The sequence below is a fragment of the Yonghaparkia sp. Soil809 genome, from assembly GCF_001429705.1.
Classification (GTDB): Bacteria; Actinomycetota; Actinomycetes; order Actinomycetales; family Microbacteriaceae; genus Microcella.
In genome coordinates this window covers 955,879-1,178,857 of record NZ_LMSV01000001.1, presented here as the reverse complement: position 1 = coordinate 1,178,857, position 222,979 = coordinate 955,879, and the positions used below count along the sequence as shown (strand labels likewise).

Annotated in this window: 214 protein-coding genes, 7 tRNA genes and 2 pseudogenes (1 of these 223 cut by a window edge); 113 read left to right on the top strand and 110 right to left on the bottom strand. The window is 71.7% G+C overall.

The annotated features are described in order from the left end of the window. Positions 1 to 984 carry the 5' portion of a tRNA lysidine(34) synthetase TilS gene (tilS, locus tag ASG83_RS05720; RefSeq protein ID WP_055857985.1) on the bottom strand. 54 nt of this gene lie to the left of the window's left edge, so the window shows 984 of its 1,038 coding nt (coding positions 1-984); the start codon lies at positions 982 to 984; its stop codon lies off the left edge, out of view. 68 nt (positions 985 to 1,052) lie between these two features. Here tilS and ppa point away from each other — a divergent pair, with 68 nt between their 5' ends. Then, the gene (ppa, locus tag ASG83_RS05715; RefSeq protein ID WP_055857983.1) at positions 1,053 to 1,544 is read left to right on the top strand and encodes an inorganic diphosphatase; all 492 of its coding nucleotides are present in this window, start codon (positions 1,053 to 1,055) and stop codon (positions 1,542 to 1,544) included. 18 nt (positions 1,545 to 1,562) lie between these two features. On the opposite strand, the gene ASG83_RS05710 is transcribed toward ppa, so the two are convergent. From ASG83_RS05710 to ASG83_RS13350, 4 genes are read right to left on the bottom strand one after another with little or no spacing between them, the layout of a single operon-like run. Continuing rightward, positions 1,563 to 2,705 carry a glycerate kinase gene (locus ASG83_RS05710; RefSeq protein ID WP_055859372.1) on the bottom strand — a complete coding sequence of 381 codons (1,143 nt, stop codon included), beginning with the start codon at positions 2,703 to 2,705 and terminating at the stop codon, positions 1,563 to 1,565. Next, complete coding sequence (locus tag ASG83_RS05705) at positions 2,702 to 3,679, bottom strand: hypothetical protein (RefSeq protein ID WP_055857981.1); 978 nt, start codon at positions 3,677 to 3,679, stop codon at positions 2,702 to 2,704. Before ASG83_RS05705 ends, ASG83_RS05710 begins: the two co-directional genes overlap by 4 nt. Before the next feature lie 40 nt (positions 3,680 to 3,719). Beyond that, the gene (locus tag ASG83_RS05700) at positions 3,720 to 5,144 is read right to left on the bottom strand and encodes an NlpC/P60 family protein (protein WP_055857979.1); all 1,425 of its coding nucleotides are present in this window, start codon (positions 5,142 to 5,144) and stop codon (positions 3,720 to 3,722) included. A 9-nt stretch (positions 5,145 to 5,153) separates the two neighbouring features. Next, positions 5,154 to 6,503, bottom strand: a complete 1,350-nt coding sequence (locus tag ASG83_RS13350) for a M23 family metallopeptidase (RefSeq protein WP_156376695.1) — start codon at positions 6,501 to 6,503, stop codon at positions 5,154 to 5,156. 288 nt (positions 6,504 to 6,791) lie between these two features. Here ASG83_RS13350 and ASG83_RS05690 point away from each other — a divergent pair. From ASG83_RS05690 to ASG83_RS05660, 7 genes are all read left to right on the top strand, one after another. Next, positions 6,792 to 6,867 (top strand) — tRNA-Glu (locus tag ASG83_RS05690). A gap of 28 nt (positions 6,868 to 6,895) precedes the next feature. Further along, a tRNA-Asp gene (locus ASG83_RS05685) sits at positions 6,896 to 6,972 on the top strand. A gap of 89 nt (positions 6,973 to 7,061) precedes the next feature. Next, positions 7,062 to 7,137: transfer RNA gene (locus ASG83_RS05680), tRNA-Phe, on the top strand. 320 nt (positions 7,138 to 7,457) lie between these two features. Then, positions 7,458 to 7,895 (top strand): iron chaperone, encoded by a 438-nt coding sequence (locus ASG83_RS05675; protein ID WP_055857977.1) that lies wholly within the window; start codon positions 7,458 to 7,460, stop codon positions 7,893 to 7,895. A gap of 161 nt (positions 7,896 to 8,056) precedes the next feature. After that, the gene (locus ASG83_RS12435; protein ID WP_082514787.1) at positions 8,057 to 8,443 is read left to right on the top strand and encodes a DUF2510 domain-containing protein; all 387 of its coding nucleotides are present in this window, start codon (positions 8,057 to 8,059) and stop codon (positions 8,441 to 8,443) included. 53 nt (positions 8,444 to 8,496) lie between these two features. Continuing rightward, positions 8,497 to 9,309, top strand: a complete 813-nt coding sequence (locus tag ASG83_RS05665; RefSeq protein WP_200959263.1) for a DUF554 domain-containing protein — start codon at positions 8,497 to 8,499, stop codon at positions 9,307 to 9,309. A gap of 89 nt (positions 9,310 to 9,398) precedes the next feature. Then, on the top strand, positions 9,399 to 9,665 hold the full coding sequence (locus ASG83_RS05660; protein ID WP_055857975.1) for a glutaredoxin domain-containing protein: 267 nt from the start codon (positions 9,399 to 9,401) through the stop codon (positions 9,663 to 9,665). Positions 9,666 to 9,671: 6 nt separating this feature from the next. On the opposite strand, the gene ASG83_RS05655 is transcribed toward ASG83_RS05660, so the two are convergent. Beyond that, positions 9,672 to 10,400 (bottom strand): dienelactone hydrolase family protein, encoded by a 729-nt coding sequence (locus ASG83_RS05655; RefSeq protein ID WP_055857973.1) that lies wholly within the window; start codon positions 10,398 to 10,400, stop codon positions 9,672 to 9,674. Positions 10,401 to 10,495: 95 nt separating this feature from the next. Between ASG83_RS05655 and ASG83_RS12790 the strand changes: the two genes are divergently transcribed. Next, on the top strand, positions 10,496 to 10,642 hold the full coding sequence (locus tag ASG83_RS12790; RefSeq protein WP_162242482.1) for a hypothetical protein: 147 nt from the start codon (positions 10,496 to 10,498) through the stop codon (positions 10,640 to 10,642). On the opposite strand, the gene ASG83_RS05650 is transcribed toward ASG83_RS12790, so the two are convergent. Further along, positions 10,643 to 12,793: an acyl-CoA dehydrogenase gene (locus ASG83_RS05650; RefSeq protein WP_055857971.1), complete on the bottom strand. Its 2,151-nt coding sequence runs from the start codon at positions 12,791 to 12,793 to the stop codon at positions 10,643 to 10,645. Between the two features lie 260 nt (positions 12,794 to 13,053). On the opposite strand from ASG83_RS05650, the gene ASG83_RS05645 reads away from it, so the two are divergent. Together ASG83_RS05645 and ASG83_RS05640 are read left to right on the top strand one after the other, a co-directional pair. Then, positions 13,054 to 13,434, top strand: a complete 381-nt coding sequence (locus tag ASG83_RS05645) for a co-chaperone YbbN (RefSeq protein WP_055857969.1) — start codon at positions 13,054 to 13,056, stop codon at positions 13,432 to 13,434. A 94-nt stretch (positions 13,435 to 13,528) separates the two neighbouring features. Then, positions 13,529 to 15,178 carry a DHA2 family efflux MFS transporter permease subunit gene (locus ASG83_RS05640; RefSeq protein WP_156710960.1) on the top strand — a complete coding sequence of 550 codons (1,650 nt, stop codon included), beginning with the start codon at positions 13,529 to 13,531 and terminating at the stop codon, positions 15,176 to 15,178. On the opposite strand, the gene ASG83_RS05635 is transcribed toward ASG83_RS05640, so the two are convergent. From ASG83_RS05635 to ASG83_RS05610, 6 genes are all read right to left on the bottom strand, one after another. Further along, positions 15,175 to 15,885 (bottom strand): 1-acyl-sn-glycerol-3-phosphate acyltransferase, encoded by a 711-nt coding sequence (locus tag ASG83_RS05635; protein WP_055857966.1) that lies wholly within the window; start codon positions 15,883 to 15,885, stop codon positions 15,175 to 15,177. The genes ASG83_RS05640 and ASG83_RS05635 overlap by 4 nt on opposite strands. Positions 15,886 to 15,944: 59 nt before the next feature. After that, the gene (gene recQ / locus ASG83_RS05630) at positions 15,945 to 18,155 is read right to left on the bottom strand and encodes a DNA helicase RecQ (protein ID WP_082599100.1); all 2,211 of its coding nucleotides are present in this window, start codon (positions 18,153 to 18,155) and stop codon (positions 15,945 to 15,947) included. After that, positions 18,040 to 18,606: a serine O-acetyltransferase EpsC gene (gene epsC, locus ASG83_RS05625; protein WP_055857964.1), complete on the bottom strand. Its 567-nt coding sequence runs from the start codon at positions 18,604 to 18,606 to the stop codon at positions 18,040 to 18,042. The genes recQ and epsC overlap by 116 nt, the downstream gene beginning before the upstream one ends. Continuing rightward, positions 18,607 to 19,542 carry a cysteine synthase A gene (gene cysK, locus ASG83_RS05620; protein ID WP_055857962.1) on the bottom strand — a complete coding sequence of 312 codons (936 nt, stop codon included), beginning with the start codon at positions 19,540 to 19,542 and terminating at the stop codon, positions 18,607 to 18,609. It abuts the gene before it with no gap. A 165-nt stretch (positions 19,543 to 19,707) separates the two neighbouring features. After that, positions 19,708 to 20,586: a neutral zinc metallopeptidase gene (locus ASG83_RS05615; RefSeq protein WP_055857960.1), complete on the bottom strand. Its 879-nt coding sequence runs from the start codon at positions 20,584 to 20,586 to the stop codon at positions 19,708 to 19,710. A gap of 106 nt (positions 20,587 to 20,692) precedes the next feature. Next, positions 20,693 to 24,679 (bottom strand): ExeM/NucH family extracellular endonuclease, encoded by a 3,987-nt coding sequence (locus tag ASG83_RS05610; RefSeq protein WP_055857958.1) that lies wholly within the window; start codon positions 24,677 to 24,679, stop codon positions 20,693 to 20,695. Between the two features lie 295 nt (positions 24,680 to 24,974). On the opposite strand from ASG83_RS05610, the gene ASG83_RS05605 reads away from it, so the two are divergent. Beyond that, on the top strand, positions 24,975 to 25,937 hold the full coding sequence (locus tag ASG83_RS05605) for an EamA family transporter (protein ID WP_055857956.1): 963 nt from the start codon (positions 24,975 to 24,977) through the stop codon (positions 25,935 to 25,937). An 86-nt stretch (positions 25,938 to 26,023) separates the two neighbouring features. Here the strand turns inward: ASG83_RS05605 and ASG83_RS12890 are convergent. Continuing rightward, positions 26,024 to 27,353, bottom strand: a pseudogene (locus tag ASG83_RS12890) (DEAD/DEAH box helicase); the annotation flags it as partial. 880 nt (positions 27,354 to 28,233) lie between these two features. On the opposite strand from ASG83_RS12890, the gene ASG83_RS05590 reads away from it, so the two are divergent. The 3 genes from ASG83_RS05590 (at position 28,234) to ASG83_RS05580 (ending at position 30,234) form a co-directional block, all read left to right on the top strand. Next, positions 28,234 to 29,274 (top strand): alpha/beta hydrolase, encoded by a 1,041-nt coding sequence (locus ASG83_RS05590; RefSeq protein WP_235460036.1) that lies wholly within the window; start codon positions 28,234 to 28,236, stop codon positions 29,272 to 29,274. After that, on the top strand, positions 29,271 to 29,741 hold the full coding sequence (locus ASG83_RS05585) for a GNAT family N-acetyltransferase (protein ID WP_055857948.1): 471 nt from the start codon (positions 29,271 to 29,273) through the stop codon (positions 29,739 to 29,741). Before ASG83_RS05590 ends, ASG83_RS05585 begins: the two co-directional genes overlap by 4 nt. Before the next feature lie 145 nt (positions 29,742 to 29,886). After that, positions 29,887 to 30,234, top strand: a complete 348-nt coding sequence (locus tag ASG83_RS05580; protein WP_055857946.1) for a hypothetical protein — start codon at positions 29,887 to 29,889, stop codon at positions 30,232 to 30,234. Here ASG83_RS05580 and ASG83_RS05575 read toward each other — a convergent pair. After that, positions 30,224 to 33,340 (bottom strand): efflux RND transporter permease subunit, encoded by a 3,117-nt coding sequence (locus ASG83_RS05575; protein WP_055857945.1) that lies wholly within the window; start codon positions 33,338 to 33,340, stop codon positions 30,224 to 30,226. The genes ASG83_RS05580 and ASG83_RS05575 overlap by 11 nt on opposite strands. 219 nt (positions 33,341 to 33,559) lie before the next feature. Between ASG83_RS05575 and ASG83_RS05570 the strand changes: the two genes are divergently transcribed. Next, positions 33,560 to 34,243, top strand: a complete 684-nt coding sequence (locus ASG83_RS05570; protein ID WP_055857942.1) for a YitT family protein — start codon at positions 33,560 to 33,562, stop codon at positions 34,241 to 34,243. Here ASG83_RS05570 and ASG83_RS05565 read toward each other — a convergent pair. Beyond that, entirely contained in the window at positions 34,240 to 34,983 is a 744-nt protein-coding gene (locus ASG83_RS05565; protein ID WP_055857939.1) for a MerR family transcriptional regulator, read from the bottom strand. The two genes, ASG83_RS05570 and ASG83_RS05565, sit on opposite strands and share 4 nt — an antisense overlap. 141 nt (positions 34,984 to 35,124) lie before the next feature. Between ASG83_RS05565 and ASG83_RS05560 the strand changes: the two genes are divergently transcribed. The 4 genes from ASG83_RS05560 to ASG83_RS05545 all read left to right on the top strand — a co-directional run bounded on the left by ASG83_RS05560 (position 35,125) and on the right by ASG83_RS05545 (position 37,537). Further along, positions 35,125 to 35,940: a DUF4097 family beta strand repeat-containing protein gene (locus ASG83_RS05560; protein ID WP_055857938.1), complete on the top strand. Its 816-nt coding sequence runs from the start codon at positions 35,125 to 35,127 to the stop codon at positions 35,938 to 35,940. Then, the gene (locus ASG83_RS05555) at positions 35,937 to 36,560 is read left to right on the top strand and encodes a helix-turn-helix transcriptional regulator (protein WP_055857936.1); all 624 of its coding nucleotides are present in this window, start codon (positions 35,937 to 35,939) and stop codon (positions 36,558 to 36,560) included. The genes ASG83_RS05560 and ASG83_RS05555 overlap by 4 nt, the downstream gene beginning before the upstream one ends. A 66-nt stretch (positions 36,561 to 36,626) precedes the next feature. After that, the gene (locus tag ASG83_RS05550; RefSeq protein WP_235451363.1) at positions 36,627 to 37,121 is read left to right on the top strand and encodes a CrcB family protein; all 495 of its coding nucleotides are present in this window, start codon (positions 36,627 to 36,629) and stop codon (positions 37,119 to 37,121) included. A gap of 8 nt (positions 37,122 to 37,129) precedes the next feature. After that, positions 37,130 to 37,537 (top strand): CrcB family protein, encoded by a 408-nt coding sequence (locus ASG83_RS05545; protein ID WP_082599148.1) that lies wholly within the window; start codon positions 37,130 to 37,132, stop codon positions 37,535 to 37,537. A gap of 6 nt (positions 37,538 to 37,543) precedes the next feature. On the opposite strand, the gene ASG83_RS05540 is transcribed toward ASG83_RS05545, so the two are convergent. Genes ASG83_RS05540 through ASG83_RS05525 form a run of 4 tightly spaced genes read right to left on the bottom strand, consistent with a single transcriptional unit; the run spans position 37,544 to position 41,897 of the window. Further along, a complete protein-coding gene (locus ASG83_RS05540) occupies positions 37,544 to 38,464 on the bottom strand; it encodes a carbohydrate ABC transporter permease (protein ID WP_055857934.1) in 921 nt (306 codons plus the stop codon). Then, positions 38,461 to 39,576 (bottom strand): carbohydrate ABC transporter permease, encoded by a 1,116-nt coding sequence (locus tag ASG83_RS05535; protein WP_055857932.1) that lies wholly within the window; start codon positions 39,574 to 39,576, stop codon positions 38,461 to 38,463. The genes ASG83_RS05540 and ASG83_RS05535 overlap by 4 nt, the downstream gene beginning before the upstream one ends. A gap of 5 nt (positions 39,577 to 39,581) precedes the next feature. After that, on the bottom strand, positions 39,582 to 40,817 hold the full coding sequence (locus tag ASG83_RS05530) for an extracellular solute-binding protein (RefSeq protein ID WP_082599099.1): 1,236 nt from the start codon (positions 40,815 to 40,817) through the stop codon (positions 39,582 to 39,584). 33 nt (positions 40,818 to 40,850) lie between these two features. Then, positions 40,851 to 41,897: a LacI family DNA-binding transcriptional regulator gene (locus ASG83_RS05525; protein ID WP_235451364.1), complete on the bottom strand. Its 1,047-nt coding sequence runs from the start codon at positions 41,895 to 41,897 to the stop codon at positions 40,851 to 40,853. A 175-nt stretch (positions 41,898 to 42,072) separates the two neighbouring features. On the opposite strand from ASG83_RS05525, the gene ASG83_RS05520 reads away from it, so the two are divergent. After that, entirely contained in the window at positions 42,073 to 44,085 is a 2,013-nt protein-coding gene (locus ASG83_RS05520) for a glycogen debranching N-terminal domain-containing protein (protein WP_055857926.1), read from the top strand. Between the two features lie 261 nt (positions 44,086 to 44,346). After that, positions 44,347 to 47,523 carry a carbohydrate binding domain-containing protein gene (locus ASG83_RS12425; protein WP_082599098.1) on the top strand — a complete coding sequence of 1,059 codons (3,177 nt, stop codon included), beginning with the start codon at positions 44,347 to 44,349 and terminating at the stop codon, positions 47,521 to 47,523. Positions 47,524 to 47,782: 259 nt separating this feature from the next. On the opposite strand, the gene ASG83_RS05510 is transcribed toward ASG83_RS12425, so the two are convergent. The 3 genes from ASG83_RS05510 to ASG83_RS05500 form a co-directional block, all read right to left on the bottom strand. Further along, complete coding sequence (locus ASG83_RS05510; protein WP_055857924.1) at positions 47,783 to 48,076, bottom strand: hypothetical protein; 294 nt, start codon at positions 48,074 to 48,076, stop codon at positions 47,783 to 47,785. Between the two features lie 62 nt (positions 48,077 to 48,138). Then, entirely contained in the window at positions 48,139 to 48,453 is a 315-nt protein-coding gene (locus ASG83_RS05505) for a hypothetical protein (protein ID WP_055857923.1), read from the bottom strand. Positions 48,454 to 48,556: 103 nt separating this feature from the next. Continuing rightward, positions 48,557 to 49,657 carry an NAD(P)-binding domain-containing protein gene (locus ASG83_RS05500; RefSeq protein ID WP_055857921.1) on the bottom strand — a complete coding sequence of 367 codons (1,101 nt, stop codon included), beginning with the start codon at positions 49,655 to 49,657 and terminating at the stop codon, positions 48,557 to 48,559. A 171-nt stretch (positions 49,658 to 49,828) separates the two neighbouring features. Here ASG83_RS05500 and ASG83_RS05495 point away from each other — a divergent pair, with 171 nt between their 5' ends. Together ASG83_RS05495 and ASG83_RS05490 are read left to right on the top strand one after the other, a co-directional pair. After that, positions 49,829 to 50,035 carry a DUF3073 domain-containing protein gene (locus ASG83_RS05495; protein ID WP_055857919.1) on the top strand — a complete coding sequence of 69 codons (207 nt, stop codon included), beginning with the start codon at positions 49,829 to 49,831 and terminating at the stop codon, positions 50,033 to 50,035. Positions 50,036 to 50,177: 142 nt separating this feature from the next. Then, positions 50,178 to 51,398 carry an amidohydrolase gene (locus ASG83_RS05490; RefSeq protein ID WP_055857917.1) on the top strand — a complete coding sequence of 407 codons (1,221 nt, stop codon included), beginning with the start codon at positions 50,178 to 50,180 and terminating at the stop codon, positions 51,396 to 51,398. A gap of 22 nt (positions 51,399 to 51,420) precedes the next feature. On the opposite strand, the gene purM is transcribed toward ASG83_RS05490, so the two are convergent. Continuing rightward, a complete protein-coding gene (gene purM, locus ASG83_RS05485; RefSeq protein WP_055857915.1) occupies positions 51,421 to 52,524 on the bottom strand; it encodes a phosphoribosylformylglycinamidine cyclo-ligase in 1,104 nt (367 codons plus the stop codon). Positions 52,525 to 52,628: 104 nt separating this feature from the next. Between purM and purF the strand changes: the two genes are divergently transcribed. Beyond that, positions 52,629 to 54,086, top strand: a complete 1,458-nt coding sequence (purF, locus tag ASG83_RS05480; protein WP_055857913.1) for an amidophosphoribosyltransferase — start codon at positions 52,629 to 52,631, stop codon at positions 54,084 to 54,086. 45 nt (positions 54,087 to 54,131) lie between these two features. On the opposite strand, the gene ASG83_RS05475 is transcribed toward purF, so the two are convergent. Together ASG83_RS05475 and ASG83_RS05470 are read right to left on the bottom strand one after the other, a co-directional pair. Next, on the bottom strand, positions 54,132 to 54,479 hold the full coding sequence (locus ASG83_RS05475; RefSeq protein ID WP_055857912.1) for a hypothetical protein: 348 nt from the start codon (positions 54,477 to 54,479) through the stop codon (positions 54,132 to 54,134). Positions 54,480 to 54,514: 35 nt separating this feature from the next. Then, positions 54,515 to 54,931, bottom strand: coding sequence for a sterol carrier family protein (locus ASG83_RS05470; RefSeq protein ID WP_055857911.1), 417 nt, complete (start codon positions 54,929 to 54,931; stop codon positions 54,515 to 54,517). A gap of 383 nt (positions 54,932 to 55,314) precedes the next feature. On the opposite strand from ASG83_RS05470, the gene purD reads away from it, so the two are divergent. Genes purD through ASG83_RS05445 form a run of 5 tightly spaced genes read left to right on the top strand, consistent with a single transcriptional unit; the run spans position 55,315 to position 60,118 of the window. Continuing rightward, on the top strand, positions 55,315 to 56,568 hold the full coding sequence (gene purD / locus ASG83_RS05465; protein ID WP_055857909.1) for a phosphoribosylamine--glycine ligase: 1,254 nt from the start codon (positions 55,315 to 55,317) through the stop codon (positions 56,566 to 56,568). A 5-nt stretch (positions 56,569 to 56,573) separates the two neighbouring features. Then, positions 56,574 to 57,473: a phosphoribosylaminoimidazolesuccinocarboxamide synthase gene (locus ASG83_RS05460; RefSeq protein ID WP_055857907.1), complete on the top strand. Its 900-nt coding sequence runs from the start codon at positions 56,574 to 56,576 to the stop codon at positions 57,471 to 57,473. A 59-nt stretch (positions 57,474 to 57,532) separates the two neighbouring features. Beyond that, positions 57,533 to 58,453: a VOC family protein gene (locus tag ASG83_RS05455; RefSeq protein ID WP_055857905.1), complete on the top strand. Its 921-nt coding sequence runs from the start codon at positions 57,533 to 57,535 to the stop codon at positions 58,451 to 58,453. Positions 58,454 to 58,475: 22 nt separating this feature from the next. Then, positions 58,476 to 59,234: an SGNH/GDSL hydrolase family protein gene (locus ASG83_RS05450; RefSeq protein ID WP_055857903.1), complete on the top strand. Its 759-nt coding sequence runs from the start codon at positions 58,476 to 58,478 to the stop codon at positions 59,232 to 59,234. Beyond that, the gene (locus tag ASG83_RS05445) at positions 59,231 to 60,118 is read left to right on the top strand and encodes an alpha/beta fold hydrolase (protein WP_055857901.1); all 888 of its coding nucleotides are present in this window, start codon (positions 59,231 to 59,233) and stop codon (positions 60,116 to 60,118) included. The genes ASG83_RS05450 and ASG83_RS05445 overlap by 4 nt, the downstream gene beginning before the upstream one ends. Here the strand turns inward: ASG83_RS05445 and ASG83_RS05440 are convergent. Continuing rightward, the gene (locus ASG83_RS05440) at positions 60,108 to 61,172 is read right to left on the bottom strand and encodes a mechanosensitive ion channel family protein (RefSeq protein ID WP_055857900.1); all 1,065 of its coding nucleotides are present in this window, start codon (positions 61,170 to 61,172) and stop codon (positions 60,108 to 60,110) included. The two genes, ASG83_RS05445 and ASG83_RS05440, sit on opposite strands and share 11 nt — an antisense overlap. Before the next feature lie 168 nt (positions 61,173 to 61,340). On the opposite strand from ASG83_RS05440, the gene purS reads away from it, so the two are divergent. The 6 genes from purS to ASG83_RS05410 all read left to right on the top strand — a co-directional run bounded on the left by purS (position 61,341) and on the right by ASG83_RS05410 (position 70,163). Continuing rightward, entirely contained in the window at positions 61,341 to 61,613 is a 273-nt protein-coding gene (gene purS / locus ASG83_RS05435) for a phosphoribosylformylglycinamidine synthase subunit PurS (RefSeq protein ID WP_055857898.1), read from the top strand. Then, entirely contained in the window at positions 61,613 to 62,311 is a 699-nt protein-coding gene (purQ, locus tag ASG83_RS05430; RefSeq protein ID WP_055857896.1) for a phosphoribosylformylglycinamidine synthase subunit PurQ, read from the top strand. The genes purS and purQ overlap by 1 nt, the downstream gene beginning before the upstream one ends. After that, the gene (locus ASG83_RS05425; RefSeq protein WP_055857895.1) at positions 62,308 to 62,775 is read left to right on the top strand and encodes a DUF3817 domain-containing protein; all 468 of its coding nucleotides are present in this window, start codon (positions 62,308 to 62,310) and stop codon (positions 62,773 to 62,775) included. Before purQ ends, ASG83_RS05425 begins: the two co-directional genes overlap by 4 nt. Before the next feature lie 168 nt (positions 62,776 to 62,943). Further along, entirely contained in the window at positions 62,944 to 65,169 is a 2,226-nt protein-coding gene (locus tag ASG83_RS05420) for a hypothetical protein (RefSeq protein WP_055857894.1), read from the top strand. A gap of 110 nt (positions 65,170 to 65,279) precedes the next feature. Continuing rightward, positions 65,280 to 67,589, top strand: coding sequence for a phosphoribosylformylglycinamidine synthase subunit PurL (gene purL, locus ASG83_RS05415; protein WP_055857892.1), 2,310 nt, complete (start codon positions 65,280 to 65,282; stop codon positions 67,587 to 67,589). A gap of 48 nt (positions 67,590 to 67,637) precedes the next feature. Further along, a complete protein-coding gene (locus ASG83_RS05410) occupies positions 67,638 to 70,163 on the top strand; it encodes an HAD-IC family P-type ATPase (RefSeq protein WP_055857889.1) in 2,526 nt (841 codons plus the stop codon). Positions 70,164 to 70,441: 278 nt separating this feature from the next. On the opposite strand, the gene ASG83_RS05405 is transcribed toward ASG83_RS05410, so the two are convergent. Beyond that, the gene (locus ASG83_RS05405) at positions 70,442 to 72,052 is read right to left on the bottom strand and encodes a cation acetate symporter (protein ID WP_055857887.1); all 1,611 of its coding nucleotides are present in this window, start codon (positions 72,050 to 72,052) and stop codon (positions 70,442 to 70,444) included. Beyond that, the gene (locus ASG83_RS05400; RefSeq protein ID WP_055857885.1) at positions 72,052 to 72,411 is read right to left on the bottom strand and encodes a DUF485 domain-containing protein; all 360 of its coding nucleotides are present in this window, start codon (positions 72,409 to 72,411) and stop codon (positions 72,052 to 72,054) included. Before ASG83_RS05400 ends, ASG83_RS05405 begins: the two co-directional genes overlap by 1 nt. Before the next feature lie 203 nt (positions 72,412 to 72,614). Here ASG83_RS05400 and ASG83_RS05395 point away from each other — a divergent pair, with 203 nt between their 5' ends. From ASG83_RS05395 to ASG83_RS05380, 4 genes are read left to right on the top strand one after another with little or no spacing between them, the layout of a single operon-like run. Further along, positions 72,615 to 73,838, top strand: coding sequence for a histidine kinase (locus ASG83_RS05395; RefSeq protein ID WP_055857883.1), 1,224 nt, complete (start codon positions 72,615 to 72,617; stop codon positions 73,836 to 73,838). Positions 73,839 to 73,871: 33 nt separating this feature from the next. Next, a complete protein-coding gene (locus ASG83_RS05390) occupies positions 73,872 to 74,657 on the top strand; it encodes a LytTR family DNA-binding domain-containing protein (protein WP_055859361.1) in 786 nt (261 codons plus the stop codon). After that, entirely contained in the window at positions 74,654 to 75,070 is a 417-nt protein-coding gene (locus ASG83_RS05385; protein WP_055857881.1) for a hypothetical protein, read from the top strand. Before ASG83_RS05390 ends, ASG83_RS05385 begins: the two co-directional genes overlap by 4 nt. After that, the gene (locus ASG83_RS05380; RefSeq protein ID WP_055857879.1) at positions 75,067 to 76,542 is read left to right on the top strand and encodes a cation acetate symporter; all 1,476 of its coding nucleotides are present in this window, start codon (positions 75,067 to 75,069) and stop codon (positions 76,540 to 76,542) included. The genes ASG83_RS05385 and ASG83_RS05380 overlap by 4 nt, the downstream gene beginning before the upstream one ends. A gap of 34 nt (positions 76,543 to 76,576) precedes the next feature. Here the strand turns inward: ASG83_RS05380 and ASG83_RS05375 are convergent, their stop codons facing one another. The 4 genes from ASG83_RS05375 to ASG83_RS05360 all read right to left on the bottom strand — a co-directional run bounded on the left by ASG83_RS05375 (position 76,577) and on the right by ASG83_RS05360 (position 79,080). Beyond that, positions 76,577 to 77,512, bottom strand: a complete 936-nt coding sequence (locus ASG83_RS05375; protein ID WP_055857877.1) for a DMT family transporter — start codon at positions 77,510 to 77,512, stop codon at positions 76,577 to 76,579. 70 nt (positions 77,513 to 77,582) lie between these two features. Continuing rightward, entirely contained in the window at positions 77,583 to 77,909 is a 327-nt protein-coding gene (locus ASG83_RS05370) for a chorismate mutase (protein ID WP_055857875.1), read from the bottom strand. Positions 77,910 to 77,974: 65 nt separating this feature from the next. Further along, on the bottom strand, positions 77,975 to 78,283 hold the full coding sequence (locus tag ASG83_RS05365) for a hypothetical protein (RefSeq protein WP_156376697.1): 309 nt from the start codon (positions 78,281 to 78,283) through the stop codon (positions 77,975 to 77,977). Further along, complete coding sequence (locus ASG83_RS05360) at positions 78,280 to 79,080, bottom strand: hypothetical protein (RefSeq protein WP_055857872.1); 801 nt, start codon at positions 79,078 to 79,080, stop codon at positions 78,280 to 78,282. Before ASG83_RS05360 ends, ASG83_RS05365 begins: the two co-directional genes overlap by 4 nt. Positions 79,081 to 79,203: 123 nt before the next feature. Here ASG83_RS05360 and ASG83_RS05355 point away from each other — a divergent pair, with 123 nt between their 5' ends. Further along, positions 79,204 to 79,647: a four-helix bundle copper-binding protein gene (locus ASG83_RS05355; protein WP_082514795.1), complete on the top strand. Its 444-nt coding sequence runs from the start codon at positions 79,204 to 79,206 to the stop codon at positions 79,645 to 79,647. An 88-nt stretch (positions 79,648 to 79,735) separates the two neighbouring features. Here ASG83_RS05355 and ASG83_RS05350 read toward each other — a convergent pair whose 3' ends face one another. Further along, complete coding sequence (locus ASG83_RS05350; protein ID WP_055857870.1) at positions 79,736 to 80,656, bottom strand: hypothetical protein; 921 nt, start codon at positions 80,654 to 80,656, stop codon at positions 79,736 to 79,738. A 125-nt stretch (positions 80,657 to 80,781) separates the two neighbouring features. On the opposite strand from ASG83_RS05350, the gene ASG83_RS05345 reads away from it, so the two are divergent. Then, positions 80,782 to 81,579, top strand: coding sequence for a glycosyltransferase family 2 protein (locus tag ASG83_RS05345; RefSeq protein WP_055857868.1), 798 nt, complete (start codon positions 80,782 to 80,784; stop codon positions 81,577 to 81,579). 12 nt (positions 81,580 to 81,591) lie between these two features. Here ASG83_RS05345 and ASG83_RS05340 read toward each other — a convergent pair whose 3' ends face one another. Both ASG83_RS05340 and ASG83_RS05335 read right to left on the bottom strand, forming a co-directional pair. Next, entirely contained in the window at positions 81,592 to 82,878 is a 1,287-nt protein-coding gene (locus tag ASG83_RS05340; protein ID WP_055857866.1) for an adenylosuccinate synthase, read from the bottom strand. Between the two features lie 59 nt (positions 82,879 to 82,937). Further along, positions 82,938 to 83,564 carry a TetR/AcrR family transcriptional regulator gene (locus ASG83_RS05335; RefSeq protein ID WP_055857864.1) on the bottom strand — a complete coding sequence of 209 codons (627 nt, stop codon included), beginning with the start codon at positions 83,562 to 83,564 and terminating at the stop codon, positions 82,938 to 82,940. Positions 83,565 to 83,667: 103 nt separating this feature from the next. On the opposite strand from ASG83_RS05335, the gene ASG83_RS05330 reads away from it, so the two are divergent. Beyond that, entirely contained in the window at positions 83,668 to 85,032 is a 1,365-nt protein-coding gene (locus ASG83_RS05330) for an MFS transporter (RefSeq protein ID WP_162253785.1), read from the top strand. 336 nt (positions 85,033 to 85,368) lie between these two features. Next, positions 85,369 to 85,830 (top strand): DUF3253 domain-containing protein, encoded by a 462-nt coding sequence (locus ASG83_RS05325; RefSeq protein ID WP_055859355.1) that lies wholly within the window; start codon positions 85,369 to 85,371, stop codon positions 85,828 to 85,830. A gap of 461 nt (positions 85,831 to 86,291) precedes the next feature. On the opposite strand, the gene ASG83_RS13155 is transcribed toward ASG83_RS05325, so the two are convergent. Continuing rightward, positions 86,292 to 86,917 (bottom strand): RNA methyltransferase (locus ASG83_RS13155; protein WP_156711026.1); only part of this gene is annotated, 626 nt, incomplete at its 3' end. A gap of 51 nt (positions 86,918 to 86,968) precedes the next feature. Here ASG83_RS13155 and ASG83_RS05315 point away from each other — a divergent pair. Together ASG83_RS05315 and ASG83_RS05310 are read left to right on the top strand one after the other, a co-directional pair. Next, positions 86,969 to 87,859 (top strand): site-specific DNA-methyltransferase, encoded by an 891-nt coding sequence (locus ASG83_RS05315; RefSeq protein ID WP_055857860.1) that lies wholly within the window; start codon positions 86,969 to 86,971, stop codon positions 87,857 to 87,859. Between the two features lie 59 nt (positions 87,860 to 87,918). Beyond that, positions 87,919 to 88,716 carry an HAD-IIA family hydrolase gene (locus ASG83_RS05310; protein WP_055857858.1) on the top strand — a complete coding sequence of 266 codons (798 nt, stop codon included), beginning with the start codon at positions 87,919 to 87,921 and terminating at the stop codon, positions 88,714 to 88,716. Positions 88,717 to 88,752: 36 nt separating this feature from the next. Here ASG83_RS05310 and ASG83_RS05305 read toward each other — a convergent pair whose 3' ends face one another. Beyond that, the gene (locus ASG83_RS05305) at positions 88,753 to 89,529 is read right to left on the bottom strand and encodes a septum formation family protein (protein ID WP_055857856.1); all 777 of its coding nucleotides are present in this window, start codon (positions 89,527 to 89,529) and stop codon (positions 88,753 to 88,755) included. 12 nt (positions 89,530 to 89,541) lie between these two features. After that, positions 89,542 to 90,090, bottom strand: coding sequence for an orotate phosphoribosyltransferase (pyrE, locus tag ASG83_RS05300; RefSeq protein ID WP_055857854.1), 549 nt, complete (start codon positions 90,088 to 90,090; stop codon positions 89,542 to 89,544). 84 nt (positions 90,091 to 90,174) lie between these two features. Between pyrE and ASG83_RS05295 the strand changes: the two genes are divergently transcribed. Both ASG83_RS05295 and ASG83_RS05290 read left to right on the top strand, forming a co-directional pair. Further along, positions 90,175 to 91,011 (top strand): exodeoxyribonuclease III, encoded by an 837-nt coding sequence (locus ASG83_RS05295; RefSeq protein ID WP_055857853.1) that lies wholly within the window; start codon positions 90,175 to 90,177, stop codon positions 91,009 to 91,011. Positions 91,012 to 91,057: 46 nt separating this feature from the next. Then, positions 91,058 to 91,693, top strand: a complete 636-nt coding sequence (locus tag ASG83_RS05290) for a DedA family protein (RefSeq protein WP_055857850.1) — start codon at positions 91,058 to 91,060, stop codon at positions 91,691 to 91,693. Between the two features lie 13 nt (positions 91,694 to 91,706). Here ASG83_RS05290 and ASG83_RS05285 read toward each other — a convergent pair whose 3' ends face one another. Next, positions 91,707 to 92,633 (bottom strand): AEC family transporter, encoded by a 927-nt coding sequence (locus tag ASG83_RS05285; protein ID WP_055857848.1) that lies wholly within the window; start codon positions 92,631 to 92,633, stop codon positions 91,707 to 91,709. A 222-nt stretch (positions 92,634 to 92,855) separates the two neighbouring features. Between ASG83_RS05285 and ASG83_RS05280 the strand changes: the two are divergent. From ASG83_RS05280 to ASG83_RS05250, 8 genes and pseudogenes are all read left to right on the top strand, one after another. Further along, positions 92,856 to 94,092, top strand: a pseudogene (locus ASG83_RS05280) (DUF6421 family protein); the annotation flags it as partial. 1 nt (position 94,093) lies between these two features. Further along, positions 94,094 to 94,292, top strand: a 199-nt coding sequence (locus tag ASG83_RS13150; RefSeq protein WP_235460034.1) for a DUF6421 family protein, incomplete at its 5' end; no start/stop codon positions are given. Positions 94,293 to 94,329: 37 nt separating this feature from the next. Beyond that, on the top strand, positions 94,330 to 95,001 hold the full coding sequence (locus tag ASG83_RS05275) for an SDR family NAD(P)-dependent oxidoreductase (protein ID WP_055857844.1): 672 nt from the start codon (positions 94,330 to 94,332) through the stop codon (positions 94,999 to 95,001). Positions 95,002 to 95,071: 70 nt separating this feature from the next. Next, complete coding sequence (locus ASG83_RS05270; protein ID WP_055859352.1) at positions 95,072 to 96,388, top strand: sensor histidine kinase; 1,317 nt, start codon at positions 95,072 to 95,074, stop codon at positions 96,386 to 96,388. Further along, entirely contained in the window at positions 96,385 to 97,101 is a 717-nt protein-coding gene (locus ASG83_RS05265; RefSeq protein ID WP_055857842.1) for a response regulator transcription factor, read from the top strand. The genes ASG83_RS05270 and ASG83_RS05265 overlap by 4 nt, the downstream gene beginning before the upstream one ends. A gap of 111 nt (positions 97,102 to 97,212) precedes the next feature. Next, entirely contained in the window at positions 97,213 to 98,094 is an 882-nt protein-coding gene (locus tag ASG83_RS05260) for an ABC transporter ATP-binding protein (RefSeq protein WP_055857840.1), read from the top strand. Further along, positions 98,094 to 99,236, top strand: coding sequence for an ABC transporter permease (locus ASG83_RS05255; protein ID WP_055859349.1), 1,143 nt, complete (start codon positions 98,094 to 98,096; stop codon positions 99,234 to 99,236). Before ASG83_RS05260 ends, ASG83_RS05255 begins: the two co-directional genes overlap by 1 nt. A 45-nt stretch (positions 99,237 to 99,281) precedes the next feature. Further along, a complete protein-coding gene (locus ASG83_RS05250) occupies positions 99,282 to 100,355 on the top strand; it encodes a low specificity L-threonine aldolase (protein WP_055857838.1) in 1,074 nt (357 codons plus the stop codon). A gap of 7 nt (positions 100,356 to 100,362) precedes the next feature. Here ASG83_RS05250 and ASG83_RS05245 read toward each other — a convergent pair whose 3' ends face one another. Next, positions 100,363 to 101,535: an AAA family ATPase gene (locus ASG83_RS05245; protein WP_055857835.1), complete on the bottom strand. Its 1,173-nt coding sequence runs from the start codon at positions 101,533 to 101,535 to the stop codon at positions 100,363 to 100,365. A gap of 148 nt (positions 101,536 to 101,683) precedes the next feature. Between ASG83_RS05245 and ASG83_RS05240 the strand changes: the two genes are divergently transcribed. The 4 genes from ASG83_RS05240 (at position 101,684) to ASG83_RS05225 (ending at position 105,658) form a co-directional block, all read left to right on the top strand. Beyond that, a complete protein-coding gene (locus ASG83_RS05240; protein ID WP_055857833.1) occupies positions 101,684 to 103,387 on the top strand; it encodes a long-chain-fatty-acid--CoA ligase in 1,704 nt (567 codons plus the stop codon). A 34-nt stretch (positions 103,388 to 103,421) separates the two neighbouring features. Continuing rightward, positions 103,422 to 103,829: a PGPGW domain-containing protein gene (locus ASG83_RS05235; protein ID WP_082599094.1), complete on the top strand. Its 408-nt coding sequence runs from the start codon at positions 103,422 to 103,424 to the stop codon at positions 103,827 to 103,829. Positions 103,830 to 103,839: 10 nt separating this feature from the next. After that, complete coding sequence (locus ASG83_RS05230; RefSeq protein WP_055857831.1) at positions 103,840 to 104,832, top strand: LLM class F420-dependent oxidoreductase; 993 nt, start codon at positions 103,840 to 103,842, stop codon at positions 104,830 to 104,832. A gap of 139 nt (positions 104,833 to 104,971) precedes the next feature. Beyond that, positions 104,972 to 105,658 carry a LysE family transporter gene (locus tag ASG83_RS05225; protein ID WP_055857829.1) on the top strand — a complete coding sequence of 229 codons (687 nt, stop codon included), beginning with the start codon at positions 104,972 to 104,974 and terminating at the stop codon, positions 105,656 to 105,658. 12 nt (positions 105,659 to 105,670) lie between these two features. On the opposite strand, the gene ASG83_RS05220 is transcribed toward ASG83_RS05225, so the two are convergent. Both ASG83_RS05220 and ASG83_RS05215 read right to left on the bottom strand, forming a co-directional pair. Then, positions 105,671 to 106,723, bottom strand: coding sequence for a zinc-dependent alcohol dehydrogenase family protein (locus tag ASG83_RS05220; RefSeq protein WP_055857827.1), 1,053 nt, complete (start codon positions 106,721 to 106,723; stop codon positions 105,671 to 105,673). Between the two features lie 236 nt (positions 106,724 to 106,959). Continuing rightward, the gene (locus ASG83_RS05215; RefSeq protein ID WP_082514799.1) at positions 106,960 to 109,125 is read right to left on the bottom strand and encodes an AAA family ATPase; all 2,166 of its coding nucleotides are present in this window, start codon (positions 109,123 to 109,125) and stop codon (positions 106,960 to 106,962) included. A 186-nt stretch (positions 109,126 to 109,311) separates the two neighbouring features. On the opposite strand from ASG83_RS05215, the gene ASG83_RS05210 reads away from it, so the two are divergent. Further along, on the top strand, positions 109,312 to 109,986 hold the full coding sequence (locus tag ASG83_RS05210) for an NADPH-dependent F420 reductase (RefSeq protein ID WP_055857825.1): 675 nt from the start codon (positions 109,312 to 109,314) through the stop codon (positions 109,984 to 109,986). Positions 109,987 to 110,016: 30 nt separating this feature from the next. Here ASG83_RS05210 and ASG83_RS05205 read toward each other — a convergent pair whose 3' ends face one another. Further along, positions 110,017 to 111,162: a class I SAM-dependent methyltransferase gene (locus ASG83_RS05205; protein WP_055857823.1), complete on the bottom strand. Its 1,146-nt coding sequence runs from the start codon at positions 111,160 to 111,162 to the stop codon at positions 110,017 to 110,019. Positions 111,163 to 111,229: 67 nt separating this feature from the next. Then, positions 111,230 to 111,598 carry a response regulator transcription factor gene (locus ASG83_RS05200; RefSeq protein ID WP_055857821.1) on the bottom strand — a complete coding sequence of 123 codons (369 nt, stop codon included), beginning with the start codon at positions 111,596 to 111,598 and terminating at the stop codon, positions 111,230 to 111,232. Positions 111,599 to 111,650: 52 nt separating this feature from the next. On the opposite strand from ASG83_RS05200, the gene ASG83_RS05195 reads away from it, so the two are divergent. Further along, positions 111,651 to 113,708, top strand: a complete 2,058-nt coding sequence (locus ASG83_RS05195) for an ATP-binding protein (RefSeq protein ID WP_055857819.1) — start codon at positions 111,651 to 111,653, stop codon at positions 113,706 to 113,708. Here ASG83_RS05195 and ASG83_RS05190 read toward each other — a convergent pair. Further along, positions 113,647 to 114,015, bottom strand: a complete 369-nt coding sequence (locus tag ASG83_RS05190; RefSeq protein WP_055857816.1) for a response regulator transcription factor — start codon at positions 114,013 to 114,015, stop codon at positions 113,647 to 113,649. The genes ASG83_RS05195 and ASG83_RS05190 overlap by 62 nt on opposite strands. A gap of 111 nt (positions 114,016 to 114,126) precedes the next feature. Here ASG83_RS05190 and ASG83_RS13395 point away from each other — a divergent pair. Then, a partial coding sequence (locus tag ASG83_RS13395; protein WP_369813377.1) for an ATP-binding protein occupies positions 114,127 to 116,006 on the top strand: 1,880 nt, incomplete at its 5' end. Here the strand turns inward: ASG83_RS13395 and ASG83_RS05180 are convergent. From ASG83_RS05180 to dnaK, 4 genes are read right to left on the bottom strand one after another with little or no spacing between them, the layout of a single operon-like run. Then, a complete protein-coding gene (locus ASG83_RS05180) occupies positions 116,003 to 116,419 on the bottom strand; it encodes a heat shock protein transcriptional repressor HspR (RefSeq protein ID WP_055857813.1) in 417 nt (138 codons plus the stop codon). The two genes, ASG83_RS13395 and ASG83_RS05180, sit on opposite strands and share 4 nt — an antisense overlap. 44 nt (positions 116,420 to 116,463) lie before the next feature. Continuing rightward, complete coding sequence (locus ASG83_RS05175; RefSeq protein WP_055857811.1) at positions 116,464 to 117,435, bottom strand: DnaJ C-terminal domain-containing protein; 972 nt, start codon at positions 117,433 to 117,435, stop codon at positions 116,464 to 116,466. Between the two features lie 6 nt (positions 117,436 to 117,441). Next, on the bottom strand, positions 117,442 to 118,155 hold the full coding sequence (locus ASG83_RS12415; protein WP_082599093.1) for a nucleotide exchange factor GrpE: 714 nt from the start codon (positions 118,153 to 118,155) through the stop codon (positions 117,442 to 117,444). A gap of 2 nt (positions 118,156 to 118,157) precedes the next feature. Next, positions 118,158 to 120,011 (bottom strand): molecular chaperone DnaK, encoded by a 1,854-nt coding sequence (gene dnaK / locus ASG83_RS05165; RefSeq protein ID WP_055857809.1) that lies wholly within the window; start codon positions 120,009 to 120,011, stop codon positions 118,158 to 118,160. Positions 120,012 to 120,242: 231 nt separating this feature from the next. Here dnaK and ASG83_RS05160 point away from each other — a divergent pair, with 231 nt between their 5' ends. Next, positions 120,243 to 121,622, top strand: a complete 1,380-nt coding sequence (locus ASG83_RS05160; protein ID WP_055857807.1) for an MFS transporter — start codon at positions 120,243 to 120,245, stop codon at positions 121,620 to 121,622. 18 nt (positions 121,623 to 121,640) lie between these two features. Here the strand turns inward: ASG83_RS05160 and ASG83_RS05155 are convergent, their stop codons facing one another. Beyond that, entirely contained in the window at positions 121,641 to 122,924 is a 1,284-nt protein-coding gene (locus tag ASG83_RS05155; RefSeq protein WP_055857805.1) for an ATP-binding protein, read from the bottom strand. An 87-nt stretch (positions 122,925 to 123,011) separates the two neighbouring features. Between ASG83_RS05155 and ASG83_RS05150 the strand changes: the two genes are divergently transcribed. After that, a complete protein-coding gene (locus ASG83_RS05150) occupies positions 123,012 to 123,848 on the top strand; it encodes an isocitrate lyase/phosphoenolpyruvate mutase family protein (RefSeq protein ID WP_055857803.1) in 837 nt (278 codons plus the stop codon). 16 nt (positions 123,849 to 123,864) lie between these two features. On the opposite strand, the gene treZ is transcribed toward ASG83_RS05150, so the two are convergent. Genes treZ through glgX form a run of 3 tightly spaced genes read right to left on the bottom strand, consistent with a single transcriptional unit; the run spans position 123,865 to position 130,303 of the window. After that, complete coding sequence (gene treZ, locus ASG83_RS05145) at positions 123,865 to 125,676, bottom strand: malto-oligosyltrehalose trehalohydrolase (RefSeq protein WP_055857801.1); 1,812 nt, start codon at positions 125,674 to 125,676, stop codon at positions 123,865 to 123,867. Beyond that, entirely contained in the window at positions 125,673 to 128,099 is a 2,427-nt protein-coding gene (treY, locus tag ASG83_RS05140) for a malto-oligosyltrehalose synthase (protein WP_055857798.1), read from the bottom strand. The genes treZ and treY overlap by 4 nt, the downstream gene beginning before the upstream one ends. Next, complete coding sequence (glgX, locus tag ASG83_RS05135; RefSeq protein ID WP_055857796.1) at positions 128,096 to 130,303, bottom strand: glycogen debranching protein GlgX; 2,208 nt, start codon at positions 130,301 to 130,303, stop codon at positions 128,096 to 128,098. Before glgX ends, treY begins: the two co-directional genes overlap by 4 nt. 71 nt (positions 130,304 to 130,374) lie before the next feature. On the opposite strand from glgX, the gene ASG83_RS05130 reads away from it, so the two are divergent. After that, positions 130,375 to 130,698 (top strand): hypothetical protein, encoded by a 324-nt coding sequence (locus ASG83_RS05130; RefSeq protein ID WP_055857794.1) that lies wholly within the window; start codon positions 130,375 to 130,377, stop codon positions 130,696 to 130,698. Here ASG83_RS05130 and ASG83_RS05125 read toward each other — a convergent pair. The 6 genes from ASG83_RS05125 to ASG83_RS05100 are packed head-to-tail and all read right to left on the bottom strand — an operon-like array spanning position 130,661 to position 135,728. Further along, a complete protein-coding gene (locus ASG83_RS05125) occupies positions 130,661 to 131,524 on the bottom strand; it encodes a prenyltransferase (RefSeq protein WP_055857792.1) in 864 nt (287 codons plus the stop codon). The two genes, ASG83_RS05130 and ASG83_RS05125, sit on opposite strands and share 38 nt — an antisense overlap. Beyond that, positions 131,521 to 131,838: a lycopene cyclase domain-containing protein gene (locus tag ASG83_RS05120; protein WP_055857790.1), complete on the bottom strand. Its 318-nt coding sequence runs from the start codon at positions 131,836 to 131,838 to the stop codon at positions 131,521 to 131,523. The genes ASG83_RS05125 and ASG83_RS05120 overlap by 4 nt, the downstream gene beginning before the upstream one ends. After that, positions 131,835 to 132,197 (bottom strand): lycopene cyclase domain-containing protein, encoded by a 363-nt coding sequence (locus ASG83_RS05115; protein ID WP_369813313.1) that lies wholly within the window; start codon positions 132,195 to 132,197, stop codon positions 131,835 to 131,837. The genes ASG83_RS05120 and ASG83_RS05115 overlap by 4 nt, the downstream gene beginning before the upstream one ends. Further along, positions 132,194 to 133,768, bottom strand: a complete 1,575-nt coding sequence (crtI, locus tag ASG83_RS12880; protein WP_055857788.1) for a phytoene desaturase family protein — start codon at positions 133,766 to 133,768, stop codon at positions 132,194 to 132,196. The genes ASG83_RS05115 and crtI overlap by 4 nt, the downstream gene beginning before the upstream one ends. After that, the gene (locus tag ASG83_RS12875; RefSeq protein ID WP_055857786.1) at positions 133,765 to 134,661 is read right to left on the bottom strand and encodes a squalene/phytoene synthase family protein; all 897 of its coding nucleotides are present in this window, start codon (positions 134,659 to 134,661) and stop codon (positions 133,765 to 133,767) included. Before ASG83_RS12875 ends, crtI begins: the two co-directional genes overlap by 4 nt. After that, a complete protein-coding gene (locus ASG83_RS05100) occupies positions 134,658 to 135,728 on the bottom strand; it encodes a polyprenyl synthetase family protein (RefSeq protein ID WP_235451365.1) in 1,071 nt (356 codons plus the stop codon). The genes ASG83_RS12875 and ASG83_RS05100 overlap by 4 nt, the downstream gene beginning before the upstream one ends. 21 nt (positions 135,729 to 135,749) lie before the next feature. Between ASG83_RS05100 and idi the strand changes: the two genes are divergently transcribed. Further along, positions 135,750 to 136,286 carry an isopentenyl-diphosphate Delta-isomerase gene (gene idi / locus ASG83_RS05095; protein WP_055857784.1) on the top strand — a complete coding sequence of 179 codons (537 nt, stop codon included), beginning with the start codon at positions 135,750 to 135,752 and terminating at the stop codon, positions 136,284 to 136,286. A gap of 16 nt (positions 136,287 to 136,302) precedes the next feature. On the opposite strand, the gene ASG83_RS05090 is transcribed toward idi, so the two are convergent. Continuing rightward, positions 136,303 to 138,357 carry an ATP-binding protein gene (locus tag ASG83_RS05090; protein ID WP_055857782.1) on the bottom strand — a complete coding sequence of 685 codons (2,055 nt, stop codon included), beginning with the start codon at positions 138,355 to 138,357 and terminating at the stop codon, positions 136,303 to 136,305. Positions 138,358 to 138,443: 86 nt separating this feature from the next. Between ASG83_RS05090 and ASG83_RS05085 the strand changes: the two genes are divergently transcribed. After that, a complete protein-coding gene (locus ASG83_RS05085) occupies positions 138,444 to 138,815 on the top strand; it encodes a response regulator transcription factor (RefSeq protein ID WP_156710957.1) in 372 nt (123 codons plus the stop codon). A gap of 49 nt (positions 138,816 to 138,864) precedes the next feature. Here the strand turns inward: ASG83_RS05085 and dcd are convergent, their stop codons facing one another. After that, positions 138,865 to 139,461 (bottom strand): dCTP deaminase, encoded by a 597-nt coding sequence (gene dcd, locus ASG83_RS05080; protein WP_055857779.1) that lies wholly within the window; start codon positions 139,459 to 139,461, stop codon positions 138,865 to 138,867. 64 nt (positions 139,462 to 139,525) lie between these two features. Between dcd and ASG83_RS05075 the strand changes: the two genes are divergently transcribed. After that, positions 139,526 to 139,596, top strand: a tRNA-Gly gene (locus ASG83_RS05075). 76 nt (positions 139,597 to 139,672) lie between these two features. Then, positions 139,673 to 140,062, top strand: a complete 390-nt coding sequence (locus ASG83_RS05070) for a pyridoxamine 5'-phosphate oxidase family protein (RefSeq protein ID WP_055857777.1) — start codon at positions 139,673 to 139,675, stop codon at positions 140,060 to 140,062. A 39-nt stretch (positions 140,063 to 140,101) separates the two neighbouring features. Here ASG83_RS05070 and ASG83_RS05065 read toward each other — a convergent pair whose 3' ends face one another. Continuing rightward, on the bottom strand, positions 140,102 to 140,464 hold the full coding sequence (locus ASG83_RS05065) for a VOC family protein (protein WP_055857775.1): 363 nt from the start codon (positions 140,462 to 140,464) through the stop codon (positions 140,102 to 140,104). A gap of 69 nt (positions 140,465 to 140,533) precedes the next feature. Here ASG83_RS05065 and ASG83_RS05060 point away from each other — a divergent pair, with 69 nt between their 5' ends. After that, entirely contained in the window at positions 140,534 to 140,977 is a 444-nt protein-coding gene (locus tag ASG83_RS05060; protein ID WP_055857774.1) for a DUF4383 domain-containing protein, read from the top strand. A 51-nt stretch (positions 140,978 to 141,028) separates the two neighbouring features. Beyond that, on the top strand, positions 141,029 to 141,685 hold the full coding sequence (locus tag ASG83_RS05055; protein ID WP_055857771.1) for a hypothetical protein: 657 nt from the start codon (positions 141,029 to 141,031) through the stop codon (positions 141,683 to 141,685). A 40-nt stretch (positions 141,686 to 141,725) separates the two neighbouring features. Here ASG83_RS05055 and ASG83_RS05050 read toward each other — a convergent pair whose 3' ends face one another. Continuing rightward, entirely contained in the window at positions 141,726 to 143,051 is a 1,326-nt protein-coding gene (locus ASG83_RS05050; protein ID WP_055857769.1) for an ATP-dependent RecD-like DNA helicase, read from the bottom strand. A 57-nt stretch (positions 143,052 to 143,108) separates the two neighbouring features. On the opposite strand from ASG83_RS05050, the gene ASG83_RS05045 reads away from it, so the two are divergent. Next, on the top strand, positions 143,109 to 144,083 hold the full coding sequence (locus ASG83_RS05045; RefSeq protein WP_055857767.1) for a hypothetical protein: 975 nt from the start codon (positions 143,109 to 143,111) through the stop codon (positions 144,081 to 144,083). Here ASG83_RS05045 and ASG83_RS05040 read toward each other — a convergent pair. From ASG83_RS05040 to ASG83_RS05000, 9 genes are all read right to left on the bottom strand, one after another. Next, complete coding sequence (locus tag ASG83_RS05040) at positions 144,080 to 146,059, bottom strand: cytochrome c oxidase assembly protein (RefSeq protein ID WP_055859331.1); 1,980 nt, start codon at positions 146,057 to 146,059, stop codon at positions 144,080 to 144,082. The genes ASG83_RS05045 and ASG83_RS05040 overlap by 4 nt on opposite strands. A 205-nt stretch (positions 146,060 to 146,264) precedes the next feature. Further along, a complete protein-coding gene (locus ASG83_RS05035; RefSeq protein ID WP_055857765.1) occupies positions 146,265 to 146,537 on the bottom strand; it encodes an HU family DNA-binding protein in 273 nt (90 codons plus the stop codon). A gap of 238 nt (positions 146,538 to 146,775) precedes the next feature. Further along, positions 146,776 to 147,081: a 30S ribosomal protein S14 gene (rpsN, locus tag ASG83_RS05030; RefSeq protein WP_055857764.1), complete on the bottom strand. Its 306-nt coding sequence runs from the start codon at positions 147,079 to 147,081 to the stop codon at positions 146,776 to 146,778. A 3-nt stretch (positions 147,082 to 147,084) separates the two neighbouring features. Then, positions 147,085 to 147,252 (bottom strand): 50S ribosomal protein L33, encoded by a 168-nt coding sequence (rpmG, locus tag ASG83_RS05025; RefSeq protein WP_055857761.1) that lies wholly within the window; start codon positions 147,250 to 147,252, stop codon positions 147,085 to 147,087. Beyond that, complete coding sequence (gene rpmB, locus ASG83_RS05020; RefSeq protein WP_055857759.1) at positions 147,252 to 147,488, bottom strand: 50S ribosomal protein L28; 237 nt, start codon at positions 147,486 to 147,488, stop codon at positions 147,252 to 147,254. The genes rpmG and rpmB overlap by 1 nt, the downstream gene beginning before the upstream one ends. 152 nt (positions 147,489 to 147,640) lie before the next feature. Continuing rightward, positions 147,641 to 148,045 carry a Fur family transcriptional regulator gene (locus tag ASG83_RS05015; RefSeq protein WP_055857757.1) on the bottom strand — a complete coding sequence of 135 codons (405 nt, stop codon included), beginning with the start codon at positions 148,043 to 148,045 and terminating at the stop codon, positions 147,641 to 147,643. Beyond that, positions 148,042 to 148,911 carry a metal ABC transporter permease gene (locus ASG83_RS05010; protein ID WP_055857756.1) on the bottom strand — a complete coding sequence of 290 codons (870 nt, stop codon included), beginning with the start codon at positions 148,909 to 148,911 and terminating at the stop codon, positions 148,042 to 148,044. The genes ASG83_RS05015 and ASG83_RS05010 overlap by 4 nt, the downstream gene beginning before the upstream one ends. Next, positions 148,908 to 149,726: a metal ABC transporter ATP-binding protein gene (locus ASG83_RS05005; RefSeq protein WP_055857754.1), complete on the bottom strand. Its 819-nt coding sequence runs from the start codon at positions 149,724 to 149,726 to the stop codon at positions 148,908 to 148,910. The genes ASG83_RS05010 and ASG83_RS05005 overlap by 4 nt, the downstream gene beginning before the upstream one ends. Next, positions 149,723 to 150,730 (bottom strand): metal ABC transporter solute-binding protein, Zn/Mn family, encoded by a 1,008-nt coding sequence (locus ASG83_RS05000; protein ID WP_055857753.1) that lies wholly within the window; start codon positions 150,728 to 150,730, stop codon positions 149,723 to 149,725. The genes ASG83_RS05005 and ASG83_RS05000 overlap by 4 nt, the downstream gene beginning before the upstream one ends. Positions 150,731 to 151,093: 363 nt before the next feature. Between ASG83_RS05000 and ASG83_RS04995 the strand changes: the two genes are divergently transcribed. Then, positions 151,094 to 151,636, top strand: a complete 543-nt coding sequence (locus ASG83_RS04995; protein ID WP_082599091.1) for a nitroreductase/quinone reductase family protein — start codon at positions 151,094 to 151,096, stop codon at positions 151,634 to 151,636. On the opposite strand, the gene ASG83_RS04990 is transcribed toward ASG83_RS04995, so the two are convergent. The 4 genes from ASG83_RS04990 to ASG83_RS04975 all read right to left on the bottom strand — a co-directional run bounded on the left by ASG83_RS04990 (position 151,633) and on the right by ASG83_RS04975 (position 156,346). Further along, positions 151,633 to 153,063: a dihydrolipoamide acetyltransferase family protein gene (locus tag ASG83_RS04990; RefSeq protein WP_055857751.1), complete on the bottom strand. Its 1,431-nt coding sequence runs from the start codon at positions 153,061 to 153,063 to the stop codon at positions 151,633 to 151,635. The genes ASG83_RS04995 and ASG83_RS04990 overlap by 4 nt on opposite strands. A 16-nt stretch (positions 153,064 to 153,079) precedes the next feature. Continuing rightward, on the bottom strand, positions 153,080 to 154,045 hold the full coding sequence (locus tag ASG83_RS04985; protein ID WP_055859328.1) for an alpha-ketoacid dehydrogenase subunit beta: 966 nt from the start codon (positions 154,043 to 154,045) through the stop codon (positions 153,080 to 153,082). A gap of 122 nt (positions 154,046 to 154,167) precedes the next feature. Beyond that, entirely contained in the window at positions 154,168 to 155,283 is a 1,116-nt protein-coding gene (locus ASG83_RS04980) for a thiamine pyrophosphate-dependent dehydrogenase E1 component subunit alpha (protein WP_055857750.1), read from the bottom strand. 34 nt (positions 155,284 to 155,317) lie between these two features. Beyond that, positions 155,318 to 156,346 carry a histidinol-phosphate transaminase gene (locus tag ASG83_RS04975; RefSeq protein WP_055859325.1) on the bottom strand — a complete coding sequence of 343 codons (1,029 nt, stop codon included), beginning with the start codon at positions 156,344 to 156,346 and terminating at the stop codon, positions 155,318 to 155,320. A 133-nt stretch (positions 156,347 to 156,479) separates the two neighbouring features. Between ASG83_RS04975 and ASG83_RS04970 the strand changes: the two genes are divergently transcribed. Then, positions 156,480 to 156,878, top strand: a complete 399-nt coding sequence (locus tag ASG83_RS04970) for a phage holin family protein (protein ID WP_055857748.1) — start codon at positions 156,480 to 156,482, stop codon at positions 156,876 to 156,878. Here the strand turns inward: ASG83_RS04970 and ASG83_RS04965 are convergent. Continuing rightward, entirely contained in the window at positions 156,835 to 158,268 is a 1,434-nt protein-coding gene (locus ASG83_RS04965) for a hypothetical protein (RefSeq protein ID WP_055857746.1), read from the bottom strand. The genes ASG83_RS04970 and ASG83_RS04965 overlap by 44 nt on opposite strands. After that, positions 158,261 to 158,587, bottom strand: a complete 327-nt coding sequence (locus ASG83_RS04960; RefSeq protein WP_055857744.1) for a hypothetical protein — start codon at positions 158,585 to 158,587, stop codon at positions 158,261 to 158,263. Before ASG83_RS04960 ends, ASG83_RS04965 begins: the two co-directional genes overlap by 8 nt. A gap of 137 nt (positions 158,588 to 158,724) precedes the next feature. Here ASG83_RS04960 and ASG83_RS04955 point away from each other — a divergent pair, with 137 nt between their 5' ends. Both ASG83_RS04955 and purB read left to right on the top strand, forming a co-directional pair. Then, on the top strand, positions 158,725 to 159,252 hold the full coding sequence (locus ASG83_RS04955) for a low molecular weight protein-tyrosine-phosphatase (protein WP_055857742.1): 528 nt from the start codon (positions 158,725 to 158,727) through the stop codon (positions 159,250 to 159,252). Next, the gene (gene purB, locus ASG83_RS04950) at positions 159,249 to 160,631 is read left to right on the top strand and encodes an adenylosuccinate lyase (RefSeq protein WP_055857740.1); all 1,383 of its coding nucleotides are present in this window, start codon (positions 159,249 to 159,251) and stop codon (positions 160,629 to 160,631) included. Before ASG83_RS04955 ends, purB begins: the two co-directional genes overlap by 4 nt. A gap of 70 nt (positions 160,632 to 160,701) precedes the next feature. Here the strand turns inward: purB and ASG83_RS04945 are convergent, their stop codons facing one another. The 8 genes from ASG83_RS04945 to ASG83_RS04910 form a co-directional block, all read right to left on the bottom strand. Continuing rightward, positions 160,702 to 160,941, bottom strand: coding sequence for a hypothetical protein (locus ASG83_RS04945; protein WP_055857737.1), 240 nt, complete (start codon positions 160,939 to 160,941; stop codon positions 160,702 to 160,704). Further along, the gene (locus ASG83_RS04940) at positions 160,938 to 161,501 is read right to left on the bottom strand and encodes a hypothetical protein (protein WP_055857735.1); all 564 of its coding nucleotides are present in this window, start codon (positions 161,499 to 161,501) and stop codon (positions 160,938 to 160,940) included. The genes ASG83_RS04945 and ASG83_RS04940 overlap by 4 nt, the downstream gene beginning before the upstream one ends. Positions 161,502 to 161,599: 98 nt before the next feature. Beyond that, positions 161,600 to 163,006 carry a replicative DNA helicase gene (dnaB, locus tag ASG83_RS04935; protein WP_055857733.1) on the bottom strand — a complete coding sequence of 469 codons (1,407 nt, stop codon included), beginning with the start codon at positions 163,004 to 163,006 and terminating at the stop codon, positions 161,600 to 161,602. Positions 163,007 to 163,478: 472 nt separating this feature from the next. After that, the gene (gene rplI, locus ASG83_RS04930) at positions 163,479 to 163,931 is read right to left on the bottom strand and encodes a 50S ribosomal protein L9 (RefSeq protein WP_055857731.1); all 453 of its coding nucleotides are present in this window, start codon (positions 163,929 to 163,931) and stop codon (positions 163,479 to 163,481) included. Positions 163,932 to 163,941: 10 nt separating this feature from the next. Further along, complete coding sequence (gene rpsR / locus ASG83_RS04925; RefSeq protein WP_055857729.1) at positions 163,942 to 164,202, bottom strand: 30S ribosomal protein S18; 261 nt, start codon at positions 164,200 to 164,202, stop codon at positions 163,942 to 163,944. 44 nt (positions 164,203 to 164,246) lie between these two features. Next, positions 164,247 to 164,762 carry a single-stranded DNA-binding protein gene (locus ASG83_RS04920; protein ID WP_055857727.1) on the bottom strand — a complete coding sequence of 172 codons (516 nt, stop codon included), beginning with the start codon at positions 164,760 to 164,762 and terminating at the stop codon, positions 164,247 to 164,249. A gap of 2 nt (positions 164,763 to 164,764) precedes the next feature. Then, a complete protein-coding gene (gene rpsF / locus ASG83_RS04915) occupies positions 164,765 to 165,154 on the bottom strand; it encodes a 30S ribosomal protein S6 (protein WP_055857725.1) in 390 nt (129 codons plus the stop codon). Positions 165,155 to 165,288: 134 nt separating this feature from the next. Then, entirely contained in the window at positions 165,289 to 166,731 is a 1,443-nt protein-coding gene (locus ASG83_RS04910; RefSeq protein WP_055857723.1) for a CCA tRNA nucleotidyltransferase, read from the bottom strand. A gap of 26 nt (positions 166,732 to 166,757) precedes the next feature. Between ASG83_RS04910 and ASG83_RS04905 the strand changes: the two genes are divergently transcribed. The 6 genes from ASG83_RS04905 to ASG83_RS04880 all read left to right on the top strand — a co-directional run bounded on the left by ASG83_RS04905 (position 166,758) and on the right by ASG83_RS04880 (position 174,481). Continuing rightward, on the top strand, positions 166,758 to 168,923 hold the full coding sequence (locus tag ASG83_RS04905) for a DUF6049 family protein (protein ID WP_055857721.1): 2,166 nt from the start codon (positions 166,758 to 166,760) through the stop codon (positions 168,921 to 168,923). After that, positions 168,920 to 170,599: a murein biosynthesis integral membrane protein MurJ gene (gene murJ, locus ASG83_RS04900; protein ID WP_235451367.1), complete on the top strand. Its 1,680-nt coding sequence runs from the start codon at positions 168,920 to 168,922 to the stop codon at positions 170,597 to 170,599. Before ASG83_RS04905 ends, murJ begins: the two co-directional genes overlap by 4 nt. A gap of 128 nt (positions 170,600 to 170,727) precedes the next feature. Next, positions 170,728 to 171,684 carry a thioredoxin-disulfide reductase gene (trxB, locus tag ASG83_RS04895; protein ID WP_055859319.1) on the top strand — a complete coding sequence of 319 codons (957 nt, stop codon included), beginning with the start codon at positions 170,728 to 170,730 and terminating at the stop codon, positions 171,682 to 171,684. Between the two features lie 32 nt (positions 171,685 to 171,716). Further along, positions 171,717 to 172,040, top strand: coding sequence for a thioredoxin (gene trxA / locus ASG83_RS04890; RefSeq protein ID WP_055857720.1), 324 nt, complete (start codon positions 171,717 to 171,719; stop codon positions 172,038 to 172,040). Between the two features lie 136 nt (positions 172,041 to 172,176). Then, positions 172,177 to 173,484, top strand: a complete 1,308-nt coding sequence (locus ASG83_RS04885) for a PLP-dependent aminotransferase family protein (protein ID WP_055857717.1) — start codon at positions 172,177 to 172,179, stop codon at positions 173,482 to 173,484. A gap of 10 nt (positions 173,485 to 173,494) precedes the next feature. Beyond that, a complete protein-coding gene (locus ASG83_RS04880; protein WP_055857716.1) occupies positions 173,495 to 174,481 on the top strand; it encodes a D-alanine--D-alanine ligase in 987 nt (328 codons plus the stop codon). A gap of 40 nt (positions 174,482 to 174,521) precedes the next feature. Here the strand turns inward: ASG83_RS04880 and ASG83_RS04875 are convergent, their stop codons facing one another. From ASG83_RS04875 to rpmH, 8 genes are all read right to left on the bottom strand, one after another. Further along, complete coding sequence (locus tag ASG83_RS04875) at positions 174,522 to 175,472, bottom strand: ParB/RepB/Spo0J family partition protein (protein ID WP_055857714.1); 951 nt, start codon at positions 175,470 to 175,472, stop codon at positions 174,522 to 174,524. Continuing rightward, the gene (locus ASG83_RS04870; protein ID WP_055857712.1) at positions 175,472 to 176,365 is read right to left on the bottom strand and encodes a ParA family protein; all 894 of its coding nucleotides are present in this window, start codon (positions 176,363 to 176,365) and stop codon (positions 175,472 to 175,474) included. The genes ASG83_RS04875 and ASG83_RS04870 overlap by 1 nt, the downstream gene beginning before the upstream one ends. Before the next feature lie 79 nt (positions 176,366 to 176,444). Then, a complete protein-coding gene (gene rsmG / locus ASG83_RS04865) occupies positions 176,445 to 177,047 on the bottom strand; it encodes a 16S rRNA (guanine(527)-N(7))-methyltransferase RsmG (RefSeq protein WP_055859316.1) in 603 nt (200 codons plus the stop codon). Between the two features lie 179 nt (positions 177,048 to 177,226). Next, positions 177,227 to 177,730 carry a R3H domain-containing nucleic acid-binding protein gene (locus ASG83_RS04860; RefSeq protein ID WP_055859314.1) on the bottom strand — a complete coding sequence of 168 codons (504 nt, stop codon included), beginning with the start codon at positions 177,728 to 177,730 and terminating at the stop codon, positions 177,227 to 177,229. 2 nt (positions 177,731 to 177,732) lie between these two features. Continuing rightward, positions 177,733 to 178,689 (bottom strand): membrane protein insertase YidC, encoded by a 957-nt coding sequence (yidC, locus tag ASG83_RS04855; RefSeq protein ID WP_055857710.1) that lies wholly within the window; start codon positions 178,687 to 178,689, stop codon positions 177,733 to 177,735. Between the two features lie 8 nt (positions 178,690 to 178,697). Continuing rightward, on the bottom strand, positions 178,698 to 179,009 hold the full coding sequence (yidD, locus tag ASG83_RS04850) for a membrane protein insertion efficiency factor YidD (RefSeq protein WP_055859310.1): 312 nt from the start codon (positions 179,007 to 179,009) through the stop codon (positions 178,698 to 178,700). 2 nt (positions 179,010 to 179,011) lie between these two features. After that, positions 179,012 to 179,356 (bottom strand): ribonuclease P protein component, encoded by a 345-nt coding sequence (rnpA, locus tag ASG83_RS12405; RefSeq protein WP_055896524.1) that lies wholly within the window; start codon positions 179,354 to 179,356, stop codon positions 179,012 to 179,014. Positions 179,357 to 179,364: 8 nt separating this feature from the next. Beyond that, the gene (rpmH, locus tag ASG83_RS04845; protein ID WP_022881903.1) at positions 179,365 to 179,502 is read right to left on the bottom strand and encodes a 50S ribosomal protein L34; all 138 of its coding nucleotides are present in this window, start codon (positions 179,500 to 179,502) and stop codon (positions 179,365 to 179,367) included. Between the two features lie 204 nt (positions 179,503 to 179,706). On the opposite strand from rpmH, the gene dnaA reads away from it, so the two are divergent. From dnaA to ASG83_RS04795, 10 genes are all read left to right on the top strand, one after another. Next, positions 179,707 to 181,116, top strand: a complete 1,410-nt coding sequence (gene dnaA, locus ASG83_RS04840; RefSeq protein WP_055857708.1) for a chromosomal replication initiator protein DnaA — start codon at positions 179,707 to 179,709, stop codon at positions 181,114 to 181,116. 493 nt (positions 181,117 to 181,609) lie between these two features. After that, positions 181,610 to 182,752 carry a DNA polymerase III subunit beta gene (dnaN, locus tag ASG83_RS04835; protein ID WP_055857706.1) on the top strand — a complete coding sequence of 381 codons (1,143 nt, stop codon included), beginning with the start codon at positions 181,610 to 181,612 and terminating at the stop codon, positions 182,750 to 182,752. A gap of 10 nt (positions 182,753 to 182,762) precedes the next feature. Further along, positions 182,763 to 183,923: a DNA replication/repair protein RecF gene (gene recF, locus ASG83_RS04830; protein WP_055857704.1), complete on the top strand. Its 1,161-nt coding sequence runs from the start codon at positions 182,763 to 182,765 to the stop codon at positions 183,921 to 183,923. Beyond that, positions 183,923 to 184,423 (top strand): DUF721 domain-containing protein, encoded by a 501-nt coding sequence (locus tag ASG83_RS04825; protein WP_055857702.1) that lies wholly within the window; start codon positions 183,923 to 183,925, stop codon positions 184,421 to 184,423. The genes recF and ASG83_RS04825 overlap by 1 nt, the downstream gene beginning before the upstream one ends. Before the next feature lie 158 nt (positions 184,424 to 184,581). After that, positions 184,582 to 186,579 carry a DNA topoisomerase (ATP-hydrolyzing) subunit B gene (gene gyrB / locus ASG83_RS04820; RefSeq protein ID WP_055857700.1) on the top strand — a complete coding sequence of 666 codons (1,998 nt, stop codon included), beginning with the start codon at positions 184,582 to 184,584 and terminating at the stop codon, positions 186,577 to 186,579. 63 nt (positions 186,580 to 186,642) lie between these two features. Continuing rightward, positions 186,643 to 189,213 (top strand): DNA gyrase subunit A, encoded by a 2,571-nt coding sequence (gene gyrA, locus ASG83_RS04815; protein WP_055857698.1) that lies wholly within the window; start codon positions 186,643 to 186,645, stop codon positions 189,211 to 189,213. Between the two features lie 12 nt (positions 189,214 to 189,225). Then, a complete protein-coding gene (locus ASG83_RS04810) occupies positions 189,226 to 189,633 on the top strand; it encodes a DUF3566 domain-containing protein (RefSeq protein ID WP_055857696.1) in 408 nt (135 codons plus the stop codon). A gap of 65 nt (positions 189,634 to 189,698) precedes the next feature. After that, positions 189,699 to 189,772: transfer RNA gene (locus tag ASG83_RS04805), tRNA-Ile, on the top strand. 73 nt (positions 189,773 to 189,845) lie between these two features. Further along, positions 189,846 to 189,918: transfer RNA gene (locus tag ASG83_RS04800), tRNA-Ala, on the top strand. 249 nt (positions 189,919 to 190,167) lie between these two features. Further along, positions 190,168 to 191,409 carry an endonuclease/exonuclease/phosphatase family protein gene (locus ASG83_RS04795; protein WP_055857694.1) on the top strand — a complete coding sequence of 414 codons (1,242 nt, stop codon included), beginning with the start codon at positions 190,168 to 190,170 and terminating at the stop codon, positions 191,407 to 191,409. A 3-nt stretch (positions 191,410 to 191,412) separates the two neighbouring features. On the opposite strand, the gene ASG83_RS04790 is transcribed toward ASG83_RS04795, so the two are convergent. Together ASG83_RS04790 and ASG83_RS04785 are read right to left on the bottom strand one after the other, a co-directional pair. Next, complete coding sequence (locus ASG83_RS04790) at positions 191,413 to 192,804, bottom strand: ATP-binding protein (RefSeq protein ID WP_055857692.1); 1,392 nt, start codon at positions 192,802 to 192,804, stop codon at positions 191,413 to 191,415. After that, positions 192,801 to 193,484 (bottom strand): response regulator transcription factor, encoded by a 684-nt coding sequence (locus ASG83_RS04785; RefSeq protein ID WP_055857685.1) that lies wholly within the window; start codon positions 193,482 to 193,484, stop codon positions 192,801 to 192,803. The genes ASG83_RS04790 and ASG83_RS04785 overlap by 4 nt, the downstream gene beginning before the upstream one ends. Before the next feature lie 124 nt (positions 193,485 to 193,608). On the opposite strand from ASG83_RS04785, the gene ASG83_RS04780 reads away from it, so the two are divergent. The 4 genes from ASG83_RS04780 to ASG83_RS12630 are packed head-to-tail and all read left to right on the top strand — an operon-like array spanning position 193,609 to position 196,712. Beyond that, positions 193,609 to 193,932 (top strand): hypothetical protein, encoded by a 324-nt coding sequence (locus ASG83_RS04780; protein ID WP_055857684.1) that lies wholly within the window; start codon positions 193,609 to 193,611, stop codon positions 193,930 to 193,932. Beyond that, complete coding sequence (locus ASG83_RS04775; protein WP_055857682.1) at positions 193,910 to 194,275, top strand: hypothetical protein; 366 nt, start codon at positions 193,910 to 193,912, stop codon at positions 194,273 to 194,275. Before ASG83_RS04780 ends, ASG83_RS04775 begins: the two co-directional genes overlap by 23 nt. Beyond that, entirely contained in the window at positions 194,272 to 195,219 is a 948-nt protein-coding gene (locus ASG83_RS04770; RefSeq protein WP_055857680.1) for an FAD:protein FMN transferase, read from the top strand. The genes ASG83_RS04775 and ASG83_RS04770 overlap by 4 nt, the downstream gene beginning before the upstream one ends. Further along, on the top strand, positions 195,216 to 196,712 hold the full coding sequence (locus ASG83_RS12630) for a 2Fe-2S iron-sulfur cluster-binding protein (protein ID WP_162253784.1): 1,497 nt from the start codon (positions 195,216 to 195,218) through the stop codon (positions 196,710 to 196,712). Before ASG83_RS04770 ends, ASG83_RS12630 begins: the two co-directional genes overlap by 4 nt. A gap of 64 nt (positions 196,713 to 196,776) precedes the next feature. Here the strand turns inward: ASG83_RS12630 and ASG83_RS04760 are convergent, their stop codons facing one another. Continuing rightward, on the bottom strand, positions 196,777 to 197,370 hold the full coding sequence (locus tag ASG83_RS04760; protein ID WP_055857677.1) for a hypothetical protein: 594 nt from the start codon (positions 197,368 to 197,370) through the stop codon (positions 196,777 to 196,779). A 127-nt stretch (positions 197,371 to 197,497) separates the two neighbouring features. On the opposite strand from ASG83_RS04760, the gene ASG83_RS04755 reads away from it, so the two are divergent. Both ASG83_RS04755 and ASG83_RS04750 read left to right on the top strand, forming a co-directional pair. Then, positions 197,498 to 198,037 (top strand): peptidylprolyl isomerase, encoded by a 540-nt coding sequence (locus tag ASG83_RS04755; protein ID WP_055857675.1) that lies wholly within the window; start codon positions 197,498 to 197,500, stop codon positions 198,035 to 198,037. After that, a complete protein-coding gene (locus tag ASG83_RS04750) occupies positions 198,037 to 198,885 on the top strand; it encodes a rhomboid family intramembrane serine protease (protein ID WP_055857673.1) in 849 nt (282 codons plus the stop codon). The genes ASG83_RS04755 and ASG83_RS04750 overlap by 1 nt, the downstream gene beginning before the upstream one ends. Before the next feature lie 114 nt (positions 198,886 to 198,999). Here the strand turns inward: ASG83_RS04750 and ASG83_RS04745 are convergent, their stop codons facing one another. Further along, positions 199,000 to 199,239 carry a cell division protein CrgA gene (locus ASG83_RS04745; protein ID WP_055857671.1) on the bottom strand — a complete coding sequence of 80 codons (240 nt, stop codon included), beginning with the start codon at positions 199,237 to 199,239 and terminating at the stop codon, positions 199,000 to 199,002. Positions 199,240 to 199,275: 36 nt separating this feature from the next. Between ASG83_RS04745 and ASG83_RS04740 the strand changes: the two genes are divergently transcribed. From ASG83_RS04740 to ASG83_RS04735, 3 genes are read left to right on the top strand one after another with little or no spacing between them, the layout of a single operon-like run. Beyond that, a complete protein-coding gene (locus ASG83_RS04740) occupies positions 199,276 to 200,061 on the top strand; it encodes a class E sortase (RefSeq protein ID WP_055857669.1) in 786 nt (261 codons plus the stop codon). Next, positions 200,061 to 200,219 carry a hypothetical protein gene (locus tag ASG83_RS12870; protein WP_200932259.1) on the top strand — a complete coding sequence of 53 codons (159 nt, stop codon included), beginning with the start codon at positions 200,061 to 200,063 and terminating at the stop codon, positions 200,217 to 200,219. The genes ASG83_RS04740 and ASG83_RS12870 overlap by 1 nt, the downstream gene beginning before the upstream one ends. 4 nt (positions 200,220 to 200,223) lie before the next feature. Further along, entirely contained in the window at positions 200,224 to 200,871 is a 648-nt protein-coding gene (locus ASG83_RS04735) for an aminodeoxychorismate/anthranilate synthase component II (protein ID WP_055857667.1), read from the top strand. A gap of 48 nt (positions 200,872 to 200,919) precedes the next feature. Here ASG83_RS04735 and pknB read toward each other — a convergent pair whose 3' ends face one another. From pknB to ASG83_RS04700, 7 genes are all read right to left on the bottom strand, one after another. Next, positions 200,920 to 202,704 carry a Stk1 family PASTA domain-containing Ser/Thr kinase gene (gene pknB, locus ASG83_RS04730; protein ID WP_055857664.1) on the bottom strand — a complete coding sequence of 595 codons (1,785 nt, stop codon included), beginning with the start codon at positions 202,702 to 202,704 and terminating at the stop codon, positions 200,920 to 200,922. Positions 202,705 to 202,786: 82 nt separating this feature from the next. Continuing rightward, complete coding sequence (locus ASG83_RS04725; RefSeq protein ID WP_055857663.1) at positions 202,787 to 204,505, bottom strand: serine/threonine-protein kinase; 1,719 nt, start codon at positions 204,503 to 204,505, stop codon at positions 202,787 to 202,789. Next, the gene (locus ASG83_RS04720; RefSeq protein WP_055857661.1) at positions 204,502 to 205,956 is read right to left on the bottom strand and encodes a penicillin-binding protein 2; all 1,455 of its coding nucleotides are present in this window, start codon (positions 205,954 to 205,956) and stop codon (positions 204,502 to 204,504) included. Before ASG83_RS04720 ends, ASG83_RS04725 begins: the two co-directional genes overlap by 4 nt. Next, positions 205,953 to 207,338: an FtsW/RodA/SpoVE family cell cycle protein gene (locus ASG83_RS04715; protein ID WP_055857658.1), complete on the bottom strand. Its 1,386-nt coding sequence runs from the start codon at positions 207,336 to 207,338 to the stop codon at positions 205,953 to 205,955. Before ASG83_RS04715 ends, ASG83_RS04720 begins: the two co-directional genes overlap by 4 nt. Then, complete coding sequence (locus ASG83_RS04710; protein ID WP_055857656.1) at positions 207,325 to 208,560, bottom strand: Stp1/IreP family PP2C-type Ser/Thr phosphatase; 1,236 nt, start codon at positions 208,558 to 208,560, stop codon at positions 207,325 to 207,327. The genes ASG83_RS04715 and ASG83_RS04710 overlap by 14 nt, the downstream gene beginning before the upstream one ends. A gap of 4 nt (positions 208,561 to 208,564) precedes the next feature. Next, positions 208,565 to 209,128, bottom strand: a complete 564-nt coding sequence (locus ASG83_RS04705; RefSeq protein ID WP_055857654.1) for an FHA domain-containing protein — start codon at positions 209,126 to 209,128, stop codon at positions 208,565 to 208,567. Then, positions 209,125 to 209,829 carry a DUF3662 and FHA domain-containing protein gene (locus ASG83_RS04700; protein ID WP_055857652.1) on the bottom strand — a complete coding sequence of 235 codons (705 nt, stop codon included), beginning with the start codon at positions 209,827 to 209,829 and terminating at the stop codon, positions 209,125 to 209,127. Before ASG83_RS04700 ends, ASG83_RS04705 begins: the two co-directional genes overlap by 4 nt. A 131-nt stretch (positions 209,830 to 209,960) precedes the next feature. Between ASG83_RS04700 and ASG83_RS04695 the strand changes: the two genes are divergently transcribed. The 7 genes from ASG83_RS04695 to ASG83_RS04670 all read left to right on the top strand — a co-directional run bounded on the left by ASG83_RS04695 (position 209,961) and on the right by ASG83_RS04670 (position 215,184). After that, positions 209,961 to 210,044: transfer RNA gene (locus tag ASG83_RS04695), tRNA-Leu, on the top strand. A gap of 244 nt (positions 210,045 to 210,288) precedes the next feature. Then, entirely contained in the window at positions 210,289 to 211,317 is a 1,029-nt protein-coding gene (locus ASG83_RS04690; RefSeq protein ID WP_055857650.1) for a polymorphic toxin-type HINT domain-containing protein, read from the top strand. An 83-nt stretch (positions 211,318 to 211,400) separates the two neighbouring features. Beyond that, the gene (locus tag ASG83_RS12400) at positions 211,401 to 211,808 is read left to right on the top strand and encodes a barstar family protein (protein ID WP_235460097.1); all 408 of its coding nucleotides are present in this window, start codon (positions 211,401 to 211,403) and stop codon (positions 211,806 to 211,808) included. Between the two features lie 520 nt (positions 211,809 to 212,328). Further along, complete coding sequence (locus ASG83_RS04685; RefSeq protein ID WP_162242486.1) at positions 212,329 to 212,937, top strand: DUF416 family protein; 609 nt, start codon at positions 212,329 to 212,331, stop codon at positions 212,935 to 212,937. Between the two features lie 352 nt (positions 212,938 to 213,289). Beyond that, positions 213,290 to 213,829: a YaeQ family protein gene (locus ASG83_RS04680; protein WP_055857647.1), complete on the top strand. Its 540-nt coding sequence runs from the start codon at positions 213,290 to 213,292 to the stop codon at positions 213,827 to 213,829. A gap of 24 nt (positions 213,830 to 213,853) precedes the next feature. After that, positions 213,854 to 214,288 carry a GNAT family N-acetyltransferase gene (locus ASG83_RS04675; protein WP_055857645.1) on the top strand — a complete coding sequence of 145 codons (435 nt, stop codon included), beginning with the start codon at positions 213,854 to 213,856 and terminating at the stop codon, positions 214,286 to 214,288. 44 nt (positions 214,289 to 214,332) lie between these two features. Beyond that, positions 214,333 to 215,184 carry a DMT family transporter gene (locus tag ASG83_RS04670; protein WP_055859306.1) on the top strand — a complete coding sequence of 284 codons (852 nt, stop codon included), beginning with the start codon at positions 214,333 to 214,335 and terminating at the stop codon, positions 215,182 to 215,184. Here ASG83_RS04670 and ASG83_RS04665 read toward each other — a convergent pair. Both ASG83_RS04665 and ASG83_RS04660 read right to left on the bottom strand, forming a co-directional pair. Further along, positions 215,160 to 216,110: a Brp/Blh family beta-carotene 15,15'-dioxygenase gene (locus tag ASG83_RS04665; protein WP_055857643.1), complete on the bottom strand. Its 951-nt coding sequence runs from the start codon at positions 216,108 to 216,110 to the stop codon at positions 215,160 to 215,162. The two genes, ASG83_RS04670 and ASG83_RS04665, sit on opposite strands and share 25 nt — an antisense overlap. Then, positions 216,110 to 217,432, bottom strand: a complete 1,323-nt coding sequence (locus ASG83_RS04660) for a lycopene cyclase family protein (RefSeq protein WP_055857641.1) — start codon at positions 217,430 to 217,432, stop codon at positions 216,110 to 216,112. Before ASG83_RS04660 ends, ASG83_RS04665 begins: the two co-directional genes overlap by 1 nt. A gap of 184 nt (positions 217,433 to 217,616) precedes the next feature. Here ASG83_RS04660 and ASG83_RS04655 point away from each other — a divergent pair, with 184 nt between their 5' ends. The 4 genes from ASG83_RS04655 to ASG83_RS13140 form a co-directional block, all read left to right on the top strand. Beyond that, positions 217,617 to 217,970: a heavy-metal-associated domain-containing protein gene (locus ASG83_RS04655; protein WP_235460031.1), complete on the top strand. Its 354-nt coding sequence runs from the start codon at positions 217,617 to 217,619 to the stop codon at positions 217,968 to 217,970. A gap of 130 nt (positions 217,971 to 218,100) precedes the next feature. Beyond that, positions 218,101 to 218,736: a DUF305 domain-containing protein gene (locus tag ASG83_RS04650; RefSeq protein WP_055857640.1), complete on the top strand. Its 636-nt coding sequence runs from the start codon at positions 218,101 to 218,103 to the stop codon at positions 218,734 to 218,736. A gap of 11 nt (positions 218,737 to 218,747) precedes the next feature. After that, positions 218,748 to 221,048, top strand: coding sequence for a cation-translocating P-type ATPase (locus ASG83_RS04645; RefSeq protein WP_055857638.1), 2,301 nt, complete (start codon positions 218,748 to 218,750; stop codon positions 221,046 to 221,048). 258 nt (positions 221,049 to 221,306) lie between these two features. Next, positions 221,307 to 221,492: hypothetical protein (locus ASG83_RS13140; RefSeq protein ID WP_235460029.1), on the top strand; the 186-nt coding region annotated here is incomplete at its 5' end. A 204-nt stretch (positions 221,493 to 221,696) separates the two neighbouring features. Here ASG83_RS13140 and ASG83_RS12620 read toward each other — a convergent pair. Both ASG83_RS12620 and ASG83_RS13135 read right to left on the bottom strand, forming a co-directional pair. Continuing rightward, positions 221,697 to 222,233, bottom strand: coding sequence for a hypothetical protein (locus ASG83_RS12620; protein WP_156710948.1), 537 nt, complete (start codon positions 222,231 to 222,233; stop codon positions 221,697 to 221,699). 55 nt (positions 222,234 to 222,288) lie between these two features. Beyond that, a partial coding sequence (locus tag ASG83_RS13135; RefSeq protein WP_235460027.1) for a hypothetical protein occupies positions 222,289 to 222,687 on the bottom strand: 399 nt, incomplete at its 3' end. Between the last annotated feature and the right edge of the window lie 292 nt (positions 222,688 to 222,979).

Sequence of the window (222,979 nt, the reverse complement as noted above, 5' to 3'; positions counted from 1 at the left end):
GCCCGCGGTGCGTTCCACCCTAATGCCGGGCAGGTGCACCGCTTTCTGCCCGTGCCAGTCGGTGACGAGGCGCGCGACCTCGAGCGTCTGCGCCCGGCTGAGGGCGGCCCCGAACTCGACGCGCGCGACGAGCCGGATCAGCCGGTTCCGCAGCGCGGCCGGGTTCGCGGCGAGCCAGTCGACGGGGAGCGAGCAGCCCGCCTCCTCGAGCTCGACGAGCTCCTCGGCGACCTCGTCGACCATCCGGTCGAGCGCCTCGGAGTCCTCCCGCGCGATCTCCGCGGTGCGGGCGAGCGCCTCCGTCGCGCCCGCATCGAGCTCCGATTCGAGCAGGGGCAGGATGCTGCGCCGCACCCGCACGCGCGCGAACCGGTCGTCGCCGTTGTGGGGGTCGTGCCACGGCGCGAGGCCCGCGTCGACGCACGCCTGCGCGAGCACGGCCCGGCGCAGCCCGAGCAGCGGCCGCCGGTAGAGGCCCGCCTGCGCGGCCATGCCCGCGACGCTCGCCGTGCCGCTGCCGCGCGCGAGTCCGAGCAGCACGGTCTCGGCCTGATCGTCCATCGTGTGCCCGAGCAGCACGGCCGCAGCGCCGAGCTCGGCCGCCGCGGCGTCCAGCGCGCCGTACCGGGCCGCGCGCGCCGCCGCCTCGGGGCCGCCCGCGGCCCCCACGTCGACGCGTCGCACGAGCACCGGATCGAGCCCCAGATCGCGAGCGGACTCCGCCGCCCGCTCGGCCACCTCCGCCGAGCCCGGCTGCAGACCGTGGTCGACGATCACCGCGCCGGCGCGCAGCCCGGCCCGCGGCGCCTCGAACGCGACGGCCGCGGCGAGCGCGAGCGAGTCGGGGCCTCCACTGAGGGCGACGAGCAGCAGGTCGCCCGCCGTCAGGTCTGCGAGGTGCTCGCGCACGGCGCGGCGCGCGTCAGCGATCGCGGGCGTCAGGCGCGGGCGCCGGGGGCCGTCTGCGGGCCGCTCAGGGGGCATCCACTAAGGTTAGAGCCGCCTTCGGCCGAGCCGGGGCCGTCAATCTTCCCCTCCCGTCTGGAGCGTTCATGAGTGCCTACGCCGCCGTCATCGAGATCCCCAAGGGCAGCCGCAACAAGTACGAGGTCGACCACGAGACCGGGCGCGTCTTCCTCGACCGCGTGCTGTACACGACCTTCGTCTACCCCACCGACTACGGCTACTTCGAGAACACGCTCGGCCTCGACGGCGACCCGGTCGACGTGCTCGTGCTGCTCGACTACCCGCTCTTCCCGGGCGTCGGCGTCTCGGTGCGCCCCGTCGGCGTGTTCAACATGACCGACGACGGCGGCAGCGACGCGAAGGTCATCGCCGTGCCGGCGAAGGACCCGCGCTGGGCGCACATCCAGGACGTGACCGACATCCCCGAGTTCACGCGCAAGGAGATCGAGCACTTCTTCGAGCACTACAAGGATCTCGAGCCCGGCAAGTGGGTCACGACCGAGGGCTGGGGCGACGCCGCCGAGGCCGAGGCGATCGTGCAGGCGGGCCTCGCGGCCTACGTGCCCGGCGCGCACTAGCCCGCGTCGCCCTCGCACTCAGCGCAGTCGCTCGCCCATCTCCCTCGCGGCGGCGCGGATGCGCGCGCCCGCCTGCGCCATGAGCTCCGCGAGCGGGTCGCCTCCCTCGTCGAGGGCGACCGCATCGGCGATGCCGGCGCTGTCGCGCTCCTCCGCCGTGATCCGCACCGACCCGGCCACGACGACGAGCGGCACTCGCGCGGCCCGCGCCCGCTCGGCGAGGTGCCCGACGACCTTGCCTCGCAGCGATGACGCGTCGAGCGCGCCCTCGCCCGTCACGATGACGTCGGCCCGAGCGAGCGCCTCCTCGAGCCCGAGAGCGTCGGCGACGAGCCGCGCGCCGGGCACCAGATCGGCGCCGAGCACCGCGTGCAGGGATGCCGGAATGCCTCCCGCGGCGCCGCCGCCGGGCAGGCGGGCGGCCTGCACTCCCGTCGCACCGTCGAGCGCCGCGGCGAGCCGCGCGAGCCCTCGGTCGAGGATTCGGAGCTGCTCGGAGTCGGCTCCCTTCTGCGGCCCGAAGACCGCGGCCGCCCCCGCCGGCCCCGTGAGCGGGGTGTCGACGTCGCACGCCACGCGCCACGGCACGGCCCTCGCGACCGGGTGAAGCGCGTCGAGCTCGACGCGCGCGAGGTCGACGAGGGCGCCGCCGCCAGGAGGCAGCTCGGCACCGCGAGCGTCGAGGAACCGCGCCCCGAGCGCGCGCAGCAGCCCCGCCCCGCCGTCGGTCGTCGCCGAGCCGCCGACGGTGAGCAGCACGCGCGCCGCCCTCGCGTCGAGCGCCGCGCGCAGCAGGAGCCCGACCCCGGCGCTGTCCGCCTCGAGCGGGCGCAGCGCCACGTCGGTCACGAGCGGGAGGCCGTTGGACTCGGCGGCCTCCACCACGGCGGTGCCGTCGGGCAGCAGGGCCCAGCGCGCGACCCTCGGGCGACCGAGCGCGTCGGTCGTCGGCGTGCGGTGCTCGGTCGCCCCGTCGAGGGCGAGCAGGGCATCCAGCGTGCCCTCGCCCCCGTCTGCCAGCGGGAGCCGCTCGATGCGCGCCCCCGCCCCGAGAGCGTCGGCGAGCCCGGCGGCGATCGCGTCGGCCGCATCGCGCGCCGAGAGGCTGCCCTTGAACGCGTCGGGCGCGACGAGAACGCGCAGGGGCTCGCGTCCGGTCACGCGGGCACGGCGGCGTCCCACCAGGCGAGCGCGCGCGTGCTGAAGAACGTCAGCCAAGGGGAGCGCTCGCCGACGGGCACGTCGATCTCGAACCAGACCCGCCCGGGGTAGCGGCGCTCCTGCAGCCACGAGCCGTCGGGCTGCCGGGCCGCACGCACCGAGTCGACGGCTTCGGCGAGCCGCGGGTCGGGCGCCGTGCCGTCGTGCAGCGACGCGGCGCGGAAGTAGTCGATCGCGCGCAGAGCCGTGTGCCGCCAGCGGAAGGGGTAGGCGATGCGCGTCACCCAGTCGCCGAGCGGCTCGCCCGTCGTCTCGCGGAAGAGGATGCGCCGCCGCAGCAGGTACCCCTCCGCGCGGTGGCGCGCGTCGCGCAGGCGGGTGTCGCCCGTGCGCGCCTCCCAGTCGAGGATGCTCGTGAGCGCGTTGATCGTCGAGTGCACCGAGGCGCGCGTCGAGCCCTCGACCCACTCGCAGTTCCAGCCGCCCTCCGCCATCTCGTGCTCGGCGAACCAGTCGGCGAGCTGACCCATGTCGACGCCGAGCCAGGCGCCGTTGGCGAGGGTCCAGCCGTTGATGCACGCGTCGACCTCGCCGCCCCAGTACGGCAGATCGTCGTACTCCCAGCGGGCGCTGGCCGCGAGCTTCTCGGCGGTGCCGGCGAGAACGGCGGGGTCGAGTCCCCAGTCGCGCAGGGTCGAGAGGCTCCACGTCGTCGCCGTCCACGGCTGGCCGGCGCCGTCCGCGGCCTCGGGGCCGTCGAAGTCGAAGTCGGCGGGGAAGTACGCGCCGCCGGCCCACTGGCCGTCCTCGCCCTGGTGCGCGAGCAGCGCAGCGCCCATGCCCTCGGTCGCGATGCGCGCCCGCGTCGCCTCCCAGACGGCGGGCGGCTCGCCGACCAGGTCGCGCTCGACCTGCCACCGGAGGCTCGGGTCGGAGTCGAGCATCCAGGTCAGCAGAGCGGCGTCGGTCGGCATGCCCGGAGCCTAGCGACGACCCCCGACGCGCGGAACGCCCCTACCCGGTGGGGCGCGCGACGTACGGCACGAGGTCGTAGGTGTAGACCGGCCACTCGCGCACGGTCTTGCCCGGCGACGGCGCCTCGATCATGCGGTTGCCCCCGATGTAGAGCGCGACGTGGTACTTCGAGCCCGTCGTCGACCCGCCCGACGCGTAGAAGATGAGGTCGCCCGGCTGACGCAGGGCGTACGGGACGAGCCGGCCCCGCTCCTCCGCGTAGCGGTACTGCATCGTCGCGCCGTGGCCGCCGATCGAGACTCCCGCCGCGGCGTACGACTGCATCGTGAGGCCCGAGCAGTCCCAGGAGTCGGGGCCGCGGCCGGCGAACGCGTAGGGCTCGCCGAGCTGCTGGCGCGCGAAGGCGATGGCCGTCGAGACGGCCGCCGCGTTCGGCGTCGCGTAGACGGGAGCGGGCCCCGCGGGCGCTGCGGGCGGCGGCGCGGGCGCCGTCGTCTCCGCCGGCGCGGGCGCGGGTGGCCGCGTCGCCGTCGGTGACGGGGCGGGCGCGGGCGACGAGGCGGTCGGGCTGGGCACCGGGGCGGGGATGCTCGGCGCGGGCGCGCTGGGCGTCGACGTTCCCGGCTGCGGGGTCGGAGCCGGCGCACCGGACGGTGCCGGCGCCGACGGCACGGGCGGCGCGGGCGCGGGCTCGGTCGGAGCTGCCGGGCTGTCGGCCGGCGGCTCGGCCGCGATCGCCTCGAGGTAGGCGCGCTCGATGTCGGCGGAGCGGCCGGTGAGCACGGAGAGCTGCTGCGCGAGCTCGTCCATGGCGGCGGACTGCTCGGCCACGCGCTGCTCGGCCACGGCGACGAGCTCGACCGCGCGATCGAAGGCCGACTGCGCGTCGACGGAGCGGTCCTCGAGCACGGCGCGGGCGGCATCCGCCTGCTCGGCGAGCGAGCTCGCGACGTTCCGGTCGTGCGTCGCGAGTGCCATGAGCGAGGCGGAGTGCTCGCCGAGCTTCGTCATCGTGCCCAGGCGGTAGAGCAGGCTGTCGGCGTCGCCGCCCACGAGCAGGCTCGTCGTGATGTCGCCGTGCCCGGCCCTCAGGAGCTGGGTGGCGAGGATCCCGGCGCGCTGCGCGGACTCGTCGGCCCGCTCACCCGCTGCGGCCTCGCGGCGCTCGAGCGACTCGACCGTGGCCGCGGCGTCGTCGAGGGCGACGATCGCGAGGGCGTAGTCCTCCGCGCTCTGCTGGGCGGCGCGGGCGGCGACCGCGTAGTCGGCCTCGAGGCGTCGCACCACGTCGGCGATGCGCTCGATCGCGGCCTCGGTCGCGGCGACGTCGCCGCGCGCATCCTGCACCTCGTCCCACGTGGGGGCGTCGGTCGGCGCGGCCTGCGAGGAGGTGACCCCGAGCCCAAGCGTCAGAACCGCCGCGAGTGCGGCGGCTCCGATGGCCAGGCGCTCGGGGCGCCGCATCAGCGCCGCCTAGCCAAGACTGACCCCTCGCGCCGCCATGAAGGGGACGGGGTCGATCGCGGTGCCGCCGGTGCGGACCTCGAAGTGGAGGTGGCAGCCGTTGGACGCGCCGGTGCTGCCGACCGCGGCGATGGTCTGCCCGGCCGAGACCTGCTGGCCGTTGCTGACGCGGATGCCCCCGTTGAGGATGTGCGCGTATCCGGTCGTGAGGCCGTTGCCGTGGCTGATCATCACGAAGTTGCCGTAGGTGCCGTTCGGGCCGGCGTACACGACGGTGCCGCTCGCGGCGGCCGCGATCGGCTGGCCGCAGCTGGCCGCGATGTCCGTTCCGGTGTGGAGGCGGTAGGTGCCGTAGATGGGGTGGATGCGGTAGCCGTAGGGCGAGGACACCCAGCCGTACGCGGGTCGGGTCCAGCCGCTCGCGGCGACACCGCCCCCGCCTCCCCCGCCGCCGTTGCCGGCGTTGGCCGCGGCCTCGGCGGCGCGACGGCGCTCCTCCGCGAGACGGGCCTCCTCGGCCGCCTTGCGACGGGCCTCCTCCTCGCGCTTCTTGCGCTCGCCCTCCTGGTATTGGGCCTCCGTGATGACGAGGTCCTCCTCGAGGACCTTTATCTGGAGCTCGAGCCGCGACTTGTTCGCCTCCTGCTCGGCGAGGGCGGCGGCCGCGGCGGCGGCGGCCTCCTGGGCCTGCTGGAAGGCGGCCTCGGCGGCGATCCTCAGTTCCTCGCGCTTCTGCTTGGCGACGACGGCCTGATCGGCGAACGACTGGGCGGCCTGCTGGTCGCGCATCGCCGCGGCGTAGATGCCCTCGGCCTGCTCGGAGATCTTGCTCGCGTAGCCCAGGCGTGAGAGCAGGCTCTCGGCCTGGTCGGGGTTGGTGAAGAGCGACGCGGAGAGGTCGGCGCCGCCGGCGCGCGAGAGCTCGGCGACGAACTGGCCGGCGCGCAGTCGCGACTCCTCAGCCTTCGCGGCCGCCTCGTCGGACTTGCGCTGGAGCTCGTCGGCTTGGAAGGAGGCCTCGTCGAAGGCCAGCTGGGCCTCCTCGTAGAGGGCGCCGAGGCGCTCGGACTCGGCCTGCGCGGCGGCCGCGGCCTCGGCCAGCTGCACGAGCAGCGCGCGGAGCTCGTCGGCCTTCTGCTTGGCGGTGGCGACGTTCTTCCGCGCCTCGAGGACGTCGTCGAAGGAGGGGTAGCTCGCGGCGAAGGCGGGCCGCTCGGCGCTCGCCACGCCCGTGGTCACGAGGAGGAGTGCCGCGGCGATGCCGGCGATGAGCGTCGTCCAGCGGGCGCGGCGAGGCGCGGTCGCGCTCGTCGTCGTGCTCCGGCCCATTCCGCTCCCCCAGCGTGCGTGCTCGCGCATGTGCGTGATTCCCCATCTGGTGCAACGCGTTATGTCGCAACAATCACACGCGCACCATCGTTAACACTAACAACGGATGCACTCGAACGCGAGGCACCCGAACAGGGGAGTGTGCGAATCGCGCACTCCCGTCGTTCCGGGCACCGTAACCCGGGTTCGCCCGCACGCCCGGGAGGCGGTGCGGACGGTCGGCGAACCGGCCCGCGCCGCGCATCCCGGCCGGTTTGGTGTTTCGCGCGGACGGCGGGTATGCTCGTGCCTCGGTTGCTGTACGGCTCGCGCCGCTTCGGCCCCATCGTTTAGTGGCCTAGGACACCGCCCTTTCACGGCGGCAGCACGGGTTCGAATCCCGTTGGGGTCACCAGACCGCAGCAGTACAATTCAATACGCATGGCCCTGTAGCGCAGTTGGTTAGCGTGCCGCCCTGTCACGGCGGAGGTCGCGGGTTCAAGTCCCGTCAGGGTCGCCACGGCGACGAGCCCTCTCCTCGGAGGGGGCTTGTTCCGTCAGGGGCGAAAGCTCCGGTGCCGGAAGGCGCAGTGGGCGGCAACGCCCCACGGCTCTGTAGCTCAGTTGGTAGAGCGCACGACTGAAAATCGTGAGGTCACGGGATCGACGCCCGTCGGAGCCACCACGGCATCACCGCCAGGAACCCCCGCCGCGTGCGGGGGTTTCGTCGTTCTCGAGTCCTGCGCTTCGCGAGCGCCGCTCGGCGCAACGGGCGCAGCGGGCGCAACCTGCGCAAGGTGCGCACGGTGCGCAACTCAGGAACCTGTCGTCGCACTCCGCGAACCTGCGCGCGGCGCCAGCCGTCGAGGGGCAGTTCCTCCTGCGCTGCGCATGGGCCAGGCCGCTCGGTTCCCTCGGGGATCGGCCGCGCGCACCCACCGCCGCGCGCGTACTCTGGGGCCGCGCGCTCACGCGGGCGGGCATCCAGACGTCGAGGAGGACCCCATGGCGAACGACGGATTCAGCGCCGACGAGCGCGCCGCGATGAAGGAGCGCGCGGCGGAGCTGCGCGCCGAGGCGAAGCGCGAGAAGGGTGCGGCGAGGGCGGCCGCCGAGCTGCAGGACGTCCTCGACGCGATCGCGAAGCTCGACGAGGGCGACCGCGCGATCGCGGCGCGCGTGCACGAGCTCGTCACCGCAGCGGCCCCGCAACTGGCGCCGCGCACCTGGTACGGCATGCCGGCGTACGCGCTCGAGGGCAAGGTCGTGTGCTTCTTCAAGGCGGCGGGCAAGTTCGACGCCCGCTACGGCGAGCTCGGCTTCAACGACCCCGCCCGGCTCGACGACGGCAGCATGTGGCCGACGGTGTTCGCGATCACGGCGATCGGGCCCGCGGAGGAGAAGCGCATCACCGAGCTCGTGGAGCGCGCCGTCGGCCGCTGAACCGCCGCTGGACGGAATCGAGCACGGCTTCGCCCGTCCTCCTCGGCATCGCGCGTCGATCGCGGCGCGGCGCGGCGCGGCGCGTGTCCTCTTCCATGAGCGATCATCGGTACTGTCGGGCGCACCCGGCACGACGACGGCCCGACTCGGAGGATGAGGCGATGACCCAGGCAGCGGCAGGCTGGTACGACGACGGGGCCGGACGTCAGCGGTGGTGGGATGGCCAGCAGTGGACGGATCAGTACCAGGACCCGCAGCCCGCGAACGGCCCGGGCGCCCTCATCGAGCAGATCAGGGCCGACGCCGTCTCCGGAGCCCAGCCGCGCCCCGCGCCGACCGGGATGAGCTACGTGGTTCTCCAGGTCGTGCTCAAGGAGAAGCTCTTCGGCTCCGGGTCGGGCAATCTCACCGAGCTCGAGGGCGCCATCAACCGCCAGGCCGCGCTCGGCTATCGTCTGCATACGATCACCACCGCGTCGTCCGGGAGCAAGGGGATGGGCGGCGGCGACCGCATCCAGGCGACCCTGGTGTTCGAGAAGCTCGTCTAGCGACCGCCCCGGCCGCGTCACGCGGCACATTCGCGGCCGAATAGCCTGATGACGTGATCGTCGGCCTCGGCACCCTGCTCAACGTCACGACCATCGTCGTCGGCGCGGCCCTCGGCGTCCTCATCGGCCACCGCCTGCAGGAACGCACGACGCGCGTCGTCACCGACGCCCTCGGCCTCATCACGATCGTGCTCGGCGGCCTCAACCTCGTCTCGCTGACCGACGCCGCGTTCGTCGACGCGGTCGGCGCGGGCGGCACCTTCCTCGTGGTCATCGGCGCCCTGCTCATCGGCAGCATCATCGGATCCCTCGCGGGCATCGAGAGCCGCCTCGAGGGCTTCGGCGGGTGGCTGCAGTCGCGCTTCACGCGGAAGGGCGCGAGCGGAGCATCCGTCGCCGGACCGATCGACCCCGCGATCGTGGATGCTCCGCTCGTGCTCTCGCCCCGCGAGCGCTTCATCACCGGGTTCGTGGACGCGTCGCTCGTGTTCGCGATCGGCCCCCTCGCGATCCTCGGCGCCTTCCAGGACGGCACGGGTCAGGGCATCGACCAGCTCGCCCTCAAGGCGACCCTCGACGGGTTCGCGTCGATCGCGTTCGCGGCCTCGCTCGGCTGGGGCGTCGCGGCCTCGGCCCTGCCCGTCGGGATCTGGCAGGGGCTCCTGACGGCGCTCGCGTTCCTGCTCGGCTCGGTCATGTCGGGCGCGGCGATCGCGGCGCTCACCGCGACGGGCGGCGTGCTGCTGCTCGACGTGGGGATCCGCCTGCTCAACCTGCGCCACATCGCCGTCGGCGACATGCTGCCCGCGCTCGTCGTCGCTCCCCTGCTCGCGGTCGGGATCCAGTCCCTCGGCATCGCCAGCTGAGCGGGGCGGGGCGGGGCTGAGCGGAGCGGGCGTGATCGCGCGCGGCCGCGTCGGGAAGACTTCCGGGCCGCCCGTGGTTGGCTGAAGGCATGACCGACACCACCTCCCTCACCCCCGTCGACGGCGGCATCACCATGTACGGCGCCGACTGGTGCCGCGACTGCCGCCGCACCGAGGCCCTGCTCAACGACCTCGGCGTCGAGTGGACCAAGATCGACGTCGAGCAGTCAGCCGAGGCCGCCGCGCAGGCGCAGGCGATCAGCGGGCGCATGAACATCCCCGTCGTCGTCTTCCCCGACGGCTCGCACCTCGTCGAGCCGAGCGACGACGCGGTGCGCGAGAAGCTGAGCGTCTAGCTCCCGTCAGGCCAGCTGCCGCTGGAAGAAGCGGTGGATGCGCTGCCACGCGTCCTCCGCCTCCACCGGTCGCGGCCCCAGCCCCATCGTCGGGCCCATGAGCACGCGCATCAGCCGCGGCCCCGCCGGCCGCGCGTTGAGGAAGGCGTGACCCGCGCCGGGGTACTCGACCACGTCGTGGTCGATGCCGCGCGCGGCGAGAGCCGTCTCCAGTCGCTCGGCCGCGCCGGGCAGCGTGCGGTCGCGCCCGCCGAAGGAGCCGACGATCGGGCACGCGCCGTCGAGCACGTCGTCGAGGTCGGGCGGGAGCATCCCGTAGTTGACGGAGGCGGCGTCGTACGCGCCGGAGCCGGCGAGAAGCAGCGCGAAGCCGCCACCCATGCAGAAGCCGATGACGCCGACCGTGCCGCGCGCGTCGGGCCGGGCGAGCAGCAGCGCGCGGGCCGCGGCGATGTCGTCGAAGGCCGGTCCGGTTCCCGCGCGCAGCGCGCGGAAGGTCGCGACGAGGCAGCGGCGGCGGCCTCCTCGGCTGAACAGGTCGGGCATGAGCACGAGGTACCCGAGCCCGACGAGGCGCTCGAGGTGGTCGCGCATCGCGTCGTCGACGCCGAACACCTCGTGCACGACCACGAGAGCGGGGAAGGGGCCGGGGCGGTCGGGGACCCCGAGCAGGCCGCGCAGCTCACCCCCGCGCGGATCGCCGGGCTGCGGGATGACGACGTCGGTGAGGGTCATGCTCGGATGCTAGCCCGGGCGCCCGGGCGCCCCGGCCGAAAGGGGCGTACGCTCAGCCCGACAGGGTCGCCTCGGCTCTCGAATGGAGAGACATCATGGGTGAGAAGTCAGTGCGCAAGAGCTCGGGCAAGACCGCGGCCTCGAAGACGCTCAAGGAGAAGCGCGTCGCCAAGGCCGACAAGAAGGCCGCGAGCGACCGCCAGCAGAACCACGACGCGGTCTCCCGCGCCGCGAAGAACTAGCTAGCGACGCACGCCCTTCGCCGCGACGAGATCCTTCTCGTCGATCGGCGCGAGCCCGCGCGCCCGCTGATCGGCGAGGTAGGTGCGCGCCTCCTCCTGGCGCTCGCGCTCGACGCCGGTCGCGATCTCGGCCCGGATGTGCTCGTCGCGGAGACCGAACGCCTCGGTGAGCGAGAGGGCGTGCGGGCGCAGGCGCGGCAGCAGGCGGCCGTCGATGTACTCGGTGATGGCCTGCGCGCGCTGCCCCGAGAGGCGGCCGTGGATCAGGTACCAGGCGAGGTTCTTCTCGATCAGGGTGAAGCCGAACAGGTCGCGGAGCCAGGTGAGGACCTGCTTCGTGCCGGGGTCGACGACCTCGTCGAGTGCGTCGGTGAAGGCCTCCCACTGGAGGAGCTCGCCGTGCGCGCGGGCCGCCTCGATGAGCTCGTTCTGGTGGCGGTTGAAGAGCGCCGCGGCCTCGGCCTTCGGCAGCTTGGATGCCGAGCGCAGCCGGCCGGCCAACTCGGCGACCATCGTCTCGACGCGATCGGTCAGCAGCTGGCGCTGCGCCGCGCTGCCGCGGACGTAGCCGACCGAGCGCGCGGTCGAGCCGAAGTCGACGACCGACTGGGCGAGGCGACGCAGGCCCGAGCGGTGCACCGCGGCCTCACCGACCTGCTCGACCATGTACGCGGCGAGCGCGCCGGCGTCGGCCTTGGCGAACTTGCGGGAGTAGTCGGTCAGCAGGCGCTTGGCGACGAGCTGGAGGAGGACGTTGTTGTCGCCCTCGAAGGTGGCGTACACGTCGAGGTCGGCGCGGAGCTGCACGAGCCGGTTCTCGGCGAGGAACCCCTGCCCGCCGCAGGCCTCGCGCGCCTCCTGGATGATGTCGAGCGCGCTCCAGGTGCTGAGCGGCTTGAGCGCGGCGGCGAGGGTCTCGAGATCCTGCCGCGACTCGTCGGTGTCGTCGGCGCCCGAGAAGACGGCGTCGAACTTGGCGAGGAAGACCTCGTGCGCGAACGACATCGCATAGGTCTGGGCGAGACGCGGCAGCAGGCGGCGCTGGTGGCGCTGGTAGTCGAGCAGGACGACCTCGTCGTCGGTGTCGGCCGTGAACTGGCGACGCTCGCTGCCGTAGCGCAGCGCGATCGTGAGGGCGAGCTTGCTCGCGACGACAGACGCGCCGTCGAGCGAGACGCGACCCTGCACGAGAGTGCCGAGCATCGTGAAGAAGCGGCGGCCGGGGCTCGCGATCGGCGAGGTGTAGACGCCCTGGGCGTCGACGTCGCCGTAGCGGTTGAGCAGGTTCGTGCGGGGCACTCGGACGTTCGTGAAGTGCAGGCGACCGTTGTCGATGCCGTTGAGCCCGCCCTTGAGCCCGTCGTCCTCGCCGCCGATGCCGGGGAGGAAGTCGCCCTTCTCGTCGCGGATCGGCACGTAGATGGCGTGCACGCCGTGGTTCACGCCGCGCGTGATGAGCTGGGCGAAGACCACGGCGGCCCTGGCGTGGATGGCGGCGTTGCCGAGGTAGTCCTTCCAGGCGGCGCGGAAGGGCGTGTGGATGACCCACTCGTCGGTCGCGGGGTCGAAGGTCGCGGTCGTGCCGACGGCCGAGACGTCGGAGCCGTGCCCGGTCTCCGTCATCGCGAAGGCTCCGGGGACGGCCAGGCTGAGGGCGTCGGGGAGGAGGGCGACGTGGTGCGCCTCCGTGCCGAGATGCTGGATCGCCGCGGCGAAGAGGCCCCACTGCACGCCGGACTTGATCTGCATGCTCGGGTCTCCGAGCACGAGCTCCTCGAAGCTCGCGATGTTGCCGCCGTGGTCCTCCTGGCCGCCGACCGACTTCGGGAAGGCCCGGTGCACGGAGCCCGCTTCGACGAGCAGGTGCAGCTGGCCGAGCACGCGCTCGCGATGGGCGTCCTTGCCCAGCTCGGGGTCGCGGTGGAACTCGGGGCGGGCCATGAGCTCGCGGGCGTGGAGGCGGGCCTCGGCCCACGAGCCGAGCAGCTGGCGGCCGAGGCTCTCGACGTCGACGGCGATGGCGTCGGTCTCGGGGGCGGCGGGCGAGGCGGGGAGGTCGGCGGCGGCAGCGGCAGCAGGGCCTGCCGCCTCGGCGGGCGCGGGGGTGGGAGCGGCGGTGCTGGCGGTCGTGGAGTCGGCGAGCGGAGTCATCTCTGTCCCATCGTGTGGAGCCGGAAGAAGGGCGAGGCTCGACCGCGGGCGGCGGTGAGCGTTCCCGACTGCGACAGTAGGAGCGCGAGCGCGGCACCGGGCGATCGTGGTGCGCGACGCACGAAGGGTCGACGGATGCTCGCGGCACGCGTTGTAGGAATCCGCGGGTTCCTGAGCGCCGCCATGGTGGACTCCCCACGGCCGTTCGCCGTGCGCTGATACCCCTGGGGGTATCCGCGGATCTGTGGCACGATGGACGCATGGCAACCGTAGACCTGACCTCGGCCGACTTCGAGCAGACCGTGACGGCCCCCGGGATCACCCTCGTCGACTTCTGGGCGGAGTGGTGCGGCCCGTGCCGCCAGTTCGCCCCCGTCTACGACAGGGCGAGCGAGCAGCACCCCGACGTGACCTTCGGCAAGGTCGACACCGAGGCCGAGCAGGCTCTCGCCTCCGCGGCGAACATCCGCTCCATCCCGACCCTCATGGCCTTCCGCGACGGCATCCTCGTCTTCGCCCAGCCGGGCGCCCTGCCGGGCCCCGCGCTCGAGCAGGTCATCACCGCCGTGAAGGGGCTCGACATGGACGATGTGCGCGCGAAGGTGGCCGCCGCGCAGGCCGAGGCCAGGCGCGGTCAGTAGCCCTGCGCATCCCGACATCGCCGGACGAGCGGCGCCCGGAACTGCGGGCGCCGGTCACGGCGGAATCGCGGCCTCCCGGGAGTAGCGTGTGCCGGTGACCTCACCGCGCACCCGCTGGATCGGCCTCTTCGTCATCAGCCTGGCCGTCTCGCTCATCATCGTCGACTCGACGATCGTCAACGTCGCCGTGCCGTCGATCGTCGACGAGCTCGGCATCACCTCGACCGAGGTGCAGTGGGTGCAGGAGAGCTACACGCTCGTCTTCGCCGCCCTGCTGCTCGTCTTCGGCACGCTCGGCGACCGATTCGGCCGGCGCAGGATGCTCGTCATCGGCGTGGTCATCTTCGCGCTCGCCTCCGTCTGGGCGGCGTTCGCCGACTCCGGCTCGACGCTCATCATGGCGCGTGTCGTGCAGGGAGTCGGCGGGGCGATGATCCTTCCATCGACGCTGTCGACCCTCAACGCGACCTTCCAGGGCCGCGAACGGGGCATCGCGTTCGCCGTGTGGGGCTCCACGATCGGCGGAATGGCCGCCGTCGGGCCGCTGCTGGGCGGCTGGCTCACGACCGACTACTCGTGGCGGTGGGCGTTCGGCATCAACGTTCCGCTCGGCCTTCTCATCCTCGTGGGGCTCATGCTGTTCGTGCCGGCGACGCGCGCCGAGCATCCGCCCGCCATCGACGTCGTCGGCGCCCTGCTCTCGATCGTCGCGAGCGGAGCGCTCGTGTTCGGACTCATCGAGGGCCGCACCTACGGCTGGTGGTTCACGGAGGAGGGGCTCGTGCTCGGCGACTGGGAGTGGCCGCTGGACGTCAGCCCCATCCCGTTCGCGTTCGCCCTCGCCGTCATCGCCGGCGCCGCCTTCGTCGCCTGGGGCCTCCGCCGCGAGCGGGAGGGCAGGTCGACCATGCTCGCGTTCGGCCTGCTCCGGATCCCCTCCTTCCGAAACGGCAACATCGCCGCGCTCATCGTCTCGATGGGCGAGTTCGGCATCATCCTGTCGCTGCCGCTGTGGCTGCAGAACGTGCTCGGGTACGACGCGCTGCAGACCGGCACCGTCCTGCTCGCGCTCGCCGGCGGGTCCTTCCTCGCGAGCGGCGCGGGCGGATCGCTGAGCGGGAAGGTCGCGGCGGTCTCGATCGTGCGCGTCGGCATCGCGCTCGAGATCGCCGGACTCATCGTCATAGGGCTCGTCATCGCGGTCGATACGCCCTGGTGGGCGATCGCGGTCGGCCTGCTGGTCTACGGCATGGGCGTCGGTCTCGCGACCGCGCAGCTCACGGGCGTCGTGCTGCAGGATGTCCCGGTCGCCGCGAGCGGGCAGGCTTCGGGCACGCAGTCCACGGCCCGGCAGCTCGGCTCCGCGCTCGGCATCGCCGTGCTCGGGACCGTGCTCTTCACGTCCCTCGGCGGCGCCCTCGACACGCGGCTCGAGGCCGACGGTCTGCCGACCGCCGCGCGCGACGAGATCGTCCAGGTCGTCGTCGACAGCGCCGGGGCGGCGATCCCCGCTCTCGACGCGCAGTCGGCGCAGGTGGCGATGGAAGCACGGCAGGCCTTCAGCGACGCGACACGGTACTCGGCGTTCGCCGCGGCGGGCTTCCTCGCGATCGGGCTCCTCGCGACGCTGCGACTCACGGGGTCGGGCGGCGGCGCGAGCGCCGGCCGCCGGGAGGAGCCGGGTGCTGCGGAGCAGGGTGCTTCGGAGCCGCGCGTCGGGGAGCCCCGCCCGGCCGAGGGCTAGAGCTCGGCCCGCGAGCGGAACGCCCGCCGCACCTTCTCGACGACCCCGTGCGCGGGCGGCTCGTTGTAGACGCCCGCGTACTCCTGGCCCGACATGCGCTGGATCTCGGCCATGATCGCGTCGGTCGCCTGTCGGCGGGCGCGCCCGGAGCTCGCGGGGCCGAATCCGCTCACATCGATCGGGTCGCCGAACTCGACCCGGATGCGCGCGAGCCGGATGCGCCTCGAGCCCACCGGCTGGAGATCCTGCGTCCCCCGCAGCGCGACGGGGACGACCGGGACGCCGGCGGTCAGGGCGAGCCAGGCGACGCCGGTCTTGCCGCGGTAGAGGCGGCCGTCGCGCGAGCGCGTGCCCTCCGGGTAGATCGAGAACGGCTGGCCGGCCTGAAGCCGGGCGAGCCCGGCATCGAGGGCGTCCTGCGCGGCCTTGCCCGCTCCGCGCTCGACCGGGATCGCCCCGACTCCGGTGAAGAAGGCCCGCGAGAGGGCGCCCTTCAGCCCACGACCGGTGAAGTAGTCGGACTTCGCGAGGAAGCTCACCGGTCGCTGGGCGAGCAGGCTGATGACGACGCTGTCGATGAAGGACAGGTGGTTGCTCGCGACGACGACTCCGCCACTGCTCGGCATCCGCCGACGACCGATGACGACGGGCCGGAAGACGAGACGCGCGATCGGCGTGAGCACGAGTCGGGCGAGCAGGGTCAGCACCGGGTCATCCTGGCAGGCGGCACATTCCGCCGTGGGCATGCGAGTCGCGGGCGGTCGGGTCAGTAGTCATCAGGCGGCGGCGGGAAGAACTCGTCGTCGGGCGGCATCTCGTCGAACGGGATCTCGGAGTAGTCGGCGCGAGCGGTGCGGGTCGGAGCGGCGCGCGACCGGAGGGGAGCATCCGTCATCGGCTCAGCGGGGGCGCCGGACGCGGAGGACTCCGCGGGATCGAGAGCGGCGGGATCCTCGCCGCGGACGATGGCGAGCACGGCCTCGCCGAACTGGTCGAGCTTCTTCGCGCCGACGCCGCTGATCTGCCCGAGCTCGTCGAGCGTCGAAGGGGTCGTGAGGGCGATGCCGCGCAGCGTCGCGTCGCCGAACACGATGTACGCCGGGGCGTTGAGGGCGCGGGCGGTCGCACCCCGCCAGGCGCGCAGGCGCTCGAAGAGCGGCGCCGCGCCTGCCGGGAGGTCGGAGGGGGCGCTGCGCTTCGACGAGCGCGTCGGACGTGCGACCTCGCGGCGCAGACGGACGACGCGACCGCCGGTGAGCACCTCGGCGCTCGCCTCCGTGATCACGAGCGTGCCGTACCCGTCGCCGTGCACGGCGAGCAGTCCCTGGGCGAGCAGCTGCCGCACGACGCCGCGCCACTCCTGCTCGCTCAGCTCGGTGCCGATGCCGAACGTCGCGAGGTCGCCGTGCCCGAGCTGCTCGACGCGCGGCGTGCGCTTGCCGAGAAGGATGTCGATGAGCTGGCCGGCGCCGTAGCGCTGCCGGCGCTCGCGGTCGAGCCGCACGATCGTGGAGAGCAGCTTCTGGGCCGGCACGGTGCCGTCGAAGCTCTCGGGCGGCGCGAGGCACGTGTCGCAGTTGCCGCAGGGTGCGGACTGCTGGCCGAAGTACGCCAGCAGCTGCACGCGCCGGCACTCGACCGTCTCGCACAGCGCGAGCATCGCGTCGAGCAGCTGGCCCATCCGCCGCTTGTAGGCGGGGTTGCCCTCCGAGCGGTCGATCATCTGGCGCTGCTGAACGACGTCCTGCAGGCCATAGGCGAGCCACGCGGTCGAGGGCAGCCCGTCGCGGCCGGCGCGGCCGGTCTCCTGGTAGTACCCCTCGACGCTCTTGGGCAGGTCGAGGTGGGCGACGAAGCGAACGTCGGGCTTGTCGATGCCCATGCCGAACGCGATCGTCGCGACCATGACGATGCCGTCCTCCCGGAGGAAGCGCGACTGGTGGTCGGAGCGCGTCCGGGCGTCGAGGCCCGCGTGGTAGGGCAGTGCGGGGATGCCGTGGTCGACGAGCGCCGCCGCGGTCTTCTCGACGGATGCCCGCGACAGGCAGTACACGATGCCCGCGTCGCCCGGGTGCTCCGTCCTGATGAGCTGCAGCAGCTGCTGCACCGGCTGGTTCTTCGGCTCGATGCGGTACTGGATGTTCGGGCGGTCGAAGCTCGAGACGAACGTGCGCGCCTGCTCGAGCTGCAGGCGCTGCTGGATCTCCGTCGCCGTCGCCGCCGTCGCCGTCGCCGTGAGCGCGATGCGGGGCACGCTCGGCCAGCGCTCGTGCAGCATCGACAGCGCGAGGTAGTCGGGGCGGAAGTCGTGCCCCCACTGCGAGACGCAGTGGGCCTCGTCGATCGCGAAGAGCGAGACGTTCAGGCGGTCGAGGAGGTCGCCCGTCGAGGGCACGGTCACGCGCTCGGGCGCCATGTACAGCAGGTCGACCTCGCCCGCGGCGAGGGCCCGCTCGACCTCGCGCCGCTCGTCGGGCCCCTGGGTGGAGTTGAGGAACGCGGCGCGCACGCCGACCGCCTCGAGGGCATCCACCTGGTCCTTCATGAGGGCGATGAGCGGCGAGATCACGACGCCGACGCCCCCGCGCACGAGCGCGGGGATCTGGTAGCAGAGCGACTTGCCGCCACCGGTGGGCATGAGCACGAGCGCGTCGCCGCCGGAGACGACGTGGTCGATGATCTGCTGCTGGTCGCCGCGGAAGGCCGGGTAGCCGAAGACCGATTCCAGGATCGCCTGCGGGGTGCTCGCGCCCGGGCTGCGGCTGTCAGGTCGGGTCGCGGTCGTCGTCACCGGTCCAGGGTAGTCGTCGCCTCCGACGACGCCGGCCGCCGCCGCCGCCGAGCGATCGGGGGAGAGCGGTCTAGATGTGGATGGCCGGGTCGACCCAGAAGCCGTCGGCCCCCGTGCCGCGCGCGGTGCGATCGAGAGGGCGGGAGGTCGCGGGGATGCCGGTCGCGACCGAGTCGGGCGGGACATCCCTCGTCACAAGCGCGAGCGCGCCGATCTGCGAGCCCGATCCGATCGTGATGGGGCCGAGCACGGTGGCGTTCGCGCCGATGAGCACGCCGTCGCCGACCGTGGGGTGCCGCTTGCCCCTCTCGAGGGTGCGCCCGCCGAGCGTGACGCCGTGGTACAGCATCACGTCGTCGCCGATCTCGGCCGTCTCGCCGATCACGACGCCCATGCCGTGGTCGATGAAGAAGCGCCGGCCGATCGTGGCGCCGGGGTGGATCTCGATGCCCGTCCACCAGCGCGCGCCCTGCGCGACCATGCGACCGAGGAGCTTGGCGTCGTGCGTCCAGAGCCAGTGCGCGATGCGGTGCCACCAGATCGCGTGCAGCCCCGCCGACGTGAGGAAGACCTCGATGCCCGATCGCGCGGCGGGGTCGCGCAGGCGGGCCGTGGCGATGTCCTCGCGAACGCCCATCTAGGCGCGGAGGTCTTCGTACAGGACGCTCGAAAGGTAGCGCTCGCCGTAGCTGGCCACGATCACGACGATCGTCTTGCCGGCGTTCTCGGGACGCTTCGCGAGCTCGACGGCGGCGTGCAGGGTCGCGCCGGACGAGATGCCCGCGAGGATGCCCTCCTCCGTCGCCGCGCGACGGGCCATCGAGATCGCCTGGCCGATATTGACGTCCATGATCTCGTCGTAGACCTCGCGGTCGAGCACGCCGGGGACGAAGTTGGCGCCGATGCCGGCGATCTTGTGCGGGCCGGGCGCGCCGCCGGTGAGGATGGGGCTCTCCTCCGGCTCGACGCCGACGACCTGGATGCCGGGCTTCTGCTCCTTCAGGTACTGGCCCGTGCCGGTCAGCGTGCCGCCCGTGCCGATGCCCGAGACGAAGATGTCGACCGCGCCGTCGGTGTCGCTCCAGACTTCGGGGCCGGTGGTCGCGCGGTGGATGGCGGCGTTCGCCTCGTTCTCGAACTGGCGGGCGAGGATGGCGCCCGGGCGCTCGGCGACGATCTGCTCGGCGCGGGAGACGGCGCCCTTCATGCCCTCGGACCCGGGGGTCAGGACGAGCGCGGCGCCGTAGGCCTTGAGGAGCATCTTGCGCTCCTCGCTCATCGTCTCGGGCATCGTGAGCACGACGTCGTAGCCGCGCGCCGCGCCGACCATCGCGAGCGCGATGCCGGTGTTGCCGCTCGTCGCCTCGACCAGGGTGCCGCCCGCCGTCAGCTCGCCGCTCGCCTCGGCGGCGTCGACGATCGCGACGCCCAGGCGGTCCTTCACGCTCGAGGACGGGTTGAAGAACTCGAGCTTCGCGAGCACCGTGGCGCCGGCGCCGTTCGTGATCGCGTTGAGCTGCACGAGGGGGGTGTTGCCGAACACCTTCGTGATGTCGGAGTAGATGCGGGCCATGGCGTTCTCCTCTGGGGGAAGTCGTGGTGGGCGAGCCGTCGCCGGTCGCCTCTCAGCGTAGAGCGCGCGAGCCTCGAGCGCCCCTGACGGGGCGCGCTCGCGTGCACCACCCACCCTCAACGCGGGGAGCGACCGGTTGATTCCCTCCGAGTCGGAACTCGCGCGCTAGAGGTCGCCGCCCGCGACGGCGAAGGTGTCGCACGCGGTGACCCCGCGCTCGAAGCCGACGGTGAACCAGCGCTGGCGCTGCTCGCTCGAGCCGTGCGTCCAGCTCTCGGGCGAGACCTGTCCGCTCGTCTGCTCCTGGATGCGATCGTCGCCGATCGCCTCGGCCGCATCGAGGGCCTGCGCGACCTGCTCGCTCGTGATCGGCTCGAGCAGGGCATCCGGCCCATCGGACGCGGCCCCCGCCCAGGCGCCGCCGTAGCAGTCGGCCTGCAGCTCGAGGCGCACGGCGTCGGACTCGGGCCCGGTGCTCTGCTTATCGGCGGCCTCGAGCGCGCCCGTGATCTTCTGCATGTGGTGGCCCCACTCGTGGGCGACGACGTACATCTCGGCGAGCGGGCCGCCCTCGGCGCCGAAGCGCGTGCGGAGGTCATCGTAGAAGCCGGTGTCGAGGTAGATCGTCTCGTCGTTCGGGCAGTAGAACGGGCCGACCGCGCTCGTCGCCTGGCCGCAGCCGGTGCTCACCGACTGCTCGAAGATGATCGCGCCCGGGCCGCGGTACTGCACGCCGAGGTCGGGGGCGACGTCGATCCAGAACTCCTCGAGCGACACGGCGGCGCCGGCGACGCGGCAGTCGACGCTCGCGTTGGCGTCGGCGCCCGTGTCGCACTCGGCGAGGGCCGTCGTCTCGGGGGCCGGCCCCGCTGCGGAGCCTCCGCCTCCGAGAAGCCCGCTGAGGTCGACCCCGGTGAACTGGGAGATCAGGAAGACGGCGATGATGCCGATGAGGCCACCGCCGCCGCCGATGGCGAGCCCGCGCCCGCGCCCGGAGCGGCGGACGGAGGAGCCGGAGATGTCAGCATCGTCTCTGAAGGTCACCCCGCGAACCTACTCCCCGTGACGCCGGGGCGCGAAGGGGGTTGCGCGCACGGGAAAGCGGGGCGGAGAGCATGCTCTCCGCCCCGCTTCAGTGGGGGATGCCCGGCTAGGCCGCCCGGGGCAGGCGCGCCGGCTTGCCGGCCACCTTGCGCTCCGCGCTCTCGCTGCTCGCCGACTCGTAGCCGGGAGCGTTGGCGGTGACGACGACCGCGATGCGAGCACCGGCGTCGGCGGCGGTCACGAGGTAGGTCGCGCCTGTGGCGCCCTCGATCGGCTCGCCGTCGCGCAGCCACTGGTAGGCGAGCTCCGCGCCCTCGACCGAGAGGACGGGGGCCTTGGCCCGCGCCTCCTTGCCGATGACCACGGGGCCGATGACCTTCGCGGTCTCGATGACGTCGATCGCGCCGAGGGTCTCGGCGATCTCGAAGGCGACGCTCGCCTCGGTGCCGTTGTCGGGCACCGCGATCGTGAGCTGCTGGGCGCCCGTGACGCCCTCCGGCACCGTGAAGGTGACCGTCGCACGACCCGTCTCGTCGGAGCGGCCGACGATCGTGGCGTCGATCGGAGCCGAGCCGAGGATCTCCTCGCCGAGGCTCACGACGACGTCCGCCTCGCGGTCGCCCTGGTTGGTGAACAGGAGCGAGCTGAGGGCGAGCGTCACCTGGTCGCCGGCGGTGTAGCCGTCGGCGTCGGGGGCGCTGATCGAGACGCCGACCGAGCGCTGGGCGAAGTCGGGCGAGATCGGGGTGTTCGCCCCGACGTAGTCGACGAACGCCTGCAGGTCGATGCGACCCGAGTCGGCGCGGTCCGTGCCCTGCGCGAGGGTGAAGAAGTTGTCTCCACCGGCGGCGAGGAACGAGTTCGCGACGACGCGGATCTGCTGGTCGGCCGTCACCGGCGCGCCTCCGAGGAGCATCGTGCCGATGCGCTCGCCGGCGGGCTTCGTCGGGTCGTAGTCGTACTCGAGCGTCGAGGAGACGCCGAGCTTGAGGAACGGCCGGCTGCTGCCCGCGGGCTGCCACTGCTCCTCCAGCACCGCCCGGAGCTGCGCACCCGAGAGAGTCATGGTGAACAGCGTGTTGGCGAAGGGCTGGACATTGGCGGCCTCGCGGAAGGTGAGGTTGCCGGCCGGGTCCAGCTCGCCGCTCGCGGCGTAGAGCAGGTTGGCGCGAAGGCCGCCCGGGTTCATGAGCGCCACCTCGGTGCCGAGATCCTGCGTCGCCCACAGCTGGGCGTCGGCGACCTCGTTGCCGAGCGTCGACTCCGCCCCGCGGTTCTCGTTCTGGGCCCCGTTCTGGCCCGTGAAGTCGACGCCCCGGAGGAAGTCATCGGTGATCGCGCCGAGGCTCTCGTTGCCGGCCACCGCGGCGAACGCGACGGCGTCGGCGACGATGGCGGCGATCTCCGGGTCGGGCTGGGCCGCGCCCACGAGCGGCTTGACGCCGGCCGTGATGCTCAGCAGCTCGTTCGACTCGGGGTCGACCGACAGCTCGAGGTGACCGTAGGCCTCGCCGTACTGCCCGCCCTGGATGAGCGGCATGACCTCGTCGGTGCCGGGGACCGGGACCTCGAGGTCGTACTGGAGGTGGGTGTGGCCGGAGACCACGGCGTCGACCTTGCCGACGACCCCGTTGATGAGGTCGCCGAACTCGCTGTCGCCGGTGGCGGCCTCGAGCGTCGTGGTCGGGGCGCCCTCGTGCACGATGAGGATCACGACATCCGCCTCTCCGTTCGCCGCGTCGCCGTCCTGCAGCTGGTCGGACACGCGCACGGCGGCGGCGGTCATGTCGCCGAAGTCGAGCGTCGAGATGCCGTCCGGGCTCACGAGCGAGGGCATGCTCTCCGTCAGGACTCCGACGAAGCCGACCTTCACGCCGTCGACCTCGACGACCTCGTACTCCTGGTAGGCGGGGGTCTGCGTGCCCTTCTCGTAGATGTTCGCGCCGAGGTAGGGGAAGTCGGAGTTCGGGATGACCCGCTCATCGACGTCCGCACGGCCCTGGTCGAACTCGTGGTTGCCGAGCGCGCTGAGGTCGAGACCCATCGCGTTGAGCGCATCGAGAGTCGGCTCGTCGTTCTGGATGAAGGAGGTGAACGTCGAGGCGCCGATGCTGTCGCCCGCGGAGATGAACAGCGTGTTCGGGTTCGCGGCGCGCGTGGCCGCGACGAGACCGCCGAGGACGGCGGCGCCGGCGGCCGGCGGCGCGGCCTCGAGGCGGCCGTGCAGGTCGTTGATCGTCAGGATGTCGATCTCGACCGGGGGAGGCGTGGTGCTCAGGCCGACGACGACGGGGTCGTGGTCGCTCGAGCGGAAGACGGTGCCGGCCTCGGTCGCGCCGAAGGCGTACTGGCGGTCGCTCCACTCGGCCGAGTTGATGCTCCAGACGCCGACGCCCGTGACCTGCTCCGCGATCCCGGGGCTCGCGATGGCGTGGTCGAGCGAGCCGAGCTCGCCGTCGAAGGTGTAGGTGTACTGGTCGTCGGTCAGGTCGGCGACGAGGTCGCTCCAGCCGGCGTCGGTGAGGGCCTGGATCGGGTCCTCCTCGCTGTACGAGTTGAAGTCGCCCATGAGCAGGACGTTCTCGCCGGCCTCGCCGGGCAGCGTCTCGACGAGCGCCGCGAGGGCGTTGGCCTGCTCGACGCGCTCGGCGGTGAAGAAGCCCTGGCCGTCGGCGGGCTCGGTGCCCGAGCCGCCCTTGGACTTGAAGTGGTTCGCGATGACGGTGAACTCGATGCCGCCGGAGGCGAAGGTCTGGCCGATCGGCTCGCGCGCGATGTCCCAGACCGTCTCGTCGATCTGCGTGAAGCTGTCGCCGACGGGGGTGACCGCGGCGGGCTTGAAGATGATCGCGTTGCTGATGACGTCGACGATCGAGGCATCGGTCAGCGCGACGGGCGTGCGGACGTAGTCCCACGTGCCCGCGCCGGCCTGGGCGTTGAGCGCCGCGACGAGCGCCTGCAGCGCCTCGTCGGTCGGTTCGCCGAGCGCCACCGAGTTCTCGATCTCCTGGAGCGCGACGACGTCGGCGTCGAGGCCGTTGATGGCCGCGACGATCTTCGACTCCTGGATGGCGAGCTGCTCGGCGGTGCGGGCTCCGCGCGCCTCGCTGTTCTGCGTCGTGAGGGTCGTGAAGTAGTTGAGCACGTTGTAGGCGGCGACGCGGATGTCGCCCCCGACCTCGGGCGCCGCGGCGGGGCGCGGGTTGCGCGTCTCGAACGTGACCCCCGACTGCGCGGCGGTCTCGGTGGAGGTCGGCCGCTGCGGCTGGAGTCGCCACTGGTCGAAGCCGTAGGTCAGCACCATGCCGGCCGTCGGGAAGACGACCCTGTCGCCGTTGCGGACGACGGCGTCCTTGCGGAAGTAGGGCTGGTCGCCGGGGTGGGTGCTCGAGGTCACCTGAGCGTTGAACCCGTCGTCGAGAAGGATGCGCGAGGCGCGGTTGGCTGCGGCGATCGCGTCGGCCTCGGGGCCGGCGTCGACGAGCTCGGTGCTCTTGACCGCGAGCTCGGCGGGGCTCAGCCAGAGAGCGCCGAAGCGGAACAGCTCGTGGCTGGAGGAGACCAGGTAGTCGCCGCTCGGCGCGACGAGCATGTCCTCGAAGGCCTCGCGCTCGGCGCCCGTGACGTCGGTCGGGAGGGCGACCGGGGCGGGAACGCCCACGGCGGCCTCGACGAGGGTGACCTGGCCGGCGGTCGTCGCGCTCACCTGGGTCTGCCCGAAGTACTCGGAGGCGACACCGGTGACCTCGACGAGGTCGCCGATCGCGACGGCGTGCGCCTGGCTGCCGGTGAAGACGAAGAGCCCGTCGGAGACGCCGGGGGTCGTGTCCTCACCCGGGGTCTGGATGTAGAACCCGCTGTAGCCGCCGGCGCCGCGGTGGTCGGCGACGACGACGCCCTGCACGGTGACCGACTGGTTCACGAGAGGCGTCGACGCCCCCGGGCCCTGCACGTCGGCGATCGGGATGTGGGTGCTGGCCATGGCGGGCGTCGCGGTGATGCCCGCGAGGCCGAGGCCCACGCAGACGGCGGTCGTGAACGCCGTCGCGCGCGCGGTCGCGCGTACGCGGCCGCCCTGAGAGGTGGATGACATGGTGCGCTGAGCTCCTTGGGGTGGGAGGGCGATGGGGTGCGTCCCCCTGAACGGGGGTCAGAACGAACCATAAGCACAGAACGGTCGATGCACCTAGTGCTCACATGAGTGGTCACGCGCTGTTCACGTGCTCGATGGAGCGGGCGGCTCGCGGACGACCCCCGGTCGTCGGGCGCCCGTCACGGTACGGCGGCCGCGTGAACGCGCGACGACGCCGAGGTGAGCAGGGGGTGCCAGGATCATGGCATGCGCCGGATGCCCGGCCGCCCACCCCGTCCCCAGCCCCGGAGGTCCCATGCTCACGGTCGTGCTCGGCCTTGCCGGCGCTCTCGTCTACGGCGCGGCCGACTTCGTCGGGGGGCTCGCCGCGCGCCGCATCTCGGCGCTGCGGGTCACCGCGCTCGGCGCCGTATCGGGCGTCGTGCTCCTCATCGCGGGCGCGCTCGTCATCCCCGGCCGCTGGTCGGCCGAGGCGCTGCTGTGGGGCGGCATCTCCGGCCTGACCGGCGCCGTCGCGATCGCGCTGCTCTACGCGTGCCTCGCGATCGGTCCGATGAGCATCCTCTCGCCCCTGACGGCCGTGACCTCCGCGATCGTGCCGCTCACCTGGGGTCTCGCCACCGGGTCCGAGCTCGGTGCGCTCGCCTACCCCGCCTTCGCGCTCGCACTCGTGGCGGTCGTGCTCGTGGGCGTCGTACCGGGCGAGGGCGCCGTGCGTCCGACCGCGCGCGGCCTGATCATGGCGACGATCTCGGGCACGCTCATCGGCGCCTTCTACATCCTCATGGAGCAGACGCCCGTCGACAGCGGCCTCGTGCCCCTCATCGCCAACCGCGCCGTCAACGCGACGCTCATGGTGACGGTCATCGTGCTCCTCGCGATCGTCGCGGGGCAGAAGGGCATGGCGGCGGATGCCCGGCTCGCCGTGCTCGACGGAGCCCACGGCGCCCCGCACGCCCTCACCGCGCCGCGCGGCCCCGGCGACGCGGTGCGCGCGAGCGCGGCCGCCCTCCGGCGAGGGTGGCGCGGCGGCATCGTGCTCGGCCTGCTGTGCGGCGTCCTCGACGCGGGGGCGAACGTCATCGCGCTCGTGGGCCTGCGGCTGGGCGACCTGGAGGTCGTGTCGGTGCTCACCGCGCTGTACCCCGCCGGCACGATCCTGCTCGCGGCGCTCGTGCTGCGCGAGCGCATCGCGCGGCTGCAGTGGGTCGGGCTCGTGCTCGCTCTCGCGGCGAGCGCGATGCTCGCGGTGTCCTGAGCAGAGCATCCGCCCTCGAGGTCGCGTGCGGACGCGAACGGCCCGGCACCCCCTGAGGGGCCCGGGCCGTCGTGGCGAGGGTGCGGCTAGAGGGCCGCGAGCTCGTCGAGCAGACGGTCGCCCGCGCGCACCTCGTCGGTGCTCGCGACGATCTCGGCGCGGTCGAGGAGCTCCTCGAAGCGGCGGCGGCGCGGGCGCGTGATGAGCGTGACGACCGTGCCGACCTTGCCCGCGCGGCCCGTGCGGCCCGAGCGGTGCAGGTACGTCTTGTACTCGTCGGGCGCGTCGGCCTGGATGACGAGTGAGATGTCGTCGACGTGGATGCCGCGCGCGGCGACATCGGTCGCGACGAGCACGTTCACGCGACCGCTCGTGAGCTTGTCGAGGTTGCGCTGACGGTTGCGCTGGTTGAGGTCTCCGTGGAGGCTCGTCGCCGGAATGCCGGCGTCGTCGAGCTGCTCGGCGAGCTCCTCGGCGAACGCGCGCGTGCGGGCGAAGACGAGAGTCTTGCCGGCGCCCGAGGCGAGCTGCTCGATGACCGCGCGCTTGTCGCGCTGCTCGACGAGGAGCACCTTGTGGTCGATCGTCGAGGACTGCTGGTCCTCGCCGGCGACCTCGTAGACCGAGGGGTCGTGGAGGAACTCGGTGACGAGGTTCGCGACGCCCGAGTCGAGGGTCGCCGAGAACAGCAGCTTCTGGCCGCCGTCGGCGGTCTCGCGGAGGATGCGCTGCACGGGTTCGAGGAAGCCGAGCTCGCACATGTGGTCGGCCTCGTCGAGCACCGTGATGACGACCTCGCTCAGGTCGAGGCGGCCCTGCTGGATGAGGTCCTCGATGCGGCCGGGCGTGCCGATGATGATGTCGACGCCGCGCTGGAGGGCGCCGACCTGACGGCCCTGGGGAACACCGCCGTAGATCTGCGTCGTGAACAGGCCCACGCTGCGGGCGATGGGCTGGACGGTCGCGTCGATCTGCAGGGCGAGCTCGCGCGTCGGGGCGAGGATGAGCGCCCGCGGGTTGCGGCCGGGCTGACGACGACGGCCGCCGCCGTTCTCCATGAGCCGCTCGACGAGGGGCGCGCCGAACGCGATCGTCTTGCCGGAGCCCGTGCGACCGCGGCCGAGGACGTCGCGGCCGGCGAGCACGTCGGGGATCGTCGCCGCCTGGATCGGGAACGGGCTGTGGGCGCCGAGCTCGGCGAGGGTGCGGGCGATGTTGTCGCCGAGACCGAGGTCGCGGAAGGTCACGCCCTCGACGTCGGTCGCGAGCACGGCGTCGGCCGTGAGGCGCGCGAGCACGACGTCGTCCTGCGGCCCGGTGTGCTGGGCGCGGGTCGGATAGAACTCGGAATCGCGGCGGGCCGGGCGCTCGTCGCGGTCGAACTCGCGGCGGGCCGGGCGCTCGTCGCGGTCGAAGNGAGCGCACCGGACGCGCATCGNCGAGCGAAGCGGTCGTTCGAGCGCACCGGACGCGCATCGCGAGCGAAGCGGTCGTTCGAGCGCGCGGGACGAGCGTCGCGATCGAACTCGCGGCGCGCCGGGCGCGCATCGCGGTCGAACGAGCGCGCGCCGCGATCGGCGTCGCGCGCCGGGCGCGCCGTGCTCTCGGCGCCGCGGGGCCGCCACTCGGGCCGGTGAGCCGTGCGGCCCGTGCCCGTGCGGTCGACGTGCACGTCACGGCTGGGGCGACCCGTGCGGGCGCCGGTGCCGCGGCCGACGGTGCCGCTGCGCGGAGTCGAGCGGTCGAAGCGGTCGACGCGGTCGTTCGAGCGGGCCGGACGCGCATCCCGGTCGAAGCGGTCGGCCGAGCGCGCGGGACGCGCATCCCGGTCGAAGCGATCGTTCGAGCGCGCGGGGCGCTCGTCGCGGTCGACGGGGCGCGAGCGCTCGGGAGCGTGGCCGCGGTCGACGCGCTCGTCACGCGACCAGCGCGCCTTCTTGACCGGGGCATCCGCATCATCGGGGCGGTGGCCGCGGTGCTTGGGGCTGCGGGAACCGGCCGGAGCGGCGGTCGAGCGGGCAGGGGCGTGGGCGCGCGAGGGGCGGCCCTTGTTGTTCTGGGGCATGGTGCTTTCCGGGGTAGAGCAAGAAGCAGCGTCGACGCGACGGCGTCGTTCCCGGGCACTCATCGACCGGGCCGATACATCCTGAAATGGTGTATTCCGCGCCTTCTGGCGGGGAAACCGGCCCGGGAGACGCACACAATGGCACGCGGATCGCTCCGCGCCGTCTCCCAACCGACCCTTCAGCGTACCCGACGGGCTGGCTTAAGCCCAGGCCGCCCAGCGCTTACCCTGGTGACCACTGTGCCAGCCCGAGCCCTGCCCGCCTCCGCCGCGCGCGCGATCATCGCTGCGGCGGCCGTCGGCGCGCTCGCGGTCGGACTGCTCGCGGGCTGCGGCGCGACCGAGCAGGAGGCCGCGCGCGAGCAGGCGATCGCCGCGGCGGCGCCCGAGAGCGCGGTCTTCCCGCTGTCGGCGCAGCCCGAGGCGGAGATCACCGAGGACGTTCCGATCGCGAACTTCGGCGCGGGCGACGGCGTGAGCGTCGACGTGTGCCGGCCGGCGGACGGCGGCGCGACCGGCGGCGCCTCGACCGACGAGGCGCGCCCGGCGGTGCTCGCCGTCCACGGCGGCAGCTGGGCGCGCGGCGACAAGGCGCACCCGACGTGGCGCACGATCTGCCAGTGGCTCGCGAGCTCGGGCTTCGTCGGCGTCTCGGTCAACTACCGCCTCGCCCCGGCTCACCCCTACCCGGCCGCCGCCGACGACCTCACCGCCGCGATCGCGTGGGCGCAGGACGCGTCGACCGCGGCCGAGCACGGCATCGACCCCGAGTCGATCGCCCTCCTCGGCGGCAGCGCGGGCGGCAACCTCGTGTCGCTCGTCGGCCTGCGCAGCGCGAGCTCCGATCGCATCGACGCGGTGGATGCCGTGGTCACCCTCTCGGCCCCGCTCGACCTGACGGTCGGCTCGGCCGCCAATCCCGTCTTCGAGCAGTCGATGCTCGACTACCTCGGCTGCGCCGATCGTGCCGAGTGCCCGGCCGCGATCGAGGCCTCGCCGCAGTTCGCGATCGCGCCGGGCGGCCCCGACTTCCTCGTCGTGCACGGAACGGAGGAGGAGCTGATCCCGGTCGGGCAGGCGACGCCGTTCGCGCTCGCGCTGCGCGAGGCGGGCATCCGCGTCGAGCTGGACCTCATCGAGTCGTCCGCGCACTCGGTGGGCCTCCTCGACGACGCGCTCGCCGAGCGCATCGCGTCCTTCCTGCGCGAGCGCCTCCAGCCGGCCGCGGCCCTCGCGCTCGAGGAGCCCGGAGCCGAGGAGCCCGCGCCGTGAGCCTCGCCGTCGCCGCGGAGGACCCGCGGCAGGCCGACGTCGAGCGCCTTCTGCGCGACGGCGAGGCCTACGCCCTCAGCCTGTACCCCGCCGACAGCTGCTACCTGATGTCGGTGGACGAGCTCGCGGGCGACGAGGTGACCGTCATCGTCGCCCGCGCCGAGGGCCGAGCCGTCGGCATGGCCGCCCTCGTCGACCGCGGCGACGGATCGGCCGAGCTCAAGAGGCTCTTCGTCGACGAGCGGGGCCGCGGCCGCGGTGTCGCCACGGCGATCATGGATGCCCTGGAGCACGCCGCGCGCGAGCGCGGGGTGCGCATCCTGCAGCTGGAGACCGGGCCGAAGCAGCTCGCGGCCATCGCGCTGTACGAGCGGCGCGGCTACGCCGTCATCGACGCGTTCGGGCCGTACGTCGGCGACGCGTTCAGCGTCTGCATGGAGAAGGATCTCTCGGCTCCTAGCACCTGAGCGGCGGCTGTGCCACCGATTGTCGGCGCTCGCTCGACCGGCGTACCGTGGCCGTCGCGCGAGATCAAGGGGCGATACCGCGTCCTCCCCGCCGCGAGCGGACGAGGGTCATCGAACGACTGCCGACGATGTCTCAGGGTCGATCATGCTGATTGCGAAACTGCACGTGAATCTCACCTCCTACGTACTGGACGAGAGCGTCGCCCTCGCCGAGCTCGCTCGCGACATCGAGAGCGCGGCCCGCTCCGGGGGCGCCTTCGTCCCCGTCCGCACCTGCGACGGCGTCGAGCGCTCGGTGCTCATCACTCCATCGGTGGTCGTCGAGATCGAACCGCTCGAGATGGCGGATGACGCCCACGCCGAGACCGCCGTCGAGCCCTCGGCCGTCACCGAGATCGGGACCGGCGACTGGGAGACCCACTCGGGCGAGCTGTCGACCTTCAGCGGACTCGAGCGATACGAGGCGCGGAGCCCGAGCTACTTCAGCTGGTGACCTCGGCCGCGTGGGCCCCTCGGTGCGCGCGCTTCTCCTCGCGGCGCTCCTTGGCTCCCTCGACGAGGTAGTAGAGCGCGGGCAGCACGACCAGCGTCAGCAGCGTCGACGACACGAGGCCGCCGATCACGATGATGGCGAGCGGCTGCGAGATGAACCCGCCCGAGCCGGTCAGGCCGAGGCCGAGCGGCAGGAGCGCGAAGATCGTCGCCGCGGCCGTCATGAGGATGGGGCGCAGTCGCCGCGAGGAGCCCTCGATGACCGCCTCCCGGGCTCGCATCCCCCGCTCGCGGTACTGATTGACGAGGTCGACGAGCACGATCGCGTTCGTCACGACGATGCCGATGAGCATGAGCACGCCGATGAGCGAGGGCACCCCGAGCGGGATGTCGGCGATGAGCTGCAGCGCGATCGCGCCGGTCGCGGCGAAGGGGATCGAGATGAGCAGCAGGAGCGGCTGGCGCAGCGACTTGAAGGTCGCGACCATGACGACGTAGACGATGAGGATCGCGGCGAGCAGCGCGAGCCCGAGCTGGCTGAACGCGTCGGCCTGCTGCGAGGTGACGCCGCCGAGCGAGGCGCTCGCGCTGTCGGGCAGCTCGAGCTCGTCGATCGCGGCCTGCACGACGGCCGAGGCCGACCCGACGTCGTCGGTGCCGGGCGTGATCGTGATCGTCGCGCTGCGGGTTCCGCGGATCGTGGTGATCGACGCCGGCCCGTCCTCCTGCTCGACGGTCGCGAGCTCGCTGAGCGGCACCGGCCCCGCCGCTGTCGGGATGGGGAAGTCGCGGAGCTCCTGGACGGTGGTCGGGGCATCCGGATTCGGGATGTAGATCGACAGGCTTCGCTCATCGATGACGACCGATCCGACCGAGGCCGGGAACATCGCGGCGGTCACGATGCCGCCGACCGCCACCTCGCTCAGGCCCAGCTCGGCGGCGCGGGCGCGGTCGACCTGGATCGCGAGGTAGGGCTGGGTGTCGGAGAGGTTGCTGCGCGCCTCAGCGGTCACGTCGAGGTCGCGGACCTCGTCGAGGACGGTCTGCGCGGCCGCCTCGAGGTCGTCCTGGCCCGCGGCGGTGATGTCGACCTCGATGTCGGAGGAGGCGAACCCGCCGCCCGCCGCCTGCACGCTCAGCTCGCCGACGCCGTCGAGGCCCTCGACCGCGTCGCGCACGTCCGCCTGCAGCTGCGTCTGGTCGACGTCGGGGTCGGTCGTGATCGAGTAGGTGATGTCGCTGCCGCCGCCGAACACGGCGCGGATCGACGCGCCGTCGGAGCCGATCGACGCCTGCACCGTCTCGATGCCATCGATGTCGGCGAGCGCGTCCTCCACGGTCGTCGCCGCCGCGTCGAGCGCGTCGAGGCTCGCGCCGTTGTCGAGCGACTGCGTCACCGTGAGCGTGTTCTGACCCGAGTCGCCGATGAAGTTGGTCTTGAGGTTCGTGGCGAGCGCACCCGTGCCGCCGAGCACGAGCACGGCGAGCAGGAGCGTCGCGACCGGTCGACGGAGCGTCCAGCGGATCACCGGCAGGTAGCCGCGCTGGAGGCGGGTCGGGCGGGCGGATTCCTCCTCGATGGAGGCGGGCCGGGCATCCGCCCCCTCGGCGACCGCCGTGATGTCCTTCGGCGCCCGCAGGAACCAGTACGAGAGCACCGGCACGATCGTGAGCGAGACGAACAGGGAGGCGGCGAGCGCGATCGCGGTCGTGAGGGCGAAGGGGCGGAACAGCTCGCCCGTGATGTCGCCGACGAGCGCGAGAGGCAGGAAGACGGCGATCGTGGTGACGGTGGATGCCGTGATCGCCGTCGCGACCTCCTTGACGCCGACGAGGATGGCGGTCTTCTTGTCCTCGCCGAGGCCGAGGTGCCTCTTGATGTTCTCGACGACCACGATCGAGTCGTCGACGACGCGGCCGATCGAGATCGTGAGCGCGCCGAGCGTGAGGATGTTGAGCGTGTACCCCGACGCCTGCATGCCGATGAAGGTCAGCAGCACGGAGGTCGGGATCGAGATGGCGGTCACGAGCGTCGAGCGGATCGACAGCAGGAAGACGAGGATCACGATCACGGCGAAGAACAGCCCGAGCAGGCCCTCGGTCGCGAGCGACTCGATCGACTTCTCGATGAACGGCGCCTGGTCGAAGACGATCGTGAACTCGGTGCCGTTCCCGATCGACTCGGCGATGGCCGGGAGCGCGGCCTGCACGGCGCGCGAGACGTCGACGGTGTTGCCCGCGGGGGTCTTCGTGACGCCGAGGGTCAGGGCGTCCTCGCCGTTGACGCGGCTGTAGCTCGTGACCGGGTCGCTCACGATCGCCACGTCGGCGACGTCGTCGATCGTCGTGATCGCGCCGTCGGCGGTCGGCTCGGCGCCTGGGAGGGGGAGTGCGGCGAGCTCGTCGGCGCTCTCGATGCGCACGCCGGACAGGACGGCGAGGGTGCGGTCGTCCTCGGTGATCGTGCCGGCGGGGAGGAGGACTCCGTTCGCGTCGAGCGCGTCGGTGATGTCGGCGTTCGTGAGTCCGCGCGCGGCGAGGGCCGCGGCATCCGGCGTGATCGTCACGCGGTCGCCCACGGCGCCCTGGACCGACACCTCGCGCACGCCTTCGAGGTCGGTGAGGTCGGTCACGGCCTGCTCCTCGAGCGCGTCGGCGAGGGCGCCGGGCTCGAGATCGCTCGTGACGGCGATCTGGAGGACGGGAAAGTCGTCGATCGAGCCGGTCAGCACCTGCGGCTCGACGTCGGCGGGCAGGTCGAGCCGGTTCACGGCGAGCTGAACGCGCTGCTCGGCGCGCGCGATGTCGGTGCCGAACGCGAACTGCGCCGAGACGACCGAGAAGCCGGTGCTCGAGGTCGCATTGGAGGCCTCGAGCCCGGCGACGCCCTGGATGGCGGTCTCGATCGGGGTCGAGACGTCCTGCTCGACGATCGCGGGGGCCGCGCCCTGGTACTGCGTGAGGACGATGACCTGCGGGAAGCTGACGGAGGGGATGAGCTCCTGCTTGAGGCTCGTCAGCGCGATCCCGCCGAAGAGGCCGACGACGATGGTGACGAGCGCGATGAGGGCTCGGTTGCGAAGGCTGAACACCGACAGCAGATGCACGGAGGACTCCGGTCAGGAAGGATTCGCCGACGTCGGCGCGGGGTGTGAACGCTGGCCAGCATCCCAGCGTTCGCTGTGCGTTCGCAAAGCGAGGGATGCACGAGGCCCTCGAATGTGACCGATCGGTCAGGACGCCCGCGGGGCGTTGGGGCGCTGCGTGCATGACGTCGCGCGTCGCCCCGAGTTGTCCGACTGGCGACTTCACGATGGACTGAGCGCATGACCATCGCGCGCGCCGGCTCGACGCGCACCGCCGTCCGCCGCTGGGCGCAGCTGCTGCTCGGGCTGTTCCTGTACGGCACCGCGGTCGCGCTGATGATCCGCGCCGAGATCGGGCTCGACCCCTGGACGGTCTTCGCGCAGGGCATCGAGGTGCAGACGGGCTGGTCGATCGGCGTCGTGGTCGTGCTCATCGGCCTCGGCGTGCTGCTGCTGTGGATCCCCCTCCGGCAGCGACCCGGAATCGGGACGGTGCTCAACGTCCTGCTCATCGGCCCCGTCATGGACCTCGCTCTGCTCGTCGTGCGGACTCCCGAGCCGCTGTGGGCGCGCATCCTCCTCTTCGCGGGCGGGCTCCTGCTGCTGGCGATCGCGACGGGCCTCTACATCGGGGCGCGCTTCGGCCCCGGCCCGCGCGACGGGCTCATGACCGGAGCCCATGCGCGCTTCGGCTGGGCGATCTGGAAGGTTCGGACGGGCGTCGAGCTCACCGTGCTCGGCATCGGCTGGCTGCTCGGCGGCACCGTCGGGTTCGGCACCGTCGCGTTCGCGCTCCTCATCGGGCCCATGGTCGGGCAGACGCTCCCGCGGCTGCGCGTGCCCGAGGCCGTCGACTCCGCCGGCGCGGGGACGGCCCCGGGCGCGACCGACGCCGACACCGACGAGGCGCCGACGGGCGGCTAGAGCTCGCGCTCGGCGTAGATGCGCATCGCGTCGCGCACGAACTCCGCGCCCTCCAGCCCGCCGTAGTGCTCGGCGAAGCGCGGGTCGGCGACGTACATGTCGCCGAGCCCGAGGTAGGCGTCAGTGCCCGGAGGGGTGCCGCCCCACCCGGCGCGCACCCATGCCCAGTGCCGGGCGGTGAGAGCCTGCACCTCGTCGGCGTCGGGGGCGAGGGCGGATGCGCGGGCATCCGCGAAGCCCTGCTGGATGGCGGCGGCCTCCGCCTGGAAGGCGGCGCGGCCGTCGTCCCCGAGCTCGCGCCACCAGCGGTCGCTGCGGGCGTAGGCGTCGGCGCCCCAGCGCTGCTCGACCTCCTCGCGGTAGCGCGTGTGGTCGAAGCCGTCGAGCGATTCGTCGGGCATGAGCGGTTCCTCTCTCTCGAGCTTCGCGATCGTCGTCATGACGCTCGCGATCTGGCGGTCGATGCGCTCGCGCTCGCGGCGCAGCCATTGCAGGTGCGTCGCGAGAGCGCGGGCGTCGTCGTCGTCACCGGCGAGCACGTCGGCGATCGCCGGGAGGCCGAGGCCGAGCTCGCGCAGCAGCAGGATGCGCTGCAGGCGCGTGAGCGCGGCCTCGTCGTAGTAGCGGTAGCCGTTCGCCGCGCGGCCCGCCGGGGCGAGCAGACCAAGCTGCTCGTAGTGGCGCAGCGTTCGGCTCGTCGTGCCGGCGAGGCGGGCGATGCGCTGGATCGACCAGGTCATGCTCCGACGGTAGAGGTTGACGTCGCGTCAAGGTCAAGGGTTGTCGCGAAGAATCGCTTGCGCCGCGATCGAAACGCGATATATCGTGATCGCGACAGACGCGATATATCGCGATTCGCGCATCCGCAGAAGGAGCATGCCATGGCGCAGGAGACCTGGATCGTCACCGAACCGACCGTCATCGACCTCGAGGGCATCCGCCGGCTCAAGGTGAGCCTCATCGCCGGGCAGGTCGACATCGTCGCCCACGACGAGCCCGGCGCGCGCGTCGAGGTGCACGGCGTCAGCGGGCGCGACCTCAAGATCTCGGTCGAGGGCGGAACGCTCATCGTCGACCACCCGCAGCTGCGATGGGAGAACTGGCTCGACACGTTCCGCGCATTCCGCGGGCGGGCGCGGGCCGAGGTCTCCATCCTCGTGCCGCGGACGACCGCCCTCACCTTCGGCGTCGTCACCGCCAACGCGCTCATCAGCGGACTGCACGACGACGCGAGCATCAGCACCGTGAGCGGCGACATCGTCGTCGACGGCGTCGTCGGCGACCTCCAGCTGCAGAACGTCAGCGGCGAGATCGCCGTGCGCGGGCACCACGGCGACGTCACCGCCCACACCGTCAGCGGCGACGTGACCGTGAGCGGCGAAGTGTTCCGCTTCTCGTGCGACGGGGTCTCGGGCGCCGTGCTGCTCGACCTGTACGGCCGCCCCGACCGCATCGTCAACAAGAGCGTGAGCGGCGACCTCACCGTGCGCCTCGACGCCGGCGCCCCCGCGCAGTACACCGTCAACACCGTCGTCGGCTCGCTGCAGCTCGACGACACGCAGATCACCGGCGTCAAGGGGCAGTACTCGAGCCGCTACGGCGAGCTCGCCGGCTCGTTCACCGAGGTGCGCGCGAGCAGCGTCTCCGGCGACGTCTCGGTCGTGCACACCGAGCGCGCCTCCGCGGACGCCTCGTGACGCCCGCCGTCTTCGGCCACGGGCACCTGCGCCTCTACCTCCTGCACGTGCTCGCCGAGCGGCCGATGCACGGGTACGAGATCATCCAGGCGCTCTCCGACCGCTTCGGCGGCACCTACGTGCCCTCGGCCGGGACCGTCTACCCTCGGCTCGGCAAGCTCGAGGCCGACGGGCTCGTCTCGCGGCTCGCCGACGGCAGGCGCACGATCTACTCGCTCACCCCGGAGGGGCGCGCCGAGCTCGCCGCCCGGTCGGCCGAGCTGGACGACATCGAGGCGGGGGTCGGCGACTCGGTGCGCCGGCTCGCGGACGAGGTGCGGGCATCCGTCGGCGAGGCGATGACGTCGCTGCGGGCGGAGCTCGCCGCGGCGACGCGCGAGGCCCGCGACGAGGCGCGCGCGACCGGCCGCCGGGTCGACGAGGCCGTCAGCGTCGTGCGGGGCGAAGGGCGCGAGCGGCTGCACCGGGCCGAGTCGGCGATCGCGAGCGCGCGGCTCGACCTGCGCACCGAGCTGCGCCGCGCCGCGGGCGACGACCGGCTGAGCGAGGAGGTCGTGTCGCTCGTCGAGCAGCGGCTGCGCGATCTGACCGACGAGGTGCGGGCGGCGCTGCGGCGGTAGGCATGTCGGCTAGTCCGACGGCGCGGGGCCGCGCAGGGCCGTGCGCCCCGGCGCTAGGTTGAGGGCGTGGGCCAGGGTTCGGGCGAGGGCGGAGCGACGACGGCGTCGACCGCGCGCCTTCCACGATCGCCGGCCGGAGCGCTGAGCCCCGCCGTTCTCGGGGCCGTCGCGGCGGGCGGCGCGCTCGGCACGCTCCTGCGGGCGGCGCTGGATGCGGCCATGCCCAACGCCGCCACGGGTTTCGCCGCGAGCACGCTCCTCGTCAACGTGATCGGGGCCGCCGGGCTCGGGGTGCTCGTCGGCTGGGCGTCGCCGCGCGTCCCCGGATGGGCCCGCGCGGGGCTCGGCGCCGGCCTGCTCGGATCGTTCACCACGTACTCCGCCTTCGCGGTGTCGGTCGTCCTGCTGGCCGAGGGCGGTCGTCTCCCGGGGGCCGTCATGAGCGTCGCGCTCACCCTGGTGCTCGGGCTCGGCGCCGCCGTCGCCGGGCACGTCATCGGCGAGCGGCTCGCGCGCGGACCCCGGGGCGCGGCCGACCCCTGGCCGGAGGTCGACGAGTGATCGGGGCGATGCCGGCTCTCGCCGTGCTCGCTCTCGCGGGGGCGGGCGCGGTCGGAGCCCTGCTGCGCTACCTCGTGGGAGTCGCGCTGCCCGCGCGCCGCGCGCTGCCGTGGGGCGTCCTCCTCGTCAACCTCGTCGGGTCGTTCGTCGCGGGGATCGGCGTCGCCGCGGTCGACGACCCCGTGCTGCGGCTCGCGATCGTCACCGGGTTCTGCGGCGGGCTCACGACCTTCTCGACGCACGCGGTCGACACCGTGCGGCTCGCGCTTGGCGAGATCGGGGTCGACGGCGCGCACGGTCGGGCGGCCGCGGCGCGCTGGACGGTCGCGGCCGCGAACGTCGTGCTGACGCTCGTGCTCGCGCTCGCCGCCGTGCTCGCCGGCGCCGCTGCGGGCGCGTCGCTGCTCGGCGGCTGAGGGTGCCTAGCCCTTCTCGGCGCCCGCCGTCGTGTTCATGATCCGGCGCTGGAAGATGAAGAACAGCACGGCGACCGGGATGGTCATGAGCACCGCCGCCGCGAGCTGAAGCGGGTACTGGTTGCCGGAGCCCAGCTGGCCGGAGACGAGCGAGGCGACACCGGTCGTGAGCGTGTTCAGCTCGGGGCTCTGCCGCGACACGATGAAGTGGCCGAGCTCGTTCCACGACCCCTGGAACGACAGGATGAAGAGCGTCACGAGCGCCGGCCGCGCCATCGGCAGGACGATCGTCCAGAACACCCGGAAGGTGCTCGCGCCGTCGATGCGCGCCGCCTCTTCGATGCTCACCGGGATCGAGTCGAAGAACTGCTTCATGATGAACACGCCCGCGGCCGTCGACAGCAGCGGGATGATCATGCCGCCGTAGGTGTCGTAGAGCCCGAGCTGCTGCAGGATCAGGAAGCGCGGGATGAGCAGGACGACGCCCGGCACCGACAGGATCGCGATGAAGGCGACGAACACCGCGGTGCGCCCGCGGAACTGCAGCCGCGAGAGCGCGTACCCGGCGAGGGAGTCGAAGAACACGCGGCCCACGGTCACGACGACCGAGACGAGCAGCGTGTTGCCCGCCCAGAGCGGGAAGGGCACGTCGCCGAAGAGCCGCTCGTACGCGGCGAAGGTGATCGTGTCGGGGATGAGCGACAGCGCGTTCTGCGTCGCCTCCGCGTCGGTCTTGAACGATGCCGATATCGAGATCAGGAACGGGTAGATGTAGATGAGCGCGAGCCCGATGAGGATCAGGTAGCCGAGCAGCATGTTCGCCCGGGCGCGGCCGCCGATCTGCTTCTTCCGCCGGAAGGAGCGTTCAGGGGTGCGGATGCTCGTCCCGCCCGTCCCGCCGGTGGCAGGTGTCACGGCCGCGGTCATCGGAGCCCCCCGGAGGTCGAGTCGTTCGCGGCGATCTTCTCGGTCGCCGCCACCCGGTTGCGCTTCCGCGGCGTCCGCTCCGTGAGCACCCAGCGCTGCACGAGGGTGAGCAGGATGATGAAGAGGAAGAGGATGAACGCGATCGCGGCTCCCTGGCCCCACTGCAGGTCGACGAACGAGCTGCGGTAGGCGAGGAAGGCGGGGGTGGAGATCGTGCCGCCGGCGCTGCCGCCGCCGATGACGTAGATCTGGTCGAAGACCTGCCAGGAGCCGATGAGCCCGAGGGTCAGGACGGTGAAGAGCGTCGGCCGGAGCATCGGGACGGTCACGGAGAAGAACTTCCGGAACGGGCCGGCCCCGTCCATGAGCGTCGCCTCGTCGATCTCCGATCCGATGCTCTGCAGGGCGGCGAGGAACAGGAGCATGAAGGTGCCCGAGGTCGTGAAGATGGCCAGGATGATGAGCGAGGTCATCGCGACCGAGGGGCCGGCGATCCACTCCCAGCCCGAGATGCCGAGGAAGCCCGGCTCGGCGAGCGCCGCCGGCGGCTGCGTGATCCCGAACGCCGACAGCAGCCCGTGGATGAGCCCGGTGGAGTCGTTGAACCAGTCGGGCCCGCTGATGCCGAGCGCGCCGATCGCGGCGTTGACCGCGCCGGACGCGGTGAAGAGGAACTGGAACACGACGACGATCGCGACCGTGCTCGTGACGGAGGGGAAGTAGAAGGCGGTGCGGAAGAAGCCGCGCCCGCGCAGCGCTGCGCGATTGACCTGCACGGCGAGCAGCAGCGAGATGATCGTCTGCAGCGGCACGACGAGCAGCACGTAGTAGAGGTTGTTGCGCACGGCGGTGCCGAAGTTGCGCTGATCGAGGCCGTCCTCGACCGTGATCGCCGCGTAGTTCTCGAGCCCGACGAAGTTGACGCGCGGGTTGAGCGGCGACTGGAAGCCGTTCCAGTCGCTCATGCTGACCCAGAGCGCGAGCGCGATCGGGATCACCAGGAAGACGGCGGTGATGAGCACGGCGGGGGTGACGAAGAGCCACCCCGCGCGGGCCTCGCCGCGGCGGATTCCTCCGCCGCGACGAGGCCGTGGTGCGGCGTTGACGGCCACGGTGGTTATCCGTTCGCCTCGGCGTAGGCGGCTTCGAGGTTCGCCTGGAGCGGGTCGAGGATGCTCGCGGGCTCCGCGCTCCCGATCGACTCGAGCTGCGTGTTGAAGTCGGCGAATGCCGCGGCGGCGCCCTGGAAGGCGACCGGGCTCTCGGCGTACTCGACTCCGGCGACGAAGGCCGAGTTGTCGGGGAACTGCTCGGCGTAGGCCGCCGCGCCCGACTCGGTCGACGGGATGACGCCGAAGGCCTCGGAGAAGGCGAGCTGCTGCTCGTCGCTCGTCAGGAACTCGATGAGATCCATCGTGGCGTCCTTGGTCTCCGAACCGACCGGCATGCCCCAGCAGTTGCTGAAGGCGTAGGTCGACGGGCCGGCGGGGCCGGCGGGCAGCTCGACCGAGATGAAGCGGCGGTCGGGGAAGTCGTTCGCCATGGCGCCGTTGATCCACGGGCCCTCGATGACCATCGCGGCCTTGCCGAGACCGAAGGCCTCGCCGCCCCAGCCGGCTTCGAGCTCCTGCGGGAACTTCAGCGACCCGGCGTCGATGAGCCCCTGGAGGTACTCGAGACCGGCCTGGTTCTCCTCGCTGTTCGCGGTGATCTCGTCGCCGTCGACGATCTCGCCGCCGGCCTGGTTCATGAACACGCCGACGCGGGCGTACTCGCGGCCCATCGAGAGGCCGACCTGGTCACCCGTGGTGAGGGACTGCGCGACGGAGGCCAGCTGGTCCCAGTCGGTGGGGATGTCGGCGTCGGTCAGACCGGCGGCCTCCCACGCGTCGAGGTTGATCTGCAGACCCAGGGTCGAGAAGTCCTTCGGGGCGCAGTAGAAGTCGCCGTCGTAGCTGAACTGCTCGGCGAGCGCCGGCAGGAAGTCGCCGGCGTTCTCGAGCTCGGAGGCGTACGGCTCGATGAAGCCCTGCGCGGCGTAGGTCTGGAACTGGTCCCACGGCATGTAGAAGATGTCCGGCGGGTTGTTGCCCGAGAAGCCCTGACCCAGCTGCTGCACGAGATCGTTGGCGGCGATCACCTCGACGGTGTTGCCGGTCTCCTCGCCCCACGCGTCGGCCGCGGCCTGGACGGCCGTGGTCTCGGCCTCACCCGACGAGCCGATGAGCATGGTGAGCTCGAGGCCCTCCTCGACCGCGCCGCCCTCGCCGCCTTCCGACCCGGCGGAGCAAGCCGTTAGAGTGACGGCGAGCGCGCCGGCCAGCCCGAGCGCACTCCATTGTGATGTCCTCACGATGATTCCTTTCGATGTGTGATTGCCGGAGCCTCAGGCGCCGGGGTTGCCGTCGAGCGCGAGGTGGCTAGACCTGCGCTCGACGAGTCGAGGCACGAGGAGCCGGTGACCCGGCTCCTCGTCGCTGTCCGGGTTCGGCCGCACGTCGTCGCCGTGCTCGCCGAACAGGAGCGTCAGTGCGGTCGCGACGACCTCGTCGAGCGGCTGCTCGATGCTCGAGAGCCCGACGGCCGCGGCGACCGGGGTGTCGTCGAAGCCGACGATGGGGAGCCCCGCGCGCCCCGCCGCCTGCGCCGCCATCGTCGCGCCGAGGGCGAGCGAGTCGCTCGCGCACACGATCGCGTCCGGCGGCGCCGGCAGCTCCAGCAGGGCGGCGGCCGCCAGGCGGCCCTCGGTCACGCCGTCCTCGGTCGCGATCGCGAGGTTCTCGCGGTCGGCGCCCTCGAGCCCGCACGACTCCTCCCAGCCGGCGCGGCGCTCGTCGCCCGTGCCCGAGGGGCTCGGCCAGCCGATCCACGCGACCCGGTCGGCGCCGTGCGCGCGCAGGTGCTGCACCGCATCCCGGACCCCGGCCCGGCCGTCGACGTCGACCCAGCGGTGATGCGGGTCGGGCGTCTCGGCCCCCCACGGTCGGCCGAACGACACGAAGGGCACGCGGTTCTCGACGAGCCAGGCGATGCGCGAGTCGCCGTGGTCGGTGCCGATGAGCACGAAGGCATCGACGTCGCTGCCGTCGCGCAAGCGGCGGATGTGGGCGAGCTCGTCGGCGTGGCCGTCGGCGGTGAAGATCATGACGCGCAGGTCGCGGGCGTCGGCCTGCTCGGCGAGCTTGTGCACGAAGCGGTCGAGCACGGCGCCGGAGATCCCGTCGCGCAGCGGATCGAGGCGCACGCCGATCGTCGACGACTTGCGGGTGCGCAGGCGCCGGGCGGATGCGTGCGGCCGGTACCCGAGGCGATCGATCGCCTCCTGCACGCGCTGCCGCGTCGTCTCGCGCACGATTCCCGGCGAGTTGATGACGTTCGACACCGTCTGGCGCGAGACCTGGGCGGCCTGGGCGACGTCGTCGACTGTCGGCATCCGTCCCACCCGCGCCTCCTTTGGCCAAGCGTGCTGCGCTGCTCCCCGGCTGTTCCGCCGGGAATTGGATCGTTCATTTTGAACGTTCGAATTCTTCGGTAGTGTGTCCGACACCGACAGCGGTGTCAAGTCCCGACGACGCCGCCCAGCGCCACCGACGGGAAGCTCACAGGACATGACCGCACCGCTCCAGCCCCTCCTCCACGACGCGCTCGCCGTGCTGCGCGCGCCCACGCAGGTCTGGTCGGGCGTCGACGGCTCCATCGGCTCCTCCGCCATCCACGGCGTCTACTTCTCCGACGTCCGCCTCGTCCGCGGCGTCCGCGTCCGCATCGGGGGCGCGGATGCGGAGCCCCTGTCGACCGCGTCGCCGACGGCCGACCGCGCCCTCCTGCACTCCCTGCTCCGGCACCTCGACGACCCGACCCCCGACCCCGGGGTGCGGCTCGAGGTCGATCGCCGCGCGACCGCCGCCGGCTGGAGCGAGCGACTCACGATCGTCAACCGTCGCGACGTCGCGATCGACACCGAGATCGAGATCGAGCTCGACCTCGACGCCCGCTCGCTCGACGAGATCAAGCAGGGCCTCGGCGAGCCGGTCGGGATCGAGCCCGAGCTCGGTGCGGGCGCGGTCACGTGGGAGGGCGAGGGCGTGAGCGCGCGCCTGCTCGCCGAGGGCTTCGAGGTCGAGCGCACGCCGACCGGCGTCCGCCTGCGGTCGGCGCTCGCGGTGCCGGCGCGCGGCTCGGTCGCGCGAGCCATCGGCCTCGAGGCGCACGACAGCATCGGCGTCGTCGGCGGAGCCGCGCAGCCCGTGCCGTGGAGCACGCCCCGCATCGACGCCCCCGACAGCCGATTGACGCGCTGGGTCGAGCGGTCGCTCGCCGACCTCGACTGCCTGCGCATGACGACGGCGCAGCATCCCGATCGCCAGTTCCTGGCCGCGGGAGCCCCCTGGTTCTTCACGCTCTTCGGGCGCGACTCGCTGTGGGCCGCGCGGTTCCTGCTGCCGCTCGGCACCGACCTCGCGCGCGACACCCTGCACGTGCTCGCCGGGCTGCAGGGCACGGCGATCGTCGACGACACCGCCGAGGAGCCGGGCAAGATCATGCACGAGCTGCGCCGCCAGACGCTCGTGATCGACGACGGCACCTCGCTGCCTCCGCTCTACTACGGCACCGTCGACGCGACCGCGCTGTGGGTGTGCCTGCTGCACGACGCCTGGCGCTGGGGCATGGCCGACGACGAGGTGCGGGCGCTGCTGCCCGCCCTGCGCGGCGCCCTCGCGTGGATGCGCGACCACGGCGACGCCGACGGCGACGGCCTGCTCGAGTACGTCGACCGATCGGGGCACGGGCTCGCCAACCAGGGGTGGAAGGACTCCGGCGACAGCGTGCAGTGGCGCGACGGCTCGCTCGCCGAGGGGCCGATCGCCCTGTGCGAGGTGCAGGCGTACGCGTACGAGGCGGCCGTGCACGGGGCCGAGCTGCTCGAGACGTTCGGGGCCGGCGACGGCGCCGATGCCGACCCTGCGACGGAGGCCGCCGACTGGCGCGCGTGGGCCGAGCGGCTCAAGACGCGCTTCCACGAGAGCTTCTGGATCGACGACCCCGCCGGCGCGTATCCCGCGATCGCGCTCGATGCCGCCAAGCGGACGGTCGACACCGTCACCTCCAACCTCGGGCACCTCCTCGGCACGGGGCTGCTCGATGCCGAGCAGTCCGATCTCGTCGCCCGCCGACTCGGATCCCCCGCCATGAGCTCGGGCTTCGGCCTGCGAACGATGTCGACCGAGTCGAGCGGCTACTGGCCGCTGAGCTACCACGGCGGCTCGGTCTGGACCCACGACACCGCGATCGCCGTGCTCGGCCTCGCCCGCGACGGGCACGACGCCGTCGCCGCTGAGCTCATCGACGGGCTGCTGGCCGCCGCCGAGGGATTCGACTACCGCGTGCCCGAGCTCCACAGCGGAGACGCGCGCGCCGAGGTCGGCGCGCCCGTCCCGTACCCCGCCGCGTGCCGCCCGCAGGCCTGGTCGGCCGCGTCGGCCGTCGCCGTCCTGTCGGCGGCGCTGCGCCTGAGCCCGGATGCCCGTGGCGGCGCGATCGCGCACGCCCCGCTCCCCGGCTTCGAGGGTCTGCGCGTCGCGGGCCTGCGTCTCGGCGCGGCCGCCCACGACATCGGCTGAGCCCCACCCGAGCGGGGCATCCCCGCCCGACCGCCCGTCCGCCTCACTCGCTGAGCATGAGCGGGGTTGATGAGGGTGAGCGCCATCGATGCGTCGCATCGTCATCAGACCCGCGCTTTCTCGCGCAGGCACGCCCGCCGACCCCGCGCCTCACGCCCGCCCTGTCCGCCTTAATGCGGACTGTGAGAGCGCTCTCACGCTCCGTACTCTGAGACGGCCGACCAACGAGGGCCGGCAGCTGAACGAGCGGAGAGCATCCCCATGTCCCCCACCTCGAGACCGTCGTCGAGACGCGCCATCGCCGCTCTCGCCGCCGCGGCCGTCGTCCTCCCCCTCGCGGTCGCGGCCGCTCCGGCAGCCGCCGCCGAGACCGTGTCCGTCATCGCCGACTTCGAGTCGGGCGCTCCGGCCGGCTTCTTCGGCTACGGGTCAGCCGGTTTCGGGCTCGTCGAGGTCGCCCCGGGCACGCCCGAGGCGAAGCCCGGCCAGACCGAGCCCTCAACCGTCGTCTCCTACGGGTGGGACGTCACCGCACCGGGCTCGTTCGGCGGCATCGGCGAGAACTTCTCCGGAGCCCGCGACCTGAGCGCCTTCGACGGCGTCCGCTTCCTGCTCAACGGGTCCGGCAACGGCAGCGCCCTGCAGTTCGAGCTCTTCGACGGCGGCGCGAACTCCGACTCCTCCGAGCGCTTCGACGCGACGATCGTCGACGACGTCGCCGGGTGGCGCGTCGTCGACCTCCCGTGGTCGGCCTTCGCGCGCGCGACCGACTTCCAGCCCGGTGGCGCCCCGAACGACGGACTCACTCTGAGCACCGTGTGGGGCTACGCCATCCCTGCCGTGAACGGTGCAAACACCGTCCGCGTCGACGACATCGTCGCGTACGCCGACGAGGCGCTCGCTCCGACGGCCTCGATCTCGCCGGCCGCTCTCGGCGTGATCGAGGGCCGCACCGCGAGCCTGGAGGTGCGTCTGACCGTCGCGCCGACCGAGACCGTCACGGTCGACGTCACCACGGCGGCCGGCACCGCGAGCGCCGACGACTTCACCGCGGTCACCACGACCCTCGAGTTCGCCGCCGGCGTCACGAGCCGCACCGTCGAGATCCCCACGACCGACGACGCGATCGAGGAGGGCGACGAGACCTTCGCCGTGAGCCTCGGAGCACCCTCGGGCGTGCTGCTCGGCTCGGCGACGAGCTCGACCGTGAGCATCCTCGATGATGATCGCGCGGTCGTGGGCCCGCCCACCGGCCGCACCCTGCTCGTCGACGACCACGAGGCTCCGCTGACGACCGGCGCCGACGGCGACGTGCCGCTCGGCTGGTTCGCCGCGCAGGACCCGTCGAGCTCGGTCTCCTTCCAGGCGACGGATGCGCCTCCCGCGCCCGTCCCCGGCGCCGCGGGCGACAACACCGTGCTGCAGGCCGTCGCGAGCGTCGTCTCGTTCGGCGTCGTCGTGCGCAACTTCGCGAACGAGACGGCCGACGAGTGGGTCACGCAGGACTGGTCGAGCTACGAGGGAATCGGGTTCTGGATGCTCGGCACCGGCTCGGGAACGGACCTGTTCTTCGACCTCCTCGACAACCGCAACCCCGGCTCGACCCGCGACGACGCCGAGCGCTACGTCGCGAGCTTCGAGGACGACTTCGTGGGCTGGAGGTTCCTGACCTTCGACTTCGCGGACTTCACGCGCAAGGAGATCGGCAACGGCGCCCCCGCCGACGGGCTGACCCTCACCGAGATGCACGGCTACGCCTTCGGCGTGCTGCGCACCGCGGGCGCGCAGACCTTCCACTACGACGACGTCACTCTCTACGGCGAGGCCGCTCCCATCCCGCTCCAGGTCTCGTTCGACCGCGCGGGCTACGAGGTCGCCGAGGGCGACGACGCCGTCACGACGGTGCGGCTCAACCGCGTCGCCGCGACCGACGTCACCGTCGCCTGGTCGGCGTTCTCGACGAGCGCCCGCACGCGCACCGAGGATCTGCCGGCGACCGACGGCGAGGACTTCACCTCGGCGAGCGGAACCGTGACGATCCCCGCGGGCGAGCGCGAGGTCGCGATCTCGGTGGAGACCCTGCAGAACGCCAAGTTCGAGGTCGACGAGACGTTCGTCGTCGCGCTGTCGAACCCGGTCGGGGCTGAGTTCGGCATCGTCCGCACGGCCGCGGTGAGCATTCAGGACGACGACGAGAAGGTCGAGGGTCTCGTGGACGACGTCGAGTCGTTCCCGTGGCTCATCGACACCGCGCGCGGCACGAGCATCCAGACGCGCGACGGCGGCGGCTACCAGGGCGCCGATGTCGACGAGACGATCCTCGACATCTCCTTCCGCGGCAACGGCGGCATCACCCGCCCGATCGAGGGCGGCCAGGACTGGTCGACCGCCGACGGCCTCTCGTTCTGGGTCGACAGCGCGAAGGCCAACCAGCGCATCACGGTCGGGATCGCCGACAACGGCGCGCCGGACACCGGCCCGGACAGCTGGGTCCCGGTGTGGAGCGACGAGTTCGACGGCGCCGCGGGCGAGCCCGCCGACCCCGACAACTGGACGTACGAGACCGGCGGCTGGGGCTGGGGCAACGACGAGCTGCAGTACTACACCGACTCGACCGACAACGCGTCGCTCGACGGCGACGGCAACCTCGTGATCACCGTCGAGGAGATCGACCCCGCCACCACCGACCTCGAGTGCTGGTACGGCCCGTGCGAGTACACCTCGGCTCGCCTCATCAGCGAGAACAAGCAGGAGTTCGAGTACGGCCGCATCGAGTCGCGCGTCAAGGTGCCGCAGGGCAGCGGCATCTGGCCCGCGGTCTGGACGCTCGGCAACGACTTCCGCGAGGTCGGCTGGCCCCAGACGGGTGAGATCGACGTCATGGAGTTCGTCGGTCGACTGCCGAACGAGATCTTCGGCACGATCCATGGGCCCGGCTACTCGGGCGGCCAGTCGTTCGGCGGCATCTACGACTTCGGCACCCCCGTGTACGACGACTGGCACACCTTCTCGGTGGAGTGGACGCCCGAGCGCATCGACTGGTTCGTCGACGGCATCCAGTACCACTCGGCGACGCCGGCCGACATCGCCCCGAACGAGTGGGTGTTCGACCACCCGTTCACGCTGCTGACGAACGTCGCGGTCGGCGGCAACTTCGGCGGGGCGCTCGGGGATGACCTCGAGTTCCCGCAGTCGCTGACGGTCGACTACATCCGGGTGTTCCAGGCCCCTGGCACGGCCGAGCGGTTCACGGCCGACGTCATGGTGAAGGGCACGGGCTGGCAGAAGGTGACGGTGCCGTTCGAGGAGTTCCGCCGAGCGGCCAGGCAGCCCGCCGGCGCCCCGAACGACGGGCTCACCCTCACCGACGTGCAGGGCTACAGCCTCGGGCTGAAGGGCAACGGGTCGATCAGCATCGATCGCGTGATGGTCGAGTAGCGCGACCCCTCAGGGATGCGGAGCGGGGCGGCCGTCGGGTCGCCCCGCTTCCGCGTTCCGCGGCGGATGCGGGGACTCGCGCGAGGGGGCAGGCGCAGAAGCGCGCTCGGTTCGTCGGTGCGGCATGCGCAACTCAGGAGGACGGACGGCAGCGCTCCCCGATTCCCGCCACGGGGCGCTCGTGGGGCCGAAGAGTTCCTGAGTTGCGCATGGCGCACGAGCAGGTGTCGGGCGCACTGCCGCGGGCGGATGCCCGCCGTCAGTCGCCGTCGGAGCCGTGCGCGCCGCTCGCGGGGCCGCCGTCGCCGTCGGCGCCCGGCGCGTCCGCGTCCACATCGGTCGGCGTCGGATGCCCGCCGTCGTCGTCCCCGCCCGTCCAGGCGTCGCGCCCTCCGCTCAGCCCCTCCGCCTCCTGCTGCGCGCGGCGCTGGGCGAGTGCGTCGCGCGTGGGCTTGCGAAGCGCGCGGAAGAACAGCACGCCGATGACGAGGATGATCACGGCCATCACGATCGGCGTCACGATCAGCACGAGCCAGAGCAGGTCGATGTCCACGGCTCCACCCTGGCAGGTGCGGGCGCGGATCGCGCGCTGCCGCGGGGCCCGGAGGAGGGAAGCTACAGCCAGAGCGCGAGCAGGAACCCGCCGTACGCGGCGAGCGCCGCCCAGGCGGCGAGGTCGAGCGCGCGCCGCGGCGCGCGCGCCGCCCAGAGCGCGGCGGTCGCGGCGAGCAGCACCCAGCACAGCGAGTGCCCGAACCGCAGCAGCCAGGACGTGACGCCGGTCGACGACTCCGCCTTCCCGGGGACGACGACGAGCCACAGTGCGGCGAGGCCGAGGGCGATCGCGATCGCCGCGAGGCCGACCGGTCGGCGGTGCCGCTCGAGCCAGACGGAGCGTCGCGTGCGGGCGGGGCGGGAGGTCTCGGTCACGCGCCCAGCCAAGCGGAGGGGCTAGGGCGGGCGCATCCACCGATCGGTCGAATCGGACGACCGACGATCGGCGGGCGATCGGCCCGCGCGCGCCGGCCCGGGCTCAGCGACCCATGCGGCTGAGCGTCGCGACCACCTGCCGGGCGATGTTCCGTCCGGCCCGCGCGGCGCCGATCGTCGAGGCCGAGGGGCCGTAACCGGCGAAGAAGATGCGCGGGTCGCGCTCGGAGTGGTGGCTCGCGACGGTGACGCCGCCCTCGCGCTCGCGCAGCCGCAGCGGGGCGAGGTGGCGCAGCTCAGGGCGGAATCCCGTCGCCCAGATGATCGCCGAGGCGGGGCTGAACGAGCCGTCCTCCCAGCGCACGCCGTCGGGCTCGATGCGCTGGATGACGCCGCGCGAGCTGAGCACCCCGCGGTCGAGCGCGGCCTGGATGCGTCGGGTGCGCGGCACGCCCGTCCCCGAGACGATGGAGGGGAGCGCACGTCCCGCCCTCGCGGCCTCGTCCTGCATCGCGACGGCGGCCACGGCATCCTCGAGATTGAGGCTCGGGCCGTCGATGAACTGCGGGTCGCGGCGCGTCGACCAGGCGATCGACCGGGCGACGTTCTCGAGCTCGATGATGAAGCCGATCGCGCTCGTGCCGCCGCCGACGACCACGACGTCCTGGTCGGCGAACTCGCTCGCCGCGGCGTAGTCGGCGGTGTGCACGTGGCGGCCCGCGAACTCGCGCAGTCCGGGGTACCACGGCACGAACGGCGAGCCCCACGTGCCGGTCGCGTTGACGATCGTGGAGCCGAGCAGCTCGAGGTCGCCGCCCTCGGTGCTGATCTCGACGAGCAGGGGCCCGCCGGTGTCGGTGACGCGTGTGACGGTCGCGGGGCGCACGACCTTGAAGTCGTAGTGCTCCTCGTACTGGCGGTAGTAGTCCATGACGACCTCGCGCGCGGGGATGTCGCGGTCGGCCGTGCCGAAGCTCAGGCCGAGCTCGTCCATGCCGGGCAGGTCGTTGACGCGGTGGGCCGACCCGAGCCGGAGCGAGGCCCAGCGGTGCTGCCACGCGCCGCCCGTATGCGGGCCGCGGTCGAGGAGCACGAACTCCTCGCCGGCCTCGAGCCCGAGCCTCTGCAGGTAGTACGCGGCCGAGAGCCCGGCCTGCCCGGCGCCGATCACCACGCACTTCGTCGCGAGGGCGGATTCGGTCACGCGTAGAGGCTAGTCGTTCGCTCCGAGCGCAGGCCCGCGAGCGACTCTCGCGAAGGGGCCTGCATGGTAGACTCAGCCCCAGTTTTTGTACCGTCCCGATTCGGCGTTCCCGGGATTTCCGACAATCCTGATCCGACAATCTGAGTCGACACACTTGTGAGGGGGTCACGCATGGGGCGCGGTCGTCAGAAGGCGAAGCACACCAAGGTGGCGCGCGAGCTGAAGTACTTCACTCCCGACACCAACCTCAGCGCGCTCGAGCGCGAGCTCGCGGCCAAGGCTGCGGCGGAGGACGAGTACGTCGACAAGTGGGCCGACGACGAGGACGACGAGGACGACGCCTACGGCGTCCCCAGCGAGGCCCCGCGCACCGCGTAGGCCCCGCGCACGATCTCGAGCCCGTCCCCGCGAGGGGGCGGGCTTCGTGCATGCTCGGGCCGTGATCGCGGCGGCGGATGCGCGGTCGCAGCGGGCGCGCCCGCCCCTTCCGGGCATCCGCCCGCGGGGTTAGCGTGGCCTCATGCCGCTCGACCTCGACGCCCTCTACCGCGACCTCCATTCCCACCCCGAGCTGTCGTTCGCCGAGACCCGCACCGCAGGGTCAGCCGCCGCGCGTCTGCGCGAGCTCGGTCTCGACGTGACCGAGGGCGTGGGCCGCACGGGCGTCGTGGGCGTGCTCGCCAACGGCGCCGGGCCGGTCGTGCACCTGCGCGCCGACATGGACGCGCTGCCCGTGACCGAGGCGACGGGCCTCGATTACGCGAGCACGCAGCGAGCCGTCGGGCCCGACGGGGTCGAGGTCGGCGTCATGCACGCGTGCGGCCACGACATGCACGTGACGTGGCTGCTCGGCGCGCTCGAGCGGCTCGTCGCGACGCGCGAGGAGTGGTCGGGCACGGTGGTCGGCGTGTTCCAGCCGGCGGAGGAGACGATCGGCGGGGCGCGCGAGATGGTCGCCGACGGGCTCGTCGACCGGTTCCCGCGCGCCGACGTCGTGCTCGGCCAGCACCTCGCCCCGCTGCCGGCGGGCGTTGCGAGCGTCACGAGCGGCCCCGCGATGGCGGGCGCCGACACCCTCACGATCACGATGCACGGCCGCGGCGGGCACGGATCCCGGCCGCAGTCGACGATCGACCCCGTTCTCGCGGCGGCGTCCGCGGTCGTGCGCCTGCAGTCGATCGTCTCGCGCGAGGTCGCGCCCGGCGCGCTCGCGGTCGTGACTGTCGGGTCGTTGCATGCGGGCACGAAGAGCAACATCATCCCCGCCGAGGCGACGATGGGCGTGAGCGTGCGCTCGGTCGACGCGGATGTCCGCACGACCCTGCTGGACGGCATCCGCCGCATCGTGGAGGCCGAGGCGACCGCGAGCGGCATGACGGAGCCGCCGACCGTGGTCGTCGACGAGACCGTCGCCGCGACCGTCAACGACCCCGAGGCGACCGCGCGCGTTCGCGCCGCGCTCGAGGCGCGGTTCGGCGCGGAGTCGGTCATCGACATCGGCACGCTCACGGGCAGCGAGGACGTCCACGAGCTCGCCACCGCGGCCGGGGCGCCGCTCGTCTACTGGTTCGTCGGCGGCGTCGACCCGGAGGCCTTCGCCCGGGCGGCCGCGGCGGGCCGGGTCGAGCAGGAGATCCCGACGAACCACTCGCCGTTCTTCGCGCCCGTGCTGCACCCGACGATCGAGCACGGCGTCGAGACGCTCGTCGCGGCGACGCTCGAGTGGGTCGGGCGGGGCTAGCTCGCGCGGCGCCGTGGCGGGCTCAGCCCGCGTACGCGCCGACGAGGCGCACGGCGCCCCCGTCGACGCCCTTGGCGCCCTGCTCGAAGCCGGCGAGATCACGGGAGTGCGTCGACACCGCACCTGCCACCCACGACGGGATTCCGCGCGATTCGAGGGCGCGGATGACGGAGCTCGCGGAATCGTGCGCGACGACCGCGAGCATCCCGATGCCCAGATTCCACGTCCCCTCGGTCGATTCGAGGCTGTCGCCCGCGAGGTCGGCGAGCACCCGGAAGACCGTCGGCGGGCTCCATGAGGCGCGGTCGAGCTCGACCCAGCTTCCGACGGGGAGGACGCGCGCGAGGTTCGCGGCGATGCCGCCGCCGGTGACGTGGCTGAGGGCGTGCACGGCGCCGGGGAGCTCGGCGAGCACGTCGAGCAGGGGCGCGGTGTAGAGGCGCGTCGGCTCGAGGAGGGCCTTGCCGACCGAGCCGCCGAGCTCGGCGAGGTCGTCGTGGTAGCCGATGCCCTTCTGGGCGAGGATGTGCCGCACGAGCGAGAAGCCGTTCGAGTGCAGGCCCGAGCTCGCCATCGCGATGACGAGGTCGCCGTTCTGCACGCGCTCCGGGCCGAGGACCTCGTCGGCCTCGACGACGCCGACTGCGGCGCCCGCGACGTCGTAGTCGTCGACGCCCAGCAGGCCCGGGTGCTCGGCGGTCTCGCCACCGACGAGCGCGGTGCCGGTCGCGGTGCAGGCCTCGGCGATGCCGCGCACGATGTCGGCGATACGCTGCGGGTGCACCTTGCCGCACGCGATGTAATCGGTCATGAACAGGGGCTTGGCGCCGACGACGACGATGTCGTCCACGACCATCGCGACGAGGTCCTGCCCGATGGTGTCGTGGATGTCGAGGGCCTGCGCGATCGCGACCTTCGTGCCGACGCCGTCGGTGCTCGTCGCGAGAAGGGGCTTGCGGTAGGCGGTGAGGGCCGAGGCGTCCCACAGGCCCGCGAAGCCGCCGACGCCGCCGAGCACCTGGGGGCCGTGAGTCGCTCCGACGGCGGCCTTCATCAGTTCGACGGCCAGGTCGCCCGCGGCGGTGTCGACCCCTGCCGCCGCGTAGCTCGAAGCGTTGTCATTCACGGACCCAGGCTACCGGCCGCGGCACGCGCGAATGAGCGGGTGTGTCAGACTGGATGCGGCCCGATCGGGCCGTCCCACCACCCCCTTTGGGAGCTCGCTCGCGCATGTGCGGCATCGTCGGAGTCGTCTCGTCCAGCCCCGTCAACCAGCAGGTCTACGACGCGCTGTCACTGCTGCAGCACCGCGGTCAGGATTCCACCGGCATCGCCACGGCCGAGGGCCGCGTGATGCACATCCAGAAGGCGAAGGGCCAGGTGCGCGAGGCGTACCGCACGCGCGACATGCGCTCGCTGCTCGGCACGATGGGCCTCGGCCACGTGCGGTACGCGACTCGCGGCTCGGCCTCGAGCGAGGAGGAGGCGCAGCCGTTCTACGTGAACGCGCCATACGGCATCATCCTCGTCCACAACGGCAACCTCACGAACACGCGCGAGCTCACGCGCGAGCTGCACGAGATCGACCGCCGGCACCTCAACACGAACTCCGACACCGAGCTGCTCGTCAACGTGCTCGCGCACGAGCTGCAGCAGCAGGTCACGGGCGACGACCTCGACCCCGACCAGCTCTTCGCGGCGATCACGCGACTGCACGAGCGCGTCGAGGGCTCGTACGCGGCGATCGCCCTCATCGCCGGCCACGGACTGCTGGCCTTCCGCGACCCGTTCGGCATCCGCCCCCTCGTGCTCGGCCGCCGCTCGACGGGGCTCGTCGGCGACGAGTGGGTGGTCGCGAGCGAGTCGCTCGTGCTCGAGCACGGCGGCTACGAGATCGTGCGCGACCTCGCCCCGGGTGAGGCCGTCTTCATCTCGATGGGCGGCGAGATGGTCTCGCGCCAGTGCGCGGTGAATCCGCGGCTGATCCCGTGCTCGTTCGAGTACGTCTACCTCGCGCGGCCCGACTCGATCATGAACGGCATCTCGGTGTACGAGGCGCGCCTGCGGCTCGGCGACCGCCTCGCGACGACGATCCAGCAGCACGCGCCCGCGGGCGACATCGACGTCGTCATGCCCATCCCCGACTCCTCGCGCCCCGCCGCGATGCAGGTCGCGCAGAGGCTCGGCATCGAGTACCGCGAGGGCTTCTACAAGAACCGCTACGTCGGCCGCACGTTCATCATGCCCGGGCAGGCGGAGCGCAAGAAGAGCGTCAAGCAGAAGCTCAACGCGATGTCGTCCGAGTTCCAGGGCAAGAGCATCCTCATCGTCGACGACTCGATCGTGCGCGGTACGACCTCGAAGGAGATCGTCGAGATGGCGCGCGCCGCGGGGGCCGCGAAGGTCACGTTCACGTCGGCCGCCCCTCCGGTGCGCTACCCGCACGTGTACGGCATCAACATGCCGACCTCGCGCGAGCTCATCGCGCACGGGCGGAGGATTCCGGAGATCGCGCAGGAGCTCAGCGCCGACGCGCTCATCTACCAGGAGGTCGCCGACATGGAGTCGGCGATCCTCGAGGGCAGCGACATCGAGGGCCTGGAGATGAGCTGCTTCACGGGCGAGTACGTCACCGGCACGGTGACGCCCGAGTACCTCGACTGGGTCGAGCGGAACCAGAACAGCTGATCGGCTCGGGCTGACGCTGCGGCGGATGCTCGGCGCGGGTCGCTCTTACTGCTCGAGCTCGCCCTCGACCGGTGCCGGGTCGACGGCCTCGCGCTCGGCCTGCAGCGTGCGGGCGCGCTTGCGCGAGCGGCGGTCGAGCACGATGCCGACGACGGCGCCGAGCAGCACGCCGATCGTGATGCCGTAGACCGAGAAGTAGGCGACGAGCGTCGCGAAGCCGACCTCTTCGTCGGCGGGGAACAGGCTCGTGGCGATGAGCGTGCCGAGGAAGCCGAGGAAGCCGCCGACGACGAGGAACGCGGGGATCTTCGGCGCGCGGCGCACGGTGACCTGCTCGGGCTGGGCCGGGGTGCTGGGCTGGGCCGAGTCGCCGGCCGGCGTGGTGTCGCTCACCCGCTCATTCTCGCGCACGGCAGGTGAGCGCCCGCTCACCACGCGACGGGCAGAAGGTGGGAGATGTCGGACCGCGCACCTGAGGCCTGGATGCGGCCGGCAGCGGTCGCGGTCGCCCAGTCGGTGCTGGTTCTCGGGTCGTCGTCGGCCCCGCCGCCTGCCGCGATCGCGACGAAGGTCTGCGCGTCGAGCTCGACGACATTGGGCGGCGTGCCGCGCGTGTGCCTCGGGCCTTCGACGATCTGAACCGCGCCGAACGGGGGCACCCGCACCTCCACGCTCTTGCCCGGAGCCGCCTCGGCCAGGCACTGCAGCAGATACCGCACGGCGGTCGCGAGCTCATCGCGCGCCGGGGCGGGGGCGCTCGGGTCGGCGACGCGGGCGGCGTAGGCCGCGACCGCGGCCCGCACGGATGCCTGACCGGCGGTCTCGTCGATGCGTGCGCGGGGCATCCCTCGAGGGTACGCGCGCCACCGTCTGCTCGCCGTGACGCTCGCCCCTCTGCGGGTTCGTCGCCCGCAGCTCGCCGCTCGTCGTCCGCGGGCGGCCGCTCGCAGCCCGCAGCCCGCAGCGCGCGAAGCTCGCCGCTCGTCGCCCTGCTCGTCGCGACTTCCGTTGTTGAGGAGTGACGTAATGGCATTTCGACACTCCTCGACAACGGAAGGATGCGCGGACCGCACGCCGCACCCCGCGCGGCGCCGCACCCACGCCGTGCCCGCCGACGTCGTGCCCGCCGGCGTCGTGCCCGCTCGCGCCCGGAACGCGCCCCGCGCCCCGCGAACAGCCGCCCGCACCCCCGAACTGCGCATCTGCGCACGCTGGGTAGGCTGTGCGGGTGAGAATCCTCGTCCTCGGATCGGGCGCGCGCGAGCACGCCATCATCACGGCGCTCCTTCGCGAGAACGCGGGCCACCAGATCACCGCCGCGCCCGGCAACGCGGGCATCGCGCAGGCGGTCGAGACGGTCGCGCTCGACCCGACCAAGGCCTCCGTCGTCGCCGACTACGCCGTCGACAACGACATCGAGCTCGTCGTCATCGGGCCCGAGGCTCCGCTCGTCGCGGGCGTCGCCGACGCGCTGCGCTCGCGCGGCATCGCCACCTTCGGCCCCGGCAAGGCCGCCGCGCAGCTCGAGGGCTCGAAGACCTTCGCGAAGCGCATCATGGACGCCGCGGGCGTTCCGACCGGTCGTGCGGTGCGCGCTGGCACCCTCGCCGAGGCGGATGCCGCGCTCGACGCCATGGGAGCCCCCTACGTCGTCAAGGCCGACGGCCTCGCCGCCGGCAAGGGCGTCATCGTCACCGACGACCGCGACGCCGCGCGCGCCCACGCCGAGCACTACCTGCAGCAGGGCGGCGTGCTCGTCGAAGAGTTCCTCGCCGGCCAGGAGGTCAGCCTCTTCCTGCTGAGCGACGGCCACACCGTCGTGCCGCTGAGCCCCGCGCAGGACTACAAGCGCATCGGCGACGGCGACACCGGCCCGAACACCGGCGGCATGGGCGCCTACTCGCCGCTTCCCTGGGCCCCCGCGGGCTTCGTCGATGAGGTCATCGAGACCATCGCGCAGCCCACCGTGCGCCAGCTCGCCGAGGAAGGCACGCCCTTCATCGGGCTGCTCTACTGCGGCCTCATCGTCACCGATAGGGGCATCCGCGTCATCGAGTTCAACGCCCGCTTCGGCGACCCCGAGACTCAGGTCGTGCTGCCGCGCCTCGTCACTCCGCTCAGCGGCCTGCTCTTCGCCGCCAGCACCGGCCAGCTCGCCGGAGTTCCGCACCCCGAGTTCAGCGACGAGGTCGCCGTGACGGTCGTGCTCGCGAGCGAGGGCTACCCCGAGACCTCGCTCACCGGCCGTCCGCTCAGCGGTCTGGCCGAGGCCGAGCGAGTCGAGGGCGTGCACCTCTGCCACGCCGCGACCGCGCGCACCGACGACGGGTTCCTCGCCACGGGCGGCCGCGTGCTGAGCGTCGTCGCGACCGGAGCCGACTTCTCAGAGGCCCGCGAGCGCGCCTACGAGGCCATCGGCCGCATCGGTCTCGAGGGCGGCCAGTACCGCCGCGACATCGCCGCGCGCGTCGTCGAGGGCTGAGCCGCATGAGCGAGCAGGCCGCCGGGCTCGACGTCGACGCCCAGCAGCTGCCGGGATGGCGGCGCGTCTACTCCGGCAAGGTGCGCGATCTTTACGTCGAGAGCGCAGCATCCGACCTCGCGAGCGCCGACCGCGTGCTCATGGTCGCGAGCGACCGGGTGAGCGCGTTCGACCACGTGCTCGAGCCGGGGATCCCCGGCAAGGGCGCCCTGCTCACGCAGCTCACGCGCTGGTGGTTCGACCGGCTCGGGTTCCCGACGCACCTCGACCCCGGGCAGGAGGTCCCCGCCGAGGTCGCCGACCGCGCCGTCGTCGCCCGCCGCCTCGACATGCACCCCGTCGAGTGCGTCGTGCGCGGGTACCTCTCCGGCTCTGGCTGGGTCGAGTACCAGCAGTCGCAGAGCGTCTGCGGCATCGCCCTGCCCGCCGGGCTCACCGACGGCGATCGCCTGCCCGAGCCGATCTACACGCCCGCGTACAAGGCGCCGCTCGGCGAGCACGACGAGAACGTCACCTTCGAGCGGACCGTCGAGCTCGTGGGCGAGCCGACCGCGACGGCGCTGCGGGATGCGTCGCTCGACCTCTTCCGCCGCGCGAGCGCGATCGCCGAGGAGCGCGGGGTGATCCTCGCCGACACGAAGTTCGAGTTCGGCGACGACCCCGCCACGGGCGTGCTGACCCTCGCCGACGAGGTGCTCACGAGCGACAGCTCGCGCTACTGGGACGCGGAGCTCTACGCCGCGGGCGGCCCCGACCGCCTCGCGAGCTTCGACAAGCAGATCGTGCGCGACTGGCTCGCCGCCCACTGGGACAGGCACGGCACGCCTCCGCGCCTGCCCGACGAGATCGTCGAGCGCACGGCCGCGCGCTACCGCGAGCTCATCGCGCGGCTGACCGGCGCCTGAGCCGACCAGCGACCGGAACCGCCGGGAATCGTGCGCGACAGCCGTCGGTTAGAGCATCCATGACCGCCACCCCGCGCCTCGCCCCCGACACCTCGATGGGAGCGGTGACGCTCGACGTCGCCGACCTCGATCGGCTCACCGCGTACTACCGCGACGGCGTCGGCCTCGAGGTGCTCGCGACCGAGCCCGCGCGCGACGGCGAGCCCGCGATCGTGACCATGGGGCGCACGCGGCGCGACGCCGACGGCGCGACGGCCGCGAGCATCCCCCTCGTGGTTCTTCGGCACAGCCCGACCCTGCGCCACGCGGGGCCTCGGGATGCGGGGCTCTTCCACACGGCGATCCTGTTCGAGACGCAGGCCGCGCTCGCCGCCGCCGTCGCGACCGTCGCCCAGCGGCACCCGGGCACCTTCACCGGCTCGAGCGACCACCTCGTCAGCCAGGCGTTCTACTTCGACGACCCGGAGGGCAACGGCGTCGAGCTGTACTGGGATCGCGACCGCACCGAGTGGAGCTGGACCCACGGCCAGGTCGAGATGTCGACGCTCTACCTCGACCCGAACGCGTTCCTGCAGCAGCACCTCACCGAGCAGGCGCTCGCCGAGCACGCGAGCGCGCCGGCCGTGATCGGGCACGTGCACCTCTCGGTCGGCGACGTCGCCACGGCGAAGCGCTTCTACGTCGACGAGCTCCGCTTCGACCTCACGACGAGCTACGGCGGGCAGGCGATCTTCGTGAGCGCCGGCGGCTACCACCACCACATGGCGATGAACGTGTGGCGCAGTCAGGGCGCGGGCCGTCGCCAGTCGACCCTCGGGCTCGGTCGCGTCGACATCGTGCTGCCGCACGCCGACGAGATCGGCGCCCTCGGCGAGCGCCTCGCCCACTTCGGCCACGAGGTGCGCGATGACGGCCGCACCGTGCACGTCGACGACCCGTGGGGCAACCTCCTGCGGGTCACGGTCGCGCCCGTCGTCTAGGAGAGCGTCGTAGGCTCGGCGCGTGACCGAGACCCGCCCACCCCGCGCGCTGCGGCTGAGCCGCGCGATCGCGGTCGCCCAGGCGCCGGTCATCCTGCGCCAGGGCCGACGGCTGCGGCGCGAGACGCCGCGCCTTCCCGACGCGCCCCTGCCGTGGGAGGGCACGGCCGGCGACGGCGAGCGCCCGCTGCACCTGCTCGTGCTCGGAGACTCGACCGCGGCGGGCGTCGGCGTCGATCACGCCGAGCTCGGGCTCGCCGGGCGGCTCGCCGAGGCCCTCTCCGCCCGCACCGGCCGGCCCGTGCAGTGGCGCGCCCGCGGGCGCAACGGCGCTACGGCCCGCGACGTCGTCCGCCACCACCTCGACGACGCCCTCGATGCCCCCGTCGACGTCCTCTTCCTCACGGTGGGCGCGAACGATGCGCTCGCCCTGCGATCGGCGAGATCCTTCGAACGGGATGTCCGGCGCATCCTCGATCGGACCCGCCGAGCGCACCCGCACGCGGCCGTGCTCATGTCGTCCCTGCCGGCGTTCTTCCGGTTCCGATTGCTGCCCGAACCCCTCCGCCGGACCCTCTACCGCCACTCGCAGGCGCTCGAGTCGGCGGCCCGCGCGGTCGTGACCAGCCGGGAGCGCGCGCACATGTCGCCGCCCCCTCCGCCGTACACGGACGGGTTCTTCGCGAGCGACGACTTCCACCCGAGCGCGCTCGGCTACCGCGACTGGGCCGACTTCGCCGTCGAGGACGCCGCGCTCGCGGGCATGATGGAGCTCCTATGACCTCTTCCGCGCCCTCCGCCCCGGCTCCGGGCGACTCGGTTCCCGCCGGGAGGCTCTTCGTCGACGAGTCGGGGCCGCGCGATGCGGAGTCGATCGTCTTCCTCCACGGCGGCAACGTCTCGGGCTGGATGTGGGGGCCGCAGCGGGACGCGATGCCCGACTACCACCAGCTCGTGCCCGACATGCCGGGCTTCGGGGAGTCCAACGACGTCCCGTGGCGCTCGATGGCCGAGACGGCCGATCGCATCGCGAGCATCATCCGTGAGCGCGGGCACGGGGGCCGCGCGCACATCGTGGGGCTCTCGCTCGGCGGGATCGTCGGGGCGCTCGTCGTCGCGCGCCACCCCGACGTCGTGCGCAGCGCCGTGCTGAGCGGCACCCCGCTCCGCGGGCTGGGCCCGGTCATGTCGTGGTTCTCACGCGTGCAGCTGAAGCTCTGGCAGACCGCCGCCTACTGGACGACGATGGGCCGCGGCTACCACCTCGATTCCGAGGCGCTGACGAAGTTCGTCGAGACCGGCATCGGCATCGACCCGCGCAGTGCGCGTCGCATGGTCGAGCAGACGAACGCGGGCATGCTGAGCGAGATCGACGGCTTCGACGGCAACCCCGTCCCCATCCTCGGCCTCGCGGGCGGCGCGGAGTCGCGCACCGTGACGGGCGCGCTGCGGTTCTTCCTCCGCGCCCCGAACGCCGAGGTGCGCCTCGCCCCCGGCATGCACCACGTGTGGAACATCGAGAACCCGCGGCTCTTCACCGAGACCGTGCGCGCCTGGATCGTCGACGGCCGCGCGCACGAGGAGCTCGAGGCCGTGCCGCCGCACCTCCTCGCGACCCCGCGCCGCGAACGGCGAGACGGCGACGACGGCGGCGCTACGAGCTGACGCGCTCGTCATCCGTGGACGGCACCTCCGCGATCTCGACGCGCTGCACGGGCAGCGCCTGCGCGTGCTCCCGCCGCACGAAGTCGACGATCCGCTCGCGCACGAGCACCTGCAGATCCCACATGTCCGAGCTGTTCGACGCCGACATGAGCAGCCGCACCCGCACGAGCCCGCCCGTCGCGTCGGTCACCTGCACGTTGGAGGCGGCGCCGTTGAACAGCGGCGTCTCGGCGAGGACGCGGTCGAGCTCGACCCGGACATCCTCGATCGGGACCCGCCAGTCGAGATCGAGCGACACGGTGCCCAGGAGGTCGGCCGTCGTGCGCGTCCAGTTCTGGAACGGGGTCGTCGTGAAGTACGTCGACGGCAGGACGAGTCGGCGCTGATCCCACACGCGGACGACGACGTAGGTGAGCGTGATCTCCTCGATGCGGCCGAACTCGCCCTCGACCACGACGACGTCGTCGACGCGGATGGCATCGGAGAAGGCGAGCTGCATGCCGGCGAACACGTTCGCGAGCGTCGACTGCGCCGCGAGCCCGGCGACGACCGAGGCGAGGCCGGCCGAGGCGAGCAGGCTCGTGCCGACCGCCTGCGCGCCGGGGAAGGTCAGGAGGATCGCGCCGATGGTCACGATGCCGACGACGACGAGGGCGAGGCGCTTGAGGATCAGCAGCTGGGTGCGCATGCGCCGCGCGACCCGGTTGTCGGCGACCGTGATGTCGTAGCGGCGCGTCGCCCGCGCGAACAGCAGCGTCACGATCGCGGCGACCGCCCAGCCGCCGGCCGCCAGGGTCGCGATGAGGAAGGCCTGATTGACCGCGGGCCGCCACTCGGGCTCGGGCAGCGTCAGCGCGACGGCGATCCAGACCGCGATGAGGGCGAGCAGGATGCGCACCCTCCTCCGCAGCGATCCGAGCGTCGCGTAGACGCCCGGCCGCCGTCGCGCCACCACGCGCACGATGAGCGCCATCGCGGCGACGAGGACGATGACGACGCCGAGGGCGATGGCCACGGCGATGCCGAGGCCCGTCCAGCTGGTCCAGTCGAGCACATCGACTCCTTCCGATCGGGGATGCGCGGGAGGCGCGCACGGGGCGCTGCGAGGACGCGCACCGCACGCAAAGCCCCCGACCCTACCCGCGGCCCCTGGAAGAACTGCGCGCATGAGCACGGATAGACTGGGGGCATCCACCACTTCGCATCTCGAACGGGAGTCGCCGTGCCCACCATCGTCGTCGAGGTCATGCCCAAGGCTGAGCTGCTCGACCCCGCGGGCAAGGCGGTCGCCGGCGCCCTGCACCGCCTCGGTCACGACCGCATCGGCGACGTCCGCATCGGCAAGCGCTTCGAGCTTCACGTCGACGGCGAGGTCGACGCCGAGCTGCTCGCCGCGGTCGAGAAGGTCGCCGGCGAGATGCTCGCCAACACCGTCATCGAGGACGTCGTGACCGTCGAGGTCCAGGGCGCGAGCGTTCCCGGCGAGACCCACTGATGCGCATCGGCGTCATCACCTTCCCCGGCTCGCTCGACGACCGGGACGCGATGCGGGCGATCCGCCTCGCGGGCGCCGAGCCCGTCGCGCTGTGGCACGGCACGCACGACCTGCAGGGCGTCGACGCCATCGTCCTGCCCGGCGGCTTCAGCTACGGCGACTACCTGCGCTGCGGTGCGATCGCGGCCCGCTCGCCGATCATGGCCGAGGTCATCGATGCGGCGAACGGCGGGATGCCCGTGCTCGGCATCTGCAACGGCTTCCAGATCCTCGTCGAGACCCACCTGCTGCCGGGCGGGCTCATCCGCAACGATCACGGCGACTTCATCCGCCGCGACCAGCGCCTGCGCGTGGAGTCGACCGATTCCGCCTGGACGAGTGGCTTCATCGTCGGCCAGGAGATCACCATCCCGCTCAAGAACGGCGAGGGCGGGTACATCGCCGACGAGTCGACGCTCGACCGCCTCGAGGGCGAGGGCCTCGTCGCCTTCCGCTACCTCGATGTGAACCCCAACGGCTCGCTTCGCGACATCGCGGGCTTGCGCAACGAGCGCGGCAACGTCGTCGGCCTCATGCCGCACCCCGAGCACGCGGTCGAGCCGGGCTTCGGCCCCGACACCCGCGACGCGATGCGCTCGGGCGTCGACGGGCTGACCTTCTTCACGAGCGTGCTCACCGCGACCCTCGCGAGCGCGTGACCCCGAAGCGCCTCTACCGCGTCGTCGCGATCGCCGAGGCGATCACCTGGACGCTCCTGATCGGCGGGCTCGTGCTGCGCGCCGTCGTCGGCGGCGAGACCGGCGACCTCGCCGTGCGGGTCGGCGGGAGCATCCACGGATTCGTTTTCCTCGCCTACGGGGCGACGGCTGTGCTGACCGCGATCAATCAGCGCTGGGGGGTCGGCCTCGGCTTCCTCGCGGTCGTCACCGCGGTCATCCCGTACGCGACGATCCCGTTCGACATCTGGGCGCACCGCGCGGGCCGCCTCGACGGCGACTGGCGTCGCGAGGCGACGGACGACCCGAGGGACGCCGTCTGGTTCGACCGCCTGGTTCGGTGGATGCTCCGCCACCCGTACCTCCTGGGTGCCCTGCTGCTCGCCGCCGTCGTCGTGATCTTCGTCGTGCTGCTGCAGCTCGGCCCGCCCGTACCGAAGGACTAGCGGCCGCGAGGGCCCTCGAATCGGGGGCACGGGGGTCCACTCGAATCGCCCTGGCGCCGCATAGAGTAAGAACAGGATTCACGTTCGTGCTCCGCCCCTTCGTCGATCGAGGCCCCGATGCTGCGTTCCTCCTCTCTTCGCGCGCGGGGGTGCATCCTCGGCGTCGCAGTGACGCTCACCACTGCGAGCCTCGTGGTTGCCGCACCCGCGGCCGCGGTGACCTTCGGTCCGGTGTCCGACCTCGCCGGACTTCAGCAGGCGATCGCCGACGCGAACGCGAACCCGGGCGCCGACGTCATCACGGTCGCACCGACAGCCACGATCGTCGGGGCGGGCGGCGCCGTCACGGTCGACTCGAACCTCGTGATCGACCTCGACGGCGCGACAGTCGACGACCTCCGCGTGTTCGTGGTCGGCGCTGAGCTCACGCTGCAGGACGGCACCTGGACGGCGCTGCCCGACGCGAACGCGACGCTCGTCGCTCCGGGGTTCGGGGTCGGTGCAACAGCCTCCCTCACGCTGCAGAGCATGACCGTGACGGCGACTGGCTCGGAGTGCGACGCCGCGATCGGCGGCTGGTTCACGGCAGCCGGCCAACCTACGCAGTGCAACAGCGGCACGACCGCGGCCTCCGGCGCGATCACCATCGTTGACAGCACTGTCACGGCAACGGGCGGCAGCTTCGGCGCCGGCATCGGCGGCGGATCCCGCGGCGACCAGGGGTCGGTCACGATCACGAGCAGCACCGTGACCGCGACGGGCGGATACGGCGCGGCCGGCATCGGTGGCGGCAAGGATCGACCGGGCGGGAGCGTCGAACTCACCGACAGCACCGTAACGGCGACCGGCGGCATCGGCGGGGCTGCCGGCATCGGCGGCGGCGAGTACAGTGCGGGCGGCTCGGTCGTCATCGATGGTGGAGTCATCATTGCGAACGGTACGAGCCGAGGCGCGGGCATCGGCGGCGGCGGCGAGTTCGGCGTCGGCGGCACGACGACGATCACCGGCGACGCGATCGTCACCGCGACGGGCGCGACTTTCTCGTCGGGCATCGGCGGCAGCTACCAGGGCCGGGGCGGCACGACGAACATCGGCGGCACCGCGGTCGTCACGGCGATCGGCCGCGACGGCGGCCCGGGCATAGGCAGCAGCTACACCTCCGCCGCGAGCGGGCCCACCACGATCACCGACGGCACGCCCACGCTCATCACCGCGTCGATCCAGGGTTCGTTCGCGGTCGCCTCGAGCGCCGCGGTCACGCTCGCCCCCACCGGCACCATGGTGCTCGACGGTGCGTCGAGCAACGCGGGCGCGATCACTGTGAACGCCCCGAGCCAGCTCGAGATCCCCTCGGGCGACACGTTCACGAACGCGCAGGCGATCGCCGGCACGGGCACGCTTCGCGGCGGCGGCACGATCGACAACACGGGCGTCATCTGCGCGAACGTCGGCACCGATCTGATAGTCACGGGCACGGCGTTCCTGCTCGAGTACGCGCTCCCCGGCGGCGGCACCGAGCCGCTCTCGGTCTACGCGACGAGCCTCACCGCTGGATGCCGCGAACTGCTCGACATCTCCACGAGCGAGCAGGTGCTGCTCGGATGGACGATCGGGGTCGACGGCCCCTACCTCACCACCCTCACCGATCTCGAGGCGGAGGTTCCGAGCGGCAGCGCCACGCTGGAGCCGGTGCTCGCGGATGCAGTACTGACGTTCACCCCCGCATCGACGCTGTCGACGGCGGGCGAGACGGTGCAGGTGCAGGCGTTCGGCCCCATGCCGATGAGCATGACACCGAGCACCGACCTCACCGAGTTCCTCCTGCTGGGCGGCGACATCGCGCTCGGTGCCGTGGGCGGCGAGTTCGTCTCGACGACGGCGGGCGAGCAGACCATCACGGGCACGCTCGGGTTCACGACGGAGAGCGGCGAGATCGTGCTGTCGGGATCCTTCACGCACACGACGCTCAGCGCGCCTCTCGACGAGATCGCGCTCGAGGCATCCGCGCTCACCGTCGATCAGGGCCGCTCGGTCACGCTGCAGGTCGATGGTCAGGATGCCTATGGCAACGCGATCGAGATCGATCCGGCCGACGTCGTGGTCACCTCCTCGGTGCCGACCGACGTCATCGACGGCCTCACAGTCACCTTCCCGACGGCGAGCCCCCACGTGCTGACCGTCACGGTCGGCGACGTGAGCGCGCAGGTGACGATCGAGGTCACGCCCGCCGCGGTCATCCCGGTAATCCCGGTCGACCCGGAGGATCCGACCATCCCGGCCGTTCCCGAGCTCTCGGCGACCGGCGGCACCGACGTCACCAGCGGAATCGGCCTCGCCGCCCTGCTGCTAGTGCTCGGCGTCGCGCTCGTCCTGGTTCGCCGCCGGCTCGCCTGACTCCGCTCGACGGCAAGCTCGACCGGGCACCCGCAGGGCCGAGCGTGCTCATCCGCGCGGGTAGGCTGGAGGGCATCCGGCACGCCCTCGACACAGGAGCCCTCGCCACCGTGACCACCCCCACCACGCACGTTCCTGACACCGTCGAGAACGCCATCGCGACGCCCGAGAAGCACCAGCCGTTCGAGGCGCTCGGCCTCAAGGCCGACGAGTACGAGGCCATCAAGCAGCTGCTCGGCCGGCGCCCCACGAGCGGCGAGCTCGCCATGTACTCCGTCATGTGGAGCGAGCACTGCTCGTACAAGTCGAGCAAGGTGCACCTGCGCCAGTTCGGCCAGAAGGTCTCGGATGAGATGAAGACCCACCTCATGGTGGGCATGGGCGAGAACGCCGGCGTCGTCGACATCGGCGAGGGCTGGGCGGTCACGTTCAAGATCGAGAGCCACAACCACCCGAGCTACATCGAGCCGTTCCAGGGCGCCGCGACCGGCGTCGGCGGCATCGTGCGCGACATCATCTCGATGGGCGCGCGCCCGGTGGCGGTCATGGATGCTCTGCGCTTCGGCGCCATCGACCACCCCGACACGGCTCGCGTCGTGCCCGGCGTCGTGAGCGGCATCAGCCACTACGGCAACTGCCTCGGCCTGCCGAACATCGGCGGCGAGACCGTCTTCGACTCGGTCTACCAGGCGAACCCCCTCGTCAACGCGCTCGCCGTCGGCGTGCTGCGCCACGAGGACCTGCACCTCGCCAACGCTCGCGGCGTGGGCAACAAGGTCGTGCTGTTCGGCGCCCGCACGGGCGGCGACGGCATCGGCGGGGCGAGCATTCTCGCGAGCGACACGTTCAGCGAGGGCGGCCCGACCAAGCGCCCCGCGGTGCAGGTCGGCGACCCGTTCGCCGAGAAGGTGCTCATCGAGTGCTGCCTCGAGCTGTATCGCGGCGACCTCGTCGAGGGCATCCAGGATCTCGGCGCAGCCGGCATCTCGTGCGCGACCTCCGAGCTCGCGAGCAACGGCGACGGCGGCATGGTCATCGACCTCGACGCCGTGCTGCTGCGCGACCCGTCGCTCACGGCGGAGGAGATCCTCATGTCGGAGAGCCAGGAGCGCATGATGGCGATCGTCGAGCCGTCGAAGCTCGACGCGTTCCTCGCCGTGACCGCCAAGTGGGATGTCGAGACGAGCGTGCTCGGCGAGGTCACCGACACCGGGCGCCTCGTCATCCACTGGCAGGGCGAGACGATCGTCGACGTCGACCCGACCACCGTCGCCGTCGACGGCCCCGTCTACAACCGGCCGTACCACCGGCCCGCATGGCTGGATGCTCTGCAGGCCGACAGCGCCGCGAAACTCGCTCGGCCCGCCGACGACGCCGAGCTGCGCGCGCAGGCGCTGCAGGTGCTGGGCGGCCCCAACCTCGCCGACACGGCCTGGATCACCAACCAGTACGACTACTACGTCATGGGCAACACGGCGCTCGCGACGCCGGACGACGCCGGCATGATCCGCGTCGACGAGGAGAGCGGACTCGGTGTCGCCCTCGCGACCGACGCGAACGGCCGCTACTGCCAGCTCGACCCCTACGTCGGCGCGCAGCTCGCGCTCGCCGAGGCGTACCGCAACGTGGCGACCTCGGGGGCCACTCCGCTCGCCGTCTCGGACTGCCTCAACTTCGGCAGCCCCGAGAACCCCGAGGTGATGTGGCAGTTCGAGCGGGCCGTCACGGGTCTCGCCGACGCGTGCCTCGAGCTGGGCATCCCGGTGACCGGCGGCAACGTGTCGTTCTACAACCAGACCGGCGACGTGCCCATCCACCCGACGCCCGTCGTCGCGGTCATGGGCGTCATCGACCACGTCGACCGCCGCCTTCCCTCGGGCTGGCAGGACGAGGGCGAGAACCTCTACCTCATGGGCATCACGCGCGACGAGCTCGACGGCTCGGTGTGGGCCGACGTCGTGCACGGCCACCTCGGCGGACTGCCCCCGCAGCTCGACCTCGCGGCCGAGAAGAACCTCGCCGGGCTGATGTCGGCCGCGGCCGAGGAGGGGCTCGTCACCTCGGCGCACGACCTCTCGGAGGGCGGCCTGCTCGCGACGCTGGCCGAAGGTGTCCTGCGCTTCGGCGTCGGCGCACGCGTCTGGCTCACCGAGCTCATGGAGCGCGATGGGGTGGATGCTCTCGCCGCACTTCTGTCGGAGTCGCAGGCCCGCGTGCTCGTGTCGGTGGCCCGTGAGGACGACGTGAAGTTCCGCGGCCTCTGCGAGGGGCGCGACGTGCCCGTGCTGCGCATCGGCGTGACGGATGCCGAGGTCGACGGCCTCGAGATCCAGGACCGCTTCACGCTCACGCACGCCGAGCTGCGCCACGCGCACCGGTCGACGCTGCCCGAGCGGTTCGGCGCGGTCGTCGGGGGCTAGGCCTTCCGACCCTCGGCGGGCGACGAACCGAGGGCTAGGCTCGCGCTCGTGACGAGCATCACGGGGCTCAGCCGCGCCGACGTGCGCGAGCGACGCGACCGCGGTGAGATCAACACGCTGCCGAACGACACCGGCCGCTCGCTCTGGCGCATCCTGCAGGCGAACCTCTTCACGCTCTTCAACGCGATCGTCGGCGGCAGCTTCCTCGTGCTGCTCGTGCTCGGCTACTGGCAGGATGCCTTGTTCGGCTTCTTCGTCATCGCCAACGTCGCCATCGGGGTCGCGCAGGAGTTCCGGGCCAAGGTGACCCTCAGCCGGCTGGCGGTGCTCAACGCTCCGCGGGCGAGAGTCTTGCGCCGAGCATCCGCCGACGGAGACGGCGAGGTGGCGGAGGTCGCCATCGCCGACGTCGTGCTCGATGACGTGCTCGCGCTGAGCGCGGGCGACCAGGTCGTCGCCGACGCCGTCGTGCTCGAGGCGTCGGGGCTCGACGTCGACGAGTCGCTGCTGACCGGCGAGGCCGACCCGGTGCCGTCGCCCGCGGGCCGCGAGCTGCTGTCGGGGTCGACGGTCGTCGGCGGCAGCGGGCTCGCGCGGGTGATCCGCGTCGGCGCCGACTCGTACGCGAGCCGCATCACCGCCGAGGCGAAGCAGTTCTCGCTCGTCGGCAGCGAGCTGCGCGACTCGATCGCGCGCATCATCCGCTGGATCAGCATCGGCCTGCTGCCGGTCGGCGCGATCGTCGTCAACGGGCAGATGCAGGCGGTCGGCGGGTGGGAGGTCGCCCTGTCGTCGGGGGCCTGGCGCGAGGCGGTCGTCGCCGCGACCGCGAGCATCATCGCGATGGTGCCGCAGGGGCTCGTGTTCATGACGTCGGTCGCGCTCGCCGTCGGCGCCGTGAAGCTGTCGCGCCGCGAGGTGCTCGTGCAGGAGCTCGCCGCCGTCGAGGGCCTCGCCCGCGTCGACATGCTCTGCCTCGACAAGACGGGCACGCTCACCGAGGGCGGGCTCGCGCTCGACGGTGTCGAGGACGCCCCGGGTGCGGCCTCGGGCGAGGCGCTGCGCGCGGCGCGGGATGCTGCGCTCGCGTGCTTCGCGGACGATCGCGACGCCAACGCCACGGCCCGCGCGCTCGGCGAGCGCTTCGGTGCGCGCGGGGGCTCGGCCTCCGCTTCCGCGGTCGACCCGGCTCTCGCCCCATCGGCACCGAGCGTCGCGGCGCTGCCGGCGATCGTCGCGCGCGTGCCGTTCTCGTCGCTGCGCAAGTGGAGCGCCGCGCAGCTCGCCGACCCCGCCGGCAGCTGGCTGCTCGGCGCCCCCGACATCGTGCTCGCGCGGGTGGACGGGTCGGCGGGCGACGGCGTGGCGGTCGACGCCACGCTCACGCGGTGCCGCGAGCTCGCCGCGAGCGGGCTGCGCACGCTCGTGCTCGCGCGCTCGAGCGCCCCGCTCACGACGGCGGCCGGCGACGGAGCCGACGAGCACGGGGTGATCGAGGCGCGCGAGGCCGCCCTCCCTGCCGGGCTCGAGCCGGTGGCGGTCGTCACGTTCCGCGAGCGGGTGCGGGGGGATGCGCACGAGACGCTGCAGTACTTCCGCGAGCAGGGAGTGAGCATCCGCATCATCTCGGGCGACGACCCGCGCACGGTCGCCGCCGTCGCGCGGGAGGCGGGCGTCGACCACGTCGGCGACGGCTTCGACGCGCGGCAGCTGCCCGAGGGAGTCGCCGCGCTCGACGACGTCATGGGGCGCGAGCACGTGTTCGGCCGCGTGAGCCCCGAGCAGAAGAAGGCGATGGTGAAATCGCTGCAGCGGCTCGGCTACACCGTCGCGATGACGGGCGACGGTGTCAACGACGCGCTCGCGCTCAAGCACGCCGACTTAGGGATAGCGATGGGGTCGGGGGCGCCGGCGACGCGGGCGGTCGCGCGCCTCGTGCTGCTCGACGGGCAGTTCAGCCGACTTCCGCGCATCGTCGCCGAGGGGCGGCAGGTGATCGCGAACGTCGAGCGGCTGGCGAAGCTGTTCCTGTCGAAGACGGTCTACGCGATCCTGTTCGCGGTCGTGTTCGGGGCGCTGCTGTGGCCGTTTCCGTTCCTGCCGCGGCAGCTGTCGATCGTCGACGGACTCACGATCGGACTGCCCGCGATCGTGCTCGCCCTGCTGCCCAACGCGCGCGTGTACCGGCCCGGATTCCTGCGGCGGGCGGCGAGGTTCTGCATCCCCTCGGGCGTGCTCGTCGCCGCGACCGTCATCGGCGTGGTCGCGTACGCGTACGCGGTCGTGGATGCTCCCGCCGACGAGGTGCAGACGACCGCGGTCATCACGCTCACGCTCTCGGCGCTGTGGGTGCTCGTGATCCTCGCGCGGCCGCTGTCGCGCGTGACGCTGCCCATCGTGCTCGCCGCGTACGCCGGGCTCGTGGTCGTGCTGTCGATCCCGATCGCCGTCGACTTCCTGCAGCTCGCCTCGCCGCCGCCGACGGGGCTGCTCGTCGTCGCGGTGGGCGCATCCGCCGCCTGCTCGCTCGCCCTCGAGGTGCTGCACCGCCTGATCGCCCGCGCGACCCGCTGACCCGTGCGGCCTGTCGGCCCGCGGCGACGATGCGCCAGTTCGATGACACTGCGCCACATCAAAGCCGCGCATCGTCACCAGACCTGCGCACTCACGCGCGCGGGGAGTGGAGGGCAGCGAGCATCCGCATACATGACGGACGGCCCCCGCCTCCACCCGACGAGGGCCGTCCGTGTCGTTCCGGGGCGGGAGGACCAGGCTTCCCCCCGCCCCGAACCTGAGCCGGGCTGCCGCACGACGGGCGACGAGCCCGTCGCGCGGCCATCCGGTGCCGCGTTCTAGTGCGCGACCGACTTCTCGGCGCCGACGCCCGTGAGCGACCGCACCTCCATCTCGGTCTGCTTCTCCAGGCTCTCCTTCTTCTTGTCGAGCACCGACCCGAGCCAGCCGAGGAAGAAGGCGAGCGGGATCGACACGATGCCGGGGTTCGACAGCGGGAAGACCGCGAAGTCGACCCCCTGCAGCATCGACTTCTCGCCGCCGGAGACGACCGGCGAGAGCGAGATGAGGATGATCGCCGAGGCGAGGCCGCCGTACATGCTCCACAGCGCGCCCTGGGTGGTGAAGTTCTTCCAGAACAGCGAGTAGACGATCGTGGGCAGGTTCGCCGACGCCGCGACCGCGAAGGCCAGGGCGACGAGGAACGCGACGTTCTGCCCGTTCGCGCCGATGCCGCCGAGGATGGCGACGATGCCGATGACGACGACCGTGCGGCGCGCGACCTTGACCTCGGCGCCCGGGGCCGGGTTGCCCTTCTTGACGACGCTCGCGTAGATGTCGTGCGAGAAGGACGCCGCGGCGGTGATGGTCAGGCCGGCGACGACCGCGAGGATCGTCGCGAACGCGATCGCCGAGATGATGCCGAGCAGCACCGAGCCGCCGAGCTCGAACGCGAGCAGCGGGGCGGCCGAGTTGGCTCCGCCGGGCGCGGCGGCGATGCGCTCCGCGCCGATGAGGGCGGATGCTCCGTACCCGAGCACGAGCGTGAACAGGTAGAAGATGCCGATGAGCCAGATCGCCCAGACGACGCTCTTGCGGGCCTCCTTCGCCGTCGGCACCGTGTAGAAGCGCATGAGCACGTGCGGCAGAGCCGCGGTGCCGAGCACGAGCGCGAGGCCGAGCGAGAGGAAGTCGAGGCGCGTGATGTCGCTCAGCCCGTACTGCAGGCCCGGGGCGAGGATCGCCGGGTTGCCCGAGGTCTCGACCGCGCTGTCGAGCAGCGTCGAGAGGTTGAACCCGTTGATCGCGAGCACCCAGATCGTCATGACGCCGGCGCCCGCGATGAGAAGGCCCGCCTTGATGATCTGCACCCACGTGGTGCCCTTCATGCCGCCGACGAGCACGTAGAGGATCATGAGCGCACCGACCACGGCGATGACGACCGACTGGCCGACGCGGTCGTTGATGCCGAGCAGCAGCGCGACGAGGCCGCCGGCTCCCGCCATCTGCGCGAGCAGGTAGAAGAAGCAGACCACGAGCGTCGAGATCGCCGCGGCGATGCGCACCGGGCGCTGCTTGAGGCGGAAGGCCAGGACGTCGGCCATCGTGAACTTGCCCGTGTTGCGCAGCAGCTCGGCGACGAGCAGCAGCGCGACGACCCACGCGACGAGGAACCCGATCGAGTAGAGGAAGCCGTCGTAGCCGTTGATCGCGATCGCGCCGACGATGCCGAGGAACGACGCGGCCGAGAGGTAGTCGCCCGCGATGGCCGAGCCGTTCTGCCCGCCCGAGAACGAGCGGCCGGCGGCGTAGTAGTCGGCGGCGGTCTTGTTGTTCCGCGAGGCGCGGAACACGATGACCATCGTGATCGCGACGAAGAGGCCGAAGATCGCGATGTTGAGGACGGGGTCGCCGGGGGCGGCCGGAGCGGTGACAGCGAGGTGCAGCATCAGCGCACGCCCTCCTTGGTCTCGAGACGGTCGCGGATGGCCGCCGCGTCGGGGTCCAGCTGCTTGTTGGCGTACGAGACGTAGATCATCGTCACCGCGAAGGTCGTGACGATCTGCGAGAGTCCGAGCAGGATGCCGATGTTGACGCGGCCGAATACGGGCGTCGCCATGAAGTCGGGCGCGTACCCGGCGAGCAGCACGTACGTGAAGTACCAGAGCAGGCAGGCCGCGGTCACGGGAAGCACGAAGCCGCGGTGCTTGCGCTTGAGCCGGCGGAACTGCTCCGAATCCTGCGTCTCTCGGAACACCGCGGCCGAATGGCCGGACGAGTGCTCCACGTTCAGGGCGTCGTTGCCCATGGGTTCTCCTCGAGAGGTCGCGGCAGCGACGACGGCGACGCTGCCGATTGGTGACGGAACGCCCGCCAGCATCCCCCGAACGCGGGGCCCCGTCATCGGGATGCGCGCTCGTCGTCGCCGGGCGGCGTCGTGCGTGCGACGAACGGCGATCCGGCCGCCGTCGGCCGCGCACCCGGCCGCCCCGCATCGCCTACCGTGGTGCCGTGACCGCGTCCGTCCTGCTCGCCCTCGCCATCGGCGTGCTCGTCGGCATCGCCGCCGCGGTGCTGCTCGTCGTCGCGTGGCGGGTCGTGCGCCTCTCGCGCGAGATGGGCACGGCGGCCGAGCGCGCGACCTACTCGACCCTGCACCTCGCGAGCCAGGCGGCGACGCACGTGCGCGGCGGACTCGACACGGGCGACCCGCAGCGCGCCGTCCGCCCGCTGCGCCAGCTGCTCGACTGCCGCGTCCTCGCCCTCGCCGACGACCACGGAGTCCTCGCCATCGATGCCGGCCCCGCCGACCAGCGGCTCGCCGAGCACCTGCGCGAGACGGCCGAGGGGCTCGCGGCCGAGGTGCGCGCCGGCGACCGGCCGCAGGTCTTCCGCGGCATCGACCCGACCGGCAGGGGGATCCAGGCGACGGACGCCGTGGCCGCCCCGATCATCGCCGGCGACCGCACCGCGGGGGCGATCGTCGCGTTCTCGCCCACGGTCCGTCCGGGGCTCGTGCGCGCGACGGGCGAGGTGGCCGAGTGGCTCGCGGCGCAGCTCGAGCTCGGCGAGCTCGACGCGAGCCGCGCCGCGCTCGCCGAGGCCGAGGTGAAGGCGCTGCGCAGTCAGATCAGCCCGCACTTCATCTACAACGCGCTCACGGCGATCGCCAGCACGATCACCACGAACCCGCCGCGGGCGCGCGACCTCGTTCTCGAGTTCGCCGACTTCACGCGGTACTCCTTCCGCCGGCAGGGCGACTTCACGACGCTCGCCGACGAGCTGCGCAGCGTCGACAGCTACCTGCAGCTCGAGCGTGCACGCTTCGGCGAGCGCCTGACCCTCACGCTGCAGGTCGCGCCCGAGGTGCTCAGCACGGTCATCCCGTTCCTGAGCGTGCAGCCGCTCGTCGAGAACGCCGTGCGGCACGGCCTGGAGCCGAAGCCCGACGGCGGCAGCATCACGATCCGGGCGAGCGACGCGGGCGCGTTCGCGCTCATCGAGGTCGAGGACGACGGGGTCGGGATCGATCCCGAGCGCCTGCGGGGCATCCTCGCCGGGCGGCCGTCGGCCGATCACGTGGGCGTTCGCAACGTGGATGCCCGGCTGCGGCAGCTCTACGGCGACGAGCACGGGCTCGTGGTCGAGACGAACCTCGATGCGGGCACGCTCGTGAGCATGCGCGTGCCGAAGTCGCAGCCGCAGAACACGACCGCCCCCGGCCCGAGCAGCTGACGCAGTGCGAGGATGTGAGCCGTGACCGACCCGATGACCGTGCTCGTCGCGGACGACGAGCAGCCGGCGCTCGATGAGCTCGCGTACCTGCTCGGGCACGACGAGCGCATCGGCACGATCCACCGCGCGTCGAACGGCGCCGACGCCCTGCGCATCCTCACGCAGGAGACGATCGACGCCGTGTTCCTCGACATCCACATGCCGGGCCTGAGCGGCATCGACCTCGCCCGCGCGGTCGGCCACTTCGACCGCCGCCCGCCGTTCGTGTTCGTCACCGCCGACGAGGAGCGCGCGCTGGAGGCCTTCGACCTCTCGGCGGTCGACTACGTGCTGAAGCCCGTGCGCTCGGAGCGGCTCGCGCGCGCCGTGGGGCGGCTGCTGGATGCGCGTGCGGCGAGTTCGATCGAGTCGAGCGCCGACGCGCCCGCCGCGGCAGCGCCCGTCACCGCGCCCGCGGCACCGCCCACGGCGAGCACCCCCGCCCTCGTCGCCGTGAGCCTCGGCGGCACGACGCGCATGATCCGGCAGGACTCGATCCAGTTCGTGCAGGCGCAGGGCGACTACGCGCGCCTTCACACCGACGACGGCAGCTACCTGGTGCGCGTGCCCATGAGCGACCTCGAGCGGCAGTGGTCGGCCGCCGGCTTCGTGCGGATCCACCGCTCGTACCTCGTGTCGCTCACCCACGTGTCGCGCCTGCGCCTGGGGGCGAGCAGCCCGACCGTGCTCGTCGGCGGCACCGAGCTGCCCGTGAGCCGTCGCCTGCTGCCCGCCCTGCGCGACCGCGTCGCCGCCAACCGCATCCGGCCGCGGGCGTGAGCGAGGCGCACGAGCAGCCGGCGCCCGCGTCGAGCCCCGGCCCCGCGCGGCCCGAGCGCGTGCGGGTGACGGCGCCGAGACCCGGCGAGCCCATCGCGGCCCCGGCGGAGCATCCGTCGATCGAGCGCAGCGACACGGCGACCGTCTACGTGCGCTCGCTCATCCGGTCGCAGCTGCGCCTCGCGATCATCTGCGCGAGCGGCTTCATCGTGAGCCTCGGGATGCTCTGGCTCGTCCTCGCCGCCGCCCCCGCCCTCGACGCGGTCGTCATCGTCGGCGCCCCCGCGTCCTGGCTGCTGCTGGCGTTCGGGGCCTACCCGGCCATCCTCGCGTTCGCCGTCATCTTCGTCGTCGCGAGCACCCGCAACGAGGCCGGCTACCGCTCGCTCATGAGCTCGGGGGCGGAGCCGTGAACCCCGTCCTCGGGTACGTCGCGATCGCCGCGGTCACGATCGCGACGGCCCTCATCGGCTTCTTCGGGCTGCGCATATCGCGCACGACGCAGGACTTCTACGTCGCCTCGCGCACCGTCCGTCCCTGGTGGAACGCGTCGGCGATCGGCGGAGAGTACCTGTCGGCGGCGAGCGTGCTCGGCATCGCGGGGCTGATCCTGCTGCAGGGGACGGGCGGGCTGTGGTTCCCGATCGGGTACACGGCCGGCTACCTCATGCTGCTGCTGTTCGTCGCGGCGCCGCTTCGGCGGTCGGGGGCGTACACGATCCCCGACTTCACGGGCGCGCGACTCGAGTCGCTCGCCGTGCGGCGCCTCACGACGGTGCTCGTGATCCTCATCGGGTGGTTCTACATCGTGCCGCAGCTGCAGGGCGCGGCGCTCACGATCCGCATCACGACCGGGCTGCCGTCGTGGATGGGCGCCGTCGCGGTGTCGATCATCGTGGGTCTCATCGTCGCCGCGGGCGGCATGCGCTCCATCACGTTCGTGCAGGCGTTCCAGTTCTGGCTCAAGCTCACGGCGATCGCCGTGCCGGCCGTCCTGCTGCTCATCACGGTGGGCCGCGATGGCGGACCGGCCGTCGACGCGGCGGTCGCGTTCCCGGCGGCGCTGGGCCCCGCATCCCTCGACGCGTACTCGACGGTGTCGCTCGTCATCGCGCTGCTGCTCGGCACGATGGGCCTGCCGCACGTGCTCGTCCGCTTCTATACGAACCCCGACGGCGCGGCGGCGCGGCGCACGACCCTCATCGTGCTCGGGCTGCTGTCGGTGTTCTACGTCTTCCCGACGGTCATCGGGCTGCTGGGCCGAGCGCTCGCCCCCGAGCTCGCGAGCTCGGGCGAGGCCGACGCCCTCGTGCTGCTGCTCCCCGGCATGGTCATCGGCGGGCTGCTCGGCGACGTGCTCACCGCGCTCGTCATCGCGGGAGCCTTCGGCGCCTTCCTCTCGACGACCTCGGGCCTCGTCGTCTCGCTCGCCGGCGTCATCTCGCAGGAGCTCGCGGGCGGCTCGGTGCGCGGCTTCCGCATCGCGGCGATCGCCTCCTCGCTCGTGCCGCTCGCCGTCGCGCTCGCGCTCGAGCCGGGCGGGCTCGCCGGCAGCGTCGGGCTCGTGTTCGCCTTCACGGCGTCGACCCTGTGCCCGGTGCTCGTGCTCGGCATCTGGTGGCGGGGGCTGACGGCGCGCGGCGCAATCGTGGGGATGCTCGGGGGCGCCCTCTTCTGCGGCACAGCGATCCTGCTCGGGCCGCTCCTGGCGGCTGGCGGGGGCTGGCCGTCGGGCGTGCTGGCCGCGCTCGCTCAGCCCGCGGCGTGGACGGTGCCTCTCGCGTTCGCCCTCACCGTGGTCGTGTCGCGCCTCGACCGGCGCCGCGCGCCCCGCGGAGCCGACCGCGTCCTCGCGCGGCTGCACGCGCCCGAGCCCGTCGCGTAGTCGCGGTGCCGCCGCGATCAGCCGGCGCGCGCCCTCAGCCCGCCCGGCGCGGCCAGCGCAGTCGGCGCTGCGCGAGCAGCACGCCGACGATCACGAGCAGCGCGCCGACGGGCTCGTTCCACACGAGCACCTCGCCGAGCACGACGATGCCGAGCAGGACCCCGACGACGGGCGTGATGTACGTGACGGTCGCGGCCCGGGTGGCCCCCCATGCGCGCACGACGTTCTGATTCCACACGTAGGCGAAGCCGGTGCCGAGAGCTCCGAGCAGCACGATCGCGACGATCACCGACGCGTCGAGCGTCATCGGCGAGGGGCTCACGACGGGCGCGAGCGCGAGCAGCACCACGGCCGCGATGCCGATGTAGACGAACGTGAACGACACCGCCGAGACGCCCGTGCCGGTGAGGAAGCGCCGCATGTACGACAGGCTGAACCCGTAGCAGGCGGTCGCCCCGAGCATCGCGAGCTGCGGCACGAGGTCGCCGCCGAGCTCGATGCCGCGCCACGGCCCGATGATGACGATCACCCCGACGATGCCGATCGCGATGCCGATGACCTGCGCGCGCGTGAGCCGCTCGACCCGCAGCACGAGGGCGGCGATGATCGCCGTCATGATCGGCGTCGTCGCGTTGTAGACGCTCGCGAGCCCCGAGGCGACGTACTGCTGCGCCCACGCGAACAGCAGGTACGGCAGCACGCAGAACGTCACGCCGACGACGGCGAGGTGCCCGTAGATGGGCCCCCAGGCGGGCAGTCGGTCGCGGGTGACGAGGACGATGAGCCCGAGCGTGAGCGCTCCGAGCAGAGCCCGGCCGGCGGCGACCTGCACCGGCGTCATGCCGGTGAGCGCGATCGCGATGAACAGGAAGCTCGCGCCCCACACGAGCCCGCTGAGCGCGAACTGCGTCGCGACCCAGCCCTCGCGGGGCGCGGCGGATGCCCGCGGCGCGTCGGTCGTGTCGGTCACGCCCCGACGCTAGCGCCTCGCCACGACGCCGGCTGCCGCTCGCGAGCGCGACGGCCGAAAGCCGCCGCCGCTACGCCTGCGGCGCCCCCGGCTCGGTCGAGATCGTGCCCGTCGAGGCGATCTGCTCGTGGTGGTGGATCACCTCGGCGACGATGAAGCTCAGGAACTTCTCCGCGAACGCGGGGTCGAGCTCGGCCTCCTCGGCGAGGGCCCGCAGCCGCGCGATCTGGATGCGCTCGCGGTCAGGGTCGGAGGCGGGCAGGCCGACGGCGGCCTTGAGGCGTCCGACGGTCTGCGTGCACTTGAACCGCTCGGCGAGCAGGTGCACGAGCGCCGCGTCGATGTTGTCGATGCTCTTGCGCAGCGAGCCGAGCTCGCCGAGGGCCGCGTCGTCCATGCTCCGAGCGTATCCCGCGCGGGGCTCGGCGACGCCCCGTCCGAGGCGGCGCTCCGTCGGGGGCCTCAGTCCTCGGCGATCTCGGTCTCGGCGCGCTGCGCCCAGACGTCGAGCTCCTCGCGCTCGATCGCGCGGATCGCCTCGTCGACCTCCGCCGGCGTCACGAGCCCGTCGGCGACGGCCCGTTCGACGTCGCCCTCGCTCAGCAGCACCGCGGCCAGCAGGACGCCGCGCGCGCTCAGGTCGCTCGGCAGCTCGCGCACGAGCGTCGGGTGCGGGCTCGGAGCGGCCTCGGCCTCACCCGCGCAGCCCGCGAGCGCGATCGCGGCGAGCAGCGCCATCGATGCGGCGAGGGATGCCCTCGCCCGCATCACTTCCCGCCGGGCTTGCCGGCGTGGTCGGGCTTGCCGCCCCCGCCGCCGTTGCCCGAGCCACCGACCTTGTCCGGCTTGCCGGGCTTCTCCGGCTTCCCGGGCTTGCCGGGCTTGCCGGCGCTGCCGGTGTCGGACGGCGACTCGGCGTCCGCGTCGGTCGACTCCTCGTCGGCGCCGAGCTTCGTCATGGCGCGCTCGAGGCGGGCGGCGTCGCGGTCCGCGACGCGCGCCTGCGTGCGGTCGAGCTTGTCGATCGCCTTCGAGAGACGTCGGTCGAGCTCCTCCTGCGCGGCGGCGCGGTCCTCCTCGGGGAGGGCGGCGATGGCCGCGCTCTGCGACTCGAGGAACTCCACGAGCGTCTCGGCGAACGCGACCTGCAGGCGCCCGGAGAACGCGACGGCGCAGTCGCCCTTGCCGCCCTCGGCCTCGGCGCGGCAGGCGTCGAACTCGGTCTTGACCTCGGCGAAGGCCGTGCGCCAGAGCTCGGCGCGCTCGTTCCAGGCGAGGAAGGACTCCTCGAGCTCCTCATCGGTCGACTCGGCGTCGCCGCCCTCGGCCTCGTCGCCCTCGGCGTCGTCGCCGTCCGTGACTCCGTCGTCCTCGAGGGCGTCATCGAGCGCGTCATCCTCGACCAGGTCGTCGACGAGCTCCTCGCTCGCCTGCACTCCGAGCGATGAGAGCGCCGTCTCGACGGTCGTACGGACGTCCGACGCGTACGCCGCCGTCCCGATCCCTCCGATGACGAGCACGGCCGCGGCGGTGCCGGCGGCGAGCGCAGTGAGTCCCCGATTCCCCATGGCCGCATGGTACGCCTCGCGGCGAGGCGCTCGCGTTCCCGCGAACGGGGGTCACCGTACCTGCGGATCCCGGCTCCGGCAACGGGGTGGGGGCGACGGATGCTCGGGGTTACGGTTCCGCGCATGACTGATCACGCCGCATCCCCCGACCCGTCGACCGCGTCGACCCTCATCGAGCGCATCGCGCTCAGCCACCCCCGTTCCGGCGCGGAGGGCCGCGCGTACGCCGAGGCGCTGCAGGCTCTCGCCGACTGCGCGACCGCGTGCACGGTGTGCGCCGACGCGTGCCTGAGCGAGGAGGACCCGACCGCGATGCTCGAGTGCGTGCGCGTCGACCTGCTGTGCGCCGCGATCTGCGCGGCCACGACGCAGGCCGTGGCCGGCGCGCCCGAGGAGCACTCGTCGATCATGCGCGCCCAGCTGCGGGCGTGCATCGAGGCCTGCCGCTCGTGCGCCGAGGAGTGCGAGCAGCACGCCGGCCACCACGAGCACTGCACGCTGTGCGCCGAGGCGTGCCGCCGCTGCGAGAAGGCCTGCGAGGCGCTGCTCGCCGTCATCGGCCGCTGACGCGGCGACGAGGCATCTCGCCCTCACGACGAGCGGCGCGGACCCCGACAGCTCGGGAGTCCGCGCCGCTCGCGCCGGGGAGCCGGTGTCAGTGAGCGTTCTCGAGCTCGCGGGCTCCGCGGCCGTCGGCGGGGACGTCGACATCGCGCAGCGCCAGGGCGGCCGCGCTCAGCACGCCGTCCTGCTCGATGAGCTCGCACGGGCGCAGGGCGCTCTCGGCGTGCATCCACGCGTCGAGGGTGTGGGCGGCGGCCAGGTGGTCGACGAGTCGACGCGCGTCGCGGGCGAACCGACGGGCGTCGGTGCGCACGGGGGCGGCGGCGTCGTCCACTGCCAGCTCGACGCCGAGGCGCCCGGCCGCGGCGACGATGCAGCCCGCGAGCGGAGGCAGCTGGGCGGCGACCGCGGAGCGCCCGCGCAGGGCCGTGGCGGCGAGCATCGTCGCCGTCGTGCGCGCCGTGATCACCCGGACGTCGACGGCGTCGACGTAGTGCCCGGGCGAGCAGTCGAGCCCCGCGCCCTCGAGGGCGGTGGCGAGCTCGGGCATCGACTCGCACGTCGCCGAGACGGCGGCGATGGCGAGGAACTCGTCGAGCTCGGCGGTCGTCGCCTCTGCGGCGAGGAAGGCGGCGAGGCGGTCGGTGCCGTCGGCCACGATCGGCGCGCGCGACAACCGGTCGCGCAGGGCCTCCTCGAGCGCCGACTCGAGAGTCCGGCGCACGTCGGCGAGGATGCCGTCGTCGGCCCAGCGCGGGTCGACGCCGACGATGCCGCCGTCGCCGAGCGCGTGGAGGAAGAGGAGCGCGAGCTGCAGGTCGTCGTCGGTCAGGATGTCGCGGCTGTTGATGACGGCGCGCTCGACCTGAGCATCCAACGACGAGACGATCGGGGGAAGGTCGATCGGGCCGGTGACGACGGCGACGACCGCGGCGCTCACGGGGCCGCGAGGAGTGGGGATGGCCATGGGGGCGCGCGTCGAGCGCGCGGCGGGGGCGATGCGGGTGGTCATAGTAGCGACGGTAGGTGCGCGCAAGAATGGCGAACAGGGGATTGACAGGCGTGCGACGCTTCGATGAGGTCGGGTGTGCGCGCGGAGCAGTCGACCTCCGCGCCCCCGATCGGAAGGACCCCTGGATGACCGAGCCCGCCCGTGCGGAGCCCACCGTCTCGGTCGTGATCCCGGTGCGCGACGACGCCGGCTACCTCGAGCGGTGCCTGCGCGCTCTCGCGGTGCAGACGTCTCCGCCGCTCGAGATCGTGGTCGTCGACAACGGCAGCACCGATGAGAGCGCGGCCGTCGCTCGGCGTCACGGGGCTCGCGTCGTCGAGCAGCTCCAGGTGGGCATCCCCATCGCGAGCGCGACCGGGTACGACGCCGCGGTCGGCGACATCATCGCGCGCCTCGATTCCGACAGTCGGCCCGGGCCCGAGTGGGTCGCCACGGTGCAGCGGCTGTTCGCCGAGCATCCGGAGGCGGACGCGCTCACCGGCAGCGGTCTGCTCGAGACGGACGAGGGCGAGTCGCAGCCCGTGCGGTCGCGCCTCTACCTCGGGCCGTACTTCGTGCTCGTGCGCTGGGCGCTCGCGAACCTGCCCGTGTTCGGGTCGGCGATGGCGCTGCGGCGCTCGGTGTGGGAGCGCGTCGGCGACGAGGTCTGCCGGCACGACGCCGACGTGCACGACGACATGGATCTCAGCGTGCACCTCGGCCCGGACGCGATCGTGCTCTTCGACGACCGGCTCACGCTCCCCGTCTCGGCGCGCCCGCTCGAGCACGTGCCGTCGATGCTGCGCCGCGGCTGGCGCGGCATGTACACGCTCGCGCGGCACTGGCCGCAGGAGCACCCGCTCGGGCGGCACGTGCGCCGCCTGCGCGCTCAGCGCTCGGTGCGGCGGCGCGCGGCCCTGAGTGCGGCGTCGCGCGTCGCCTGAGTCGCGACCGGCTCAGTCGAGCAGGTCGTGCCGCGCGATGATCGCATCGCGGCCGGGGCCCACTCCGATCGCGGAGATGCGCGCGCCGCTCATCGCCTCGATCGCGAGCACGTAGTCCTGCGCGTTCTTCGGGAGGTCCTCGAACGTGCGCGCGCCCGAGATGTCCTCCGACCAGCCGGGGAACTCCTCGTAGATCGGCGTCGCGTGGTGGAAGTCGCTCTGCGACACCGGCACTTCGTCGACCCGCACGCCGTCGACGTCGTAGGCGACGCAGACCGGGATCGTCTCGAGGCCGGTGAGCACGTCGAGCTTCGTCATCACGTAGTCGGTCACGCCGTTGATGCGCGCCGAGTAGCGGGCGATCGGGGCGTCGTACCAGCCGCAGCGGCGCGGGCGGCCCGTCGTCGTGCCGAACTCGTGGCCGTTGGCGCGGAGGAACTCGCCCCACTCGTCGAACAGCTCGGTCGGGAACGGGCCGGCGCCGACGCGGGTCGTGTACGCCTTGACGATTCCGATGACGCGGTCGATGCGGTTGGGCGCGATGCCTGAGCCTGTCGCGGCGCCGCCGCTCGTCGCGCTCGAGGACGTGACGAAGGGGTAGGTGCCGTGATCGACGTCGAGCATCGTGGCCTGACCGCCCTCGAAGAGCACGGTCTCGCCGCGCTCGAGCGCCTGGTGCAGCTCGAGAGCCGTATCGACGACCATGGGTCGCAGCCGGTCGGCGTACGACAGCAGGTCGCTGACGATCTCGTCGACCGTGATCGCGCGGCGGTTGTAGACCTTCACGAGCAGGTGGTTCTTCTGGTCGAGCGCGCCCTCGACCTTCTGCCGCAGGATGTTCTCGTCGAAGAGATCCTGCATGCGGATTCCCACGCGGTTGATCTTGTCGGCGTACGTCGGGCCGATGCCGCGGCCGGTCGTACCGATCTGGCGCTTGCCGAGGAAGCGCTCGGTGACCTTGTCGAGCGTGCGGTGGTAGTGCGTGATCACGTGCGCGTTGGCGCTGATGCGCAGCTTCGACACGTCGACGCCGCGCGCGCTGAGCGCCTCGAGCTCCTCGAAGAGCACCTCGATGTCGATGACGACGCCGTTGGAGATGACGGGCGTCACGCCCGGGGTGAGAATGCCGCTCGGCAGCAGGTGCAGGGCGTACTTCTCGTCGCCGATGACGACCGTGTGCCCGGCGTTGTTGCCGCCGTTGAACTTGACGACGTAGTCGATGCGGCCGGCGAGGAGGTCGGTCGCCTTGCCCTTGCCCTCGTCGCCCCACTGGGCGCCGATGATGACGGCGGCTGGCATAGGGGGTCCCTTCGGATCGGAATGGGATTGCACCCCAGCCTATCGGGGTGCCGCGCGGCTCAGCCGAGCCACTGGCCGCGCGCGGGCGCGCGGTCCGCCGCCGCGAGGGTGCCGGGCGCGATCGCGAGGCGAGCCTCGACGGCGGCGAAGACGATCTCATCGGCGGCCGCGGCATCCACCATGCCCATCGCGTGGTGCTGCACGGCCATGCCGTCGGCGAGCGCCGTGAGCATGCGCGAGTCGGCGTCGACGTCGAGGCTGGATGCGGCTCCCGCGGCGACCGCGCGCCGGATCACGTCGGCGAGGATCCGCTCGCAATCGCTGTGGTGACGCAGCACGGCGGCGGCGAGGGCGGGGTTGCGCGGGGCCTCGCTCCACGCGTCGATCCAGACGAGGTAGTGGTCCTCCGGGGTCGTGGAGAACCACGCGGCGAGCGCGGCGATCGGGTCGAGGCCCGCGAGCATGGCCTCGTCGCTCGCGAGCTCGGCGGTCACGGCGTGGTCGAAGGCCGCCGCGACGAGCTCGTCCCGGCTGGCGAAGTAGTGGCGGATCAGGCCGTGCACGATGCCGACCTCGGCCGCGACGTCGCGCAGCGTCACGCTCGCGAAGCCCTTGCGCGCGACCAGTCGCAGGGTCGCGCCGATGATCTGCTCGCGACGCTCCTCGGAGCTCTTCCGTTCGGCCACGGCTCGAGCATAGGCGCTCGTTGTCCGCGCGGATAAGGCGTGCTAGCGTTGTTGTCCAGTTGGACAATTTTGGAGCGGGAGAATGACGACCATGGAGCGGGCGATGACCGGAGCGAGCGCGGGCGATGATGCCGGCGGCGCACCCGACCGTCGCGCACGGCGCCTCGTGCCGAGCGTCGTCGCCGCGATGGTGCTGCTGTCGTCGGCCTCGTTCGTGATCTTCCCGCTCATCCCGTCGCTGCAGGGCTCGCTCGGAGTGAGCACCGCCGAGGTCGGCTACCTCGCCGCCGCCGGGTTCGCCGCCGCGCTCATCGCCGAGCTGCTCGTCGCGCCCGCCGCCGACCGCGGCCACGCGCGCCTCATGGCCGTCATCGGCGTGGCTCTCGTCGCTGGGTCGCTCGGGCTCAGCGCCGCCGCCACCGAGGGCTGGCAGCTCATCGTCGGCCGCGCGGTCGGCGGCTTCGGGTTCGGCATCTTCGTCATCGCCGCGAGCGCCCTCATCGTCCGCCACGACCACCGGCGCAGCGGCGAGCTGCTCGGCCGCCTCGGGGCCGCCGAGCTCGCGGGCATCGCCGTCGGGCCGCTCGCCTCGGGGCTCGCGCTGACCTTAGCCGGGCCGTCGGCGATCCTCGCCGTATCGGCCGTCGTCGTGCTCGTCGCCCTCGTGCCGGTGCTGGTCGGGTTCCGCGAGGCGAGCGCCTCGACGGCCGGGGGCCGCGTGCGCGGCGGCCACGGGCATCCGCGCACGGGGACCGGCGCCGGCGGCGACGCGACCCGCGGCGCTGACGTCGGCGACGAGCCGCACCCGCGCACCGGAGGCATCGCCGCGGGCGTGCTGGGCTTCGACGGCACCGACGCCGACCGCTCGCTGCGGTTCGGGTCGAGCGCTCCGAGGACGAGCCTCGACCTGCTGCGCTCGCCGCGCATCGTCGGCATCGTGCTGCTCTACGCGGCCGTCATGGTGCCCACCGGATCCTACGACGGCGTGTGGCCTCGCTTCATGGCCGACATCGGCGCCGACCCAGTGCTCACCGCGCTCAGCTACGCGCTCTTCGCCGTGCCCTACGTGCTCGTCGCCGGGTGGGCCGGGCGCCTCGCCGACCGCCGCGGCGGCGTCTCGGCGTACGCGCGCGGCATGCTCATCCTGCTGCCGATCGTCACGCTCTACGGTTTCGTCGCGAACCCGTTCATCGCGACCGGCATGGGCTTCGTCGAGTCGACGGGTCAGGCGCTCGCCTTCATCGGAGCGGCCGCCGCCATGGCGCACGCGGTCGACCCGGCCCGTGCGGGCTCGGCGCAGGGACTGCTGCGCGGCATCGGCCTCGGAGCGGCGACGATCGCGGCCGCCGTCTCGGGCCTCGCCTACGAGAGCGGCGGAGCCCTGCTGCTCTTCGGCGGCACCGCGGTCGCCGTGGCGGTCATCGCCGCGGTCGGGCTGCTGCTCGCGCGCACGCGTCGCGCCCGCTGAGCCGCGGCGGTGGCTGCGCACTACGCGCCGTCGCGCCCGCTGAGCAGCGGCGGTCGCTGAGCGGCGGCGCCTCTCGGCCGGCAGCGACCCCTGAGCCGGGCCCTGCGCGCCGGGCGGACATGCGCAACTCAGGAACGTCGCCCCTGGCCACCGACCGCGGCTCTCGTGCGGCCTGCGAATCCGCGCACGGCCACCGGCGTGCCGCATCGGCTTCCTGAGTTGCGCACACCCGCCTCCCGGGATCGCCGCGCGGGTCCTCCAGGGCTGCCGGCAGCAGGAACCAGGCGGCAGAGGATGCTCGGCGCACGCTCGGCGACGCCCCGCAGAATGGCGGGCATGGGCCGACAGCGCCAGCCGCGCAGCTCCGAGCGCGAGCGCGGCACCTCCCTCCAGCCGAGCACCTCAGCCGCCGAGCGCGCCGACAAGGCGTGCCGCTCGTGCGGGCGCCGCATGGAGTGGCGCGCCGCGTGGGCGAGGAACTGGGACGACGTGGCCTACTGCAGCGACGCCTGCCGGGCCAGGAAGGTGCGGCCGGTCGATCGCGCGCTCGAGGAGACCATCCGCCGCCTGCTGGGCGAGCGCGCCGCGACCGCGACGATCTGCCCGAGCGAGGCGGCGCGAGCGGTCGCCGCCGCGCAGGGTGACGCGAGCGACGACGCGTGGCGCGCGCTGATGGAGCCCGCGCGCCGCGCCGCTCGACGCCTCGTCGCGGCGGGCGAGGTCGAGATCACGCAGGGCGGCCGGGTCGTCGACCCGTCGACGGCGAAGGGCCCGATCCGCGTGCGCCGCGCCCGCTGAGGGAGCGCGCTCAGGGCGTGGCGACGTTCCCGAGCACTCCAGCCTGGAGCAGCACCACGAAGGCGATGACCACCACCGCGACGACGGCGATCAGGACGACGGGGCGCACCGCGCCCTACCGGATCCGCGTCTGCTGGTGCGCCGCCACCCGCCAGCGGCCCTCGACGTACGTGTAGGTCGTCGCCATCCGCCGCTCGAGCACCTGGCTGGCGCGGTGCGCGATCACCCGGTACACGAGCACCGCGGCGCGCTCGCCGAGGCGGACGATGCGGTGCTCGCTCATCGTGTACGAATCCCACGTCTGCCCCTCGAGGGCGGCGATCGCGGCGTCGCGCTCGATGATGCCGTCCTCGACGATGAGCACGCCGTCGGGGGTCATCGCGTGGTGGTAGAAGGTTCCGCCGTCACCGCGGCAGACCGCATCCCACCCCTCGTGCTCCTGGTGGATGAGCTGGGCGGGNCCCGCCGCGTGCACCCGCACCCACTCGTGCATGACGACCGCGGCGGCGGCGCTCGCGTTGATCGACCGCGTCGACCCGAACTGCCGGATCTCGACGACCCTGTCGGCCGCGGCGAGCGCCTCGTCCGAGAGGCCGGGGCCCTCCTGCCCGAACAGCAGCAGGCATTCGCGCGGCAGGGGCGCGGCATCCACCGGCACCGAACCGGCCACATTGTCGACCGCGACGATCGGCAGAGAGGATGCCCGGGCGAACGCCACGAGGTCGGCGATCGTCCCGTGGTGGGTCACGTGCTGGTAGCGGTCGGTGACCATCGCGCCCCGCTTGTTCCAGCGCCGGCGGCCGACGATGTGCACCTCCGCGGCGAGGAACGCGTTGGCGCTCCGCACGATCGAGCCGATGTTCATGTCGTGCTGCCAGTTCTCGATCGCGACGTGGAACGGGTGCCGGCGGGCGTCGAGGTCGGCGACGATCGCCTCCATGCTCCAGTAGCGGTAGCGGTCGATGACGTTGCGGGTGTCGCCGTCGCGCAGCAGCTCGGGGTCGAACTCGGGGCCGGTCGGCCACGGCTCGGGGTGCGGGCCGACGCCGTGCGTCGTGCGCTCGGGGTGCGGCTCGGGGTCGGTCACGGCTCCAGGCTAGAGCGCGGTACGGCGCCCGCCTGCTGTTAACCTCGCCCCATGCCGAGCCCGCAGCCGACCCCGCTGTGGGCCCCCGATTCCCCCGACCTCCTCATCCACGCCGACAACCTCACCGCGATGCGACGGATGCCCGACTCGAGCATGCGCATGGCCTACCTCGACCCGCCCTTCAACACGGGCCGCGCGCAGCTGCGCCGCACGACGAGCCACAGCCGCGCATCCGCCGCCGATGACGAGAGCACGCCCACCCCGACCGCCTGGCAGGGCTTCGGCGGCGAGTCCTACATCCGCACCGTCGAGGCGCTCTCGAGCTACGACGACCGCTTCGCCGACTACTGGGCCTTCCTCGCACCCCGACTGCAGGAGTCCCACCGCCTGCTCGACGACCGCGGAACCCTCTACCTGCACCTCGACTACCGCGAGGCGCACTACGCGAAGGTCGCGCTCGACGCCCTGTTCGGCCGCGACTGCTTCCTCAACGAGATCATCTGGGCCTACGACTACGGGGCGAAGAGCCGCAGCCGATGGCCGACGAAGCACGACACGATCCTCGTCTACGTGAAGGACCCGGAGCGGTACCTCTTCGACTCGACCGAGGTCGACCGCGAGCCGTACATGGCTCCGGGGCTCGTGACGCCCGAGAAGGCCGCGCGCGGCAAGCTGCCGACCGACGTCTGGTGGCACACGATCGTCGGCACGACGAGCCGCGAGAAGACCGGCTACCCGACGCAGAAGCCCGTCGGCATCCTGCGCCGCATGATCCAGGCGTCGACCGCGCCGGGCGACTGGGTGCTCGACCCCTTCGCCGGCAGCGGCACGACCGCGGCCGCCGCGCGCGCCCTCGGGCGCCGCAGCGTCAGCATCGATTCGGGCGCGGATGCCGTGGCCGTGATCGAGCGCCGCCTCGCGCTCACGGCGACGCGCCTCTGAATCGCGGCCGGGGCATCCGCCCCCTGACGGGGTCACCCCCGCTGACTAGGCTTGAGCGCATGCGAGACCGACGAGAGATCGAGTGCTGGCTCACCGACATGGACGGCGTGCTCGTCCACGAGAACACCGCGCTGCCGGGGGCCGCGGCGCTCATCCAGCAGTGGCGCGACGCCGGCACCCCCTTCCTGGTGCTCACGAACAACTCGATCTTCACCCCGCGCGACCTCGCGGCCCGCCTGCGCGCGAGCGGCATCGACGTGCCGGAGGAGGCGATCTGGACGAGCGCTCTCGCCACGGCCGACTTCTGCAAGAGCCAGATGCCCGGCGGCAGCGCGTTCGTCATCGGCGAGGCCGGCATCACGACGGCCCTTCACGAGGCGGGCTTCATCATGACCGAGACGAACCCCGACTACGTCGTCGTCGGCGAGACCCGCAACTACTCGTTCGAGGCGATCACGAAGGCGATCCGCCTCATCAACGGCGGCGCGCGCTTCATCGCCACGAACCCCGACGCGACCGGCCCGAGCGCCGACGGCCCGCTGCCGGCGACGGGCGCGATCTCGGCGCTCATCACGAAGGCGACGGGCCGCACCCCCTACGTGGTCGGCAAGCCGAACCCGATGATGTTCCGCTCGGCGATGAACCGCATCGGCGCCCACAGCGAGAACACGGGCATGATCGGCGACCGCATGGACACCGACATCATCGCCGGCATCGAGGCGGGCCTGCACACGGTGCTCGTCATGACCGGCATCGCCGACGAGCGCGAGATCGCGCGGTACCCGTTCCGACCGAGCGAGATCCTCGAGGGCGTGCACGAGCTCGTGAACCCCGAGCCGGTCGAGGCCGAGCTGTAGCCGGTCGCTCTCGCCGGTCGGCTGCACGCGCCCGGCTCAGCCGGTCGGCGCGACCGACCCGGTGATCGACTCGCCGGAGGAGCGCGTGACGAAGCAGAAGTAGTCGCGCTCCCCGGCCTCCCACGCCTCGGCCGAGACCGGGTAGGCGGCCTGCACCTGCAGGTCGGCGTACGCGCCCGCGGTCGCGAGGTCGAGGCCTGTCGGCGCTCCGCAGATGACGGGGACCTGCGACGCGATCGCCTCCTCTCCCGGGTACGCGGCGGCGGCGTCGGTCGACAGCGGCCCGCGGTAGGTCAGCTGCGCGGGGTGCGGCTCGGCGCAGTCGATGACCGTGAACTCGAGCTGCCACGGGTCGACGTACTCGGCGAGGCACTCGCCGCCGAAGAGCGCCGTCCACTCGTGCACGCCCGGCGCGGCGGGCGCCGTGGGTCGCGCGACGGGCGTCGGCGTCGGGGTCGGCGTGGGGGTGGGCGTGACGACGGTCGGCTCGGGGGTCGGCTCGGCGGCGGGCGCGGCCCCCCATTCGGCGATGCGCGTGCCGAGCAGGAAGAGCCCGATGAGCGCGAGCACGGCCGCGAGCGCCCCCGCGACGATGACGAGGATGCCCGGCCGGCGCGGCGCTTCGGCGCGCGCCCGCGCGCGGCGGCTCTCGATCGCGGCTCCGGCCTCCGCGGCGAGCGCCTGCGTGCGCGGGTCGGGCTCATCGGCGACGGCGAGCGCCTCCGTCGGCACGTCGACAGCGTCGATCGCCTCGGTCGGCACGTCGACGGAGTCGAGCGCCTGCGTCTCGAGGTCGTCGTCGCGCGCGCCCATGGCGGGTGGGGCCTACGCCAGCCCGAGGTCGGCGAGCCCGATCGCGGCGCGGTACTCGTAGCCCGCATCCTCGATGATCTGCTGCGCGCCGGTCGCGCGGTCGACGACGACCGCGACGGCGACGACGATCGCGCCGACCTTCTCCAGAGCGCGAGCGGCGGTGAGCGGCGAGCCCCCCGTCGTGGAGGTGTCCTCCAGCACGATCACGCGCTTGCCCTCGAGGTCGGGGCCCTCGACCTGCTTGCCGCGCCCGTGGTCCTTGGGCTCCTTGCGCACGACGAAGGCGTCGTAAGTCCTCCCGAGAGCGGCGCCCTGGTGCAGCACGGCCGAGGCGATCGGGTCGGCGCCCATCGTGAGCCCGCCGACGGCGGCGATGTCGGGGATGTCCGCGATGAGGTCGACCATGACGCGGCCGATGAGCGGGGCGACGCGGTGGTCGAGGCTGACCTTGCGCAGGTCGATGTAGTAGCTGGCCTTCTTGCCGCTCGTGAGCGTGAAGTCGCCGTGGAAGACGGCCTCGTCGCGGATGTACTGGATGAGCTGCTCGCGCGCGTCGGTCACGCCCGCCAGCCTACCGAGCGCATCCGATCGACCGTGGCCGAGCATCCGCCCCGGCCGGTCAGCGACGCCGAATACGCTTGCCCCATGCGCATCGCCACCTGGAACGTCAACTCGATCCGCACCCGTCACGGCCGCGTCGTCGACTGGCTCGTGAACGCCGACATCGACGTGCTGGCGATGCAGGAGATCAAGTGCAAGGACGAGCAGTTCCCGCGCGATGGCTTCGAGGCCGCCGGCTACGAGGTGGTGACGTGGGGCCTCAACCAGTGGAACGGCGTCGCGATCGCGAGCCGCCTGCCGATCACCGACGTCGAGGTCGGCTTCCGCGGGCAGCCCGGCTTCGCGAAGGGCCATGAGGGGCCGGATGCCCCGCTCGAGGCCCGAGCGCTCGGCGCGACGATCGACGGGGTCCGCGTCTGGAGCCTCTACGTTCCCAACGGCCGCGGCCTCGACGACCCGCACTACGACTACAAGCTGCGCTGGCTCGCCGCGCTCGCCGACGACGCGCAGGCGTGGATGGCGGCGAACCCCGGCGCGCCGATGGCGCTCACGGGCGACTTCAACGTCGCGCCGACGGACGCCGACATGGGTGACCCGAGCTTCGTCCCGGGCGTCTCGACCCACATCTCGCCGCGCGAGCGCGAGGCCTTCGCCCACTTCGAGGCGATCGGGCTCACCGACGTCGTGCGGCCCATCCAGCCGGAGGGCTTCACCTTCTGGGACTACAAGCAGCTGCGGTTCCCGCGGAACGAGGGAATGCGCATCGACTTCATCCTCGGCACCCCGGACTTCGCCGATCGGGTGGTGGATGCCCGGATCGAGCGCGAGCAGCGCAAGGGCGACGCCCCGAGCGATCATGTCCCCGTGCTCGTCGAGCTCGCGAGCGACGAGGACGACGACGACCGCCCGATGATCTTCTGACAGGGGCGCGGAGTCGCACGAAGCGGCCCCGGTAGGCTCGGGCCCCATGGGAATCGACGACTGGGCCATCGCCATCATGGAGTCGCTCGGCGTCGTCGGCGCCGGGCTCCTCGTGGCGATCGAGAGCCTGTTCCCGCCGATCCCGAGCGAGATCATCCTTCCGCTCGCGGGCTTCACCGCCAGCCGCGGGTCGTTCTCGCTCGTCGGCGCGATCATCGCCACGACGGCCGGCTCGCTCATCGGCGCCCTGGGCCTCTACTACCTGGGGCGGTTCGTGGGCGTCGCTCGCCTGCGGCGCTGGGCCGACAAGGTGCCGCTCATGAGCGCGGACGACGTCGACAAGTCGATGATCTGGTTCGGAAAGCACGACAAGGTCGCCGTGCTCACCGGGCGCTTCGTGCCGATCGTCCGCAGCCTCGTGTCGATCCCTGCCGGGGTCGAGCGCATGCACCTCGGGCTCTTCCTGCTGCTGACCCTCATCGGCTCGGGCATCTGGAACTCGCTCTTCATCATCCTGGGCTTCGTCCTCGGCGAGAACTGGACGGTCGTCGAGGCGTTCATGGCGCAGTACTCCCGCCTCATCCTCGTGATCGCGGTGCTCGCGCTCGCGGTCGTCATCGTGCTGCGCATCCGTCGCCAGCGCCGCGCGCACCAGGCCGGCGACCCCTCAGCCGACATCTGACGCCGCGCCCCCGTCAGCGCGGGGCGAGCAGCGCCGCGACGACGACGAGCGCGGGCACGGAGAGCGCCGTCGTGATGAGCACGGCGTCGCGCGCCACGACCGTCGCCCGGTCGAAGCGCTGCGCGTACTGGAATACGTTCTGACCGGCCGGGAGGGCCGCGAGGGTCACGACGGTGAAGAGGTCGGCTCCGTCGAGCCGGAGGACGAACGCGCCGATCAGCCAGGCGGCGATGGGCATCACGACGATCTTGAGAGTCGTCGCGAGGAGGACGTCCCTCCGGCCCGTCCCCGCGGCGAGGATGCGCTCGCCCGTCAGCGAGAGGCCGAGCACGAAGAGCACGACGGGCACGGCCGCCCCTCCCAGGAGCCGGAAGGGCTCCATGACGGGGCCGGGCAGCTCGACATCCGTCACGGCGAGAAGCAGTCCGAGCGCCGAGCCGATGATGAGCGGGTTGCGCACGGGCTGCGTCAGGATCCGCCCGACGGACACGCGCCCGCTCGTCGAGACGTCGAGGATCGTCAGCGCGATCGGGGCGATGACGATGAGCTGCAGCAGGATGACCGGCGCCGACAGCGAGGGATCCCCCAGTACGTACGCCGCGAGCGGCAGACCGATGTTGTTGGCGTTGGTGTAGCTCGACGCGAGCGCGCCGATCGTGGATTCCGCCGCCCCTCGCCGCCAGACCAGCCGCGCCACGAGCGCGAACCCCAGCAGGCAGATCGCCGCGGCCGCGGCCGAGACGATCAGGAGCCGCGAGAACAGCTGCTCGACGTCGGCGTCGGCGAGCACGGTGAACAGCAGCGCGGGAGTGAACACGAAGAACGCCGCCCGCCCCAGAACGGTCGCCGCGTCGGGGCCGAGCACGCCGAGGCGCCCGGTGAGCCAGCCGACAGCCACGATCGCCCCGATGATCGCGAACCCCGTGAGCACTCCGACCATGCATCCAGTCTCCCGGATGCCCGACGAGCGCCCGCGCGCGCGCGATCCGCGCCGTCCACCGTCTCCATTCGCAACCATGCTGCTTCCGATGGCCGCCCCGTGACGTTTTCGTGCGCCGGGCGCAATCAAAACCGAAGGAATTCCGCATACGCTCGAAGGGCATCCCGCCCCGCTTCCCGGCGACTCTCCAGGGTGCCCCCGCGACCGACCGAAGGAGGACTCATGACCGACACCGCACGCACCGTCGCGCCCGTCATCGGAGAGCCCGAGGTCGTCGAGGACGCCCGACCCGCGACCGCCGTGATCGACGGGCCCGCCCCCATCGCCGCCGAGATCGTCGCCGACCCGCAGTGGGCGGCTCTCAAGGCCGCCGCCGAGGCGATCCGCCCGCACCAGGTGAAGGACGGCTCGATCCCCGACGAGTCGGTGCACGCCGAGGCGGCCCACCACGTCGGCGTCATCGTCGAGTCGCTGCGGCACTTCGCCCCGCGCATCCCGTACGACACCGACTACCTCCTCGCGGCCGCCCGCGACTTCGAGGCCTGGCGCGACGGCGGCTTCGCGGTTCCCGACTTCTACGACGCGCTCGACGCGTTCCGGCCGGCCGATCAGCGCCGCGACGGCGTCGCGCACCTCGTGGTCTTCCCGATGTACACGCAGAACGGCTCGACCGACCGCCTCGTCGAGGCCGTCGTGTTCGAGGTCATCTGGCCCGACTTCATCGCCGAGCTCGAGGCCGGCGAGTACGGCAACGCGCTGTACCTCGGCCTGCGTTTCGCCGACTTCACCCCCGGCTACGACACGAACTCGGCCGTGCTCTTCCCCGAGTCGGTCGCCGTCACGCCGCGCGTGCCGGCCGGAGCCCCCGAGGGCACGCCCGCGCAGCTTCCGGTCTTCACGTGGGGCGCGATCTTCGCTGACCGCGAGGCCGCGCGCTACCGCCGCGTCGTCCGCGCCGCCGCCGAGATCACGAAGCTCGACCTGCCCGAGGGCGCGAGGCGCATGCTCGACGACCAGGAGCTCACCGAGCGCACCTTCGTGATGTGGGACATGATCCACGACCGCGCCCACATGCGCGGCGACCTGCCCTTCGACCCGTTCATGATCAAGCAGCGCATGCCGTTCTTCCTCTACACGCTCGAGGAGCTGCGCTGCGACCTCACCGCCTTCCGCGAGGCCGTGCGCCTGCGGCGCGACGATGCGACGGATGCCGTCACGCGCGAGCACGCCCAGCTGGTGCAGTACGCGGTCATCTTCGATCGAATCTTCCGCTTCTCGATCACGGGCACCCGCACCCGCAACTACGACGGCGTCGGCGGCCAGCTGCTGTTCGCCTGGATGCACCAGAAGGGCGTGCTGCACTGGACGGACACGCAGCTCGCGATCGACTGGGACGCCGTGCCCGACGTCGTCGTCGCCCTGAGCGACGCGATCAACGAGCTCTACTGGTCCTCGATCGNCCCCGCCTCGCAGTGGGCGGCCGGGCTCCCGCGCGCGGTGCTCGAGGGCCCGCTCAAGGGCTGGACCGACCTCGTGATGGACGACGAGTTCCCGCTGTCGATGTTCTTCGAGGCCCTGCAGAAGAAGATGGCCCTCGTCATCGAGTCGACCGCGGGCATCACCGGGGCGACCGACGCCGCCGCGACCGACGCGGCATGAGCGGGGCGGCATGAGCGGGGCGGCTAGCCTCGACGGCATGACCGACCCCGCCGCCGACACCGCCGCCGCCCACGACCGCACGGTCGTCGTCGCCGGAGCGGGCGGCGCCGCGGGCCGCGAGGTCTGCGCCGCGCTCACCGCGGCGGGCGCCTACGTCGTCGCCGTGAGCTCGCGCCCCGACACGATCGAGGAGATCGCGGCCGCCGAGACGCACGCTCTCGATCTCTCCGACGCGGATGCCGTGGCCGAGTGGGCGGCGGCGCTCCGCACCCGGCGCCCCTCCATCGACGGCCTCATCCACCTCGTCGGCGGGTGGCGGGCCGGGGCCTCCGACGCGGACTGGGAGTGGCTCGAGAGGCGCGTGCTGACGACCTTGCGGGTGACCTCGCGCGAGCTGCGCGACGACCTCAGCGCGTCGAGCGCGGGGCGTCTCGCGATCGTGAGCAGCGCATCCGTCGCCGCACCCCGCTGGGGCATGGTGAACTACGTCACCCTCAAGACGGCCGCCGAGACGTGGGTGCAGGCGCTCGCGAACGGCTGGCGCGTGAAGGGCACCCCGACGGCCGCCGTCACGTTCGTCGTCGAGTCGCTCGACGGCGAGGGCGTCGTCGACGCGCTCGCGCAGTCGGTCGCCGCGCTGTGGGACCTCCCGCACGAAAAGCTCAACGGCGTCGTCGCAACGCTCGGCGACGACGCGGCCGTCGAGTAGACGGCCGGGATCCGTCGCGCGACGGATGCCGAGCGGTGCTCGACCCGACTACGGTGCTGACGTGAGCGCCATGGAACTCGACGCCGACGGGCACTGGATGCGCCCGGGCCCCGGTCGCGACGGCATGCGCGCCGACGGCCTGCTCGCGGTCACGATCGCGATCGGGGCCACGTTCGCGATCGTCCTGTACGCCTCGGCCGGCTTCTTCGACGAGCCGCCCGTGCCGTGGCACGCGGCCCTCATGGTGCTCGGGGTGTCGGGCCCGCTCGTCTGGCGGCGCACGCATCCGATCACCGTCACGATCGTGATCTCGCTCGTGTACTTCCTCGGGATCCTCAACGAGGTGCCCGAGGTGCTGTTCAGCAACATCGCGCTCTTCTCGGCGATGTACTCGATCGGCGCGTGGGGGCGCAATCGGCGTGCGGCGCGCATCAGCCGCATCATCATCGTCATCGCGATGTTCATCTGGCTGTTCTGGAGCGTCACGCAGGCCGCGTTCGACACGAGCCTCGTCCCCGAGGACTCGGGTGTCGGGCTCGTCGCGCCGGGCGTCGCGTTCGGCCTCATCACGCTCATCACGAACGTTCTGTACTTCGCGGGGGCGTGGGCGTTCGGCGACCGCGCGTGGGAGGCCGCGCGCGAGCGAGCCGTGCTGCGGGCCCGCACCGACGAGCTCGCCCGCGAGCGAGAACTCACCGCATCGCAGGCCGTCGCCCTCGACCGCGTCCGCATCGCGCGCGAGCTGCACGACGTCGTCGCGCACCACGTCTCGGTCATGGGCATCCAGGCGGGGGCCGCGCGACGCGCGCTCGGCGCGGGCGGCCCCGACGCGGAGGAGCTCGCGACGACCGCCCTCGGTGCGATCGAGCAGTCGGCGCGTGACGCCGTCGACGAGCTGCACCGGCTGGTCTCGACGCTCCGCGGGGCGGACGGACCCGCGGGCGAGCCCGGCGACGGCCCGAGCACGCGCGGCGTCGCCCACCTCGAATCGCTCGCGGAGGACGTCCGGGCGGCGGGCCGCACCGCGCGCTTCCAGTCGATCGGCGAGCCCCGGCACCTCTCGCCGCTCGTCGACACGACCCTCTACCGCGTGGCGCAGGAGGCCGTGACGAACAGCCTCAAGCACGCGGGCGCGAGCGCCACGATCGAGGTGCGGGTGCGGTACTCCGACGACGCGGTCGAGCTCGAGGTCGCCGACACGGGAATCGGCGAGCGCCGCGCCCCGACTGCGCCGAGCCCCACGGGTGCGCCGGGCGGTCTCGGCCAGCTCGGCATGCGCGAGCGGGTGGCGGCCGTCGGCGGCTCGCTCGAGGCCGGCGCGCGCAGCCGCGGCGGCTACCTCGTGCGGGCCCGCGTGCCGCTCGTCGTCGCCGAGGCCGCGCCGTGAGCCCGACGCCACCGGCCGCGATCCGCGTCCTCCTCGTCGACGATCAGGACCTCGTGCGCGCGGGCTTCCGCGTGATCCTCCAGTCCGAACCCGGCATCGAGGTCGTCGGCGAGGCGCGCGACGGTGCCGAGGCGGTCGCGCTCGCGCGCGAGCTGCGGCCCGATGTCATCTGCATGGACGTGCAGATGCCGGGCGTCGACGGCCTCGAGGCGACCCGGCGCATCCGCGCCCTCGAGGCGGATGCCCCGGCGGGGTCGGCGGCGCACCCCGGCGTGCTGGTCCTCACGACGTTCGATCGCGACGACTACCTGTTCGCGGCGCTCGAGGCGGGCGCGAGCGGGTTCCTGCTCAAGACCGCGAGCCCCGAGAAGCTCGTCGAGGCCGTGCAGGTGATCGCCGCGGGCGACGCGCTGCTCGCCGCCGACGTGACGCGGCGGGTCATCGAGCGCGCGGCGGGCGCGGCCGACGGGCTCGCTGTCGAGCGGCCAGCCGACCCGCGGCTCTCCGAGCTCACCGAGCGCGAGACCGAGGTCCTCGGGCTGCTCGCTCGCGGGCTCAGCAATGCCGAGATCGCCGCCGCGCTGTGGCTCGGCGAGGCGACCGTGAAGACCCACGTGTCGAAGATCCTGCTGAAGCTCGAGCTGCGCGACCGCGTGCACGCGGTCGTCTTCGCGTACGAGAACGGCGTCGCCGTCCCCGGCGGCGACGGCTGACCGGCGCTCCCTCCCCCGCGGGGATGACGCGCACCGCCGGCGGACCCGCCTCGCGGCGGATGCCGCGGATCGCTCGACTTCGTAGTGTGAACGACGACGGAAGGGGCATCCATGCTCGAGATCAGAGGCGCGACCAAGCGCTTCGGCGACCGCACCGTGCTCGACGACGTGACCTTCGGCGTCGGCGCCGGCCGACTCACCGGCTTCGTCGGCGGCAACGGCGCCGGCAAGACGACGACCATGCGGATCCTGCTCGGCGTGCTCGATGCCGACGCCGGCGAGGTGCTCGTCGACGGCCGGCCGATCACCGCCGACGACCGCCGCGGCTTCGGCTACATGCCCGAGGAGCGCGGCCTGTACCCGAAGATGCGCGTCCACGAGCAGCTCGTCTACCTCGCCCGGCTGCGCGGCATGCGCAACGCGGATGCGAGCGATGCGGCCGACGACCTCATCGACCGGCTCGAGCTGTCGGAGCGACGCGACGAGCCCATCGAGAAGCTCTCGCTCGGCAATCAGCAGCGCGCTCAGATCGCCGCGGCCCTCGTGCACGATCCCAGCGTCCTCGTGCTCGACGAGCCCTTCTCCGGGCTCGACCCGATGGCGGTCGAGACCGTGCTCGGAGTGCTCGCCGAGCGCGCCGCGCGCGGCGTGCCTGTGCTGTTCTCGAGCCACCAGCTCGACCTCGTCGAGCGGCTGTGCGACGACGTCGTCGTGATCTCCGAGGGGCGCATCCGCGCGGCGGGCACGCGCGACGAGCTGCGCTCTCGCGGCGCCGGCCGGCAGTGGGAGCTTCAGGTCGGCGACGACGCCGGGTGGGTGCGCTCCCTCCCGGAGGTCGCCGTCATCGAGTTCGACGGCGACTACGTGCTGTTCGAGGCCGACCCCGCTGCGGCGCAGTCGGTGCTGCGCCTCGCCTCCGAGCGCGGCGCCGTCGAGCGGTTCGCCCCGCGCCGCCCCACCCTGACCGAGATCTTCCGAGAGGTCGTGCAGTGATGTCGTTCTCCTCCTCCACCGCATCGGGCGCCCGCCGCCCGGGCGACGCGCTCGCCGCACCGAGCCTGCGCGCATCCGTCGCCCTCATCGCCGGTCGCGAGATCACCTCCCGCGTGCGCTCGAAGTGGTTCCTCATCTCCACGGTGATCCTCCTGCTGTTCGTCGTCGCGGGGATCGTGGGCTCGCACCTCTTCTCGTCATCGCTCGGCGACACGAGAGTGGCCGCCGTGGGGGCCGCCGCCGACCTGCTCGAGGACGCGCCCGGCCTCGAGATCGAGAGCTCGACGAGCGCGGAGGCGGCCGAGCGGCTCGTTCGCGACGGCGACGTCGAGGCGGCGGTCGTCCCGCTCCAGGACGCGGAGCCCGGGGCCCCGGCGTTCGAGGTCATCGCGCTCTCCGACGCTCCGGGAGCGCTCGTTCAGGCGCTCTCCATCGCGCCGGACGTCCGCCTGCTCGACCCGTCACCGGTCGACCAGGGCATCGGCTTCATCGTGGCGTTCGCCTTCGGCATCATCTTCTTCACGGCCGCGATCACGTTCGGCGGCACCGTCGCCCAGAGCGTCGTGGAGGAGAAGCAGACGCGCATCGTCGAGATCCTGCTGACGGCCGTCCCCGCGAAGGCGCTCCTCGCCGGCAAGGTCATCGGCAGCTCGGTGCTCGCGCTCGGGCAGATCCTGCTCATCGCGGTCGCCGCGGGGCTGTCGCTCATGCTCACCGGTCAGGACGTCCTGCTCGCCGACCTCGGCCCCGCCGCGGTCTGGTTCCTCGGCTTCTTCGCGATCGGCTTCGTGCTGCTCGCGGCGATGTTCGCGGCCTCGGCGGCGCTCGTCTCGCGCTTGGAGGACGTGGGCACGGTCATCCAGCCCGTCACCTGGCTCGTGATGCTGCCGTACTTCCTCATCATCTTCTTCAACGACAACGAGGCGGTGCTGACGGTCATGTCCTACGTGCCGTTCTCGTCGCCGGTCGGGATGCCCGTCCGCATCTTCCTCGAGCAGGCCCAGTGGTGGGAGCCCCTCGTGGCACTCGTGCTCCTCGCGGGCACCGCGGTGGTCATCGTGCAGCTGGGGGCGCGGATGTACCGCAACTCGCTCCTGCGCACGGGAGCGCGGGTGCGACTCGCGGAGGCGCTGCGCGGCTGATCGGCGGCGACCGTGCGCCGGGCATCCGCCTGGAAGAATGAGCACGTGACCCGACTCCACGACACGACCTACCGAGGCTTCGCGAGCGACAACTACGCGGGCGTCCACCCCGAGGTTCTGCAGGCGATCGCCGACGCGAACGAAGGCCACCAGATCTCGTACGGGGAGGACCAGTACACCGAGCGCCTCGCCGACGTCGTTCGGCAGGAGTTCGGCGAGCAGGCCGAGGTCTTCCCCGTCTTCAACGGCACGGGCGCGAACGTGCTCGCGCTCACCGCCCTCATGCCCCGCTGGGGCGCCGTGATCGCGAGCGGCACCGCCCACATCCACACCGACGAGGGCGGCGCGCCCGAGCGCGTGAGCGGGCTCAAGCTCTTCACCGTGCCGACCCCCGACGGCAGGCTCACCCCCGAGCTCGTCGCGACGGAGGCGTTCGGCTGGGGCGACGAGCACCGCGCCCAGCCGCTCGCCGTGAGCATCACCAACACGACCGAGCTCGGCACGCTCTACACGCCCGACGAGGTGCGCGCGCTCGCCGACCACGCCCACGAGCACGGCATGGCCCTGCACCTCGACGGCGCGCGGGTCTGGAACGCGGCGGCCGCACTCGGCACCTCCCTGCGCGCCTTCACCGCCGACGCAGGCGTCGACATCCTCTCGCTCGGCGGCACCAAGAACGGGCTCCTCGGCGCGGAGGCGATCGTCGTGCTCGACCCCGCGCGCGTGGACGGGCTCACCTACCTGCGCAAGATGAACATGCAGCTCGCGAGCAAGATGCGCTTCCTCTCCGCCCAGCTGATCACGCTGTTCGAGGGCGGGCTCGGCATCCGCTCGGCCGCGCACGCGAACGCGATGGCCGCGCGCCTCCGGGCGGGCCTCGAGCGGATGCTCGCCGACGGCTCGGTGCCCGCCGACTCGCTCGGCTTCAGCCAGGCGACCGAGGCGAATGCCGTGTTCGCGGTGCTCGACAACGCCGTGGCCGACCGGATCCGGGAGCGCGTCCGGTTCTACGACTGGGATCGCGCGCGCGGCGAGGTGCGCTGGATGTGCGCCTTCGACACGACCGAGGACGACATCGACCGCTTCCTCGCGGTCGTGCGCGAGGAGCTCACGCGCTAGCGGCTCACTATTCGCGCTGGCGCAGTACGAACTGAGCCATGTGCGGAACGGTGAACGCCACCAGCCCGCGATCGGGAGAGTAGATGATGCCCTTCTCGATCAAGCTCTGACGGGATGGACTGAGCCGAGACGGGGGAACTCCCATCCGCTCGGCGACGACGGCGCTCCGGACCGGCGCATCTCCGCTCTCGCTCATCGCTCGCAGATAGTCACGCTCCGACCGCGTCGCGCGTTCCCATCGCGCCGGGAAGAAGCCCATGTCCAGCTCGGCGGTGCCGGCAACGATCGCGTCGGCAGCATCGGCCTCGGTAATGAGACGGTCACTAGCGATATCCCACACTGCCTGCCCGTATGTCTGCAAAAAGTACGGATAGCCCCCGGCAGCCGTCACGATCATCGCGAGAGCGCGTTCATCGAAGTGCACTCCCCGTGCCTCCGCAGGCTCCACGAGGGCCGCGATGGACGCGTCATCGTCGAGCGCCGCGATCGCGCGGTAGCTGAACAGCCTTTCCGCGTACGACTTGCTCGCGCTGAGGACCGCGGGGAGCGATGGCAGCCCGGCACCGATGACGTAGAACGGCCAACCTCGTTGACCGGCTCGGTGCTGAACGGCGAGAAGCGCAGAGAGCAGCTCTGGATCGAGGTCCTGCATTTCGTCGACGAAGATCGCGAAGGCGCTCGCCGCCTTGCTCAGAGCAGGGGCGAGATCTTCGACGAGCTCTTCGAGATCGACATCGAGACGCCCGGAGTCAGCTCTCCCAGTTGCTGCGGGGACGTCGAATTGCAGTGTGGGGCCGGCGAGGGAGATCCCAAATGACTTGACAGTGCCCAGCGCAGACGACACCGCTCCGGATACTAGCTTCCTCCGCTGCAGCTTTCGTGCCGACAGCACCAGTGAACGCGCGAGCCGCTGCCTCACCGCCTCCCGGCCGCTCGCTTCTGTTCGTCCTTCAATTTCGACAATGAACCAGTCCGCTCGTTCAGCCTGATCTCGAAAAGAGTTCAGCAACACGGTCTTGCCTACTCCTCGAAGGCCGTGGAGCACGAGACCCCGAGTGGGTCGTTGTCCCCTGGTCCGCGCTACGAGCAGATCGAATGCGTCGATTTCCGCTTGCCTTCCGACGAGAGCAGGCGGGCGCAAGCCGGAACCGGGAGAGAAGGGATTGAGCGCAGATTCCATCTAACTGAATATAGCAATGTCTATGTTTTTTCTTATATTGCTGCAGATATGTGTCGAAAGACCAGAAGGTCCTTGTTGCTCCCGATGGAAGCGCCGAACGCTGGTGCATCAATAGCGCGCACCCGAGTCGAACGACCAGAATGCGGAGATGTCCTCCGTCTTCGAGAGCCGCCCGTGGCTCGACCAGTACGCACCCGGCGTCCCGCACGACATCGCTCCCGTCGCCCAGTCGCTCGTCGACATGATGGACGAGTCGGTGCGTCGCTTCGGCTCTCGCGTCGCGCTCGACTTCTTCGGCGCGGAGACGACCTACGCCGAGCTCGGCGAGCGCATCGATCGCGTGGCGCGGGCCCTGGCCGACCGCGGCGTGACGGCCGGCGACCGCGTCGCGCTCGTCCTGCCCAACTGCCCGCAGCACGTCATCGCGTTCTACGCCGTTCTGCGCCTCGGCGCGATCGTCGTCGAGCACAACCCGCTCTACACCGCCGCAGAGCTGAAGCACCAGTTCGCGGATCACGGCGCCCGCGTCGCGATCGTCTGGGATGCGACGGCGGCGACCGTGCGCAGCTTCGCCGACGAGCTCGGCGTCTCGACGATCTTCGGCGTCGACATGACTCGCGCCATGCCGCTCGGGACTCGGGCGATGCTCCGGCTGCCGGTGGCGAGGGCGCGCAGCTCGCGGGCCGCGCTCACCGCGGGCTCGCTGCCCGAGGGGGTCGAGCCCTGGGCCGCGCTCGAGCGCGGCCCGCGGCTCGCGCCCGGGCATCCGCGCCCCGCTCTCGATGACATCGCCGCCCTGCAGTACACGAGCGGGACCACCGGGCGACCGAAGGGCGCCATCCTCAGCCACCGCAATCTGCGCGCGAACGCCGCGCAGGGCCGCGCCTGGGTGCCGGGGCTCAGCGAGGGCGCCGAGGTCGTGTACGCGGCCCTGCCGATGTTCCACGCGTACGGGCTGACGCTGTGCCTGACCTTCGCGATGAGCATCGGCGCGCGGCTCGTGCTGCTGCCGAAGTTCACGGTCGAGCTCGTGCTCGCTGCCCTGCGCCGGACGCCCGCGACCTTCCTGCCCGCCGTGCCGCCGATCTACCAGCGGCTCGCGACCGGTGCGGCGGAGGCGGGCGTGAGCCTCGACGGCATCCGCTTCGCGATCTCGGGGGCGATGAGCCTGCCGGTGAGCATCGTCGAGCAGTGGGAGGCGGCGACCGGCGGCCTGCTCGTCGAGGGCTACGGCATGACCGAGTCGTCGCCCGTCGCGGTCGGCAACCCGATGGGGCCGACGCGGCGACCGGGCACGGTGGGCGTTCCGTTCCCGAGCACGGACATCCGCGTCGTCGACCCGGAGGACCCGACCGTCGACCGCGGCGTCGGCGAAGAGGGCGAGCTGCTGCTGCGCGGCCCGCAGGTCTTCCAGGGCTACTGGAATCGGCCGGACGAGACCGCTGCGACGCTCTTGCCGGGCGGCTGGCTGCGCACGGGCGACATCGTGACGGTGTCGTCGGACGGCTTCATCACGATCGTCGACCGCATCAAGGAGCTCGTCATCACCGGCGGGTTCAACGTCGCCCCGAGCGAGGTCGAGCAGGTGCTCGCCGCCCACCCGAGCGTCGAGAGCGCCGCGGTCGTCGGGCTCGCGTCGCCCCAGGGCGGCGAGGAGCTCGTCGCCGCCGTCGTGCTCGCCGAGGGCGCGACCCTCGACACCGAGGCCCTGCGCGCCCACGCCAAGCGCAGCCTCGCGGCCTACAAGGTGCCCCGTCGATTCGAGGCGGTGGATGCCCTTCCGACGTCGCTCATCGGCAAGGTGCTGCGCCGCGAGGTGCGCGAGGAGCTCACGCGGAGGCTCGTGCGGTGAGCGGGCTCCAAGGGCGGCGGCGGAGGATGGGCGCATGACCGAGCCCGAGCCGCGCATCCTGCGCCCCGGCGATGCCGCGTACACGGCGGCCGACGATGCGCGGCGGCAGGGGCCGGTGCGCTCGGCCGCGGGCGCCGCGCGCGAGGCGATCCGTCGGAACCCGCGCCTCGACTCGGCCTACCGCACCGGCGTGAAGGTCGTCGGCGGCACGACCGTCGGCCTCGGCGTCGTGCTCATGCCGCTCCCCGGCCCGGGCGCCCTCATCGCGCTCGGGGGCCTCGCCATCCTCGGCACCGAGAGCCCGCGGGCGAAGAAGCTCAACCAGCACGGCGTGGCGATCGCGAAGAGGGCCGCGGCTGCGGCGCGCGCCCGTCGCGAGGCGCGACGCGCGCAGGACCCCCTCCGGGACGCCGGACGGACGGAGACCCCGCCGCGGGCGTAGCGTGGGGTCCATGCGATTCGGACTCTTCATCCCCCAGGGCTGGCGCCACGACCTCGTCGACATCGACCCGAACGACCAGTGGGCGGTGATGAAGCGCCTCGCGCTCCACGCCGACGCCGGTCAGTGGGAGTCGATCTGGGTCTACGACCACTTCCACACCGTGCCGGTGCCGAGCGAGGAGGCCACGCACGAGGCGTGGACGCTCATGTCGGCCTTCGGCGCCGTCACCGAGCGGGTGCGTCTCGGTCAGATGTGCACGTGCATGGGCTACCGCAACCCGGCGTACCTCGCGAAGGTCGCCGCGACGGTCGACCACGTGTCGGGCGGCCGCGTCGAGATGGGCATCGGCGGCGGCTGGTACGAGCACGAGTGGAAGGCGTACGGCTACGGGTTCCCCGAGATCGGCGACCGCCTGCGCGCGCTCGACGAGGGAGTGCAGATCATGCGGCAGGCCTGGACCGAGGGGCGCGCGACCCTCGACGGCCGCTACTTCCAGGTCGACGGCGCGATCGTGCGCCCGTTGCCGGTGCAGGAGCAGGGCATCCCCCTCTGGATCGCCGGCGGCGGCGAGAAGGTGACCCTGCGGATCGCCGCGCAGTACGGGCAGTACACGAACTTCGCCGGCGACCCGGAGGAGTTCGCGCGCAAGAGCGAGATCCTCCGCGGGCACTGCGAGCGGCTCGGCACGAGCTTCGAGGCGATCACGCGCTCGTCGAACTTCAACACCGTCATCGGGCGCGACGAGGCCGAGGTCGCCGACCGCATCGCCGCGATCGAGGCGCGCATGGCGCGGTTCATCGGCGAGGAGCGCGCGACGAAGGCCGTCGCCGATCTGCGCAACGGGACCGGGCTCGCGGGCACGCCCGAGCAGATCGTCGAGAAGCTGCAGGGCCTCGAGAGGATCGGCATGACGTACGCGATCACGTACTTCGCCGAGGCCGCCTACGACACGAGCGGCATCGAGCTGTTCGAGCAGGAGGTCATGCCGGCCCTCGCCGGCTGAGCGGCGGATGCTCGGCGCGCGCGGCGACCGCGCGCCGAGCCGCCCCGCCCTCCCCCGCGTCGACGAGCACCGTTCGCGTCCGCGCGGCGCGTCGGCGCAGCGATAGGGTGGCTCTCCCCCTGAGCAGCGAGGAGCACGCGTGACCCCGACGACCCTCGGCGAGGCGGCCCTCGCGGGCATCCTCGCCGGCTACGCCATCGCGATCCCGGTCGGCGCGATCGCCGCGCTGCTCATCACGCTCGGCGCCCAGCACGGGGCGCGCACCGCGGCGGGCGGCGCGCTCGGCGCCGCGACCGTCGACGGCGTCTACGCGACCGTCGCGGTCATCGCCGGCGCCGCGGTCGCGCCGCTCATCGCGCTCATCGAGGAGCCGCTGCGCTGGATCTCGGTCGCCGTGCTGGTAGTGCTCGCCATCATGATCGCCCTGCCGGGCCTGCGACGGGCCCGCACTCCGGCGACCCCGCCGCCCGGCGAGGCGGATGCGCGGCTCGGCTCCGGCGCCCGCACGACGACCGGCACCCGCCGCACCACCGCCCTGGGCCTCTTCCTCACCGTCGGCGGGCTGACCCTCGTCAACCCGGTGACGGTCGTCTACTTCGCGGCGCTCGTGGGCAGCACGACGCTCGCGGCCGGCGCGAGCTGGGGCGCGCGGGCGGTCTTCGTTCTCGCGGCGTTCGCGGCCTCGCTCAGCTGGCAGCTGCTGCTGACGACCGCCGGTGCACTCGTCGGCCGCGCGCTCACGGGTCTTATCGGCGCGCGCGTCACGGCGCTCGCGGGCGGCGCGATCATCCTGGTGCTCGCGCTCCGCGCCGCCCTCGGTGCGTGACGGGGATCGGCGTTACGGGCGGAGGAGGACCTTGATCGCGCGGCGCTCGTCCATGGCCGCGTAGGCCTCGGCGACCTCGGCGAGCGGCAGCTCGAGATCGAAGACGCGACCGGGCTCGATCGTGCCGTCGAGAACGAGCGGGAGCAGCTGCTCGACGTAGTTGCGCACCGGGGCGACACCGCCGGCGACTCCGACGTTGGTGCCGAAGAGGGTGCGGATCGGCAGCTCCGCTCCGCCGCTCGGCACGCCGACGTAGCCGACGCGGCCGCCGGGGCGGGCCGACCGGATCGCCTGGTCCATCGACTCGGCGGTGCCGACGCACTCGAGCACGGCATCCGCGCCCAGCCCGCCGGTGAGCGCCTGCACGCGCTCGATGCCCTCGTCACCGCGCTCGGCGACGATCTCGTCGGCACCGAAGACGCGCGCGAGCTCCTGGCGCTCGGGGGTGCGCGACATCGCGATGATGCGCGCCGCTCCGAGCTGCTTCGCGGCGATGATGCCGCACAGGCCGACCGCGCCGTCGCCGACGACGGCGACCGTCGAGCCCGGCCCGACGCCCGCCGAGACGGCGGCGTGCCAGCCGGTGCCCATGACGTCGCTCAGAGCGAGCAGGTGCGGCACCATCGCGTCGTCGACCGGACCGGGGACGGCGACGAGCGAGCCGTCGGCGCTCGGCACCCGCACGAGCTCGCCCTGCGCGCCGTCGGCGAAGTGGCCGTCGCGATCGTCGCGGCCCCACCAGTTGCCGTGCAGGCACGAGGGGCTGACGCCGTTGACGCAGTTCGCGCACGTCATGTCGCAGTCGTAGAAGGGGGCGATGACGAAGTCGCCCGGCTTCACGCCGCTCACGCCGTCGCCGACCTGCTCGACCAGCCCCACGAACTCGTGGCCGATGCGCCGGGGCTCCGTCGTCTCGGTGACACCGCGGTAGGGCCACAGGTCGCTGCCGCACACGCACGCGGCGACGACGCGGACGATCGCATCGCGACCCGTGCCGCTCAGCTCGGGGTCGGGCGCCTGCTCGAGGCGGATGTCGCGGGGGCCGTGGATCACCGTTGCACGCATGGGCACGAGGGTAGCGAGCCGGCGTGAGCGGTCACTGGGTGCGGCCGCGGGCGTGGCTTCCACGCCCGTGCACTCTCGCCGGTCTATCGGTCAGTCGTCGGGCGGCGGCCCGACCTCACCCGCAACACGTGACCGATAGAGCGCCTCGAGTGCGGGACGAGCGGCGACGACGGCGGTGGCCGCGGCAGCCACGCTGGCCACGGCAGCAGCCACGCCGGCAAGGCCGGCAAGGCGATCTACAGCGTCGGCACGTCCTCCATGCGCGTCACCGCGAGGCCGTCCGCATCGCCCGGCGCGACGTCGACGCGGACGACGTCGCCGTCGTGGATCTCTCCGCCGATGATCGCGCGGGCGAGCGCGTCGTCGATCTCGTGCTGCATGAGCCGGCGCAGCGGACGCGCCCCGTAGATCGGGTCGTAGCCGCGCTCGGCGAGCCAGGTGCGGGCATCCGGCGTCACCGCCAGCTGCAGGCGGCGATCGGCGAGGCGACGCTCGAGACGGTCGATCTGCAGCGACACGATCTGGCCGAGGTCGTCGGTCGAGAGCGTCGAGAACACGACGATGTCGTCGAGGCGGTTCACGAACTCCGGCTTGAACGACTGCCGCACGAGGTCGTTGACGCCCGCGACCTTGGCATCCCAGTCGAGCGACGGGTCGATGAGCAGCTGCGAGCCGAGGTTCGAGGTCAGGATGAGGATCGTGTTGCGGAAGTCGACCGTGCGACCCTGCCCGTCGGTGAGCCGCCCGTCGTCGAGCACCTGCAGCAGGAGGTCGAAGACCTCGGGGTGCGCCTTCTCGACCTCGTCGAGCAGGATCACCGAGTAGGGGCGGCGGCGCACGGCCTCGGTCAGCTGGCCGCCCTGCTCGTAGCCGACGTAGCCGGGAGGGGCGCCGATGAGGCGCGAGACGCTGAACTTCTCGCCGTACTCGCTCATGTCGATGCGCACCATCGACTTCTCGTCGTCGAACAGGTAGTCGGCGAGCGCCTTCGCGAGCTCGGTCTTGCCGACGCCCGTCGGGCCGAGGAACAGGAACGAGCCCGTCGGCCGGTCGGGATCGGATATGCCGGCGCGCGTGCGCCGCACCGCCTCGCTCACGGCGATCACGGCATCCTTCTGCCCGATGATGCGCTTGCCGAGCTCGGCCTCGAGGGTCAGCAGCTTCTCGGTCTCGCCCTGCGTGAGCTTGTCGACGGGGATGCCCGTCCAGGCGGCGACGACCGCGGCGATGTCCTCGTCGGTCACCTGGTCGTTGACCATGCGCGGGCCCGCCTCGACCGTCTCGGCCTCGGCGAGCTGCTGCTCGATCGCGGGGATGACCTCGTAGTTGAGCTTCGATGCCTCCTCGTAGCGCTGCTCGCGCATGGCGCGGTCGAGCTCGATGCGCGCGTCGTTGAGGCGCGTCTTGAGGTCGCCCATCGCGGTCAGCCCCGATTTCTCGGCCGTCCAGCGGCGCTGCAGGGCGTCGCGCTGCGCGGTCTTCTCCTTGAGCTCGTCGCGGAGCTTCGCCAGGCGCGCCTTGCTCGCCTCGTCCTTCTCCTTCTTGAGCGCGAGCTCCTCGATCTCCAGGCGCGTGACGGCGCGCTTGAGCTCGTCGAGCTCGACCGGGCTCGACTCGATCTCCATCTTGAGCCGGCTCGCCGCCTCGTCGACGAGGTCGATCGCCTTGTCGGGCAGCTGGCGGCTGGTGATGTACCGATTGCTGAGGGATGCCGCGGCCACGAGGGCGCTGTCGGCGATCGCGACCTTGTGGTGGGCCTCGTAGCGCTCCTTGAGGCCGCGGAGGATGGCGACCGTGTCCTCCACGCTCGGCTCGCCGACGTAGACCTGCTGGAACCGCCGCTCGAGCGCGGCGTCCTTCTCGATGAACTCGCGGTACTCGTTGAGCGTGGTCGCGCCGATGAGTCGCAGCTCGCCGCGGGCGAGCATGGGCTTGAGCATGTTCGCGGCGGCCACTGAGCCCTCGCCGCCGCCCGCCCCCATGAGCGTGTGGAGCTCGTCGATGAAGGTGATGACCTGCCCGTTCGACTCGTCGATCTCCTTGAGCACGGCCTTGAGGCGCTCCTCGAACTCGCCGCGGTACTTCGCGCCGGCGATGAGGGCGGCGAGGTCGAGGCCGACGAGCTGCTTGTCCTTGAGCGAGTCGGGCACGTCCCCGGCGACGATGCGCTGCGCGAGCCCCTCGACGACGGCGGTCTTGCCGACGCCGGGCTCCCCGATCAGGACGGGGTTGTTCTTGGTCCGGCGGCTGAGCACCTGGCTCACGCGGCGGATCTCGGCGTCGCGCCCGATGACGGGGTCGAGCTTGCCGGAGCGCGCGATCTCGGTCAGGTTGACGCCGTACTGCTCGAGCGCGGACTTCTGCTTCTCCTGGCTGGAGGGGGCGCCCTGCATGTTGGCCATGTGCGTGTGTTCCTCTGAACGGGGTGGACCTGGCCGCGGCATCAAAACCTGAGCCCGCGTGACTCAAGTTTACGGCCGGGCATGGCGCCCGCGCCAGGGGGAATGCACGCTCACGGCGAACGTGCGGCTGCCTGGGCATCGCCTCCGTGCGGGAATGCTCGCTCGCCCGAGCGCCTTGACCCCCGCATGACCACCATCGGAATCATCGGCTCCGGCAACATCGGCTCCCAGCTCGCCCACGCGCTCACGCGCATCGGCCACGACGTCGTCGTGGCGAATTCGCGCGGCCCCGCATCGCTCGGCGAGCTCGTCACGACCGTGAACGAGCACGCGCGCGCAGCGGGCAGCGCGGCGAGCGCCACCGCGGGCACCGTCGAGGAGGCCGCGCAGGCGGGCGAGCTCGTCGTCGTGACCATTCCCCTCAAGGCCGTCACGGACATCCCCGCGCACCTGCTCGAGGGCCGCATCGTGATCGACACCAACAACTACTACCCGCAGCGCGACGGTCAGATCGCCGAGCTCGACGACGAGAGCACGACGACCTCCGAGCTCGTGGCGCGGCACTTCGCCGGCGCGCGCGTCGTGAAAGCGTTCAACCACATCCCCGCGACTGAGATCGCCGATCACGCGCAGGCGCCCGGGACGGAGGGCCGTCGCGCCCTCGCCGTCTACGGGGATGACACTGGCGCGGTCGAGCAGGTCAGCGGGCTCATCGACGCCATCGGCTTCGACGTCGTGAATGGCGGCGGGCTCGCCGAGAGCTGGCGGATCCAGCGCGACACCCCCGGGTACATCCCGCGCTTCACGGCCGAGGAGCTGACGGCCAAGCTCGCCGAGGCGAAGCGCTACCGCGACATGTGACACACCTCGCGGCGTCGGCGGGGCGCGCGGTCAGCGCCGCGTCGACGCCGTGACGGTGAACTTGGGCCCGCGCGCCACCTGGCGCGTGGGCCCGACCGCTCTCTCCAGGGCCGGCGCGTAGCGCAGGTGGGAGTTCCAGACGACCCACAGCTCGCCCCCCGGGCGCAGGACGCGCGCCGCATCGGCGAACAGCCGCAGCGCGATGCCCGTGTGCACCGCCGCCCCGACGTGGAACGGCGGGTTGAGCGCGATGAGGTCGGCGCTCGCGTCGGGCTGGGCTCCGAGGCCGTCGTCCTGCACGACCTCGATCTCGACACCGTTCGCGGCGGCCGTGAGCCGCGCGCTCGCGACCGCCGCCGCCGACACGTCGGAGGCGATCACCCGCGCGCCGGGGTTCAGCCGCGCGAGAGTCGTCGCGATGAGGCCGGTGCCGCACGCGAGGTCGATGACCGTGCCGGCGGCGCCCACCCGCGGGGCATCGTCGAGGGCGGCGATGAGCGCGCGCGCGCCGATATCGACGGATGCCCCCGCGAACGTGCCGGGGACCGCGACCACCTCGAGCCCGAGGCCGCCGTCCCGCGCGCGCGCCGGCTCGAGCTCGGCGATCTCCCCGGCGGGCAGCGGAGACCGCGCGACGAGCGCCCGCGCCTTGCGCCGCGCGAGGCTCACGTCGAGGCGGGCGAACGACCCGCTCAGCACGTCGTTGGCGCCGAGGCTCATGTGCTTGACCATGCCGGCCGCGAGGAGGGCGACGCCGGGGTCGGAGCCGCGGGCGACCGCGCGCGCGATCGCGTCGAGGGCGTCGAGGGCGCGGGGGAGGCGGACGAGCGCGAGACGGGCATCCGTCGAGGCGACCTCGGCGAGCGCGTGCTGCGTGTACGCCGCGAGCCCGAGCGTCGCGGCGTTCGCGGCGAGGGCGCGCTCGGCGACGATCGAGTCCTGATGCACGCGGACGTGTCGCGCGCCGAGGGCGAGGGCGCCGAGCGTCAGGGCTCCGTGGGTGTCGCCGATGACGACGACCTCGTGGCCGACGAGGGCCTCGGCGTGGTCGGCTGCGGCGAGCTCGAGCAGCAGGCGGTCAGCGGCGTCGTGGGCGCGCAGCTCAGGCGACTCGAGGTCGGGGCGTCGGCGGACGGCCGCGAGCAGAGGGTCGAGGAGGTCGGCGCCGCCGGTCATGATCTCCGCTCCCCCACGGCGTCCACGCTAGCGGGGCGGCGCGTCCGCGGCGCGCCCGCGTCGGCCGTCAGCGCGCGTCGAGGAGCGCGCTGAGCCGCTGCTGCAGGTCGGCGGCGCGGAACGGCTTGATGACGTAGTCGTCGACGCCGGCCGCGAACGCGCGCGCCAGGTCGTCCTCGTGGGCCTTGGCCGTGAGCATGACGATCTTCATGCGGCCGACGCGTGCGTCGGCGCGGATCGCCCGGCACACGTCGAGGCCGGTGCGGGTCGGCATCATCCAATCGAGCACGACGAGGTCGAGCGGCTCGGCGAGGGCGATCGCGAGCGCGGAGTCGCCGTCGACGGCCTCGATGACCTGGTGGCCCAACTGCGTCACGCGCCGCGCGACGAGAGCCCGGATGTCCGGGTCGTCCTCCGCGATCAGAACACGCGCCATCGTGGGGCCCTTCTTTCTGGGCGCAGGCCGCTCCCAGGACTAGTCTCTGCCCATGAAGGCCGTTCACAAAATAGGGGCCGCGTCACCGCCGCCCGCGGGCGTCACCGTTCCGGCTCTCATCGAGCGCTCGCGGGAGTGGTCGCTCGCGCTCTACGTGATCGTCATCGCCGCGCTGTCGCTGCTGTCGTTCCTCCTCGGCTTCGCCTCGCTCTACATCACCGCGCCCGGGGCGGGGGTCGCGATCTGGTGGCCCGCCGCCGGCGTCGGCGCGCTCATCTACCTGCTGTACCGGGGCCCGCGCTGGCAGGTGTTCCTGCTCGTGAGCGCGGTGGGGCTGCTCTCGAACATCGCGGTGGGCCGCCCCCTGAGCTTCGCGCTCACCGCCGCGATCATCCTCGTCGTCGAGCTGCTCGTGTTCGTCATGGTGCTGGGCCCGCAGTCGCGCGGGGCGCTCCTGTCGACGATGCGGGGGCTCGGCCGGTTCCTCATCGCGGTGCTCGCCGGGGCGCTCACGATCGGACTGGAAGGCGCGGTCACGCTCTTCCTGCTCGCGGGCATCGACCCGCTCGTGTCGTTCACGGCGCTCCTGCCGTCCCACGCATCCGCGCTCGTGCTCATCGTCCCGCTCGCGCTCGTCCCGCTGCCGCGGGCGGGCGTTCGGACCTTCCTCGCTCGACGCATCGAGGGGGTCGTCCAGTTCGCGCTGACGGTCGCCCTCGGATTCGTCGTGTTCTCGCCGACCCTTCCGATCCCGATGCTGTTCACGCTCTTCCCGCTCTTCGCATGGGCGGCGTCGCGCTTCTCGCCGATCTTCGTCGTCGCCGAGCTGCTGGCCGTCGCGGCGATCGCGCCGACCATCACCGTCGCGAGCGGCGGGCCGTTCGGCTACTCGCAGGGCATCGAGAATCCGGGCTGGATCGTCCAGCTCTTCATGCTCTCGGCGGGCATCACGGCCCTCTTCCTCTCGGTCGTGCGGAGCGAGCGCGAGGCCCTCGCGACCGAGAAGGAGCGCCAGGCGGCCGTCATGCGCGGCGGCTTCCTCGGCTCGCAGGTCGGATTCCTCGTGCTCCGGTCGACGCCCGCCGAGGGCATGCAGGTCCTCGAGGCCAACGCGACGGCGACCGAGATCGTTGCGCGCGGATGGCTGCCGTCGGTGATCGGGAACTGGCTGGACCGCCCCATCGACGACCTCAATCGAGAGCTCACCCTGCCCGACGGCCGCAGCTGGCAGGTCTTCGGCAGCCTCGCGCCCTCGGCCCGCGGGGAGGTCATCGCGGGCATCCAGCTCGTCGACGTCAGCGACCACGTCGCGGCGCGCGAGGCGATGGCCCACGCCATCGACCGCGAGCGGGCCGTCGCGGAGGAGCTGCGCGCGCTCTCGCGGCAGAAAGACGACTTCGTGTCGGCCGTGAGCCACGAGCTGCGCACGCCGATCACGAGCATCCTCGGCTTCGCGGAGGATCTCGACGAGTCGGCGTCGCCCGAGGAGCACGTGATGACCGAGGTGATCGTGCGCAACTCCAAGCGCCTCGCTGGCATGGTCGAGCAGCTCCTCGAGCTCGGACGGATGACCGCGCCCAACCCCGTGGGGGCGACCGGCGCGGTACCCCTCAACCGGATCGTCGCCGAGACGGTGGAGGAGCAGGGCCACATGGCAGAGTCGGCGGGGGTCGTGGTGGAGACGCGTCTGCACGAGGCCTCCCCGACCGTGGTCGGCGACGAGATCTCGATCGGCCGCGTGGCGACCAACCTGCTCTCCAACGCGATCAAATTCACGCCGGCCGGCGGAATCGTCCGGTTGACGACATCGATCGACGACGAGTACGCGGTGCTCGCGGTTGACGACTCGGGCGTCGGAGTCAGCGCAGACGATCGCGAGCGGGTCTTCGAGCGCTTCTACCGCTCGAGCGACGAGGCGAAGCTCGCCGCTCCGGGAACGGGGCTCGGACTGTCCATCGTGCGGTCGCTCGTCGAGCTGCACGACGGAACGATCACGATCGAGGACTCCCTCCTCGGCGGTACCCGATTCGTCGTGCGCGTGCCGCTCGTCATGACCTCTCGAGAAGAGCAGCGATCCGTTCCTGGAGCTCGTCGGGCCGGAACGGCTTGATCACGTACTCGTCGATCCCGGCGTCGAACGCCGCCGCCATGTCCGTCTCCTGGGCACGCGCCGTCAGCATGAGGAGCCTGCTGGTGCTCGCCGCGGGATGCGCACGAAGCGCGCGGCACACCTCGAGACCGGTCAGGCCGGGCATCATCCAGTCGAGGACGATGACGTCGGGCGACTCCTCGAGAGCAAGTCGGTAGCCGTCCTCCCCGTTCATCGCGGTGATGACCTCATGGCCCGCTCGGACCAGGCGGCGCGTGATCAGTGCGAGGAGGTCGGTTTCGTCCTCGCAGACCAGAATCCTCGCCACGCTGGCCTCCTTTTCTCCCGAGGAACATTACTCTCAGCATCATGCGCATCCCCGGTCAGAGTCGACTGAAGCGCCAGGAGGACGCGCTCCTGGGCGCCTCCGGGCTGATCNCCCTCCTTCTCGGACTGGCCGCCTTCGCCCTCACGCCGTCGAGCGGGTCCACCGCGATCTGGTGGCCGGCCGCGGGCACCGCGGCGATCCTCTACCTGCTGTATCGGGGGCCCCGATGGCAGGCCGTCGTGCTCGTCGCCGTGCTCGCCGGTCTCTCGAATCTCATCGTCGGCCGGCCCCTGTCGTTCGCGCTGGGGGGAACGATCGTGACCGGTGTCGAGATCGCGGTCTTCGGGGCGCTGCTCGGAGCCCAGGCTCGCGTGGCGATGCTGGCAAGCACGCGAAAGCTCCTGCGATTCGTCGCCGCGGCCCTCGCCGCCGCGGTGTCTGTGGGCGTCCTCGGCGGGATCATGTTCCTGCTCCTGGTGAACGCGAACCCGATCGACACGTTCGCGACCCTCGTGCCCTCGCACGTCTCGGCCCTCCTCCTCATCGCGCCGCTGGCCCTCGTGCCTCTCCCCCGGCAGACGACGCCGCAGAGGTGGGAGCTCGCCCTGCAGATCGCGTCGTCCGCGGCGGCCGCCGCCGTCATCTTCCTCACGCCTCAGAGCGGCAGCCTGAGCACGCTGGCCCTGCCCTTCCTGGGTTGGGCGGCCGTGAGATTCCGTCCGATCGTCGCCATCGCCCAGGTGCTGGCGCTGAGTGTGGTCACCACCGTCGCGGCAGTGCTGGGGTCCGGCCCGTTCGTCTCCCCGGGCACGGCTCCGCCGATCGCCACCCTGGTGCAGATCTATCTGCTCTCGATCGCCGCGACGATGCTCTTCCTCATCGCATCGCGCAGCGAGCGAGCCGAGCTGCGCGCGCAGAATGAGCGAAGCGAAGCGCTGCTCCGCGGCGGCTTCATCGGCTCGCGCGTCGGATCGCTGTTCGTCCGCACCGACGACCTCGATGGGCCCGACATCATCGAGATCAACGAGGTCGCCGAGAATCTCGTTCGCGGTCAGTGGTTCGAGAATCTGATCTCGGAGTGGGTGAGTTCAGGGTCAGAGGACATCTCGAGCGAGATCACTCTCGACAACGGCCACATCGTGCAGGTCTTCGGTCGTCGCGTTCCGACCGAGTACGGCGAGTCCATCCTCGCCGTGCAGCTCGTCGACGTCACCGACCTGGTGCGCGCGCGCGAGAGTCTCGAGAAGACGGTGACGCTCGAGAGGCAGATGGTCGACGAGCTCCGCAAGATCTCCTCCCAGAAGGACGATTTCGTCGCCGCTGTCAGCCACGAGCTGCGGACGCCGATCACGAGCATCGTCGGGTTCTCCGAGGAGCTCGACGAGTCGGCGAATGAGGAGCAGCGCGAGTACACGACGATCATCCGACGCAATGCGCGACGACTCACGGAGATGGTCGAGGAGCTGCTTGAGCTGGGGCGCATGACCGCGCCGAACCCCGTCAGAGACCGCAGCGACATCGACGTCGAGCCGGTCATCCGCGAGGTCATCGATGACCAGACGATGAGCGCGCGCGCTCGGGGGGTCACCATCACGTACGCGCCGTCCCTCGCAACGAGCATGGTGAGCGGGGACGTGAACGCCCTCAGCCGCATCGTCACCAACCTGCTGTCGAACGCCATCAAGTTCACGCCGGAGGGCGGCGTCGTGGAGGTCAGAACGGAGATCCACGACGAGGGCGCCTCGCTGACGCTGTTCGTCGACGACTCCGGACCGGGCATCAGCGACGCCGATTCCCTGCATGTCTTCGATCGCTTCTTCCGCAGCGAGAGCGCGGAGAAGCGGCTCACGCCGGGGACGGGCCTCGGGCTCTCGATCGTGCGCTCGCTGGCGCAGCTTCTCGGCGGGACCGTGGAGATCGGCAGGTCCGCTCGAGGAGGCGCCCGCATCGCGGTGACGCTGCCCAGGGTCCAGGAGACGCAGGCCGTCTAGCTCCGCCGGAGCGGCCGCCAGACGACGAGCTGATTCGCCTTCTGCGCGCGCGTCCCGGCCCGCAGCGTGACGACCTCGCCCTCGGCTCCTGCGGCGAACACGCGCCGACCGGGCTTCGCGAGCAGCTCATCGGCGAGGGCGGTCTCGAGCTCGCGCACGCGCGACCGCAGCGCCTGGTTCTCGTTCTCGAGCTCGAGGATGCGGCGGATGCCCTCGAGGTTGAGCCCCTCGGCGCCGAGCCGCGCGATCTCGCGCAGCTGAACGACGTCGCGCATCGAGTACCGCCGGCTCTGCCCCGCCGTTCGCGTCGGCGACACGAGACCGAGACGGTCGTACTGCCGCAGCGTCTGCGGGTGCATGCCCGCGAGCTCGGCCGCGACCGCGATCGCGAACAGCGGGGTCGACTCGTCCATCACCGTGCTCCTTCCTCGCACCACGGCATCGGCGTCATCGCCGGTCAGCCCTTCGCCCTCGCGAGCAGGTCGTCGCGCGGGTTCACGTCGCCGAGGGCCTTCGCGAACGCCTCGAGCTTCTTCTTCGCGTCGGCGCTGAGGTTGCCGGGCACCGCGACCTGAACGGTCGCGAGCAGGTCGCCCGTGCCCTTCGGCGTCGTGACGCCGCGGCCCTTCACGCGCAGCACGCGTCCGCTGGGGGTGCCGGGCGCGACCTTGAGCCGCACCGGCTCGTCGCCGAGGGTCGGAACCTCGATGGTCGCGCCGAGCGCGGCCTCGTGGAAGGTGACGGGCACGTCGAGCCGGAGGTCGAGCCCGTCGCGGGCGAACACCGGGTGCGGGCGCACGGTGACGCTCAGCACCAGGTCGCCGGGGTCGCCCCCGGTCGTGCTCGCCTCGCCCTTGCCGCGCAGCCGGATCTTCTGACCATCGGCGACGCCGGGCGGGATCTTCACGGTGAGCGGCCGGCCACCCTCCCGCTCGAGCTGGACGGTGTCGCCGTGGATCGCCGTGAGGAAGTCGAGGGTCACCTGGGCTATCTGGTCGCGGCCCTTCTGCGGCCCCCGGCCGAATCCGGCGGATGCTCCGCCGGCGCCGAACTGCCCGCCGAACATGCTCCCGAAGATGTCGTCGAAGCCCGCGGACTGCGCACGCCGACCTCCCGGGGCGCCGCCGCCGAACATTCCGCCGAAGACGTCCTCGAAGCCGCCGGGCTGCCCGCCCGCCGTGAACCGCGCGCCCGATCCCATCGCCCGCAGCTGGTCGTACTCGGCGCGCTCGGACGGATCCGAGAGCACCGAGTACGCTTCGCTGATCTCCTTGAAGCGCGCCTCGGCTGCCGCATCACCCGCGTTGGAGTCGGGGTGGTACTGCCGCGCGAGCTTGCGATAAGCCTTCTTGAGCTCGGACTCCGAGGCGGTCCTGGGCACGCCGAGGACCGCGTAGAAGTCCTTGTCGAACCAGTCGTTGCTGGCCATCGGCGCCTACCCCTCGGGCGTGAAGACGGCGACCTTGGCAGCGCGGATCAGGCGGTCGCCGAGGATGTAGCCGACCTCGATGACATCGCCGACGACGTTGCTCGTGACGTCGGGCTTGGGCAGCTGCACGAGGGCCTCGTGACGGTTCGGGTCGAAGGGCTCGCCGATCTCGCCCACCTTCGCCAGGCCGTAGCGCTCGAAGCCGATGCGCAGCTTCTGCGCGACGAGCTCGAGCGGGCTCCCGGCGAGGTCGCCGTGCGACTCGGCGCGATCGAGGTCGTCGATCGCGGGGAGCAGCGTGCGGATGACCTCGGCGATGTTCGCCTCGCGGTTGGCGGCGCGGTCGCGCTCGACGCGCGTGCGGAAGTTCGCGAGCTCCGCCTCCGCGCGCGCGGCGCGGTCGCGGTACTCGGCGATCTCCTTCTGCCCGGCCTCCGAGAGGATCCGATCGATGTCCGCATCCAGGCTCGCCCCGGTCTCGGAGACCTCCACGTCGGCATCCTCGACCGCGAACAGCTCCTCGATCGTCTCCGCGTCGGTCGGCGCGCCGTCCTCCGCGAGGGGGGCCTCGTCGGCCTCCCCCGCGGCGGGGGCCGTCTCGGGCTCGGGCGAGCCGTCGGGGCCGAGGTCGATGACCTTCCCGGTCTCGTCATCGATGCGGCGTCGCCGCTTGATGACGGGCTTCTGGTCGTCGTCGCCGTCGCGCTTGCGGGCGGCCATGACTACTTCTTGTCCTTGTCGTCCTCGTCGTCGACGATCTCGGCGTCGACCACGTCCTCGTCGCTCGAGGAGCTCTGCGGCTCGGAGGCCGCCGACTCCTCGGCCTGCGAGGCGGCGTAGATCGCCTCGCCGAGCTTCGTCTGCGACTGGTTCAGGGCGTCGTAGGCGGTCTTGACCGCCTCGTCGTCGGTGCCGGCGAGCGCCGTCTTGAGCGCGTCGACGTCGGCCTGCACCTCGCCCTTGACGTCGTCGGGCAGCTTGTCGGCGTTCTCGGCGATGAGCTTGTCGATGGAGTAGGCGAGCTGCTCGGCGCTGTTGCGCACCTCGGCGGCCTCGCGACGCGCCTTGTCCTCGGCGGCGTGCTCCTCGGCCTCGCGGACCATGCGCTCGATGTCCTCCTTCGCGAGCGACGAGCCGCCCGTGATGGTCATCGACTGCTCCTTGCCGGTGCCCTTGTCCTTGGCGGAGACGTGGACGATGCCGTTGGCGTCGATGTCGAAGGTGACCTCGATCTGGGGGATGCCCCGGGGCGCGGGCGCGATGCCCGTGAGCTCGAAGGTGCCGAGGTTCTTGTTGTCGCGCGTGAACTCGCGCTCGCCCTGGAAGACCTGGATCGCGACGGACGGCTGGTTGTCGTCGGCCGTCGTGAAGGTCTCGCTGCGCTTGGTGGGGATGGCGGTGTTGCGCTCGATGAGCTTCGTCATGATGCCGCCCTTGGTCTCGATGCCGAGGCTCAGGGGGGTCACGTCGATGAGCAGGACGTCCTTCCGCTCGCCCTTGAGCACGCCGGCCTGAAGGGCGGCGCCGACGGCGACGACCTCATCCGGGTTCACGCCCTTGTTGGGCTCCTTGCCGCCGGTGAGCTTCTTGACGAGCTCGGTGACGGCGGGCATGCGGGTCGAGCCGCCGACGAGCACGACGTGCGCGATGTCGGCGACCTTGACGCCGGCCTCCCGGATGACGTCCTCGAAGGGCTTCCGGGTTCGCTCGAGGAGGTCCTTCGTGAGCTCCTCGAACTTGGCGCGGGTGAGCGACTCGTCGAGGTTCGCGGGTCCGTTCTCGGTGAGCGAGAGGTACGGCAGCTGGATGTTGGTGCTCATGGAGCTCGAGAGCTCCTTCTTCGCCTGCTCCGCGGCCTCCTTGAGGCGCTGCTTGGCGATCTTGTCGTTGCTGACGTCGACGCCCGTGGTCTCCTTGAAGCGCTGGATGAGGTAGCTCACCACGCGTCCGTCCCAGTCGTCGCCGCCGAGGCGGTTGTCGCCCGCGGTCGCGCGCACCTGGATGGTGGAGAAGTCGTCGTCCTTGCCGACCTCGAGCAGGCTCACGTCGAAGGTTCCGCCGCCGAGGTCGAAGACGAGGATGAGCTCGTCCTCCTTGCCGCGGTCGAGGCCGTAGGCGAGGGCGGCCGCGGTGGGCTCGTTGATGATGCGCAGGACGTTGAGGCCCGCGATCTCGCCGGCCTCCTTCGTCGCCTGGCGCTCGGCGTCGTTGAAGTACGCGGGAACGGTGATGACGGCGTCGGTGACGCTCTCGCCCAGGTACTGCTCGGCGTCGCGCTTGAGCTTGGCGAGCGTGCGCGCCGAGATCTCCTGCGCGGTGTACTTCTTGTCGTCGATCTCCTTCTTCCAGTCGGTGCCCATGTGGCGCTTGACGGAGGCGATCGTGCGGTCGACGTTGGTGACGGCCTGGCGCTTCGCGGTCTCGCCGACGAGCACCTCGCCGTCCTTGGTGAAGGCGACGACCGACGGGGTCGTCCGGAAGCCTTCGGCGTTGGCGATGACGGTGGGCTCGCCACCCTCGAGCACGGAGACGACGGAGTTGGTGGTTCCGAGGTCGATTCCGACGGCACGGGCCATGGGGGTTGCTCCTTCTGAAGATCGGGTGCACGGGTGAACTTGAGCCGTGCAATGTCAAGTTTGAGAACGCGGATGCTCGCTGTCAAGTCGAGCAGCCCCGAACTTGCGCCATCCCGACTCAATTCTCAGGCGGGAGCGGTGCCGTGTTCGCGCTCAGCGTGCGCTCGAGCCGCGTGGACACGCGCCTCGGCGCGTCACCCGCGGTTCACCGGCCGGCAGTACCGTGAGCGCATGACAGAGAAGTCGATCCCCGTCGCCGCCAACACCCTCGCGGTCGGGGTCATGGGGCTCGACCTGCAGCAGGGCATCCAGGTGCCGCGGCGGCGAGTGTTCGCCTGGGCGTTCTGGGACTGGGCGACGCAGCCCTTCAACACCGTACTTCTCACCTTCGTGTGGGTGCCGAGCTACCTCACGAGCACCTTCTTCGTGGACCCGACGGTCATCGGCACCGATCGGGAGGAGGCCGCCCTCGGCCAGCTCGCGAGCTACCTCGGCTACGGCGTCACGATCGCGGGATTCCTCATCCTGCTGCTGGCGCCCGTGCTCGGGCAGCGGGCCGACCGCGCGGGCCGGCAGAAGCTGCAGCTGCTCGTCTTCACCGCTCTGCTGATCGTCGCGCAGCTCGGCCTCGCCTTCGTGCAGCCGGGCGGCGAGTGGTTCTGGATGGGCGTGGCGCTCATCGCCGCCGGCAGCGTCTTCGGCGAGATCGCGGGCGTGAACTACAACGCGCTGCTCATCTCGGTCTCGACGCCCAAGACCATCGGCAAGGTCTCGGGCCTCGGCTGGGGCTTCGGGTACCTCGGCGGCATCGTCGCCCTCACGATCGTCGTCGGGCTCATCCTCGGCGGCGTGCTCGACGGCGAGTCCGGCACGACCTTCCAGCTCATCGCGCTCGGCGCCACGATCTGGACCATCATCTTCGTGATCCCGATCTTCCTCAGCGTCCCCGAGCCGCCGAAGCTCGCCGCCGAGCAGAAGGTCGGCTTCTTCCGCAGCTACGTCGAGCTCGGCCGCAGCATCGCCCGCCTGTGGCGCGAGACACGCCCGACCTTCTGGTTCCTGCTCGCGAGCGCCGTCTACCGCGACGGGCTCTCGGCGGTCTTCACCTTCGGCTCGGTCATCGCCGGCATCGTCTTCGGGTTCGGGTTCACCGACCTCGTGATCTTCGGCATCGCGCTCAACATCGTGGCGGGCGTCTCGACCATCCTCGCCGGGCGCCTCGACGACCGCTTCGGCCCCAAGCGGGTGATCCTGGTCTCGGTCTTCGGGCTCGTCGCCTGCACGCTCGTCGTGTTCTTCCTGGCCGACCTCGGCGCCGGTCTGTTCTGGGGCGTGGGCATCGTGCTCGCCGCGTTCGTCGGACCCGCGCAGGCGGCGTCGCGGTCGTTCCTCGCGCGCGTCACGCCCGCGGGCCGCGAGGGCGAGGTGTTCGGCCTCTACGCGACCACGGGTCGCGCGACGGGGTGGATCGCCTCGCTGCTGTGGGGCGTGTTCATCACGCTCGCCGCCAACCAGACCCTCTACGGGATCCTCGGCATCACGCTCGTGCTGCTCGCGGGCGGCATCATGCTCCTTTTCGTGAAGGCGCCGCCGGCGACCGTCGGCGCCTAGCGCCCCCGGCGACCCGGGTCAGGTCCGCGCCAGGGCGGCGATGTCCTCTCCGAACTCCGCCGCCTCGGTCGCCGACACCGTCGCGCGCGTGCGATCGATCGCGGCGAGGTAGTCGGCGGTCGACGGACCGCGCACGGCCGCGCCGTCGACCCCGTAGACCGATTGCTCGAGCGCGGCCTGCGACGCCGAGCGCGCAGCGAACTCGATGTCGGCGGGCGAGTAGCCGTCGGTGCGCGCGACGAGCTGCGCGAGATCGACCTCGCCCTCGACGGCGTCGGGGATGTACCGCGACCAGATCGCCTCGCGCGCGGCGGAGTCGGGCAGCCCGATCGGGATGACGTAATCGAAGCGCCCGTGGCGCAGGAACGCCGCGTCGAGCGCGCGGATGAAGTTGGTCGCGCAGATCAGCAGCCGGCCGGGCGAGTCGCGGAAGGCCGGGATGATCTTGAGCAGCTCGTTCGTGACGCCCTGCATGGCGGATGGCGGCTCGCCGCCGCGCTGGCCGGCGATCTCCTCCACCTCGTCGATGAAAACGATCACGTGGTCGAGGTCGGCGATGCTCTGGAAGGTCTCGCGCAGCCCGCCCGCGAGCCCCGCCGGCCCCGCGGCGAGGCGCGAGGGGAAGACCTCGACGAACGGCCACTGCAGCCGGGAGGCGACGGCCTTCGCGAAGGTCGTCTTGCCCGTGCCGGGAGGCCCGAAGAGCACGATCGAGCGGGGCGGCTGCACGCCGAACTGGTCGGCGAGCGCCGGGTCCGAGAGCGGCAGGACGAGCCGGCGCTCGAGCAGCTCCTTCTCGGTGCGCATCCCCGCGATCGAGCCCCACAGGTCGCGGGGCAGGATGCGCCCGCCGAGCTCGCGCAGCACCGCGAGCTCGCGCTGCTTCACGGGGATCTCGCGCTCGAAGTAGCTCAGGTGCGCGCGGTCCTGGAAGCCGGCCTTGGTGAGCGCGCCGAACTGCTGCTGCTGGTCGGGCACGAGGATCGACAGGCGCGTGAGGCCCTGCGGCGCCATCCGCTGCTCGAGACCGGCGAGGATGCGCCCGGCGAGCCCGTGACGGCGAGCGCTCGCGGTGACGGCGAGGAAGACGATCCAGCCCTGGTCGTGCGCTGCGCGGGCGACACCGACGCCCAGCACGTGGTCGCCGTCGACGGCGACGACGGCGTGGTCCTTCTCGCACGAGGCGAGCACCTCCGCGAGCGCGTAGACGGGCTCGGCACCCTCCGCGCGCACCTCGTCCCACAGTCGGAGGACGGCATCCATGTCGGCGGCCTGGTAGTCGCGCAGGCGGATCTGGGTCATGCTCCATGATCACAGTCGCAGGACCCCGTCACACGTCGTGGGGCTGGGATTCAGCCCCCAGATCTCTGCGGCTGGCAGAGTGATCGCATGACCGACTCCGCCTCGCCCACCGCCGCTTCGACACCCTCCCCCTCGACCGCCGAGAAGGCCGCCCTGCTCGCCTCGCTGCACGTGCCCGGCGATCCGCTCATCGTCGTCAACGTGTGGGATGCGATCACCGCGCGCATCGTCGCCCGCACGCCGGGCGTGCGCGCGCTCGCGTCGGCGAGCCACGCGGTCGCCTTCGCCTACGGCGTGCCCGACGGCGAGGGCATGACCGTCGAGATGGCGCTCGATGCGGCCCGCCGCATCACGGCATCCACCGATCTGCCCGTGAGCATCGACTTCGAGCGCGGCTACGCGCCCGATGCCGCGGGCGTGCAGGCGAACGTCGCGCGCCTCATCGAGGCGGGCGCGGCGGGGCTCAACATCGAGGACTCGCTCGCAGGCGCCACGAGCGACCGTCGCCCGATCGCCGAGGCTGCCGCGCGCGTGGCCGCCGCGCGCGCCGCCGCCGACGCCGCAGGCGTGCCGCTCGCGATCAACGCGCGCACCGACACCCTCGCCGGCTCGCCCGACGCGTTCGACGAGGCCGTCGACCGCGCGAACGCCTACGTCGACGCGGGTGCGACGAGCATCTTCATGCTGGGCCTCCGCACCGAGCAGATGGTGGCGGATGCCGTGGCCGCCGTCCGCGCGCCGGTCGCCGTGTTCGCCCACCCCGGCTACCTGCCCCTCGCCCGCCTCGCCGAGCTCGGAGTGGGGCGCATCTCGTTCGGACCGCAGATCCTCGGCCTCACGCTCGCGCACCTCGCCTCGGCGGCGGAGCAGCTCACCGCTCGCGGCGACTACCCGGCCGAGCTCGCGACGCGCTACGAGCTGTAGCCGCGGGCCGGCCGGCTCAGACGGCGCGCGCCGCGCGCACCCGTACGACCGCGGCCGAGCGCGCCGGCAGCGTCAGCACGCCGTCGACGAGAGTCGCGTCGGGCGTCGTCGACAGCTCGAGCGCGGCCTCCGCACCGACCTCGAAGGAGGCCTCCTCGCGGATGGCGGCGCACACGCTCACGATGCCGCCGAGCGGCGACTGGATGCCTGCCCCGCGATCGAGGCGGAACACCGCGAGCCCGTCATCGCCCTCACCCGCCGCGAGCGTGTGCTCGAAGCGCGGGTCGGTGAGTTCGGGCAGCTCGCGCCGCAGTCGGATGAGCGTGCGGTGCAGCGCGAGCAGGCGAGCGTGCCGCGACTCGTCGACCTCGTGCCACTGCAGCTTCGAGCGCTCGAACGTCTGCGGATCCTGCGGGTCGGGCACGACCGACTCGTCCCAGCCCATCTTCACGAACTCCTCCAACCGCCCCTCGGCGGTCGCCCTGCCGAGCTCGGGCTCGGGGTGCGAGGTGAAGAACTGCCACGGGGTCGTCGCCCCCCACTCCTCGCCCATGAAGAGCATGGGCGTGAACGGCGACGTGAGGTTGAGCACCGCCGCGACCGCGAGCTCCCGCTCGTCGAGCGACTGCGAGATCCGGTCGCCCGCCGCTCGGTTGCCGATCTGGTCGTGATCCTGCGTGAACGTCACCAGGCGCCACATCGGCACCTCGGGTGGGATGGGGAAGCCGTGCGCGCGCTCGCGGAACGAGGAGAACGACCCGTCGTGGAAGAACCCCTTCGTCGAGGTCTTCGGCAGGGCATCCGCCGGCGCGAAGTCGGCGTAGTAGCCGTCGGACTCGCCGGTGACGGCCGCGTGGATGGCGTGGTGGTGGTCGTCGCTCCACTGCGCGGTGAGGCCGTAGCCGCCGGCCTCGCGCGGCAGGATGAGCCGCGGGTCGTTCATGTCGCTCTCGGCGATGAGCGTGAGCGGGCGGCCGAGGTGGGTCGAGCGCGCGTCGGTCTCCTCCGCCATCGCCTGCAGGATGTGCGTCGGCGAGTCGTCGATGAGCGCGTGCACGGCGTCGAGGCGCAGGCCGTCGACGTGGAAGTCCTCGAACCACATCGCGACGTTGTCGAGCACGAAGCGCCGCACCTCGAGGTTGCCGAGGTTGACCGAGTCGCCCCAGGTGTTCGCCGAGTGCGCGTGCAGGTACGGGCCGAACCGCGGCAGGTAGTTGCCGCTCGGGCCGAGGTGGTTGTGCACGACGTCCTGGATGACGGCGAGCCCGCGCGTGTGGCACGCGTCGACGAAGCGGCGATAGCCCGCCGGCCCGCCGTACGCCTCGTGGACGGCGAACCAGGCGACGCCGTCGTACCCCCAGTTGCGCTCGCCGTTGAACCCGTTGACCGGCAGCAGCTCGACGAAGTCGACGCCGAGCTCGACGAGGTGGTCGAGGCGCGCGATCGCCCCGTCGAACGTGCCCTCGGGGCTGTAGGTGCCGATGTGCAGCTCGTAGATGACCCCGCCGGCGAGCTGCCGGCCGTGCCAGTTGTCGTCGAGCCAGTCGGCGTCGGCGGGGTCGTCGAGCGCGCTGAGCCCGTGCACGCCGTCGGGCTGGCGACGCGACCGCGGGTCGGGCAGGGGATGCTCGTCGTCGTCGAGCAGGAACCCGTAGCGATCGCGCGCTTCCAGCGCCCCGATCGCGACCCACCACTCGCCGTGGCGGGTCAGCTCGACCCGCTCCGCGGCTCCCGCGCGCACGCGGTGGAGCGCGACCCGCTCGGCCGCGGGCGCCCAGACGCGGGCGTCGAACCTGCGGCCGCCGGTTCCGTCAGTCAGCTCGCTCATGCCGCGTCATCCTGCTCGACCTCCACCAGGAGGGCAACGGGGTAGCGCTCGAGCACGTCGGCGAGTCGCAGCTCGCCGCCGGCGTAGACGCGACCCGTGAAGGCGTCGAGCACGGGGCGCTGCGGCAGCACGACGACGGTCTCGCCCCAGCCGCCGAGGCGCTCGAGGCCGACGGGCAGGCGCGTCGCGATCGCGACCGCTCCCCCGCGGTCGAAGGCGACGGCGTGCGCGGCCGCGGAGCCGATCGCGGGCAGCGGCGCGTAGCGGGTGAACAGCTCGGGCCGGTCGCGGCGGACGCGGAGGGCGCGACTCGCGACGAGGAGCTTGGCGGCTCCGTCGGCGTCGATGCCGGGCATCCACCCGGGGGTCGCCGAGGGGTGCTCGCCGTCGATGCGCGCGAGCAGCTCGCGCCGCGCGGCGTAGTCGACGGGGCGGCGGTTGTCGGGGTCGACGAGGCTCGTCTCCCACAGCTCGCTGCCCTGGTAGACGTCGGGGACGCCCGGGGCGGCGAGCTGCAGCAGCTTCGCCGCGAGCGCGTTCGACCAGCCGTACGGGGCGACGGCGTCGACGAACTCCTGCACGAGGTCGTGCAGCTCGCCCGCGCCGAGCACGGCGTCGATCGCGTCGTGCATGCGCGTCTCGAAGGCCTCGTCGGGCTCGGTCCACATCGTGGCGGTCCCGGCCTCGCGAGCGGCCTTCTCGGCGTACGCGTGCGCGCGCTCTGCCGAGATCGGCCAGGCACCGACGAGCGACTCCCACAGGATGTTCTCGAAGGGGCCGTCGCCGATCGGGGCGCGTTCGCGCAGCTCGGCGAGCAGCGAATCCCACGCCTCGGGGACCTCGGCGAGCACGTGGATGCGCGCCCGAGTGTCCTCCCCGCGCTTCGTGTCGTGGGTCGAGAGCGCCGTGAGCGAGGCCGGGAAGCTGCCCTGACGCACGAGCTGCCGGCGGTGGAACTCGTCGACGTCGACGGCGAACTCGGCCGGGTCGGCGCCGACCTCGGTGAGGGACGCCAGGCGCGAGTAGCGATAGAAGGCGGTGTCCTCCACGCCCTTCGCCATGACCATGCCGCTGGTCTGCTGGAAGCGGCGCGCGAGCGGTTCGGCGGGGTCGGCGAGGAGCGGTGCGAGCGCGTCGAAGGTCGCCGCGAGCTCGGGGCGGGATGCCCGAGCGGAGTCGAGCGCGGCCTCGAGCTGCTCGACCCCGACCGGCAGGTACGAGCGGTAGACGGGGAAGCACGCGAGCAGCTCGGCGAGCGCGTCGGCCGCCTCCGGGATGGCGTGCGGCAGCTCGCGCTCGAGCCGCAGCACCTCGCTGCGCAGGATCGTGTCGGCGATGCGCCGCTTGGTGCGGCGGATGAGCGCGTGCCAGTCGAGCCGCTGGGGCTCGTCGGCGCCGCCCGCGGTCGACTCCTGCAGCTGGCCGGCGGTCGACGTCTCGGCCCGCAGGCGCGCGTCGAGGTCGTCGAGCGCACCGCGCCCGGCGTCGTCGACGAGCACGCGGTCGATCGTGGCGAGCGCGTCGTAGCCGGTCGTGCCGGCGACCTGCCAGAACGCGGGCAGCTGCTCGTCACCCTCGAGGATCTTCTCGACCCACACCGGCGCGTGGCCGGTCGCGGCGGCGAGATCGTCGAGGTACCCGCCCGGGTCGAGCAGGCCGTCCGGGTGATCGACGCGGATGCCCTGCACGAGCCCCTCGCGCACCCAGCGCACGATCTCGGCATGCGAGCGCTCGAACACCCACGGCACCTCGACGCGCACGGCGGCGAGCGTGCTCACGGCGAAGAAGCGCCGGTAGTTGAGCTCGGAGTCGGCGCGCCGCCAGTGCACGAGCTCGTAGTGCTGGCGGTCGAGCACCGCGCGCAGCTGCGCGGGAGTCGCCGAACCGCGTTCGTCGACGTCGTCGGCGGTGCCGGGGGCGAGCGGGTACTCGGTGCCGTAGACCGCGATCGCATCATCGCGCAGCTCGACGTGCCCATCGGCGATGACCTCGTCGAGCTCGGCGCCGAGCACGGGGATGCGCACCCGATCGCCGCCGAACGCCCAGTCGACGTCGAACGCCTCCGCGATCTCGCCCGCGCGCCCGTCGCGCAGCAGGCTCCACCACCAGTCGTTCTGCCGCGGGTCGGCGACGCCCATGTGGTTCGGGACGATGTCGACGAGCACGCCGAGGTCGCGCTCGACGGCGGCCCTGGCCGCGCGCTCGAGGGCCTCGGGCCCGCCGCGCTCCGCGTCGACGGCGCCGTGATCGACGACGTCGTAGCCGTGCTGCGAGCCGCGCGTCGCCTGCAGCAGCGGTGAGAGGTAGAGCCAGTCGGCGCCGAGGAGGCGCACGTAGTCGGCGAGCGCCGCGACCTCGTCGAGCGGGAACTCGGGGCTCACCTGCAGGCGGTACGTCGAGCGGGGAAGTTCGGTGCGACTCATGCGGGCGTCACCGCCGGGGTGCCGATGACCTCGACCGGGGCCGGCGAGAGCGACAGCGACACGGCGTCGTCGACCGTGTGCTCCGCCTCGACGTGCTCGCGGAGCACCACCAGGCTGATCGCCTCGAGCTGCATCGAGGAGCCGGCGTCGATCACCGCGGCCGTGTCGCCGAGGCCGCTCGTGTCGACGAGCCGCTCCCAGCGCGCGCCGTACTCGGCGGGCGGCAGCGTCAGCTGGATCGGCTCGGTGTGGGCCGAGAAGTAGACGAGGAAGTTGACGTCCGTGATGCGCTCGCCCCGGGCATCCCGCCCCCGGATGCCGTGGCCGTTGAGGTAGATGCCGACCGTGCGGCCGAAGCCCGACTCCCAGTCCGACTCGTCCATCGCGGAGCCGTCGGGCCGCAGCCACTCGACGTCGGGCAGCGGGTCGCTCTTGCCGCGGCGGACCGGCCGGCCGTCGAAGTACCGGGTGCGGCGGAAGGTGGGATGCTCGCGCCGCAGCCGCGCGAGCGAGCCGACGAACTCGACGAGCGAGGTGTCGGCGGTCGCCCAGTCGACCCAGGCCAGCTCGTTGTCCTGCGCGTAGACGTTGTTGTTGCCCTGCTGGGTGCGGCCGAGCTCGTCGCCGTGGGCGATCATCGGCACGCCCTGGCTCAGCAGAAGGGTCGCGAGGAAGTTGCGGACCTGCCGGCCGCGCAGCGCGAGGATGATCGGGTCGTCCGTCGGTCCCTCGACGCCGAGGTTGTACGAGCGGTTGTGGCTCTCGCCGTCGTTGTTGCTCTCGCCGTTGGCGTCGTTGTGCTTCTCGTTGTACGACACGAGGTCGCGCATCGTGAAGCCGTCGTGCGCGGTGACGAAGTTGATGCTCGCCACCGGGCGGCGGCCGTCGGCCTCGTAGAGGTCGGCCGAGCCCGTGAGGCGCGCGGCGAACTCGCCGAGCGTTCCCTCCTCGCCGCGCCAGAAATCGCGGACCGTGTCGCGGTACTTGCCGTTCCACTCCGTCCACTGGGGCGGGAAGTTGCCGACCTGGTAGCCGCCGGGTCCGATGTCCCACGGCTCGGCGATGAGCTTCACCTGCGACACGATCGGATCCTGCTGGACGAGGTCGAAGAACGCCGACAGGCGGTCGACGTCGTAGAACTCGCGCGCGAGCGTCGCCGCGAGGTCGAACCGGAACCCGTCGACGTGCATCTCGGTCACCCAGTAGCGCAGCGAGTCCATGATGAGCTGGAGCGAGTGCGGGTGGCGCACGTTGAGGCTGTTGCCGGTACCGGTGTAGTCGCGGTAGTACTGCGGCTCGTCGTCCATGAGCCGGTAGTAGGCGGCGTTGTCGATGCCCTTGAGGCTCAGCATCGGGCCCATGTGGTTGCCCTCGGCGGTGTGGTTGTAGACCACGTCGAGGATGACCTCGATGCCGGCGGCGTGCAGGGCGCGCACCATCGACTTGAACTCCTGCACCTGCTGGCCGCGGTCGCCCGCCGAGGAGTAGGCGTTGTGCGGGGCGAGGAAGCCGATCGTGTTGTAGCCCCAGTAGTTCGCGAGGCCCTGGTCGACGAGGTGCTTGTCCTGCACGAACTGGTGCACGGGCATGAGCTCGATCGCGGTCACGCCGAGGCGGCGCAGGTGCTCGATGATCGCGGGGTGCCCGACGGCCGCGTACGTCCCGCGGATCTCATTCGGGATGTCGGGGTGCGTCATCGTGAGGCCCTTGACGTGCGCCTCGTAGATGACCGACTGGCTGTAGGGGATGCCCGGGGAGCGGTCGCCCGCCCAGTCGAAGAACGGGTTGATGACGACGCCGAGCATCGCGTGCGGCAGCGAGTCGAGGTCGTTGCGCTCGTCGGGGGCGTCGAAGCGGTAGGGGAAGAGCGACTCGTCCCAGTCGATCTGGCCGTGGACGGCCTTCGCGTACGGGTCGAGCAGGAGCTTGCTCGGGTTCGCCCGGCGACCCGTCGACGGGTCGTCGACGCCGTGCACACGGTAGCCGTAGAGCTGCCCGGGCTGCACGCTCGGCAGGTAGGCGTGCCAGACGAAGGCGTCGACCTCGATGAGCTCGATGCGCTCCTCGACGCGGCGGCCGCCGCGCCTCTCGTCGATGAGGCACAGCTCGACGCGCTCGGCGGCCTCGCTGAAGATCGCGAAATTGGTGCCGTTGCCATCGAACGTGGCTCCCAGCGGATACGCACTGCCCGGCCATGAATGCATTGTCAAGCCCCCTCCGTTTTCGAGGGTTTCCCTCGAATCTTTGCCCTTCGGCCCCTAGCCTGTGCCTCACTATGGGGGCCATCGGATACGTCGTTCACTACTTCGGGAACAGGTACATCGCCGAGACGGAGATGGCCCTGATCTTCCACCGACGCATGCGCGCCCTCATCGAGGCGGGGGAAGGAGAGCTGGTTCCCCTGCGGCACGTCGAGGGTATCGACCTGCTCTGGATCGCGGCGGAGGTTCCCTGCCGGCTCGAAGAGATCGAGGTCCCTGCAGGGACCGACCTGGATCAGGCGCGCGCGCGGTGGGGGCTCCGTTGCCACAAGTCGCTGACGGTAGCACCGACGAGCAGATTCAGCGGCCCAGTACCCAGACGATCAGCAGGATCGTGACGAGGGCTCCGGCCAGGAAGTTCAGCCAGAGGAACCGCTTCCACCCCCGGTTGGCGCTCTCGGCGTCCTCGTCGCGCACGTTCCACCACTGCGCGGTGCTCACGGCGTAGGGCACCGCGGCGAGCGCCGCGAGCGGCCCGGGCCAGTCGGTGCCGAGGAGCAGCAAACCCGCGAGCACGTAGCTCGCGACGGCGAACCGCACGGTCGCGCGCGCGCCGATCACGGTCGCGATCGACGAGATGCCGCCCTCGCGATCGGCGATGACGTCCTGCACCGCTCCGAATGCGTGACTCGCGATGCCCCAGAGGAAGAACGCCGCGAGGATCAGCCAGAGCTGCGGGGTGAAGGTCGCCCCGGCGAGCACGAGGCCGTAGACGGCGGGGCTCACGAAGTGGGTGCTCGAGGTGAGCGAGTCGAGGAAGGGCTTCTCCTTGAAGCGCAGCCCCTTCGCCGAGTACGCGACGACGGCGAACATGCTGATCGCGAGGACGAACCACGACAGCGGCCCGCCGAGCGCGATGAGGACCACCAGGAACGGCAGGCACGAGAGACCCGCTGCGACGAGCGTCGTGCGGTGGATGCGCGGGTCGAGCAGCGCCCCCTCGACGCCGCCCTTACGGGGGTTCCGCAGATCGCTCTCGTAGTCGAAGACGTCGTTGATGCCGTACATCGCGAGGTTGTACGGGATCAGGAAGAAGATCGTGCCCACCCAGAACGCGAGGTCGAGCCGCCCCGCCGTGATCAGGTACGCGGCTCCGAACGGGAAAGCCGTGTTGATCCAGCTCAGGGGGCGCGAGCTGACGAGCAGCTGGCCGATGGTCCTCACGAGCGCTCATCCTGCCGCGGGCGGCGGCGGGCGAGGAGCTCCCACACCGCGGGCAGCAGGACGAGGGCGGCGACCGTGTACGCGAAGTCCTCGATCGGGGCGAGGCCGATGCGCAGGCCGCTGATGAGGCTGTCGTCGTACGCGACGAGGCCCGTGCCGATGATGACGTTGTCGAAGACCGCCGTCATCGTGAGCAGGAGCACGGCGGCGAGCCCGATCGCCCGCCAGCGCGGCGATCGACGGGCGACGACGGCCGCGACCGCGACGAGGACGACGACCCCCAGGAAGACGATGTTGAGGAGGGTGTAGGTCATCCCGCGCCCCGTCCGTCGGCGGCGACGGATGCCCGGCGCCGGCTCCGCGCGTCGAGCAGGTCGCCCGCCGCCGCGTAGGAGTTCATCGTGAGATAGCTCAGCAGGGTGAGGAAGACGACCTCCTCGATCGGCAGCTCGGGCCCGATCAGCAGCCCCGTCATGAACTCGGTCTGCCCGCGGAAGAAGATGCCGAGCGCGATGCCGAAGACGTCCCAGACGAGGAAGAACGCCACCCCCAGCGGCAGCACGACGGATGCCCGGCGCCAGTCGCGCCAGAAGAACAGGCGGAATCGGCGATCGAGCATCACCATGCCCGTGATCGCGATCGCGAGCGCGGCGAGGTAGCTGAGGCCGATCACGCCGCGGGCGCCGCCGCCGGCCTGCTCGCCTCGAGGGGCTCGGGGAGCGGACCCGTCGAGGTGTCGCCGCGCAGGCGCTTGATGAGCACCTCGGCGCTGATGAGGCACATCGGCAGACCGATGCCCGGAATCGTGGACGCGCCCGCGTAGTAGAGGCCGCGCACCTTCTTCGACACGTTGCCGGTGCGGAAGAACGCGCTCTGCTTGAGCGTGTGCGCCGGGCCGAGCATGCTGCCGCGCCAGGCGTTGAGGTCGGCGTGGAAGTCACCGGGGCCGTACGTGCGGCGGAGGACGATGCGGTCGGCGAGGTCGGGGGTCTTCGTCCACTCGGCGATCTGGGCGATGATGCGGTCGGCGTAGACCTCGAGCGGGGTGTCGCCGTCGCCGTCGACCTCGCCGCGGCCGAGCGACAGGTCGGCGGGGGCGGGGACGAGCACGAAGAGGTTCTCGTGACCCTCGGGGGCGACGGAGGGGTCGACGCCGCTCGGCTTGCAGATGTACAGCGAGGCCGGGTCGGGCAGGCGCGAGTTCTCGCCGAAGATCGCCTCGAAGTTCTCGCGCCAGTCGGCCGCGAACAGCAGCGTGTGGTGCTCGAGGTTCGGCAGCTCGCCCTTCACGCCGAGATACATGAGCAGGGCGCTCGGGCCGGGGTTGCGGTCGCTCCAGTACTCCTCGGGGTACGACTGGAAGCGCTCGGGCAGCAGCTGGGTCTCGGTGTGGTGCAGGTCGGCGGCCGAGACGACGATGTCGGCGTCGATCACCTCGCCCGACTCGAGCTCGACGCCGCGCGCGGCGCTCGAGGCCTCGTCGACGAGGATGCGACCGGCGGGCGCGCTCGTGCGGATCATCACGCCGTGCTGCTCGGCGACCGCGTGGATGCGCTCGATGAGCGTCGTGAAGCCGCCCATCGGGTAGAGCACGCCGTCGGCGAGGTCGAGGTGGCTCATGAGGTGGTACATCGACGGGGTGTCGAAGGGCGAGGAGCCGAGGAAGACGGCCGGGTAGCCGAGCACCTGGCGCAGGCGCAGGTCGTCGAAGCGGTTGGCGACGTACGTGTCGAGGTTCTGCAGGAGCATCTTCACGAGCTTCGGCGCGCGCTTGAGCACGTCGGTCGTCAGCAGCGGGCCGAACGACTCGAAGCTCGTGTAGAGGAACCGGCGCTTGGCCATCTCATACGTGTCGTACGCGGAGTCGAGGTAGCGCTCGAGCTCGACGCCCGCGCCCTTCTCGATCGACTCGAACAGCGCGACGTTCTCCTCGCGCGTCGCCGCGACGTCCGTCCACTCGTCGTGGCCCTGCGTGATGACGCGGTACCCGGGGTCGAGCTGCACGAGCTCGAGCTGCTCGGCGGCGCTCGTGCCGAGGAGCCTGAAGAAGTGGTCGAATACCTCGGGCATGAGGTACCAGCTGGGGCCGGTGTCGAAGCGGAAGCCGTCGGACTCCCACGAGCCGGCGCGGCCGCCCGTGGCGTCGCGCTTCTCGACGAGCGTGACCTCGTGGCCCTCGCGGGCGAGGAGGGCCGCGCTCGCGAGACCCGCGATGCCGCCCCCGATGACGACGACGCGACTCACGCGGTCACCGCCGAGGCGCGGGCGGGGGCGGGCTGGGGCAGGCGACCGGCGAGAACGCTCGCGGCGATGCGGAGCTTGACGGGGTCGGGCACGCGCACTCGGGTGCGCACGAGCTCGTTCGCGGGCGTGCGGCGCAGCCGTGCGGCGAGCTCGGCGAAGAGGCCCTGGGCGAGGGCGACGGCCCGCCGGCTGGACGCCGGGAGGTCCGGGAGGACGGCGGCGGACATCCGCAGATCGTCGTCGATGTCGTCGAGCAAGCGGTGCTTCTCCTCTTCCGTGAACGAGTCAACGCGGACCCCCGGGAAGTAGCTGCGACCGAGGGTCTCGAAGTCGGCCGAGAGGTCGCGGAGGAAATTGACCTTCTGGAACGCCGCGCCCAGGGCTCGGGCGCCGCGCACCATGCGGTCATTCTGGTCGCCGCTCACCGGGGCTTCCTGCATGAAGGCTCGGAGGCACATGAGCCCGACGACCTCCGCCGAGCCGTAGACGTAGAGGTCGAAGCTCGCCTGGTCGTGCTCGGTGTCGGTGAGGTCCATGCGCATCGAGTGGAAGAACGGCTCGGTGAGCTCGCGGCCGAAGCCGACCTCCCGCGCGGTGCGCGCGAAGGCGTGCACGACGAGGTTGGAGCTGTAGCCGTGCTCCATGGCCTGGTTCGTGTCGGCCTCGAGCTCGTCGAGGTAGCGCCCGGCCGCGGCCTGATCGAGGCCCGCCTCGGCGACGCCGCCGTCGACGATCTCGTCGGCGACGCGCACGAGGGCGTAGATGTTCTCGACGTGCTGGCGGCTGCCCGGCCCCAGCAGGCGGGAGGCCAGGCCGAACGACGTCGAGTAGCGGCGGATCACGACCCCCGCGACCTCGTCGGCCGTGCGGTCGTACAGGTTCAAGCGCGTCATCTCACCCTGTTCAGGACGGTCTCGGCGACGGGGTGGAGCTCGTCGCGGAGGGCGGCGGGGATGTGCGGCTCGGCCAGACGCGTCAGGGCGCGCTGCGCGTAACCGCGGGCGAGGTCCTCGGCGAAGGCCTTGGCCCCGCACTGGACGAGGAGCAGGCGCGCCTCGATGGCCTGCGCGTGCGTGAGGTCGGGGTCGCCGATGAGCTCGCGCAGCCGCGCCCACTCCGGAGTCGAGCACGCGAAGGCGATCATGACGGTGCGCTTGCCCTCGCGGAGGTCGCCGATCGTCGTCTTTCCCGTCGCCTCCTCCTCGCCGAAGACGCCCAGGACGTCGTCGACGATCTGGTAGGCGATGCCGATCTCGCGCCCGAACTCGCCGAGCGTCGCGACGGTCTCCTCCCCGGCCCCCGCGAGCACGGCGCCGGCCTGGAGCGGCGTCTCGAAGGAGTAGACGGCGGTCTTGAGGCGCTCCATCGTGAGGATGTCGTCGACGAGAGGGGTCGTCGTCGCCATCGAGAGGTCGACGTCGATGAGCTCGCCCGCGGCGCTCGCGAACATCGCCTCGTCGAGGATGTCGAGGAGGCGGTCGCGCATCTCGCCCGTCACGCCGCTCTTGTCGATGAGCCGGTAGGAGTTGAAGAGGGCGAGGTCCCCGGCGATGACGGCGGCGGAGACCCCGCGATGCTCGGCGATCTCGACGCTCGCGCCGCGGTCGACGGCGTGGTCGCGGTACGAGCCCGAGATGTTCGGGATGCCCCGCCTCACGAAGTCGCGATCGATCACGTCGTCGTGCACGATGAGCGCGGTGTGCAGCAGCTCGAAGCTCGCGCCGATGTACGCCGCGGCATCCATGTCGTCGCCGCCGAGGCCGGCGTAGGCGGCCATGACCATGCGCGGGCGGAAGCGCTTGCCGCCCTGCGTGTTGCGCTCGAGCAGACCCCAGAGGTGCTCGTACGGGGCGCCCAGGGGCGTCGCGCGCTTCTTGGATAGGCTGAAGAAGCGCTCCAGAACAGCGTCGACCAGGGCGCCGCGCTCCGCGGCCACCGCCACCCTGTCGTGTCGATCCACCTCAGCAGACTAGCGGCACCCATGACCGGAATCCCCGAGAACGTCGTCCTCCTCGCCGAGGACGGCACGCCCGTCGGCACCGCCCCCAAGGCGACCGTCCACACCGACGACACCCCGCTGCACCTGGCCTTCTCGTGCCACGTGTTCGATGAGCGGGGGTGGGTTCTCGTGACCCGCCGGGCCCTCGGTAAGGCGACCTGGCCGGGCGTGTGGACGAACAGCTTCTGCGGTCACCCCGCGCCCGATGAGGACTTCGTCGAGGCGATCGCGCGCCGCGCCGAGCGCGAGCTCGGACTGCGAGTGCACTCGGTGCGCAGCGCGCTGCCCGACTTCCGGTACCGCGCCGTCGACGCCTCGGGCATCGTCGAGAACGAGATCTGCCCCGTGTTCACCGCGATCGCCGAGGGTGACCCCGCGCCGGCCGACGACGAGGTCGCCGAATGGGCGTGGGTCGAGCCGGAGGCCCTGCGCTCGGCTGTGACGGCGACCCCCTTCGCCTACAGCCCGTGGCTCGGGTGGCAGCTCGCCGCGTGGCAGGGCGACTACAGGGCGCCGTAGCGGCCCGCGCCGCGCGTCAGGCGTGGCCGGCGCTCACGGCGTCGTCCTCGTCGATCGCAGGAGAGGCCTCCGCCGTCGCCGCATCGCGGTCCCACGGGAGGTGAACGCGCGCGGTCGTGCCCGAGGCGCCGTCGGATTCGAGCTCGACGCGGCCGCCCAGCCGCTGCTCGACGAGCGCGCGCACGATCGGCAGGCCGAGACCCGTCCCGGGGACGTCACGGTGCTCGGCGTCGGAGACGCGGTAGAAGCGCTCCCAGACCTGATCGAGCACGGCGGGCGGGATGCCCGGTCCGTGATCGGCGATCGAGATGACGACCCCGTCCGCGCTCGGATCGACGCGCACCTCGACCTCTCCCCCGTCGGGAGTGAACTTCACCGCGTTCGACAGGAGGTTCGCCAGCACGCGCGTGAGGTCCTGCGGCACGGAGCGGATCGGGAGGGCATCGACCGGGGACTCGACGCGCATGCTGACCGCCCGCCCGACGGCGAGGCCCTCCGCGTCCTGCGCGCAGTGGCGGGTCACAGCGATGACGTCGAACGAGACCGTGGGCCGCGACACCGCCGCCGACGAGCTGAGCTTCCCGAGCTCGAGGACGTCCTCGATGACGTCGGCGAGTCGTCGCGCATTGCGGGCGATGACATCGGTCGCGACGCGCTCGGCGGGCTTCAGGTCGGCACCGTCGAGATCCTCGACGAAGCCGAGGATGCTCGTGACGGGAGTGCGCAGCTCGTGGCTCACCGAGGCGATGAAGTCGTCCTTCTGCCGGTTGAGGTCGCGCATCTGCTCCGCGGCCTGGATCGCACGGCGCTCGCGCTCGCCGCGCGTGGTGACGTCGGTGAAGACGATCGTCATGACCGTCGCACCGCCCACGCCGTCGTGCAGGCCGAGGTCGACGTCGAAGCGGCGGCCCTCACGCTCGAGCTCGAGTCGGGCGATCTCACGGCGCCGGATGGCGTCGTCGAGCTCCGCCACGCCGAACACGGGCTGCCCCCGCGAGATGCGCAGACCGACCACCCCCCACGTCGGCGGCATGGTCTCGCGGCCGAGCGCGACCAGGGCGGTCGGGTTGACGCCGACGACGCGGAGGCGGTCGCCGTCGAGGATCTCGGCGATGAGGATGCCCGTCTCCGAGTTCACGATGCCGCCGCGCAGGAGCGCCTCCCGCGCGCCGAGCTGCGTGACGACATTGGCCCAGTCGTTGCGGGCCGCGGAGACGAAGAGCGCGGCGCACGCGTGGACGACGAGGAAGAGCTGCAGGAGCACGGCCGCGATGCGCGGGTCGGAGTCGGTGTACTGGCCGATCGCGCCGCCGCCCATGCCGGCGAGAGTCGTCGCGAGCACGGCGACGACGAGGAGCTCGACGGCGACCACCGTGATCGGCAGCCGGAACGCCGCCCAGAGGAGCGCGACGAGCGGGACGAAGGCGAGCGGGAGGGTGTTGCCCGGCCAGAAGACGAGCGCGACGATGACGACGAGCACCGTCAGCTGCACGACGACCTCGAGGCGGCGGACGCCGCGCGCGAGGCGTCTGCTGACGAGGGCGACGGGAGCGACGACGAGCATCGCGGAGCCGTGCGACGACACGAGCGCGAAGGCCGAGCTCAGGAAGTCGGCGCCGACGGCGAGCGCCGCGGTCAGCCCGCCGAGCAGGCCCATGACGAGGGCCCCGAGCACGACGGCGATGATGAAGCGGCTGACGTCGCGCAGGCTGTCGAGTCGGGCCTCCGGGCCGCCGCGCGAGGCGAACTGCGCGACGACGTAGGCCTCGGCCGCGTTGGCGACGGCGTACCCGACGGTCAGGCCGAACTCGCGGCCGAGGAGGGCGTTCGCGGCGAGGGCGGCCACGAAGATGCCCGCGGTCACCACCAGTCGCGAGCCGCGCGAGGCGAGCACCGCGATCGCGGCGACACCCGCCGCCGGCCACCACGGCGCGATCGGCGAGCCCTCGACGCGGGTCGCCACGCTCAGCCAGCCGATGATGCCCGTCATCACGACGAGCGCCGTGATCCCGGCGCGCCGGATGCCCGGGGTGGCGTACCAGAGCTGGGTCGCGATGCCCGCTTGACCCATGGGGTGCTCCTCTCGCGACGCGGCGCCCGAAAGGTCGAATCCGTGTCACTCGTGAGACTAGAGTCTGAACACCGGAGAGGGGAATCGTGTCGCGAATCCTGATCGTCGAAGATGAGCCCGACGTTCTGCTGCTGCTCGAGAATCGAGTGCGCGGTGCGGGCCACGACGTCCAGAGCGCGAGCGACGGCGAGCGCGGCCTCGAGCTCGCCCTCGCCGAGAACCCGGACCTGATCATCCTCGACTGGATGATGCCCAAGCTCGACGGCATCGAGGTGCTCGAGCGGCTGCGCGCTGACGAGGTCGGCGGCCGCATCAAGGTGCTCATGCTCACCGCGCGCTCGCAGCAGAACGACGTCGACCGCGCCTTCGCGGCCGGGGCGAACGACTACATCGTGAAGCCGTTCAGCTCGCGCGAGCTCGTCGAGCGGATCGCCATACTGCTCGAGGCCGCCGCGTAGATCGAGGGCTCTGAGCGGCGCGAGCCGAGCATCCGCCCCCTGGCGACGATCAGTCGGCGGAGTCGGAGCGCGCGATGACCGTGCGGTGGAAGTTCTGGAACGACCGCGAGGCGGTCGGGCCGCGCTGGCCCTGGTAGCGGTTGAGGTAGGCGCCCGTCCCGTACGGGTTCTCGGCGGGCGAGCTGAGGCGGAAGAAGCACAACTGGCCGATCTTCATGCCCGGCCACAGCTTGATCGGCAGCGTCGCGACGTTGCTGAGCTCGAGAGTCACGTGACCGCTGAAGCCCGGGTCGATGAAGCCCGCCGTCGAGTGGGTCAGCAGGCCGAGTCGACCGAGCGAGCTCTTGCCCTCGAGGCGCGCGGCGATGTCGTCGGGCAGGCTCACCTGCTCGTAGGTGGCGCCGAGCACGAACTCGCCCGGGTGCAGGATGAACGGCTCGTCGGCCTTCGCCTCGACCAGGCGGGTGAGCTCGGGCTGCTCCTCGGCGGGGTCGATGTAGGGGTACTTGTGGTTGTCGAACAGCCGGAAGAACGAGTCGATGCGCACGTCGACGCTCGACGGCTGCACCATCGCCAGGTCGAGCGGGTCGAGGCCGATGCGGCCCGACTCGAGTTCGGCACGGATGTCGCGATCGCTCAGCAGCATGCGGTCAGCCTATCGACGCGGCGAGGTTCGCTACACTGGAGCAGCACCCTTCGGGCGTGCGACCGGGGATGTAGTTCAATGGCAGAACTTCAGCTTCCCAAGCTGATAGCGCGGGTTCGATTCCCGTCATCCCCTCTCCGCTTCCTCTGCTTCGCCGCCGCTCCTGCGGCGAACGCATCGTTCCGCGAGTCCCGCCCCTGATCGGAGACAGATGCAGCTGACGGATGCTGGGCTCGCGTTCGTGACCGAGCGCCACCTCGGAACGCTCGCGACGGTGGACCGTGACGCGCGCACGCACGCGGTGCCGGTCGGCTTCACGTACCTCGACGGCGTCGTGCGCGTGATCGGCAGCCGGGGGTCGCAGAAGTTCGTCAATGCGCGGCGGTCGGGCCGGGCATCCGTCAGCAGCGTCGACGGCGCGCGCTGGATCAGCTTCGAGGGGCCCGTGCGGGTGCTCACCGATGCGGAATCGGTCGCCCGCGCCGTCGAGCTGTACGCCGCGCGCTACCGCCAGCCGCGCCCGAACCCCGAGCGCGCGGTGCTCGAGCTCACGGTCGAGCGCGTGCTCGGCTCGAGCGGCATGCGCGCCGGCCGCGGCTGAGCGCCCGCGTCCGCACTCGCGTCCGCGCCCGCGTTCTCCTCAGCGCTCCTCGACGAGGGCGAGCTGCGAGCCGTCGAGGTCGACGAGGAACGCCGCGCGCCGACCCCACGCCTGCATCGCGATGGGCGTCAGGCGGGGGATGCCCGTGGTCGACTGGGGGACCCCCGCCGCGGCCATCGCCGCATGAAGCGCATCCAGCTCGCCGACGCGGATGACGCACTGGTGCGCGCTCGCCGTCGGGTCGAGGTCGGCGTGGGGGAAGAACTCGAGCTCGATGCGGCCGCGGCGCACGCGCAGCCACGACTCGTCGTGGTGCACCGCGTGAAAGCCGAAGCGGCCGTAGAACTCGGCCGTCGCGGCGAGATCGCGAGCGGGCAGGGCGGGGTTGGCGCGGTCGGTCATGGTGATCTCCCTCCGGTGACGGCGAGCGTACCCCCGACGCCCGCAGTGCGCGCCGGGTAGCGTGGTCGCGTGCACCTCGCCGACCTCACCGCGAACCGCGCCTTCGCCGTCGGGCTCGGCGCGGCCCACCTGCTGCTCGGGGCGGTCGGATTCGTCGTGTCGTTCGGAACTCCCCCGCTCGACCCCGCCGGCGTGCTCGTCATCGCCTACTTCACCGCGAACCCGCTGCACTCGGTCGTGTCGATGGCCATCGGAGGCGTGCTGATCGTCGCGGGTCTGCGCTCGCTCGCCGCGGCGCGGCGCGTCAACGCGATCATGGGTACGTTCCTGCTGGTGTTCGGCGTCGCCGGCCTCTACCTGATCGGGACCCCCGCCAACGTGCTCGCCCTCACCCCGAGCGACGTGCTCGTGCTCTTCGCCTCGGCCGCGCTGCTGCTTCCCGCGAGCCTCGGCGCCGACCGCGCCGCCGGGGGAGCCGTCGAGAGCGGCTCGGGCGCCGCCCCCGCTGCCTGAGACGCTGCTGAAGGCGGCCATCCGCCGAGAACCCCGCGCCGAATGATGGGCATGACCCAGACGCACCGCGCTCTCGCCGCGCTCGCTCTGCTCGGCGCGAGCGTCGTGCATCTCGCCGTCGCCGCGACCGGCCCGGCATCCGCCGTCGCCATCCTGCTCGGCACCCTCGGCCTCGCGGAGGCCACCGGCGCCGCCGCCGTCGCCCGCGGCGCTCTCGCCGACCATCCGGGGGCACTCGCGGCGCTCCTCGTGCTCCCCGTCGTCGTGCCCACCGGCGCCCTGACGATCGCGAGCGCGCTCGAGCGCCCCGATCTGACTGGCGCCCTCCTGCAGCCGACCCTGCTCGGAGCCGCCCTCCTCGCCTTCGCCGGTGCGCTCGTCGCCGCGAGCGCGGCGCGTCGACTCCGGGCGACGGATGCTCGCACCGAGCAGCCCGTCGGCCCCGGCCGCCCCGGCCGCCCCGCCCGTCAGGCGGCGGTCCTCGTCGCCGCGGCGCTCGTCACCGGTCTCGTCTCGGCTCCCGCCGTCGCGTCGGCCCGACCCGATGTCGTGCCAGGTGGTCCCGTCGCGTCGCTCACGGGCCGGACCGCCACCGAGGCGGACGGCGAGCGTGCCGGCCAGGGGGCCGCAGCGGCCGAGGCGGAGGACGACGCGCCGCGCTTCGCCGTCCCGGTCGGGCACGAGGGTCACGCCGGCCACACGCCCTGACCCCTCCGGCCGCGCCCCGCCGGCGGGGTCGGTCGGCGACTCAGACGGCCTTCTCGACCGCCCGCCCGATGACCGGCTCGACGTCGGCCATGAACCGTCGCACGTCCTCGTCGACGATCACGTCGCTCGGCCGCAGCCCGCGCGTCAGATAGAGGCCCTCGATCGATCGGATGCGCGACAGCGCCACGTACGCCTGACCGGGAGCGAACGCCCGCGGCCCGAGATCGACGATCGCCTGATCGTAGGTCGAGCCCTGCGACTTGTGGATCGTCACCGCCCACGCCAGCCGCAGCGGGAACTGCGTGAACTCCGCCACGACATCGCGCGTGACGCGCTTCGTCGCCGCCGAGTAGGTGTACCGGTACTTCTCCCACACCGCCGGCAGCACCTCGAAGCTCTCGCCCTCGACGTCGACCCACACGGTCCTGCCGATGCGCTCGACGGTGCCGAGCGTGCCGTTGACCCAGCGCGGGGTGCCGTCGCCGCCGGTGTCGTTGCGCAGGAACATCACCTGCGCGCCGATCTTCAGCTCGAGCGTCTCGTCGGCGGGGTAGCCGCCTCGCCCGCCGAACTCGCCCGCGATGTCGGCGCGCGCCGTCTTCGGGGCTCCGGGGAGCCGGCGCAGGGCATCCGTGTTGATGCGGGTGACGGTCGCGTTCGTCGTCGCGAGGGTCAGGATGCCCTCCGTCGGGGCGGGGCGCGCGCCGGCCTCGTTGAGGGCGCGCCCGATCTCCGGCGTGACCTCCCCGTGGCGGACGGCCGAGAGCATCGCGCGGAACGCCTCGTCCTGCTGGCGGTGGATGGTCTGCAGCTCGACGATGCGCAGGTCGGCCTCGCGCCACACCTTCGCGTCGAAGAACCACATCGAGCGGTAGTGGTCGGCGTAGTAGGCGCGCTCGCCCTCGTCGCGGCCCGGCACCGGGGCGAGCTGGTACGGGTCGCCGAAGAGGACCACCTGCGCGCCGCCGAAAGGCTCGTGCGGCCGGCGGCGCGACTGGCGCAGGCGGCGATCGATCGCGTCCATGAGATCGGCGCTGACCATCGAGATCTCGTCGATGACGACGGTGTCGACCTCGCCGAGGAGGCGCGCGAGCTGCGGCGGGTTCTCGAGCTCCTGGTCGGCGATGAGCCCGATCGGCAGCCGGAACAGCGAGTGGATCGTCTGCCCGCCGACGGTGAGCGCCGCCACGCCCGTCGGCGCGCACACGATGACGGTGCGATCGGTCGCGGCGAGGAACGCCTGCAGCAGCGTCGACTTGCCCGTGCCCGCGCGCCCCGTGACGAACACGTGGTCGCGCGTCGACTCGATGAGCTCGAGCACCGCCCGCTGCTCTGCGGCGAGGCCGCCGTCGGGTCGATCGGGCATGCCAGCCAGGGTACTGCGCCCGGGGCGCGCGCCCCGCCCGCACCTAGGCTGATGCGCATGGCGCGGCGGGGGATGCTCTGGGGAGGGATCATCGCCGCCTCCGTCGCGGTCGCCGGGCTCTCGATCGCGGCCGCGGTCGCCGACGCGACGAGCCCGGAGCGCGTCGTCCGCGACTACCTCGCCGCGCTCGCCTCCGACGACCTCGCCACGGCCGCCGCCCTCGCCGGGCTCGACGCGGCCGACCTCGACCGGCTCGGCGGCATGCCTCTCGGCGACTCCGGCCCCGCCGACGTCGCCGAGATCGTCGACGTCGTCGACCTGGCGACGGGCACGCGCATCGTCTCAGCGCGCTTCGGTGAGCGCGGCGTCGATGTCGCCGCGGTGCGCTTCGAGCTCGAGCCCGCGCCGTTCGGGCCGTTCACGCGGTGGGTGCTGAGCGAGCCGCCCCTCGCCGAGCTCGCCGTCGTGGCGGACCGGCACGACGAGCTCGTCGTCAACGGGATGCCGCGCTCGGCCGAGCGCACGGGGGGCGCCGTGCGGGTCGTCGGCTTCATCCCGGCACGACTCGAGGCCGGGATCGCGAGCCCGTACCTCGACGGCGCGACGGTGCGCGCGCGCTTCGGCACGGCATCCGCCGCCGACACCCTCGTCGTGGAGGCCGCGCCCTCGCCGCGGCTGCGGCGCGCCGTCGATCGGGAGGTGGAGGCGTTCCTCGCCGACTGCGTCGCGCAGCGCGTGCTGCAGCCGGCCGGCTGCCCGTTCGGCATCGCCGTCCCCGACCGGCTCGTCGAGCCTCCGCAGTGGCGCGTGAGCGTGCCCCCGGTCGTGTCGCTCGTGCCGGGCGCGAGCGCGGGGGAGTGGACGATCGAGGGCGGGGTGACCGTGAGGGTCGCACTGCGCGTCCAGCGGCTCATCGACGGGGTGATCGAGGAGCGCGACGAGGCGGTCGTCGCCGTCGTCCGCGGGGCGGTCGCGATCGACGACGAGGGGCTCACGATCACGATCGCTCCGCCGGAGGACGAGACGGGCTAGCGGGATTCGTCGCGGGCGGGCTGACGGAGCCCGTCGCGCGCGGCGCGCTGGGCGAGCATCGCGTTGTACGCCTTGAGCTCGGCGTCGTCGTCGCGGTCGGCCTGCCGGTCGCGCCGCTTCGACTCGCGCGAGTCGTCGCGGCTCCACATGACGGCGACGAGGATGGCGAGGGCGAGGGTCGGGATCTCGCCGACGCTCCACGCGATCTCGCCGCCGCGGATCTGGTCCGCCAGCGGCGTCGCGCCCCACTCGCGGCCCATCGCGCCGAACCACTCCGGCAGCAGCAGGCTCGTGCCGGTGATGAGCGAGAGCCCGAAGAAGGCGTGGAAGGCCATCGTCGCGAGCAGGATCATCAGCCGCACCGGGTACGGCGGGCGGTACGGCGCGGGGTCGACGCCGATGAGCGCGTTGACGAAGAAGTAGCCGCTCAGCAGGAAGTGCAGGATCATCCACTGGTGGCCGAGGTGGTCGCTGACCGCCCACGAGAACAGCGGCGAGTAGTAGAAGACGAGCAGCGACACCGCGAAGATCACCGACGCGACGATCGGGTGGCCGACGATCGACGCGAAGCGCGAGTGCACGATCGCGAGGATCCACTCGCGCGGCCCGCTCGAGCCGTCCTTCCGGACGTGGATCGCGCGCGCCGCGAGCGTCACGGGCGCCGCGAGCACGAGGAGCACGGGGATCCCCATGCTGAGCATCATGTGCCCGAGCATGTGCACGCTGAACAGGTAGCGCTCGTACACCGCGAGGCCGCTGCTGGTGACGACGACCAGGGCGACCATCCCGGTCACCCACAGGATCGAGCGGTGCGCGGGCCAGTGGTCGCCGCGGCGGTGCATGCGGATCACGCCGGCGAGGTAGAAGAACGTGCCGAACGCGGCGAGCAGCGCCCACAGGAGGTTGAGATCCCACTCGGTGAGCACGCGCCACGGCTCGAACGGCGGCGGCAGCGGCGCGCCCGTCAGCCACTCGGCGGGCGAGGGGTCGGCGAGCTGGTCGACCGGCACCTCGGGCACCGGCGAGGGGGTCCGCGCGAGGGCCGTCGCGAGGCCGCTCGCGACGCCCATGACGGCGAGTTCGACGACCACGACCGTCCAGAAGGATGCCCGGGGCGCCTGCTCGCGCACGACGCGTCCGATGAGAACGCGCCGGTACGCCGCCCCGAAGCAGCCGAGCGCGACGAGCGCCACGACCTTCGCGATGAGGATGGCGCCGTAGGCGCTCGCAAGTCCGTCGATCCCGCCGACGCGCAGCTGCGCGCTCACGAGCCCGGAGACGGCGACGACGATGAACGCGATCAGGGCGAGGGTCGAGTACCGCGCGAGCACGACCGGCAGCCGGTCGCCGAGCTCGCGACGGAGGAGGACGAGCACCAGGAGCCCGCCGACCCACACGGCGGCGAAGACCGAGTGCAGGTAGACAGCGGTGACGGCGGCGTCGTGGTCGGCGGTGCCGCCCGCGTGACCCTGCTGGGCGACCGGCCACAGCGTCGCGACGGCGAGCACGCCGACGAGCGCGAGCACGCCCTGCGAGCGGGCGGCGAAGCACAGCACGGTGACGGTCGCGGCCATGACGGTCGTCCACAGCCAGGCGCGGCCGATGTCGGTCTCGCCGAAGAACGTCGCGAGCAGGCGGCCGAAGCGCTCGTCGAGCGCGATCGGCTCGAGGAAGACGCTGAGGAAGGTGAGGAAGCCCGCGACCGCGGAGGCGAGGGTCCAGAGCCCCGCCGCGCCGGCGGCGATGTCGAGCGCGCGGTGATGCTCGGGTCGGCCGGGCGCGAGCGCGATGAGGGCGAGCAGCAGGCCGCCGATCGTGGCGGCGGCGGAGAGAGTGAGGACGAGCTTGGCGACGGGGAGTCCGTACCGGACGACGGGCCCCGGGTCGGCGACGAGCGGAGCATCGGCGCCGCCGCCGAGCGCGAGGGCGACGACGAGGGTCAGCACCGCGGTCGTCAGCAGGGCGCCCAGGCCCAGAGCGCCCCAGGGGGAGCCGGCCGTCGCGGCGCGAGCCGACGGGCGCGGTGCGGGCGCCGTGCGGGTCGAGGTCACGCCATAAGGGTAGGCGAGCATCCTGATGCGGCGGTGCGCGGGGGCGGCAGGCCGCAGCCCGCCCGCGAACGCGACGACGGGGGCGACCCGTGCGGATCGCCCCCGTCGTCGGAGACCTGTGCGGTCGGACCTACTTGGCGGCAGCCTTCAGCTTGCTGCCGGCGCTGATCTTCACGCCGTTCGACGCGGCGATCTGGATCGTCTCGCCGGTCTGGGGGTTGCGGCCCTGGCGGGCGGCGCGAGCGGTGCGCTCGACCGAGATCCAGCCCGGGATCGAGACCTTGGTGCCCTTGCCCACGGCGTCGGACAGGACCGAGAACAGGCCGTCGACGACACGGTTGACGTCGGCCTGGCTCAGGCCCGACTCAGCGGCCACGGCGGCGACGAGCTCGGAACGGTTCATGGTGTCCTCCTCGGACGTCAAGTTCGGTGGAACGATCCGTGACCAGGGGATGGCCGCGAACCGCCTCGAAACTAGCACCAGTCCCGCGAGTTTCCGGGCTCATTCGCGGCTCGGGGCGCTGATTCGTCGTCGTTTTCGACGTTTCGAGCCCGATCGGGCGCTCCTGGCTGGGAAAAGCACGAAAGGCGCCCCGCGAGCGGGACGCCTTTCGCTGCCGACGACGCGGCGGGTGAGCCGGTTACCAGCTCGACTTCGTGATGCCGGGCAGCTCGCCGCGGTGCGCCATGTCGCGGAAGCGGACGCGCGAGATGCCGTACTGCTTGAGGTGACCGCGGGGGCGACCGTCGACGGCGTCGCGGTTGCGGACGCGCACGGGCGAGGCGTCGCGGGGCAGCTTCTGCAAGCCCTGGCGCGCGGCCTCGCGCGACTCGTCGGTGCCGTTGGGGTCGACCAGGGCCTTCTTCAGCTCGAGGCGCTTCGCGGCGTAGCGCTCGACGATGACCTTGCGCTGCTCGTTGCGCGCGATCTTGCTCTTCTTCGCCATTTCTTAGCGCTCCTCGCGGAATTCGACGTGCTTGCGGATGACCGGGTCGTACTTCTTCAGCACGAGGCGGTCGGGGTCGTTGCGGCGGTTCTTGCGGGTCACGTAGGTGTACCCGGTGCCGGCGGTCGACCGGAGCTTGATGATGGGACGGACGTCCTGCTGCTTGGCCATTAGATCTTCTCCCCACGGGCCAGGAGGTCCTTGACCACGGACTCGATGCCGCGCGCGTCGATGACCTTGATGCCCTTGGCCGACAGCGTCAGCGTGACATTCCGGCGGAGCGACGGCACGAAGTACGTCTTCTTCTGGATGTTCGGGTCGAACCGGCGCTTGGTGCGCCGGTGCGAGTGCGAGATGTTGTGCCCGAAGCCGGGAACGGCTCCGGTCACCTGGCAGACGGCTGCCATGGTTCCTCCAAATATTCGGCTACCGTGCGGCGAGCGCCGCACCCAAGGTCACTTGTCGGCACGCTGACACCGCCTGTTCCGTTCGAGTAGCGGGTGAACGGGGCGGAGAGCGCACAGGAAGGGCGAATGATCGCCCGACACAATCGCCCAGCTTACGGCCTGGATGCCCGATCGGCCAAGTCGGAGCAGCGCGCGCACACGCCGAAGATGTCGACGACGTGCTCGGCGCGCGTGAAGCCGTGCTCGGCCGCCGTGCGGCGCGCCCACTCCTCGACCGGCTGGGCCTCGATCTCGACGGTCGTGCCGCAGCGCCGGCAGATCAGGTGATGGTGGTGGCTGCCCGGGGTGCAGGCGCGGTAGAGCACCTCGCCCTCCTGCTGCAGGCTGTCGGCCTCGCCCTCGTCGGTGAGGCCCGTGAGGGCGCGGTAGACCGTCGCGAGCGCGATCGTCGAGCCCGACTCCCGCAGGGCCGCGTGCAGGGCCTGCGCGCTGACGAAGCCGCCCGCATCGCCGAGCGCCGAGCGCACGGCCTCCTTCTGCCAGGTGTTGCGCTTCACCGCGCCACCTCGGCGAGCGCCGGCGTGCGCGGGCGCCGGCTGGCGCCGCCCTTCAGGCGGCGCTCGAGCAGCCGGCACACGAGGTAGATCGCGAACGAGATCGTCGTGATGTATGGGCTGATCGGCAGCGAGCCGCCGAGCGCGAGCAGGATCCCGCCGACGGCGGAGACGAGCCCGAAGACCATGCTGAGGAGCGGCACGAGCACCGGCGAGGCCGAGACGCGCAGCGCCGCGGCGGCGGGCGTGACGAGCAGGGCGAGCACCAGCAGGGCGCCGATCACCTGCACCGAGACCGCGACCGTCAGACCCAGCAGGACCATGAAAACGATGCTGAGGGTGCGGCCGGGCACGCCGCGCGCGCTCGCCACCTCCGGGTCGAGGCTGTCGAAGGCGAGCGGGCGCCAGATGATGACGAGAGCGACGAGCACGACGACGCTGAGGGCGAGCAGGAGCCCCAGCTGCGGCAGATCGACGCTGATGATCTGACCGGTCAGCAGGCCGAACTTGTTGCCGCTGCGCCCCGGGTAGAGGGCGAGGAAGAGGATGCCGAGGCCGAGGCCGAAGGGCATGAGCACGCCGATGATCGAGTTGCGCTCGCGGGCCCGCGCGCCGAGGACCCCGATGATCGCGGCCGCGATGAGCGAGCCCACGATCGATCCGGCGACGACGTTGACGCCGAGCAGCAGCGCCGCCGCCGCACCCGCGAACGACAGCTCGCTGATGCCGTGGACGGCGAAGGCCATGTCGCGCTGCATGACGAAGACGCCGATGAGGCCGCCGACGACGCCGAGCACGGCCGCGGCGATGATCGAGTTCTGCACGAGCCCGAGCAGCTGCGCGTACGTGGCCCAGTCGACCGTGATCATGCGACCACCTCGTGGTGGTGATCGCCCTCGGGAGCACCCACGACGACGACGCGGCCGTGGGTGCGGATCACGTCGACAGGCGTGCCGTACAGCCCGCTCAGCACGTCGCTGCGCAGCACCTCGTCGGGCGCGCCGATCGTGAAGGCGCCGTGGGCGAGGTAGAGCACGCGATCGACCATGCCGAGGACGGGGTTCACGTCGTGCGTGACGAACACGACCGCGGTCGCGTGATCCCGGCGGCGCGCATCGATGAGCTCGCTCACCCCCCGCTGGTGGTGCAGGTCGAGACTCATGAGCGGCTCGTCGCACAGCAGCAGCGCAGGGTCGTCGGCGAGCGACTGGGCCACGCGCAGCCGCTGCTGCTCGCCGCCCGAGAGGCTGCCGAGGGGCTGGTCGGCGTAGTGGGCGGCTCCGACGGCGGCGAGGAGGGCATCCACCCGTTTGCGGTCGGCGCGCGTCGTGATCGGCGGGCCGTAGCGGTGGCCGTTGACGCCGAGCATCACCAGATCGCGCCCGCGCAGCGGGGTGCCCGGCGCGACGATCTTCTGCTGGGGGATGTAGCCGATGCGCCGGTGACCCCGATGCGCCGGATGCCCGTCCACGAGCACCTCGCCGGCCGCGAGCCGCTGCTCGCCGAGCATGGCCTTGAGCAGGCTCGTCTTGCCCGTGCCGTTCGCGCCGAGCACCGCGATGAACTCGCCCGCGCGCACCTCGAGGTCGAGGCCGCTCCAGAGGGTGCGGGCGCCGAACGCGAGCGCCCCGCCGCGGATGCTGAGCACCGGGGCGAGATCGGTCGACGGGGTCGGAGTCGTCATGCGGGGCTCAGCGCTCCGACGACTCTCTCGATGTTCGCGCGCATCCACGAGATGTAGTCCTCCTCGTCCGGCAGGGTCTCGACGAACGAGACCACGGGGATCCCGGCGGCGCCGGCCGCCTCGCGCACGCGCTCGGTCTCTGGGCTCGCCGTCTGGTCGTTGTAGGCGAGCAGGACGACCTCGCCCGAGCCGATTAGGTCGAGCGTCTGCTGGAGGGCGAGCGGGGGCACGTCGGCGCCCTCCTCGATCGCCTCGGAGAACTGCTCGGGCGTCTCGTCGTCGAAGCCGAGCTCGGCGAGGAGGTAGTACGGGACGGGCTCGGTCGCGGCGATCGAGCCCCCGCCCAGGGCCGCCGCGGCCTCATCGAGCTCGGTCGCGAGCGCCTCGAGCTCGGTCATCCACGCCGTGAGGTTCTGCTCGTAGACCGCGGCGTTGTCGGAGTCGAGGTCGGCGAGCTCGGTCGCGATCGCGGCGGCGACCTCCTCCATGACGTGGATGTCGTACCAGACGTGCTCGTTGACGCCCTCGACGTGGGCGTGGTCGGCGCCGTCGGCGTGCTCGTCCTCGGCGTGCGCGTCTGCGGAGGCGTCGGCCTCCTCGCCGGCGTGGGCCGCGTCGCCGTGGCCGTGGTCGTCATCGATCCCGGCGATCGTCGCGGCCGTGATGACGGCGGCGTCGGCGCCCGAGCCCTCCAGGAGCAGGTCGATGAAGGGGTCGTAGCCGCCGCCGTTCTCGATGACGAGGTCGGCGCCGGCGATCGCGAGCTGGTCCTGCGCGCTCGCCTCGTAGCTGTGCGGGTCCTGCGCGGGGGAGTCGATGATGCTCGTCACGCTCGCGAGGTCGCCCACGATGGCCGCGGCGATGTCGCCGTAGACGTTCGTCGAGGCGACGATCGAGAGCCCCTCGGTCGAGCCGGTCGGGGCCGGTGCGGCGCAGCCCGTGAGCGCGAGACCTGCGGCGGACGCGACGAGGAGCGCGGGGACGGAGCGGCGGAGCGCGGGCATGAGCCGATGCTAGGACTTACTGAGAACGGTTGTCAAAACGATTCTCAATAAGGATCGCTCGAGTGTCGAGGCGGGTGTCGATACGGGAGGTGGCTCGGCGTGCCCGGCGCCCGCCCCGCGTGCACGTTCTCCGGAGATCCGGTCGCGACGCGGCAGGGCACCCCGGCGCTGCCGGCACGCGGCGCCGGATCTCCGGAGAACGTGCACGCCGTCGCGGTCCGGCGGAGTGCGGGCCCGGAGGCGGGCTCGCCAGGGCGGAGCGGGCAGGCCGGAGCGGGCGGGGCGGAGCGGGCGGGGCGGAGCGGGCGGGCCCGACCGGGCGGGCTCGGCGGGCTCCCCGGCGGCGCGGCTACCCTGCGCTCCATGTCGAATCGTCTGGCCATGCTCGCGATGACCGGGCTCCACCGCGTCGTGCTGCGCCTCACCGGCGGCCGGGTCGGCGCCTCGCTCGGGCGCATGCGCGTGATCGAGCTCGTGACGCGCGGCCGGAAGTCCGGCGCGGAGCGCCGGGCCATCCTCACCGTCCCCGTCGTCGAGACCACGGAGGCGGGCGAGACGCTCGTCGTCGTGGCCTCGCGCGGCGGGGACGACCTCATGCCGTCGTGGTACCTCAACCTCGTCGCCGACCCCGAGGTCGGCGTCGCCTCGGCCGCGGGCGGCGATGCGATGCCGTATCGCGCCCGCACCGCGAACGACACCGAGCGGGCACGGCTGTGGCCGCTCGCCGTGCGCGCCTACAGCGGATACGCCGCCTATCAGCGGCGAACGCGGCGCACGATCCCGCTCGTGCTGCTCGAGCCCGAGCCTCAGCGGGACGCGCGACCCGACACGGAGGCCCGCGCGCGGACGGTCGGGGAGGCCGGCTCGGAGGCCGGCTCGGAGGCCGGCTCGGAGCCCGGGAGCTAGTCGAGCAGGAGCGCCGGCTCCTCGATCACGCTCGCGACGTCCGCGAGGAAGCGGCTCGCGACATCCCCGTCGACGACGCGGTGATCGAACGACGCCCCGAGCGTCGTGACGAAGCGCGGACGCACCTCGCCGTCGACGACCCACGGCTTCTGCTTGATCGTGCCGAGCGCGACGATCGCGACCTCGCCGGGGTTGAGGATGGGCGTGCCGGTGTCCATGCCGAAGACGCCGATGTTCGTCACCGTGATGGTGCCGTCGGCCATGTCGGCGGGCTGCAGGCGCCCATCGCGGGCCGTGATCGTGAGCTGCTCGATCGCCTGCGCGAGCTCGCGCAGGCTCATCGCCTGGGCGTTCTTGACGTTCGGCACGACGAGCCCGCGCGGCGTCGCGGCGGCGAAGCCGAAGTTGACGAAGTGGTGGACGATGATCTCCTCGTCCGTCCACGTCGAGTTGACCGTCGGGTTGCGGCGCACGGCCCAGATCATGGCCTTCGCCATGATGAGCATCGGCGAGACCTTGATGCCCGCGAAGTCGGGGCTCGCCTTGAGGCGCTTGACGAACTCCATCGTGCGGGTGGCGTCGACGTCGACGAAGATGCTCACGTGCGGGGCGGTAAAGGCGCTGCGCACCATGCCCTGCGCGATGGCCTTGCGCACGCCCTTGACGGGGATGCGCTCCTCGCGCACCTCCGGCCACTCGGGCGTCTGGATGTTGCGGAACACGCTCGCCTGCGACGCCTGGCGGATGACGTCGTCGCGGGTGATCTCGCCCGCGAGGCCGGTCGGCTGGACGGTCGCCAGGTCGACGCCGAGATCCTTCGCGAGCTTTCGGATCGGCGGCTTCGCGATCACCGGCCCGGCCGAGGCGGCCGGCACGAAGGGCGAGGGGGCGGGGCGGGATGCCACGGCGCTCGTCGCGGCGTCGCGCTCGTGGCGCCCGCCCGCGTCACCGCCCGAGCCCGCGCGCCGGCGGCGGGACGCCACGTGGCCCTTCGCTCCGTACCCGACGAGCACGGCTCCGGGCTTCTCGTCGTGGTCGATGCTCTCGGCGGTGTCGGTCGCGGCGGCCGATACCTCCTCGGCGCGCGCGGCGGACGGAGCGGCGGCCGGGGCTGCGGCAGAGGAGGCCGCGCCGTCGGGCCGAGCCGCGGAGCCCGCGGACGGCGCGGCGTCGGCGGGGGCATCCGCCCCATCGCGGACGCGCACGATGGGGGTGCCGACCTCGACGGTCTGCCCCTCGGCGACGAGGAGGGCGTCGACGGTGCCCGCGAACGGGCTCGGCAGCTCGACGAGCGACTTCGCGGTCTCGATCTCGCACAGCACCTGGTTGACCGTGATGGTCTCGCCCGGCCGCACGCGCCACGACACGATCTCGGCCTCGGTCAGACCCTCGCCGACGTCGGGGAGCGGGAACTCGGAAACGCTCATGGTGACTCCTGGCTGATCAGTACGAGAGAGCGCGGTCGACGCCGTCGAGGATGCGGTCGACGTCGGGGAGGTAGGCGCCCTCGAGCTTCGCGGGCGGGAAGGGCGTGTCGAAGCCCGAGACGCGGATGACCGGGGCCTCGAGCGAGAAGAACGCGCGCTCGGAGACCGTCGCGGCGATCTCGCTGCCGACGCTCACGCCGCCGGGCGCCTCCTGCGCGACGACGAGGCGGCCGGTGCGGCGCACCGACTCCAGCAGGGGCTCGTAGTCGATCGGGCTCAGCGAGCGGAGGTCGACGACCTCGATGCTCGTGCCCTCCTCTTCGGCGAGCGCCGCCGCGTCGAGCAGCATGCTCACCATCGCCCCGTGGCCGACGACGGTGACGTCGGTGCCGCGGCGCACGATGCGGCTGGCGTGGAGGGCCAGCCCCGAGGCGTCGAGGTCGACGGGCCCCTTGGGCCAGTAGCGACTCTTCGGCTCGAAGAACAGCACGGGGTCGTCGCTCGCGATCGCCTCCTGGATCATCCAGTACGCGTCGTGCGGCGTCGCCGGGCTCACGAGGCGCAGGCCCGGGGTGTGGGCGAAGTAGGCCTCGGGGCTCTCCTGGTGGTGCTCGACGGCGCCGATGTGCCCGCCGTACGGCACCCGGATCACGACGGGCATGCGCAGCGAGCCCTCGTGCCGCGCGGTGAGCTTCGCGAGCTGGGTCGTGATCTGGTCGAAGCCGGGGAAGATGAAGCCGTCGAACTGGATCTCGCACACCGGCCGGTAGCCGCGCATCGCGAGCCCGATCGCGGTGCCGATGATGCCCGACTCCGCGAGCGGGGTGTCGATGACGCGGTGCGCGCCGAAGTCGCGCTGCAGATTCTCGGTCACGCGGAAGACGCCGCCGAGCGGCCCGATGTCCTCCCCCATGAGCAGAACCTTCTCGTCGGCCGCGAGGGCGGACGCGAGGCCGGCGTTGAGCGCCTTCGCCATCGGCATCGTGCGCACGCCGCCGCCGGTGATGAGGGATGCCGCGCTCGCGCCGGCCGCGTCGCCGCCGGTCGCGTGCGCGGTCGCGCTCGTCGTCGTGCTCACGGCGGCGGAGGCGTCGAGCGTGTCGGTCATGCGTCTCCTCCGAAGGCGGCCTCGTAGCTGCGCAGCCACTCGCGCTGGGTATCCATCACCGGGTGCTGCTCGCTGTAGACGTGGGCGAACATCGACTCGGCCGTCGGCGGCTCGAGGGCGAGGGTGCGGCGGCGGGCGTCGGCGGCGAAGTCGGCGGCCTCGGCGGCGACCTCGGCGAAGAACTGCTCACTCGCGCCGCGGCCCCGCAAGTAGGTCTCGAAGCGAGCGATCGGGTCGCGGCGGCGCCACGACTCGACCTCGTCGTCGGCGCGGTACTTGGTGGGGTCGTCGCTCGTGGTGTGCGCGCCCATCCGGTAGGTGAGCGCCTCGATGAAGCGCGGCCCCTCACCGGAGCGCGCGGCATCGAGGCTCTCGAGGGTCACCGCGTAGCTCGCGAGCACGTCGTTGCCGTCGATCTGCACGCTCGGGATGCCGAACCCGGCCGGTCGGTGGAAGAGGGGCGTGCGCGACTGCACGCTCACGGGCACCGAGATCGCCCAGTGGTTGTTCTGCAGGAAGAACACCTGGGGCGTGGCGTAGCTCTGCGCGAAGACGAAGGCTTCGTTGACGTCGCCCTGGCTCGTGGCGCCGTCGCCGAAGTAGACCATGACGGCGGTGTCGCGGGTCTCGTCGCCGGTGCCGACGAGCCCGTCGAACTGCACGCCCATCGCGTAGCCGGTCGCGTGCAGGGTCTGCGACCCGATGACGAGCGTGTAGAGGTGGAAGTTGCCGACCTCCTCCGGCACCCAGCCGCCGTGGCTGAGGCCGCGGAGCATGGCGATGATCTGCACGACGTCGAGGCCGCGGATGTGGCCGACGGCGTGCTCGCGGTAGGCGGGGAAGATGTGGTCCTGCGGGCGGGCGGCGTAGCCGGAGCCGACCTGCGCGGCCTCCTGCCCGAGGCTCGGGATCCACAGCGCGAGCTGGCCCTGGCGCTGCAGGTTGCCGGCCTCGATGTCGAAGGCGCGGATGACCGTCATCGTCCGGTGGAAGCTCTGCAGCAGGCTCTCGTCGAGGCCGTCGACGACGGGCCGGTACCGCTCGGCGCGCTCGCTGTCGACGAGTCGGCCGTCGGGCGCGAGGAGCTGCAGGGTCTCGGCCGTGTGCGACATGGAGTCCACTCTAGGCGCGGGCTGGGGCACCCGCTCAGAGGGTGCGGACAACCTCGCCCGCGATCCGCAGGAGGGTGGCGACAGATCCGGCTTCGCCGATCGAGACGCGGATGCCCTCCGGAGGGAAGGCGCGGGCGATGATGCCGGCCTCGGCCAGGAGCTCGGCGACCGCGGCCGTGCGCTCGCCCGTCGCGAGCCACACGAAGTTGCCCTCGCTCTGCGGGATCGCCCAGCCCTGCGCGCGCAACGCGGTCACGACCTCGTCGCGGCGGTCGGCGAGCTCGGCGACGTGGCCGAGCAGCTCGTCCTCGTGGTCGAGCGCGGCGAGGACGGCCGCCTGCGCGGCGCCGGTGACGGAGAGCGGGATCTGCGTCGCGCGGGCGGCGTCGATGATCGGGCGATCGGCGATCGCGTAGCCGATGCGGAGGCCGGCGAGACCGTAGGCCTTGGAGAAGGTGCGGAGGATGACGAGGTTGGGCCAGCGGCGCACGAGGCACGCGCCGTCGACGGCCCCGTCGGCCCGGACGAACTCGGCGTACGCCTCGTCGAGGAGCACGAGGAGGTCGGCGGGCACGGCGGCCATGAAGCGCTCGAACTCGTCGGCGCCGACCGCGGGGCCGGTCGGGTTGTTCGGGCTGCAGACGATCACGAGCCGCGTGCGATCGGTGACGGCCGCGGCCATCGCGGTCAGATCGTGCCGCGCGTTCTCGTCGAGCGCCACGGGCACGCCGACGGCGCCGGCGACCGTGATGAGGCCGGGGTAGGCCTCGAAGCTGCGCCAGGCGTGGACGACCTCGTCGCCCGCGCCGGCCGCCGCGGAGATGAGCTGGGCGAGGATGCTGACGGATCCGGCGCCGACGATGATCTCGTCGGCGGTGACCCTGTGGCGTGCGGCGAGGCGCTCCCGGACGGCGAGCGCCGTCGCATCCGGGTACCGATTGGTCGTGGCGGCCGCCTCGGCGATCGCGGCGAGGACGGCCGGATGCGGCGGGGCGGGGTTCTCGTTGCTGGAGAGCTTGAACGCGTCGGCGGCCGCCGGGCGACCCTGGCGGTAGGGCTGCATCGCGACGATCTCGGGGCGCAGGCGCACGGTCGGCGCGGGGACGGTCGGCGCGGGCTCGGTCACGCTGTCAGGATACGGCGCGGGCGGCCCGTTCCTGCTGGCGAGGGGCGGCCGCGCGGGGCATAGTGGGCTCATGAAGCGATTCGTCGTGCGCCTGATCATCAACTCGGTGGCCCTCTGGCTCACCACGCTCATCGTCGCGGGCGTCTCGGTCGAGTCGTACGCGCCGGACGACACGCTCGCCACCGTGCTGACGTACCTGCTGGTGGGTCTCATCTTCGGCGTCGTCAACGCGGTCATCGGCAACTTCATCCGCATCGTCGCCTTCCCCGTGTATCTGCTCACGCTCGGTCTCATCGCTCTCGTCGTGAACGCGCTCCTCCTGCTGCTCGTCGCCTGGATCTCCGACCTGATCGGCTTCGGCCTCTCGGTCGACGGCTTCTGGTGGGGCGTGCTCGGCGCGGTCGTGCTCGGACTCCTGAGCTGGCTCATCGGAGTCCTCCTGCGCCCGATCGTGGGTCGCAACCGCTGAGCCGGCGCGCGGTGTAGCTGAGCGCGTCGCCCGTCGCTCCGTCGCGGCCGTCGGGCAGCCGCGCGATGGTCTCGCTGAGCAGCGGTGCACCCGAGGCGTCGACGCGGGCCGCGGTCTCGCGGTAGGCGTCGATCGCGTGGCCCGCGAGCACCGGGTCGCCCTCGCGCCACCCCTCGCCCCTCGGGGCCGTCACGACGACGGCGTTGGTGATCTCCTGCGGGCCGCCCAGCGCGGTGACGGGATCGTCGTCGTGGGCGACCACCACCGCGGGGTAGTCGCCCGTGACGGGAATCCCCCCGGTCGGCGCGCCGACGGTGACGAGGCCGGAGGTCGCGTACTCCCCCGACTCGGCCATGAGTGTCGCGATCGCCGCGCCCTGCGAGTAGCCCGTGAAGACCACGGGCGATGTCGGACCCGCGCCCGCGTCGGCGAGCGCCTGCCTCACCGCCTGCAGCGAGGAGGAGTCGTGCTCGGCGATGAGGGCGATGTTGCTCGACATGTCCCACGGATGCTCGCCGCCCTCGACGAGCGGTGATCCGTCGGCCGCGGAGCCCGCCGTGCCGGCGATGTAGACCTCGAAGCGGTCGCCGCCCGGCGCCGGGTAGCGCTCGATGCGCACGGGCTGGGCGGAGTCGGGGATGCGGGCCACGCGATCGGCGATGCCGAGGGGCGCGGCGACGGCGACCGGCGGCGCGGCCCGCGCCACGGCGGCGGGGGCTCGGCCGCGGTCGCCGGAGAGCAGGCCGACGCCGAGCACCGCGCCCGCCGTGCGCGCCACCGACCCCGACCCGCTGGCGCGGTACGCGGCGAGCATCGCCGGAGGCACGCCGAGCGCCCCGAGCACGGCGTCGTCGACGGAGGTGGCGAGCAGGCGCAGCGCCTCGGTGGTGGCGGGGGAGTCGAGGAGCGTGCCGGCGAACCGCTCGACCCCCGCCGTCGAGCTGCGCGACAGCGAGTCGCGCGAGGAGGCCGGCAGGAGCATCCACGCACCCGCTGCGAGGGCGACCACGGGAAGGACGGAGGGCAGGAGGCTCAGCCCGAGGCGCCCGGCGAGGAAGCCGACGGTCGAGGCGACGGGCGCGATGGCGCCCTCGAGCCACGAGCGCGCGCGGGACTCGGCCCACCCGTAGCCGTCGACGGCCGTGCGGAGGGCGCCGCCGAGCAGCTCCAGAGCCTCGGACTCGCGACCCAGCGCCGCGGCGGCCTGCGCGAGCTCCGCGCCCGTGCCGTTCCAGCGGTCGCCGGGCGTCGCCGCGGTGAGCGGGTCGAGCCGCCGCGCCGCGGTCGCGCACGTCACCGAGCTCCGGCGCAGCCGTTCGAGCGAGACGAGCAGGTGCTCCGAGGCGACGGCGGTCGAGCCGCCCCCGCCGATCAGCAGCGCGTCAGCCATTGCCCGCCCCCGGGAGCGCGCTCGTCGCCGCCCGTCGCTCGGCCTCCATGCGGGCGAAGGCGAGGGCCTGCGAGGCGAGATCGAGCGATCGGCGAGCGTCGACGAGTCCGCGCAGGCGGCCCTCCACGGCGCGCGCGTAGGCCCGCGCCGCGGGGCCGCGCCACTGGTCGTCGTGGGCGGTCGCGCCCACGAGCGACATGACCGTCTCGACCTGCGCGGCGACGGCGTGGACGACGAGCTCGCGATGCCGCAGCTCGGCCGCCTGAGCGGTCAGCTGCGCGGCGTTCGGATCGGCGTTCGGCAGGGGCGGGTGCGCCACGGGGGCCCTCCTTCGACTCGTGGGGGTCATCAGGATGCGGGAGGCGCCCGTCCGCGGCGGCGTCGCGGGCGCGATCGGGGCATCCCCTCGCCGTCACGCGGGCTGTGGAGGAGCAGGAAGTGGGGGATGATGGGGGCATGAGCTTCGACCGGGACCTCGGCGTGCCCGGCGTGTTCCGCATCTGCTTCGTGTGCACCGGCAACATCTGCCGCTCGCCCATGGCGGAGGCCGTGTTCAAGGAGCTCATTCGCAAGCGCGGCTGGGAGCACCTGGTCTCGGTGCGCTCCGCGGGCACGGGCGAGTGGCACGTGGGCGAGTCGAGCGACCCGCGCACGCTCGCGGCCCTCCGCGCGCGCGGCTACGAGGGCGACGTGCACCGCGCGCGCCAGTTCGAGAGCCGCTGGTTCACCGACCTCGACCTCATCATCGCCTTCGACCGCACGCACGAGCGGATCCTCAAGACCTGGGCGCCCGACGACGACGCGCGCAGCAAGGTCCACCTGCTGATGTCGTTCGACCCCGCCCACAACGAGGCGCAGCTGGACGTGCCCGACCCGTACTACTCCGACGCCGCGATGTTCGACACGGTGCTCGGCATGATCGAGCGGGCGTGCACCGCTCTGTTCCGCCAACTCGAACCCGGAATCCGACAGGGAGCCCCATGAGTCTCGCCCCGCAGCCCCTCAGCCCGCTCGACGGCCGCTACCGCGACCAGGTCGCCGCGCTCGGCGAGCACCTCTCGGAGGCCGGGCTCAATCGCGCGCGCATCCAGGTCGAGGTCGAGTGGCTCATCCACCTCACCGATGCCGGTCTGTTCGAGGCGGCGCGCCTGACCGATGAGCAGAAGGCGAGCCTGCGCGAGCTCGTCACGGGCTTCGGGCAGGACGACATCGACTCCCTCGCGCGCCGCGAGGCCGTCACCCGGCACGACGTCAAGGCCGTCGAGTACCACGTGCGCGATCGCCTCGCCGCGCTCGGCCTCGAGTCGATCGCCGAGCTCACCCACTTCGCCTGCACGAGCGAGGACATCAACAACCTCTCCTACGCCCTCACGGTGCGCGCGGCGATCGTCGACGTGTGGATGCCCCGGGCGCGCCTCGTCGTCGACGCCCTGCGCGAGCGGGCGCTCGCCTTCGCCGACGAGCCGATGCTCGCGCACACCCACGGCCAGCCGGCGACGCCGACGACGATGGGCAAGGAGCTCGCCGTCACCGTGCACCGCCTCGAGCGCCTCCTCGCCTCGATCGACGAGATCGAGTACCTCGGCAAGTTCTCCGGCGCGACCGGAACGTTCTCGGCGCACCTCGCCGCCGACCCCGACCACGACTGGGTCGCGACCTCACGGGCCTTCGTCGAGGGCCTCGGCCTCACCTGGAACCCGCTCACGACGCAGATCGAGTCGCACGACTGGCAGGCCCAGCTCTACAGCCGCGTCGCGCACGTCGGCCGCGTGCTGCACAACCTCTGCACCGACGTGTGGACGTACATCTCGATGGGCTACTTCCGGCAGATCCCGCAGCCGGGCGCGACGGGCTCGTCGACGATGCCGCACAAGATCAACCCGATCCGGTTCGAGAACGCCGAGGCGAACCTCGAGCTGTCGGCCGCCGTGCTCGACTCGCTCGCCGCGACGCTCGTGACCTCCCGCCTGCAGCGCGACCTCACCGACTCGTCGGCGCAGCGCAACATCGGCGTCGGCCTGGGGCACTCGATGCTCGCGCTCGACAACATCCTCAAGGGTCTCGGCGAGATCGATCTCGATCGGGATGCCCTGGCGCGCGATCTCGACGGCAACTGGGAGGTGCTCGGCGAGGCGATCCAGACCGTCATCCGCGCCGAGGTGACCGCCGGGCGCAGCTCGATCGCGGACCCGTACGCCATGCTCAAGGAGCTCACGCGGGGCCACCGCGTCGGCGGCGAGGAGCTGCGGGCGTTCGTCGACGGCCTCGACATCTCCGACGCCGCGAAGGCGCGGCTGCGCGAGCTCACCCCGGCGAGCTACGTGGGCGTCGCGGGCGAGCTGGCCCGTCGCGTCGCGCGCTGACGCGGGACACGGTCAGCGGGCATCCGTCGCCGGTCGCGCGGTGAGCGCGCCGGTTCGCGATCGCGACCCGTCAGTCGTGCGGGGTGTCCGGCGGCAGCTCGCCGTCCATCGGCTTGTTGGGCGTGATCGCGAGCATGAGCATCGAGATCGCGATGAGGTCGATGACGAAGGTCGCGCCGAGCACGATCGCGGCGAAGGCGAGGTCGCGCGTGACGGCGAAGATCGTGCCCCCGGCGAAGAGGGCGATGATGCCGGCGAAGCCGAGGAGCTCGGCGGGGCGCAGGCGCTCGCGACGACGGGGTTCGGTCATGACGGGGAGTGCTCCTTCTGCGAGGCGCCCCGGGTGAGGCTGAGCGCGGCGATGACGAGGAAGACGCCGACGAGGATCGCGTAGGCGCCGAGGAACCCGACGGCCGAGATCGAGTCGGCCACGATCGCGAGGACGACGGCGAGGACGAGCGTGGCGCCGCCGACGACGATCGCGTCGCGAGCGAACGGGTGGTGGGTGCGGTGGCGGATGCCCCACACGAGCTCGACCGCGCCCGAGAGCACGGCCCACCCGCCAGCGATCACCAGCAGGAAGGGCAGGCCGGCGTCGAGTCGCAGCAGCGCGAGCGCTCCGGTCACGAGGGCGAGGCCGGCGAGCATCGCGTGCAAGCCGCGGAGCGGCTCGTCGCGGGGGAGCCCGAGCGCGGGAAGGCCGACGGCGGCGCCGAGGGCGGCGCCGAGCAGCCCGAGCGCGAGGAGGCCCAGGCGCGGGGAGTGGTCCGCGGTGAAGGTGATCACGAGGCCCGCGATGAGGAGCGGCGCGGCGCGCAGCAGGACGGCGCGGGCGATCGCGCGCGGTTCGGGGGAGGCGGCCGACGCCATGGGGTCCTTCCGGCGAGGAGCGAGTGGTCGGCCCCAGCCTACGGCGCGGCGGCCGAGCGAACGCCGCGCCCGCGGGGAACGGGCTGAGGGCGCCTGCTCTAGACCCGCGGCATGTCGGCGAAGCGCGAGAAGTGCCCGTGGAAGCCGACCGTGATGGTGTCGGTCGGGCCGTTGCGGTGCTTGGCGACGATGAAGTCGGCCTCGCCCGCGCGCGGGTTCTCCTTCTCGTAGGCGCTCTCGCGGTGGAGGAGGATCACCATGTCGGCGTCCTGCTCGAGCGAGCCGGACTCGCGCAGGTCGCTCAGGGCGGGTTTCTTGTCGGCGCGCTGCTCGGGGCCTCGGTTGAGCTGCGAGAGGGCGACGACGGGAACCTGGAGCTCCTTCGCCATGAGCTTGAGCGCCCGCGAGAACTCGCTGACCTCCTGCTGGCGGCTCTCGACGCGCTTGCCGCTCGTCATGAGCTGCAGGTAGTCGATGATGACCATCTTGAGCCCGACGGTCTGCTTGAGGCGTCGGCACTTGGCGCGGATCTCGACCAGGGTCATGTTGGGGCTGTCGTCGATGTAGAGGGGGGCGTCGTTGATGCGCCCGCGGGTCGACGCGATCGTCGTCCAGTCGCGCGACTCGAGCGTGCCCTTGCGCATCGCGTGCAGCGGCACGGAGGCCTCCGCCGACAGCAGGCGCATCGCGATCTCGCTGCGCCCCATCTCGAGCGAGAAGAACACGGTCGGGTGGTTGTGCTTGATGGCGGCCGCGCGAGCGAAGTCGAGGGCGACCGTCGACTTTCCGAGGGCGGGGCGCGCGGCGATGAGGATCAGCTGGCCGGCGTGGAGGCCGTTCGTGAGCGCGTCGAGGTCGGCGAAGCCCGTCGGCACGCCCGTCATCGAGCCGTCGCGGCCGCGCGCGGCCTCGATCTCGTCGATCGCCTCGTTGACGGCCTCGGTGAGGGGCACGTAGTCCTCCGACTGCGTGCCGCCGGCGACGGCGTAGATCTCGGCCTGGGCGTTGTTCACGAGGTCGGTCACCTCGCCCTCGCTCGCGTAGCCCATCTGCACGATGCGCGTGCCGGCGTCGACGAGGCGGCGGAGGACCGCCTTCTCGGCGACGAGCGAGGCGTAGAAGCCGGCGTTGGCGGCGGTGGGCACGATGCCGGTGAGGGTGTGCAGGTAGTCGGCGCCGCCGGCTCGCGAGAGGTCGCCCGCCTTCGTGAGCTCGTCCGTCACCGCGATCACGTCGGTCGGCTCGCCGCGCGAGTACAGCGTGAGGATCGCCTCGAAGATGACCTCGTGCTTGGGGATGTAGAAGTCGATGCCCCGGACGACCTCGATGACGTCGGCGGTGGCGTCCTTGCTGAGGAGCATGCCGCCGATCGCGCTCTGCTCGGCGAGGAGGTCGTGCGGCGGCGTGCGCTCGGAGTGACGGCCGTCTGAGCCCCGGCTGTCGGACCCGCGGTTGTCGGAGCCGCCTCGAGCGTCGAGGGCGCTGCCGATGTGCGCGAGGGACACAGGGCCTCCTAATCTGCGAGCGGATCGCTGAGTGCTTCAGGTGTACCGCCGACCACTGACAGCGGAGCGATGACACGCGACGGGCTGCGTGCGCGGCGGGATACGGCCTCACCCTAGGGACGGCCGAGCGCGACCCTCAACCGGCCCTGTGGATAACGATGTGGAGAGCAGTCGAGAAACGCCGGGGACCGTGTGCACAGCCTGTGGACAGATCTGTGGCATTCCCGCATTGCTTCGCGCAGAAAGCGGCGATGGCCTGGGTTTTCTGTTTCCACACCATGTGTGGGGAAACAGGGTTCAAGTGCCGCTTCAGGGTTGCCGTTCTGAATGCTCACCTGTGCACAGAACGACGCTCGAAGCTCTTGCGCAGACCGCCGCCGACCCGCTAAGGCGCGGCCTGACCGGGAGCCGCGGGACGACGAAGCGCCCCCGGGATCGAGACCCCGGGGGCGCTGCCGTTGCGCGCTCGCGACTACTTCGCGGCGACCACCTGGAGGGTGATCGTCGCGACGATGCCGTCGCGGAGCTTGAGGATCGCCTCGTGCGTGCCGACCGACTTGATCGGCGAGACGAGCTCGACGAGTCGCTTGTCGATCGAGCCGATGCCGGCCTTCTCGACGGCCGCGGCCACGTCAGCGGTCTTCACCGAGCCGAACAGCCGGCCCTCGGCGCCCGCCTTGACGGCGAGCTTGACGGGGTTGGCCTCGAGGCGGGCCTTGAGGTCCTGGGCCTCTTCGATCGTGGCGTGCTCGCGGGCGCTGCGGGCGGCCTTGATCTGGTCCACCTGCTTCTCGCCACCGCGGGTCCACGCCACGGCGTAGCCCTGGGGGATGAGGTAGTTGCGGGCGTACCCGTTCTTGACCTCGACGACGTCGCCGGGGGCACCGAGACCGGTGACCTCCTGCGTGAGGATGAGCTTCGACATCACGGCCCCCTTAGCGGCCAGCGCCGGCGTACGGAAGCAGAGCCATCTCGCGCGCGTTCTTGACGGCGCGGGCGATGAGGCGCTGCTCCTGCACGGAGACACCGGTGATTCGGCGAGCACGGATCTTCCCGCGCTCGGAGATGAACTTGCGGAGGGTGGCGACATCCTTGTAGTCGATGATGCCAACCTTGATCGCCTTCGCGGGGGCGGCGTTCTTCGCGCCCTTGCCGCCGCGAGGCTTGCGGCGGTCGCCGCTGCTCTTGCCAGCCATAGTGGTTGTCCTTTACGAAATCAGCTGCCGGTCGTCGGACCGGATCAGAACGGGGTGTCGTCGGAGAAGGAGCCGGGCGTGTTCCACACGTCCCCGGCGTTGGAGGAGCCGGAGCTCTGCGCCGGAGCGCCCCACGGCTCGTCGGCGACCTGGGCGCTGCCGCCGCGGCCTCCGCCCATGGCTCCGCCCGAACCACCCGACGTGCGGGTGATCTGAGCGGTGGCGTAGCGCAGGCTCGGGCCGATCTCGTCGACCTCGAGCTCGATGCTCGTGCGCTTCTCGCCTTCCTTCGTCTCGTACGACCGCTGCTTCAGGCGACCCTGCGCGATGACGCGCGAGCCCTTCGTCAGCGATGAGGCGACGTGCTCGGCGAACTCACGCCACACGCTCGCGCGCAGGAACAGCGCCTCGCCGTCCTTCCACTCGTTCGCCTGACGGTCGAACGTGCGGGGGGTGGACGCGATGGTGAAGTTCGCCACTGCGAGCCCGTTCTGCGTGTAGCGCAGCTCGGGGTCGGCGGTCAGGTTGCCGACGACGGTGATGATCGTCTCGCCGGCCACGACTACTCCGCGGCCTTGGGCGCGGCGGCCTTGGCGGCGTCGCGCGCGGACTTGGACGCGGCCTTCTCCGCGGCCTTCGCCTCGAAGGCGGCGACGCGAGCGACGGCCTCCTCGGCACGCAGCACCTTGGTGCGCATGACCGCTTCGCTGAGCTTCAGCTGGCGGTCGAGCTCCTGCGTGGCCGCGGGGTTCGCGGTGAAGTTGACGACGGCGTAGATGCCCTCGGTCTTCTTCTGGATCTCGTATGCGAGGCGACGACGGCCCCAGATATCGACGTTCTCGATGTTCCCACCGTCATTGCGGATGACGTTGAGGAACTTGTCGAGGCTCGGAGCGACAGTGCGCTCGTCGATCTCGGGGTCGAGGATCACCATCATTTCGTACTGATGCATGACTCACCCACCTCCTTCGGACTCGAACGGCTGCAGACGATCTGCAGCAGGAGGGTATGGCATCAGTCACCCGCTGGAGACAGGGCTCCGGGCAACCTGCACAGCGTAGTCGATGACGGATGACCGGCGCCAGTTCAGGACGCGCCGCCGCGCTCCTGCCACCACGCCCGCAGTCGTCGCTCGGCCTCCTCCGCCCCCAGGGGCCCCTCGTCCAGCCGCATCTCCAGCAGGAATCGGTAGGCCTCGCCGACGACGGGGCCCGGCCGGACGTCGAGGATCGCCATGACCTGCTCGCCGTCCAGGTCGGGGCGGATCGCCGCGAGCTCCTCCTGCTCGGCGAGCGCGGCGATGCGCGCCTCGAGCTCGTCGTACGCTCCGCGGAGGCGCGCGGCCTTGCGGCGGTTGCGGGTGGTGACGTCGGCGCGCGTGAGGATGTGGAGGCGCTCGAGCAGGGCATCCGCATCGCGCACGTAGCGGCGGACGCCCGAGTCCGTCCACGGGGCGTCGCTGTAGCCGAAGAAGCGCAGGTGCAGCTCGATGAGCCGCGAGACGGCGACGATCGTCTCCTTGTCGAAGCGCAGTGCCGTGAGGCGCTTGCGGGCGAGCTTCGCCCCGACGACGTCGTGGTGATGGAAGGTCACGGCCCCGCCCGGCTCGACCTTCTTCGTCGCGGGCTTGCCGATGTCGTGGAGGAGGGCCGCGAGGCGCAGCACGACGTCGGCGGGAGCATCCGCCCCCGCACCGCGCGAGACCTCGAGCTCGATCGCCTGGTCGAGCACCGTGAGCGAGTGCTCGTAGACGTCCTTGTGGTGAGCGTGCTCGTCGACCTCGAGCTTGAGCGCCGGCAGCTCGGGCAGCACGAGCTCGGCGAGGCCCGTCGCGACGAGCAGCTCGAGACCGCGACGCGGGGCGGAGGTCGAGAGCAGCTTGACGAGCTCGTCGCGCACCCGCTCGGCCGAGATGATGCCGAGACGATCGCGCATCCCCTCGATCGCCCGCAGGGTCGCGTCGTCGACATCGAGGCCCAGCTGCGCGGCGAACCGCACGGCCCGCAGCATGCGCAGCGGGTCGTCGCTGAACGAGCGCTCGGGCGAGATCGGCGTGCGCAGGCGGCCGCCGAGGAGGTCGTCGAATCCGCCGCTCGGGTCGACGAGCGTGAGCGAGGGCAGGCGGAGCGCCATCGCGTTGACGGTGAAGTCGCGCCGCTCGAGGTCGCCGTCGAGGGTGTCGCCGAACGCCACCTCGGGCTTGCGCGAGTCGAGCTCGTAGGCGTCGGAACGGTAGGTCGTGATCTCGACCGTCTCGGCCCCGATGCGGGCGCCAATCGTGCCGAACGCGCGCCCGATGTCCCAGTGGGCGCTCGCGACGGGCGCGACGATGCGGATGATGTCGTCGGGGCGCGCGCTCGTCGTGAGATCGAGATCGTTGACGGGGCGGCCGAGGAAGGCGTCGCGCACCGGACCGCCGACGAGGGCGAGCTCGTGGCCGGCCGCCTCGAATCGCGCGGCGAGGGTCGCCAGGGGCTCGGCGGCGGCCAGGGCCCGCAGCCGGTCGAGGGCCTCCGCCACGCTCTGCATAGTCACCAGAGTCTAGACTTCCGAGCATGTCGGCCGAGCGGGAGCGAGGGGGTTCTGCCGCGCCCGCGACCCCGCTTCGCGCACTGCTCTCCGCGCTCCTCCTGCTGCTGCTCGCGGGTCCGACCGCCGCCGCGCCGGCCGCCGCGGCCCCCTCCGCCGTGCCGGCTCCGTCGACCTCCGCGACTCTCGCGACGACGAGCGACGTCGCGAGCGCGAGCGGCCTGCAGCTCACGGTCGCCCCGCTCGGCTCGGGCATCGTCGAGCCCGACTCCCCTCTCGCGGTGCGGGTCGTCGCCACCAATCTCTCGACCGCGGCGACGCCCGCCGGCACCGTGACCCTCGCCGTCGCGGCCGTCGCTCCCGCCGACTCCGCGACGCTCGTCTCCTGGTTCGGCGAGAGCGATGCGGATGTCCGCCCCGTCCCGGTCGCGACGGCGGCCATCGCCTCGCTCGAGCCCGGATCGAGCACCGCGGTCGAGCTGCGCGTCGAGCCCGCCGCCGCGGGCTTCGCCGGCGCCTGGGGCCCACGGGTGATCGAGGTCGCGGCGGAGGGGGAGGGCCGCGTCCTCGGCGCCGCGCGCTCCGCCGTCGTCTGGGTTCCGGAGGGCACGACGCCCCCGACCGCCACCGTGGTCGCCGCCGTGCCCCTCACCGCACCCGGCTTCGAGGGCGCCGTCATCCCGGCGGAGGATCTGGCCGTGCTCACCGCGCCCGGCGGGCTGCTCGTCCGCACGCTCGACGCCGTCGCCGGCCGCGCCGTCGCGATCGGCGTCGATCCGCGCATCATCGCCTCCATCCGCATCCTCGGCACGACCGCGCCCGAGTCGGCGACGGCGTTCCTCGACCGGCTCGCGCTCGTGCCCAACGACACCTTCGCGCTCGCCTGGGCCGACGCGGATCCGCTCGCCACGGCTCACGCCCGCGGCATCCCGCTGCCGCCCGTCGAGGGCGCGGGGGCGGCGCTCGACCCGAGCGTGCTCAGTACCGACCCCAGCGGGGGAGGCGACGGGGGCGATCCGAGCCCGTCCGCCGCGCCCGGCGACCCGGATGCCTCGCCCTCGGCGACCCCCGACCCGGGCGATGAGCCGCCGACCCTCGCCGAGCTCAGCGCCTGGCCGCACGACCTCACCGACATCGTCTGGCCGCAGGAGGGCACGGCGACCGCGAGCGCGCTCGGCGTGCTCGCCGCCTCGGGCGTGCGCACCGCCATCGTCGGCAGCGCCAACCTCGACGGCGGCCGCGGACTCGTCGCCCGGGTCGGCGACCTGCGGATCCTCCGCAGCGACGACGCCCTCTCCCGCGCCGCCCGCGCCGCCGTCGCGGCGACCACCGAGCAGGAGTGGCAGAGCGCCGCCGCGCAGGTCTCGGCCCTCATCGCGGCCTCGAGCGCGGCCGACGCCTCCGTCGTGCCGTTCATCACCCTGGACCGCGAGCGGCTGGGCAACTCGCTGCGCCTGCTCGACCTCCTCGGCGCGATCGAGGCGCTGCCGTGGGCGCGCGGAGGCGGCCTCGCGACCGCGAGCGCCGCATCCGGCCCCGAGGTCGGCGTCGTCGACGCGACCATCTCCGAGGAGCGACTCGTCGACGTCGGGCGGATGCTCGACGCCGAGACCCTGGACCGCGCGTTCGCCGAGGTGGCCGTCCAGCCCTCCCTCATCACCGATGAGCGCCGCCTCGAGCTGCTCGCCGCCCTGTCGCTCGGCTGGGACGAGGAGGCGCCGGCTGCGGCCGATCGGTACGTCGAGGCGTCGGCGGACCTGCGCTCGTCCGTGCAGATCGTCGAGGGCAGCACGATCACGCTGCTCTCCGACCGCACGTCCCTGCCCGTCACGGTGCAGAACGCGCTCGACGTGGCGATCCGGGTCTTCGTGCGCGTCGACAGCTCGACGGGTCGCCTGCTCGTCGAGGATCGCCGCGTCGAGACGATCGTCGAGCCGCAGTCGCAGACGCGCGCGCTCGTCCCGGTGCAGTCGCTCACCAACGGCGAGGTGCCCATCACCGTGTCGCTCAGCGATGCCGCCGACCGCACCGTCGGCCAGCCGACGAGCGTGCTGCTGAACCTGCAGGCGGGGTGGGAGACCGCCGCGATCGTCGTCATGGCGGTGCTCGTGGGCGGGCTGCTCGCGTTCGGCCTCTCGCGCGACATCCGCCGTCGGCTCCGCGCCCGGCGCGGCGAGGAGGAGGCGGCGTGACCGACGAGCCCCGCCCGGGAGCGCCCGGCGACGTGCCGGAGGACCGCTCCGGCGGCATCGGTCGTGCGAGCCTCGTGCTCGCCTCCGGGACGATCGTCTCGCGCCTGCTCGGCTTCGTCAGCGCGGTCATGCTCACGACGACGATCGGTGCGCTCGGGTCGGGCGCCAACACCTTCGCGCTCGCCAACCAGCTGCCGAACAACATCTACGCGATCGTCGCGGGCGGAGTGCTGAGCGCCGTGCTGGTGCCGCAGATCGTGCGGGCGAGCGTGCACGACGACGGCGGCGAGCGCTTCATCAACCGGCTCGTGACGCTCGGGCTCGTGGTGTTCCTCGCCGCCGCGGTCGTCGCGACGCTCGCCGCTCCGCTGCTCGTCTCGCTCTACGCCGCCTCCTCCGACGGCGGCGGTCGCGGCTTCACGGGCGAGGAGATCGCCCTCGCGACGGCCTTCGCCTACTGGTGCCTGCCGCAGGTGCTCTTCTACGCGCTGTACACGCTCTTCGGCGAGGTGCTCAACGCGCGCCGCGTGTTCGGGCCGTTCACGTGGGCGCCCGCGATCAACAACGTGGTCGCGGTCGCGGGCCTCGTCGCGTTCGGCGCGATGTTCGACGCCGACGTGACGCGGGCATCCGCCTGGACGCCGGAGATGATCGCGGTGCTCGGCGGGTCGGCGACCCTCGGCGTCGCGGCCCAGGCGCTCGTGCTCGTGCTCTTCTGGCGTCGGGCCGGCCTGCGCTACCGGCCCGACTTCACCTGGCGCGGCGTCGGCCTCGGCGCCACCGGCCGCGCCGCCGGCTGGATCTTCGCGATGATCGTCGTGATGCAGATCGGCGGCATCGTGCAGACGCGCGTGGCCTCGGAGGCCGCGACGGCCGACGACGCCTCGCTCATGGTCATGCGCACGGCGTGGCTGCTGTTCATGCTTCCGCACTCGGTCGTCGTCGTGTCTCTCGTGACCGCCTACCTGACCCGCATGAGCGCCCACGCGCGCGACAAGGATCTCGAGGCCGTGCGCATCGACACGACCGAGGCGATCCGCATCACGGGCCTGCTCATGACGCTCGCGACGATCGGGCTCATCGCCGTCGCGGTTCCGTTCGCGCGCCTCTTCGCGGCGAACGCCGTCGACGAGATCGCGACCGTGCTCATCGCGTTCGTCGTCGGGCTCGTGCCCTTCAGCGTGTACTTCGTCATGCAGCGCGTCTTCTACGCCCTCGACGACACGCGCACGGCGTTCTGGCTGCAGGCGGCGCACACGGCGTTCTTCATCACGGGCGCGCTGCTGTGCACGCTGCTGCCGACCGCGTGGATCGTCCCCGGGCTCGGCCTCGTGACCTCCGCGGCGGGGGCCTTCCAGATGGTGCTCGGCGGCGTCGTCCTGCGCCGACGTCTGGGGGGCCTGGATGCTCCGCTCATCGCCCGGCGCATGACGCAGTTCCTCGTCGCGGCCGTTCCCGCGCTGCTCATCGGCCTCGGCATCGGCGCGGCCCTGGGCACGCTCGGCGGCGGTCTCGTCGGAGACGGCGTCGCGCGCGCCAGCGTCGGAGGAGCGATCGTGACCATCGTCGCGATCGCCGTGCCGATGGTGCTGGCCTACGGCGGAGCGCTGCTCGCGATGCGCGTACCGGAGGCGGTCAGCACGCTCGCGCTCGTGCGCGGGCGGCTCGGGCGCTGACGGGCGACCGGGTCGGCACGCGTGAACGGCCGGTGAACGCGCCGACCGCCGGAATACCCCCGACCTAGGATGGGTTGTCACCCGTGTCGGAGCGGCACCCGCCCGACACCCACCTCGTGAGGAACGACATGCGCCACGTCATCATCATCGGCTCCGGCCCCGCGGGCTACACCGCCGCCATCTACGCCGCGCGCGCCAACCTCGAGCCGCTCGTCATCGCGAGCTCGGTCGAGTTCGGCGGCGAGCTCATGAAGACGACCGAGGTCGAGAACTTCCCCGGATTCCCCGAGGGCGTCATGGGCCCCGACCTCATGACCCGCATGCAGCAGCAGGCCGAGCGATTCGGCGCCGAGATCGTCTACGACGACGTCGTGTCGCTCGAGCTCGAGGGCCCCGTCAAGTCGGTCACCCTCGGCAACGGCGACCGCCACGAGGCGCACGCCGTGATCTTCGCCACGGGCTCGGCCTACCGCAAGCTCGGCATCGCAGACGAGGAGCGCCTGAGCGGCTACGGCGTCTCGTGGTGCGCCACGTGCGACGGCGCGTTCTTCCGTCAGAAGACCGTCGCTGTCGTCGGCGGCGGCGACTCGGCGATGGAGGAGGCGACCTTCCTCACGCGCTTCGCCGACAAGGTCTACGTCATCCACCGCAGCGAGACCCTCCGCGCCTCCGCGGCGATGCAGGACCGCGCGAAGAACGACCCCAAGATCGAGTTCGTCTTCAACAGGACCGTCGAGCACATCTACGGCTCGGACCTCGTCTCGGGCGTCGGCCTCGTCGACACCGTCACGGGGGAGGAGACCACGCTCGACGTCTCCGGCCTCTTCATCGCGATCGGCGCCGACCCGCGCACGCACCTCGTGCACGGCGTCCTCGACCTCACCGAGCACGGCACGATCGCCGTCGAGGGCCGCTCCTCGCGCACGAGCGTCGAGGGCGTCTTCGCCGCCGGCGATGTCGTCGATCCGACCTACCGCCAGGCCATCACGGCCGCCGGCAGCGGCACGGTCGCGGCGCTCGACGCCCAGCACTACCTCGAGACCCTGCACGACGCCGCGCGCGAGACCGCGTCGGCGACCGTCTGAACCGCAGAACCCGCAACCCCTAGGAGAGATTCATGAGCACGCGCGACGTCACCGACGCCACCTTCGAGGCCGAGGTCCTCAACAGCGAGAAGACGATCATGGTCGACTTCTGGGCCGAGTGGTGCGGCCCCTGCCGCGCCGTCTCGCCGATCCTCGACGCGATCGCGACCGAGAACGCCGACAAGATCGACATCGTCAAGCTCAACGTCGACGACAACCCCCAGACGGCCATGAAGTACCAGATCACCTCGATCCCCGCGATGAAGGTCTTCAAGGGCGGCGAGGTCGTCAAGACCGTCATCGGCGCGAAGCCCAAGCCGGCTCTCGAGGCCGATCTGGCCGAGTTCCTGGCGTAGTCCGCCCCGCCCCGCGCATCCTTCTGTTCGGGATGCGACGATCGGCCCGCCCCACGGGGCGGGCCGATCGTCGTTCCGGCCGTATCCTGGAAGGCACTGCCGCATCGGGCAGCCGCGTGATGGGTGGTGAAACGGCGTGATTCCCCGCGAAGGAACCAATCTCGACCCCTGGTACGGCCTCTACGCCGACCGCACCGCAGGCCTGAGCGCCTCCGAGGTCCGAGCCCTGTTCGCGGTCGCCTCGCGCCCCGAGGTGGTCTCTCTCGCGGGCGGCATGCCCTTCGTCAGCGCGCTGCCCCTGGAGAGCATCCGCACCTCGATGGAGCGCGTCATGCGCGACCAGGGCGCCCGCGCCCTGCAGTACGGATCGGGGCAGGGGACGCCCGAGCTGCGCGAGCACATCCTCGAGATCATGGCGCTCGAGGGGGTCCGCGCGGGCGTCGACGACGTCGTCGTCACGACCGGCTCGCAGCAGGCGCTCGACCTGATCGCCAAGCTCTTCCTCGACTCGGGCGACGTCGTGCTCGCCGAGTCGCCGTCATACGTCGGCGCGATGGGCATCTTCCGCTCGTACCAGGCCGAGGTCAGCCACATCGCGATGGACGCCGACGGCATGATCCCGGCCGCGCTCGTCGAGCGCATCGCGTCGCTGCGGGCCGCGGGGCGCCGCATCAAGTTCCTGTACCTGATCCCGAACTTCCACAACCCGGCCGGGGTGACGCTCAGCTGGGAGCGCCGGCTCGAGATCATCGAGATCGCGCGTCGCGAGGGCGTTCTGATCGTCGAGGACAACCCTTACGGGTTGCTCTGGTTCGATCGTCCGGCCCCGCACGCCATGCGCTCGGTCGAGACCGACGGCATCGTGTACCTCGGCTCGTTCTCCAAGACCCTCGCGCCGGGCTTCCGCATCGGCTGGGCCCTCGCGCCGCACGCGATCCGCGAGAAGCTCGTGCTGGCGGCGGAGTCGGCGATCCTCTCGCCGAGCGCCGTCAACGAGCTCGTCGTGAGCGACTACCTCGCGAACGCCGACTGGAAGGGGCAGATCGACACCTTCCGCGGTCTGTACCGAGAGCGGCGGGATGCCCTCATCGACGCTCTCGAGCACTACCTGCCCGATCTGAGCTGGACGAACCCGAACGGCGGCTTCTACGTCTGGGTCACCCTGCCCGACGGCCTCGACGCGAAGGCGATGCTCCCGCGCGCGGTCAAGGAGCTCGTGGCCTACACGCCGGGCACGGCGTTCTTCGCGGACGGCTCGGGGCGCGCCAACCTGCGCCTGTCGTACTGCTACCCGCCACCGAGCGAGATTCGCGAGGGGGTCCGCCGCCTCGCGAGCGTCGTGCGCGGCGAGCAGGAGCTGCTGTCGACCTTCCACCCCACGGGCCCGGTCGATCTGGTCCTGCCGGAGCCGCACGTCATCAGCCCGCCGCCGAACCTGGGATGAGCCCGATCGCATGACCCGAACCCCCCTCGATCCCCCGGCCCAGCGCGTCGTCGTGCTCGCCGGCGGAATCTCGCACGAGCGCGATATCTCGCTGCGCTCCGGGCGCCGCGTCGCCGACGCGCTCGCCTCGCACGGGCTGCAGGTCGAGCTGCGCGATCCCGACGCCACGCTCCTCCCGGCCCTCCTCGCCGACCGACCGGACGTCGTCTGGCCCGCGCTGCACGGTGCGAGCGGGGAGGACGGCGCTCTGCGGAGCCTCCTGGAGTTCCTGGGCGTGCCCTACGTGGGCTCGCGCGCCGCGGCGACCCGCCTGGCGTGGGACAAGCCCGCCGCGAAGACCCTCGTCGAGCGCGCGGGCGTCCCGACCCCGCACTCGATCACCCTGACGCGCGACGCGTTCCGCGAGCTGGGCGCCGAGAGCGTGCTCGCCGTCGTGCGCGGAGAGCTGCCGGGGGAGCTCGCGGTCAAGCCCGCCCAGGGCGGGTCGGCGCAGGGCGTGAGCCTCGTCGCGACCGACGATGAGCTGCGCCGCGCGATGGTGCAGGCGTACACGTACTGCGACGTCGCGATCATCGAGCAGCGCATCCGCGGCACCGAGATCGCGATCGGCGTCATCGACACCGGCGACGGCCCCGTCGCCCTCCCCGCGGTCGAGATCGAGCCGCTCTCGGGCGTCTACGACTTCGAGGCGCGCTACAACGCGGGGGAGACCCGCTTCTACGCCCCCGCCCGCATCGCCGACGACGTCGCGGAGCGGGCGACCGCGATCGCCCTCGCGGCGCACCAGGCGCTCGGCCTCCGCCATCTGAGCCGCATCGATCTCGTCGTCGACGGCGCCGGAACTCCGTGGTTCCTCGAGGCGAGCGTCATGCCCGGGCTCACGGAGACCTCGACCATCGCGCTCGCGCTCGAGGCCGCGGGCCACGACGTCGGGTGGGTCTACGCCGAGCTCGCCCAGGCGGCCATCCGCGACGAGGTCGGGTCGAGAAAGTCCTGATCAGAGCGGTTTTACTGAGCCGCTCTGCCTCCGCTGACGGCTAGCGGAATCCGTCGTCGCCGAGCTCGCCGAGGATGCGATTGAGGTCGCCGATCGTCGCGAAGTCGATGACGATCGAGCCCTTCTTCGCGCCCAACGAGATGCTCACGCGAGTGTCGAGCCGGTCTCCGAGCCGCTCGGCGATCTCCGCGAGCTGCGCCTGGCGCCCCCCGGGGGCCGGCTTCTTCTGCTTGCGGGTGCCCGCCGCACCGCTCAACTGCTGTGCGACGGCCTCCGCCTGGCGGACGGAGAGCTCCTCGTTGACGATCTTGTCGGCGAGGCGCTGCATGAGCTCGGGCTCGTTGGTCGACAGGATCGCGCGCGCGTGCCCCGCGCTCAGCACGCCGGCGGCGACCCGCGTCTGGACGGCCTCGGGCAGGCGCAGGAGTCGCAGCGTGTTGCTGATCTGCGGGCGCGAGCGGCCGAGGCGCTCGGCGAGACGCTCCTGGGTGATGCCGAAGTCCTCCAGCAGCTGCTGGTAGGCGCTCGCCTCCTCCAGCGGATTCAGCTGGGCGCGGTGGAGGTTCTCCAGCAGGGCATCCCGCAGCATGTCCTCATCGGCGGTGTTGCGCACGATCGCGGGGATCGTCTCGAGCCCGGCGATGGTGGATGCCCGGAGCCGACGCTCGCCCATGATGAGCTCGTACTGCGGCTCGCCCTGCTGGGCGCCCGCGCGCTCACGGACGACGATGGGCTGGAGCACCCCGAACTCGCGCACGGAGTGCACGAGCTCGGACAGCTCCTCCTCGCGGAACTCCGTGCGCGGCTGCTGCGGGTTGGGCACGATGTCGCTCGGCGCGATGGCCGCGAGACGCGCACCCGGGACGGCGGCGAGCTCGGCGGAGTCGGGTGCGGGCGGGAAGAAGACGTCGACCGGGCGATCCCGATCGCCGTCGCTCATGGGGATGAGCGCGCCGATGCCGCGTCCGAGTCCTGTGCGCTTGGTGGCCATTACTGCCCCGCCCCTCTCTGAGCGATCTCCGCGGCGGCCTCGAGGTACGAGAGGGAGCCGGCGGACGACTGGTCGTAGCTGATGACGCTCTGCCCGAACGACGGCGCCTCGCTGATCCGCACGGAACGGGGGATGAGGGTGGAGAGCACGAGGTCCGGGAAGTGCTCGCGGACGTCGGCGACCACCTGCTGGGCGAGGTTCGTGCGGCCGTCGTACATCGTCATGAGGATGGTGGAGACCCGCAGATCGGGGTTGAGGTGCTTCTCGATGAGCTTGATCGAGTTGAGCAGCTGGCTCAGGCCCTCGAGCGCGTAGTACTCGCACTGGATCGGGATGAGGACCTCGCGCGCGGCCACGAAGGCGTTGATCGTGAGGAGGCCGAGCGAGGGAGGGCAGTCGATGAAAACGTAGTGGACGGGCTCGTCGACCTCCTGCAGGTAGGTGTCGAGCGCGGTGCGCAGTCTCTGCTCGCGCGCGACGAGCGAGACGAGCTCGATCTCGGCGCCCGCGAGATGGATGGTCGCCGGCACGCAGTAGAGGTGATCGAACTCGGGACTCTTCTGCACGACGTCGTCCATCTCGGCCTCGCCGACGATCACGTCGTAGACGCTCGGGGTGTCGGCGCGGTGCTCGACGCCGAGCGCGGTCGACGCATTGCCCTGCGGGTCGAGGTCGATCACGAGCACGCGAGCGCCCGACCGCGCGAGCGCCGCCGCGAGGTTGACGGTGGTCGTGGTCTTCCCGACACCGCCCTTCTGGTTCGAGACGGTGAAGACGCGCGGAGCCGGGGGGAGCGGAAGATCCTTCTGCTGCAGGGCCATGCGACGACGCGTGATGTCCGCGATCTCCCGTGCGAGGGGAGTGGACTCGTCGTAGCTGCCGCCCGCAGTCATCGGAGAGCCTCCCGATTCGATGTTTCACGTGAAACGGGCGTCGAATCGACGCCCGCCGGTCGCGGCCGAGCCGACGGGCTCAGGACGCTGCGTCCACTGTAGCCCGAAAGACGCGCGTCGCTTCGGGCACCAGACCGGCGCCGAGCTCGATGACCGCGATCGATGAGAGCCGGTGCCTCGCGATCTGCTTGCGCGCGGCCTCGACCTCATCGTGGACGCGTGCGCCCTTCAGCAGGATGAGCTCGCCGCCGCGGCGCACGAGCGGCGCCGCGAGGGGGATGAGGGTGCGCAGTGCACTGACCGCGCGCGCCGTGACCTGGTCGAGAGGCGCCGCGGAGAACGCCTCCTCGGCCCGAGCGCGGAGGACCGTCACGTTCTCCAGGCCCAGGCGGTCGGATTCGGAGCGGAGCCAGTCGCAGCGCCGCTCCATGGGCTCGATGAGCACGAAGCGCGCATCCGGTCGGGCGATCGCCAGGACGAGACCGGGCAGCCCGGCCCCGCTCCCGATGTCTCCGACACGAGCCCCCTCCTGGATGAGCGGAGCGAGCACTGCGGAGTTCAGCACGTGACGCGTCCAGAGTCGCGGAGGCTCGAGGGGCCCGATGAGACCGAGGGTCTCGCCGTGCTCGGCGAGATCGCGAGTGAAACGACGAGCGAGCTCGATCCGCTCGCCGAAGAGGATCGGCGCCGCGGCGGGCTCCGCCTCGAGCGCCGCGAGACCGCTCGCATCGCGGACGGCCCCGGCGTCGGTCGTGCTGACGCCGCCGTCGACAGCGTCGAGCTCGACAGCCACGACGGACTCGGCGTCGCCGGGCACGTTCGGGGGAGCGGTCTCAGGATGTTTCACGTGAAACGGAGTGCTCAGCCGCGACGGATGACCGTGTGACGGTCGGCGCCCTCGCCCTCGGACTCCGAGGTGAAGCCGCGGTCGGCGACGAGATCGTGCACGAGCTTGCGCTCGTAGCTCGACATCGGGGGCAGTGCGGCGGAGGACGCGCCGGCCTCGAGCCGCTCGACCGCGCGATCGACGAGGAGCGAGAGCTCCTGCGCACGCGCATCCCGCGACCCGCCGATGTCCAGGATCAGCCGGGAGAACTCGCCCGTGCGCGCGTGGACGGCCAGTCGAGTGAGCTCCTGCAGAGCCGAGACGACATCCGGCTTCGAGAGCAGGCGCAGGTCATCCGGGCTCTCGGATTCGACGGACAGATAGACGCGACCCGCGCGCGACTCGATCTCGAGATCGCCGTCCAGGTCGGCGAGGTCGAGGAGCTCCTCGAGGTAGTCCGCCGCGATTTCTCCCTCGTCGTGCAGCGTCTGGCCGCTCGACTCGGTCTGGTCGACGTCCTGCTCGCTCACATCGGTCATGGTCATTTCCCCGTCTTCTTCTTGGCGCGGTTCTTGCCGACCGGCTGCTGGCGCTGGGTCTTCTTGGGCTCCTCGGGCGCCGCTTCAGGGGCATCCTCCACGATCGTCGGGAGACCGCGGCGCTGGCGCTTCTTCGCCAGTCGGGCCTCGCGAGCGAGCGCCGCCTCCGAGCCGGGCGTCGGCATGTTCCGGATGACGATGAACTGCTGCACCATCGTCCAGATGTTGGAGACGAACCAGTAGAACATCACGCCGAGCGGGAAGGCGAAGCCCGAGAACGCGAAAACCAGGGGGAGCAGGTACAGCAGAATGCGCTGCTGCTTGTACATCGGAGAGGCCTTCATCTCCGGTGACTGGTTCTTCGACATGATCTGCAGCTGCGTGATGAACTGCGACGCCGTCATGAGGATCACGAGCACGACGGCGATCACGATCACCCACACGTTGCCCTCGGAGGTGATCATCGACGAACCGAGGGGAGCGAGGCCGAGGAGGTTGGCCTCACCGAACTGCCGCGAGAGCTCCTCGCTCAGCAGGCCGACACCGGGCTTCTCCTGGTAGGCGTTCTGCAGCGTGTAGAACAGGCTGAGGAAGATCGGCATCTGCAGCAGCAGCGGCAGGCACGAGGAGAGCGGGTTGGTGCCCGTCCGCTTGTAGAGCTCCATCGTCTCGCGCGACATGGCCTCACGGGAGAACTGGTCGCGCTTGCCCTTGTACTTGTCCTGGATCTTCTTGAGCTGCGGCGCGATCTCCATCATCCGCCGCTGGCTCTTGATCTGCCGGACGAAGACGGGGATGAGAAGAGCGCGCACCACGAGCACCAGGCCCGTGATCGACAGCACCCAGGTCACGCCGGAGGCGGCGTCCATGCCCGCGAGCATGAGCAGCGAGTGCCAGCCGACGAGGATCGCCTCGATGACCCACTTGATGGGCCACAGGATGAGGCTGAAGAAGTCCATGAGGGGAATTATCCCTTTCTCTGAGTGGCCACGAAGCCGAACCGCGTGCGGCGGTAGGGGGAGTGCTCGTGGACGGGTACGTCGTCGATGCCGCCCTCGGCCCACGGGTGGCAGCGAGCGAGTCGTCGTGCGGTGAGCCAGCTGCCGCGCGCGACGCCGTGCTCCTGCACGGCCCCGAGGGCATAGGCCGAGCAGCTCGGGTAGTAGCGGCAGACATCGCCGTACAGGGGCGACACGACCGCCCGATACACCCGCAGGAGGGCGATCACCGCGTTGCGCGGCAGAAGCACGATGGTCTGGACCGCAGTGCTGCGCAGCATCGTCATGCCGTCACCACCCGTCGAACGCCGCCGTCGATCTCCGCCCGCAGGGTATCCCAGTCGATCTCTCCGGCTCCTGGGAGGGCGCGGATGACGATGAGGTCCGTGGGCGGGACGGGGATGTCGGCGATCGCCATCGCGCAGACGGCCTGGATGCGCCGACGAACCCGATTGCGAACGACAGCGCTCCCGACCTGCTTGGAGACGATGACTCCGAAACGGGGTCCGTCAGCAGATGGGGAGCGCAGTCGGTGGATCACGGCGTGCTCGGCGGTGGCGCGACGACCTTTTCGCACTGCGGCGCGAAAGTCATCCGGGTGCGTGACCCGGTGGGCCCGGCCGAGCACCGGGAGTCTTAGGCCGAGAGCTCGGTGCGACCCTTGCGGCGACGCGCGGCCAGGATGGCGCGGCCGGCACGGGTGCGCATGCGCAGGCGGAAGCCGTGCACCTTGGCACGACGGCGGTTGTTGGGCTGGAACGTGCGCTTGCTCATGGTTATCTCCTCGGCCACTGCAGGGCGGCGACGACGGGCGGTGCCCGGACATCGCAGAACCGACCCGGACAGAAGTCAACCGGTTNCCCGCCGGGACCATTGGTAACGACGCGCCGCTCCCGTCTACAGTGGAGGGCTATGGCGCGCCGCGGTGAACCGTGCTGCCGCTGAAACCGGTGCCACTCACCCCCGAGGAGTCCAGCGATGACGGATGAGTCCGATTCCACCGTCGATCTGTGGAACTCGGTCAAGAGCGTCCTCACCGCCGACGAGCGCATCACCCCCCAGCTGCACGGCTTCATCAACCTCGTCGAGCCGCGCGGCGTCATGGCCGGAACGCTCTACCTCGAGGTGCCGAACGAGCTGACGCGCGGCATGCTCGAGCAGCGCATCCGTCTGCCTCTTCTCAATGCTCTGTCGGGCGTCGCCGGCGAGGCCGTGACGAGCTTCGCGATCGTCGTCAACCCCGAGATCCAGAACGACGGCTTCGACGCTCCCGTGGAGAAGATCGAGCCCACTCCCTATATCGAGCAGCCGCAGGCCTCCACCCCGGTCAACGCGAGCGACCGCCGCAGCGACAGCCGGCTGAACCCCAAGTACAGCTTCGACAATTTCGTCATCGGCGGCTCGAACCGCTTCGCCCACGCCGCGGCCGTCGCCGTGGCCGAGGCTCCGGCGAAGGCGTACAACCCGCTCTTCGTCTACGGCGAGTCCGGGCTCGGCAAGACGCACCTCCTCCACGCGATCGGCCACTACGCCGAGAGCCTGTACCCCGGAATCCGCGTCCGGTACGTGAGCTCCGAGGAGTTCACGAACGACTTCATCAACTCGATCGCGAACAACCGCGCGAGCCTGTTCCAGTCGCGGTACCGCGAGATCGACATCCTGCTGATCGATGACATCCAGTTCCTGCAGGGGAAGGACTCGACGCAGGAGGCCTTCTTCCACACCTTCAACACGCTGCACGACCACAACAAGCAGGTGGTCATCACGAGCGACCTGCCGCCGAAGCACCTCACGGGCTTCGAGGACCGCATGCGCAGTCGCTTCGAGTGGGGCCTCATCACCGACGTGCAGGCGCCCGACCTCGAGACGCGCATCGCGATCCTGCGCAAGAAGGCGCAGAACGACAAGCTGCAGGTGCGCGACGACGTGCTGGAGTACATCGCATCGAAGGTGTCGAGCAACATCCGCGAGCTCGAGGGCACGCTCATCCGCGTCACGGCGTTCGCCAACCTCAACCGCACGCCCGTCGACATGCAGCTCGTGCAGACCGTCCTGAAGGACCTCATCACGCTCGACGAGGACAACGTCATCGCGCCGGTCGACATCATCAATCACACCGCCGCCTACTTCAAGCTCACGGTCGACGACCTCTACGGCTCATCCCGCTCGCAGGCGGTCGCGACGGCACGGCAGATCGCGATGTACCTGTGCCGCGAGCTGACGAACCTCTCCCTCCCGAAGATCGGGCAGCTGTTCGGCAACCGCGACCACACGACCGTGATGTACGCCAACAAGAAGATCAGCGAGCTCATGAAGGAGCGCCGCTCGATCTACAACCAGGTCACCGAGCTCACGAGCCGCATCAAGCAGAACCACCGCTACAGCTGACGCGGCACCGCTCTCCTCCCTCCTCCTGATCACGGCGATCCGGGATGCGGCCCGGGCATGCGCCCGGGCCGTTTTCGCGTCTTCACACAGCTTTCTGCCAGTTTCAGAGGGGGTTTCGCACACTGGGGAGAGGTTGTGGATAACCCGGGGATGAGGGGGGCACGGATTGTGGAGTCCGCCCCGAAACATGTGAGGAGACGCGGATGCCGGCCGAGATCCGTCCCCGGACGTTCACGACTTCGGAACCCGATCATCCACAAATCACACGAATGTGGTTCAGCCTGATTCCGCGTTTCCCACCGAGTTATCCACACTGTGCACAGCGGTTAACGGTGTTAGAACTTCTTTTCAATGAATGAGCGAGGGGGATAACCCTTCCGGGCTCGAACGACAGGAATCCGCGCTGTTCGCGCCGCATCAGCGCTGTGCCAGTATTGAAGCCCCCGCAACCGGGGCAGCAGCATCCGCAGCATTCACGACCGAGAGGGAGCCCGTGAAGTTCCAGGTCAATCGCGACGTCTTCGCCGATGCCGTGTCGTTCGCCGTGAAACTGCTGCCTCAGCGCACCACCCTCCCGATCCTCAGCGGGGTCCTGCTGCGGGCCGAGGGAGACACCCTGACGCTGTCGTCGTTCGACTACGAGGTCTCGGCGCAGACGGCGATCACCGCCGACATCGAGGAGGACGGAACCGTGCTCGTCTCCGGCCGTCTCCTGTCGGAGATCGCCTCGCGGCTTCCCAACGCTCCCGTGCAGTTCACCACGGAGGACAACAAGATCGCCGTCCGCTGCGGGTCGGCGCGCTTCACCCTCTCGAGCATGCCCGTCGAGGAGTACCCGAGCCTTCCCATCGTCGACGGCCCCGCCGGAATTCTGCCCGGTGACGCGTTCTCCGACGCCGTCGGCCAGGTCTCGGTCGCCGCATCGCGCGACGACGTGACCCCCGTCATCACGGGCGTGCAGCTCGAGATCGCCCAGAACCGCCTCTCGCTCGTCGCGACCGACCGCTACCGGGTCGCCGTGCGCGAGATCGACTGGGAGTCCTCCGCCGTCGCCGAGGGCGTCACCGCTCTCGTGCCGGCGCGCACGCTCGCCGAGCTCGGCAAGATCTTCGGCCATTCCGCGCAGATCGAGGTCACGATCGTCACGGGCGGCGACCGCGAGCTCATCGCGTTCTCGGCCGACAAGAAGACCGTCACCTCGCTGCTGATCAAGGGCAACTTCCCGCCCGTCAAGCGCCTCTTCCCCGAGACGGTCGACAACTACGCGGTCATGAACACCGCCGAGCTCATCGAGGCCACCCGTCGCGTGGCCCTCGTGCTCGAGCGCGACGCCGCCCTCCGCTACAGCTTCTCGGTCGACGGCCTCACTCTCGAGGCGATCGGCAGCGAGAACGCGCAGGCCTCCGAGACGATCGACGCGCACCTCGTCGGGGGCGACACGGTCGTGTCGCTCAAGCCCCAGTTCCTCATCGACGGTCTCGCCGCGGTGCACAGCGAGTTCGTGCGCATCTCGTTCACGAAGACCGACAACCCCAACAAGCCGGGGCCGGTGCTCATCACGAGCCAGTCGTCGAAGGACCAGCCGGGCGCCGACAACTACCGCTACCTGCTGCAGCCGAACCTGCTGCTGCGCTAGCGCTCGCGGCGTGCACGTCACCCACCTCTCGCTCGCGGACTTCCGCAACTACGCGCGCGCCGAGGTCGAGCTCGCACCCGGTCCCGTCCTGTTCGTCGGCCGCAACGGCCAGGGCAAGACCAATCTCGTCGAGGCGATCGGCTATGCGAGCACGGTCTCGAGCCACCGGGTCTCGACCGATCAGGCTCTCATCCGATTCGGCGCCGAGTCCGCGATCGTGCGGATGCGCGTGCAGCACGACGATCGAGCGCTCGTCATCGAGATCCAGCTCAATCGCACCGGCGCCAACAAGGCGCAGGTCAATCGCGGAGCGATCCGCGTGCGCGAGCTGCCGCGCTACTTCTCGAGCGTGCTGTTCGCGCCGGAGGATCTGGCGCTCGTCCGCGGCGAGCCCGGCGGTCGCCGCACCTTCCTCGACACGCTCGTCGTCCAGCGGAACCCTCGCTTCGCCGGTGTGATCTCCGACTACGAGCGAGTGCTGCGGCAGCGCAACACCCTCCTGAAGTCGGCGCGCGCCTCGCGCATCGCCGCCGATGCACTGACGACGCTCGACGTGTGGGACGACCGCCTCGTCGACCTCGGCACGGAGCTCATGGTCGCGCGCTGGCAGCTCGTCGCCGCCCTCCGCCCCCACGTTGCCGACGCCTATCGCGCGGTCGCGGGCGATGACCACCGCACCCGCCTGGGCCTGCAGCACTCGATCGACGGCGACGCGGTCGGCCCGCACCTCGACGACGATGCGGCGGATGCCCCGCTCGACCCCGAGGCGACGCGCGAGCGCTTCCGCTCCGTCCTCGCCGACCGCCGCCGGGCCGAGCTCGAGCGCGCCGTCACGCTCGTCGGCCCCCACCGCGACGACCTCGTGCTCGAGCTCAACGGGCTCCCCGCCCGCGGCTACGCGAGCCACGGCGAGAGCTGGTCGTACGCGCTCGCGCTCAAGCTCGCTTCGGCGCACGTGCTGCGCACGGACGCCGTCGCCGGCGACCCCGTCCTCGTGCTCGACGACGTCTTCGCCGAGCTCGACGAGGGGCGGCGGGAGCGTCTCGCCGACGCGGTGCAGGGCTTCGAGCAGGTGCTCATCACTGCCGCGGTCGGCGGCGACGTCCCCGATCGGCTGCGCGCGACGACCGTCCGCATCGCGGCCGGCGCCGTCGTGGAGGACGAGGACTGATGCCGGCCCGCGAGCAGCCCGAGTCCGAGGCCGCGGCCGTGTACCTGCGACTGCGCCGGCTCATGGGCGACCCGGCGAAGCGATCGGGGGATGCCCGCAAGCGGTCCACGGTCGCCCGCGGGGCATCCGTGCCCTTCGGCATCGGGCGCGACCCCTCGGGCCTCGGCGACGTCATCGACTCGATGAGCGCACGGATGGGCTGGACGTCGCCGCTCGCGAAGGGCGAGCTGCTGCTGTCGTGGCCCGAGCTCGTGGGGGAGGACACCGCTGCGCACTCGACGCCCGTCGGCATCGAGGAGGAGGTGCTCACGGTGCAGTGCGACTCGACGGCGTGGGCGACGCAGCTGCGGCTCATGCGGGCCGATATCCTGACCTCCATCCTGAAGCGCTACCCCGATGCGGGCGTGAGATCGATCCGCTTCGACGGGCCGGGCGCACCGAGCTGGAAGCGCGGCCCCCGGTCGATTCCCGGGCGCGGCCCACGCGATACCTACGGCTGAGATAGCGAATCACTCCGCCCAGAGCGAGAAATCGCCCCTGAGGGGCGTCAGAGGCCCGCTGAGGGCCGGATTTTTGCTAGGATTGTCACGTCGCTGCGGGGCCTGTTCTTCGGCCCGTGCCAGCACGATCGGTCTACTCGGCAGGAGCGCTATCCCCTATGGCCACCACCCCCTCAACCCCTGCGTCGGATGAGGCGTACGGCGCCAGCCACATCCAGGTTCTCGAAGGGCTCGAGGCGGTCCGCAAGCGTCCGGGCATGTACATCGGCTCGACCGGCCCCCGCGGCCTGCACCACCTCGTCTACGAGATCGTCGACAACTCCGTCGATGAGGCGCTCGCGGGCTTCTGCGACGCCATCGACGTCACGATCCTCGCCGACGGCGGCGTGCGCGTCGTCGACAACGGCCGCGGAATCCCCGTCGACATCCACCCCGTCGAGAAGAAGTCGACCGTCGAGGTCGTCCTGACGATCCTCCACGCGGGCGGCAAGTTCGGCGGCGGCGGCTACGCGGTCTCCGGAGGTCTGCACGGCGTCGGCAGCTCGGTCGTCAACGCGCTGTCGACGAAGCTCGATGTCGAGGTCCGTCGTCAGGGCAACGTCTACCGGCAGAGCTACCAGAACGGCGTCCCGGATGCCCCGCTCGCCAAGGGCGAGGCCTCGAGCTCGAACGGCACGACGATCACGTTCTGGCCGAACGCCGACATCTTCGAGACGGTCGACTTCGACTACGACACCCTCCGGACCCGCTTCCAGCAGATGGCCTTCCTCAACAAGGGCCTGCGCATCGCGATCACGGACGAGCGCCAGCCGGACCACTCCGCCGACACCGGCGAGGGCGTCAGCACGGCGCCGCGCCACGAGGAGTTCCTCTACGAGCAGGGTCTCGTCGACTACGTGGAGTTCCTGAACTCGGCGAAGAAGATCGAGGTGGTCCACCCCGAGATCATCAGCTTCGAGTCGGAGGACACCGAGCGGCGCATCGCGCTCGAGGTCGCCATGCAATGGACGACCGCGTACTCCGAGTCGGTGCACACGTACGCCAACACGATCAACACGCACGAGGGCGGCACGCACGAGGAGGGGTTCCGCGCGGCGCTCACGACGCTCGTCAACCGCTACGCGCGCGAGAAGGGCCTCATCAAGGAGAAGGACGAGAACCTCTCCGGCGACGACGTGCGCGAGGGCCTCACCGCCGTCATCTCGATCAAGCTCGGCGAGCCGCAGTTCGAGGGCCAGACGAAGACGAAGCTCGGCAACACCGAGGCGAAGTCGTTCGTGCAGAAGGTCACGGGCGAGCACCTCTCCGACTGGTTCGAGCGCAACCCCGCGCAGGCGAAGGACGTCATCCGCAAGGCGCTGCAGGCCGCGGCCGCCCGCCTCGCCGCCCGCAAGGCCCGCGAGCAGACCCGCCGCAAGGGCCTGCTCGAGTCGGGCGGCATGCCCGGCAAGCTCAAGGACTGCCAGTCGAAGGACCCGTCGCTGTCGGAGATCTTCATCGTCGAGGGCGACTCGGCCGGCGGCTCGGCCGTGCAGGGCCGCAACCCCGAGACGCAGGCGATCCTGCCGCTGCGCGGCAAGATCCTCAACGTCGAGAAGGCGCGCCTGGATCGCGCGCTCGGCAACGCCGAGGTGCAGGCGATGATCACCGCGTTCGGCGCGGGCATCGGCGAGGACTTCAGCCCCGACAAGGTGCGATACCACAAGATCGTGCTCATGGCCGATGCCGACGTCGACGGCCAGCACATCACGACGCTCCTGCTGACGCTCCTGTTCCGCTACATGCGGCCGCTCATCGACCTCGGCTACGTGTACCTCGCGCAGCCTCCGCTCTACCGGCTGAAGTGGACGAACTCGGAGCACGAGTACGTCTACAGCGACCGCGAGCGGGACGCGCTGCTCGAGGCCGGCGTGGCCGCGGGCAAGCGCATCCCCAAGGACAACGGGGTTCAGCGCTACAAGGGTCTCGGCGAGATGAACCACCAGGAGCTGTGGGACACGACGATGAACCCCGAGACGCGCACCCTGCTGCAGGTCACGCTCGAGGATGCGGCGGTCGCCGACTCGGTCTTCTCCACCCTCATGGGCGAGGACGTCGAATCGCGGCGCCACTTCATCCAGCAGAACGCGAAGGACGTGCGGTTCCTCGACATCTGATCGAGCCCCGCACCCTCCGCACTGCCGACCCGCACGACGACACGAATCTGAAGGACTGACACCATGGCCGACGACATCACCGACGTCGACGACACCTCCCCCGGCCCCGGCGGCCGGGTGAACCAGGTCGACCTGCAGCTGGAGATGCAGAGGTCGTACCTCGACTACGCGATGAGCGTCATCGTCGGGCGCGCGCTGCCCGACGTGCGCGACGGCCTCAAGCCCGTGCACCGCCGCGTGCTCTACGCCATGTACGACGGCGGCTACCGGCCCGACAAGGCGTTCTCGAAGTGCTCGCGCGTCGTCGGCGACGTCATGGGCCAGTTCCACCCGCACGGCGACTCGGCGATCTACGACGCGCTCGTCCGCCTCGTGCAGCCGTGGTCGATGCGGTACCCGCTCGCCTCCGGCCAGGGCAACTTCGGCTCGCCCGGCAACGACGGCGCGGCCGCCCCTCGGTACACCGAGACGAAGATGGCGCCGCTCGCGATGGAGATGGTCCGCGACATCGACGAGGACACCGTCGACTTCCAGGACAACTACGACGGCCGCACGCAGGAGCCGGCGATCCTGCCCTCGCGCTTCCCGAACCTGCTCGTCAACGGGTCGGTCGGCATCGCGGTCGGCATGGCCACGAACATCCCGCCCCACAACCTGCGCGAGGTGGCCTCGGCCGCCCTGTGGCACCTCGAGAACCCCGAGGCCGACCGCGAGACGCTGCTCGACGCGATCATGCAGCGCGTGAAGGGCCCCGACTTCCCGACGGGCGCGCAGATCCTCGGCGTCAAGGGCATCCACGACGCGTACCGCACGGGCCGCGGCTCGATCACGATGCGCGCGGTCGTGACGGTGGAGGAGATCCAGAACCGCACGTGCCTCGTCATCACCGAGCTGCCGTACCAGGTGAACCCCGACAACCTGGCGATCAAGATCGCCGACCTCGTCAAGGAGGGCAAGCTCGGCGGCATCGCCGACATCCGCGACGAGTCGTCGGGCCGCACCGGCCAGCGCCTCGTGATCGTGCTCAAGCGCGACGCGGTCGCGAAGGTCGTGCTCAACAATCTCTACAAGCACACCCAGCTGCAGGACAACTTCGGCGCCAACATGCTCGCGATCGTCGACGGGGTGCCCCGCACCCTGCCGATCGACGGGTTCATCACCTACTGGGTGTCGCACCAGATCGAGGTCATCGTCCGGCGCACCGCCTTCCGTCTGAAGAAGGCGGAGGCGGACGCCCACATCCTGCGCGGCTACCTGAAGGCGCTGGATGCCCTCGACGAGGTCATCGCCCTGATCCGTCGCTCGCCCACGGTGGAGGAGGCTCGCGAAGGGCTCATGCAGCTCCTCGCCGTCGACGAGCTGCAGGCCACGGCCATCCTCAATCTCCAGCTGCGCCGCCTCGCGGCGCTCGAGCGGCAGAAGATCCAGGAGCAGGCGGAGGAGCTCGAGCGGCTCATCGCCGACTACCAGGAGATCCTCGCGAGCCCGGTGCGACAGCGCTCGATCGTCGCCGACGAGCTCACCGAGATCGTCGACAAGTTCGGCGACGACCGCCGCACCGAGATCATGTTCGGCTTCGACGGCGACATGAGCGTGGAGGACCTCATCCCCGAGGAGGAGATGGTCGTCACCGTCACCCGTGGCGGGTACATCAAGCGCACGCGCAGCGACAACTACCGCTCGCAGCACCGCGGCGGCAAGGGCGTGAAGGGCGCGCAGCTGCGCGCCGACGACGTCGTCGAGCACTTCTTCGTCACGACGACCCACCACTGGCTGCTCTTCTTCACCACGACCGGCCGGGTCTACCGCCTCAAGACGTACGAGATCCAGGAGGCCGGTCGCGACGCGAAGGGCCAGCACGTCGCCAACCTCCTCGCGCTGCAGCCGGGGGAGGAGATCGCGCAGATCCTCGACATCCGCGACTACGCGGCGGCGAAGTTCCTCGTGCTCGCGACCCGCAACGGTCTCGTGAAGAAGACCGCGCTCACCGAGTACGACACCAACCGCTCGGGCGGCATCATCGCGATCAACCTGCGCGACGGCGACGAGCTCGTCTCGGCGATGCTCGCCGAGGAGGAGAGCGACATCCTCCTCATCTCGCGCGGCGGCATGTCGGTGCGCTTCACCGCGAGCGACTCGGCGCTGCGCCCCATGGGCCGCTCGACCTCGGGCGTGCGGGGCATGAGCTTCCGCGGCGACGACCACCTGCTGTCGGCCTCGGTCGTGCACGACGACGGCTACGTCTTCGTCGTCACGGAGGGCGGCTACGCCAAGCGCACCGCGGTCGACCAGTACCGCGTGCAGGGCCGCGGCGGCCTCGGCATCAAGGTCGCCAAGCTCAACGACGACCGGGGCGGACTCGCCGGCGGCATCATCGTCGCCGAGGACGACGAGGTGCTCGTCGTGCTCGCCGGCGGCAAGGTCGTCCGCTCGGCGGTGTCGGAGGTGCCGGCGAAGGGTCGCGACACGATGGGCGTCGTGTTCGCCCGACCGGACGACGACGACCGCATCATCGCGATCGCGCGCAACAGTGAGCGAAACCTGGAAGAATCAGACGCCGACACGGCGGACGCCGAGAATGACGCCGCCACCGACGGAACCGAGACCGCTGACGCGGCCGAGGCCGGGAAGTAAGGAAGACACCCTGTGAGCACGGTCGCCGAGAAGCTGCAGCGCAAGTCGCAGCGATCCACCCCCACCAAGCAGGTCCGCCTCAAGCTCGTCTACATCGACTTCTGGTCCGCGGTGAAGCTGTCGTTCCTCATCGCCATGTGCGGCGCGATCGTGCTCATCGTCGCGACGTTCTTCATCTGGCTCGTCATGCAGTCCATCGGCATCATCGAGGACATCGACTCGGTCTTCGCGGACATCCTCGGCGACGACGCCGCGAGCCTCGCCTCCATCCTCTCGCTCGGCCAGGTGATGCTCTTCGCGATCATCGTCGGCGTGCTCAACGTCGTCAGCGGCACCGCGCTCGGCGCCATCGGCGCACTGCTCTACAACCTCTCGGTGAAGGTCACCGGCGGGCTGCTGGTGGGCTTCACGAACAACTGATCGGCGAGCATCCGCCCCGATTTCGGGGAAGGTGACCGGGTCGTGTACAGTCATATCCGGTCTGAGGGGATATAGCTCAGGCGGTTAGAGCGCTTCGCTGATAACGAAGAGGTCCGAGGTTCAAGTCCTCGTATCCCCACGCGATCGGGCCCCGTTTCGGCGGGGCCTTTTTCGTGCCCGCACCGCCGCGACGGGTACGCTGGTCGTCGATCGGGGCCTTAGCTCAATTGGTAGAGCGCCTGCTTTGCAAGCAGGAGGTCAGGGGTTCGATTCCCCTAGGCTCCACTGTGCTTCTCTGGCGCGCCGCCGCTCCTGTGGCGCGCTTCCGCTCCGCGTCAGGAGCGCGGTCGCGACGCTCCGCGCTTCCCGCGACGGTGATAGCGCGTCGCCACGTGCTGCGGGTCTGCCAGGCGAGCGCGGTCTGGTTGTCCACCGGACGCTCTCCGTTCTCCCGGGGGATGCCCGGCGCACCTAGCGTGGGAGTCTCGCGACGCCGCCGAACCGGGCACAGTCGCCCGACGGAAGGGGAACCCCGTGCGCACGAAGCGCCCTCTCATCCGCATCCTCTCGCTCACGACCGCGACGACCGTCGCTCTCGGCATCGCCCCGCTCGCCGCGAGCGCGGCGCCGCACGACCCGGCCGGGCCGACCGAGCTGCGCGTCGCCACCTACAACGCGTCCCTCAACCGGGCCGCGGCCGGCGAGCTGGTCGCCGACCTGTCGACGCCCGACGACGCGCAGGCGCAGGCGGTCGCGGAGGTCATCCAGCGCACCGACCCCGACGTCGTGCTCCTCAACGAGTTCGACTACGTGGCCGACGGCGCCGCCATCGACCTCTTCCGTGAGAACTACCTCGAGGTCGGGCAGGGCGGCGCCGAGCCGGTGACGTACCCGTACGCCCTCGTCGCCCCGTCCAACACCGGAGTCCCCAGCGGCGCCGACCTCAACAACGACGGCCGGATCGGCGGGGGCGACGACGCCTTCGGCTTCGGCGTCTTCGAGGGGCAGTACGGGATGGCCGTGCTCTCGAAGCACCCCATCGAGCTCGACGCGGTCCGCACCTTCCAGAACTTCCTCTGGAAGGACATGCCGGGCGCACTCCTGCCGGATGACCCGGCGACTGCCGCGCCGAGCGACTGGTTCTCGCCCTCGGAGCTCGACGTCGTCCGGCTGTCGAGCAAGTCGCACTGGGATGTGCCGATCGACGTCGACGGCACGACCGTGCACCTCCTCGCCTCGCACCCGACTCCTCCCACCTTCGACGGGCCGGAGGACCGCAACGGGCGGCGCAACCACGACGAGATCCGCTTCTGGGCCGACTACATCACGCCCGGCAGCGCCTCCCGCTACATCGTCGACGACGCGGGGCGGCGCGGCGGACTTCCCGCGGGCAGCCCCTTCATCGTCGCCGGCGACCAGAACGCCGACCCGCTCGACGGCGACTCGGTCGACGCCGCGATCGACCAGCTGCTCGGGCATCCGTTCATCGTCGATCCGGCACCGCGATCCGAGGGGGCGGTCGAGGCATCGGGGCTGCAGGGCGGCGCGAACCTCGCGCACGAGGGCGACCCCTCGCTCGACACCGCCGACTTCGCCGACGCGGCACCGGGCAACCTGCGCGTCGACTACGTCCTGCCCTCGCGCCGCCTCGCAGTCGCGGGCTCCGGCGTCTTCTGGCCCGTGCTCGCCGACCCGCTCTCGTCGCTCACCGGGGTCTTCCCCTTCCCGACGAGCGACCACCGCCTGGTGTGGGTCGACGTCGCTGTCCGGGGCTGAGCTCTACGGCTGGGCGCGGCGGAACTCCACCGTCGCGTCCAGCCCGCGCTCCGCTCGACGACCGAGCCGCACGCGCGCTCCGCTCGACGAGGCGAGCTCCTGCACGATCGCGAGCCCGAGACCCGTTCCGCCCGGTGTCGCCGATCGGCCCCGCCAGAAGCGGTCGAAGGCGCGGGCGATCTCGTCATCGGAGAGGCCGGGGCCGTCATCCCGCACGCGCAGCGTCGGGTTCGCGCCGCCATCGACCCGGACCTCGAGGGTCGACCCCGGGGGGCTCACCTCCAGTGCGTTGTCCACGAGGTTGTCGACGATCTGCTCCACCGCTCCCGGGATGGCGCGCACGGGGATCGCCGGCTGAGCGGGCACCGCGACCCGGAGGTCGACGCCGAGCTCGGCGCACAGCGGGCGCCATTGCTCGACGTGATCGCGCGCGATCGCGGCGAGGTCGACCGTGATCACCAGGTCGTCGCGGCGCTCGGCCCGGCCGAGCGCGAGCAGCCCCTCGACGATCGCGACCAGACGGTCGGTCTCCGCCTCGGCGGCGGCGATCCGGTCGGCGGCCGCCTCGGGATCGTTCGCCATCAGCTCGCGTGCGCGCTCGAGCCGGAGACGGAGCGCCGTGAGCGGCGTGCGGAGCTGATGCGAGGCATCCGAGGCGAACGATCGCTGCTGCTCGATGAGCGTCGAGACGCGCTCCGCCATCCGGTTGAACGACCTCGCGAGCGTGCGGATCTCGGGCGCCCCGAGCATCGGGTCGGCCCGCGCCGACAGGTCCCCATCGGCGAGGCGCTCGCTCGAGGCCGTGAGGGCGGTGAGTCTGCGGGTCACGGAGGCGGAGAAGACGAACGCCGCGAGGCCGGAGATCAGGAGGGTGATGAGCGCGACGGAGCCGATCACGCCGAGCCGACCGCGAACCGTCTCGTCGATGACCGCGGACGGATATGTGAGCCGCACCGCTCCGACGACGCTGTCGGCGCTGATGACCGGCACCGCGACGTACAGCAGCGACGTGGATAGCGTCTCCGAGTCTCGGGATCCCGTCGCGACGGAGCCACCCAGGGCATCGGCGATCTCGGGGCGCGTGCTGTAGTCGCCGCCGAGGCTCGACTGGTCGTCGTCGCTCGTCACGATCGCGCGACCGTCGCGGTCGACGACCACGACTCGGGCGCCGCTCGTCTCCCGGTACTCGTGCGCGGCCTCCCCGAGCGCATCGGCACCGACGCCGCTCTCCAGCGCCTCCTCGCTGCGACCGGCGAGGATGAACGCGTCGCGCTCGAGACTCGTCGTGAGCCGATCGCGCTCGACCTGCTGCAGGTAGCTCGCGAGCGGCAGCAGCTGGACGAGCAGTACGATGCCGGTGATCGCCATGACCACGCCGATGAAGTGCCACTTCATGAGGGTTCGCCGAGGCGGAATCCGACACCGCGGACCGACTCGATCCAGGCGGGGTCTCCGAGCTTGCGCCGCACGGCCGCCACGTGGGCGTCGAGCGTCTTGGCGGTTCCGAACCAGTCGGTCTCCCACACGTCGCGCAGCAGGTCCGAACGCCGGCACACGGCCCCGCGGTCGCGGTCGAGGTACTCGAGCACGTCGAACTCCTTCGGCGTCAGGAGTATCTCGCGGTCGTCCAGCCGCACGCGGCGCGTGCGTCGATCGATCGCGAGTCGGCTCGAGCCGGCAGGCGGGGGCTCCACCGGCGCGGCGGACCGCGCGGCCGACGCGGAGCGGCGACGCACGGCGCCGATCCGGGCGACGAGCTCGCGCATCCCGAACGGCTTCACGAGGTAGTCGTCGGCTCCGAGCTCGAGCGCCACGACGCGGTCGATCTCGTCGTCGCGCGCGCTCACGATGATGATCGGCAGCTCGCTCGAGGCGCGGACGCGACGGCACAGCTCGGTCCCGTCCATGTCCGGCAGGCCGAGGTCGAGGAGCACGACGTCCGGCTCCTCGCTCTCGATCGCGCGGAGCGCCTCGTCCCCCGTCGCCACCCGGACGACATCCATCGCGCGGGTGGAGAGCGCGTCGACGACGCTGTCCGCGACGGCGTCGTCATCCTCCACGAGCAGCACTCTCATGGGCTCATTCTGCTGCCACGGGAGCGGTGGGATCATCGGCGCGCGTCGATCGCGCGATGGTTCTTGGACGAATCTTGGATGACCGCGCGCCGATCGTGCCATCGCGGCTTCCTAGCGTGGAGGCATGAAGACCTCGCTCTTGCTCTCTATCGCCGGTGTTCTGCTCGCCGCGGGCGGCGCCTACGCGGTCAACACCGCCGTGCTCTCCTCCCCGTCGATCGAGACGATCGGCAATACCGAGACCGCCGCGGTGATCGTCCCCCACCAGAAGACCGTGCCGGGGACGCCCTCGCCGGGCATCCCCTCGTCGGGAGCGACCGCGACGGACGCCGGCCCCGGCGTCTTCGCGGACGACGACTATGACGAGGCCGACGACGCCCTTGAGTCGGGGGACCGGGCGGACGAGGACGAAGCGGGAGACGACGATGAGCTCGGCGACGACGACTGAGCGGCACCCCGCGGCAGCGGCCCGGCGCATCGTCGCCGTGTCGACCACGGCGCTGCTCATCGTCGGCGTCGCTGGCCTGCAGCTGCAGGATCAGGCGGCACAGGCCGACGGCCAGGCCTCGGCGCTGAAGGAGCGCGCGATCACGCAGACCACGATCATCGCGGCACCCGGTCGGGCCGAGCCGAGCTCGAGCGAGTCGCCGGCGGCAGCCGCCCCCTCGGTGGAGAGCGCTCCGACGATCGCCGCGCCCGCGCCGACTCGCGCGCCGGTCGCGGCGACCCCTCCGCGCGCGCCCGCCCCGCAGCCGCGGGCGCCGGCCGACGCGACGAGTCAGGGATCATGACCGCCGTGATCGCCGACGCTCGTCCCGCGAGCCGGCGCGACGATGTGATCCATCGGAGGTTCCGGGCGATGGGAACGCAGGGCTCGGTCGTCGTCGTCGGCGCACCGGCGGAGGTCGCGGCGGGGGCCGTCGAGGAGATCGCCCGCCTGGAGGCGCGCTGGACGCGCTTCCGCGCCGACAGCGATCTCATGCGGCTCGCCCTCGGCGCGGGGGCGGCGCACGCCGTCGATCCGTCGACGGTCGCGCTGATCACGGCGATGCGGGACGGCTGGCACGCGACCGGTGGAGACTTCGACCCGAGCGTTCTGCCCGCCCTGCTCGGGATCGGCTACGACCGCTCGCTCGTCGACGGCGCGCCCGCGCCGTCGCTGCCGCACGGTGCGCGCTCGCGGCACGATCTCGACCTCATCCGCATCGAGGGTGACGCCGTGGCGCTCCCGCACGGCATGGCTCTCGACCCCGGGGGGATCGGCAAGGGCCTCGCCGCCGACCTCGTCGCGGAGCGGCTCATCGAGTCGGGGGCACGGGGTGCCCTCGTCGAGATCGGAGGGGATGTGCGGGCGCGAGGCGAGTCTCCCGACGGTACGGCATGGCGCATCCGCGTCGCCGACCCCGTCGACGCCCGGACGGACGCGGCGCTCGTCCGGATCGTCGAGGGCGCCGTGGCGACCTCGAGCCAGCGCCGTCGACGCTTCCGGGGGGCCGACGGCGTCGAGCGCCACCACATCATCGACCCGCGCACCGGTGGAAGCGCCGACTCGTCCGTCCAGTCCGCGACCGTGATCGCCGCGACCGCCGCGGCCGCGGAGGTGCTCACGAAGCCGGCGTTCGTGCGCGAGCCCGGCGCGTACCTCGCATGGCTCGAGGGGCTCGGCGCCCAGGGCATGCTCATCGACGCCGCGGGCGCGCGGTCGACCACGACCGGATGGCAGGAGTTCTCATGACCGACCCGCACCTGTGGTGGTACGTCACCCGCATCAGCGCGATGCTCGCCTGGATCGTCATGACGATCGCGGTGCTGTGGGGGATCGTCCTGTCGACCCGCATCTTCCGCGGCGCCGACAACCCCGCGTGGCTGCAGGACCTCCATCGGTTCCTCGGCGGAACCGCGGTGGTGCTCACCATCCTGCACGCGGTCTCGCTCATGCTCGACCCGTGGCTCTCGCTCACTCCGCTCGAGGCTCTGGTGCCGTTCGTCGGCGACTTCAAGCCCCTGCCCGTCGCTCTCGGCATCGTGTCGTTCTACGTTCTCGTCGCGGTGCAGTCGAGCTCCCTCCTGAAGGACCGCCTGCCGCGGCGGGTGTGGCGCGGGATCCATCTCTCCAGCTACGTCGCCGTGCTCGCGGTCGCCTTCCACACCGGAGCGGCGGGCACGGATCGCGGCACCTGGTGGTACCAGGCGGTCGCGACCGTGCTCATCACGGCCACGGTGCTCGCCGCGATCGTCCGCCTCATCATGGCGGGGCGCCGGTCGGGCGAGCGGCCCGCGCCGTCGCATCCGATCGATCCCCGAACGCGAACGCGGATGCGCGTGGTCGCGCTGGACGACATCGCCGACGGTGTGCGCCGCATCCGCCTCGCTCCCGCCGACGGCTCGTCGATCGAGCCGTGGGAGGCCGGCGCGCACATCACCGTCGTGCTGCCGGACGGCGTCGAACGGCAGTACTCCCTCTGCAGCGACCCCGCCGACCGCGACCATCTCGACATCGCCGTCCGCCGCGTGGAGCCGGCCGGGCACGGCAGCGCGTGGATCCACTCGACGCTCGCGCCGGGCGACGAGCTCGAGGTCGTCGGGCCGCGCTGCACCTTCCCCCTGCGACCCGCGCACCGCTACCTGTTCATCGCCGGCGGCATCGGCATCACGCCGCTGAAGGCGATGATCGCGGCCGTGCCCCCGCAGCGCGACTGGCGGCTCGTCTACGTCGGTCGCAGCCGCGCGAGCATGCCCTTCGCCGACGAGCTCGAGCGAACCCACCCCGGTCGGGTGCGCGTCGTCGCGCGCGACGAGCGCGAGGGCCGGCTGCCGCTCACGGAGATCCTCGCGGACGACGCCGAGGTCTACGCGTGCGGACCGACCGGCCTCCTCGATGAGCTCGAGCGCCTCGTTCCCGCCGATCGCCTGCACCTCGAGCGGTTCGTCGCCGTCGATCGGAGCTCGGGGCGGCCCTCGACGCCGTTCGCCGTCCGGCTGGCCCGCTCGCAGCGGATCCTCCGGGTGCCGGCCGACGAGTCGATGCTGCATGCCCTGCAGCGGTCGGGCGTCGCGGTGCCCACCTCGTGCGGCACGGGTGTGTGCGGCACGTGCGAGACGAGGGTCGTCGCCGGGGTGCCCGACCACCGGGACTCGGTGATGTCGGACGCGGATAAGGACGAGATCGGCGTCGTCTACCCGTGCGTGTCGCGCGCGAGCTCGGCGGAGCTCGTGCTCGATCTCTGACCCCGCGCACGACGAAGGGCGCCCCGTCGCGGGGCGCCCTTCGCTGGTGCGGTGGTGCGGCGGGTCACATCGCCGTGGAGGTCTCCTCCGGGGTCGCCGACCCGAGGTCGTCGTCGAGGTCGTCCTCGACCCACAGGTCGTCGTCCGGGCGGAACGTCTGCCACGCCGCGTAGGCGATCGCGGCGGCCGCCACCACGCCGAGCCCGATGAGCACGAAGGTGCCGGGACCGGGGGAGCGCTTGACCTCGACGAGCCCGAGCCGCTGGCCGGCCTTCGTCGCGATCTCGGTGCTCGTGCGCGACGCGGTGCGGATCGCCTCGCGCAGGTGCTTGTCGCGGGCGACCTCGACGGCGGCCACGGCCGACCCGAGCGCACCAGAGATCGCGGGCAGGATGTCGTCGGTGACGGTCGACTTCGTGGCGTGCGTCGCGTGACGGACGGCGTCGACGCTCGCGTCGATGCCGGGCTGCACCCGGCGCTCGTACGAGTCGCGGACGCGCGGACCGACGTCCTTGCGGGCGACGACCGACGCCTGCCGGCCCGCATCCCGCAGCACCTTCGACGCGTGATCGAGCACCTCGCGCTGCTCGTTCCAGACGTTCTCGGCCGCGCCGCGCAGCTTCTTCAGCTCGCGGCGCCGCTTGCGTGACAGCTCCATGCGGTCCTCCCAGGGGTGCGATCGGTAGCGTGCGCCTCCCATCCTGGCACTGCGGCTCCGGGGCCCCAACCCGCGCAGACGTAACGCTCAGGAAGCGCCCGGCGCGCACCGTGGAAGAATGACCGCTATGTCGATCCACACCGCAGTCGCGACCGTCCACACCACGCTCGGCGACATCACGATCAACCTCTACGGCAACCACGCCCCGAAGACCGTGGCGAACTTCGTCGGTCTGGCGACCGGCCAGCTCGAGTGGACCCACCCCGCCACCGGCCAGAAGACCACCGACCCGCTCTACGACGGCGTGATCTTCCACCGCATCATCAAGGACTTCATGCTCCAGGGCGGCGACCCGCTCGGCCAGGGCATCGGCGGCCCCGGCTACGAGTTCGACGACGAGATCCACCCCGAGCTGCAGTTCGGCGAGCCGTTCCTGCTCGCCATGGCGAACGCGGGCAAGCGCGGCGGTCGCGGCACCAACGGCTCGCAGTTCTTCATCACGACCGTTCCCACCCCGTGGCTCAACGGCAACCACACGATCTTCGGCGCCGTCGCCGACGAGGACTCGAAGGCCGTCGTGAAGGCCATCGAGGCCGTGCCGACCGACGGCCGCGACAAGCCCCTCACCGATGTCGTGATCACGGGCATCGAGGTCGTCGAGGTCTGATGAGCGACGCGGCTCCCGGCGGCTCCGCGCCGGAGGCGGGCGTCAGCGTCTGCTACCGGCACGGAGATCGCCGGAGCTTCGTGCGCTGCCAGCGCTGCGGCCGCGTGGTCTGCGGCGAGTGCCAGACCCCGGCCGCGGTCGGGGTTCACTGCCCCGAGTGCACGGCCGCGGCACGGGCATCCGCCCCGAAGCCGCGATCGGCGATCGCGCGCGCCTTCCGTCCCGGATCCCGCACGCCCGTCGTGACCTACTCGATCCTGGCGGTCACGGTCGCGGTGTTCCTCCTGCAGCAGGTGACCGGCGGGGCCGTCACCCAGCTGCTGCTCTACTGGCCGCCGCTCACGCCGACCGAGCCGTGGCGGATGCTCACGGCCGCTCTCGTGCACAGCGAGCGGTCGCTGTTCCACATCCTGTTCAACATGTACTCGCTGTTCGTGCTCGGCCCGCTGCTCGAGGGGCTCATCGGTCGGGCGCGGTTCCTCGCCGTGTACGTGCTCTCGGCGTTCGGCGGCTCGCTCGCCGTCCTCTATCTCGACCCGGCGCAGGCGGTCGTCGGGGCATCCGGAGCGATCTTCGGGATGCTCGGCGCCTTCTTCGTCATCCAGCGACGTCTCGGCGGGCGGAGCGCGCAGCTCATCGTCCTCATCGGCATCAACCTGGCGATCGGCTTCATCGTGCCGGGGATCTCGTGGCAGGCGCACGTCGGAGGTCTGGTGGTCGGGGCGCTCGCGGCTCTCATCATGGTCCGCACGCGGCGCATCGACGAGCGGCGGACGCAGAGCGTGCTGCTCATCGGGCTCGGCGCCGTGCTCGTCCTCGCGACGATCGCCCGATTCGCGCTGATCTAGCCCGCGAAGTTATCCACAGGTGATTCCACACTGGGGATAGTCACACCGTTGTAGTTCCACCCCCTCTTCGGGGGATGACCGGACGGTGAACGGGAGGTCGACGGATGGCGCCGGCTACCGCCAGCGCGTGGTCATCAGGAAGCCGATGAACATGATCCCGAAGCCGACCATGATGTTCCACGGGCCGAGAGCCGGAACGGGCCACGAGGTCTGGCTCAGGTAGTAGACGATGATCCACAGCAGACCGACGAGCATGAAGCCGAACATCACGGGCTTGAACCAGACCGGGTTGGGGGCGTCCTTGCCGCTCGGGGTCTCGGGGTTCTCTGCGTTGCGAGTGGTTCCACGGGCCATGGGGGACAGTCTAACGGTGCGGCCTACAATGACCGCATGCCCGAGCAGCCTCCGCCGCGCCCGCGTGCGCCTCGACGCCTCAGCGTCGTCGGGGTTCTCGGCGAGCTGCTCATCACCGTCGGCGTGCTCGTGCTGCTCTTCCTCGGCTGGTACGTCTGGCTCAACGACATCATCGTCGGCGGCGAGCAGACGCAGGCCGCGGTGGAGCTGCAGCAGCAGTGGGCCGAGCAGTCGCGCGGCGAGCGCGGGGAGGATGCCCCGTCGCCTCCGCCGGTGTACGAGGGCCAGAGTCCTGACGCCGCCCCGGTGCGCGCCGAGCCCGGTGGCGTGAACGACGCCCTCGCCACGCTCATCGTCCCGCGATTCGGCGCCGACTACGCCCGCACGATCGGGCAGGGCATCGACGTCCGCGACGTGCTCAACAGCCGTCGCACCGGAGTGGGCCACTACCCGGGCACTCAGATGCCCGGCGAGCTCGGCAACTTCGCCATCGCCGCTCATCGCAACGCGAACGGCGCACCCTTCGGCCGCCTCGTCGATCTCCGCGTCGGCGATCACGTCTACGTCGAGACCGCCGACGGCTGGTACGAGTACACCTTCCGCGGCCTCGAGTACGTGGCGCCGACCCAGGTCGACGTCATCGCGCCCGTCCCGCGCGATGCCGGCGCCGACCCGGCCGAGCGCATCCTGACGATGACGACGTGCAACCCCCTGTTCTCGACCGCCGAGCGCGCGGTCGCGTACTCCGTCATGACCGCGTGGTACCCGCGCGAGGGCGGCATGCCCGCCGAGCTCAGCGAGCTCGGCCAGGGGGAGGCCTGATGTACGCGGCGCTGTGGCGCGCCCTGCCCGGGCCGGTGTGGCTGCGAGTGCTGATCGTTCTCGTGCTTCTCGCGGGCATCCTGTGGGCCCTCGCCTACGTCGTGTTCCCGTGGGCGGCGGACGTCCTGCTTCCTCAAGACGTGACCGTGGAAGAGTAGGGCCGTGCGCGTTCTCGTCATCGACAACTACGACAGCTTCGTCTACACCCTCGACGGCTACCTGCAGGAGCTCGGGGCCGAGACGGAGGTGGTCCGCAACGACGTCGTGGCTCCCGAGCGGGCGGCCGAGCTCATCGCCGGCTACGACGCCGTGCTCGTCTCGCCCGGCCCCGGCACGCCCGCCGACGCGGGCATCTCGGTCGCGGTCGTGCGCGCGGCGATCGCGACCTCGACGCCGCTTCTCGGCGTCTGCCTCGGGCACCAGGCGATCGCCGAGGCGCTCGGTGCGACGGTCACGCACGCCGAGGAGCTCATGCACGGCAAGACGTCGATGATCGAGCACGACGACAGCTCGCTCTTCGCCGACGTGCCCCAGCCGTTCCGCGCGACCCGGTACCACTCGCTCGCCGTCGTCGACGGCACCGTGCCCGACGAGCTCGAGGTCACCGCGCGCACGCCCGGCGGGGTCATCATGGCGCTGCGGCACCGCGACGCCCCGGTCGTCGGCGTGCAGTTCCACCCCGAGTCCGTCCTCACCGAGGGCGGCTACCGGATGCTCGGCAACTGGCTCGCCGACGCCGGGCTCCCCGGCGCGCGCGAAGCGGCCTCGACGCTCAGCCCGCTCGTCTCGCCGAGCGTCCGCACGAGCTAGAGCCCGCCGCGACCGCGGCCTCGCGGTCGCCGCTGCCGACGTCGCCGCTCAGCCGTCGTTCCCGCGACCGTTGCCCGGCCCGCCGGTGCCGTCCGTGCCCGTGGTGTCGCCCGTCGAGCCACCGGCGACGCCCGAGCACCAGGTGAGGGTGATCTCGGAGTTCTGCGGCTGATCGCCCGGCGCGAGCGACTGGTTCGTGACGAGCCCGCCGGAGCAGCCGTTGTTCCCCTGCACCCGGATCTGCAGCTGCAGCGGGCTCAGCTGCGCCGTCGCGTCGCCGATCGGCAGGTTGCGCACGTCGGGCACGGTGATGAGCCCCGACGAGATGACGATCGCGATGGTGTCGCCCTCGCGGACCTCCGCCCCGACCGCCGGGTCGGTGCGGATCACGATGTCCTTGCGGATGTTCGGCGAGTTCTCGGCCGTGATCGTCCCGACGCGCAGGCCCACCGCTTCGATCGCGACCTGCGCGTCGCCGAGCGACAGGCGGTCGATGTTGGGCACCTGGACGGTGGGCGGCCCGGTGGAGACGTAGACGCGCACCTCCTGCCCGGGCGACACGGTGACGCCCGCCGCCGGCACGGTGCGCAGGATGTCGCCTTCGGGGACGTCGGCGCTCGCCTCGCGGAACGGGTTGGGGGTGAGGCCGTCGTCGACGAGCCGCTGCGCGCCGTCCTCGTAGGCCTGGCCGGTGACATCCGCCACCGTCACCGAGATCGAGGGCGCGAGCTGCGTGCGCTCGAGGTTGAAGGCCCAGAACAGCACCGAGGCGACGACGACGGCGAGGACCGCGATGCCGGCCCAGATCCAGGCGACCGGCGGGCGGCTCTGCGTGCGGGTGCGGCGCTCCTCGTCATCGACGCTCAGCTGCCGCATGGCCGCCTCGGTGTCGGCGGTCGCCTGCGGGTTGACCCCGAAGAGCGTGGCGCTGAAATCGGTGGGGGCGTCGACGCGCTTCGGCGGGACCTGGCCCGCGGCGGCCGCCGCGACATCCGACCGGAAGTCGGCGGCGGTCTGGAAGCGCTCGAAGCGGTCCTTCGCGAGGGCGTGCAGCACGACGGCGTCGAGCGCGGGCGAGATCGAGGGCACGATCGTGCTCGGCGCGACGGGCGCCTCGCTCACGTGCTGGTAGGCGACGGCCACGGGGGAGTCGCCGCGGAACGGCGCGCGCCCGGTCAGCATCTCGAAGAGCACGACGCCCGTGGAGTACAGGTCGCTGCGGGCGTCGACCGTCTCGCCGCGCGCCTGCTCGGGCGAGAAGTACTGCGCGGTGCCGAGGATGGTGCTCGTCTGGGCGACCGTCGCCGCGGAGTCGGACACCGCGCGCGCGATGCCGAAGTCCATGACCTTCACCTGGCCGGAGTTCGTGATCATGATGTTGCCCGGCTTGATGTCGCGATGCACGACGCCGGCGCGGTGCGAGTACTCGAGCGCGGTGAGCACGCCCTCGATGATGCGCGTCGCCTCGGCGGGGTCGACGGGACCGTCGGCGATGACGTCCTTCAGCAGCCGGCCCTCGACGTGCTCCATGACGATGAAGGGCGAGATCGTCTCGCCGCCGCCCGGCTCGGTCACCGACTCCTCGCCGGCGTCGAAGACGCGGACGATCGTGGGATGCGCCATGCGCGCGGCGGCCTGGGCCTCCTGGCGGAAGCGGGTGCGGAAGACGGGGTCGCTCGCGAGGGAGGACTTCAGGAGCTTGACGGCGACGCGACGGCCGAGCCGGGCATCCGTCGCGATGTGGACGTCGGACATGCCGCCGCGACCGATGAGGGAGCCCAGCTGGTAGCGGCCCGCGAGCAGGCGCGCGCTCTGAGCCGTTCCGTCGATCATGCTGTGGGAGTCCTTGCTGTCACCTGGTGCGGTCGGGCCCCAGTGTACGGGGCGTACCCGCGAGCGCCGCGAAGGCGGAGGGTCAGCCCTCGGCGGGCGGCGGCTCGACCGGAGGGGCCGCCGCCGGCTCGATCGGCACGGCGAGCTCGGCGGAGCGCTCCGACTGCAGATCGCCGCACAGGGCCGTGTAGGTCACGCGCAGCTGCCCGCTGTCGGCGAGCGTCACGACGAGCGACGTCGCCTCCGCGGGGAGCGGGTTCGCCTGCGCGGGCGAGCCGCCGACGATCGTGAAGTTGTACCCGGTGAGCGAGTAGCCGGCGGGGCAGCCGGTGTAGCTCGGCCAGCTCAGCGTGACGTCCTCTCCGCCGGGGTACGGCCCCGAGCCCGGGTCGATCGCGAGGCTCGACGGGGCCGGCGGCGTCGGGATGTCGGTGTAGAAGTACACGGTGATGAGCGTGCCGGGCTGCACCTCGCCGCGCGGGTTCACGCGGTACGAGAGGCCGACCTGGTCGCCGCTCGGGGCGATGTTGCCGTCGACCGCATCGAGGCGCAGGCCGAGCTGGGCGATCTTGTCCTCGACGGCGGCGCGGGTGAGGCCGACCCACTCTTCCTCGGTGATGATGATCGCTTCCGGGGTTGGCGTCGCGGAGGGCGATGTGCTCGGCGTGGTGACGGTCGGCGTCGGCGAGGGGGTCCCTGCCGGGTCCTCGTCATTGGGCGCGACGAAGATCGCGATGAGCGCGCCGACGATGAGCACGAGCAGCAGGCCGATGAGGGCGATGAGCGGCCACGTCCAGGGGGAGCGCCGGTTCTCGGTCGTCGTCGTCTCGGTGGTGGCGGATGCGCCCGCCGCTCCGGCGGTCGAGGGCATCACGCGCGTGGCGCCGTCCGCCGCCGACGGCATGACCCGCGTCGCGGCGGTCGCGGCGGCGGCCGCGGCCACCCCGCCGATGCCGGCGACGATCGCCGTGGCGCCCGCGACGTCGCCGCGGCGCAGCGCCTGGGCGGCGCGGGCGAAGTGCTGGGCGGAGGCGGGGCGCTGGTCGGGCTTCTTCGCGATCGCGGAGAACACGAGGTTGCGCACGGGCTCCGGCACCGTGACGGGAAGCTCGGGCGGCTGGTCGTTGATGTGCGACATCGCGATCGCCACCTGCGACTCGCCCGTGAAGGGGCGGCGGCCGGCGAGGGCCTCGTAGGCGACGATGCCGAGCGAGTAGACGTCGGTCGACGGCGATGCGGGATGCCCGCTCGCCTGCTCGGGCGACAGGTACTGCACCGTGCCCATGACCTGGCCGGTCGCGGTGAGCGGCACCTGGTCGGCGATGCGCGCGATGCCGAAGTCGGTGATCTTGACGCGGCCGTCGGGCGTGATGAGCAGGTTGCCGGGCTTGATGTCGCGGTGCACGAGGCCGGCCTGGTGGGCGGCGTGCAGGGCGGATGCGGTCTGCGCCACGATGTCGAGCACCTGGTCGGTGGAGAGCACGCGCTCGCGCTCGAGCACGGTCGACAGGGCCTCGCCGGGGACGAGCTCCATGACGAGGAACGCGCTGCCCTCCTCCTCGCCGTAGTCGTAGACGTTGGCGATGCCCTCGTGGTTGACGAGCGCGGCGTGGCGGGCCTCGGCGCGGAAGCGCTCGAGGAAGCCCGGGTCGCCCAGGTACTCGTCCTTCAGGATCTTGATCGCGACGGTGCGCCCGATGACGAGGTCGGTCGCCTGCCACACCTCGCCCATGCCGCCGATCGCGATCCGGGAGAGCAGCTGATACCGCCCACCGAAGGTGAGCCCGCTCGTGGGTCTCATCTGTTCAGCACCGCCTCAAGCACAGTTTTCGCGATCGGAGCCGCGACGCGATTTCCGAAGGCGGTCTGGCCGAAGCCGCCGCCATCCTCGACCACGACCGCGATGGCCACCTGGGGGTCATCCGCCGGGGCGAACCCGGTGAACCAGAGCGTGTAGGGAGCGTCGCCGCCGTTCTCCGCGGTGCCTGTCTTGCCCGCGACGGCGACCCCCTCGATTCTGGCATTGTTCGCCGCCCCGGTGTTCACGCCGTCGACCATGAGCTGGGTCACCGTCGCAGCCGTCTCGCGGCTGACCGGCTGGCTGAACAGGACCGGCTCGTTCTCCTGGATGATCGACAGATCCGGTGCGATGACACGCTCGACGAGCGTCGGCTGCATGAGGTTGCCCCCGTTCGCGATCGCCGCGCTGATCATCGCGATCTGCAGCGGCGTCACGCGCACGTCGTACTGGCCGAAGCTCGAGAGCATGAGCTGCGCGTCGTCCAGGCCGGTCGGGAACCTGCTCGGCGTCGCCTCCATCGGGATCTCGACCGACTGGCCGAACCCGAAGGCCTGCGCATACTCCGAGATGGTGTCCTCGCCGAGGGCGAGCCCGAGCTGGGCGAAGGGGATGTTGCAGCTCAGGCGGAGGGCCGTCGCGATCGTGACGGTCTCGCCGCCCCCGCACGCGCCGCCCTCCGAGTTGGAGATCACGCTCGAGGAGTTCGGGAGCTCCAGGCTCGGAGGGTTCGGGAACTCGGACTCCGGGGTGAACTCGCCGCTGTCGATCGCCGCGGACGCCATGAGCACCTTGAAGACGGAGCCCGGGAAGTAGAGGTCTCCGGCGATGGCGCGGTTGACGAGCGGGTCGTCGGGGTTGTTGATGAGTTCCTCGTACGCCGCGAGAACGGCCTGCGTGTCGTGCGCCGCCAGGCGGTTGGGGTCGTAGGAGGGCTTCGAGACCATGGCGAGGATGCGCCCGGTCGACGGCTCGATGGCGACCACCGACCCCTGCTGGTCGCCCAGGGCATCCCACGCCGCCTGCTGCACGACGGGGTCGACGGTGAGCTCGACCGCCGCGCCGCGCGGGCTCTGACCCGTGACGAGCGCACCGAGCTGGTCGAGGAACTGCTCGTTCGCGGTACCGGAGAGGAAGTCGTTGAGCTCGCCCTCGATGCCCGTCGTGCCCTGGTTGAGCGTGAAGTATCCGGTGATCGCGGCGTACAGCTCGGGCTGCGTGTAGGTGCGCAGGAACTCGTACTGAGTGTCGACCGGCACCGACTCGGCGATGGGGGTGCCGTCGACGAGGATGGGGCCGCGCTCGGCCGAGTAGCTCTCGTACAGGGTGCGGGAGTTGCGGCCGTCGGCGCGCAGCTCGTCGACGGCGAAGACCTGGATGACGCTCGTCGAGACGAACAGGGCCAGGAACATCGTCAGGGCGACGATGCTGACGCGGCGGAGCTCCTTGTTCATTCGTCCACCACCAGTCGTGGCTGGTGCCGCACCTCGTCGGAGAGGCGCAGCAGGAGGGCGGCGATGATCCAGTTGGCGACGAGCGAGGAGCCGCCCGCGGCGAGGAACGGCGTCGTGAGGCCCGTGAGCGGGATCACCCGGGTGACGCCGCCGACGACGACGAAGACCTGCAGCACGATGACGAACGAGAGGCCGACGGCGAGGAGGCGGCCGAAGTCGTCGGTGCCGTTGAAGCCGATGCGGAAGCCCCGGGCGACGAACAGCAGGTACAGGCCGAGGATGGCGAAGAGACCGACGAGGCCCAGCTCCTCGCCGAGGCTCGCGATGATGTAGTCGCTCTCGGCGAGCGGGGTGATCGTGGGGTCTCCCTGGCCGAGGCCGCGGCCGACGAGCCCGCCGTGCGCCATGCCGAACAGACCCTGCACGAGCTGGTAGCTGCCGCCCTGCGCGTCGTACACCGCGGGGTTGAACGAGTCGAGCCACGCGGCGAAGCGGCCCTCGACGTAGGTGAGGGTGCGGCTCGCGATGGCGGCGCCGCCGAGGAACAGGCCGAGACCGATGAGCACCCAGCTGAGCCGGCCGGTCGAGACGTAGATCATGACGACGAAGAGGCCGAAGTAGAGCAGCGAGGTGCCGAGGTCGCGCTGGAAGATCAGCACGCCCATCGCGGCGACCCAGATGATGAGGATGGGCCCGAGGTCGCGCGCGCGCGGCAGCTGCAGGCCGAGAATGCGCCGCCCGACCAGCGAGAGCGAGTCGCGCGCGGTGACGAGGTACCCGGCGAAGAACACCGCGAGCGCGATCTTCGCGATCTCGCCGGGCTGGAACGTGAAGCCCGCGATCTGGATCCAGAGGCGCGCGCCGTTGAGCGTGAGACCGATGCCGGGGAGCATCGGCAGCAGGAGCAGGACGATGCCGACGAACATCGCCACGTAGCGGTAGCGGGCGAGGACGCGGTGGTTGCGGATGGCGATGATGACGCCGAGGGCGATGACCATCGCGAGGCCCGTCCACACCATCTGCCGGACGCCCTGACCCTCCCACCCGCTGAGGCCGCGGGCGAGGTCGATGCGGTAGATCATGGCGATGCCGATGCCGTTGAGCGTCGTGGCGATGGGGAGGATGAACGGGTCGGCGTCGCGCGCCACGACGCGCATGGCCACGTGCATGCCGAGAGCGAGCATCCCGAGCGCAGCCGCCTGGAGGAGGAAGCCGGGGTCGATCTCGCCGTTCACGCCGAGCTGCACGAGCACGAAGGCGGTGCCGCTGATGCCGATCGCGACGAGCAGCAGGAACAGCTCGAGGTTGCGCAGCTTCGACGGCTGCCGAACGGTGATCGCGATCGACTTCGTGAAGGTGGGGAGGCTGTCAGTCGGCGGCACGCTCGAGCCTCTCGATGATCGACAGCGCGTCCTGGAGGTCGTCGGCGTTGATGGTCGCCTCGACGGTCTGCCGGCTGAACGGCGGGAGGTCGTCGAGCGCGATGTCGGTCTCGCGGTAGACGCTCGACAGCGGGATGGGCCCGATGCCCTGCTGGACGCCCTGGAAGATCGCGACGTTGCCGTCGACGACGCCGACGAAGTAGCGCGACTGCGTGTAGCGGTAGCCCGCGACCGCAGCGGTGACGATGAGCGCGACGATGAGGAGGATGCCGACCGACCAGGTGATGCGGCGGCGGATGCGACGGCGACGGTCCTCCGCGATGAGCTCGCGCAGGAACTCCTCGCTCTCCGGCTCGAAGTGCTCGTCCTCGGCGACGCTCGTCATGAGCGGGTGCAGCAGCAGGGCCGGCAGGCGCACGCCGCGGCGCGAGGTGTCGACCTCGAAGGTCAGGGGCGCGCCGGCCGAGCCGACCATGACGGGCTGGCTCGTCGCGCTCGAGGGGCCGTCGTCGACGCCGACGAGGACGACGGTGACGTTATCGGGGGCGCCGTGATCGAGGCTCTCGTCGATGAGCGCCTGGCCGGCGAGGGCGGCGTCGGGCTGCTCGGCGAGGATCTCGGCGACCTTCTCCTCGGTGACGTACCCGCTGAGTCCGTCGGAGCAGAGGAGCCAGCGGTCGCCGGGGAGGGTGTCGAGCACCATCGTGTCGATCTCGGGGTTGAGGTCGACGTCGCCGAGCACGCGCATGAGCACCGAGCGCCGGGGGTGCACGGCGGCCTCCTCGGGCGTGATGCGGCCGCTGTCGACGAGGCGCTGCACGAAGGTGTGGTCCTTGGTGATCTGCTCGAGCGAGTCCTCGCGGAAGCGGTAGATGCGCGAGTCGCCGATGTGAGCGATGACGACCTTGTCGCCGACGCGGATGAGCCCGCTGACGGTCGTGCCCATGCCAGTGAGCTCGGGGTGCTCGAAGACGGTCTCGGCGAGCTCCTGGTTGGCCTCCAGCAGCGCCTGGCTGAGCACCTGCTCGGCCTCCTCGACCGAGTCGTACGCCCGATCGGTGTGCGCGATCGCCTGGATGGCGAGCGCCGAGGCGACGTCACCGCCCGCGTGGCCGCCCATCCCGTCGGCGACGACGAAGAGGTGCTCGCCGGCGTAGCCCGAGTCCTGGTTGTTGGCTCGGATCTTTCCGACGTGCGAGAGGGCGACTGTGCGGCTCGTCATCGACCTACCGTCGCAGCTCGAACGTCGTCGTCCCGATGCTGACCGGGGTGTTCAGGGGCACGGGGGTCGGAATGCTGACGCGCTTGCCGTTCAGGAAGGTGCCGTTGGTGGAGTCGAGGTCCTGGATCATCCACTGGTCGCTCCAGAGCATGAGGCGCGCGTGGTGGGTGGAGGTGTAGTCGTCGCGGATGACGAGGCCGGAGTCGGCGGAGCGTCCGATCGTGAGCTGGTCCTCGCCGAGCTCGAGCTCCATGCCCTCCTTCGCGCCGGAGGTGATGACGAGGCGGCGGGCGACGGGCTCGTCGGCGACCTGCTGCGCGGTGGGCGCCGGGGCCGCGGCGGCGGGGGGCGCGATCGCCTCGGTGCGGGCGGTCGCGCTTCCGGCGGCAGCGGGGGCCGGTGCGGGGGCGGGCGGGGCGGATGCTGCGCTCGCGCCGTTCTGCGCGGGCAGTCGGCGCACCTTCTGCCCGAAGAGGTCGCTGCGCAGGGCGTAGACGATGGCGAAGACGAACGCCCACAGCAGGATGAGGAAACCGATGCGGAGGATGAGGAGGGTGAGTTCGCTCAACGTGGTCCTCCTCGGGTGCTTCCGCCTCTCGGCGGCTCGGACTGGGCGAGCACCCGGAAGAGGATGCGGGTGCGCCCGATCTGGATCACGCTATCGGGAGGCAGGGCCGCCTGGGTGAACGGCTCCCCATTGAGGAGCGACCCGTTGGTGGAGCCGAGGTCGTTGACCTGGCCGCGCGTGCCGTCCCAGAGGATCTCGATGTGCTTGCGGCTCGTGCCGGAGTCGTCGAGCGTGATGTCGGCCTCGGAGCCGCGGCCGACGATCGTGCGCGAGGTCATGAGCGGGTATCGCTTGCCGTCGATGTCGAGGACGGGGTTCCAGACCACCGCGCCCTTGATGGTGTGCGAGTCGACCTGGATGACGCCCTCGGAGAGGCTGTCGTCGGCCTGCAGGGTGATCCGGATGCCGCCGGGGAAGGTGTAGCGCTGCGCGGTCGCGTGCTTCTGCACGAGCTGGGTGAGCTCGTCGGTGAGCGATTCGCCGAGCGAATCCATGCGCTGCTTGTCGGCGGGGGAGAGCCGGACGGTGAGGTCGTTGGGGGCGAGGATGCGGTCGCGGGAGACGACGGCGGCCTTCGTGTCGAGCTCGCGTCGGAGCGCGGCGGAGATCTCGAGCGGCTGCACGCCGCTCTTGAAGGTCTTGGCGAACGCACCGCCGACGGCGCGCTCGAGACCGCGCTCGAAGCTGTCGAGAAGCCCCACGGCAAGCGTCCTTCCCTGGCAGTTGACCCTCTGAGGATAGTGGGGTGCTCTGAACGGCGCCCCCACCGCGCCTTTTCGCCGGCACGCGCTGTGATAATCTCGCTGGGCTGGCGGGGTTCCGACCCCGACTCGCGCGAGTGGCGGAATTGGCAGACGCGCTGGCTTCAGGTGCCAGTGCCCTTACGGGCGTGGGGGTTCAAGTCCCCCCTCGCGCACGCGGCCCTCTCTTCTCGAGAGGTTCGGTGCGCGGATGAACGGCCTCGGTCTTCGGATCGGGGCCGTTTCGCGTTTCCGGGGTCAGTGGGGCGGGGCCGACGGGGCGGCCGCAGCCGGCTGAGCGTGGACGGCTTCGCCTCGCGGGCACTACCGATGTAGAGGAGTGTCGTAACACGCTTCACTTTCCGGTCGCCTTCGCGAAGTCCGCCCGGTGGTCCCGCAGCGGGTGCCGTGACGAACGTGATGAAGCAGACCGAGAGCGGTAAGCCCTTCGATGCGGGCTCCTTCGCCCGCGACACCCTCATCGGGGGCGCTGCCGGGTTCCTTGGCGGTGCGGCCGGGCCGGTTCTGGGCGCTGCGGTGCGCGGTGTGACGAGCACCGGCGCAGGTGCTGCGGCGATCGCGGCAACGCGCAGCTCGGTCCAGAACGCGCTCAGTCGAGCTCCGTCGTTCCGTCCGTCGGCGGCGCCCGTGCGGCCAACTGCCATGGCTGGTGGCGGGTCGAAGCCGTCGGGCATGTCGTCGGCCGGTGCCTCCTGCCGGACCAACAGCTTCGTTCCGGGCACGTTGGTGCTGATGGGTGACGGTCAGGCCAAGCCGATTGAGGATGTCCGGCTCGGCGACACGGTGCTGGCTGCGGATCCTGAGACGGGTGAGTTCGGGTCGCGGCCGGTGACGGCGCTGATCGAGGGTACGGGTGTGAAGGAGCTCGTGACCGTCACGACCGAGCATGGGTCGGTGGTCGCCACGGCGGGGCATCCGTTCTGGAGCGAGTCGGATGCGGCGTGGGTGGACGCGGGAGACCTTGAGGTCGGGGATGCTGTGCTCGAGGCTGACGGTGGCACGAGTGTGGTGACTGCTCTGGCCGAGGTGGTGCAGCCGGCGACGGTGCGGAACCTGACGGTGGCGGATCTCCACACGTACTTCGTGGTGGTGGGGGATGCGCCTACGCTGGTGCACAATTGCGGCGGTAGCGAAATTCCCTTTGGCCCGGCACCAGAAAAGGTGGCGAAAACCCTTGATCGCGTCGACTCCGTTGGGGCCCCGTTTCCTAACACCAGTGGGGGAAGGATCTGGCGAAATGATCGCTCGCAACTTCCAAATAGGACATCAGATGGGAATGCCGTGACATATCGTGAATGGGACGTAGACCCGCGAATCCCTGGCTTCTCGCGTAACGCTGACAGACTAGTCACCGGATCAAACGGGTCGGCCTATTACACGAATGATCACTATGGTTCCTTCTTCATGATCCGTGGGTCGGCGAAATAATGAAGACTGCAAGTGGGGCTCACGAATTCACTCCAAGAGACATCGCGTTCCTAGACAATTCGATTCTGCATACTCAGCCTTTGATGCACCTGCTGCCACCCGATGAGGTTCGACTAGTGAGAGGTGCACAATGCAAAACCAGGGCAGGTCTCTTCAACGAGTTCTCCGCCGCATTGCAGTTCCCATGGTACTTCGGCCACAACTGGGACGCGTTCGATGAATGCCTGCACGACGTAGGTGAATGGATGATCGAGGCAAAGTCGCTCACTGTAGTCATTTCAGAGTCGTCGATGTTGCTTACTGATGAGGAGAGCGAAAGCGAGTTTCATGTTTTCGCCCGCATCATGCGGCGAGTCGTTCGTTTCGATGCAGCAGAGTCTGAATGGCTTGGCCAAAACTTTGCGCACTTTGTCCCATTGTCGCTCGTGCTAATCGAGAGTGCGGACAAAATCGAGGGTGTCTCGAACAGATGGACATCGTCAGGGCCTTGAGTGTGATCAAAAATCCGCGAATTGTCGTGCACCCCTGGTTGTTGATGAAGCAGGAGCTGAGGTTTGACGCAATTCGCGTAACTCGCACATCGCTAGGGAACCACACGCCGATTAGTTGGGACCTGCCGTGACCGACAAGGGCTATGGCATTCCGGCGCTCCGCGACGTGTATCTCGAAGGCAGTTGGGTCTTGGGATTCACGATCCGGCCAGATTCCTTCACCATGCGCGTGGAGTTCGTTCTCCTGCCAACACACCCGGCATATCGAAAACCGCAACATGGNCCTGCGGGCTTCCGGCCTGCAACGGACGCGAAGGGTGAGGTTGACTACGGATCGATTGATTTACTCCAGGCGGACCACGAGGTTGTCCAAATCGAGGGTGACTTTGGTGTAATTCGCGTTATGGGAGGATCCGTTGCGATGAATCTGCTGGGTCCGTGAGCCGAATCGGCCGATCTGCCCGGCTTGTATCTCCTTTCTCGAAGAGGCGGGCGCAACGATCACGCGTCCGACGAGAGCGTGGTGGTTCTGGTGAGTCACCGCGCATATGACGAGCAATCCGTGCTTGATCGGCTCGCTCGGCTAGAGCGTCGTTCAAGGACTGCATTTGCGGCATCTTGTGCGCAGCGCTTGCTGCCGCTGTTCGAGCGCTACGCGCAGTCAACGGGCGACCCGGGGCTGGGCGCGCGGCTGGGGAACGTCGTGGCAGCGGCGTGGGATGTCGCCTCCGGTTCGGGTGCTGACGTAAGTGCGCTCCAAGCCGAGGCGGAGGCGATGGTGCCCTCACACCGCGACGGCTGGACCTTTGAGATGGGCTATGGACAAAACGCGGCCGCTGCTGCCGCATACGCCATCAGGACATGGCTGACCGACGACGCGCAGGAGGCGGCGTGGGCGGCGCGACAGGTCTACGAGCTAGCTGACTATGCCGTGTTACACGGCAGCTCGGAACTTGACCTGAACGAACCCGGAGCGGAGTCGCAGATTCTGGCATCGGAGATCGTCCAGGGGGTGCTCGAGGCACTTGCTCAGTCTCTGGACGCCGTAGAGGCGGGCCCACCGACCTGGGACGAACTGCAGGAGACAGCGGCGGCGCAGGGCCGGGCCTGGGCTGACGCGATGCCCTGAACCCCGTCATTTCTCCGCTGTCGTTGGCGAGGGGATTGAGTCTGGTATTGGTGACGACGGCGTCGATGAACCTGATGGCTGCGGTGCAGTCCCCTCGCAATGCGTAGGGCAACGAAGACCTGATTGAGGGATGATTCCCGCGCTAACGCGGGAATAGGGCACCGAGCGTGCCGCTAGAGGGCTGATGCCACGCGGTTCTTGGGGTTTCTTGAACACCCCACGCGGCCCTCTCTCCTCGAGAGGTTCGGTGCGCGGATCAACGGCCCCGGTCTTCGGATCGGGGCCGTTTCGCGTCTCCGGGCGCGTCCGATCGCGGATGCGCGGGCCGCGGCGACCCGTAGGCTCGAGCACCATGGCTACCGGCGCAGTGATGCACACGTTCACGGGGTCGCTCGCCGACGTCGACCGGGGCGTGTACGAGGAGCTCTCGCTGCGGGTGGCGCGGCACCCGTCGGAGACCGACTCCTACATGCTCGTGCGCGTGCTGGCCTTCTGCCTCGAATGGGATGAGGGCGCTCAGTTCAGCGAGGGCGTCTCGGCGGTCGACGAGCCCGCGGTGGTCATCCGCGACCGCACCGGACGGCTGACGGGCTGGATCGAGGTCGGCGCACCCGACGCCGATCGGCTCCACCGCGGGAGCAAGCTCGCCGAGCGCACGGCGATCTACACGCACCGCGACCCCGCGAAGGTGCTCGCGCTGTGGGCGGGCAAGAAGATCCACGAGTCCGAGCGCATCAGCCTCTACAGCTTCGACCCCGGTTTCATCGACGACGCGACGGGCGCGCTCGAGCGCCGCAACACCCTCACGGTGTCGGTCACCGAGCAGCAGCTCTACCTCGATCTGAACGGGTCGACGTTCAGCACGGTGATCCACGAGCATCCGCTCGCCTGACGCGGTTTCTGGTTCAGTGGTCGCATGGATGTCCGCGAACTGTCCGATGACGACTGCCGCCTCGCTCATGCGGCGATGCGCGAGCTGCGGCCGCAGGTCGGCGACGAGGCCTCGTTCGTCGAGCGCGTGCGGAGCCAGTTCGCGCAGGGCTACCGGCTGATCGGCGCGTTCGACGGCGAGCACGAGCACGCCGTGTCGGTCGCGGGGTTCCGCATCGACGAGAAGCTCGCGTGGGGGCGGCACGTCTACATCGACGACCTGTCGACGCTGCCCGAGGGGCGCGGTCGCGGTGCGGCCACGGCGCTGCTGCGGCGGATCGACGCGCTCGCGGCGGCGGAGGGCATCGTCGAGGTGCATCTCGACTCGGGCGTGCAGCCCGAGCGGCAGGCCGCGCACCGCCTCTACTTCAGTGAGGGTTACCGCATCAGCTCGTACCACTTCCAGAAATCGCTGCCGTGACGCGCGCGGCGCGCGTGCCCCCGTGGAGCTACGCGGTGCTCGCCATGCTCTCGGTGCAGCTCGGCTCGGCGCTCTCGGTCGGGCTCATCGACGAGGTGGGCGCGGCGGGCACGGCGTGGCTGCGGCTGAGCATGGGGGCGATCGTGTTCCTCCTCATCGCGCGGCCGCGGCTGTCGGCGATCCGTCGCGCCGACGTGCTGCCGCTGCTGGCACTGGGGGTCGCCACCGGTCTCATGACCGTGTTCTTCCTTGCGGCGCTCGAGCGCATCCCCCTCGGAACGGCGGTGGCGATCGAGTTCCTCGGCCCGCTCACCGTCGCGGCCGTGCGCAGCGGCGGTCGTCGCGCGCTCGTGTGGCCGATCGTCGCGTTCGTCGGCGTCGTGCTGCTGACCGAGCCGTGGCTCGGCGAGATCGACCCGCTCGGCGTGGGTTTCGCGGCGCTCGCCGGCATCGGCTGGGGCACGTACATCCTCTACACGCAGCGCATCGGCGACCGATTCGACGGGATCCAGGGGCTCGCGCTCACCATCCCGGTCGCGGCGCTCGCAGCCGCGGTCGTCGGGGTTCCGCAGGCGTGGGGGAGCATCGATGGCACGGTGCTGCTCATCGCCCTCGGCCTCGCGGTGCTTCTGCCGGTGCTGCCGTTCGCGCTCGAGATGCTCGCCCTGCGGCGCATGACCCACACGGCGTTCGGCACGCTCATGTCGGTCGAGCCCGCGATCGGACTCATCCTCGGCCTGCTGATCCTCGCCCAGTCGCCGTCGATCGTGCAGCTCGTCGGCATTGCGATCGTTGTCACGGCGGGCGCGGCGGCCCAGCGCGGCGGTCGCCGAGAGGCAGCGGATGCTCGGCGCGAGCCGAGCGACGGGGATCAGCTGCCCGAGCTCATCGGCTGAGGGGCGCGTTCCGGCTCGCTGGCGTCGGCGGCGTCGGTTGCGGCGGCCGCGGCTGCGCGCCGCAGCGCCCGGTCGCCGAGCGCGATGAGCGCCATGTGCGGCACGGTGAGCGCGGCGAGGCCGATGAAGACGACGCGGAGCAGCTGGTCGTCGAGGCTCGCGGTTCCGGCGGTCGCGGTGAGGAAGAGCGCCGCGGCCGCGAGCGGGATGACCGTGTACGCGACGACGACGAGCGCCGTCAGGCGGCGGGGCTGCGCGCGCTCTTCGACGAAGCCCTCACGTAAGTGGCGGGCGCTGTGCAGCGTGCAGAAGTAGACGATGAAGAACACCAGGGGCGGCGTCGTGAGGGCGAGCAGCGCGACGAGTCCGAGCTCGACGGCCTCGTGCGGGGCGCGGCGGGCCGCGAGAACCGCGAGCCCGAGCAGCAGGACGAGCAGCGGCAGTCCGATCGCGGCCTGCGCCGCGGCGACCGAGCGGGCGCCCTCTCCCGCAAGGGTCGCGTAGAGGCCGGCCACCGCATCCTCATCGCGGAAAGCGGGGAGCGAGAGCAGCGCCGCTCCCGCGAGCGACCGCAGCCAGGGGGAGCGCTCGCGCATCCAGTCGCCGCCGAAGTGCACGGCCGACACGACGAGGAACAGCACGAGACTCGGCAGGGGCGCGACGAGCCACAGGCCGATGACGGCGACCGCCGCGGCCGTGTAGACGAGGTTGAACACGCCGAAGCCGACGGGCCCGCGCCACAGGCCGAGGCGGCGGGCGACGAGCGGGTCGAGGGCTCCGTGCGGTATGCCGAGCAGCGCTGCGAGGATCGCGATCGCGGCGATCTGCACGACGAGCGGCGGCTCGGGATCGGCGAGGAGGAACGCGAGGATCGTCGCGACAGCGACGCCGGTGAAGAGGTAGGTCTCGAGCGGCGGGCGGCGCATCACGCGACCTGGTCGGCCGTCTCGGGCTGGGGTTGCGGCTCGCGCTGCGGCGCGGGTGCGCGGCGCACGCGGGGGAGCGCCCGCACGAGGTCGGGGCGCCGCGCCGAGCTCGTGGCGAGCGCGCGCGAGCGGTCGGGCAGCTGCGCGAGGAACGGCAGCAGCGGCAGGCTCGCGATGATCGCGAGCAGGTCGCTCAGTCGCGCGCGGTCGGTGAGGAAGCGCAACAGGCGAGCGGGCGCGACACCGCGCGCCATCGCCGCGAAGTAGTCGGCCGTGCGCTCGGGGTGCGCGCGCAGCGCCTGGAGGAAGATGCGGTCCATCTGGCGGCGGATGAACGGCTCGGGCGGGTGGCCGATCGGCGCCTCGCCGCGCGCGAGGCGGTCGGCGCAGTCGCGGGCCCAGGCCTGGATGCGCGCGAACCCGTAGCCGGAGGCGTCGCGGAGCGCGCCGCCCGCGGCACCGGCGACGATGACGCCGGGGACGCTCGGCGTCGCGTCAGCCGACGGGCTCGGCACGCGCCCCATCGGCAGCACGCCGGCCTCCTCGCGGAGGACGCGCACGTGCGGCGCCCCGAGAGGCGCGCCGAGCGCGGCGAGAGCGGCGTCGCGCCCCGCCCGCACCTCGGAGGCGCGGAGCGGCGAGGGCGAGAAGCGCGTCCACTCGACGAGCGCGGTGGAGTCAGACAGCGGCAGCACGTAGACGAAACCGAGCCCGTCGGCGTCGGCGCGCATCCCGGTCATGAGGCCCGCGGCGCCGGGGGCGATGCCGAGCGCGGCGAGGTCGAGGGAGCCGCCGTGGTCGACCTCGGCCCCCGAGAAGCACTGGAAGAGCATCGCCGCCGTGCGGCGCGGGCGCGTGTCGACAACCCAGCGGGCGGTGAGGTCGCCGGCCGACGTGCTGACGATGACGCCCTCGCCGGCCGGCCGCGAGATCGAGGGGTGTAGCGCGCGCACCTCGCCCGCCGCGACGCCGAGCCGCAGCTCGACGCGGTCGCTCGCCTCGATGAGCGCGCGAGCGTGAGCGTAGAAGTCGGCGCCGCGCACGTACTGGTAGGTCTCGCCGTCGACGTGGTGCGCGACGCCCGGGCCGCCCTCGGCCTGGTACGTCCAGTCGCGCCACTCGTGCGCGACGATCGGGCGCAGGTCGTGTGCGTCGTCGGCCCAGAAGCACCACGAGCGGTCGTCGGAGTAGTCGGTGCGGACATCCACCGCGATCACCCGCAGCCCCGAGTCGCCCTCCGCGAGCCGCGCCGCGAGCGCGAGCCCCGCGCAGCCCGCGCCGAGGATCACGAGGTCGGCGTCGTACGCGCGCGTGCGAGGCAATCCGGGCTCCGTCGCTCGAAGAGAAACGGCACCCGGGGCTGGTGCCGACATCGCGACGCTAAGCACGCTTGCTGGATGCTCGCCGCGGGTTCGATGCCGATTGACTGACCGTCTGCTCCCGGTTCGGCGGGTCGCCCGTCCGAGCGGCTTCACGTACCCCCGTGGGGTATGCGACACTGGTCGTATGGAGACCAACGACATGACTCGACTCAACCTGCTCGGCGACTCCGCGACGGCGAGCGGCGGCGGGTGCTGCGGCGGCGGCGCGTGCGGCTGCGGCCACGGCGCGGCCGAGGCCCCCGCGACGGCCGACGCGACGGCTGCCGTGGACGCGCACGAGTACCTCGTCACCGGCATGACGTGCGGCCACTGCGTCGCGAGCGTCAAGGAGGAGGTCGGCGCCGTCGACGGCGTGCAGGCCGTGGAGGTCGCGCTCGTCAAGGGCGGCGCCTCGCGCGTGACCGTGCAGTCGGCGGGCCCGATCGACGAGGCGAAGATCCGCGCCGCCGTCGAGGAGGCGGGCTACCAGCTCGCCTGATCGCCCTCACGACCGGCCCTCGCGCCGCGCCCTCGCAGGCCGCGGAACGGGGGCCGTCGGTATTCTCCGCACCGGGGCTTGAAATACCCCCCCGGGGTATGTCATACTCGTCGTGACAGGGAGGTTCATCATGATCCGCACGACCATCGCTCGACCTGCTCGCCGCCGCGCATCCGCCGCCGCCGCGATCGCCGGCACCGCAGCACTCGCGCTCGCCCTCGCCGGCTGCGTCACGGTGAACGCGGGCGGCTCGAACGGCCCGGGCGGGATGCCCATGGGCGACCTGCCCGACGGCGTCAACCAGGCCGACGCCATGTTCACGATGATGATGATCCCCCACCACGAGCAGGCCATCGAGATGAGCGAGCTCGTGCTCGGGCGCGACGACATCGACCCCGAGATCGTCGCGCTCGCCGAGGAGATCATCGCCGCGCAGGATCCGGAGATCGATCTCATGGAGGACTGGCTCGACGACTGGGGCGTGCCGAGCATGCCCGGAGCCGGAGGTGGCCACGGCGGTCACGGCGGCGACGGCCCCGGCGGCATGATGAGCGACGACGACCTCGACGCGATCGAGGACGCCGAGGGCGACGAGGCCGAGCGCCTCTACCTCGACGGCATGATCGAGCACCACGAGGGCGCCATCGACATGGCGCAGGACGTGCTCGACGACGGGGAGTCGACCGACGTCGCGGAGCTCGCCGAGACCATCATCGAGACGCAGCAGGTCGAGATCGACCTCATGCACCAGCTGCTCGGTACCTAAGGGGACACCGCATGACTCTCAGCGAATCCTCCGCCGCGTCGACCGCCCCGGCCGAGCTGCAGCTCGACCTCGTCGGCATGACGTGCGCCTCGTGCGCCAACCGCATCGAGCGCGGACTCAACAAGGTGCGGGGCGTCGAGGCGACCGTGAACTACGCGACCGAGAAGGCGACCGTGCGCGTCGCCCCGGACGCCGAGGGGCAGCTCGACGCCTCCGTGCTCATCGCGGCGGTCGAGAAGGCCGGGTACCAGGCGAGCGTGACGGCGCCGCGCGTGGCGAGCGGGGCATCCGCCGCCGCATCGGGCGCTGCCGGCGGCGCCGGCGAGGCCCGCCCGGACGCGCTCGCCGCCCTGCGCCAGCGCCTCATCATCTCGGCCGTGCTCACGGTGCCCGTGCTGCTGATGTCGATGATCCCGCCGCTGCAGTTCACCTACTGGCAGTGGCTGGCGCTCACGCTCGCGGCGCCCGTCGCGGTGTGGGGGGCGTGGCCGTTCCACCGGGCGGCGGCCGTCAATGCGCGGCACGGCAACGCCACGATGGACACCCTCATCTCGCTCGGCGTCTCGGCGGCGTTCCTGTGGTCGCTGTACGCGCTGTTCCTCGGCGAGGCCGGCATGAGCGGGATGACGATGACGCTGCAGCTCTTCGGAACTCCCGAGACCGGCGCGCACGAGATCTACCTCGAGGTCGCCGCCGCCGTGACGGTGTTCATCCTGCTCGGGCGGTACCTCGAGGCGCGCGCCAAGCGCGAGTCGGGGGCGGCGCTCGCCGCCCTGCTCGACCTCGCCGCGCGCGACGCCTCGGTGCTGCGCGACGGCGTCGAGGTGAAGGTGCCGGTCGATCAGCTGCAGGTCAACGACCGCTTCGTGGTGCGCCCGGGCGAGAAGATCGCCACCGACGGCGTCGTCGTCGAGGGCGTGTCGTCGGTCGACGCGTCGCTGCTCACGGGCGAGTCGGTGCCCGTCGACGTCGAGATGGATTCGCGCGTCGTCGGCGGAACCGTCAACGTGTCGGGCCGCATCGTCGTGGAGGCCTCGCGCGTCGGCGCCGACACCGAGCTCGCGCGCCTCGGCCGCCTCGTCGAAGAGGCCCAGACCGGCAAGGCCGAGGTGCAGCGCCTCGCCGACCGCGTCTCGGGCGTCTTCGTGCCCGTCGTCATCGCGCTGTCGCTTCTGACGCTGCTCGGGTGGGTGCTCGTCACGGGCTCGATCGAGCTCGGCTTCACGGCGGCCGTCGCCACGCTCATCATCGCGTGCCCGTGCGCGCTCGGCCTCGCCACCCCGACGGCGCTCATGGTCGGCACGGGGCGAGGCTCGCAGCTGGGCATCCTCATCAAGGGGCCCCAGGTGCTCGAGCGCACCCGCCGCATCGACACGATCGTTCTCGACAAGACGGGAACCGTGACGACGGGGCACATGTCGGTGAGCGCGGTCGTGCCGGCTTCTGGTTTCACTGAGGGGTCTCTGCTGACGCTCGCCGCCGCCGCCGAGGAGGGCAGCGAGCACCCGCTCGCGCGTGCCGTCGTCGCGCATGCGCGCGGTACTGGTGTGGCTCTGCCTGCGGCCTCGGGGTTCGCCTCGCATGCCGGGCTCGGCGTGACGGCGGTCGTCGACGGGCGTGCGGTGACGATCGGTCGGGCTGGGTGGCTCGCGTCGGAGTGGGCGATCACGGTGCCCGCCTCTGCCTTGTCGTCATTCGAGGCGGAGGGCGCGACGCCCATCGCGGTCGCCGTCGATGGTGCGTTCGCCGGCGTGATCGTGCTCGCCGACACCCTGAAGGCGGATGCTGCGCTCGCGATCACCCGCCTGCGCGACCTGGGCCTCGAGGTCGTGCTGCTGACCGGAGACAACGAGGGCGCGGCCGAAGCCGTCGCCGCTCAGCTCGGCATCGACGAGGTGCACGCGGGCGTGACGCCCGCCGGGAAGCTCGAGGTGATCCGGGAGCTGCAGTCGCAGGGCCACGTCGTCGCGATGGTCGGAGACGGTGTGAACGATGCGGCGGCGCTCGCCGCGGCCGACCTCGGGATCGCGATGGGCAGCGGAACCGACGCCGCGATCGCCGCCTCCGATCTCACGATCGTGTCGGGCGACCTGCTCGTCGTGGCCGACGGCATCCGCCTCGCGCGGCGCACGCTGCGCACGATCATCGGCAACCTGTTCTGGGCGTTCGGGTACAACGTCGCGGCGATTCCCGTCGCGATGCTCGGGCTGCTCAACCCGCTGCTCGCGGGGCTCGCCATGGCGTTCTCGAGCGTGTTCGTCGTGACGAACTCGCTGCGGCTGCGCGGGTTCACGCCGCTGCCGCGGCCGTAGGGGCGCAGTACGCCGAGGGCTACCGCGGCTCCGCCGCCCGGACGCGCGGCATCGGCAGGGCGACCGGCGCGGTCGGGAGGCGCAGCTCGCCCGCCGCGCCGACCGGCACCACCGGCGGCACGGGCCGGTAGGCGGCGCCGAGCTGCGGGNGTGCCCGAAGACGCGGTGGTACGGGTCGACGACGCCGGTCGCGGGGGAGTCGCCGATGGGGCATCCGCCGAGGAAGTGCGCCGTCATCGGCACGTCGAAGACCTCGGNTCGCCCGAAGAGCCCGCGTCCGGCGCGCACCGTGAGCGAGTTGTCGCGGTTCTGCATGACGAGATGCTGGGCATTCTCACCCCGCTGCTCGAGGGGCTCGTCAAGGCGTTCTCGAGCGTCTTCCTCAGACGAACTCGCTGTGGACGCGTCGGTTCAAGACGCGGGCAGAGCCGTAGGTCGCGCTGATGACGAAAACGGGGAACCCATTTCCACCGTTACGACGGCATCACGCGGAGACACTGCAGGCAAAGGGCTACGTCGGCAAGAGGTCCCGAGGGGGGCCTTCGGTGCGCTCTCGCCGCGCGCACCCCACTATTCAGGTGAGAAAAGGCGACGGCGGAGAAGGACTCAAGCGTGTCGGCAGTTCCGAATGGGCCGAGTTTCGCGAGCTCACATTGCAGTCCCGGGACTCGGATTCTCGGTGAACCCCGCCCTGACGAGCTTAGGGTCCCCGGCAGCTGTGATGACGAGATCGCGGTCGCCTATCACGAACCGGCAGAAGTGGGTGTCCCGAACATGCCGGCTGTGACCACGATACGTATGTTCACCTATATTGAAGCTCTTTAAGTCCAATCTCGATGAGCCGAAAGAGTCTTCGAGCGCCCGCAAAGTTGAGCCAGGGTCTGCAGCGGCTTCTACTGAATTCTGAGAGATCCAATACTCCGAGAAATGTAGAAAATCCATTTCAGGTTGGTGATCGCTGATCGCATAAGTTCGCACACTGATCGTTCTTGGAACACGATCATGCAGCGAATTTTCGTCGACCTGGTGAGATTCCACGTACAGATCGAGAAATGAGATGCCGAACAATGCCGCATGCGGATCTCGGCTGATATAGAACCGGCGACCGTCGGCGAGCGAGGATTGCGAACGGAGTTCTTCTCTGGCGCGCTCAAGAGCAACAGTTCGGTCGGAAGGCACAGTCATCGAGAGCCTCTTTCTTAGATCGTGTCTCGGGGCAGGAGCCCGCTGCAGGTTCCGNCCCGCCGTAGAGGCCATTCAGGCTGTAAGACGTGTAGCCCGAGGTCTTGGTATAGAGAGTGAGCGTTGCGGACCCGCAGTTGCCACTTACTGTGCCTTGGGTCACAATTGAAGTCGGCTTGACTTGTTTTGTCGTTGGATTGAATTTGAATGAGGCGCCAACAAGACTGCCTTTGGGAGTTCCGACCGGGACGGCATATTGCCACCCAGCAGTATCTGTACGAATTTCATATCCGTTGTCAACGGCCCGCGGAATATCGAACCCGTCAAACATCAGCTGGCTAGTCGAGACGAACCTGTCGGGTTGGCTCTCCTTCGCCTGGGCGGCGGCCGGTTGGCTGGTGCCAATTGCCGATATAAGAAGAAGGCCGACCGACGCAAGTATTGCTCTCGGATTCATAGGCAGACAGTAAACGCAGCCTTAACTCGAGGGATAGTCGGCACTTTGGGGGACGAGTACTAGGCGGCTGGGTCGACGGGCGTCGTCAGCTCCGCCGCTCGCACGCGCGGCATCGGCAGGGCGACCGGCGCGCTCGGGAGGCGCAGCTCGCCACTCGCGCCGACCGGCACCACGGGCGAGCGCGGGGGCACGGGCGGCAGGGGCTGGTAGGCGGCGCCGAGCTGCGGTNGTGCCCGAAGACGCGGTGGTACGGGTCGACGACGCCGGTCGCGGGGGAGTCGCCGATGGGGCA

Bases quoted from the DNA above. Each gene is read 5' to 3' on its own strand.
- ASG83_RS05285 (WP_055857848.1), bottom strand. From the start codon at position 92,633: ATGGTCGGAGTGCTCACGGGGTTCGCGATCATCGGGGCGATCGTGGCT.
- ASG83_RS04690 (WP_055857650.1), top strand. From the start codon at position 210,289: ATGAAGCAGACCGAGAGCGGTAAGCCCTTCGATGCGGGCTCCTTCGCC.
- ASG83_RS05400 (WP_055857885.1), bottom strand. From the start codon at position 72,411: ATGGGCAACGACGCCCTGAACGTGGAGCACTCGTCCGGCCATTCGGCC.
- ASG83_RS04945 (WP_055857737.1), bottom strand. From the start codon at position 160,941: ATGACCGAACCCCGTCGTCGCGAGCGCCTGCGCCCCGCCGAGCTCCTC.
- ASG83_RS05605 (WP_055857956.1), top strand. From the start codon at position 24,975: ATGCTCACGGTCGTGCTCGGCCTTGCCGGCGCTCTCGTCTACGGCGCG.
- ASG83_RS04905 (WP_055857721.1), top strand. From the start codon at position 166,758: ATGTCGGCCGAGCGGGAGCGAGGGGGTTCTGCCGCGCCCGCGACCCCG.
- ASG83_RS05340 (WP_055857866.1), bottom strand. From the start codon at position 82,878: ATGCCAGCCGCCGTCATCATCGGCGCCCAGTGGGGCGACGAGGGCAAG.
- ASG83_RS04665 (WP_055857643.1), bottom strand. From the start codon at position 216,110: ATGCGCCGCCCGCCGCTCGAGACCTACCTCTTCACCGGCGTCGCTGTC.
- ASG83_RS04740 (WP_055857669.1), top strand. From the start codon at position 199,276: ATGCCCGAGCAGCCTCCGCCGCGCCCGCGTGCGCCTCGACGCCTCAGC.
- rpsN (WP_055857764.1), bottom strand. From the start codon at position 147,081: ATGGCGAAGAAGAGCAAGATCGCGCGCAACGAGCAGCGCAAGGTCATC.
- ASG83_RS04975 (WP_055859325.1), bottom strand. From the start codon at position 156,346: ATGCAGCCCTACCGCCAGGGTCGCCCGGCGGCCGCCGACGCGTTCAAG.
- rpsR (WP_055857729.1), bottom strand. From the start codon at position 164,202: ATGGCTGGCAAGAGCAGCGGCGACCGCCGCAAGCCTCGCGGCGGCAAG.
- idi (WP_055857784.1), top strand. From the start codon at position 135,750: ATGACCGGAATCCCCGAGAACGTCGTCCTCCTCGCCGAGGACGGCACG.
- dcd (WP_055857779.1), bottom strand. From the start codon at position 139,461: ATGCTGCTGAGCGATCGCGACATCCGTGCCGAACTCGAGTCGGGCCGC.
- ASG83_RS05525 (WP_235451364.1), bottom strand. From the start codon at position 41,897: ATGCCGACAGTCGACGACGTCGCCCAGGCCGCCCAGGTCTCGCGCCAG.
- ASG83_RS05240 (WP_055857833.1), top strand. From the start codon at position 101,684: ATGTCCTCCGTCTTCGAGAGCCGCCCGTGGCTCGACCAGTACGCACCC.
- ASG83_RS04870 (WP_055857712.1), bottom strand. From the start codon at position 176,365: ATGACTGCGGGCGGCAGCTACGACGAGTCCACTCCCCTCGCACGGGAG.
- purF (WP_055857913.1), top strand. From the start codon at position 52,629: ATGTGCGGCATCGTCGGAGTCGTCTCGTCCAGCCCCGTCAACCAGCAG.
- rpmB (WP_055857759.1), bottom strand. From the start codon at position 147,488: ATGGCAGCCGTCTGCCAGGTGACCGGAGCCGTTCCCGGCTTCGGGCAC.
- ASG83_RS13350 (WP_156376695.1), bottom strand. From the start codon at position 6,503: ATGCGCGAGCACGCACGCTGGGGGAGCGGAATGGGCCGGAGCACGACG.
- ASG83_RS05275 (WP_055857844.1), top strand. From the start codon at position 94,330: ATGACCGACCCCGCCGCCGACACCGCCGCCGCCCACGACCGCACGGTC.
- ASG83_RS05655 (WP_055857973.1), bottom strand. From the start codon at position 10,400: ATGACCCTCACCGACGTCGTCATCCCGCAGCCCGGCGATCCGCGCGGG.
- ASG83_RS05675 (WP_055857977.1), top strand. From the start codon at position 7,458: ATGGCGAACGACGGATTCAGCGCCGACGAGCGCGCCGCGATGAAGGAG.
- ASG83_RS05445 (WP_055857901.1), top strand. From the start codon at position 59,231: ATGACCTCTTCCGCGCCCTCCGCCCCGGCTCCGGGCGACTCGGTTCCC.
- ASG83_RS05705 (WP_055857981.1), bottom strand. From the start codon at position 3,679: ATGCCGACCGACGCCGCTCTGCTGACCTGGATGCTCGACTCCGACCCG.
- ASG83_RS04760 (WP_055857677.1), bottom strand. From the start codon at position 197,370: ATGGAGCTGTCACGCAAGCGGCGCCGCGAGCTGAAGAAGCTGCGCGGC.
- ASG83_RS04655 (WP_235460031.1), top strand. From the start codon at position 217,617: ATGGAGACCAACGACATGACTCGACTCAACCTGCTCGGCGACTCCGCG.
- ASG83_RS05570 (WP_055857942.1), top strand. From the start codon at position 33,560: ATGACCATCGCGCGCGCCGGCTCGACGCGCACCGCCGTCCGCCGCTGG.
- ASG83_RS04980 (WP_055857750.1), bottom strand. From the start codon at position 155,283: ATGTCGCACACGGCCGAGACCCTGCAGCTCCTCGCGCCCGACGGCCGA.
- ASG83_RS05065 (WP_055857775.1), bottom strand. From the start codon at position 140,464: ATGACCGACCGCGCCAACCCCGCCCTGCCCGCTCGCGATCTCGCCGCG.
- ASG83_RS05325 (WP_055859355.1), top strand. From the start codon at position 85,369: ATGGGCCGACAGCGCCAGCCGCGCAGCTCCGAGCGCGAGCGCGGCACC.
- ASG83_RS12620 (WP_156710948.1), bottom strand. From the start codon at position 222,233: ATGACTGTGCCTTCCGACCGAACTGTTGCTCTTGAGCGCGCCAGAGAA.
- ASG83_RS05460 (WP_055857907.1), top strand. From the start codon at position 56,574: ATGAGCGAGCAGGCCGCCGGGCTCGACGTCGACGCCCAGCAGCTGCCG.
- ASG83_RS05315 (WP_055857860.1), top strand. From the start codon at position 86,969: ATGCCGAGCCCGCAGCCGACCCCGCTGTGGGCCCCCGATTCCCCCGAC.
- ASG83_RS05545 (WP_082599148.1), top strand. From the start codon at position 37,130: ATGCCGGCTCTCGCCGTGCTCGCTCTCGCGGGGGCGGGCGCGGTCGGA.
- ASG83_RS04780 (WP_055857684.1), top strand. From the start codon at position 193,609: ATGAAGACCTCGCTCTTGCTCTCTATCGCCGGTGTTCTGCTCGCCGCG.
- ASG83_RS04940 (WP_055857735.1), bottom strand. From the start codon at position 161,501: ATGGCGTCGGCCGCCTCCCCCGAACCGCGCGCGATCGCCCGCGCCGTC.
- ASG83_RS04825 (WP_055857702.1), top strand. From the start codon at position 183,923: ATGCCGGCCCGCGAGCAGCCCGAGTCCGAGGCCGCGGCCGTGTACCTG.
- ASG83_RS05205 (WP_055857823.1), bottom strand. From the start codon at position 111,162: ATGACCGGCGGCGCCGACCTCCTCGACCCTCTGCTCGCGGCCGTCCGC.
- recQ (WP_082599100.1), bottom strand. From the start codon at position 18,155: ATGTCCCGCCCGACTCGGTCGCGACCGGCATCCCCGCGACCTCCCGCC.
- ASG83_RS05350 (WP_055857870.1), bottom strand. From the start codon at position 80,656: ATGACCACCCGCATCGCCCCCGCCGCGCGCTCGACGCGCGCCCCCATG.
- ASG83_RS05245 (WP_055857835.1), bottom strand. From the start codon at position 101,535: ATGGAATCTGCGCTCAATCCCTTCTCTCCCGGTTCCGGCTTGCGCCCG.
- ASG83_RS05210 (WP_055857825.1), top strand. From the start codon at position 109,312: ATGACCACCATCGGAATCATCGGCTCCGGCAACATCGGCTCCCAGCTC.
- ASG83_RS05490 (WP_055857917.1), top strand. From the start codon at position 50,178: ATGCCGCTCGACCTCGACGCCCTCTACCGCGACCTCCATTCCCACCCC.
- ASG83_RS04725 (WP_055857663.1), bottom strand. From the start codon at position 204,505: ATGAGACCCACGAGCGGGCTCACCTTCGGTGGGCGGTATCAGCTGCTC.
- ASG83_RS05330 (WP_162253785.1), top strand. From the start codon at position 83,668: ATGACCGGAGCGAGCGCGGGCGATGATGCCGGCGGCGCACCCGACCGT.
- ASG83_RS04995 (WP_082599091.1), top strand. From the start codon at position 151,094: ATGTCGAATCGTCTGGCCATGCTCGCGATGACCGGGCTCCACCGCGTC.
- dnaA (WP_055857708.1), top strand. From the start codon at position 179,707: ATGACGGATGAGTCCGATTCCACCGTCGATCTGTGGAACTCGGTCAAG.
- ASG83_RS04990 (WP_055857751.1), bottom strand. From the start codon at position 153,063: ATGAGCGTTTCCGAGTTCCCGCTCCCCGACGTCGGCGAGGGTCTGACC.
- ASG83_RS05120 (WP_055857790.1), bottom strand. From the start codon at position 131,838: ATGACCTACACCCTCCTCAACATCGTCTTCCTGGGGGTCGTCGTCCTC.
- ASG83_RS05295 (WP_055857853.1), top strand. From the start codon at position 90,175: ATGCGCATCGCCACCTGGAACGTCAACTCGATCCGCACCCGTCACGGC.
- ASG83_RS12435 (WP_082514787.1), top strand. From the start codon at position 8,057: ATGACCCAGGCAGCGGCAGGCTGGTACGACGACGGGGCCGGACGTCAG.
- treZ (WP_055857801.1), bottom strand. From the start codon at position 125,676: ATGAGCGAGCTGACTGACGGAACCGGCGGCCGCAGGTTCGACGCCCGC.
- ASG83_RS05050 (WP_055857769.1), bottom strand. From the start codon at position 143,051: ATGCCCGATCGACCCGACGGCGGCCTCGCCGCAGAGCAGCGGGCGGTG.
- ASG83_RS05200 (WP_055857821.1), bottom strand. From the start codon at position 111,598: ATGGCGCGTGTTCTGATCGCGGAGGACGACCCGGACATCCGGGCTCTC.
- ASG83_RS05610 (WP_055857958.1), bottom strand. From the start codon at position 24,679: ATGTCATCCACCTCTCAGGGCGGCCGCGTACGCGCGACCGCGCGCGCG.
- ASG83_RS05260 (WP_055857840.1), top strand. From the start codon at position 97,213: ATGCTCGAGATCAGAGGCGCGACCAAGCGCTTCGGCGACCGCACCGTG.
- purB (WP_055857740.1), top strand. From the start codon at position 159,249: ATGAGTCTCGCCCCGCAGCCCCTCAGCCCGCTCGACGGCCGCTACCGC.
- gyrB (WP_055857700.1), top strand. From the start codon at position 184,582: ATGGCCACCACCCCCTCAACCCCTGCGTCGGATGAGGCGTACGGCGCC.
- ASG83_RS05150 (WP_055857803.1), top strand. From the start codon at position 123,012: ATGACCGACTCCGCCTCGCCCACCGCCGCTTCGACACCCTCCCCCTCG.
- ASG83_RS05520 (WP_055857926.1), top strand. From the start codon at position 42,073: ATGACCGCACCGCTCCAGCCCCTCCTCCACGACGCGCTCGCCGTGCTG.
- ASG83_RS05220 (WP_055857827.1), bottom strand. From the start codon at position 106,723: ATGCGTGCAACGGTGATCCACGGCCCCCGCGACATCCGCCTCGAGCAG.
- ASG83_RS04670 (WP_055859306.1), top strand. From the start codon at position 214,333: ATGCTCTCGGTGCAGCTCGGCTCGGCGCTCTCGGTCGGGCTCATCGAC.
- ASG83_RS05290 (WP_055857850.1), top strand. From the start codon at position 91,058: ATGGGAATCGACGACTGGGCCATCGCCATCATGGAGTCGCTCGGCGTC.
- ASG83_RS05345 (WP_055857868.1), top strand. From the start codon at position 80,782: ATGACCGAGCCCGCCCGTGCGGAGCCCACCGTCTCGGTCGTGATCCCG.
- ASG83_RS05305 (WP_055857856.1), bottom strand. From the start codon at position 89,529: ATGGGCGCGCGCGACGACGACCTCGAGACGCAGGCGCTCGACTCCGTC.
- ASG83_RS04720 (WP_055857661.1), bottom strand. From the start codon at position 205,956: ATGAACAAGGAGCTCCGCCGCGTCAGCATCGTCGCCCTGACGATGTTC.
- yidD (WP_055859310.1), bottom strand. From the start codon at position 179,009: ATGCTGCGCAGCACTGCGGTCCAGACCATCGTGCTTCTGCCGCGCAAC.
- ASG83_RS05130 (WP_055857794.1), top strand. From the start codon at position 130,375: ATGGGGGCCATCGGATACGTCGTTCACTACTTCGGGAACAGGTACATC.
- ASG83_RS05660 (WP_055857975.1), top strand. From the start codon at position 9,399: ATGACCGACACCACCTCCCTCACCCCCGTCGACGGCGGCATCACCATG.
- cysK (WP_055857962.1), bottom strand. From the start codon at position 19,542: ATGGCCCGCATCTACTCCGACATCACGAAGGTGTTCGGCAACACCCCC.
- trxA (WP_055857720.1), top strand. From the start codon at position 171,717: ATGAGCACGCGCGACGTCACCGACGCCACCTTCGAGGCCGAGGTCCTC.
- ASG83_RS05010 (WP_055857756.1), bottom strand. From the start codon at position 148,911: ATGATCACGGTCGACTGGGCCACGTACGCGCAGCTGCTCGGGCTCGTG.
- ASG83_RS04775 (WP_055857682.1), top strand. From the start codon at position 193,910: ATGAGCTCGGCGACGACGACTGAGCGGCACCCCGCGGCAGCGGCCCGG.
- dnaK (WP_055857809.1), bottom strand. From the start codon at position 120,011: ATGGCCCGTGCCGTCGGAATCGACCTCGGAACCACCAACTCCGTCGTC.
- ASG83_RS04750 (WP_055857673.1), top strand. From the start codon at position 198,037: ATGAGCGACGCGGCTCCCGGCGGCTCCGCGCCGGAGGCGGGCGTCAGC.
- ASG83_RS05055 (WP_055857771.1), top strand. From the start codon at position 141,029: ATGACCCAGACGCACCGCGCTCTCGCCGCGCTCGCTCTGCTCGGCGCG.
- ASG83_RS04875 (WP_055857714.1), bottom strand. From the start codon at position 175,472: ATGGCCACCAAGCGCACAGGACTCGGACGCGGCATCGGCGCGCTCATC.
- ASG83_RS05270 (WP_055859352.1), top strand. From the start codon at position 95,072: ATGGAACTCGACGCCGACGGGCACTGGATGCGCCCGGGCCCCGGTCGC.
- ASG83_RS05000 (WP_055857753.1), bottom strand. From the start codon at position 150,730: ATGCCCGCGCTCCGCCGCTCCGTCCCCGCGCTCCTCGTCGCGTCCGCC.
- ASG83_RS05650 (WP_055857971.1), bottom strand. From the start codon at position 12,793: ATGACTCCGCTCGCCGACTCCACGACCGCCAGCACCGCCGCTCCCACC.
- ASG83_RS05180 (WP_055857813.1), bottom strand. From the start codon at position 116,419: ATGGACGAGTCGACCCCGCTGTTCGCGATCGCGGTCGCGGCCGAGCTC.
- ASG83_RS05470 (WP_055857911.1), bottom strand. From the start codon at position 54,931: ATGCCCCGCGCACGCATCGACGAGACCGCCGGTCAGGCATCCGTGCGG.
- ASG83_RS05045 (WP_055857767.1), top strand. From the start codon at position 143,109: ATGGCGCGGCGGGGGATGCTCTGGGGAGGGATCATCGCCGCCTCCGTC.
- ASG83_RS05035 (WP_055857765.1), bottom strand. From the start codon at position 146,537: ATGAACCGTTCCGAGCTCGTCGCCGCCGTGGCCGCTGAGTCGGGCCTG.
- rpmH (WP_022881903.1), bottom strand. From the start codon at position 179,502: ATGAGCAAGCGCACGTTCCAGCCCAACAACCGCCGTCGTGCCAAGGTG.
- ASG83_RS04860 (WP_055859314.1), bottom strand. From the start codon at position 177,730: ATGACCGATGTGAGCGAGCAGGACGTCGACCAGACCGAGTCGAGCGGC.
- ASG83_RS12790 (WP_162242482.1), top strand. From the start codon at position 10,496: ATGGGTGAGAAGTCAGTGCGCAAGAGCTCGGGCAAGACCGCGGCCTCG.
- ASG83_RS04910 (WP_055857723.1), bottom strand. From the start codon at position 166,731: ATGCAGAGCGTGGCGGAGGCCCTCGACCGGCTGCGGGCCCTGGCCGCC.
- ASG83_RS04650 (WP_055857640.1), top strand. From the start codon at position 218,101: ATGATCCGCACGACCATCGCTCGACCTGCTCGCCGCCGCGCATCCGCC.
- pknB (WP_055857664.1), bottom strand. From the start codon at position 202,704: ATGATCGACGGAACGGCTCAGAGCGCGCGCCTGCTCGCGGGCCGCTAC.
- ASG83_RS05070 (WP_055857777.1), top strand. From the start codon at position 139,673: ATGCAGCTGACGGATGCTGGGCTCGCGTTCGTGACCGAGCGCCACCTC.
- rpsF (WP_055857725.1), bottom strand. From the start codon at position 165,154: ATGCATCAGTACGAAATGATGGTGATCCTCGACCCCGAGATCGACGAG.
- ASG83_RS04880 (WP_055857716.1), top strand. From the start codon at position 173,495: ATGACCCGAACCCCCCTCGATCCCCCGGCCCAGCGCGTCGTCGTGCTC.
- ASG83_RS04770 (WP_055857680.1), top strand. From the start codon at position 194,272: ATGACCGCCGTGATCGCCGACGCTCGTCCCGCGAGCCGGCGCGACGAT.
- treY (WP_055857798.1), bottom strand. From the start codon at position 128,099: ATGAGTCGCACCGAACTTCCCCGCTCGACGTACCGCCTGCAGGTGAGC.
- ASG83_RS05360 (WP_055857872.1), bottom strand. From the start codon at position 79,080: ATGGGGAATCGGGGACTCACTGCGCTCGCCGCCGGCACCGCCGCGGCC.
- epsC (WP_055857964.1), bottom strand. From the start codon at position 18,606: ATGGGCGTTCGCGAGGACATCGCCACGGCCCGCCTGCGCGACCCCGCC.
- ASG83_RS04790 (WP_055857692.1), bottom strand. From the start codon at position 192,804: ATGAAGTGGCACTTCATCGGCGTGGTCATGGCGATCACCGGCATCGTA.
- ASG83_RS05700 (WP_055857979.1), bottom strand. From the start codon at position 5,144: ATGCGGCGCCCCGAGCGCCTGGCCATCGGAGCCGCCGCACTCGCGGCG.
- ASG83_RS04955 (WP_055857742.1), top strand. From the start codon at position 158,725: ATGAGCTTCGACCGGGACCTCGGCGTGCCCGGCGTGTTCCGCATCTGC.
- ASG83_RS05195 (WP_055857819.1), top strand. From the start codon at position 111,651: ATGAAGGCCGTTCACAAAATAGGGGCCGCGTCACCGCCGCCCGCGGGC.
- ASG83_RS12400 (WP_235460097.1), top strand. From the start codon at position 211,401: ATGCACCTGCTGCCACCCGATGAGGTTCGACTAGTGAGAGGTGCACAA.
- ASG83_RS05235 (WP_082599094.1), top strand. From the start codon at position 103,422: ATGACCGAGCCCGAGCCGCGCATCCTGCGCCCCGGCGATGCCGCGTAC.
- ASG83_RS04970 (WP_055857748.1), top strand. From the start codon at position 156,480: ATGAAGCGATTCGTCGTGCGCCTGATCATCAACTCGGTGGCCCTCTGG.
- ASG83_RS05565 (WP_055857939.1), bottom strand. From the start codon at position 34,983: ATGACCTGGTCGATCCAGCGCATCGCCCGCCTCGCCGGCACGACGAGC.
- ASG83_RS05310 (WP_055857858.1), top strand. From the start codon at position 87,919: ATGCGAGACCGACGAGAGATCGAGTGCTGGCTCACCGACATGGACGGC.
- ASG83_RS05090 (WP_055857782.1), bottom strand. From the start codon at position 138,357: ATGGGTCAAGCGGGCATCGCGACCCAGCTCTGGTACGCCACCCCGGGC.
- ASG83_RS05390 (WP_055859361.1), top strand. From the start codon at position 73,872: ATGACCGTGCTCGTCGCGGACGACGAGCAGCCGGCGCTCGATGAGCTC.
- ASG83_RS04965 (WP_055857746.1), bottom strand. From the start codon at position 158,268: ATGGCTGACGCGCTGCTGATCGGCGGGGGCGGCTCGACCGCCGTCGCC.
- ASG83_RS05370 (WP_055857875.1), bottom strand. From the start codon at position 77,909: ATGGACGACGCGGCCCTCGGCGAGCTCGGCTCGCTGCGCAAGAGCATC.
- ASG83_RS05455 (WP_055857905.1), top strand. From the start codon at position 57,533: ATGACCGCCACCCCGCGCCTCGCCCCCGACACCTCGATGGGAGCGGTG.
- ppa (WP_055857983.1), top strand. From the start codon at position 1,053: ATGAGTGCCTACGCCGCCGTCATCGAGATCCCCAAGGGCAGCCGCAAC.
- ASG83_RS12425 (WP_082599098.1), top strand. From the start codon at position 44,347: ATGTCCCCCACCTCGAGACCGTCGTCGAGACGCGCCATCGCCGCTCTC.
- ASG83_RS05580 (WP_055857946.1), top strand. From the start codon at position 29,887: ATGCTGATTGCGAAACTGCACGTGAATCTCACCTCCTACGTACTGGAC.
- ASG83_RS12630 (WP_162253784.1), top strand. From the start codon at position 195,216: ATGACCGACCCGCACCTGTGGTGGTACGTCACCCGCATCAGCGCGATG.
- rpmG (WP_055857761.1), bottom strand. From the start codon at position 147,252: ATGGCCAAGCAGCAGGACGTCCGTCCCATCATCAAGCTCCGGTCGACC.
- ASG83_RS12875 (WP_055857786.1), bottom strand. From the start codon at position 134,661: ATGACGCGCTTGAACCTGTACGACCGCACGGCCGACGAGGTCGCGGGG.
- ASG83_RS05175 (WP_055857811.1), bottom strand. From the start codon at position 117,435: ATGGCCAGCAACGACTGGTTCGACAAGGACTTCTACGCGGTCCTCGGC.
- ASG83_RS04680 (WP_055857647.1), top strand. From the start codon at position 213,290: ATGGCTACCGGCGCAGTGATGCACACGTTCACGGGGTCGCTCGCCGAC.
- ASG83_RS05005 (WP_055857754.1), bottom strand. From the start codon at position 149,726: ATGACGACTCCGACCCCGTCGACCGATCTCGCCCCGGTGCTCAGCATC.
- ASG83_RS05215 (WP_082514799.1), bottom strand. From the start codon at position 109,125: ATGGCCAACATGCAGGGCGCCCCCTCCAGCCAGGAGAAGCAGAAGTCC.
- ASG83_RS05155 (WP_055857805.1), bottom strand. From the start codon at position 122,924: ATGACCCAGATCCGCCTGCGCGACTACCAGGCCGCCGACATGGATGCC.
- ASG83_RS04985 (WP_055859328.1), bottom strand. From the start codon at position 154,045: ATGCCGATGGCGAAGGCGCTCAACGCCGGCCTCGCGTCCGCCCTCGCG.
- ASG83_RS05645 (WP_055857969.1), top strand. From the start codon at position 13,054: ATGGCAACCGTAGACCTGACCTCGGCCGACTTCGAGCAGACCGTGACG.
- purQ (WP_055857896.1), top strand. From the start codon at position 61,613: ATGCGCATCGGCGTCATCACCTTCCCCGGCTCGCTCGACGACCGGGAC.
- ASG83_RS05495 (WP_055857919.1), top strand. From the start codon at position 49,829: ATGGGGCGCGGTCGTCAGAAGGCGAAGCACACCAAGGTGGCGCGCGAG.
- ASG83_RS04710 (WP_055857656.1), bottom strand. From the start codon at position 208,560: ATGACGAGCCGCACAGTCGCCCTCTCGCACGTCGGAAAGATCCGAGCC.
- ASG83_RS05160 (WP_055857807.1), top strand. From the start codon at position 120,243: ATGACAGAGAAGTCGATCCCCGTCGCCGCCAACACCCTCGCGGTCGGG.
- trxB (WP_055859319.1), top strand. From the start codon at position 170,728: ATGCGCCACGTCATCATCATCGGCTCCGGCCCCGCGGGCTACACCGCC.
- ASG83_RS05255 (WP_055859349.1), top strand. From the start codon at position 98,094: ATGTCGTTCTCCTCCTCCACCGCATCGGGCGCCCGCCGCCCGGGCGAC.
- gyrA (WP_055857698.1), top strand. From the start codon at position 186,643: ATGGCCGACGACATCACCGACGTCGACGACACCTCCCCCGGCCCCGGC.
- ASG83_RS12870 (WP_200932259.1), top strand. From the start codon at position 200,061: ATGTACGCGGCGCTGTGGCGCGCCCTGCCCGGGCCGGTGTGGCTGCGA.
- yidC (WP_055857710.1), bottom strand. From the start codon at position 178,689: ATGGACTTCTTCAGCCTCATCCTGTGGCCCATCAAGTGGGTCATCGAG.
- ASG83_RS04745 (WP_055857671.1), bottom strand. From the start codon at position 199,239: ATGGCCCGTGGAACCACTCGCAACGCAGAGAACCCCGAGACCCCGAGC.
- ASG83_RS04785 (WP_055857685.1), bottom strand. From the start codon at position 193,484: ATGAGAGTGCTGCTCGTGGAGGATGACGACGCCGTCGCGGACAGCGTC.
- ASG83_RS04755 (WP_055857675.1), top strand. From the start codon at position 197,498: ATGTCGATCCACACCGCAGTCGCGACCGTCCACACCACGCTCGGCGAC.
- ASG83_RS04645 (WP_055857638.1), top strand. From the start codon at position 218,748: ATGACTCTCAGCGAATCCTCCGCCGCGTCGACCGCCCCGGCCGAGCTG.
- ASG83_RS04675 (WP_055857645.1), top strand. From the start codon at position 213,854: ATGGATGTCCGCGAACTGTCCGATGACGACTGCCGCCTCGCTCATGCG.
- ASG83_RS05560 (WP_055857938.1), top strand. From the start codon at position 35,125: ATGGCGCAGGAGACCTGGATCGTCACCGAACCGACCGTCATCGACCTC.
- ASG83_RS05540 (WP_055857934.1), bottom strand. From the start codon at position 38,464: ATGACCGCGGCCGTGACACCTGCCACCGGCGGGACGGGCGGGACGAGC.
- ASG83_RS05230 (WP_055857831.1), top strand. From the start codon at position 103,840: ATGCGATTCGGACTCTTCATCCCCCAGGGCTGGCGCCACGACCTCGTC.
- rplI (WP_055857731.1), bottom strand. From the start codon at position 163,931: ATGTCGAAGCTCATCCTCACGCAGGAGGTCACCGGTCTCGGTGCCCCC.
- glgX (WP_055857796.1), bottom strand. From the start codon at position 130,303: ATGCATTCATGGCCGGGCAGTGCGTATCCGCTGGGAGCCACGTTCGAT.
- ASG83_RS12415 (WP_082599093.1), bottom strand. From the start codon at position 118,155: ATGGCCGCCCGCAAGCGCGACGGCGACGACGACCAGAAGCCCGTCATC.
- ASG83_RS05405 (WP_055857887.1), bottom strand. From the start codon at position 72,052: ATGCTGCACCTCGCTGTCACCGCTCCGGCCGCCCCCGGCGACCCCGTC.
- ASG83_RS05355 (WP_082514795.1), top strand. From the start codon at position 79,204: ATGACTGATCACGCCGCATCCCCCGACCCGTCGACCGCGTCGACCCTC.